The sequence below is a fragment of the Virgibacillus dakarensis genome, from assembly GCF_900155625.1.
Lineage (GTDB): Bacteria > Bacillota > Bacilli > Bacillales > Amphibacillaceae > Lentibacillus_C > Lentibacillus_C populi.
On sequence record NZ_LT732554.1, the window covers coordinates 2,306,068 to 2,532,500 of the forward strand.

Consider the following 226,433-nt stretch of genomic DNA (forward strand, 5'->3'; position numbering starts at 1 on the left):
ATCATAATATCAATTATTCGCATAATGATCTGATCAACCCAGCGCCCAAAATATCCAGCAATCCCTCCTAGGAGAACACCAACGATCAAAGCAATACCTACTGCAATAACCCCGATTTGAATCGAAATACGGGAGCCATGGACAATCCGGCTGAAAATATCCCGCCCAAGTTCATCGGTTCCGAGCAAATGATCGGATGATGGTGCCTGATACCGGTCAATAATATTTTGTTCTATTGGGTTATGGGTGGCAATCATCGGTGCGAATATCGCCGTTAAAATTAAAATTAAAATAATACACAATCCAATGAAGGATGTTTTGCTTTTAATGATTCTTATTAATGAATCTACCCATAACCTGCTTGACTTGGGTTGGATAGACTCATCGACCCTGGTGGCGTCTGGATCAGGTATCGGGTTTGGCTGAAGTGACATATGTTGCACATCCTTTCCTGGTAGTTTTTAACTCTGAAACGCTGCTGTATGTGTCATCAATCGAATCTAATCCTTGGATCTACATATTTATAAAGGATGTCCGTAAGCAGGTTAACCAAAACAAATATTGTCGCAATCATTAATATTGTGCTTTGTACAACCGGATAATCCCGACCAAGAACAGCAAGGTATACATAACGCCCAACCCCTGGCCATGAAAAAATTGTCTCCGTTAAGACGGCTCCGCCCAGCAGTAAACCGAATTGCAATCCTATAACTGTTAACACAGGCAGGAAAGCGTTTTTTAATGCATGTTGAAAAACAACCAGATGCTTCTTCAACCCTTTTGCACTCGCTGTCCGGATAAAATCCTGCCGCATCACTTCCAGCATACTGGAACGGGTCATCCGGGCGATAATCGCCATTGGAATCGTTCCAAGTGCAAGTCCAGGCATTAACAGGTGGGAGAATGCGTCTTTAAAGGCTGACCAGTTTCCGGTTAGGATGCTGTCCAATAAATAAAAGTTTGTTATCGTATCCAGTTTGATCCCTGCTGTTAATCGTCCTGAAGGAGGCAGGATATTTAACTTGACCGAGAGCAGCCAAATCATCATTAAACCAAGCCAGAATATTGGTAAAGATACACCAAACAATGCGCCGGTCATACTAATATTGTCAAACCAGGAATATTGTTTAACAGCGGCAATTACCCCTGCAAAAATACCAATCACTATTGCTAGAATCATGGCAAAGATCGTTAATTCGATTGTTGCCGGAAGTTTATGTAATAGTTCATATCCAATATTCTCTTTTGACTGGACGGATTCACCTAAATCACCCTGAAGGATATCTCCGATAAACCGCCCATATTGGATGATATACGGATCATTCAACCCCAGCTCAGCACGTAATGATTCAAGCTGTGCCTCCGTTGCTTTTTCCCCAAGCATACTTCTTGCCGGGTCACCTGGGATAAGATGAATGAGAGAAAAAGTAAGAATGGAGACACCGATTAGCACGGGGATAAGCATCAATAGTCTTTGTACAATGTATTTAAGCATGATTTGATTCCTCCGTTTAGTGCAGTTATATCCAAGAACCGGCTAATACCATGGTGAAGAAATTGCCAATTCTTGGATTGATTCTCCATAAAATGTGTTCAAACAGTCGCCGCTTATTATTTGCTGACTGTTTGAACCTCCTCTTAAGGGAAATAACTATTAACACCAATTAAAATGTCGGTAAGCTGCTATTTAATGTTCAGTAAATTAAATGGTTCACTGCCTGTTGCATGTGGTACATAATCAACGACCTTTTTACTTGCTGCAATTGGAGGTGTTGTATGAGCAATTGGGAACCATGGCGCATCTTCGTGAATAAGCTCCTGTGCTTGTAAATAAAGCTCTGTACGTTTCTCTTGATCCATTTCCGTTTGCGCTTGTTTTAACAAGTCATGAAGCTCATCACTCTTGTAAAATGCAATATTACCGGCTGAACCCATTTTTGCATTATCTTTGTCCAGCAATACATATAAGAAGTTATCCGGGTCACCATTATCACCTGTCCAGCCCAGGAACGCCATATCATGTTCGCCGTTTTCGGTTGCTGCCAAGTGGGTATCCCAGTCATTTTCAACGATTTCTACGTTGATGTTTACTTCCTTGAGCATTTCTTGAATTGCCTGGGCGGTTACTTTTGGCTGCGGCATATAGTCTCTTGGATTTGAGAAAATATAAAGGTTGGTATCAAAACCATCCGCATATCCAGCCTCGGCCAATAGTTTCTTTGCTTCCTCGACATCATAGCCATAGTCTTCAATATCGTCATTGTATCCCCATAATGAAGGTGGAAGCGGGTTTTTGGCTGGCTTGCCAATACCTTCATATAATGTAATGAGCTTTTCTTTGTCAATTGCTAAATTAATGGCTTGTCGAACTAATTTTTCGGACATTGGACCTTCTTTTTCCGTGTTCATTGCCAGATAGCTCACATTCATTGACGGTCTGCGGATAATCTGCAGGTTTTCGTCATCCTCTGCCGTTTGAATATCCTGTGGGTTTAACCCTGTCATCATATCAATCGATCCAGACTGAAGTTCCATAAATCTGGCACCATTATCAGGGATTGTACGGAAAATTACTTTCTCTACATTGGCAACCTCACCAAAGTAGTCGTCGTTTTTCGTAACAGTAATACTGTCATCAGGAACCCACTCATCAAACACGAATGGACCTGTTCCGACCGGGTTTTTAAAATAATCTTCCCCATATTTTTCGACCGCCTCTGGACTTGCAATACCGAACGGTGGCATCGCTAGTGTTTGCAGGAATGGAGCATTTGGTTCGGACAATGTAATCGTAACCTCGTAATCACCGGTTGCTTCCACCTTTTCAATAATCCCGCCAAGATCATCCTCCGAAGCACCAAACATGTAGCCATAGTAAATAAATTCGGCTGATGTTGCCCAGCGTTCGAAATTATAGACAACATCCTCAGCAGAAAAGTCATTGCCATCATGGAATTTTACATCGTCACGCAGTTGGAAAGTCCAGGTTAAACCGTCATCCGAAACATTCCATTCTGTTGCGAGGGCAGGTCTTACCTCTGTATTTTCTTCTTTATAGCGTACTAATGTATCATAGATTTGATTGGTTACGTAAATCGATTCGCCATCTGTTATTTTTGATGGATCCAATTGAATGGAATCAGCGCCACGCCCGAAGATTAGTGTTTTCTCGCCATCTGTTTTTTCCGTTTCTGTACTTCCATCACTTTTGTCAGTTCCATTACTATTCGATGAACTTGAATTACTGCTGCAGGCACTGACAACTAGTACGAAAAATAAAAGCAAGGTAAACAGTGATAATAAATTACGCTTTCTCAAAATAGTTCCCCCTTGGAAATTAGTATTCTAGTAAATAATGAACCGTCGTGTCGATTAAGAATTTACCACCTCCTCAACTTCCTCGACTTCCTCAACGAAGTGACATGCGGCCATTTGTCCAGTCGCCGAAACTTTTTTGAGCTGTGGCTCCTCTGTACGGCATATTGCTTCAGCAAATGGGCATCTTGTATGAAATTTGCATCCCTGTGGCGGATTTGCCGGTGAGGGAAGGTCACCAGATAAAATAATTCGCTGTTTGTCGTGATGTGGATTGGCCTCTGGAACGGCGGATAATAATGCTTGTGTATATGGGTGTTTCGGATTTTGGTACAGCTCGTGAACGTCGCCGATTTCTACAAGTTCACCAAGGTACATCACAGCAACGCGGTCGCTAATATGATGGACAACGCTTAGGTCGTGTGCAATGAAAATGTATGTAAGATTAAATTCTTCCTGCAGCTCTTCCATTAAATTAATAACCTGTGCCTGAATGGAAACGTCCAATGCTGAAACAGGCTCATCACAAATAACCAGTTCCGGATCTAATGCGAGTGCACGGGCAATACCAATCCGCTGGCGCTGCCCGCCACTAAACTCGTGCGGATAGCGTTGCTTATGGTACGAACTTAGGCCAACGACATCAAGCAAACGGGCTAATTTTTTCGTACGCTCCTCTTTGGGGATATTAAATATTTTCATCGGCTCCGTAATCGTTTGTTCAATCGTCTTTCTCGGGTTGAGAGAAGCATACGGATCCTGAAAAATAATTTGCATGTCTTTGCGGAGCTTTCGCAATTTTTCACCATGAAATGTTGCAATATTTTCTCCTTTGAAATGGATCTCGCCATCCGTCGGTTCTAACAGTTTTAGAATGCTTCGTCCGGCTGTTGATTTCCCACATCCACTCTCCCCTACAAGCCCTAATGTCTCCCCGGCCTGGACGGAAAAAGAAACACCGTCAACAGCCTTTAGTACAGGTTTATCCTTGGCAAATAGTTTTTTACTTTTTAGCGGGAAATGCTTTTTTAAATTTTTCACTTCTAATAATGTACTCATGTTGATACCGCCTTTTTCGATTCCTCGTAAAGCAAACAACGAACAAGATGACCGTCATCGATTGGTTTTAAATCAGGGTCAATCGTTAAACAGCTCTCCATTACATGCTTACACCGAGGTGCAAAACTGCAGCCCTTTGGTAATGCTCGTAAATCTGGCGGACTTCCGTGGATCGCTTCCAGTTTCTGCTTCTCGGCTGTTATTTTAGGTATGGAGTTCATCAAACCTAGTGTATAGGGGTGTTTTCCTTGATCAAACAATTTATTAGTCTCGGTAAATTCTACCGGCTTACCGGCATACATCACCATTACCCGATCACAGACCTCCGCAACGACGCCCAGATCATGGGTAATCATGATAATCGCCATATCAAGCTCCTGCTGCATTTTTTTAAAAAGTTCCAGGATTTGCGCTTGGATAGTGACGTCCAATGCGGTTGTAGGTTCATCTGCAATAAGCAGGGAAGGGTTGCACGATAAGGCCATCGCGATCATAACACGCTGACGCATGCCACCACTAAATTCGTGTGGGTAATTTTTTATACGTTTTCTTGAGTCAGGAATTCCAACTAAATCCAATAATTCAACTGCACGTTCCTTTGCCTGTTTTTTGTTGATATTTTCGTGTGCCAAAATGGTTTCAATCATTTGTTTTTCCACGGTGAAAACCGGATTTAGTGATGTCATTGGATCCTGGAAAACCATAGCAATATCTTTTCCGCGAATCTTGCGCATTTGTTTCTCTGTTTTTTGGAGAAGATTTTCTCCATTATAATAGATTTCGCCATCAACAATTCTGCCAGGTGGAGAAGGAACTAAACCGAGAATGGACATTGCAGTTATACTTTTGCCTGATCCTGATTCACCAACGATTCCGAGTGTTTCCCCAGGTTTAATAGTCAGGTCAACACCATCGACGGCTTTAACCACACCAGACTTCGTAAAAAAATGTGTATGTAAATTATTGATCTGCAGGAGCGGTAATTCCGTTTCCATAATATCCTCCTTTGTCGTGAAGTAAATTGACTCTTTTGAATTGACATATATTATACATGCCTTTATTCCTAATTTGATATTTTTCTCTTTTTTCTCAAAAAAATAAAATTACCTTGTAAAGCGTGAAATTGAAAAAAAGGCTTGTATCTAATAAGGTGTGGCGTTATAATAGCATATGTGCGTGATTTGGATTTTAGTATGCGCCCGTAGCTCAGCTGGATAGAGCGTTGGTTTCCGGTACCAAGTCTGCCGGGGGTTCGAATCCCTCCGGGCGCGCTTACACGTTATAAACGTTGATATGACGGTAAAGAGACACGAAATTTTAAGGCGAAATCGTAAGCGTTGGTTGAACGAATGACACGGTTTCATAAAAACGTCTCTACCGAAATAATACGCGAACAGTTCATTCTATATGCGTTTACGTCGTATCTATCGTTAATCAATAGCAGACCGCTATGCCTCTCGGTAATTAAATTTACTGGGAGGTTTTTTTGTGTCCAATTTTAGACGGTACGGAGTTGTGAAGCGTCGGGAAACCGGAATCAAGCATGAAATAAGTCGCCGTAGTCTGCATTACGAGAAAGCTATGGACGACATAGCACGGATATTTAAGGTGGAGAGCTACATCGATAGGACCCTAAAAGAGTATCGCAGGCATTGGAAGGAGTTTTTCGGAGTAATCGACAAAGAAGACGTATTCGATGTGAAAAGTAGTTTAAATAAAAATAAGCCCCGTCCTTAGTTTGATGGGGCTACTTATTTTTCCATAATTTCAACCTTAACAGCATGTCCACTAGGAGGAATACTCTCTACAGTACTATCAAACCATACTCGTATTGGTTGACCTACTTCTATCTCATTTAAATTAAGATCTATATCTGATAAATTCACATATATGGCATCTGGATAGTTTTTTCCTAACTCACCCTGCTCATATTTTTCCAACAGATCCTTTTGCCAAGTAGGTGCAAATAAAAAGGTAGTCTCCTTCTTTTGTATTACATACCCAACTTCAGCTGATTCTTTCTGTAGTGAATCACTTGGAGTGACATCTTGACCTAATTCTTCCTGATTGGTTTCATTGTTAGTGCAACCCACAATAAAAATATTTAATATTAACAAATAGCAACAAAAGATGCTTTTATTTAACAAGATTTAAAGCCTCCAAAATATATTGTTATTCACATAATAAGTTAGGAGATATTGATTTGTAAATAGAACCCCGTAAAATGTTACGAGGTTCTATTTTATCTAAGAAATTTACACTATGGCGCTATTGTGAGTACAAAAGTTATTAGTTCATCGTTAGCTTTTGGCCCACCATTGTAAATAGGTTCTCTATCTGCATCAACCCAACTACCCCTATGCACCCCGACAACTTCGTTATTAGTATTTAACACAGGAGAACCTGATTGTCCATTATTTGTATCAAGTGTATAATAGACCATATTCTGATTCCAGTCGTAAACAGAACTAGACATGCCCCATTGAGAAATCTGACCATCCTCTGCCATCAAATCTCCTGGGTATCCATAAACACTAACGGTCTCAGAATTCAAATTTTGGTCTGTCATACCAAGTGTCCCAGTAATTTCTCCTACATGAAGATCACCTAGGGGTTCTACCTTTATTACTGCATAATCATATTTTATATCGCGATTTTCAGACCAACCTCTCGGGATATACGCTTCTTCCATTTGCCATGCACCGTAACTATAATGACTATCATAAACTGCAGGGTAGACAGTAGAACTAACGGCATTTCCATTATCTTCATTATCAAGACAATGAGCATTTGTGAGAATTAAATCTCTAGCAACTACTGTGCCAGTACAAGTACCAGATCCCTCATTCTCAAATGTTAAAGAGATGAACGAGATTGCTCTGTATGGCATCACGTCAGTATCATTAACCTTTTCTCTTCCATCAGTACCAATTACAGCAAATGGGATTATTTCATTTATCGTATTTGAAATACCAATAGTTTGATTTTCCATTGCTTTATAATTATTTTTATTTAAATATTTTGTTTCAAAAGGGTTATTGTATTTAGGCTCAGTAGGTTCTATGTTGGTAATAGTGTCTGTTTTAACTTTGTCTTTATAGTCTTCAAATTTAATTACTTCTCCATCCAATGTTATCATGTCGTTTTGGTTGGTATTACCTTCCTCAGCAGAAATAGAAATTGGAAGAGCGAAAATAATAATACCAACTAATAAAAACAAATAAATAAACTTCTTTCTCATAAATAGATCCTCCATTTAAAATATTTTGTAAGACTTCTAAACTACGAAATTATTCCAACTCACCACCTTTTTACCATTTATATATATATATAATTCTATTATTTTGTAAATTCTCCTTCTTTTTTGTGAAATGATTTTGTTTAATAAATAATTCGTATTTTACCTTTGGAGTTATAATTGGATTAATGTATTCTTGCAACTCCCATGGCTAAAGCCACAAGCCCTAAACCTTGCAGTGATCATATTGGGGGTAATCTATGTTAGACCAGCATCAATGTTTTTTGGAAAAGTTGAAGTGGGCGGGGAATTAACCTCCCCGATTCAGAGAAAGTAAGTATCCGCCGGTAGAACCGGCGGATACTTACTTTTCTGTTCTGGCAAATATTTAGTACATAATAAAAAACTTTTGCGATCTTGTTTTTTAAACCCTATTCGAGATACTTTGAATTTCATCTTTTTTATAAATTTAACCGCAAAAAACAAGAAGAATTTCTTACCCCTTGGTTGGTACAGTAAATGTAGAACAGGGGTGAAGTTATGGAGAATAAATCGATTGGATTATTTCAAGGTATTGCTTTATACATTGCAGCTATTTTAGGGTCAGGGGTTCTGTTTTTATCAGGAGTTACGGCCTCAATGGCAGGTCCAGCGTCCATTGTATCCTGGATCATCGTGATAGTAATCAATTTTCCACTTGCTTATTCATTTGCGAATTTAGCCCGTAAATATCCAGATGCTGGTGGTGCTGCAACCTTTGTTAGAAATTCTTTTGGATATCACATTGGTAACATTGTTGGGTGGTTTTATTTTATAACAGCAGCGGTAGGTCAAACAATAGTTTCCTTAACCGGTGCCTTTTATGTCAGTCAGGCATTTGGATTCTCTCATTTTGAAACAAACCTTATTGCCGTTTTTATTTTAGCTATCGCAGGCATTTCTAATTTTTACGGGATGAATGTAAGTGGTAATATTGCATTGATTTTAAGTACCTGCTTACTTGTTCTCTTACTACTTGCTGTATTTTTGTCATTACCAAGTATTCAATGGCAAAACTTTATCCCTTTTGTACCTAATGGATGGTTTTCAGTCGGAAGTGCTATAACGGCTATTTTTTGGTCATTTTTTGGGTGGGAGGCGATTTGCAGTCTGGCACATCAATTTAAAAAGCCTGACAAGGATATTATAAAAGGTACCTTTGTTAGTGTGATCGTCATTGGTATATTGTTTTTGTCCTTAAGTTTTGTCACCATAGGAACCGCAACATATGGTAGTGAAGAAAGTAACCTATCTCCTATTGGTGTTATTATGGGGGATACAGTGGGAATAGGTGCCAAAGTTATTACGGCTGTTTTGGCAGTTATTATTTGTACAGGGACAGCGAACGCGTTTGTAGCTAGTCTAACTCAATTAGGGTATTCTTTAAGCAGGGAGGGATCTTTTCCAAAAGTATTTTCAAAATTGCATGCAACTACTGGGATTCCGAGACGGATGGTTTTATTTGTCATCTGCTTTGCAGTAGCCGGTGTTTTAACTACAGAAATACTTTCACTAACATTTAATGATATTTTATTTATCCCGACTTCTCTAGGGATTTTAGTCTATATTTTATCTATGGGCGCTGGTATTAAATTGTTTAAGAAGAAAACGTTAGCGTGGTTGGCCTCATTAGTATCATTCATTTTATGTTTACTTGTTTTACCGTTTTTCCAATTGTATATTCTTGTTCCAGTGATAGTAGTCGCATTGTACGTCATTTACATGTTTTTTGGTAAAATTATTTTTCCGTAGGGGTGAAAAGGCAAATGAAAGAAATAAGTAATATTTCTAAAGCTATAATGTGGGATGCAACAGTTGCATGTAACCCTGAATATGATGGGAAATTTTTTTATGCGATAAAGACAACAGGTGTTTTTTGTCGACCATCATGCAGGTCCAAAACTCCTAAGTATAATAATGTATCTTTTTTTTCAAATGCTGTCGAAGCCCAAAAAGCAGGATATCGTCCTTGTAAAAGATGTCGACCCGATTTGAAATTAATAAATTATGACCCAATCAAATCCATAATAGAAGACACTAAAGAGATGATTAAAAATAACTTTTGGAAAAACATTCATTTAAATGATATGGCAGCAGAGGTAGGAGTCAGCTGTTTCCATTTAAATCGGATCTTTCGTAAAAGGACCGGGTATACGCCGCGTATGTATTTGGAGAAAGTCAGAATCAGGAAGGCAAAAGAGCTTCTATTAACAACGAGATTAAACAACACAGAGATTGGCTATCAAATAGGATACCAAAGTATTTCTAGTTTTTACAATGCGTTTAAGCGTAGCACTGGACTTACACCGAGCCAATTTCAAACTAAACATTTGGAAACAGCAATGTATTTAAGCAATCTTTTCCACAATCAGGGGCATTGATGGAACGACACAAAAAATGGATCAAACTTTTGCACAAAAAATTCCTTCAGTCTGGAACATTTAAAAGCCATGCTCCGGTCAAGGGGAGAGATAGCAAGATGGCTGGCTATCGTGGAGGTTCCAATGAAAGAAAAATTACTGGAGATTGAAAAGTTGAATGGTGCTGTTCCAAATTTACTAGATTTGTGATGGAGGTTTAAAATGCAGCGAAGTTATCAGGTAATTTATGAAACGCTGTTCAATCATTATGGTCCACAAAATTGGTGGCCGGCAGATACTCCTTTTGAGATGATGATTGGATCGATTCTGGTGCAAAATACAAACTGGCGTAATGCTGAGAAAGCATTAACAAAATTATCCCCCTTTTTGGAACCGGAAATGATTGATCGTTTGCCTATAGAGGAACTTGCCGAGCTTATCAGGTCAAGTGGATTTTTCAACATAAAGGCAAAACGGATAAAAGCATTTATTGACTGGTTTAAAACCTATCATTATGATATCGAGGAAATAAAGAAAATGAACAGACAAGGGTTACGGCGTGAACTATTAAGTATTAAGGGGGTTGGCAAGGAAACCGCAGATGTAATGCTGCTATATGCATTTGATAAACCAATCTTTGTAGCTGATGCATATGTGAGAAGAATCTTTCATCGGCTGGGATATGATATACCGACTTCATATGACGGATTAAGAGAGCGGGTAGAGGAGAGATTGCCAAACGATCTGGTATTATATAATGAATTTCATGCACTCCTGGTTGAACATGCGAAACAATTTTGTCGGACCAAGCCAATATGTGATGGATGTCCGTTGTTTGATAGTTGCGATCAAAGACTGGATTAGTATTTATCGGAAAATATGGATTGTAAATCGGGAATGAAATAGTTACTATTTTTTCACTCATTTAAAAAGGTTGACGGCACTTTCGAAAACGTTTACTATACATATGACAAGTTAATGCGTGCCGGAGATTTGGAGAGCCTTATATTTTATGAGCCCATTCTAAAATGGATGGTGCTTCTTTAAGTATAAGGTTTTTTGCTGTTTACAGTTAATCTTTTCAAATCTAAATATAAAGTAGAGAGGTGAATAATTGTTTGTACTGGATTAGATAATAAATTTAATTCAATTGGACATGATACTTAAATACATTGCAAAAATGGCTTTTAGAGGATGGTCAAAAAGTCACCAAATGATAAGCGGTGAATCGTGTCGCCCGCTTGCTTTTCCGCTCCTCATGTACCTTTTTATGTACACTCCGGTGCTCAAAGCTACGCCGCCTCGACCTTCAAGACCCAATTCGGCGACTTTTTGAACACGGACTTTTAGCGGCTTTATGTGGGATTTTTAACAACACATGGATAGTTTACATCAGGGAGGATTTATATGTTAAATTTTTTTAAACCTGCACCTGCAGTGGAAAGGTTACCTGAGGAAAAGATTGATTCCGAATACAAAAAGCTTAGACTTCAGGTGTTTATCGGAATCTTTATCGGTTATGCGGCATACTATTTAATTCGTAAAAACTTTTCTCTGGCAATTCCTTATTTAACGGATCAAGGATTTTCAAAAGGAGAATTGGGTTTGGCATTATCGGCGATTTCGATTGCCTATGGTATAAGCAAATTTGTCATGGGAACGGTGTCGGATCGTAGTAATGCAAGGTATTTTCTTACTGCTGGACTAGTGCTATCAGCTATTGTTAATTTATTAATGGGATTTATTCCTTTCTTCACATCGTCTGTTGCAATCATGTTTATTATGCTATTTGTAAACGGATGGTTTCAAGGAATGGGCTGGCCGCCATCCGGAAGAGTACTCGTTCACTGGTTCAGTGTTAGTGAAAGAGGCGGTAAAACAGCAATATGGAATGTGGCACATAATGTTGGCGGAGGATTGATGGCTCCACTGGCAATAGCTGGGGTTTCACTTATATCCACTTATCTTGGGGCATCATACATTGGATATGAAGGTGTGTTCATTCTTCCGGCAATTGTGGCAATCATGGTTGCGATAGTGGCCTTTGCCTTAATGCGGGATACCCCACAATCGGTTGGCTTGCCTCCTATTGAGGAACATCGGAATGATTATCCTAGCAAATCAAAGAAAACATTTGAAACAGAATTAACAACAAAAGAAATACTGTTTAAACATGTTCTAAATAACAAATGGGTCTGGGCAATAGCAGTTGCAAATATATTTGTTTATTTCGTGCGATATGGAGTGCTTGATTGGGCTCCAACTTACTTAAGCGAAGAAAAAGGGTTTAATATGGAGGAATCCGGAGTTGCCTATTTTTTGTATGAGTGGGCAGGTATTCCAGGAACACTCTTATGTGGCTATATTTCCGATAAAGTATTCAAAGGACGTCGCGGCCCGGCTGGTGTTGTATTTATGGCCGGCGTATTGATCGCGGTTTTAGTCTACTGGTTAAACCCAGCAGGAAACCCATTGGTTGACAACATTGCGCTAATTGGGATTGGTTTCCTGATTTATGGACCGGTTATGTTAATTGGGTTACAGGCGCTTGATTTTGTACCGAAAAAAGCTGCCGGTACTGCTGCTGGATTAACTGGCTTATTTGGCTATTTAGGCGGAGCAGTGATGGCTAATGCTTTACTTGGCTATGTTGTGGAGTTTTCAGGCTGGCATACAGGCTTTATGCTGCTAGTTGGTTCTTGTGTTTTAGCCGTTATATTATTCGCTGTTACTTGGAATGTTCGAGGACAGGAAGTCGTAAAACACTAGTGAATAAAACAAGGGTGGAGTTGATTCATCCTTGTTTTATTTTGATTCAATTTCGTTCCCGGCAGAGTAGGCCCTGTTCCGCTCCAGCGCCTGGTGTACAACACCCGCATCTGTACGATAAGTCAATATCGCATCGTTCTTGGTAATAACACCGAGCCAAACTAAAAAATAGAGCAATAGTACTCTAGCCGCTAAACTGGCAATCCCACTATGTTTTTAGAGGAATGCTGAAGTTTTGGATATTGTACTGAAGTTAGGCAGAAAGTTGCTGAACAGGAGTTAAAAGATGCTGAAGATTCATTGAAAGTCCCTGAACATAGCCGAAAAGTCACTGACCCCCCTTGATTAAAAACGTAAAACCCGGCGTCAACTTCATTTTTTACCAAAAACAGGGCGGGCCCTTAAAATATTTGTAGCAATACCGTGAATATGGCACAATAAGGATAGATAATCGCTAATTACTTTTACCTATATATAACAGAACAGCGGGGTAATCAAGTGACACCTGTAATTTTTTATACGAAGGAAAATTGTTCATTGTGTGAGGATGCATATGCACTTTTGAAACTTTTGCAGCATGACTACCATTTTACGATTGAAGAACGGGATATTTATACGAATGATGAATGGCTGGAGGAATATCAGTTATTGATTCCATATATAAAAATTAATGAAACGGAGCTGAACTGCGAGCAGATTAATTACAATTCACTGGATAATGCATTAAAACGACTACATAATGTCTAAAAGTTGAATTTATCCTGCTTTATGATAGAATAAAAATGTACCAAATTTCTTCTGTGTATTTTTTTGCTCCATGTGGGACATAATACGACCATCTGGGACATTATTGATCCAATGAAGGAGCTTATGAATGAGAGCTTTAATAGATTTACAAAAAAAATTATACCCGGATTTACTTCATACCATGCAGCAGCGTTATACCATTTTAAATAGCGTTAATATGTTTCAGCCAATTGGCAGGAGAGGGCTTGCTGAACATTTATCACTTACCGAACGTGTTGTCCGAGCGGAAGTGGATTTATTGCATGATCAGGGTTTAATTGATGTGACAACAAAAGGAATGCTTATCACAGAAGAGGGAAAAGTAGTAGTAGAGCAGATGGCTGCTTTTATGAAGGAAATGATGGGGCTAACCGTTTTGGAGGAGCAATTAAAGGATACATTACATGTAGGAAAAGCTATCGTTGTTCCCGGTAATAGTGATAATGAGAACTGGGTAAAATTAGAAATGGGTAAGGCGTGTGTGTCATTTCTTAAATCAACCATCATGAAAAATCAAACGGTTGCCGTTACGGGCGGGACGACAATGGCAGCTGTAGCACACGCAATGGTTCCATTCACTGCCTCAAATCAATGTCTGTTCGTGCCAGCTAGAGGTGGTATTGGCGAGAAGGTTGAAAATCAGGCGAATACTATCGCGGCGGAAATGGCACGAAAAGCAAACGGTGATTATCGTCTGTTGTATGTACCCGATCCTTTAAGTGAGACATCCTATCAGACAATGCTAAATGAGCCAGCAATTAATGAAATTTTGCAATTGATTCGTGGCTCGGATGTTGTCCTGCATGGAATTGGCGATGCACTTACAATGGCAAAGCGTCGAAAAACAGCAAATGAAATCATTAGGCAATTAGTAGCTAAAGACGCGGTAAGTGAGGCGTTCGGTTATTACTTCAATAAAGCGGGTGATGTCGTTCATAAGGTTCGTACTATCGGCATTCAGCTGGAAGATTTACACGAGGCTAAATCGGTTATTGCCGTTGCCGGAGGAAGATCCAAGGCGCTGGCTATTACTTCTTATTTTCAACAGGGTAAAAGTGATTTGTTTATTACCGATGAAGCTGCAGCAGAACAGATATTAAGGGGAAGATCCCTTTAAATATATATTTTAAAATTATTATCATAGGAGGAATATAACATGGCAGTAAAAGTAGGAATTAACGGTTTTGGACGTATTGGACGTAATGTATTTCGTCAAGCATTAAAAAATGATGAAGTAGAAGTAGTGGCAGTAAATGATTTAACCGATGCTAACATGCTGGCACACTTATTGAAGTATGATTCTGTTCATGGAAAACTAGACGAGGAAGTTTCTGTGAATGGATCGAATATCGTTGTTGGCGGAAAAGAAATTAAGGTACTTTCCGAACGTGATCCCGCTGATTTAGGCTGGGGTGACCTTGGTGTAGAAATCGTCATTGAATCCACCGGCCGTTTTACGCAACGCAATGATGCCCAAAAACATCTGGATGCTGGCGCGAAGAAAGTTATTATTTCAGCACCTGCTAAAGAAGAAGATTTAACAATGGTAATGGGTGTCAACGAACAAGATTATGATCCTGCTAAACACCATGTATTATCAAATGCATCATGTACAACAAACGGTATCGCACCACTTGCGAAAGTACTTCATGAAAAATTTGGTCTAAAACGCGGTTTAATGACAACTGTTCACTCCTATACAAATGATCAGCAAATTCTTGACTTGCCGCATAAAGACTATCGTCGTGCTCGTGCTGCCGCACAAAATATTATTCCAACCACAACTGGTGCAGCTAAAGTAGTTGGAAAAGTATTACCGGAACTGAATGGTAAACTAAACGGAATGGCGATTCGTGTTCCAACTCCAGACGGTTCTATCATTGACTTGGTAGCTGAATTAGATAAGAATGTCACAGCAGAGGAAGTAAACAAAGCATTTGCAGAAGCTGCTAATGGCGACTTGCAAGGAATCTTGGAATATACAGAAGATCCACTTGTTTCTTCTGATATTGTTGGCAACCCGCATTCGTCAATCTTTGATAGTTTATCGACCATGATCATGGAAGACAACATGGTTAAAGTTGTTTCCTGGTATGACAATGAAATGGGCTATTCAACACGTTGCGTAGACATGGCAGCATTTTTAAGCAAAAAAGGACTATAAGCGGTAAATAGGCTATAATGGGGGAGGATGTATTTTCCTCCTCCATTTTTCATTACGATTAAAGATGGCATATAAGGGAAAAACAAACCTGATACATATTATTTCAAGGGAGGCTATTGCTGTGAATAAGAAAACACTGAAAGACCTTGAGGTAAAAGGGAAAAAGGTCTTTTGCCGTGTGGATTTTAATGTGCCGATGAATGAAGGCAAGGTTACCGATGATACGCGAATTAGGGCTGCAATGCCAACCATCAACTATCTGACAGAACAGGGTGCAATCGTTATATTAGCAAGCCACCTTGGTCGGCCTAAGGGACAAGTGGTTGAGGAATTGCGACTGGATCCTGTAGCAAAACGGCTAAGCGACTTAACTGGCAAAGAGGTTATAAAAACCGACGCTGTTTACGGGGAAGAGGTCGATAAAGCCATTTCCGAGCTTCAAGAGGGGGATGTTCTACTAATTGAAAATGTGCGGTTCGAGCCTGGTGAGGAAAAAAATGATCCAGCACTAGTGGATGCATTTGCTGCTATGGCCGACCTTTATGTGAATGATGCGTTTGGTGCAGCGCACCGCGTACATGCTTCAACGACAGGTGTTGCTGAAAAATTGCCTGCTGCTGCCGGTTTTTTAATGGAAAAGGAAATCCGTGTATTAGGCAAGGCGTTGGAAAATCCTGAGCGGCCATTTACGGCAATCATTGGTGGTGCAAAAGTAAAAGACAAAATCAATGTGATCGACAATTTACTGGACAAAGTGGATAATTTAATTATTGGCGGCGGGCTTGCCTACACGTTTATTAAAGCACAGGGACATGAAATCGGAAAATCCTTGCTGGAAGAAGATAAGCTGGATTTAGCAAAGCAGTTTATGAAAAAAGCCGAGGAAAAAGGTGTCCGGTTTGTACTGCCGGTCGATGCTGTTGTTGCGGATGATTTTTCCGAGAATGCCAATACAAAAATTGTTGCGATCGATGAAATTCCCGCTGATTGGGAAGCACTAGACATCGGTCCTGAAACACGTGACCTTTATAGTGAAATTGTTACTGGTTCGAAGCTAATCATTTGGAATGGGCCAATGGGTGTATTTGAAATAAATGCTTTTGCTGGTGGAACGATGGCCGTTGCCAAAGCATTGGCGAATGCAGAAGGGTATACAGTAATTGGTGGTGGTGACTCCGCTGCTGCCGTTGAAAAATTTGGTTTTGCCGATGAGATGGATCATGTTTCAACTGGTGGCGGAGCGTCGCTTGAGTTTATGGAAGGGAAAGAACTTCCAGGCGTACAAGCACTTGATGAAAAGTAAAACTTCCTAATGCGAGATAAATAATGTTGATGAGGTGATACAATGCGCAAGAACGTAATCGCAGGTAATTGGAAAATGAACAAAACATTGTCAGAAGCGAATCAATTTGTCGAAGAGGTTGCTGCAAAAGCGCCAAGCAATGAGCACGTCGAGGTAATTGTCTGTGCGCCATTTCCTTTTTTAGCCTCGCTCGCTGAGAAGGCAAAAGGTTCTAGTGTGAAAATTGGTGCACAAAACATGCATTATGAAGATAATGGCGCGTTCACTGGTGAAGTAAGCCCGGTAATGCTAAACGATTTAGGGGTTACCCATGTTGTCATTGGTCACTCAGAACGTCGTGAATATTTTGCTGAAACAAGTGAAACAGTTAATAAAAAAACACATGCCGCATTCAGCCATGACCTTACGCCGATTGTATGTGTCGGTGAAACACTTGAACAACGGGAAGCAAATGAAACCATGAACCATGTGGAAAGTCAGGTGCGCAAAGCATTGGAAGGTTTATCAGACGAGCAAGTAGCCGATACAATTATTGCCTATGAACCAATTTGGGCGATTGGAACCGGAAAAACTGCTACAAGTGACCAGGCAAATGAAGTATGCACACACATTCGTAATGTCATCAAGGAGGTAACATCAAACGAAACGGCGGAAAAAGTGATCATTCAATATGGTGGCAGTGTGAAGCCGGCAAATGTTGATGAATTACTTGCCAAATCGGATATTGATGGGGCACTGGTTGGTGGTGCAAGTCTTGAAGCAGCATCATTTCTTAAGCTTGTGGAGGCGGGTACAAAATGAGTAGTAATAAATTAGCGGCAATTATTATTCTGGACGGATTTGGTATTCGCGAAGAAGTACAGGGAAATGCCGTTAAGCAAGCAAATAAACCAAATTTCGACCGCTATTGGAAAACGTATCCGCATAACCAGTTAAAGGCAAGTGGTAAAGCGGTAGGACTCCCCGAGGGACAGATGGGCAATTCGGAGGTTGGCCACTTGAATATTGGTGCGGGTCGAATTGTTTATCAAAGTTTAACAAGAGTCAATTTATCGATTGAGGAAGGGGATTTTTTCGAGAAAAGTGCCTTTGTCAAATCGATGCAACACGCGAAACAGCATGATAAAGCATTACACATCTTTGGGCTGCTATCCGACGGTGGTGTCCATAGCCATATTTCCCACTTGTTTGCATTATTGAAGCTAGCGAGTGATCAGGGACTGGAAAAGGTTTATGTACACGCATTTCTCGATGGACGTGATGTCGGTCCGAAAACGGCCAAAGAATTCATTAAACAAACTGAAGAGAAAATGACCGAATATGGAGTAGGCAAATTTGCAACAATTTCCGGGCGATATTACTCAATGGATCGTGATAAGCGTTGGGATCGGGTAAAGAAGGCCTATGATGCAATGGTTTATGGGGAAGGTCCGAAATACCAGGACCCTTATGAGCTGGTTGACGACTCCTATGAAAACGGGATTTATGATGAATTTGTAATTCCGTCTGTTATTACTGATAAGAATGGTAACCCTAATGCTACCATTGAGGATGAAGATTCGATCATTTTTTACAACTTCCGTCCGGATCGTGCTATCCAAATTTCCCGGACATTCGCGAATGAAGATTTTCACGATTTTGACCGGGGAGATAAAGTCCCGAAAAATCTTGACTTTGTAATGCTGACGAATTTCAGTGAATCGATCGATGGTTATGTTGCCTATGAACCCGTAAATCTGGATAATACAATTGGTGAAGTATTGGCACAGCACGATTTGAAACAATTGCGGATAGCGGAAACGGAAAAATATCCGCATGTCACATTTTTTATGAGTGGTGGGCGCGAACAGGAATTTCCAGGTGAAAAACGTATTTTGATTGATTCACCGAAAGTGGCAACTTACGACCTGAAACCGGAAATGAGTGCCTATGAAGTAACCGATGCATTGCTTCATGAGCTTGACGAGGGTGAGGAAAATGCAATCATCCTGAACTTTGCCAATCCAGATATGGTTGGGCATTCCGGGAAATTGGAACCGACCATTAAGGCAATTGAAGCCGTCGATGAATGCCTAGGTAAAGTTGTTGATAAAATTACCGAGCTTGGCGGCTATGCGATTATTTTTGCTGATCATGGGAATTCGGATGAGGTTGTCACCCCTGATGGAGAACCGATGACATCCCATACAACCAGTCCAGTTCCGGTTATCGTTACTAAGAAAGATGTGGAACTGCGTGATGGCGGTATTTTAGCTGACGTAGCTCCAACAATGCTTGATTTATTGGATATTGAAAAACCGAAAGAGATGACAGGCGAATCGTTAATTAAAAAATAAAGGAGAGATGGTTATGCCATACATTACAGACATATATGCACGCGAGGTATTAGATTCTCGTGGTAACCCGACAGTAGAAGTAGAAGTTTTCACAGAATCAGGTGCATTTGGTTCGGCATTGGTTCCAAGTGGTGCATCAACTGGTGAACATGAAGCAGTAGAATTGCGGGATGGCGATAAAGATCGTTATCTTGGAAAAGGTGTCTTAAAAGCGGTTCAGAACGTAAATGAAGTAATTGCACCTGAATTAATAGGCTTGGATGTTACGCGACAAAACATCATTGATCGGTTGATGATTGAGCTTGACGGTACGGAAAACAAAGGTAAATTGGGCGCCAATGCTATTTTAGGTGTATCGATGGCAGTCGCCCATGCAGCAGCAAGTTATTTAGAGGTTCCATTATATAACTATTTAGGCGGATTTAACGCCAATACATTGCCAACACCTATGATGAACATTTTAAATGGTGGAGAACACGCTGATAATAATGTTGATATTCAGGAATTTATGGTCATGCCTGTTGGCGCACCTACATTCCAGGAAGCATTACGGATGGGGGCGGAAATTTTCCATTCACTGAAAAATGTTTTAAAATCAAAAGGTTATAATACAGCTGTTGGTGATGAAGGTGGATTTGCTCCAAACCTTGGCTCCAATGAAGAGGCGTTACAAACGATAGTCGAAGCAATTGAAGCGGCTGGCTATAAACCTGGCGAACAAGTGAAGCTGGCCATGGATGTTGCCGCATCCGAAATGTATGAGGAGGGCAAGTACAATTTGAAAGGGGAGGGCGTAGTTCGTACTTCGGAAGAAATGGTTGACTGGTATGAATCGTTAGTTGAAAAATACCCGATCATTTCCATTGAAGACGGATTAGACGAAAACGACTGGGAAGGTCACAAGAAATTAACCGATCGTTTGGGCGGCCGGATCCAATTAGTTGGTGATGATCTATTCGTTACCAACACAGTACGACTTGCTCAAGGAATTGAGCAAGGGGTCGGAAACTCTATCCTTGTTAAAGTAAATCAGATCGGTACATTGACTGAAACGTTTGAAGCGATTGAAATGGCGAAACGAGCTGGCTATACAGCAATTATTTCCCACCGTTCTGGCGAAACGGAAGATGCAACGATAGCCGATATTGCGGTTGCAACGAATGCTGGTCAAATCAAGACAGGTGCACCATCCCGTACAGATCGGGTTGCGAAATATAATCAATTACTTCGCATTGAAGATGAACTTGCGGGCATGGGTGAATATGCCGGTTTAACTGCGTTTTATAATTTGAAGAAATAATCTAGTTGTAGGTGGATCAATGCCACTTATCCAGAAAAAGGATAAGTGGCATTTTCTATGAGTAAAAATTGATGGTCTAGGACAACATACAGGTGTAATAGTGTAAGAGTAAAAGTGTACATATTTTCAAAAACAGGGAGGATTTACATGTCGGTCAAGGTGTTGCTTTTTGGGGATGTTGGAATTGACGACACGATTGCACTTATATATGGATATTTTAAGGATGAAGTGGATATTGTTGGTGTTGTGGCCGATTATGGTAATATACCAAGAAATCGAGCAATAAGGAATGTACGGTATCTGTCCAATTTATTTGGGATTTCAGAAAAGGAAGTTGCCATTATAGGAGGGGCGGAGATTCCTTTGACCGGGGAGACTCCTGAATTTTTTCCGGAAATTCATGGAGAGTATGGGCTCGGTCCGATTATCCCCCCGAAAATTCCTGATGGAGTGATTGAAAATTTTTTTGAAATAATAAATATTATTAAAAGTTACCAGGATGAGTTAATTATTGTAAACATTGGTAGGCTTACCTCGCTTGCCACGATGTTTACTTTGTACCGGGAATTAATGAATAAGGTAAAATCCTACTATATCATGGGTGGAGCATTTTGGGTTCCTGGTAATATAACGGCTGTCTCGGAAGCCAATTTTTATGCGGATCCAGTTGCAGCTAATCTGGTATTAAGCCATGCGCATAACGTGACGATCATTCCGTTAAATGTTACGGAACAAGCAATTGTTACACCGAAAATGGCCGATTATATTGATTACGTGGGAAAGGCAAAAATCATTAAACCGATGCTTGATTACTATTATAATTTCTATAAAAAGCGTAATCCCAAGGCTCAGGGTAGTCCCATTCATGATGCGCTAGCGTTGATGGCGACCATCCATGAAGACATGTTTGGGTTCCGGAATCTTCCTGTTCATATTGTGCAAAAAGATGAAGGGGTTGCCAAAGGCCAAAGTATTGCTGATATCAGACCATATGTAAATCTTAAAAAAGACAAGGGGAGAGAACACCGGATTGCTTTTACACTGGACTATCCGAAATTTTACAAAGAATTTATGTCGGTGATGACGGGAGAAGCATTTTAAATAATTTTTTTATGGTGACACAATGTGCTAATCTATTTTCAGGGAGAAATAGATAGATGAACGAGGTGATCACCATCGATGTTTTACAGGCAATCAAGGAAAGAAGAAGCACGTTTAGTTTTCAACCGGAGGAAGTTGATTTGTCAATTCTAAAAGAGATTTTTACATATGGAACATGGGCGCCAACCCATTATATGAAGGAATCATGGAATATTAAACTCTATCAGAGAAATGGAAAAAAGGCTTTTGTAGATACGATTATATCGAGTTATCAGCGGATTGGCATGCTGAAAACGGATAATGATTCAAAGACGTTAAAGATGATCGATTCCATGAAACAGTTTTTACTCGAGATCCCACATCATGCACTAATTTACTTTGAAAAAGATCCAGACCCGATCAGATACGAAGAGGAATATTCCTCCGTCTGTGCCTTTATTCAGAATATCCAGTTAGCCGCATGGTCTTACGGTGTAGGGATGCTGTGGACAATTACCCCATATATGCATGACCCCGGTTTTGTGCAGGAAATTGGGCTGGATGGTGAGAAGGTTAAGATTGCCGCTGTAATGCAAATTGGCTACCCAAAGCAGATTTCACGGAATAAAGGAAGGACTGCGATTGAGGAGAAGCTTGAGATTATTACAGAGTAGGGTTTAGTAGAGTGAGCAGAGCGGGCGGGTTACGGGTGGGATCGGAATGTACGAAATAGCAATACGAATGCGCGAAATATCGTCGACCCGACGATATTTCGCGCAAAGTCGCCGATCGACCGCGCAAAGTCGCCGATCGACCGCGCAAAGTCGCCGATCGACCGCGCAAAGTCGCCGATCGACCGCGCAAAGTCGCCGATCGACCGCGCAAAGTCGCCGATCGACCGCGCAAAGTCGCCGATCGACCGCGCAAAGTCGCCGATCGACCGCGCAAAGTCGCCGATCGACCGCGCAAAGTCGCCGATCGACCGCGCAAAGTCGCCGATCGACCGCGCAAAGTCGCCGATCGACCGCGCAAAGTCGCCGATCGACCGCGCAAAGTCGCCGATCGACCGCGCAAAGTCGCCGATCACCCGGGCAAAATAAAAACCCGCTCGGACACATAGATCCCAGGCGGGTTCATTCTCATTCTATAACTTATTCCGTTTTCTCCCTCACAAATTCTACAACTTCTTCCGCGGTTCCCATGCTTAACAGCTTGTCCTTATAGGAAGATAGTTTTTCCTTTGATAACTTGTGAATCTGAGTTCTGGCAGGTAAGATCGATGTTGCACTCATACTAAATTCATCAAGACCAAGGGATAAGAGAATCGGAATCGCAATTGGGTCCCCAGCCATTTCGCCACACATGCCAACCCATTTATCTTCGCCATGCGCAGCTTCGATAACATTGTTAACTAAATTCAATATTGCTGGATGATATGGCTGGTACAGATAGGAAACGCGTTCGTTCATACGATCGGCAGCCATTGTATACTGTATCAAATCATTCGTACCGATGCTGAAAAAGTCTACTTCTTTAGCGAATTGTTTGGCGATTACAGCGGTAGATGGGATTTCGACCATAATCCCGACTTCAATATCATCCGAAACATCCACGCCTTCACCTGTCAGGTTTTCCTTCTCATCTAATAGAACTGCTTTTGCTTGGCGAAATTCTTCCAGGGTTGCAATCATTGGAAACATAATTTTTAAATTGCCATGGACACTTGCTCTCAGCAGTGCCCGCAATTGTGTGCGAAAAACAGATTCGTTTTCCAGACAGAAGCGAATTGCGCGGAAGCCTAAAAATGGATTCAGTTCCTTTGGCAAATCCAAATAGCTTAATTCCTTATCACCGCCGACATCCAGTGTTCTTACAACAACAGGTTTATCGCCTACTTGTTCTAGCACAGCTTTATATGCATCATATTGCTCTTCTTCGGTTGGCAGCTCTGATTTACCCATATATAAAAATTCAGTTCGATAAAGTCCGACACCTTCTCCACCATTAGCCAGGACACCTGTAATGTCTTCAGGAGTACCAATGTTGGCGACTAATTCTACTTGTTCACCATCTGCAGTAGCCGTAGGCTCATCTTTTAATTTTGCCCATTCCTCTTTTTGTTTAGCAAATTTGGCTTGTTTTCCCTTGTATGCTGCTAATTCATCAGTGGATGGGTTAACGATGACTTTTCCTTCCAGCCCGTCAACAATGACCATATCATCATGTGAAACTAAATTGGTTATTTCCTTTGATCCGACAACTGCTGGAATTTCGAGTGACCTTGCCATAATGGCTGAGTGGGATGTACGTCCGCCAATATCTGTTGCAAAACCCTTCACAAACTGCCGATTTAACTGGGCTGTATCGGACGGTGTTAAATCATGGGCAATCACGATTACCTCTTCATTAATTAATGCTGGATCAGGGAAGGTAACCCCTAATAAATGCGCCATAACACGTTTTGTAACGTCCTTAATATCAGCCGCACGTTCACGCATATATTCATTTTCCATGTTTTGAAACATTTCAATAAACATATTGGCTGTTTCCTCTAACGCAGCCTCAGCCATAACGTTTTCTGCCGTGATTTTTTCCTTGATCGGATTAATCAGTTCAGGATCACTTAAAACAAGCAAATGGGCTGAGAAAATCTCGGCGTGCTCATCTCCGATTTCCTGTTTGGCATGTGCTTTTATTTTTTCCAATTCCTGCTTCGAGGTTGCTAATGCTTTATCCAAACGTGCAATTTCTTCGTTTGGATTATCAATCGGTTTTTTCTCAAAAGCTAAATCGGGAGTTACAAGCTGATATGCTTTGGCAATTGCAATCCCGTTTGATGCAGCAATTCCGTCAATATATGACATTCTTTACGACCAGCCTTTCCAAATAATAAAGTATGCATTTCTACCTATTATTCTAACCTCTTTCGTGCAGTAGTTTCAAGTTATGAAGCGCTTTAGAACAAGGTTTTGGTTGAAAGCGCTTTTATTATCCGGCTTCTTCCAAGGATTCCAAATTAAGCCGACAAATTTCTGCTTATCCATTCCACGACATGTTGATAAACTTCTGCTTTATTGCTTTCATTCAGAATTTCATGACGGCCATCTTTGAAAAGCGTAACCGTAATATTCTCCAGGTCAGCTTTTGCATACATGTTAGCCGTTTTCCAAATCCCTTTTCCATAGCTGCCAACCGGATCAGCATCACCGCTAATGAACAGCATTGGCAGGTCATTTCGAATCATTTGATTACCCTTTTGATCATGAATGGTCGATAACCCGGTCATCAAATCGACAAAAAATTGGGCAGTTGGAATGTATCCACAGTATGGGTCATCCATGTATGTCTGGACAATTTTGGCATCACTAGTTAACCAGTCAAAGGCGGTCTTGTTTGGATGAATTCGTTTGTTGTATGTACCAAAGGCGATAAAATTCATGACCTTGCTTGGCTTTTTAGGTGGCAGGAGCGAAGCAATTTTTCGTCCCGTATAGGAGGTTAACGGCGGATAGAAACCTGTTCCTGCCAGAATGACGCCTGCAATTTCGTTACTATGTGTCTGGATGTAGGTGCGAGCTAAAAAGGAACCCATGCTATGGCCTAGTAAAAAAATTGGCGTACCGGGTAATTCCTGTTTAATATGTTTGGTTATTGTATAGAGATCTTCGGCGGTCTTGGAGAAACCAGATTCATCAGCAAGATAGCCTAACATCCCTTGTTTGTCCCCAGTTTTACCATGTCCTCGGTGATCATTTCCGTAAACGAAGATATCTTGGGCAACCAAAAACTTGGCAAAATCCTTGTAACGATTAATATGTTCAACCATTCCGTGGGCAAACTGGATGATTGCTTTTGGTTTCCTGTTTTCTTCATACCATTTTTTCAGATAAACTTCCGTACCATCATTCATTGGCAGCCAATATTCACGTTCCATTCTATTCACCCGTTTCTATAGATTCTATATAATCAGGATAAGATTAATTAAATGATACGTCCAATTATATATAATCCAGGTTTACTAAAAAATCACTTGCTATCTAAAACAGAATTATGCTAAAGTAATGAATAGGTATTTGTTCGTTTCAGGAGGTGCGGTAATGTTAGGTGTAATACACGTGTTATTAGTTATCGATGCAGTAATTATGATTATTTTAGTTCTATTACAATCTGGGAAAAGTGAAGGCTTATCTGGTGCAATTTCAGGTGGGGCTGAACAATTATTCGGTAAGCAAAAAGCTAGAGGTGCGGATCTTATCTTACATCGAAGTACAATCGTGACTGGAGTAATCTTCTTCGCCTTAGCTTTCTTAAGTGCATATGTTTTACAATAGGTAATACACATAACCCTTACTGCATGTCGTGGTGGGGGTTATTTTTTGTCAAATCATGTACAATAGAATAATAATGTAAGGATTTAAAAAGGAGTTTGTGCATAATGAAAATAAAACAACCAGAACCTTTTACGTTTAAAGCTGGCCCGCGTGCGGTATTGTTATTACATGGGTTTACCGGGCATTCGGCTGATGTACGAATGCTGGGACGCTTTTTGGAAAAACAAGGGTATACTTCACATGCTCCGATTTACAGAGGACATGGATTGCCACCGGAAGAGTTAATCAAGGCAAACCCCGACGAGTGGTGGGAGGATGTCCAAGAAGCGCTTCAACATCTGCGGGATCTTGGGCATGCGGAAATAGCTGTTGCCGGTTTATCGCTTGGAGGTGTTTTAGGACTAAAACTAGCTTATTTGGAAAAGTTGCAAGCAGTAATCCCGATGTGTGCACCGATGTTTTTTGACAATGCGACACAGCTGACGCAAGGATTTAAATCATTTGCCAAGGAATACAAGCAGCTGGAAGGAAAAAATGACGATACGATTAAACAAGAAGTCGCTGATTTGGTAGAAAATTCTACAGACCTGTTTAAACAACTGGGAAGCATTATTGCCGAAGTAAAAAACAATGTCGACACCATTTACACCCCGACATTTGTTGTTCAGGCCCGAAAAGACCAAATGATTAATACAGATAGCGCGGAATTTATTTATGACAGTGTTGAAGCGGAGAATAAACAAATCAAATGGTATGAAGAATCTGGTCATGTGATCACACTTGATAAAGAAAAAGAAAAACTGTACCAGGATATTTATCATTTCCTGGAATCACTTGACTGGCACGAATGATTTAAAAAGCGCAAAAAGGTCAACAATAGAGGAGAAAGAAGGTGAACGTATGAAGGAAATAAAACAACAGGTACTTGATTTTTTCCATGAAAGTGGGACAAGACCGTTGTCTATTAATGAATTAGAGGAAATATTGGAGCTTGAGTATGCTGAGGAATTTAAGGAATTGATAAAATCACTAAATGAACTGGAAGAGGCGGGAGAGCTTGTTCGAACCCGCAAAAATCGTTTTGGTTTGCCGGAAAAAATGAATCTGATTCGCGGCCGTATTCAAATGCATGCGAAAGGTTTTGCCTTTTTGATTCCAGACGATGAGGATCAGCGCGATATTTATATTCATCATTCCGATATGGCGTCAGCGATGAACAATGACAAGGTTTTAGTTCGTCTGGAAAAGAAAAGTGACGGTGGAAGCAGACCAGAGGGAACGGTCATTCGAATTTTAGAGCGAGCCGTTCATACCGTTGTTGGGACATTTGAAGATAATCGCGCTTTTGGTTTCGTAATTGCCGATGACAAGCGAATTCCGAATGATATTTTTGTACCAAAAGGCATGACAATGGGAGCAGTAAGTGGTCATAAAGTTATCGTTCATATTACAAAGTATCCAGAAGATAGAAAAAGTGCAGAAGGCGAAATTATTCAAATCCTCGGTCACAAAAATGATCCGGGCATCGATATTGTTTCCATTATTTATAAGCATGGAATTAAGATAGATTTCCCCGATGAAGTTTTAGCGCAAGCAGCGAATGCTCCGGATACGATCAAGGAGGAAGAGATAGTACTGCGCCGTGATTTACGTGATGAGACAATTGTCACGATTGATGGAGCGGATGCAAAAGATCTTGATGATGCCGTATCCGTAAAACAATTGGACAATGGCAATTACCAGCTTGGCGTCTATATTGCAGATGTGAGCTATTATGTAAAAGAAGGTACACCGATGGATAAAGAAGCCTTCGAACGAGGGACTAGTGTGTATTTGGTAGACAGGGTTATTCCCATGATTCCTCACCGGCTGTCTAACGGGATTTGTTCCTTGAACCCCCAAGTAGACAGGCTCACATTAGGCTGCCAAATGGAAATCAATACAAAAGGTGAAGTTATTAACCACGACATTTTTCAAAGTGTTATTAAGACAACGGAACGGATGACATATCGTGATGTCAACAAAATTTTAGTTGACAAAGATAAGGAACTACGCGATAAATATGATGCGCTTGTTCCGATGTTTGAGAAAATGGAAAAGCTTGCAGCCATTTTACGCGGCAAGCGAATGGGACGTGGGGCAATTGATTTTGATTTTAAAGAAGCACAAGTATTGGTTGACGAGAATGGGAAAGCAGAGGATGTAGTATTACGTGAGCGTTCGGTTGCCGAGCGTTTAATTGAGGAATTTATGCTGGCAGCAAACGAAACGGTAGCGGAGCATTTTCATTGGATGGATGTACCATTTATCCATCGCATTCATGAGGAGCCAGATCAAGGAAAGCTGCAGCATTTTTTCGAATTTTTAGCCGGCCTTGGTTATGTTGTTAAAGGTACTGCTAATGAGGTACATCCACAAGCATTACAAAAGGTGATTGAAGAGGTTCAAGGAAAGCCTGAGGAGATGATCGTTTCCAAACTGATGCTGCGCTCCATGAAGCAGGCAAAATATGATCCGCAAAGTATTGGGCACTTTGGCTTGGCAACAGAGTTTTACACCCACTTTACATCGCCAATTAGAAGGTATCCTGATTTGATTGTTCATCGATTAATCCGGACATACTTGATTGAGAAACAGATGGATAAGCAAACGATTCAGGCCTGGAAAGAACGCATGCCGGAAATAGCCAGACATACATCAGAAATGGAACGGACGGCAGTCGATGCCGAACGGGAAACCGATGATCTGAAAAAAGCGGAATACATGCAGGATCGCATTGGTGAAGAATATACAGGTGTTATAAGCTCGGTTACCAACTTTGGTATGTTTGTTGAATTGGAGAATACGGTCGAAGGACTTGTCCATGTGAGTACGCTGACCGATGATTATTATCATTACGATGAACGCAATCAAGCATTGATTGGTGAACGGACGAGCAATATGTACCGCATCGGGGATGAGGTTCGAGTTCGTGTCGAAAGTGTAAATTTGGATGAGCGTGCTGTCGACTTTGAATTGGCAGGGGCAAAAAGACGTAAGAAACGTGATAATGAAATAAATGGTCGTAAACCACGTAAAACAAAAAGAAAATCCTAAACGGAATTTTGCAAGGCATTGCTGGCTCAAACAGGGCTGGCAATTTTTTTGTTTAAAGAGGATGTTCAGAAAGTCACCAAACGATAAGCGGCGAATCGTGTCGCCCGCTTGCTTTTCCGCTTCTCATGTACCTGGGATAAGGATCTTCTACTAAAACCGCCCACGACAATCGCCAACAGCAGAAGTCAGTACCTCCTGTACAAGCCCGGTGCCGGGAGCTACGCCGCCTCGACCTTCTTGCTTCTCATTAGGTGACTTTTGAACACGCACTTAAAAAAACTAAAAAAACGTTTGTGTTGTCATCAATTTGTCATGGCAGCATAAGAATACAATGAGTTTTGCGTTAGGTAAATTTTATTGTTGACATAAAATTATTTAGATTATATACTACAAATTATACTAAGGTTAATTAACCTGTATAACGTCAAAAAACAGTTGTGCAGCAGTGAAGAAAAGAGGGGTAGAAAATGATTAGTTCTGTTGCTGTAGAGCATTTATCTGTATCCTACTATGGTAAAGAGGCAGTAAAGGATGTTTCTTTTGCCATTGCTCCAGGTAAGCTCGTGGGAGTTATTGGTCCAAATGGAGCGGGAAAGTCCACCTTGTTAAAAGCCGTTTTGGGGCTAATACCCAAAGATAATGGTCAGATAGTAATTTTGAACAAAGATAGGAAGGATATTCGGAAAAAGATTGCCTATGTGCCGCAAAGAAGTGATATTGATTGGGACTTTCCAATATCGGTTATTGATACGGTGCTAATAGGGAGCTATCCAAGGCTTGGGATGTTTAAAAAACCGAAAAAGCAGGATAAAGAATTTGCGATACATTGTCTGGAAAAGGTGCAAATGCAAGATTTTAAAAACCGGCAAATTGGTGAGCTTTCTGGTGGACAGCAGCAGCGTGTTTTTATTGCACGGGCCCTTGCTCAACAGGCAGAAGTTTTTTTTCTTGATGAGCCATTTGTAGGAATTGATATCGGTAGCGAGGAAACAATTATTCGGATACTAAAGGAACTTGAGTGTCAAGGGAAAACAATTTTAGTCGTTCACCATGATTTAAGTAAAGCAAAGGATTATTTTCAGCAGGTCCTTTTACTGAATCAGGAGCTGGTCGAATTTGGCGATGTGGATGATGTGATGCAGCCAGAGACAATTATCCGAGCTTATCAAGGGCAACTCTCCTTTCTAAAAGAACTGGGGGTGAAAGCATGAACTTTTTGGAAGCAATTATGCATTATGAGTTTTTGGAAAAAGCTCTGTTAACATCTGTCATGGTTGGAATCATTTGTGGTGTAATCGGATGTTTTATTGTACTAAGAGGAATGGCTTTAATGGGGGATGCTATTTCACACGCGGTTCTTCCGGGTGTTGCGGTTTCTTATTTCCTCGGGATCAACTTTTTCTTTGGCGCGGTTTTCACTGGAGTGCTGACCGCCATTGGGATCGGTTATATTAGTCAAAATAGCCGGATTAAAAACGATTCTTCCATTGGGATCGTGTTTTCCGCGGCCTTTGCACTTGGGATTATTTTAATTACGCTAATGAAGAGCAGTACCGATTTATACCATATTTTATTTGGGAATGTGCTGGCTGTTCGGTCCTCAGATATGTGGATGACCTTGATAATCGGTCTGATTGTACTTGTTAGTGTTTATGTTTTCTATAAAGAGTTACTTGTAACCTCTTTTGACCCGACTATGGCACAAGCATACGGACTCCCAACAAAATTGATTCACTATTTTTTGATGACTTTATTAACCATGGTCACGGTTGCATCGTTACAGACAGTTGGAATCATCCTGGTGGTTGCCATGCTGATCACGCCAGCATCAACGGCATACTTGTTGACCAACCGGTTATCGACCATGATCTTTCTGTCCGCAGGTTTTGGTACGATTGCATCTGTGATCGGTCTTTATATTAGTTATAAAGCTAACCTGGCATCGGGTGCTACGATCGTCTTGGTGGCAGCAACAATGTTTGTTGTAACGTTTATTTTTTCTCCAAAGCATGGCGTGTTATGGAAAAAAATTCGTACGCGCAGAAAACGGGCTTCTTATTCTTAAAACAAATTGGAGGGGTATGGAAAATGAAGAAATACATTATAACTTTTTTGTTTGCTGCAGTTCTTTTGATTGCAGGGTGTTCAGGCGATAAAGGCGACGGTAAGGATGCTAAAGCAAGTGATGATAAGCTTCAGGTTGTGACGACGTATTCCGTTTTATATGATATCGTGAAAAACGTCGCAGGAGATCTTGCGGAGGTTCATAGTCTTGTACCAATCGGAACGGATCCGCATTCGTATGATCCATTGCCAGATGATGTGCAACTAACAACAGACGCAGATATTGTATTTTATAATGGATTTAATTTAGAAACCGGCAACTCCTGGTTTCAAAATATGATTGAGACAGCTGGTAAGTCTGAAGAGGATGCGACAGTATTTCGCATTACGAAAGGGATCGATCCGCAATTACTTAAATCCGGTGGGCATAAAGGTGAGCCCGACCCCCATGCATGGCTGGCTGTAGAAAATGGAATTAAATATGCAGAAAATGCTAGAGATGCTTTGATCAAGATCGATCCGGATAACAAGGAAAAATATGAACAAAACGCAACGAAGTACATTAAAAAGTTGGAAGCATTAGAAAAAGAAATAGAGAAAAAAGTGGCGGAAATACCAGAAGAAAAGCGAGTGTTGGTAACAAGTGAGGGGGCGTTTAAATATTTCTCGGCAGCATATGGATTTCACGCAGCATATATTTGGGAAATTAATGCTGAAAATGAGGGCACACCAGATCAGATTAAATCCGTTGTCGATTTAATTAAGGAAAAGGACATTCCTGGATTATTTGTAGAAACTAGTGTCGATCCTCGCAGTATGGAAACCGTCTCAAATGAAACAGGTGTACCAATCGTTGGGAAAATATTTACGGATTCATTAGGGAAACAAGGTGAAGATGGAGATACGTATATAAAGATGATTGAATGGAATGTCGATATGATCACTAAAGGATTAACGGAGTAGAAGGCAATTATTTTGGCATACTGGCTAAATCCACTGATTTTTGATAAAATAAGAGCCACGCAAGCAGTAGGAGGAAGCCGGGTATGCCAAAAGGAATCGGAAAAACAATCGCGCAAAATAAAAAAGCATCGCATGATTATTTTATAGAGGATACGTATGAAGCCGGAATTGTACTTCAGGGCACTGAAATTAAGTCAATCCGTGCGGGCAGAATCAATTTGAAAGATGCCCATGCACGAATTGATCGTGGTGAAGTAAAGCTGATTAATATGCATATTGCCACATATGAACAAGGGAATCGATTTAACCATGATCCAACTAGAACCCGCAAATTGCTGCTGCATCGCAAAGAAATAGATAAATTGATCGGATTAACGCAGCAGCAGGGGTATGCACTGGTACCGTTGAAGGTCTATATTAAAAATGGTGTAGCAAAAATATTAATCGGTCTTGGCCGAGGGAAAAAGAAATATGATAAACGTGAAGATTTAAAGCGGAAGCAAATGAAACGCGATATCGACCGGGCAATCAAGGATCGCGACCGCATGTAAAGCTTACCAGGTCTTGATTTTTGTCAAGTTTGTGATATAATAAGAATTGTCGTTAGGACGACAGTCAATTTAATAATTGCTCAAGCTTACCCGAGCGTTACTCTTTACGGGGACGTTACGGATTCGACAGGGGTAGATTGAGCTCAGGTTGCACGTCGAGGTTACGGCTCGTAAAACGTTATTCGCCTAAATATAACTGGCAAAACTAACAATCAACCAGCTTTAGCTGCTGCGTAAGTAGTTCTAAAGCGATCCTTCCTGCATTCGCCCGTGATGCAGATTGAAGGGTCTCAAATGAAGCGGGCTATACTGTCATTCGCCGTCTCGAGGATGATAGTTGAAACCAATCAGACTAGCTGCTCTAAAAGCCTGTTGGCAGGCCGATGATGCAGTGAAGACTAATATACCAACTACGCGTGTAGAAGCCTGAGTGGCAATACCTCTGGACGTGGGTTCGATTAGTAAATAGTCGCCTTTTGTAGTAATACAAAAGTGAAAATCCGGCTTTATCGGTGAAACCTAAGTTGTTATTTATAGCAATAAGGCAATGCCGAGCGGTGTGTGGAGCAATCCAACAGCCGTGTATCGACTTATAGGCTGCCATTCCAATGGTAGTACTAGGATGCGAAATCTTGCCTTGATAAGGTAAATAAACATTTCGCATAAGACGCCGGAGAACCTGTGAAGTGATCAGGTTCAAGATATAGTCAGTGCCATGACGAAAGCATGGAAGAGCATGTCCCACCGTCTCCACCAATACATATTTGGTGGTTTTTTTTGTTAATATGTGACGTAAAGCATATAATTTCCGTTTGGAAGCTTTATGCTTTATTTTTTTTTAGGAAATTTTATGCTTGATTCTTCAACTTTCATAGCTAATATATATTACGAATTCATCATTTATATCGACAATTAATTTTCAAAGTGAAATTGTAAATAACTTTGCACTTATTATTGTGGTTCAATTCATTATGGACACGAAAAATATTTATTGGTAATTTTCAATGTTGTGATCCTTGTGCATCGGTATAATTAAACCATCTGGCGCTGTTCGCAAACATTAATGTTGGAAACTCTCTAATTAATAAATGGTGAGAAGTGATCTATTTATTTAGTCTTCATAGAAGGAATCGGTATCGTATCTGTTACGATTTCCGATTCCTTTTGTGTCCTCACCTAAATGCCTTTTCCTTTAGTGAAAAGTCGGTATCCACTGTTACTGTGGCTTTGAAATAAAGTTTGATAATTTATAAAAGGGTTTGATACAATTACATTGATCTATCCGATTGGAACAATCTAACAAACGGCCTGATTGTTAAATAAAATAAGGAGGATTATCCTAGATTATATAGGATAGTCTTTATTTTTACTTTTTTTCCTTGTGAAAAGTAAAGCTTGCGAAACTATGGCAAGTACAGGTAATTCAATTAACGGCCCAATAACTAAAGCCAAAGCAATAAGAGGTTGATCAGGGAATGCTGTCACAGCTATAGCCAAAGACACTGGTGAATTCCTAGCAATAATTGTCATATTTAAGCTAACTGTATCTTCATAGGAAAACTTTAAAAACCTTCCAACAAAGCGTCCTACTACATAGTTAATAACACTATTATAATAAGTTGAATTTACGATTTAAAGTATTCTTTACTCAATGTACTTGCATGATTGACAATCATTGGTATCATCCTTTTCTATGAGTAATTAAAGCAAAAAGGCCTCTAAACGAAGCCCTTTTGCAATAATTGCGAGTTTTGACCTTCCTTATTAAGCCTCTTTCCGTTGCTTATTAGTGTTCTCCTTTGAGGATCCGCAACAGCTGTTGTTTTCAGTCGGTTTGACTTCTTCAATTTCAACGCTGCAGCAAGCTTGATTGGGTTTAGAGAACAACTTTTTAAGACCAGACTTTTTTTCTGCCATGAATATCACCTCCTTAAAAGGATAATTTGATGATGCAAGCGCAACAACTATTTTCTCTTTAAACCTAAAGAATTAAATTAACAATAAGACCTGTACTTATAGCCACAATTAAAATAGCTGAAATAAATGCAACTAAAAATTTCTTCTTAAATAGTTTAGACAACATAACTACTTCTGGAATACTTGCACCTGCACCACCAATAACTAAAGCAATTACAGTACCCATTGATATACCTTTTGAAACAAGTGCTTCTGCAATAGGTAACATTGTTTCAGGTCTAATATACATTGGAATACCAATGACCGAAGCAATCATTACAGAGAAAATGCCGTCACCACTTGCATATTTTGTAATAAACTCTGCCGGAACAAATCCATAAATAAATGCACCAATAAAGACCCCTATGAATAAGTAAGGAAGCATTGGATAAAGAAATGCCCATGCATCATTTAAAGCTTGCTTAACTCTGGACCCTTGTTTATTACTGAAAAAGCCATCACCTTTAACAGTTACACCTTTATACGTCCCTACTAAATTAAGTTTCGAGAATACAAACCCTACTAAAATACTAAAAACACCTAGCACGATAAAATATAATAGTGCAATTTTCCAACCTAAAAGTACCCAAAGCATGAAAATAATAAGCGGATTCATTAATGGTGAAGCAATTAAAAAACTCATTGAAGGTCCAAATGGTACTTTGGCATTTAATAATCCTGCTAGCACAGGTATTGTTGAACAGGAGCAAAATGGTGTAATTGCACCAAATAATGTACCAAGTAAATAATTAACAGCTTTGTTTGGACGACTTAAAAATTTTTTAATTTTTACCTCTGATACTACTTGTTGAATTAAACTCACAATAAAACTCACTACAATAAATAAGGCAAGCAATTCAAAAAATAGCATGAAAAAGGTTTTTATAAATTCTAAAATTGAATCTGTCATAAGTATAACTCCTTCACCTTTAAATCAACTTTTTTTGATATATAAATCAAAAAAAGTTTATTTATATAATAAATAACTAAGATACCTGTTAGAAAATTTTACAACAAGTATCTTCAGATAAGACAACCTGTATTTGTTCTTCATTAATTTTATAATAGTTCCATGTACCATGTTTTTCGGGTATAAGTATATTGGCTTTTACTAATTTCTTTAAGTGATAAGATAGTTTTGATTGCTTTAACTCTAATTTTTCTTCTAAATCACAGACACACAAAGATTTATTTGGACTTTTACTAATTTCATTTATAATTTTTAATCTTATTTTATCAGCTAAAGCATTAAACATATTTTCATAAAAATCAAGTGCCTCATCTTCGCCTAATTCATTTACTTTTTTAATTAATTCCATTATTTCACCTCCAACTAATACATCAATTTTTTTTGATTTATCAACAGTATATTATCCATAAAATTAAATTGCAACCTTTTTAATCAAATTTATTTGCTGAATTCCCCATAACTCCCTTTTAACACGATGTTCCGCATGAGAGTTGTTCGAAAAGGACTATAAAATTGGCTTTGTTTTCAACACTAGGATTTTAGAAAAGCCTGCTGGATTACAGGAACGGTGGGGAAAAGTTAGAAAACGCATCAAATTAAATATGAAGTTAAAAATCCAATAATTAATACATGCATATAAGGATTCTAACCTAAAGAATAGTAGTAGTAGGGAATAAAATAAAATGATTTCTTAAAATTTCATGTTTCTGTAGGTTAATCCATTGAACATATAAGCAAATAGTTATATACTATTTTCATAATAAATAATAATAAGGAGGGATATAGATGCTGCAAAAATCTTTTGAAATAGACAAAGCTGCGAACATTTTAAAACTGCTTGGTGACAAGACACGTCTAACGATGATGAAATTAATGGATAATCACGCTTGTTGTGTATGTGAATTTGTAGAAATATTTCAGTTCAGTCAGCCAGCTGTTAGTCAACACTTGCGTAAGCTTAAAGATTTAGGACTGGTAGTGGAAGAAAGGAAAGGACAATGGATTTTCTACTCGGTAAATAAAAATAATGAGTATTATTCATTCATCAAACCGATTCTGGATCAATTGCCAAGTCAAGAAGATAAACTAAAAGAGTTGGAAGAAAAGGGTACACGAATTACTTGTTGTTAATTGGAGGTAAAAACATTGTCATCAACGCTTATACTCGCAATACTCATATTTGTAGCAACCCTCGTCCTAGTCATTTGGCAACCAAAAGGTTTAAATATTGGTTGGTCTGCAATGGGAGGAGCAGTTATAGCTCTAATTGTAGGAGTCGTAGGGTTTAGTGATGTAATCGAAGTAACACAAATCGTTTGGAACGCCACATTGGCATTCGTAGCAATCATTCTTATTTCTTTAATTTTGGATGAAATTGGATTTTTCGAATGGGCTGCCTTACATATGGCCCGTTTTGCAAAGGGTAATGGAATAAAAATGTTTGTCTATATCAGTATATTAGGTGCGATTGTTGCTGCCTTGTTTGCGAATGATGGTGCAGCGTTAATTCTTACACCAATCGTACTTGCTATGGTACGTAATTTAAATTTTAAAGAAAAAATGATTTTTCCGTTTATTATGGCAAGTGGGTTTATCGCTGATACAACATCATTGCCATTCATTGTAAGTAACTTAGTAAATATTGTGTCTGCAGACTTCTTTGGTATCGGATTTGTTGAATATGCTTCACGAATGATTATTCCAAATTTATTTTCATTAGTTGCAACCATTTCCGTGTTACTGATTTATTTTAGAAAAAGTATTCCAAGGTCGTATGATGTTTCTAAATTAACCGAACCTAGAAATGCTATTAAAGATCATAAAATGTTTCGTCTATCTTGGTATGTCCTTGGCTTATTAGTAATTGGATACTTTACCAGCGAATTTATCAATATACCTGTTTCCGTTATTGCAGGAACCATTGCTATCTTCTTCATAATTATGGGTAGACAAAGTTCTGCAGTAAATACAAAAAAAGCTATTAAGGGTGCGCCGTGGGATATTGTGTTCTTTTCCATCGGAATGTATGTCGTAGTATATGGATTAGGAAATGCGGGACTCACCACTGCTCTAGCAAGTGTCATTCAAACGGTTGCCGAAGAAGGCTTATTTATTGCTACTGTTGGAATGGGGTTCATTGCTGCTTTTCTATCATCCATTATGAATAATATGCCAACAGTAATGATTGACGCCCTAGCAATTGCGGAAACAAATACTACTGGCGTATTAAGAGAAGCACTTGTTTATGCAAACGTTGTTGGATCAGACTTAGGTCCAAAAATCACACCAATTGGTTCTTTGGCAACATTAGTATGGCTTCATGTTCTTTCACAAAAAGGAATTAAGATTTCTTGGGGAACATATTTCAAGACGGGTATTATTTTAACAATACCAATCCTATTTATCACGTTACTAGGTCTATATTTAACATTAACTATATTTTGATAAAGGAGTATTTATATGGCTAAAAAAACTATTTATTTCTTATGCACAGGAAATTCATGTCGAAGTCAAATGGCAGAAGGCTGGGCAAAAAAGTATCTTGGAGATGAGTGGGAAGTAAGAAGTGCAGGTATTGAAGCACATGGACTAAACCCAAATGCTGTTAAAGCAATGAAGGAAGTTGGAATTGATATTTCTGACCAAAAATCGGAAACCATTGACAAAGAATTTTTAGACAACGCAACAATTGCAGTAACCTTATGTGGTGATGCAAAAGATCGTTGCCCAATGACGCCACCGCATGTAAAAAGAGAACATTGGGGCTTTGATGATCCAGCTAAAGCAGAAGGTACAGAAGAGGAAGTGTGGAAAGTATTTCAGCGTGTTCGTGATGAAATTGGTGAACGAATCAAACGTTTTGCTGAAACGGGAAAATATCAAGAAGTTAAGCCATGAGAATATCCTCAAGGCTTAACTATCTGTTAACATATAAGTATATAGTTATATACAAATAATTGGAGGGTATAACGTATGAAAAAAGTAGAAATCTTTGACCCAGCTATGTGCTGTTCAACAGGTGTTTGCGGACCAAGTGTTGACCCAAATTTAACAAGGGTAGCTTCAGCCGTTTATTCACTGGGACAGAAAGATGTAGACATTAAGCGATTTAATTTAGCTAATGAACCTGCTGCTTTTGCTGAAAATGAAACGGTTAATCAGGTTCTTCAAGAAAAAGGAGCAGATGCACTTCCGGTCACACTTTTAGATGGGGAAGTAGTTAAAGTGGGTGAATATCCAACCAATGAAGAATTTGCGGAATGGTTGGAAGTACGTGCAAAGGAATTGACTCAGAAACCTCGTGTACGTGTTTCCGTAAAACTCGACTAAAGGAGATCTTAAAATGTATACACTTTATAATCCGAAACAGCATGTTGAAACACCTTATCTATTTTTCACTGGCAAAGGTGGAGTTGGAAAAACATCTGTAGCATGTGCAACAGCAGTTGCACTTGCTGATCAAGGAAAAAAGGTTTTGCTTGTCAGCACGGATCCTGCTTCTAATTTGCAGGACGTATTTGAAATCGAGTTATCTCGTGAACCTGTTGAAATTCCAAGTGTGAAAAACTTATTTGCCAGTAATATTGATCCAGAAGAAGCTTCAAGAGCATATCGAGAAAAGACAGTTGGCCCATATAGAGATAAACTTCCTGAATCGGTAGTCAATCAGATGGAAGAACAGCTTTCTGGAGCGTGTACCGTAGAAATTGCTGCATTCGATGAATTCTCTCATTTATTAGCAGATGATGGGATATTTAGCGAATACGACCATGTTTTATTTGATACAGCTCCAACGGGCCATACGCTTCGTTTATTATCTCTGCCGACAGCATGGTCTGGTTATTTGGAGGAAGCAACACATGGGGCTTCTTGTTTGGGACCATTATCAGGCCTTGGTGATAAGAAGGCTATGTATCAAAAAGCAGTTGAATCCCTTTCTGATGGTGACAAAACAACACTAATTTTAGTTGCCAGACCAGAGGAATCCACCCTGATTGAAGCGAACCGTGCATCATTAGAACTTGGAGACATTGGCATCCAAAAACAAATGCTTATCATAAATGGGTTATTGCAGTCTTATGAAAAAAATGATGAGGTATCTACTGCTTTTTACGAAGGGCAGCATGAAGCATTGACGAAAACACCAGAGGAATCGAAAAAGATTCAAACCTTCTCATTACCTTTTGTATCGTATTCGTTAACTGGTATTGATCGCCTTCGTCAGATTGTGAGTGATGCTCCTTTAGTTAAATTCAAGGAGGACGATCAGGGTACTGAATTTGCACCACTTTCTGAACTAAAGGATGTAATTGATGATTTTTCATCTAAAAATACTCGTGTTATTTTTACAATGGGTAAAGGTGGAGTTGGAAAAACATCTGTTGCTGCAGCAATTGCAGTTGGATTGACGGAAAAAGGGCATAAAGTTCATTTAACAACAACTGACCCAGCAGCACATCTGGATTATATGTTCCAAAACGGTACTGTTAATGAGAATCTATCCATCAGCAGTATTAACCCAGAAGTAGAAGTGGAAGCCTACAAAAAAGAAGTAATCACTAATGCTGGTGAATTGAATGATGACGAACTTGCCTACTTACAGGAAGACCTTGAGTCTCCATGTACGGAAGAGATTGCGGTGTTCCGTGCTTTTGCCGATGTAGTAGAAAGGTCTGAACAAGAAATTGTTGTTATCGATACTGCACCAACCGGGCATACGTTGCTTTTACTTGATTCATCGGAGGCTTATCACAGGGAAATGAGCCGTTCTACTGGTGAAATTCCAGAAAGTGTGAAAAAGTTATTGCCAAGACTGCGTAACCCAGAAGAGACAGGGGTAGTCGTTGTTACATTGCCAGAAGCAACTCCTGTTTTTGAGGCAACACGCTTGCAGGATGACTTAAAGCGAGCAGAGATAACTCCAAAATGGTGGGTCATCAATCGAAGTTTATATGCAACAGGAACAACAGATAAAGTATTAAAAGCACGTGCAGCATCGGAAAGGCAATGGATTAAGAAAGTACAAGAAGAATTAGCTGATAATAGTGCGTTAATCCCTTGGATGAAGGAAGTAAAAATAGGCTATGACCAATTGAAGGAATTTGTTCAACTTTAAAAAATAAGGGGGAATTATAATGAATATCACAGAAAAGGCTAAAAATAAATTACAGGTTATTTTTCAAGAAAAGGGTGCAGAAGGTATTCGCTTTTATTCGATGGGAGCAGGATGTTGTGGACCGCAATTAGGAATTTCTTTAGATGCGCCTGAAGAAAACGATATTGTTGAAGAAATTGATGGAATTAAAGTGTCCATTGATAAAGATGTTAAAGATACAGTAGAAGGATTAACATTAGATGACGATGAAACACCAAACGGTTCGCAATTTGTGTTACTAGGAATGGATCAGTGCTGCTAAGAATAGACATCAAGATAAGATCTGGAGGATTATAAACATATGAAGATAATTATTATTGGTTCCGTTGCAGCTGGTACATCTGTTGCTGCAAAGGCACGCAGAAACGACGGAAACGCAGAAATTACGTTATATAATGCAGATTATGATATCTCCTATTCTATTTGTGGAATCCCCTACTTTTTAGGAGGGGAAGTAGACGAGTTAGAGACACTAACACCTAGAAGTGCTGCATGGTTTAAAAAACGTTACAACGTGGATATTCAAACACGTCATGAAGTGATAAAGATAGATCCAGATAAGAAAGTAATTACAGTTAAAAATCTAGATACAAGCGAGACGAAAGAAGACAGTTACGATACCTTGGTATTTGCAACTGGTGCGACTCCAATTACTCCACCAATTAAAGGGGTGGAGATGGAGCATGTCTTTCATGTCCGCAATATCCAAAACACAGCATCTATCAACTCGTTTATGGTTTCAAATAACCCGAAAAAGGTCACCATTATTGGTGCTGGCTTCATCAGTCTTGAAATGGCAGAACAATTGACTCATAAAGGATTAGAAGTAACGATTGTTCAGCGCAGTAATCAGATTATGCCACATTTGGATAAAGATATGGCTTTCCGTGTAGAGGAGCATATCCGAGATAACGGAGTAAACTTGTTATTAAACGAAGAAGCAACTGTGATTACGGAGAATACTGTGGAAACGAAAAGTGGCAATGTCATTGATTCCGATATGGTCATTTTAGCCACTGGTGTTAGACCAAATACGAAACTAGCAAGAGATTTAGGCGTGGAATTAGGCACATCTGGAGCGATTAAAGTGAATACCAAGATGCAAACGAATCTACCTGATATTTATGCCGTTGGGGACGTAGCAGAAAGTTTTTCGGTTATAACTGGAAAACCTATATACCGTCCGTTAGGCTCTACAGCTAATAAAATGGGACGTATCGCTGGTGATGTTATTACTGGTGGAGATTTGGAACATCGGGGCATTTTAGGGACAGGAATTTTAAGAGTATTTGACTTAGCGGTAGGCTATACCGGGTTAAGTGAAAAAGAGGCTAAGGCAGAAGGTTTTGATCTTGAAGTATTACACAATATTAAACCAGCAAGAGCAGAATATCTGGGTGGTAAAGAATTAGTAATTAAGGCAATTGCCGATAGGAAAACAAGCCAAATTTTAGGTGTGCAAATCGTAGGTGAAGATGGTGTTGATAAGCGAATCGATGTATTTGTAACAGCCATTTCCTTTAAAGCAAAAGCAAAAGACTTGTTCCATCTAGATTTAGCATATGCACCACCATTTAGTACAACGAAAGATCCGGTAATGTATACAGGTATGGCTTTACAAAATGCGATTGATAAGAAAAATAAACTGATTACCCCACAAGAATTAACGGACCGAATCGAGAACGGTGAGCAAATACAAATTATCGATACAAGAGCAACGAAGCAGTATGAGGTATCGAAAGTGGATGGAGCAGTAAATATGCCACTAGCAAAGTTGCGTAAGGAAGCGAAGAATTTGGATCCTAATATCCCTACCGTAACGTACTGTAACAAAGGTGTAACTGGAAATGCTGCGCAAAATGTGTTAATAAATATGGGATTTAAGGATGTATTTAATCTTTCTGGTGGGAATAAGAATTATCAGAGTTTTAATAAAGGGAAACAATAAAATTTATAGAATGTAGATAAATATAATAAAGGGTCTTCAGAATATATAGTGGAATTACTATTTTAATGCCTTTAAAACAATTAATGTTTAAATTGGATTATTTGGTGGAATGTTAAGTTGTGAAAAAATTAAAATGGTCCGAACCAAGAGGGATATTCAAATTATTGTATAGAAGAATTTAAATGTTATCTTGTAACTAATGACTCATATTAATTGAACAAGAAATAGAAAAGTTTGATAATATATTTACTTGACCGTGTACTATGGTACACGGTTTATAATTTTTATGGGGTGAAATAAGGTGATTTATCGAATTAGTGAGTTCGCAAATAAATGTGGAGTTAACAAAGAAACTATTAGATATTACGAACGAAAAAATTTATTACAAGAGCCTTACCGAACGGAAGCTGGTTATCGGATGTATTCAGATGATGAAGTGAAGCGTGTTGGGTTTATTAAGCGAATACAGGAACTTGGTTTTTCTTTAAGTGAGATTTATAAATTACTTGGCGTTGTAGATAAAGATGAAGTTCGTTGTCAAGATATGTTCGAATTTGTTTCTAAAAAACAAGAGGAAGTTCAAAAGCAAATAGAGGATTTAAAACGTATTGAAACTATGTTAGATGACTTAAAACAACGATGTCCAGATGAAAAGCAATTACATTCGTGTCCAATAATAGAAACATTAACATGAGAGATTAACGAAGGGAGCTTAGTTTGAAAGAATAAAAAGATACACCTTAAATAAAAAAAGTGCATAACAAAATAAGCCTCAAATCCAAGGCTTTATTGGCATATATTGTAAAATATAATTACTAAGTTTTTACACCTTTATCAGTTACTTGATAGCCTAAAGTTTCCAAGTATCGAATAGCCATATCTTCTGTAATTTTTGGTGAATAAGTCTGTTTGGGCTTGGAATCGATTTGATATAATTCTTCGTTAAATGGCTCATTTTTATCAAGCATATGGTAAATGCAAATAAGCAGTTTATGGGCAATGGCGATAATTGCTTTTTTGTGACCGCGACGTTTTTTAATTTGATGATAACGATTTTTGAAGTAAGGAAAGTCCTTACTCTTAATGGCAGCATTGGCACATTGAACCAATAAAGGTTTGATATAAACGCCAGCTCTTGAAACACGGACAGATTTTTTCTTTCCGGCACTCTCATCATTTTGAGGTGTTAATCCGGCCCAGGAGCTGATATGTTTCTGAGAAAGGAATGCAGACATATCGACACCTATCTCACCAAGAATGGCAATGGCTGTAAAAATATCTTTAATACCTGGCATGGATAAAAGTATTTCGATTTGTGGCAAGTAAGGCTGAGATAATTTCAAAACGACGGATTCAATATCCGCAATATGTTTCTTAATATTATCCATATGTTGAAGGGACACACGCATTTTATCAGCTTGTGGTTTGGTTAAATTTCCTTGAATGGATTTGGTGATGATATCCGTTTTGTCTTTCATACTTCCGTGCAGCATCTCAGAAACATCAAAATTGGTGTCATCCGGATCATCCAGAATATGATGAATGATTTTCATGGAACTTACACCAAACGTATCCGAAACCACACTGGAAATCATGATATTAGAGACAGTCAAGGAGTTTTGAACTCGATTTTTTTCGCTGGATTTGAAATTAATAAGTTTGAACCGATATCGCATCAAATCACGAATTTGGCGAATTTGTAATGGCGGTATAAAACTGCCGGGAACCAAACCGTGCTTGTGCAGATCGCAAAGCCAAACGGAGTCTTTCACATCGGTTTTCTTCCCGCGAATGCCCTTCACATATTTTGGGTTGGCAACAACAACCTGACAGTCGTGTTCTAACACATTAAACACAGGATGCCAGTACTTCCCGGTAGATTCCATACAGACATGGACGCAAGATTGAGATTTTAACCAATCTAGAAGATGGTGTAGATCTTCCGAGAAAGTGGAAAACTTTCTGGTCTGGTACTCGGTAACTCCTGATTTGGTTGTTATTCCAACAGTTGCCACAACAAACTTTTTGTGGACATCAATTCCACAGCAAATTGGGTGAACAATCCTTAGCATATACACATCCCCTCGAAAGTTTATAGTGGATAAGGCAGACATTGACTGTTTGCCGCGGAATAAACAGGAATTGTTTATACAAGGATTAGTTTACGTGCTCGGTGGCACACTTATTTGTGCTTGAAAAAGCAAACGGCACATCTTATTATTCGGGCAGTATATACTGACACCACTCACCCCATCGTGCTCTGTAGTGTATCTGCCTATCCATCTATAATTATAACATTTAATATTTTGGGGGAGAGAATTACTTTCATTAAGATTTGTGCCTTGAGCACAGCGAAAGGAATGGTACTTATTATGATTAAATTTAAGGTAAACATTCAAGGAATGACTTGTACGGGTTGTGAAAAACACGTGGCATCAGCACTTGGAAATATAGGTGCTAAAAATATTGAGTCTAGTTTTCGTCGTGGTGAAGTCGTATTTGAATTGCCCGATGATATTGAGGTTGAAAGTGCAAAAAAGGCGATTGATGAAGCAAATTATCAAACTGGAGAAATTGAGGAAGTATCATCTCAAGAAAACGTGGCTTTAAGTAATGAGGACAACTATGACCTTCTTATTATTGGTTCTGGCGCTGCTGCTTTTTCTTCGGCAATTAAAGCTATTGAATATGGTGCAAAAGTTGGAATGATTGAGTGTGGAACGGTTGGGGGAACCTGTGTGAATATTGGCTGTGTTCCATCAAAGACTCTTCTTAGGGCAGGGGAAATCAATCATTTATCAAAAGAAAATCCGTTTATAGGTTTACAAACATCTGCTGGAGAAGTGGATTTAGCTAGTTTAATCACGCAAAAGAATAAATTGGTGAGTGAACTTCGGAATCAAAAATATGTGGATTTAATTGATGAATATGGCTTTGATTTAATTGAAGGTGAAGCAAAATTCGTTGATGCTAGTACGATTGAGGTCAATGGGGCAAAGTTATCTGCAAAACGCTTTTTAATTGCAACAGGTGCATCTCCCTCGTTACCACGAATTTCAGGACTTGAAGAAGTGGACTATTTAACTAGTACAACTCTACTTGAATTAAAGAAAGTACCAAAACGGTTAACGGTGATTGGTTCAGGATACATTGGAATGGAGCTTGGACAACTATTTTATCATCTAGGTTCAGAAATAACACTAATCCAAAGAAGTGAGCGACTTTTAAAAGAATATGATCCTGAGATTTCAGAGACAGTTGAAAAAGCCTTGATTGAACAGGGAATAAAACTTGTCAAAGGGGCAACTTTTGAGCGTGTTGAACAAAGTGGAGAGATAAAAAAGGTTTACGTAACAGTGGATGGCAGTAAAAAAGTCATTGAATCAGATCAGTTACTTGTTGCTACTGGAAGAAAACCAAATACGGATTCTTTAAATTTAAGTGCTGCAGATGTTGAAATTGGAAAAAATAATGAAATCCTGATCAATGATTTTGGTCAAACAAGTAATCAAAAGATTTATGCAGCAGGAGATGTGACGTTAGGACCGCAATTTGTATATGTAGCAGGCTATGAAGGTGGAATTGCTACTGATAATGCTATCGGTGGGTTAAACAAAAATATAGATTTATCAATTGTTCCTGCTGTTACGTTTACGAATCCATCGGTTGCAACGGTTGGTTTAACAGAAGAACAAGCAAAAGGGAAAGGGTATGATGTGAAGACATCTGTATTACCCTTAGATGCTGTTCCAAGAGCAATTGTAAACCGTGAAACCACCGGTGTATTTAAACTAGTAGCAGATGCAAAAACATTGAAAGTATTAGGGGTCCATATTGTATCTGAGAATGCAGGAGATGTCATCTATGCAGCGACATTAGCTGTTAAATTTGGCTTAACGATAGAAGATTTAACAGAAACCCTATCACCATATTTAACAATGGCTGAAGGGCTAAAATTAGCTGCACTTACGTTCGATAAAGATGTATCGAAATTATCTTGTTGTGCAGGCTAAGGCAACCTTTTTACAACTTCTTATTCAAGTAAACCGGCTAATAATTACTAAAGGGTGCAGTAGTTAAGCAAAGTCTACAAAAGGATTCCATAAACTATTTTCCAATCACCTATTATATTAATGCTTTAAGGAATTTCTAAGAGCATTTGTGGTCACAAAAATAATTTAGTACTGTACGTCTTTAAGGCCATGTGGCATTCAAAGAACAAGAATATCAAATCGAGACTCCTAAATGGCTTGGAATAGATGAAATACACATTATCCTTAAACCTCGTCTTCTTGTACTGACTAATATCGAACGGAATCTTATAAAGATGCAGCAAATCTTATTATTTTAAGTGGGCAAACTATCAACGAGAGAGGACAAAAAATAAGGAAGTAAATACTTCCTTATTTTTATGTCTGAAATACAAGTTGCACTAACATATTTTATTATTTCCAAAGATATATAATTTATTCAAAGAAGGCAATCTAAAATTCAATTTAGCTGTTTCCAATCATCATCGTATTGATCCATGTGCATCGGCATAATTAAACCATCTGACGCACTTTTCTTTCTAAGTTCCTCTACGTGTACACCCATAGTCAATAATATAATTCCTTCACGTACATAAGAAAGTAGTTTCATTGCAGCATCATTAAATTCATCAACCGTAATGGAATAGGCCAACGGATCATCCTTATTTTCTCGTAATTCCTCTGTAATTGGATACAAAAGAGTGTCATGAACCTTTAAATAACGATGCTCTAAATGATGTCGTATTTTCGAAATATGTACGATAGCTGGTTCTATATAGTGATGTTCTACCTTTTGCTTTCCAATATCTTTGCATAACCAGTACAGACCGATTAATGGGAGATTAAATGTATCTTTTTCTGTCATCCTATTCTTTAAATCGACTTTTAAGTTGTAGGAGTTTTTCCCTTTTCTAACTTTGTCCTGCCAGATTGTTCGATAAGATACATCTCTTTCCTTGATTCCAATTTCAAAATAATCATTTATAAAAAAGGAAATACGGTCAAATAATGAATATAAACTTCTATAGGCATATTTCAATTTCTCAATTGAAATGCCATATACCGGATAATCTAATGTATTGACAAGGTGAACATCTCTATCCGAAAAATGAGACCCTTGAAATGAAATGGCATCAAAAATCATGAATCTAGCAGATACATATTCTTGTTTTATTTGATTAAACAAACCATGAAATCTTGGTCCCTCATCGATTTTTGTAATAATATTAGGCAGATGAAGGATATCATGTGCAGAGATGGAATAAGGAAAGGCATCGTTTAAAGTATTCAGAAACAATGTATTTTTAATACACCATTTTCGGTAATTGATTTCATCATCGGAATCCCCTAATGAGTATTCTTCAAATTCGTAAGGTTTCTCTAGATATTCTATTGGATACCATTGTTTTAAACTAGCTTTTAAACTTTTATAATGCTCAGTTGCATACTCTTCTATATCATTGAATTCCAATACTTCTTTTAATAATTGATAGGATTCATTAGCAAGAACTGAACGATGACCATTATCATAGTCGAGCGAAGCATAATCCATTAAAAATCCAGCAAAGTTTCCTATAGCCATTGGAAAACCACTACCAACTCCAATTTTTAAATATGATAGTGCCTTAATAATCCTACCGCATGTATTCAATACGTTTGCATAGTTAGTATATGCCATTAATAAATAATTTCCAAGGTGATAAGATTCCTCTGAATCTTCTTTTATTTCGTCTCTTTCCTGATATGAAGTTAAATTTTCTATAGATAATCGAAACAATAATAAACACATTTCAAAGTCTTCTTCGTTATTACTCTTCTCAGAATAAATTAATAAACCTTTATACTTTAGGTGGATATAGTTACTGTAGGAAGTAGCCCCATGGTAAGCTAAAATTCCTTTCTCAAGGCGATTATACTTTCCTGTTTCAACTCGGTTTAAACAATCCTCCGCTATTTTGTGTAAAGTGTCTATATCTCCCTCATCGAAAGCTTTATCGGCAAACATTCCTAAAGTATGCACATCATCGTTAATCATAACTTTCTCCCCCGTTTAGTTAGATAAAATATTTTATTACATTTGCTCATTCTATAATTATAACCTCTTATTAAATTTTGAATAGAAGTTCATGGCTATATATCAACCAATTATGACTACAAAATAACTATTTATGGGATAAATGAATAAACTAATATCTTATTTGGCATAAATTGATAAAAAGGAAATGATTTTTAAAACGAATATTATAGAAGATAACTTACCATGAATCCTCTGTGTGTCAGATGATAAACTGTTGTTCAAGGCTTAGTTATGCTTTGAAAGTTATCATACTCAACATAAAGCAAGCGTCTCAATTTATGAAGCAATAGTTTTATCACATGGATATACTTATACATTTCTATTTTTTAAATTATTAACCACAATAAGGCGGTGTGACATATGGACAATATGGATATTGAACATATCATAAAAAATGCCTCTTTTGAGGAATTACAGGAAGCTACCTCATTCAGAGAAAACCAATTATATTGGATAGATTATATTGTAAGTTCCATTGAAAAAAGAAGGGTGGCGGAAATCTTATTTTCAAAAGGATACACAATTAAAAAGGTTGAGAATGTTTTAGTTTTGGGGGACGGAGAAGCTGCGCTCATAAAGAAGCATTTAGATCAATATGGGATAATCGATAGTCAATCCATTCTAAAAATATTAACAAAGACTTATCGGAGAGCGACTTTAGTAATGGTCATTGAACAAATGATAGATAAGAAGTGTGACAAGGATGTAATAGAAGATGTTATAAGTTTATTAAAAGAATAGTTTTTGAAGTTGTTTTATAACTAAGAATTTAATCAAAAAAGTAATATGTATTGTAATAATATTTAATGATAAAAAACATAATAAGATACATTAGTATCTTTAAATTACTATTACAAACCCTTACGTGGTAAGGAATTGAATAGTTTTTATGATAATTAATTTTATTGATACTATAAATTAAATGTCTATAATATAAAATTAATAAATCTAACAAAAAATTTTATCTTAAAATATAAATATTAAACAGATACTATAAAAATTTGCTGGTGTAATTGGACTTTATTCTTTAAAAAAAAGCTTTATTGAGAAAGAATACAATACAGAAACAAGAGAATCGTCCTATACATTTTTATAAAAAGGTATTGTTTGAAAAATGGTCATGCCAAATAACCCTTCTCCACTAGGATAGAAAGGCAGAATTTATATTTTATATTTTTAAAAAAATTATTATTGAGTATGGCATTCAATATGTACCAGCCTTGCAATCTTTTTTACCACTAAATGCGGAGAATTTTACCACCTTTTGCGGAAGTCTTTACCATTTTATCGACTCCTGTATACTTAATGTGCATGCCAACCGGCATGACATTAGGAATACAGGAGGTTTTTTATGTTTCCATATCGACAGATGCTGGAATTATATGACGAGGAAAGGAGTTTACGAAATATCGCAGCGATGACTCGCCATTCACGACAAAAAGTCACAGAAGTCATACGATTAGCGGAAAAAAGGGGATTGAAATGTCCATTAGATGAAGAAATGACAGATTCTTGGATTGAAGATTTTCTCTATCCTGAGAAAAAACTGGAAGCTTCAGGTCGGCAAATGATTGATTTTGATTATCTGCATAAAGAGTTGGCCAAACCACATGTTACATTGACATTGCTTCATGAAGAATATGTGAGGAAATCCGAGGAACAAGAAAAGATTCCCTATGCCTACCGGACATTCACGGAGCATTACCATAACTTTGCCCAAAAATATAAAGCAACCTTGCGAATCAAACGGAAACCAGGGGAATTGTTAGAAGTAGATTGGGCAGGTTCTACTTTATTTATCATTGATCCCGATACAGGGGAAAAAGTGAAAGTGTATGTATTTGTGGCAACTTTACCATGTTCGCTGCTTTCCTATGTCGAAGGTTCTTTATCCATGGATTTAGCGTCTTGGATAAAGCTTCATCAACACACGTTTGAATACATGGGAGGAAGCACTCAAATCATTGTTCCAGACAATTTAAAGACAGGAGTGACCAAACATACCCGCAAAGAACTGGTGTTAAACAAAACATACGAAGAAATGGTCCGCCACTATCACTCGGTGGTCATGCCAGCACGCGTGCGTTCACCAAAGGATAAACCGAATGTAGAAGGTTCCGTGAACACGGTGTCAACCTGGATTATTGCCGCATTAAGGAATACTCAATGTTTTACGATAGAGGAAATAAACCAGGAGATTCGAAAGAAACTGGAGGAGTTTAACCACCGGCCTTTCACAAAAAAAGAAGGCTCCCGTTGGTCAGCATTTATAGAAGAAGAGAAGTACGCCCTTACTCCTCTTCCCGCTAAGCCCTACCAGATGTCTGAGTGGCGAACAGCCAAAGTGCAGCCTGATTATCATATCTCTGTAAAAAGTATGTTTTACTCCGTTCCCTATGAGTATATAGGAAAACAAGTCGATGTGAAAGTCTCAGATGAGGCGATTGAAGTTTATTTCAATTACATGAGAATCGCTTCTCATCCAACACTGCATGGGAAATACGGGCAATTTTCTACTGTACATGATCATATGCCGGATAATCATAAACTTTACGTGGAACAAACACCGCAAGACGCATTGGATTGGGCGGAGAATATTGGAGAACATACGCTATTTGTGGTGAAGTTTCTATTGGATAGCTACGAAGTTGAAAAACAAGCAATGAAGTCCGTCTTTGCCCTAAAGAAACTGGAGCGTACCTATACTGTTTATGAAATCGAACGTGCGTGTAAAATGGTGCATGAAATCACGAATCGACCAACCGTGAAAAGTATTCAAACACTTATCAAAAACAATAAAAAAGCAGACTCAGAGAAAACTTTCACACAGAAGAAAGATAATGTGCAAAATAAGCACGGTTTCACTCGCGGGGCTTCTTATTTTGGAGGGAAAAATAAATGAATCAACAGAATATAGATAAACTAAAAGCATTGAAACTATCAGGGATGGCAGAAGCCTATGAAACTATTTCTACCAAGGGAGAAAATAAAGAGATGGATTTTGATACATTATTCGGCATCTTGATTGACCATGAGGAATCCCGGCGGAAAAGCAATAAAATCAATCGACTTCTTAAACAGGCAGCATTTCCTGAGTCTGCCTCTATGGAGGAAATCATCTACTATGAAGATCGAAAACTGGATAAGGATTTAATCTTACGTCTAGCCAGTGGCAGTTATATTCTGGATGGGAGAAATATTATCTTTAAAGGAGTGTCTGGAGCCGGGAAGTCTTGGATGGCTATCGCATTTGGTGTACAAGCATGCCGTCAATTCTTCAAGGTTCAATATACACGACTTCCAGATTTATTAGAAGCATTTAAAATAGCAAAATATCAACAGGATGACAGCTACACCAAATTAATGAAAAAGCTTCTGAAGGTTGACCTTCTTATTCTTGATGAATGGCTGCTTTATACATTAACGGATGAAGAAACAGCTCTCCTTCTTGAAGTGATTAATACAAGACGTCAGGCAAAACAATCCAATATATTCTGTTCCCAATTTGATCTTGATGGATGGTATGAAAAATTGGGAGGCGGAACCCTGGCAGAAGCCATTCTAGACCGGATTGTTCATGATTCTTATGATATTTTTATTGACGGAAAAGTATCGATGCGTGAACGTCTTGGTGTGCACCATCAAAAGAAAAACGATGAAGAGAACAGCAGCCTTTAATAAATACCAAGAATAAGAACAGAAAGGGAGTTTTAAATGAAGGATTACATGACAATATCAGAAACGGTTGATCTCTTACACAACTATGAGTTGGAATGTGATGAAAAAGATGTTAGGCAATGGATAGCTAAAGGTGAAATCGAAGCAACAGAATTTGAAGGGAACTACCATATTTATGAACCAGCTGTGTTATCTTTCTTGATAGATTTAAGTCGTGTTGGAACAGCCTATGAAAAAGGAATTGATGATAAAACCAAAATAGAAAGACTCGAGGAAATGGTGCAGGAGTTACAGAAAGAGATTGATAGACTGCGTTGTGAGAAATTAAAGCTTGAACTTCAATTAGGAATTCTTCCGTTTTAGTGTATAAAGAAATCCCCCCAAACAGTCGGGGGATTTCTTTATACATGTGGTAAAGTGTTCCGCAGTGAGTGGTACATCCCGCCGCAAAAGGTGGTAAAAAAGATCGCACAAGTGGTAAAAATAGTCCGCCGTACACAATTATTAGGTAGTTCCCGCATTTTGGATCTTAAAAAAACAGTAATAATAATTTTTTAAAAAGATCCGATATTACTCGGTAATTGCTACGTAAGGATTGTAAAGTAATTTTTCTCTTCTTTCTCTTTTATAGTTACTGTCCCGTTTGATTTTAGAGATAGTACGTTCTTTTTGATTTAATTGCCTTTGGATAGCAAGATAAAATACTTTATTCCTATCATTACCATGAGCTTCGGCCTCATCTTTATAGATTTTTTCTACTTTTTCTTTAAATTCATACCAAGACTTATCTACCTGTGTAAATTGGCTATATATGAAGCTATATGCTGCTTCTAATTCACGGTCTAATATGATAAGGTTGTCGTTATATGATTCTTCCATAATGTAAGATATAAATGGTTTACTATCTTTAATAGCATGTTTTAAATTTAAGGATTGATATGGCAATGTTTTTACTTTAGTAAAATAATCATTTTTCACCTCTTCGAATAAGGTTTTAAGTCTTTGTTCAATTCTAGGAATAACATAAAAGTTTTTAATTGTATTACCAAAATTACCATTTTCCATCAGATTTTGAAAAGAATGGCTTCTATTTTTGAAAAAATCTTTTAAGCCTTCACGATATAATTGTATTCCTACATCACCGAATTCCTTATATATTTTTGCCTTTACCATATGGACCTTCTCTAAAGCTTTTACATCAAAGCTGTCTAAACTACATCCAAAATCTTTTGCGATAGATTTTAAATCCTGCAACGTTGCCAATCTTGTCATATCATAAATGTCACAAATTTGATCTTTTGTAACTAAATCTTTTGCTATACGAATATGAATGATATGATGTTTTTCTTCTTTATGACTCATTCGTTTCTTTCTTTTACCAGTTTTTTCAGCAAATGTATTTAATCTTTCTCTAAGATTTTTAGTATTTTTATTTAGTACTTCTCTGTTCGCTCCAAGTCGCACTTCAAAAAAACCTTTGTTAATTAAATCTAAAAGGTTGGATATCATATCTTCAAAACTAATAAAAAAGTCTAACTTTACATGCTTTGCATTTGTCCGGTTTTGATAAAGGTGTTCAATAGCTAAAGAATGTTCGTGGCCCGGTAGTTTTGCTGTTAGAATATAAAATAGGAATTGTAATTGGCGCTTGTATGATTTTTTAAATTCATCAGATTGAAAGAATTTATACAAGTTTATATAGTAGAAATTATGGTTCTCAGCTGTTGAAATAGTATTGAATTTACTATATAAGTAACCATCTTTACCCCGATAGATCCACTCAACTTTCTCCAGTCTTCCTAATGCTTCCTTTATTAGTCGCGGAGTCATAATATTAGCTGCTTCAATTTGTTCTAATGTTACATTAATTCGTTTGTCTAAATCTGTATTTGCCGCTAAAAATGGGATTAGACGAAGAGAAACAGATGAAAGACTCTTTAATATTTTTTGTTGTTTTAGCATTTCTCTACTTAACATTGTCATTACTTAACCCTCCAAAACTTGTGCAAAAAGAAAAGAACCCCAAATCTAAGTACGCCTTTGAACTAACAAAGACCTAACATAGATTTGGGGTTCTCCCTTTTTTATTATGAAATTTTGATTTAATCTTATAAAGTTTAGTATAGTTATTATATAGTAAACAATATAGAAATAGCAAGATGGATACTAAAAATAAAATTAATACTTTACATTATAACTACATTTACCATCTAAAGCAAATATATAAAAACAGTATCAACACTAATATAATGAGAAATCCCATCCTTATTTTAATTGATCTGCTAAAATCAAAATAAGGACGGGATTCTATAAAGAAATACAACCTAAACATCTTTATCACGCTAGTATAGAATGTTGGGTTATTCTAATCTTAGTATAACCAACTTTTGTGCGCCCGGCATGGGTGCAATCTCTAGGGTGAAAGTCCCGAGCCGTGAAGACAGAAGTAGCGGTTAGCTCAACGCAAGGGTGTCCGTGGTGACGCGGAATCTGAAGGAAGCGGGCGGCAAACTTCCGGTCTGAGGAACACAAACTTCATATAAGGCTAGGTATCATTGGATGAGTTTGCAAAACAAAACAAAGTCCTTTCTGTCGAAGGTGATACAGAGTAAATGAAGCAGATAGGTGGAAGGAAAGATTGCATCCTTACCCGGGGAGGTCTGTTAGAAATGCGCAACACATTGCGTAACCGAACATGCGAATGTTCGCTGAACTATCAGAAATCAGCAGAAGCCATAGTACTAGATACTTCTAGAATATCTAGGAAGGGCTGAATCATTTAAGGAGAATTGCCACTTTACGTACGCAACACTTAATGAAGCAGAAACATTTATTCCTTCCTAATGGAGGAAACGGTGAATCCGTGGGGGACATTAGAAGGGCTGAAAGTAGTTGCCACACAAGAAGGACGGACAATTCACGTAGGAGTTAGATACCATGTTGGAGAGAATACTATCACGGGAAAACTTAATACAAGCGCTAACACGCGTAGAAGGAAATAAAGGAAGTCACGGTGTAGATGAAATGCCCGTACAAAACCTACGAGCGCATATCTTGGAACACTGGACTACCATTCGAGGACAACTCGAAAAGGGAACCTACTATCCTCAACCCGTTCGTCGTGTCGAAATCCCGAAACCAAACGGCGGGAAGAGGAAGTTGGGGATTCCTACTGTGATGGACCGATTCCTCCAACAAGCAATTGCACAAGTCCTAACAGATATTTATGACCCAACATTCTCTCAACATAGCTATGGATTTCGTCCTAAAATGCGAGGTCATGACGCTGTAAGAGAAGCAAGAAACTATATTAAACAAGGATATCGTTGGGTCGTCGACATGGATTTAGAGAAATTCTTTGATAAAGTTAATCACGATAGATTAATGCGTACATTGAGCCGAAGGATTAATGATTCCAGAGTGCTTAAACTAATTCGCAGATATCTACAAGCAGGTGTAATGGAGGACGGGATAGTGCGTCCAAACACAGAAGGAGCGCCGCAAGGTGGCCCATTAAGTCCACTACTTTCAAATATTGTCCTAGATGAGTTAGACAAGGAACTGGAGAAAAGAGGACTTCATTTCGTCCGCTATGCGGACGATTGTAATATCTATGTACGCTCCAAAAGAGCCGGTTTGCGAGTGATGAAAAGTATTACTAAATTCATCGAAGGAAAACTTAAATTAAAAGTAAATGAACAGAAAAGTGCAGTAGACCGTCCATGGAAACGCAAATTCCTTGGCTTTTCTTTCACTGTCCATAAGGAAAAACCGAAGATTCGGGTTTCTAAAGAAAGTGTCCAACGTTTCAAACAACGTATTAGAGAACTAACTTCTAGAAGGAAGTCTATGAACATGAAGGATAGGATTGAGAAGTTAAATCGATACCTAGTGGGCTGGCTTGGTTATTATCAACTGGCAGATACACCTTCTATATTTAAAGGTCTAGATAGCTGGATTCGAAGAAGGCTGCGAATGATACGTTGGAAGGAGTGGAAGAAAGTCAAAACAAAGTATAAGAACTTAATGAAACAAGGAATCAATAAGGGAAAAGCGTGGGAATGGGCAAACACAAAGAAAGCCTATTGGCGAATAGCCAATAGCCCAATCTTGCATAAAGCCCTTGGTGACCGATACTGGTCAAACCAAGGGCTGAAGAGTCTATATTATCGATATCAAACATTACGTTGGACTTAAATGAAACCGCCGTATACGGAACCGTACGTACGGTGGTGTGAGAGGTCGGAGGTTAGTCGCCTCCTCCTACTCGATTGTTATTTAAGTCATATTTGAGAAACTTAGCTTTATTGAGCAAAGAATAATATTCGCTCTTTCTTGAACTATTATTTGGACTATCGAAATTTTTATGGGTATACGCTCTTATTGAGGCTAATAAATGAAAGTTCAAGAAGATGTTATCAGAATTGGGAAATCTCAGTTCTTTTTTAAAATCATTCAAGTAATTGCTTGAATATGTAATGGAAAAAAGTTATGATATATTCAAATGAATATTTGAATGAGGTGATGATTTGAATAAAAAGGATACTTGTGAAGTTTTTTGTTATGACGAGGAAAAGGTTAATAGAATACAGGGTGATTTACAAACAGTAGATATTTCTGGTATTTCTCAAATGTTAAAAGCAATTGCCGATGAAAATAGAGCAAAAATCACCTATGCTCTGTGTCAAGATGATGAGCTATGTGTTTGTGATATAGCAAATATCTTAGGAGTTACGGTTGCTAATGCTTCTCATCATTTACGAACACTTTATAAGCAAAGGATTGTCAAATATCGGAAGGAAGGAAAGCTCTCCTTTTATTCGTTAAACGATAAACATATCAAACAAATTATGATGATTGCATTAACACACAAGAAAGAGGTGGAGGTAAATGTCTGAACAAGCAGAACAATCAGAATCAGAAATGACTTCCTACCGAGTACAAGGCTTTTCATGTGCAAATTGTGCAGGAAAATTTGAAAGAAATGTTAAGAAACTACCCAATGTTCAAGACGCAAGAGTTAATTTCGGCGCATCTAAAATATCCGTGTATGGTGATGCAACTGTTGAAGAATTAGAGAAAGCAGGAGCTTTTGAAAATCTTAAAGTAATGCCTGAAAAACCAAAACGGCAAGCACCAATTGTTGTTCATCAGGATAAAAATGTGTACCGGGTTGAAGGATTTTCGTGTGCTAATTGTGCGGGTAAATTCGAAAAGAATGTAAAAAAATTATCAGGGGTTCAGGATGCAAAAGTAAATTTTGGTGCGTCTAAAATCGAGGTATATGGCGATACAAACATTGAAGAATTAGAAAAAGCCGGTGCTTTTGAAAATCTTAAAGTGACTCAAGATAAACCATTAAGGGAAGAGAAACAAGAGGTTAAAGAAGAAAAAGAGCCATTTTATAAAAAACACAGCACGTTACTATATGCTACTTTATTAATCGTTTTTGGTTATATTTCTCAGTTTGTTAATGGAGAGGAAAATATTATTACTTCCCTATTGTTTGCAGCAGCGATAGTAATTGGCGGATATTCACTCTTTAAAGTCGGGTTTCAAAACTTGCTACATTTTGAATTTGACATGAAAACCCTTATGACAGTGGCAATTATTGGAGCAGCTATTATTGGGGAATGGGCAGAAGGTGCAATTGTTGTTATTCTTTTTGCAATTAGTGAAGCTCTAGAAAGATTCTCTATGGATCGAGCAAGACAATCGATTCGATCTCTAATGGATATTGCTCCTAAAAAGGCGCTTGTTAGAAGAAATGGGCAAGAAATGATGATTCATGTTGATGATATTGCTGTTGGCGATATTATGATTGTGAAACCCGGTCAAAAGCTTGCTATGGATGGTGTAGTAGTAAATGGTTACTCTGCTGTTAATCAAGCGGCTATTACAGGCGAGTCAGTCCCTGTCGAGAAAACGATGGATGATGAAGTTTTTGCAGGAACATTAAATGAAGAGGGAATACTTGAGGTTAAAGTAACAAAGCTGGTTGAAGATACAACAATCTCCAAAATCATTCACCTTGTTGAAGAGGCTCAAGGGGAACGTGCGCCATCTCAAGCGTTTGTAGATAAATTCGCAAAATATTATACACCTATTATTATGATTATCGCAGGACTGGTTGCTGTTGTGCCACCATTATTATTTGGTGGGAGCTGGGGAACATGGGTTTACCAAGGGCTAGCTGTTCTTGTCGTTGGTTGCCCTTGTGCATTAGTTATTTCAACCCCAATTTCTATTGTCTCAGCAATTGGAAATGCAGCTAAAAAAGGTGTGCTTATCAAAGGCGGAATTTATCTAGAAGAAATGGGCGCCTTAAAAGCGATTGCCTTTGATAAAACGGGTACATTAACAAAAGGGATTCCAGTTGTAACAGATTTTAACGTATTGAATAATCAGGTAAATGCAGAAGAAATGTTATCTATCATTACTGCATTAGAATATCGTTCCGGGCATCCATTAGCTTCAGCCGTTATGAAAAAAGCAGAAGAGGAGAACATTACCTACACTCATATAATCGTGGATGATTTCTCTTCTATCACAGGAAAAGGAATTAAGGGGACTATCAGCGGCACGACTTATTACATTGGAAATCCGAAATTATTTGAGAATCTATCAGTCGATTTTAATAACGAGCAAGATCAACTTATTAAGACCCTTCAAAATCAAGGGAAAACTGCAATGGTTGTTGGAACTGAAAAAGAAATCCTTGCTGTCATTGCAGTAGCTGATGAAGTACGTGAATCCAGCAAGGAAATTATTCATAAGTTACATCAACTTGGAATCAAAAAAACCATCATGCTTACAGGTGACAACAAAGGTACAGCCAATGCAATTGGAGGTCATGTTGGGGTAACGGATATCCAAGCAGAACTATTGCCACAAGACAAATTAGAATTTATTAAACAATTGAGATCTAAATATGGCAACGTAGCGATGGTTGGAGATGGTGTCAATGATGCCCCTGCGTTAGCTGCCTCTACTGTTGGAATCGCAATGGGTGGAGCTGGTACAGATACTGCCCTTGAAACAGCAGATGTAGCTTTAATGGGAGACGATTTAAGAAAACTTCCATTTTCTGTGAAACTAAGCCGAAAAGCACTGACTATAATTAAGCAAAATATCACATTCGCATTAGCTATTAAATTCATTGCCTTATTATTGGTTATCCCCGGTTGGCTAACACTTTGGATTGCCATCCTTTCAGATATGGGAGCAACTCTTTTAGTCGCTTTAAATGGTTTAAGGTTAATGCGGGTAAAAGAAAATTAATATATAAATATGTGTGTGTAAAATTAAGGGCTTTTCTTGCCATTGAAAAGCCCTATCCAGAAGTATTGGAGATGAAATAATGATTGCAACGGCACTTACAGCAGCTGCAGTTTATGTAGCAACAGGGATTGACTATCTTATTATTTTAATCCTTTTGTTTTCGCAAATAAAAAAAGGGCAAGCAAAACATATATGGATTGGACAATACATAGGTACAGCAATTATTATAGCTGCAAGTCTATTGGTTGCCCTCGGTATTACATGGTTAATTCCTGAGCAATGGGTTTTAGGTCTCCTTGGGCTTATTCCCCTTTATTTGGGTATTAAGATTTGGATCAAGGGTGAGGAAGATGAAGATGATAGCAATATATTATCTTTATTTTCCTCCAATCGGTTTAATCAATTATATTTAACAGTTATATTTATTGTGCTGTCTTCCAGTGCAGATGACTTTTCTATTTATATACCTTATTTCACAGCATTAAACGCGGTTGAAATTCTTATTGCTAGTATTGTCTTTTTCATTATGGTTGGGGTTTTATGTTATGTCAGCTATCGCTTAGCTTCCTTGGATTTTGTATCAGAAAAAGTTGAGAAATATGAACGTTGGATTGTTCCAATTGTTTTTATAGGGCTAGGGATTTATATTATGTTTGAAAATGGCACATTAAATGCATTATTCTCATTCCAATTTTAACAAACCGGGTGCGTTGATCCAAGAAGGATTCACGCACCCTTGTTGTTGAAGTTATTATGCTACAGGGTAGTGCAATAGTGGCGTAATACGATTGAATCAAGATTTCACTTTAGCACTTATTATTTTTATTGCTACATTAATTTTCGTTATTTGGCAGCCTAAAGGATTAAATATCGGTTGGTCTGCCTGTGCTGGAGCAATCATTGCTCTTTTAGTAGGAGTTGTTGGATTTAGTGATGTCTTAGAAGTAATAGACATTACTTGGAACGCAACATTATCGTTTGTTGCAATCATCCTTATTTCATTAATATTAGATCAAATTGGTTTGTTTGAGTGGGCCGCTCTACATATGGCGAGGATTGCAAAAGGAAATGGAATTAAAATGTTTGTCTATGTGAGTATTTTAGGTGCGATTGTTGCTGCATTATTCGCCAATGATGGTGCTGCATTAATATTAACACCAATTGTACTTGCAATGGTTCGTCATTTGAAATTCAAGGAAAAAATGGTCTTTCCGTTTATTATTGCTAGTGGTTTTATTGCTGATACAACATCATTACCCTTTATCTAAGTAACTTGGTAAATATTGTTTCTGCTGATTTTTTTGGAATTGGATTCCTCGAATATGCTGTGAGGATGGTTATTCCAAACATTTTTTCACTAATTGCAACGATTACCGTCTTACTCATTTATTTCAGAAAAAGTATCCCTAAAACATACGATTTGTCTAAACTAAGAAAACCAGTAGAAGCGATCAAGGACCAAAAATTGTTCCGTTTGTCTTGGTTTGTTTTAACGGTATTATTAATTGGTTACTTTACTAGTGAATTCATTCATATTCCTGTTTCCATTGTGGCAGGTATTGTTGCGATACTTTTTATTCTGATGGCTAGAAGAAGCGAAGTAGTTGATACAAAATCAGCAATTAAAGGAGCGCCTTGGAATATTGTTTTTTTCTCAATAGGAATGTATGTCGTTGTTTATGGATTAGGGAATGCAGGACTTACTTCTGTCTTGGCAGGTGTTATTCAAGAAGTGGCTGAAGAAGGATTGTTAATTGCTACCGTTTCTATGGGCTTTATAGCAGCTATTCTATCTGCAATTATGAATAATATGCCAACTGTTATGATTGATGCTTTGGCAATTGCAGAAACAAATACATCAGGTGTAATACGAGAGGCACTTGTTTATGCGAATATTATAGGATCTGATTTAGGACCAAAAATCACTCCAATTGGGTCACTCGCCACATTGGTATGGCTTCACGTTTTATCCCAAAAAGGGGTGAAAATATCCTGGGGAACATATTTTAAAACTGGGGTTGTTTTAACGATACCCATCCTATTGATAACATTAATTGGACTTTATATTTCATTACTATTTTTCTAAAGGAGAATGAGCTATGACAAAAAAATAATCTACTTTCTATGTACTGGGAATTCGTGCCGAAGCCAAATGGCAGAGGGTTGGGCAAAAAAATACTTAAACCATGAGGAATGGGAAGTTAAAAGTGGTGGAATTGAAGCACACGGACTGAACCCGAATGCAGTTAAAGCAATGAAAGAAGCAGGAATTGACATATCAAATCAAACATCGGATATTATCGATTCTGAAATACTAAACAACGCAGCTTTAACTGTTACCCTTTGTGGTGATGCAAAAGATAAATGTCCTGTTACACCACCTAAAGTCAAAAGGGAACACTGGGGATTTGATGATCCTGCAAGAGCAGAAGGAACGGAAGAAGAAAAATGGGCAGTTTTCCAGCGTGTTCGTGATGAAATTGGCAATCGAATCAAACACTTTGCTGAGACAGGGGAATAAAAAAACACCAAGAAATCCTCTTGGTGTTTTCTCTTGTAATATATAAGTCTTTACTAATAAATATTGTGAATAATTCATTTAAACTAACGGAAGTTTGATGAAATAAGTGTTAGGATTACCTTCAATAGACAATCAATTAGACATTGGTCGTATATTGAAGGTTCTTTGATTTGCAAAATACAATCATTTCATGCATGAGTTAAAGTTTTATGTTAAACGGGTTAAACAGTAACATCGATTATCATGATTAAAAAGGAATGATCACAATTACAGTCGCTCCTTTATAAAGAGATTACGATTAAATTAATCCTTATGATAATTTTTTAATGCTAATTTGGTGGCATAATACACAACGATACCGATAGATGCAAGGTTAAGTATCCATCCAAGTAACCCATAACCCATCATATTCATCATCCCCATTATACGGGATCACCTCTTTAATCTATAAATTATACATCATATCACGGAATTCAGTATCGTTTTGCATCATACCATTGTCGCCATGACAGTTATTAAACATTTCTTCCTGCTGTTCTGATGATAAATTAGGATGCATTTCTTCAATATGCGGTTGCATTTCCTCAAAGTTGAAGATGCCATTTCCATTTGATTCGGCCGCAACAAAAGTTGCACTTCCTAATAGAACCGCTCCAGTTAATAACCCTACTACTAATTTTTTCATATAAAACATCTCCTTTCTTAACTACATCATACCTTTCATATATGGAGAATTTGTGGTGAACTTATGTGGAAGTTGTGAAGATTATCATTTTCATTTTAATTGATGATACTATATGAAAGAGGTGGTTTAACATGACTAAAATTCTTATTGTTGACGATGAAGATATGATTCTTGAAGTGTTAGAAGCTTATTTTGAAAAAGAGGGATGGGAAACCATTCTTGCCTCTAATGGAATAGAAGCATTAAAAAAAATAAAAGAAAATAATCCGGATATTATTATTTTAGATCTTATGCTACCAGATATATCAGGTGAAGAGATATGTAGATTAACGAGAAATGAAAGTGATGTTCCTATCATTATGTTAACAGCAAAATCGACAGAAGACGATTTAATTAACGGAATCGTTATTGGGGCGGATGACTATGTTACAAAGCCTTTTAGTCCAAGAGAAGTCGTAATAAGGGCTAAGGCTATTTTACGTAGGTTAAAAAGAATAAATAGTGGAAACCATTTATCGTTCAATGAAGGAAAGCTAACAATAGATCTTTTAAAGAAGGAAATTACATTGAATAATCAGATCATCCCACTAACTCCTATTGAGTATAAGCTTTTAATAGCTATGGCAAGCTACCCCGGGCGAGTTTACAGTCGTTTGGATTTACTGGAAAAGATTCAGGATGATGGAACTTATTTTGAAGGATATGAACGAAGTGTTGATACGCATATAAAAAACCTTCGGAAAAAGATTGAAACAGATTCTCGTCACCCAGAATATATTTTAACTGTTTTTGGGATGGGATATAGGTTTGGAGGAACATCTGATGCGTCGATTGACACTTCGTTCTAAAATCCTGTTTTACCTATTAGTTGTGTCACTTTGTGGTATTTTTCTTACTAGTTTCTCTATATTATGGGGGTTTGAAGATCAATTCAACGAATATTTACAAAATAATAGAGAGCAAAGCAGTAAACTTATAGAAAATGAAGCAATTAATTCTTATAAAGAAACAGGGGAACTTATTGATAACCAACTAACAAATTTAATGCATCAACAAGCTATGACGGATAATTTATTTTATAGAATTTCTGATGAAGACGGACAAATAATAGCTGATACAACGATGATGCTTGGAATGATGGATAGCATGGGGATGCATTCGGAAACCGATATGAAAACGGAATACCAGACACATTCTTATGATTTAACATTTGATGAAAGACATATAGGCAATATGGAAGTTTATTACCCAGAGGAAATGATAGGGGAAGACATTGCTTTTTTAAATACAATTAAATCGAATATTTATCTTGCTATTATTGTTACAGTTGTTTTAGCGTTCGTGTTTAGCCTATTGTTTTCTAAGCGCCTAACAACTGGGTTTCGAAAATTATCAAAAGCTATTCAAGAATTACAAGACCATAAATGGCGAACGCGTGTACCAGTTAAGGAATTGTCAAATGAAATGAAGCCACTTGGTGAATCGTTTAACCGACTTGCTGAATCATTATCAAAAGAAGAGGTGCTTCGTAAACAGTTTACTGCTGATTTTGCTCACGAAATACGAACCCCACTTGCGACACTAAGAAGTCAAATGGAAGCTTTTCAGGATGGGATATTTGAGCCAACGCCAAAAAGGTTGCAGCAAAGTCATGATGAATTGATGCGTTTAGTGCGCCTTGTCGGTGAATTAGAAGAGTTACTTGCCGCTGAAAATCCACAAATAAAGTTGAACAAAACTAATATAGAAGCAGGTGAAATATTACGTTTAATGGAAGGACAATTTTTGTCAGTATTTCAGGATAAAGGTGTTATATTAAACATTCAAAAACCTAAAAGAGAATATTGGTTTAAAGCGGATCGTGATCGTGTTGCACAGATTTTGACGAATATAATAAATAACGCTCTTCAATATACCCCAAAAGGAAAAAAGGTATCGATAAAGCTAGAGGGTTCTACTGATTATATAGGTTTCCTTGTGAAAGATGAAGGGATTGGAATTGCTGAGGAAGACATTCCTTATCTTTATGAAAGGTTTTATCGTGGGGATAAATCCAGAGATAGGAAATCAGGTGGAATAGGTATTGGATTGTCCATTGTGAAGGCATTAGTAGATGCACATCAAGGGAAAATTCAGATAGATAGTAGATTAAATATTGGAACGAAGGTTTCTATTCTTTTTCCAAAGCATTGAAGGAATGTATGTTTAATGTGATTTATTTGAAGTATTTACCAAACTATAAGACCCTAGTAACGCTCTAAGTTGAAAACTTGGAGCGTTTTTCGCTAAGTAAATATTATTATCTTAACTAAGCATAAGGAATATCTAAACTCATTAATAATGAAATTACAGTTTTATGCAGTTAACTCTTTTATGTTTATTTTTAAATACATAAACCTCCTATGGGTATATCATAATGCATGTTAACAGTGAATACAATAAAAGTGTGGACAAACTAAGATTGGGGTTGAAATAATGTCAATTTCATTATTTTTTATACTTTTGTTGTGTGCCACCCAAGTTATAACAACCATTATATATGTAGCGTATTACCGAAATTGGGTAACTAAAATGAATGGAATGTTGATTTCCATGTCATTAGGGATGTCGGCAGGAATTCTAATGGGAACTATTTTAGGAGTCATCTATCATGGTGATTTATTTAAATCAACCATTTACGCTATATTGATTGGATTGGTTGTTGGTTTTTTAGCAGGATTACCTATAGGTCTTCCTGCTGTCATTGATGGCATACTTTCTGGACTAATGGGGGGGATGATGGGAGCCATGCTTGGAGATATGGTAGCAATGACTAGGCCGAATGCAATCATTAATATTATAGCCTGGATTCCCGCGTACTCATAACGAGGTAGGCGGGGTAACATCTAGACTCCTATAAATGTCCTTTTGTTTGCTGAGAAGTTCACCAACACGCAGTTTTTTGCCGGAGGTTTCAAAGCATTCAATAACATCCAGTTGATCCAAGGCGCCCTGTAACGTATATTTTTTGAATAAATCCGTGTCCTGCATTTGCTTTTTGATATAAGAAAGATAGATAAGTGCGACAAACTCCACAAAAAGCTTCCCGTCGAGACTTTTTTCTGCTGACACCAGTGTGCGGCGCATGTTCAATCGCTCCTTCAGATTCCCAAACGCTTTTTCGACGACATCCTTATTGCGGTAAATCTCCAGCGCAGTGGTGGCGTCCATGGTTTCATTAGTCATTAGCGCAAAGAATCCAAAATAGCGTTTGGCCTTGTTGACAGCCTCGGTGTTGATAGTAACTTTTGTCCCTCGTTTCGGTGTAGTTTTTGTCTCAAAGTACTTTTGATACAGCTTTTCATGTTCCTGTTGCCTTTTCCCTGATTCCAATTCCTGACGCAGAGCGATTAGCTTGCGGTCGAACGCTTTTTCGTCCTCTGCAGCTCTGTCAATATTGTAATAAAAGTGAATGTACATACGCTTGGACTGTGTCAGGGTGTCCCCCTTATACGGACGGTGTTGCGTATAATCCCACGTTGTCCGAACCGTGCGGCCATACAACTCGTATTTCTCACTGTAGTGATCAAAAGATCGAAAATCGTCATAGATGTTATCCAATTCTTTCCGGATAAAAACAAGCGACACTTTAACGGCGACCAGGAACTTCACGTGGTTTTTCAGTAATGCGTTAATATTTTCTTTACTATAGAAGCCCCTATCCATGACCATCTTCACTTTGGAGAAACCAAGAACATCCAAATCGGCAAGCAGGTTCCCGACGGTTTTGGAATCTGGGATATTACCAGCCAGTTTGCGGTAATAAAATGGCAGGTTGGACGTTTCGCCGAAGACCAGCGCCAGATTTAGCTGAGGCAGTGGATCATTTTCTTTATTCCAGCCGTATTGTACCTGTCTCAGGAGTTCAGACTGGCTGGATATGGTGGTGGTATCATAGGCCCAAAACTCCTTTTCCGTCCGCCGTTTTCCCTGGAGTCGAAAGAACTTATTTTTTGCATCTTCGGTGATGGATGCGAACAGATCGCTACTTCGCTGGGACGTGATGTTTTCACCGTAAGGATGTTTATGTATGAGGCTCCATTTTTCAAAACGATAAAGAGGAGTGCTGTCCTCTAAGATCAGATAGTATGCAATAGAAAGAATCTGGCGATACGTATCGGGAAAACACGCTTTCAGGTCTTCCGTAATGCCGGTACTCGCACCGATCTCATCCAGGAGATACGTGGCACCGTAAAAATAACGTGCGGTTTGCACAGAGGGAACAGGATCTCCCTTTGTCACGGCAAACCCCTCTTTCTTTTTGCGCCCCCTGCCGTCTGTCGGAACAATTTCTCCAGTTTTACTGTCTACCCGTCCGATTAAGGTCCTTTTAGACCGGGATTGTTGCTTGTCCTTGTCCCAGTAAGAAATGGATTCATACGCATAAGTGATCCCTGAACGCTTATCCTTTTGAAAGACGATAGCAGCCATTTTTGCCACCTCCTCGTTATGTATATTGTAACACATAACGAGTATAGAAACAATAAAAAAGGGGCATAAAGCCCGGTATTTTCATGTTTTTAGACGATTCATCGTTATGTAATGGCGGGAATCCAGGTTATAGCTGTGATGATAACAATGATTTTGTTACTTGTTTTATATACAGCAGAAGAATCCATACGTAAACAAGCCAACCAACAAATTCTTTCCTTTTTTAAATATCCATTCTTAATGATTTTTACCATTGCAATATTGTTTTTGGTATTGAATTACATTGGTCCACTCGATTTTCCCTTTTTAGATAAAAGTGGGCATTAATAACAGATTTTCATTAAACAGCATATATTAAAGGGAATTTATTTAATGAAAGGTGAGTTATATGTCAACTTTACCATCCGTAGACCTTGGCTTAATGGCAGAACATTTGTCTACACACGAGGGAATGATTAATAAATTAAAAGTCTATCATATTAACACTACAAATTCAGATTTGAAAAGTATTATTGCTCTCCAGATAAATGTAATGATGTCGCATGTTAGGGTAATGTTATCTTTAATTAATCCTGATAATAATGAGTATGTTGAAGTTCCGGATTTAGATATGTATGATGTAAGCAACCGAAGAGTAGAAGGTACAGGGGTTAATAAATACAACGATAAATGGATTGCATTAGAAGCACGTGCTGGAGCCAAATTGATGTCAAATGAAAATTATACTTCTGCTTTATTAATGAAAGATAGAAATGTTAGAAATGCGCATGTGGAAATGGCTTTGCAACAGTTAGAAATTCAAAAAAGATATTCTGATTTTATCAACCGTATGGGTTGGTCATTTGTCCCCAAAGCAGACACTGAGGAACAAATAAAAACCTATCAACATTTTCAACACTTGTTAAATAATTAAATATAGAAAAAGTCTTAATCATAACTTTAAACTAATAAAAACGGTGACGCAAGTTCACCGTTTTTATATTTAAGATGCCATTGTTCGGCAAATGTCTGCACATTTAAAACAGGACTCTGCACACTTTTGGCAGTGATGAGCATGGTTATGTTGTTCACACGTTTTTCCACATGCTTCACAAACTTCAGCACAAAGCTTACAAATCTGCTTAGCAAAAGGGCTATCCGATTGCATTGCTTTTGCTGCTAATGCGCAAATGTCTGCACATTCTCTATTATAGCGGATACAGTCAGCCATCATTTTTACATTCTCTTCTTTTAAACAAGCATCATAACACCCATTACAAGCTTCCATACATTCTAAACAAGCTTTAATACACTCTTCATAAGACACGGCCATCTGAAAATTCCCCTTTGCTTCAAGATTAAATACAAATTTTACTATTCCCTTGACATTGTATTTTATCCAACAAGGCTGCTTCAATATTAGTGTGAATTTTTATTTTCCATCCTGGATTCCCGCCATTACATAACGATGAATCGTCTAAAAACATGAAAATACCGGGCTTTATGCCCCTTTTTTATTGTTTCTATACTCGTTATGTGTTACAATATACATAACGAGGAGGTGGCAAAAATGGCTGCTATCGTCTTTCAAAAGGATAAGCGTTCAGGGATCACTTATGCGTATGAATCCATTTCTTACTGGGACAAGGACAAGCAACAATCCCGGTCTAAAAGGACCTTAATCGGACGGGTAGACAGTAAAACTGGAGAAATTGTTCCGACAGACGGCAGGGGGCGCAAAAAGAAAGAGGGGTTTGCCGTGACAAAGGGAGATCCTGTTCCCTCTGTGCAAACCGCACGTTATTTTTACGGTGCCACGTATCTCCTGGATGAGATCGGTGCGAGTACCGGCATTACGGAAGACCTGAAAGCGTGTTTTCCCGATACGTATCGCCAGATTCTTTCTATTGCATACTATCTGATCTTAGAGGACAGCACTCCTCTTTATCGTTTTGAAAAATGGAGCCTCATACATAAACATCCTTACGGTGAAAACATCACGTCCCAGCGAAGTAGCGATCTGTTCGCATCCATCACCGAAGATGCAAAAAATAAGTTCTTTCGACTCCAGGGAAAACGGCGGACGGAAAAGGAGTTTTGGGCCTATGATACCACCACCATATCCAGCCAGTCTGAACTCCTGAGACAGGTACAATACGGCTGGAATAAAGAAAATGATCCACTGCCTCAGCTAAATCTGGCGCTGGTCTTCGGCGAAACGTCCAACCTGCCATTTTATTACCGCAAACTGGCTGGTAATATCCCAGATTCCAAAACCGTCGGGAACCTGCTTGCCGATTTGGATGTTCTTGGTTTCTCCAAAGTGAAGATGGTCATGGATAGGGGCTTCTATAGTAAAGAAAATATTAACGCATTACTGAAAAACCACGTGAAGTTCCTGGTCGCCGTTAAAGTGTCGCTTGTTTTTATCCGGAAAGAATTGGATAACATCTATGACGATTTTCGATCTTTTGATCACTACAGTGAGAAATACGAGTTGTATGGCCGCACGGTTCGGACAACGTGGGATTATACGCAACACCGTCCGTATAAGGGGGACACCCTGACACAGTCCAAGCGTATGTACATTCACTTTTATTACAATATTGACAGAGCTGCAGAGGACGAAAAAGCGTTCGACCGCAAGCTAATCGCTCTGCGTCAGGAATTGGAATCAGGGAAAAGGCAACAGGAACATGAAAAGCTGTATCAAAAGTACTTTGAGACAAAAACTACACCGAAACGAGGGACAAAAGTTACTATCAACACCGAGGCTGTCAACAAGGCCAAACGCTATTTTGGATTCTTTGCGCTAATGACTAATGAAACCATGGACGCCACCACTGCGCTGGAGATTTACCGCAATAAGGATGTCGTCGAAAAAGCGTTTGGGAATCTGAAGGAGCGATTGAACATGCGCCGCACACTGGTGTCAGCAGAAAAAAGTCTCGACGGGAAGCTTTTTGTGGAGTTTGTCGCACTTATCTATCTTTCTTATATCAAAAAGCAAATGCAGGACACGGATTTATTCAAAAAATATACGTTACAGGGCGCCTTGGATCAACTGGATGTTATTGAATGCTTTGAAACCTCCGGCAAAAAACTGCGTGTTGGTGAACTTCTCAGCAAACAAAAGGACATTTATAGGAGTCTAGATGTTACCCCGCCTACCTCGTTATGAGTACGCGGGAATCCAGGTTCCATATTATTATCAGGTATTAATCTAATTCAGTTCGTTTACAGTCAGTGGTAACGAGGATAAAAGGGAGCCAAAAAATTTCTAAATAGTAAAATTAAGCAAAAAAGAATCGAGTGCTTTATCTTTGATAACACTCGATTCTAATGGGAATATTATAAAACTATATAATTTTTTTCTATTACCCTTTATTTTGTATTTTTTAATTTAAAAGATATCACGGGGAAATACGACTAGATTAATTGCATTGTTGTTATACAAGTATTATCACCTTCAAAAGTGGAAATCTCAGATTGAGTTGTCTTTCCATCGTATTGAATCGTCACGTTGTATGTTTTGTCACGTGGTAACCAAAAATCAATAAATCCATTCTTTAATGATGTCATGGTTTCATCCACAACTACATTACCTTCTTCATCTTCAATATAAACATCAAATTCTTTTTCCACTAATTCTCCTTGGCAACCTGTTAAGCTGTGATTGGTACAAGGGTGGGTTGTTTCAACAAATGGTGCGATGGAAACAAAAAATTCATCTTCGGGAAGATCGTAGGTAGTCTCTTTATCATTACTATCAGTTACAATAAGCTCTTCTGAAGTAATAGAAGCAGGCACATCATCGGAATCCCCAACACTGTAGTCTTGGACCATTTTCTTGATATCTTGTGGTTCTTTTTCATTTGATGTACTTTCGCCTTCACTACAAGCAGCAACTATTAAAATAAGTAATAATCCAATTACTGCCAATAATCCTTTTTTCATATTTTGTTCGACTCCTTTTTCATCCAATTTGTTAAATCTTAATATATACTACCATGTAAAACGAACGATATTCTACATTGTAACAATTTCTACAAGACAAATTATAATGCTCAAATATGCATTATTCGTGCAGATGTAATAGATAAATTATGGAAAATATATTTTAAAATCCATAAAAACCAAACCATCCAGCTAAGAAGGAAGTTAATTTTGTCAACCAATCAAAGAATAGTGCTACTCCCATGAAAATCATAATATATCCACCAATTTTAATTAATTTTAGGCTATGTTTTTTAATCCATTTAATTTTACCAATAAACATTGCTAATAATAGAAATGGAATCGAAAAACCTAAAACATAACTAATCATCATAATCATACCAACATCAGGATTTGTTGCAGCTAATGATAACACAATAGCTAGTATTGGACCGGTACAAGGAGTCCATCCCAAAGAGAATGCCATTCCTATGATGAAAGAACCAACATAACCGCCGGGACGATTTTTGAATGTGATTTTTTTATTCTTCATTAGAAATTTAAAATTAAAAATTCCAACAATCACTAGTCCAAAGAAAATGATTAAAATAGCACCAATTTGTCTAATCGCATCTTGGTAGGTTAATAAGAATTCCGATATATAAGAGGTGGTAAAACCAATCATAATAAAAATGCTTGAGAACCCTAGTAAAAATAGAACGGTATGTAAAAGAGCCTTTTTATTCATTTTTTTATTTTCTTCATTTATCTCACTTACGCTCATTCCGGTAATATAAGATAAAAATGCCGGATATAATGGTAATACACACGGTGAGATAAAAGAAAGGAAACCAGCACCAAAAGCTAGAAATATATTTATTTCATTCAAAGATTTTATCCCCCTTTTTAAAAAAATTGCGGTCTATTGTTTTGGTAATATTTCTTTAAAGTAACTCTCCAAACTTTCTAATGATAAGGCCCCATTTACAATTCTCTGAATTTTTCCATCCGGATTAATGAATATGGAACTTGGAATTGGTCCTATTTTGTATAAATCCCTGACTTCTCCTGTTTTATCATGGGGAATTGGAAAAGTTAGATCATATTTATCAATAAATCGATCTACAACCAATTCCGTATTATCTAAACTAACTGCAATTATTTCAATTCCTTTTTCTTTATATACGGGATAAAGTTCTTGCATGTAAGGCATTTCTTCCTCACATGGTTTACACCAAGTACCCCAAAAGTTTAGCATAATTCCTTTTCCTTTAAAATCACTTAGTCGTATAGATTCTAATTCATTATTTTTATTAATTTGTTTTAATTCAAAGTCAGGTGCTTCATCTCCGACTTGATAAATGGTTTTATCCGCTTGTATATTGGACACTAATGCAAATATAATAGCTCCAACCATTACAATTAATATAGAAGTTCTAAAAATTAATCGATTTTTCCTTTTATTTTTCTTCTTCTTTTTCGTTTCCTCCAAACTCATAAGTATGTATCACTCCTTATAGAAATATAGTATAACGGTGGTATTATAAAGACACTCTCTGTTAGATTACGTTACAAGTTTGCAGAAATTAAGCAGATTCTTTGTACTATTTATGAACAGAAATTTACCTACAGAAAAATAAAAGGCTAAGCAATACCATACATGCTTAGCCAATTTATTTCTATTAATCGATTTTTAATAATTGAGCGTTTATTGCACAAATAATGGTACTAAGTGACATAACTGCAGCTCCAACGGCAGGGGTTATGACAAACCCAACATTGTACAATACACCTGCAGCTAAAGGAATAGCAATGATGTTATACCCAGCAGCCCATCCTAAATTTTGAACCATTTTCCTGCGACTTGCCTTAGACAATTTAATGATATTTAAAATGTCTACTGGATTACTGTTAACTAGTATAACATCAGCTGTTTCAATCGCAACGTCTGTACCCGCACCAATAGCAATTCCCAAATCAGCTTCTGCTAAAGCGGGGGCATCATTAATTCCATCTCCAATCATCGCCACTTTTTTTCCGTTTTGTTTTAAATATTTCACATTATTTGATTTCTCATGGGGAAGTACTTCAGCGATGACTTTGGAAATACCCAGTTTTTCTCCTACATAATTTGCTACACGTGTGTTGTCACCAGTCATCATAACCGTCTCTATACCACGGTCATTTAATTCTTTAATAACTTTATAAGAAGATTCACGGATGATATCAGCTAGGGCTATCATTCCTTGTAAGACATTATCTTTAAGGACAAATATGACTGTTTTCCCCTGTAAAGCCAGTTGGTCATAAGTTTTTTCATCAAAAGAAATTTTATTTGCTTTCATAGCACCGGGACTAATAACAGCAATTTCTGCATCACCGATTTTAGCTACTAACCCTTTCCCAGTTAAATTCTGATAATCCTTAACATCAAAGGGTTTCAAATTACGATTATTTCCTTCTTTCACAATTCCTTTAGCAATTGGATGGTCTGATTGTGTTTCAACAGAATATGCTAATTTCAATAATTCTTCTTCACTAATACCCTCGCTTGGATGGATATCTGTAACACCAAAATTACCTTCCGTAAGTGTCCCTGTTTTGTCAAACACCACTCGGTCCACTTTAAATGCACTTTCAAATGCTACTCTATTCCGAATTAACAAGCCATTTTTAGCTGCAATGGAAGTAGATCTAGATGTTACTAGTGGTGTTGCCAAACCAAGGGCATGTGGACAAGCAATAATTAAAACGGTAACCATTCGTTCCAAAGCAAAGTCTAAATCCCCGTTAGTCCACCAAACTGCAAAGGTTATAATCCCTACTACAAGAGCAACATAGAATAACCATTTAGCAGCAATATCCGCAAAGCCTTGGGCCTTTGATTTCGATTTTTCTGCATCGCTTACCAATTTAATAACTTGGGATAGATAGGTGTCATTTCCTGTTTTACTTACCTTAATTTTTAATACACCATCACCATTGACGGAACCACCTATCGCTTCCATTCCGGGCGCTTTTTCAACAGGGACAGATTCTCCAGTAAGCATCGACTCATCGACGGTAGATTCTCCTTCGTAAATTTCACCATCAATTGGAATCTTTTCACCCGATTTAACTAAAATTTGGTCACCCGGTTGTAAATCTTCGACTGTTACCTCAACAATATTTCCGGATTTGTCCAGTTTATGGGCCTCTTTTGGCATTAACTTGATTAGCTCTTCCAATGCCTTTGAAGCACCCATAAGGGATTTCATTTCTATCCAATGTCCTAACAACATAATTACAATAAGAGTAGCTAGTTCAAAGAAGAAATCACTGCCTTTTATAAAGAATGCTGTCAGTGTGCTATATACATAAGCGGCGATGATAGCTAAAGAAATTAACATCATCATTGCAGGAGATTTCTCCTTTAACTCATCCCATGCACCAAGTAAAAATGGTTTTCCACCATAGAAAAAGACAATTGTGGAAAGCAAGAAAAGTAAGAGGGTATCACCTGTGAAATTTACCTCATATCCAAACAGCATTTGAATCATTGGGGATAAGTATAAAATAGGAATTGATAAAACCAGGGATATCCAAAAACGTTTCTTAAAATCTTCTACCATATGTTCGTGATGTCCGCCGTGTCCACCATGATGCCCACTATGTCCATGACTGTGATCGTGATTTTTTTGTTCTCCATGTCCATGTTTGTGATAACCATGCATATCTTCATGTTCATGATTATGATGTTGATGGCTAAGATGTTTTTGTTCCTCATGTTGTTTATGATTATGATGGTCATGTTCTCTATGCTTATTGTGATTGTGTGGATTCCCTTCATTTCCTTTGTTCTTCATTATTACTCCTCCTTTGGTACGGATATTTAGATGAATTTCCTATTATTTTCTGTATTTTTCATCTCTCTATCCATACTATACCATACTATACCCCTGTATAGTATTAATAAGGCTTTGATTTTTGTAAAAGTTTTGTGTCAAAACAAAAGGTCTTTTTTTACATTTGTATTAAAGACCTTTTTTTATACCTATAATGAAGGCTTGTTTATCCATTTGTATCCAATACCCCAAACAGTTATTAAATAATCATCGATTGGAAATCCAGATTGCCGAATTTTATCTCGCATGTTCCGTACATGGGAATCAACTGTTCTTCCTTCTGTGTGTGAATCGTATCCCCAAATTAATTCAATTAATTGTTCTCTAGTAAACACTTGGTTTGGTTTTCTTATAAAATAACCTAGCATGGTAAATTCCTTTGGTGTTAACTTTAATGTATTATTTTTATATGATAACTCAAACTCATCTTCATTCCATAAGAGACCATTTACTTCAATCTTCTTCGCAGGTTTCATTCTACGTAATACCGCTTCTATTCTTGCTAATAGCTCATCTTCGTCAAAGGGTTTCGTTACATAATCATCTGCACCTAATTTTAACCCTTTTACAATATCCTCTTTCTGTTCACGAGCAGTTACCATGATGATAGGGATGTCCGAATCCTTTCTAATTTCTTGGCATAACTCCCAGCCGTTCATTTCAGGCATCATAATATCTATAAGTACTATGTCAAAAGTTTCTTCTTTTAAAAACGATAATGCTTCTTTAGCACTAATAGCTTTTTTACATATATAACTATGTGGTCTCAAATATAACGCTAATAAATCTAGCATTCGTTTTTCATCATCTACTAATAGAGCTTTAACCATTATATTCACCTCTTGTTAAATGAACAATAACTCTTGTACCCTTTCCAAGTTCACTTTCGATTTCAATCGTACCTCCGTGAGATTCTATAATTTCTTTTGCAATAGCTAATCCTAATCCCGTTCCACCGCTTTCTCTGGAACGCGACTTTTCTACACGGTATAACCGTTCAAATAGATAAGGTAACTCCTCTTTTGGAATTCCTTCTCCTTCATCTGAAATAGTTATAGTAATTTCTCTATCATACTGGGTTACCTCTAATGATATAGACTTTCCTTCGGGTGTATGTTTTCTGGCATTATCCAGTATATTTAATAAAACCTGTTGGATCCTATCGGGATCAATATTACCTATGATATCTACTGGGCATGAAGCAAAAAGTGTAATATTTTTTTCTTCCAGTACTGGAGAAATTCGTTCTTCAATCGTTTGGATTAGTTGTCTAAAATTAACATTTTTTCGATTAATTACAAACCTATTTTCATCCATTCTTGCAAGGTCAAATAGATTTTTAACTAGAACCGTCAAATGCTCTGTTTCTTCCCGTATAATATCCAGATATTCTTTTCTTTCTTCATCTGTTATGTCTTGCTTATTTATAATATCCGCATATCCTTTTATATAGGTTAATGGCGTTCTAAGTTCGTGAGAGATACTTGCCAAAAATTCATTTCTGTCATTTTTTAATCGTTCTAGATCACTAGATAGCCTCATGATAGAACCAGCTAATTCTCCTAGTTCATCTTTTCGTTCCTTATGTAATTCCACTTTATTTTTTCCCTTGCTTAGTTGTTCTGTGGCTTCTTTCATTTTCATTAATGGTAACGTAATAAAACGAGAAAGAATAAAGACGGTAAAAATTGTTAGAACAATGGTGATTAATCCAACTATGACAAATTGATCACTCAAATGATTAACCATATTTTTTACAATATTGGTATTAGCAAACATAAAGACATGCCCTTGATGTTCTTCATCAATAGTGATGGGGCTATCAACCGCTATATATTGTTTTTCTGACCAACGCTGTTCTACTACTTTTCCTACACTGGGTATATCCTTATAATCCGTATGAACAATTACTTCAAACATTTCCTTTTCAACAGGATCGGAATTAATGATGATGTTACCATTGGCATCGGTAATAATAACAGCAAATTCCGATTCTGACTCCATGATAGCAACATGCTCCAACGTTGATGAATCAAAGTTATTTTCCAAGACAGCACTATGTGTATTGGCACGAGCTAATAAACTATCCATCACTTCATCAATACGTTCATTTGCTATATTTGTATATAGAATAAAATAAACAAAAACCTCGATAATTAACATGAACACAAAGAATAATAGTCCAATTTTTAAGGATAATTTATTAAACATAATTGACCTCTTTTACCAGTAAGTTAAAGTATCCAAAATACCTATAATAAGAATGATAACTCCTGCAAGTTTCTGCACTAGTGACCCTATTTTTCTGCTTCTCTTTAATATAATGCCACTTGCCCCAAAATACCAAATAAGAAAAATAATTAATAAAAGTGGAAGTGAGGTTCCAATTCCAAATACAGAAGGTAATACAAATCCATATGATGTTTCTAATACAACTGGCATTAAGGTTAGTATAAATAATACAAACATAGTAGGGCAAAATGCTAACGTAAAACTCGCACCCATTAAAAAGCTTCCTAGATAACTATCTTTAAATTTAGTGGGTATTTTAAACGTTTTTCCTGTTTTTCTCCAGCTAAATAACCCTATCATAAATAAACCAACCAGTATAAGTAAAGGCCCAATTGCTTTTCTTAGAATCGGAAACATTTGTGTTAGAGTACTGTGTATTTCCTTCCCAAGTAACCAGACTACTAAACCGATTATTGAAAAAACAACTACCTTACCTAAAACAAATAGAAATACGTGTAACCAAGGGACTTTTTCGACTAATGATCTGTTACCGTAAATAGTCATTGCACTGATATTGCCTGTTAGCTGACAAGGAGCAACGGCGCCAATTAATCCAAGAAAAAATGCAAATAACAGTGGAATGTGTTCATATCCATATGCAATTTGCTGAAGTGGTCCATTTAGCATAATGCCTATTTCATTAAAAAGTTCGAACATATCAACTCACTCACTTTGAATTTAATAGTTTTATCCATTAACTAACATATAAAAAATATGTCCATTTTTTGTGCAGATTTCAGCAAAAATTAATCTAGGGTAATAACAACAATGAGGATAAAGGATCTCTTAATATTGTTTAGGATAAAATTTTGTCCACTTTTTATTACTTTACATACATTAGGGGGGTATAGTATTATATAGTGAAAGGATGATGTTTGCATCAAAATTCTGTTTAATTTGTATATAGATATATTTTATCCATTGTTACCAGAAACATTGAAAATAGGGGAGATAAGAATATGGAGAATAAAATAAAAATCGCTGTGAATGGGGGAATAGGGTTCGGTTCCAAACTCAATTCCAAACAACTTATGACAATTTCAAAATACATGAGTGAGGAAGATGAACTGGAGTTAACTACCTTTCAACAACTCTATATAGAGATTCCAGAGGATAATAAAGACGAAGTAATTAAAGAATTCGAAAGTGTCGGTTTAAAATGTTATCCAGTTGGAAATTACGTAAAGAGCTTGAGAACCTGTAATTTTTGCAAAGGGGAAGAAAGGGAAGGGATGCCAGTGGCAAAAGAAATAAATCGCCGTATAGCAGGAAAACCTGTACCATTTACCCTAAAAGTTGCTTATACAGGTTGTATCATTGGTTGTGGTGAACCAATGTTAAGTGACATAGGTGTAATGAAGTATAAAGATCATTATAATTTATATGTTGGTGGTAAAGCGAAAGGAAAAGATGCTGAGGTAGGTTCTTTACTGAAAGAAAATTTAACACCAGAAGAATTATACGATACAGTGGAAAAAATAATTGCTGTATATGCTGAAATGGGGAAAAAACGGGAGACATTCCATAAATTTTTAAAACGGATAGGTAAAGAACAATTAAAAAGCTAATAATAGACCTTGGATAACAATTTACCATTAGTGGCTATGTAAGAAAATAACTAACATCAAAAAGTGTAAAATATTAAAAGATGTTTTCAAAAGTTAAGTTTCCCCATTGACAAATATACTGTACGGGGGTATAGTAATTGTATAAAAGAAAAGGAAGTGATTCATTTGGAAGAGAGATTCTTACATGATCACCCAAGTAAACCAAGAACGAAAGATGAAATACAGAAAACGATTAATCGTTTGAAACGAATTGAGGGTCAAGTTCGTGGGATACAGAAAATGGTTGAAGATGATCGATATTGTGTAGATATTTTAGTACAAATTAGTGCCATTCAATCAGCACTAAAAAATGTAGGATTTTCTATCACAGAAAGACACATTAACCATTGTGTTAGTGATGCTATTAAACAAGGTGAAGGAAAGGAAACTATTGAGGAATTAATGACTGTCATGAAGCAATTTTCCAAGTAAGGAGGGAATTATTATGAGTGAAACAAATCATACAACACTTGGTGTAACAGGGATGACCTGTGCAGCTTGTTCTAATCGTGTTGAAAAGGTTTTGAATAAAATGGATGGGGTTAAGGCTCAGGTTAATTTAACAACTGAAAAGGCAACGATAGATTATGACCCGGAGAAAACATCTGTTGATGATATAACGAAAAAAATAGAGAATGTTGGGTATGGTGTTCTAACGGAGAAAGCGGACCTAGATGTCTTTGGGATGACTTGTGCGGCTTGCTCTACCCGTATTGAAAAAGTATTGAACAAACAAGATGGAGTAAAACTTGCAACTGTTAACCTAACGACAGAAAGTGCATCGATTGAATATAATCCGGGGTTAATTGATGTAAAATCATTGATTGATAAAATCAAAAATACTGGCTATGATGCTAAACCCAAGGCAGAGGCTAAAGAGAAGCAATCTTATAAAGAAAAACAACTAAAAGATATGAAGACCAAATTAATCGTTTCAGCTATCCTTACTTCACCTTTATTAGTTACGATGCTTGTACATTTATTAGGCATGGGTATACCAGATATCTTCATGAATCCTTGGTTCCAGTTTGCTTTAGCAACACCAGTTCAATTTATTATCGGCTGGCAGTTTTATGTTGGGGCTTATAAGAACTTAAAAAATGGTGGAGCAAACATGGATGTACTTGTTGCTTTAGGTACAAGTGCTGCTTATTTTTATAGTTTATATGAAGCATTCATGACAATTGGAAATCCAGAATATATGCCGCATTTATATTTTGAAACAAGTGCTGTAATAATCACATTAATTTTATTCGGTAAATATTTAGAAGCTAGAGCCAAAAGTCAAACAACAAATGCTTTATCTAAACTACTCAATTTGCAAGCAAAAGAAGCTCGTATAATTCGAGATGGTAAAGAAATAATGATTCCTGCCAGCGATGTAGTTGTTGGTGATCATTTAATTGTAAAACCGGGGGAGAAAATACCTGTAGATGGTATTGTTATCAAGGGAAGAACTTCTGTTGATGAATCTATGCTTACAGGTGAATCAATTCCGATTGAAAAAGATTTAGGAGAACAATTAATTGGTTCTACTATTAATAAAAATGGTTCCATTGAAATGGAAGCAACAAAAGTAGGAAAAGATACAGCATTAGCATCTATTGTTAAGGTTGTTGAAGAAGCTCAAGGATCAAAGGCTCCAATACAACGATTAGCTGACGTTATTTCAGGTTATTTCGTTCCGATAGTCGTCGGTATTGCTATCTTAACCTTTATTATATGGATTACTTTAGTACAACCCGGACAAATGGAATCTGCTTTAGTTGCGTCGATTGCTGTACTTGTTATCGCTTGTCCATGTGCTTTAGGACTCGCAACCCCAACGTCCATTATGGTTGGAACAGGAAAGGCTGCAGAAAGTGGGATTTTATTCAAAGGTGGAGAACACCTAGAGGGTACACATAAATTAGAAGCAATTGTACTTGATAAGACAGGTACAATTACAAAAGGGAAACCGGAAGTAACTGACTTTTCAGGTGATGAGGAAGCATTACAATTATTAGCTAGTGCGGAAAAAGGGTCCGAACATCCACTTGCAGAAGCAATTGTTGCATACGCTACAGAGAATAATATCGACTTTTTGGATGTAGAACATTTCGAGGCAGTACCGGGTCATGGTATTGAAGCAACAATTTCTGGAAAAAACATTCTTGTTGGTAATAGAAAGCTAATGAAAGATCATCAAGTGGATATAGCAGGTTATGAAGAAAAATTGGTGCAATATGAAATAGATGGTAAAACAGCAATGTTAATTGCCATTGATGGTGAGTACCGGGGAACAGTTGCTGTTGCAGATACTATAAAAGAAACGGCTCCAGAAGCTATTAAGCAATTGCAAGATTTAGGAATAGAAGTGTTTATGCTAACAGGTGATAATGAACGAACAGCCAAAGCAATAGCAAAACAAGTTGGAATTGATCAGGTAATCGCTGAAGTATTACCTGAAGAAAAAGCAGCTAAAGTAAAAGAAATCCAAGAACAAGGTAAGAAAGTTGCAATGGTTGGAGATGGTGTGAATGATGCACCTGCACTTGTTATAGCGGATATTGGTATTGCCATTGGAACTGGTACAGAAGTGGCTATTGAAGCTGCTGACGTAACGATTCTTGGCGGTGAGCTATTGCTTATACCGAAGGCAATTAAAATCAGTCATGCAACCATTCGAAATATCCGTCAAAATCTTTTCTGGGCTTTCGGCTACAATACGGCTGGAATACCAGTTGCGGCTATTGGATTACTTGCGCCTTGGATTGCTGGTGCAGCAATGGCATTAAGTTCTGTAAGTGTAGTTACTAACTCACTCCGTCTAAAACGAGTGAAGTTATAAAAACATCCTTTAGAGGAGGTGAAAACAGTATGGAAAAGAAATCAATAGATGTACAAGGTATGACTTGTGGTCATTGCAAAATGTCAGTTGAAGGTGCATTGAAAAAATTAGATGGTGTATCCTCTGCTGAAGTTAATTTAGAAGCTGGCAAAGTAGATGTTACTTTTGATGAATCGAAAGTAAATGTTGATGCCATGAAAGAAGCTATTGAAGAACAAGGCTACGATGTGGGAGCTTAATAAACATAGTAAAAAGCTGATTTTCTATTTGGAAATCAGCTTTTTTTATGCAACATAAATAAAATGATATAGTACTTAACACACGATAATTGCTTTTCAGTGTAAAATTAAGTTATATAGATAACTAAATTTTCAAAGTGTAGGTTGTATTCTAAATGAAAATATCGATATTAAGGTAAAATGTAGTATTTAAAGAGCATTTTGATAATGATTGTTACCAACATTAAGGTAAAATGTGAATGGTTCATCTTAGATTCAAAATGATTCTTAGTATCTAAAAATCTGCATATATTCTGCAAGTCTCTTGGTTAAAATAAAGCAATAGCAATTCAATTAGGAGGGAATGTTTAAATGATAAGTAAAAAATTTGTAATTGGGATATTAACTTTATTTACAGTGCTTTTCTTAGCTGCATGTACAGGTGCGAATGAAGAAGAAAACACAGAAACTGAATCAAGCACTGAAGAAAATATGGACACGGAATCCAATAATGATGAAATGGATATGGAGGAATCTGATACCAACGAAGATATGGAAGGCATGGAGCATTCTGGTATGAACCATTCTAGCTCTGGCGAAGTTCCCGAAGGCCTACAAGAAGAGGAAAACCCAACTTATGAGGTGGGCAGCCAAGCAATAATTGAATCCGACCATATGCTGGGGATGAATGGTGCTGAGGCAACGGTTATTGGCGCATATGATACAACGGTATATACTGTTTCCTACACGCCAACGACTGGTGGAGAACCAGTAGAAAATCATAAATGGGTTATTCATGAAGAAGTTAAAGAAGCAGGAGATGAACCTTTTGAACCGGGAACTGAAGTTACTCTTAATGCAGATCACATGAAGGGCATGGACGGTGCAACTGCAGTAATCGATTCAGCGGAAGAAACAACCGTATATATGGTTGATTTTGTTGCTACCGATTCTGGAGAAGAGGTGAAAAACCACAAATGGGTAACGGAAAGTGAATTGTCACCAGTAGAGTAATTATTAAATTAGGGACCTATCCACAAACTGGGTAGGTTCTTTTTGTAGTAGTTGAACTATAAGAGGGATTTATTATTATTGACATATTTTAGAAATGATTCAGTTGTATTAGGTTTCGTGATCTATACTTTTATGCTAAATTATTGTTTTATCGTTCGTTACATTCTTTTGTGTACCCCCATTAATACGGCAACGTCATCTTTCGAAATTCACCAACCGATTACCTATATTAGAACAGCAATAAATACTTGCTAGTGGATCAGTTTAAGTTCTTCAAATATATACGAAATCATTCATATTCTACTAATTCATCATAAAATTTTTCAGGTGGATTACTAGGAAAAATTCTTTTGGCATACTCCAGTCCACCGTCAATCGCCACCGTTTTGCATGAACATTGTTGAAAATCATATATCTGTTTTGATTCAATAATATCTCCGCAACATTTACAACGAATTCTATTTCTTTTTAACCTTTTATTCATGCTACTGTCTCCTTCTATATAAACCCACAGAATTCTATATGATTATAATCTATGTAGTTATAAAATGACAATGATTTCATTGCGCTATGCTTTAGAACAGCAAAGAAGTCATTAAGAGTATGTAATTAATTATTTTTATCAAAAAAAGGCTGTCCTAAGAGTCATTACGTTCTGTCTGGACAGCCAAAAAAATTTAATATAATTTAGAGAGGTAAATTATCATCGAATTCTTCCTCAAGTGGAAGATGTAGTTCGATATCATCTTTATTTTCTTTATGAATTTCATTCCCATTGATTTTAAACATCCAACTAAATTCATTTATATTTCTTTCCTCATTTCTTAAATCATCTAATAGTAGTACCAATATATTTTTGACCTTTCTTACGTTTCGGTCATTACTATTCTTGTTTAATAGTTTAAATATACCATTGAAATACTTGATTACCTTATTAATTATTTCTCTAAATTCCTCTATGCTATTTGCAAAATATATTAGGAATGGTAAGTCAAATATAAGGTCATTCTCAATTAATTCATTTTCTTTGTTACTTCTTATATTTGCCAATCTTAACCAATGTTTTTTAAATAGAATGATTCTATTAAAAATATGCTCATAATTTTGCACTGATTTAATAAAGTTAATTTCTACTATATCTCTTTTATAATTAACTAATCCATCGTGAATTATATTTAAACAATCCTTATATTTAATATTAAAATATGGAATCGAGAATAGGACTTCATCTTCAGTCTGATTATGGTCTTGGTATATGATCAACTCAAATTGTTGGAGTACATAACCTTGATAAAAATATTTAAAAATCCATCGGTGAAAATTAATAAGGTCCTCTGTCCATGCAATGTAGCTATTTGATTCATTTTCGAAGTATTCATAGTTAAACGGTTCGTCAATTGGACAATCGTACCAAGTTACATCTACACGATTATAATTATTTTTTTCCTCTTCCATAGTAAAAACAGCTCTAAATGATAGCATTTATTCAACCTCCTAAGATAATTTTAAGTATTATACTCTATTAAAAAAGCTATTCGAATAGCTAATTATAATTTTAAAAATAAGGTCTAAATGTACTTTAATCGTATATTTAGACCTTATTTTCATGTGTGAATAAATACAAAAATACCTTACTTTAATCCAAATAAAGCCCTAAACAGACCGTTTATGCCCGTGAAACGACCTGATAAGGAAAAGGTGCATATTTAAATATTCTATATGGCAATAATAACTATTAGTCTATTAAATATATGGGGTGTAATAGAATGATAGAAATAAATTTAGATTCTAGAAGTGATTTATACAGTATTGAACCAATTGGTTTACAAACTGAGTTAGTTGAAAGCCTGAGCAGTTATTTAATTAGGGTAGCATATGAACATAACATATCTGTTGGTCATTTATTTAATAAGATGATTTTTCCTGAAATGAATAAAGGTTATTTAGAACGGGCTTCAGCTTATGGGGGGAACCGTTTTTATGAAAAGGCAAAAACTGTAAATGGATACATGGAAAATGCTGTTGAACTTGCATGGACAGTTGAAAAGTTAACATCCAGAGATGACCTAATTAATTTAACCTTGTACAACCTAAAAGAATTCATTCCATTGAGAAATTTGTTGAAGGATACACTTACTTGGTGTCCTGACTGTATTAGAACTTGGGAGAAAAATGGAGAGGTTATTTATTATCCACTGATATGGCATTTAAAACCTGTAGAGATTTGCAAAAAGCATAGTCGTTTTTTGATTGATAGATGTCCTATATGTAAAAAGAAAGTTGATATCATACGTAGACAAATGGTTCCCGGCTATTGTCCAAATTGTTTCTCTATATTAGCCCAAGATAGCGAAAGCAAAAGGATCAATCTAGAAAAATTTAGGTGGGAACTTTATGTTTATGAAAATTTGAAAGATATTTTATCAATAAATCATAACAAGATAGACGTTCAAAGTTTTAAGCATACATTTATAAACAAATTGAAAGTAATAAATGAAGAACGTTTTTCAAATAATGTTGCGGGTTTTTCAAGTCACCTAAGTATCCCAAAAAGCACTCTCCGATATTGGCTATATGGTCAAAACTTTCCTTCTTTAGATAACATACTAAAAATATGTTTTAAATTAAATAAAGAAATTTTAGATTTCCTCTTAGAATCTCAAAAACTAGATGTTAATATATTTCAAATTAATGACAAGCGGGTCATTAATAATAAAACAAAACAAACTCGAAAACCACTTAATTATGATGTAATTGAGAAAAAACTGATTGAACATTTAAGTACAGATACTCCAATATCGATGAATTCAGTTGCAAAAGTAATTGGTCGGGATAAGAGGGTATTGTACAGAAATTTTCCGGATCTTTGTAAACAAATATCGAGGAGATATTACGACTATATAAAAGAAAAGTCAGAGCTAAGAATTAAAAGGTTAAAAGAACAAATTAATCTAGCCTTTAATGAGTTGGAAAATGAAGGATTATATCCTAGTCGTAGAAAAATTGAAGACAAGATTAATAAAAATGGGGTTTTAAAAGAAAAGGTTTTACAAGATTATTGGAAATTTTTATTAGTACAAAGTGGTTATGAGTATAAGAATAGGAGGACATATTTAAATGATGAGTTCAAGTGAGTTTGATGAATGGGCAGCAAGAATGGACTTAACGGAAGAGGCAAAGAAGGAAATTCAACGGATAAGACAGTCCCCTCCAGCAAGACGGGTTGGGGGAGGTAGAAATAACGTTAGTGGAAGGTATAGTAGTAAAAAGATGGGGGTTACCATTCAATTTGAGAGCCATAAGGTTGAATTACCAACTATCTATATGATGGAATTTAATGATGATGTTTTGGAGTATTATGATCAACCACCCAAAATAAAATTGAATTATTTTCAAAGTAAGAAAGATAAAAATAGAAAAATGGCTTATTGGTATACAGCAGATTTTTTTGTAATCGAAAAGGAAAGAGCCTATTGGGTAGAGTGCAAGACAGAAGAACATCTTATTAAAAAGTCTCAGGAAAAACCAGATAGATATTTTAGAAATAATGGAAGATGGGAATTCGCACTCGGAAAAAATTATGCAATACAGTTTGGTTTGGATTTTCTTGTACGTTCGTCATCTGAGATTAATTGGATACTTCAACGTAACCTTGAATTTCTGGAAGATTATATTACCAATGGGCATAAACCCGAAGATCAAATTATTGCAAAGATTAAGGAGGCAATAATATCTGCGCCCGGTATAACCATACTAGAGCTTATTCAAAATGCAGAGGAACGGTTTACCTCTGATGATATATATGACTTAATAGCAAATAACATCATCTATATTGATTTGTACAACGATTTAATAACCGAACCAGAGAGTGTAAAGGTATATCTAAATAAACAACAGCATAAGGGTTTTTCGATAATTGAAAAATCAAGTAGAAAAAGAATTTCACCTAAGATGATTGAAATAAAAAACGGGAATAGTATTTTATGGGGAGATAGTGCTTGGACTATCTTAAATTACGACAGTGGCAATAAAAAAGTGTTTCTATATTCAAAAAGTACAAATGAACATGCTGAATTACCAATCCACTTGTTTGAATCATATATATCAGAAGGTTATATAAAGGCTGTGGAAAGTAATAACAATAAAGAAAGTATTAAATTAAACAAGATGATTGCCGAAGCTAGTGAAAAGGACTTAGAAGAGGCAAATAAGAAATATGAAATTGTTACAAAGTATCTAAACGGAGAAAATGTTCATTTAAATGTTACTAGAAGAAGTCTCAGAAATTGGGTAAAAAAATACAATGATGCAGAAGAATTATATGGAAATGGTTTTGTCGGACTTCTTCCCAGAACAAAAAAAAAAGGAAATAAAAATTCGAAATTGCCACCGGAAACAGAAAAAATAATGAGTGGTGTAATTGATCAAAGTTATAAAAACATTAAGTCTAAAACAGCGAAACAAGTTTATCGTGAATTGTTAGTTAAATGTGAAGAACTTAATATTGATCCACCATCATACCAAACATTGTGTACTGCGATTAATAATCTTTCTAAATATGAAGTAGCAGAATCTAGAAAGGGAAGAAGAGCAGCATATAAGTTTGAGGAATTTTATACTGAATTAGAATTTACTACTCCGAAGCATGGGGAGCGTATTTTCGAACTGGCGCATATTGATCATACTGAGCTAGATATTGAACTAAAACTTACTAGTCATAAGACCATGAGACCGTGGCTTACCGTGATGATTGATGCCTTTTCTAGAAGGGTCCTTGCCTTTTATCTAACATTTGAACCACCTTCATACCGGAGTTGCATGATGATTATTAGAGAATGTGTAAAGAATTATAACCGACTACCTAACTTCCTTGTTCTGGATGGGGGAAAAGAATTTCATAGTGTATATTTTGAGTCTTTACTGGCCTTTTACGGTGTTCACAAGAAACAGAGACCTGCTGCAAAATCAAGATATGGAAATGATGTGGAAAGATTATTCGGCATAGCTAATAAATTGTTTATTCATAACCTTGCTGGAAACACACAATTAACAAAAAATGTAAGACAAGTTACTAAATCAGTAAATCCGAAAAACCATGCAATTTGGACACTAGAAACTTTAAATGAAGCCCTTGAGAACTGGTTTAATATAGTTTATGACAATAAAATAAATCCATCGCTTCATCAAAGTCCAAAAGAATCATATGAAGAATCAATTAATGTTTCTGGAAGTCGTCCGAATACCTATATTTCTTATGATGATACTTTTATTTTAATGACATTACCATCTCCAAAAGGAAAAACTAGAAAAGTACATCCGGGTAAAGGTATTAAATTATCATATTCATATTATTGGTGTGACCAATTCAGAAATCCAAAAATTGAAAATTCCCAAGTTGAAGTAAAATATGATCCTTTCAATATTGGAATTGCATATGCATATGTAGGAGATCAATGGGTAGAATGCCAATCTGAAGGTTACAAATATTTATATGGTAAAAGTGAAAAACAAATGAAAATTATTACAGAAGAAATCAGGCAAAAGAATAAATTATATTCACAAAACAATACAGTGACAGCAAAAATGATTGCACAATATATTATAGACTCTGAATTAAAAGAAGAAGAATTAATAAATGAAAATTTAGCTTCAACTAAACCTGAATTAAAGGTCTTTGAAAGCAACGATAGATCAAATGATGAAAATGTGGAAGATAGTAATTCTAATGAAACAGATGATATTTATGATGACGACGATCTTGAGATATTTGGGGAGTTGATATAGGTGACAAAGGAAAAAAGATTATTTGAAAAATACCCTTCATCAGAATCTAAGAATGAACGAGAAGATATTTTAAATGAAATTACAAATGAGCAAAAGTATGGACTTGGAAAGGAAGGAAGAAGAACCTTATATAAATATGAGGGATTTTATAAAGAACTAGAATTTACTACTTCGAAATATGCTGAAGGTATTTTCGAAACAGTATATATTGACCATGCCAAATTAGATATAGAAGTAGAAATTGATGGTAAGCATTCTAAGCGACTTTGGTTAACACTAATGATTGATGATTATTCAAGAAGGGTTCTTGCCTTTTATCTAACCTTTGAAGAACCCTCTTACAATAGTTGTATGATGGTTATAAGGAAGTGCGTAAAAAAATATAACCGGCTTCCAAAAAATTTGGTAGTAGATAGTGGAATGGAATTTAATAGTGTTGATTTTGAAACTTTACTTGCAACTTATGGAATCCATACGAAACAAAGACCACTTCTAAAAGCAGGATTTAATAATGTGGTAGAAAGATTATTTGGTTTAACAAATAAATTATTTATCCAAATCCTTATGGGAAACACGAGAAATGTACAGCAGGTTAATAATTCTGTGGACTCCAAAAACTACGTTGTATGGACACTTGAGACCTTAAATAAACGACTTGAAAACTGGATTTATAATGTATATGACAATTATATAAACCTATCACTTCAACAAAGTCCCAAAGAAATATTCCTTAATTCTTTTGAAGTATCCGGACGTCCGAATATCTATATTCCTTATGACGAAAATTTTATTTTGATGACACTACCTTCCCCAAAAGGTAAAACCAGAAAAGTTCAACCAAGACGGGGAATTAAATTAAACTATTTATATTATTGGTGCGAACAATTTAACGATCCAATGATTGAGTATACTAAGGTTGAGGTTAAATTTGATCCATTAAATACTGGAATATTATATGCGTATGTTAATAATCAATGGATTCGATGCCAACTTAGTGTTATAAGTATTTAAATGGTAAGACAGAGAATGGATAAAATTATAAGCTGTAAGGCCTGACTTAAAGATAATTAATAATGAAGAAACCTGATTAAATAAAGTGAAACTATGGGCGATTCAATTGTTCAGAGAGCGTATATGATGATTGTGGGGTTGCGAGGAGTTGGTTTAGGTGACAAAAAAACAAAGATTATTTGAAGAAGAGCTTTTAACAAAATCTAAGAAAGAGCGCGAAAAATTTTTTAATGATTTTACTGTTAGCCATACAAAAATGAAACAAGTTTCAGATGAATTAAAAAATGAAATTTATAAAGGCTCTCAAAACATCATTATGGTCGTTGGCCCATCAGGAGTTGGGAAATCCAGACTCTTTTCTGCAACAATGTTATCTGTTCTTAAAGATATGGAAGAAGAAACTGAGAAAGATAGAAGCATTATCCCTATCTCTGGTATAGAGCTTCCAAATCCAGATTTAGGGAAGTTCAATTGGAAAGATTTCTATTATAGAGTACTTTCATCATTAAGGGATCCATTAATTGATTATAAGATTGATGTTACTGATATTGAAAAGAAAAATAGGAAAAATAAGAAAAGTAACAGTAACAACCCCCTTAATGCAAATACTGCGCCAGAGCTACGTAGATCAATAGAGAGTGCATTTTTTAACAGGAAAACAAAAGCACTTCTAATTGATGAAGCTCAGCACTTTTTTAAAATTAATTCAGAAAAAAGGGGTAACAGTGAACAGAACCAAAGGCAATTTAATTCTATTAAATCATTAGCAAACATGAGTACCACAAAAATTGTTTTATTTGGAACTTATGATTTAAATGCTGTTTTCAATTTAGATGGTCAGTTATCTAGAAGGGTTAAGGAAATTCACTTTCCGAGGTATGATTATACCAATGCGGAAGATAGAAGGTACTTCCAAGCTTTATTATTGACCTTTCAGAAATTGCTACCTGTGGAGAAGGAACCCGATTTAAAGAAGTACTCGGAATATATATATGAGAATTCCATTGGGTGTGCTGGTATTCTGAAGAATTGGTTACAAAGATGCCTTTCAGATGCTATAGAAAAAGAAGAGAAAACTATTACCTATCAAAATTTGAAAAGAAATGCTTTACAAACAAAAAAGCTTTTAACACTAGCAAAAGAGGCAATTACTGGAGAGTACTATTTCAGTGATAATAAAAAAGACAAAAATGAGCTTCAAACCTTGCTGGGAATTAAAAATGAGAAAGATAATGAAAAACCAAAAAGAAAAAATAATCCTAAGCCGGGAATTAGAAAACCAGAAAGGGATACTGTAGGATTGGCCTAAGCTTAGGGGATATAAAATATTAAAGAAAAATTGAGTAGGTATTTCCTGCTCAATTTTTTATTTCTTAGATTTACTTGTTAACGCATTATCATACATCAGGAGGAATCAGTAATGAATTTATATTTAAGCAGTTTAACAGATGAACAAAGAATAGTAGATTATTTTTTATCCACCAGAACAGAGTTATATAATATTGAACCGATTGGAATTGGCACACCTTATGTAGAAAGTCTATCAAGTTATATTTCTAGAATCGCGGAAAATCATAATTTAGCTGTATCACCATTGCTGAGTAAAGTAATTGCACCTATGCTAAATATAGATTATTTAAAAGATCAACTTAGACAAGGAATAATTAAGGATACTTCACATTTTATTAATGAGAATAGTCCCGTTACTTTGGAATATTGTAATGCATTGGAATTATTAACAAGTAGAGATGATCTACGTAATCTGACAATGTTAAATTGGCAAGGGATTTTTTCAACAAAACTCTTTTGTAGATATAGAAAGTGGTGTCCAATATGCTTAAATAAAATGAAATCCGATTCAAAGATTATATATGAACCGCTAATTTGGTATATTTCTGATATAAAAAAATGCGAAGTACATGAAGTAGTACTACACGACCAGTGTCCAAATTGTAAAAGAAATTTACCGTATTTGCATAAGGAACTAATGGTTGGATATTGTCAATATTGTGGATCGTGGTTGGGAGGTGAATTGGTATTTAATAAAGAAATTTTAACCGAGGAAGATATATTTATTTTCCAAAATTATAAGGAATTGCTTGCAAATTCATCAAAGCAATCAATTTACCCAACAAGAGTTTTTATTTCAAACTTTTTAAATAGATTAATGAAGAAATTAGATATTAAAAGTGTAGCAAAGTTGGCAAATATTTTAGAGTTAAATTCAGCAACGGTCAATTCATGGGTAAAAGGAAGAAGACATCCTTCAAGTGAAAGTCTTTTAAAAATTGGTCGAAAAATAGGTTTAACTATTTATGAGATGCTTTATGACAATAATAAAAAGGTAGTGCTTGAAATAAAAAAAGATAGCTTTACACCACAGAAACCTATCCCAATAAGTGAGATTGAAAATTGTCTAAGGAAAGAGGTCAATTCAAATGAGCCAAAAAGTCTAAATAAAATATCCAAAGAGTATGGTTTTTATGTACCCACCGCAAAAGGGAATTTTCCTAAATTATGTGAAGAGATAACAGAAAGCTATAATTATTATAGAGAACAACAGGTAAGAAAAAGAAGAATCGAAATTGAAAAAATGTTAACAGATTGTTTAAGTCTGGATACCCCCATAAGTTTAAATCAGTTTTCAAGAGATTATGGTATAACTTTAATAACTGCAAAAAGAGTTGCCCCAAATTTATGCAAAAAGGTCGTTAAACGATATGAAGAGTATATTAGTGAATTAAAAAGGAAGAGGGTTCAAATTATAAAAAGAGATATTAAAGAAATTGTAAATATTTTACATCAAAAAGGAATTTATCCTAGTTCAAATAAGGTACTAGAAAATCTCGAAAATAAGCATTTATTTAGAAAAGAATGGGTAAAACAGGCTTGGAAGGAGGCTTTGGAAAGTTTAGGATATAATTGAATATTTAATTCTACAATTGTTAATCTAAAATTGAGTGTAAAAGGGTACTGAAATTAAGTAAACCATATAGTTTCCTAAAATAGAAATGTAAAGCATATAATTTCCTAAAATAAAATTGTAAAGCATAAAGCTTCCTAAAAGTAGAAAAAAGAGGTTATTACTCGATTGTATTTGAATGGTAGTAGTCTTTTGGGTTAATAAGTCTTTTAAAAAGAGCTGAGATACCTTGTGGCTCTAGGGTTGGAAGTTATATGCTTTATTTCTAGGAAATTATATGCTTTACGTCACATAATAAAACATTATCTAAAGGAAATTTGTTATAGCGCAAAAAAACCTTCTTCGAATAATCTCTTTTTGTTTAATTGATCATCACTATACTTCCCATTTTCTTGGAGTAACAGAATTATATCTGCTTAGAATCCACCCAGCTCGTTTTTTCTTTTGTTCTATTCTTAAGAATAGGTAGATTTCTCCAAGGACTCGAAATACATCCATTTTCTTTTTAATGTATAGTGTATATGAGTCTTAATTTTACTGCAGGGATCTAGACAACGATTAATTACGAAAGCTTCAACCCAACGATCCTTGGGGAAGAATCGATCCGAACTCCATTGTTTCCATAGGTGGTGCATCGTCATTACATCCAGATACGCTAAACTTTTCGTCACTACAATATCTTTTTCTTTTGTTGGTGCATTGCGTAACTGCATGGGAACCGGTTCATTCATGGATTCTTTAGCATCTTTTTTGGCCTTTGAATAGGCTGCATAGGCGGAATTTGACTTGGGTGCCATTGAAAGATAAATGACGGCTTGTGTAAGGTGTACATCACACTCCGGCATTCCAATAAATTGACAGGATTGAAAAACAGCTACCGCTATCTCTAAAGCCCTGTTGTCTGCTAAACCAATATCTTCACTAGCAAATCTGACCAATCTCCTCGCAATAAACAAGGGGTCTTCTCCAGCTTCCAGCATTCGTGATAACCAATAAATAGATGCGTTAACGTCACTATTTCGCATCGATTTATGGAGTGCTGATATGATGTTATAATGTTCTTCCCCGTCCTTATCATATAGAAGCGACTTCCTTTCAATAATTTGGGAAAGATCTTCTTTTCCAATAGCAATGGAATCTTCTTGTTCTTTTCCGTTGAGTACGGCCATTTCTAAAGTATTCAAAGCAATTCTCCCATCACCATCAGAAAACGCCGCTATTGCCTGCAGTACACCATCTTCCAGTTGAATATGCTGATCACCAAACCCTTTTGGATCGGCAATAGCTTTTTGTAATAATTCAACTATTTCATTACTCGATAAGTTGTATAAAGCAAAAACTTTACTGCGTGACAACAAAGCAGAATTTACTTCAAAAGAAGGATTTTCAGTAGTTGCACCTATAAGGATGATGCTTCCTTTCTCAACATAGGGCAGAAAAGCATCCTGCTGCGCCTTATTAAACCGATGAATTTCATCAATAAACAAGATATGTTTATCACCTAATTCTCTGTTTTCTTCGGCCTCTTTCATCACATTGCGAATATCTTTGATCCCCGTTGATACAGCACTAAAATCAATAAATTTCGACTTCGTATGATTAGCAATAATTCTAGCCAGCGTTGTTTTTCCAACTCCGGGAGGGCCCCAGAAAATCATGGAGGAGACTTGATCATTCTCAATCATTTCCCGTAGAACCTTTCCTTCTCCTAATAAATGTTTCTGTCCCACCAAATCCTCCAAATGTTGAGGTCGCACCCTGTTAGCTAATGGGCGATGCTTATCATTATCATTTTCAAATAACGAGCCTTGCTTCAAGAAAAACACCTCCTTATCGATTTTATTGTGTTTCAAGTTGCAGAAATGCATATAGCTTAAAATTTATTGCCTAAACGATATTAAATTATATTGGGTGAACTACGACTTTGGAATGAAGGAAACTGGGAATTAAAAATATATTAAACTCATGTTTTGACCTAACTTTTTTTCAAAACACGCACTTTCTATTTGTTCCTTATTCTAACAAAACCACATATGAATAAAACCGTCACCCTTAGGAATTATAAACTCAAGTTATGGTTATATTTATAATTGAATTCAACCTTCTTTCCAGCCTAGTAACAATCATCTCAAATTCCTATAATTTGTACAATAGGTTATTCCACAAAATGGCCCTTATATGCGATACTGGCGCTAATCCTTATTAGGGAAAAGCGCGCGTTTGTGGCAATCCAAAACACAAAAGTAGGGTCCGCCTCAATTTTGAGACAACCCTACTAAATAAACAGCTATTTCGCTTCTTTTAAATTCACATGATCAACTGTCTGATCACTGCCAACGACAAAATGAAGCTCATAATCTCCCGTTTCATAAACAAAGTCCATTTCATTTGTGTCAGGAACAGCAAGAATCTTATCCGGACTTCCTATTTGTTCACTCAATACGGCAGGTGTGATTCCACCAAGGTTTGTTTGTCTTTCAACACCTGTACCAAAGTTTCGAATTTCAGATATGGTATTATCTTTGTTATAGGAAAAACCATATCCGGGATTCCCCATATTCCAGCTATACAAATCAAATTGGCCCTTAACCTTTTGAGGACTACCTAACTTTTGGTGAACATCCCTTTTTGTGCTTTTATTGATTTTAAGCCCGTGAACCGCACTGGGCATCTCTCCAGTAAAGGCCTGATCATAAATGTTGTTCAAGTACTCAGCTGCCTCTTGGTTCGTAATAGAAGAATGGATACCCGAAACAGATGACGCAGGAATACTAGTATCGGAACTATCAGCAGCAACGGACGACAACCCTGCCCCAGATAACGCGAAACCAAAAGCAGTTGCGCCAACTAACAACCCTTTTTTAACATTCATACTTTATCTCTCCTCTCAAAACTAACTTTTCATTCTTACTTGTTGTCTTCCCATCATTTACTTTTTAAAACATCAAAAATACTAGCCGCCATGAACGAAGTAAAGATCTTCCATGGTGATGACCACACTGCTTCCTTCGCTGAGCAGCGGAACTAGTTTCTGCACGGTGAAATAAGGCCCTTTGGCATTGATTCCTTCTCTTCGCTTGGCGATGAACATTTGTCTTGAATTTCAAATGACTGTCGAAGAAGTATTCCAATTCGTTAAATGTATTACGATGATGAATATACATTGACATAACATAAAAGAATAAGAAAAACTAATATGAAGGAGAATGATCATGCCCGTAAATCCTAAAATTCAGTTTTTCCTGGACAAACTAAATGCACTTCCGAAAGTTCCTATGGATGAAATTGAACCGAAAGCTTATCGACAAATGGAAAAGGAATCAATAAAGGATATGCCGCAACTGAATGTACCAGTTAAAAAGGTGGAGAATCGGGTTCTGCAATTAGAAGGTCGGGATATTCCCATACGAGTTTATACTCCGAATAAAGGGATGGCTCCATACCCGGGATTGGTTTATTACCACGGTGGAGGATGGGTTCTGGGGGATTTGGACAGTCATGATTCTGTTTGCCGATTCCTTGCAGATTCAGCAGCATGCATCGTTATTTCGGTCGGTTACCGTTTAGCACCGGAACATAAATTTCCTGCTGCGGTAGACGACGCCTACGATGCACTTGAATGGATTGCAACACACGAAGCGGATTTTGCGATTGATCGTAACCGAATTGCTGTTGGCGGGGATAGTGCCGGCGGAAATCTTGCAGCTGTTGCTTGCATTATTGCCAAAGAACGAAAAGCACCGGAAGTTTGTCATCAACTGCTTTTGTATCCTTCAACAGGATTTAAGGAGGAACCGCCTTCGTTAAAGGAGAATGCAGAAGGATATTTTTTAACTTTAGAATCGATGAACTGGTTTAGAAAGCATTATTTCAATCGTGATGACGACATGCTTCATCCATATGCTTCACCGATCCTGTATCATGATTTAAGCGGTTTGCCCTCAGCTACAATTTTAACAGCTCAGTATGATCCGTTACGTGATGTGGGGAAAGCGTATGCTGACGAACTGAAAGCAAATGATGTAGAAGTTTTTTACAAAAATTACGATGATCTTATTCATGGATTTGCAAATTTTGCTGGATTTGTACCTGAAGCGAAGGATGCGCTTGAAGATGGTGCCAGAAGTCTTCAAAAGGCCTTTGTACTCAGTGTAGAACAGTGATATTTCATAATGGGTGGGTAAGAACTAGCCTTGGAGAATACTCGCTGTAGAATGAGCCGGAATCACTAAAGATTTCTTGATAATCACTGTAGATTTCCCGAGAATCGCTGTAGTTTGAATCAAAAACGATAGATATGCCATGTTGCGACCGCATGAACGAACTGGAGCTTAAGCTGCTGAAGATCTAGAACTGGCAGCAGGAAAAATATTTTATTTCCGTTGTTTGATATGAACGACAGGTGTAAGACTTAGATCATCGGAAATGCATCTTCTTTAATTAAGCCACGAAGCGATCCTTGTCGTTTGAAAAATACAGGGGAGTTAATAATGTATGAACGTGTTGGGTAAAGCATAAGAACGACAAGCTGAGGAAGAGTGGATTGCCTTGATCCAGATGGCGAAACAAATCGGACTGGCACCGGAAGAGGTTAGAAAGTTTATTAGAGGTCATAAAACAAACGTGGAAAAGATCAGTATTGGGGGAGGTTTACAAAATGAGACAATTTCATCCGGATATGACAATTCAGGAATTTGAACAACACTATTGGTACAAGGAGAACTTGAAAAGAATTTGCCGCGAACACAATCTCTCATCACATGGCACCAAAGCTGAATTAGAGGATAGAATTAAAAGATTTCTCCAAGGTGAAATAATACCGGATAAAAGGAAGCAAAGTTCAGGCCAAAGAAAGCGTAAGAGCCCTGCTGAAATTTCGTTGGATACAAAGTTGATTCCGGATGGATTTAAATTTAATCAGAAGGCAAGGGAATTTTTTAAAGCATACTATAAAGTTTCAAAGTTTTCTTTTACTAAAGAGATGGCATCTGCTTTAAGAGATGCTGAGCAGGGGCGATCAGGACATGACGGTAGCTGACTTGATTGCTATTTACGAAAATGGAAAAGAATACGAACAACATCCCCTGAAGACAGAACTTATCAATGGAACAATTTTGTACGCGATTTCAATAGCGATGAAAGAACAAAAGGAATGAAAAACAAAATGAAGGTAGCGGCGTATTTATGGCAGCAGGTTAAAAATAATCCTGGTTCAAAGGAATATGACGGGGAATTATTAGATGAATTTGGTACTGAACTGAAAAAATGACGTAACGTATTTCACATACGTGTGGAATATTAAGTAGTCGAATAATAGCCATCTAGAAAAATGGCTATTATATCAACAAAATGATACAATAACGATATATATTGAGGAGGTGCTCCAAATGCCGTTTATTCGACCAAGTTCAGACCTAAGAAACAGGTATAATGAAATATCGGATTTTTGCCATAAATATGATGAACCAGTTTATATTACGAAAAACGGTCAAGGTGACTTGGCTGTAATGAGTATTGAAACATACGAAAAACTTATCGGGAAATTTGAACTGTATAAATTGATTGATGAAGGTATTGCTGACATAAACAAAAATAAGACACGACCATTTAAAGAAGCATTGGCAGATATTCAAAAGGATTTGTAGGTATGAAATCCTACAATATTGTTTTGTCAAATGTTGGTGAACATGATTTACTTGAAATCGGCAGGTATATTTCCATGGAGCTATTAGAACCTGAATTAGCACGAAAACTTGTTTCTAAAATCGGAGATGCTATTCTGAGCCTGGAACGTATGCCATATCGAGGTGCTTTGGTTAAAGATAGGCGTCTTGCTCAAATGGGGATAAGATATCTGCCGGTTGAAAATTATATTGTTTTTTATGCGATAGATCAGAAAACAAAAGTAGTTTCAATTGCAAGAGTACTATATAGCAGAAGAAATTGGCAACATCTATTGATTTGACCATTTTCTAATCCTCTTAACGTATGAATAGTTTGAAAGGAGTTAGCAAAATGAATACATATCCAAACATAACCGAAACAAAAGAGCAAATTAAACAGTTAGTCGCAATCCCAAGTCCTTCCGGTTACACGGAAAAAGTGATTCAGCATGTCGATCTTTTTTTACGGAATTTACAGGTGGCAACAAGACGAAACCGCAAAGGTGGCTTAATCGCGACATTACCTGGTAAAAATGAAAAAGAACATCGCATGTTAACAGCTCATGTAGATACCCTAGGTGCGATGGTAAAGGAAGTAAAAAGTAATGGCCGGCTTCGTCTCGATCTGATTGGCGGATTTAAATATAATGCGATTGAAGGTGAGTACTGCGAGATTCATACATCAAGTGGTAAAGTTTTTACCGGGACCATTCTGATGCACCAAACGTCCGTCCATGTTTATAAAAATGCTGGGGACGCTAAGCGTAATCAGGAAAACATGGAAGTCCGGATTGATGCCAGGGTTGAAAATGCTGAGGATATTCGCGAACTCGGCATTGAAGTTGGCGACTTTGTATCATTTGATCCGCGTGTCGAGCTAACTGAAAACGGGTTCATAAAATCCCGCCATTTGGATGACAAAGCAAGTGTCGGTATTTTACTGCAGTTAATCAAGCGACTGAAAGAGGAAAATGTGACACTTCCATATACGACACATTTTCTGATCTCAAACAATGAAGAAATTGGCTATGGCGGGAACTCGAATATACCCCCTGAAACGGTTGAATATTTGGCGGTTGATATGGGAGCAATGGGAGATGGGCAGTCGACTGATGAGTACACGGTTTCCATTTGTGTGAAGGATGCTAGCGATCCATACCATTACGGGTTGCGCAAACATTTGGTTGAGCTGGCGGAATCACATGATATCAGTTATAAATTGGATATCTACCCATACTATGGATCAGACGCATCGGCAGCAATCAGGGCCGGTCATGATATTGTCCACGGACTTATTGGACCAGGCATCGACTCCTCCCATGCTTATGAGAGGACGCATGAAACATCATTGGAGTGTACGGAGCAGTTGCTGTATTATTATGTGCTTTCAGAGATGGTTAAGTATTAAGGAAGTGACGTTAAAAGGGCGAACTTACTCATTTGGGTGGGTTCGTTTTTAATGTTCCAGTTACATTCCAGCGTTAGGACGTTAAGTTGATGGATCGAATATGATATAATAGTGAAAAATGGCGGACGGTGATTATCATGACTTATAACAGAGATCAAACGTTGATGCATCTAAAAAATATAATTAATACAACGTTAAAAGATACGCCGGCAAATGTATATCTTTTTGGATCATGGGCTCGAATGGAGGAGAAAAGAACCTCTGATATTGATGTAGCACTGCAATCACAAGAAGAAATTCCAACAATAAAACTGGTTGAACTTCGGGAAAGAATTGAGGAATCAACGCTGCCATATCGTGTTGATTTAGTGGATTTATCAAAGGCGAATCCGGATATTGTTAAAAAGGTTAAAAGGGAGGGAATACAATGGAAAGATTGCTCGAACGAATCCAAGTCGCAAACAGGGCTCTAAAGGTATTTGATGAATTAGTAAATATTAAAGAACCAACTAGTATAGAGCGTGACGCGGCTATTCAACGTTTTGAGTTTAGCTTTGAGGCGTGCTGGAAAGCGGGTAAGCAATATTTATACGATGTTGAAGGCCTGGATATTGGTTCTCCAAAGGGGGTTATTCGTTCTTTTCGTGAAGTTGGTGTTTTCACAGAAGAAGAAACTGTTTCTGGCTTGCGAATGGTCGATCACCGCAATTTAACTGTTTATACATATAACGAGGATTTAGCTATTGAAATTTTTGGTGTTTTACCTCAATATTACCCACTTCTTTGTGATTGGATGGAACGTATTGATAACAGGGTTCATATGGATGAGGAATAGGAGATTAGGAGTGGATTTCATTGTCTCTTTTGGTTAATACGATGTCGATAATTCTCATTTTAATCGGTATTACTGCTTTCTCTCGATCTATGAAATATCGCCTTAATCGTGTTTACTTTAAATTAGGACCGATCAAAATCCCGTTTTGGTTCTGTAAAACGACTGCTTCCGTATTTGTTATTGCCCTTGCGATTTTCGCGCTAAAAAATAATAGTTTGTAAAATCATGACCACCCGTTGGACGGGTGGTCATGATTTTTATGCTTACAATATTATTCCACAAAATTCGAGCGGAGCCAGGTACCTACGTCTCAGGCCCTACTAAAAAATATAGCTCAGGCTCATTATCGAAATCCCAATTACCCGATATGATAGAGACAAGATAAGGAAAGGAGGATTCGACATTCATGAACAAGTTTCTATTGTTTTTAGGTGGATTGGCGGCACTGTTTGTTTTACTTGCCATGTTAGGCCCGATGGTACTGCTGGCAGTGAGTATTTGGCTGTTGTATGTGATCTTTAAGCAATTTATGAAAAGCGATTCGACAATCGGAAAAATTGGCTGGGTAATAGCAGGACTGATCGTATTCGGTATTGGCTTATCCAATATTTACGCGATAATAGGTGTGGCAGCGGCATATGGATTGTATTTGATTTTCCGAAATTTCAGAAGTGATCGTTCCGAAGCAAAAGAAAAAACGATAGTGGATGATGACCCATTCGCAAATTTTGAAAAGCAATGGGCGGAGCTTAACCAATAAAAAAGGAGTGTTTCTACATGTCAAACTTATTTACACGTATAAAAGATTCCGTTTCAGCGGATCTGCATAACCTATTGGATCAAAAGGAACAAAAAAATCCGATTGCTGCGTTAAATCAATACTTGCGGCAAAGTGAACAAGAGAAGGAAAAGGTCCGCAAACTTGTGGAACGGCAGTACAAACTCAAGGATGAATTTACGAGCGAATATCACAAAGCACAGGACTTCGCTGATAAACGGTTAAAACAGGCAGAGGTTGCTGAAAAAGCGGGAGAAGAACAGCTGCATCAATTTGCCATGAAAGAGCATGATGAGTATCAAGCGCGTGCAGACCGAATGAAAACGTTAAGGCAAGAGGCAGTAAATCAGCTGGAAAGTCTGGAGCAAAAATATGAAGAAATGAAACATAAACTAAAGGACATGCACATACGCCGGATGGAGTTAATGGGCCGTGAAAACATTGCCCATGCCCACCATCAAATGAATAAAGTTATCGAAGAATCCTCGGACAAGCCATACTCGCGTTTTGCGGAGCTGGAAAATTATATTGAAGGTCTGGAATATAAGGTAAACAGCTCTTATTACCGCAGTACCTTCGATAGTAAGATTGCTCGTTTGGAAAAGGAAATGAAAGAACAGGAAAAAGCAAATTAAATCTGCTGCATTCTGATAATGTAGGAATAAGGTAAAACATGGTATACTAAACAGGCGTAGCGACATGCGTCTGTTTAATTATTAGAAGATATGTAAAAAGTCACCAAATGATAGTCGGCAGTAAGGGGGCTTCTGCTAAAATCAGTCCCGGCAATCGCCGAAAACAGAAGCCAGCCCCCTTGAACTATGCAGCCGACTATTCTACTTTGGCTACTTTTTGAACATACTCGATAGAAAGGTGGATTGCCCTTATGTTTCATAGGTTGTCGACAGATACATTGAACTGGATCATGATCATTGGGGTGATCCTATTTATTATTGAAATTGTCTTTTTTCATGGCGGAATGATTTTTTCTGCCTTGGTATGTGGTCTGTTTATTTATATAGGCTGGAAGAAATTTTACCATATATGGGGGAAATTTATATTTTGGATCGGAATTATTGGATTGGTGATTTCTGTATTAAATATGCTGGCCGTACGATTTTTGCTTGTAGCAGGTATTGCTTTATTCATTATTGATTATGCCAAATCAAAAAAAGATAAAGATCAGGTTATTCCGTCCATTTCGACACAAAATAATCCGAATACAGAAGCACTGATCCGCGTGGCACCATTGTTTAACCATCGTGTGTTTGGTGACCAAAAAACGGCGGAAAATGCGTATTATTGGCGTGATATTAACATCCATGGTGCATTTGGTGATCGGGTGATTGATTTAAGTAATACAGTTCTTCCAGATGATACGGCTATTATCTCGATTCGCCATCTGGTTGGTAATATTGAAATCTACATTCCGTATGAGGTTGAAGTTAGTATTCATCATAGTTCGATATTTGGACGCGCTCATATTCTTGGTGAGCATCACTGGAACTTAATGAACCAAACCCTTTCCTATCAAACAGAAGGATATGATTCAGCTTATCCCCGTGTCAAAATCATTACCTCTTTATTATCAGGTGATATCGAGGTGAGGCGGATATGAATTTGATCATTCGACAAGTAATGCGAGCCGTTTTTTTTAGCCTGTTTATTTCCGTCGTTGTAATTGGGACCACCTTTATTGCTTTTCCATTAGATAATTGGACGGTGCTGTTGGAACGGAAAATTGAAGGTATTCCCTTTTTAGTACTGGTAGTAATTACTCCGATAGTAGCAGGTACTGTAATTGGAGTAGCGAATGGCTGGTATTGGCGGCAAAGATTGCACGTTTTGGATCGGCAACTGGCAGAACTAGTCAAGGAGCAAAAATTTGTAAGCGATGAGGAACCATACAAGGAATTGACAGAACTGCAAAAGCATATGGAACAAATCCAGCAGAATTTCCGAATCCAAGCAGAAAATAAGCAAAAATTAGCGACGGAGCGGGCAAATGAACGGGAAAAAAGCCTGCAAGAGGTTGTTATTCAGGAACGTAATCGTCTGGCAAGGGAATTACATGATTCGGTCAGTCAGCAATTGTTTGCCGTATCGATGTTGATGGCTGCAATTAATGAATCTGGTGGATCGCAAAATGGGAAACTGCAGAACCAGCTGCAACTGGTCGAAAAGATGATCAATCAATCACAATTGGAAATGCGTGCATTGCTGCTGCATCTAAGGCCGGTTGCGCTTAAGGGTAAATCATTGCAGGAAGGTATTAAGGAACTTTTAGTCGAACTAACGCAAAAGGTACCGATGGAGATCGACTGGAAAATAGAAACATTTACAATTGCTAAGGGAATAGAAGATCAGTTATTCCGAATTCTCCAGGAATCTGTTTCAAATACATTAAGACATGCCAAAGCGACAACGTTTAGCGTCTTATTAATTGAACGCGATGATACCATTATTTTACGTGTAATGGATAATGGGATTGGATTTGATGTGGAGCAAGCACGTGCAAGCTCATATGGTCTGCAAAATATGAGTGAACGAGCATATGAAGTTGGTGGCACGTTAAAAATTGTTAGTTTACCGAATCAGGGGACTCGGTTGGAAGTTAAAGTTCCGCGATTAAAAAATGAGGATGAGAGCGATGATTAAAGTATTATTTGCAGATGATCATGAAATGGTTCGAATCGGTGTATCAGCCTATCTTTCCGCCCAGCCTGATATTGAAGTGGTAGCTGAAGCGGACGATGGCGGATCCGCTGTTCACAAGGCATTGGAGTTAAAGCCGGATATTATTCTGATGGATCTTGTCATGAAAGATATGGATGGGATTGAAGCAACAAAACAAATTATTGAGAACTGGCCTGAGGCTAAGATTATTATTGTTACGAGCTTTCTTGATGATGAAAAAGTCTATCCTGCACTGGAAGCAGGGGCCACCAGCTATATGTTGAAAACCTCGAAAGCAAACGAAATTGCTGAAGCGATTCGCGCAACCCATCAGGGACAATCGATATTGGAACCCGAAGTTACGGGGAAAATTATGACACGCATGCGGGAAAAGCCTGACGAAAAGCTTCACCTTCAATTGACAGATCGGGAAATGGAAGTTTTAAAGCTTTTGGCAGAAGGGAAAACAAATCAGGAAATTGCCGATCAGCTATTTATTGCGTTAAAGACAGTAAAAGTACATGTAAGCAATATCCTTGGTAAATTGGAAGTACAGGATCGAACACAGGCAGTCATTTATGCATTTAAACACAATCTTGCAACATAATTCGACTAGGTCAAAAGGTACATGAAAATAATGGAATCAGGAAAATGGGTTGGATAGCCTGCCATGTTGTTTTGGCGGGCTTTTTGTTGTGAAACAGGATAATTTGTAACGAAAAAAGGAGTTTATCGTCAAATTTGAAACATAATTGTAATATTACTATTACATGATTGTCATTTTTAGATGATATACTACGAATTACCTAAGATAGTAAATACATATTCTCTCGTCTTTGACAGTTTTTGAAGGGTAAAACCTCCCGAAACCTTGTTATTGAAAGGTTTTGGAAGGTTTTTTTTACTATCAAAAGTTGAGTACTATTTTGTCTTCTTCAATTGTTTTAAAATTTTTTTCATGTCCTTTATCGGAACAATTTCATAGTCTGTTCGAAACCCAAACACCTTATGCAACTTATCCGTTAATTCATCCCGCTCATAAAGTGGAACATAACCTTCACCGGAAACTTCCATTACCTCCATATTTCGTAATTTTTGAATGACTGCGGGACAAGTGAATGCCTCTTCTAATTTTTGCTCTACTATACGATAGGTTAGTAAGGCAAGAAAACAAGTAAGAAAATGGGCTTCGATCCGATCTTCTTTTCGTACATACACAGGTCTTGATTTTAGTTCACTTTTCATGATGCGGAAACTTTCTTCAATTTCCCACCGTTGTTGATTAATACGAATCAATTCCAGTGGATCAGATTCCAGATTAGTGCACACTCCATAAAACCCGTCATACTTTGCTTCTTTTTGAATCGATCCCTCATCAATTGAGAAATGGGCCTTTTTAGCGACCTCTCCGTCTCCTGTAGTATACTGGGCCTGAATAAACCGCGCAGGATCATTGGGTCTTTTCTTTTTAAGAGAAGATGGTTTTTTCACTTTTTTCAGAGCTCGTTCGATTTGTCTCTCCCGAATGGTTTGTTGATAATTTTTATATTTTGGTGAAAAAGTGACAAGAAGCCGTTGTTCTAAATTTCCTTCTTTAATCCAACGCTCTTTGAAATAAGTTGTTTGATTTTCGGAACTGTCATCAACATCAGAAAGATGAATGGCTTTATCGCCTGGCCTTACATGCCACCCAGAAGGGTCAAGTGCCCATTCTTTCAGATGTTTTTTTAATTTCTTGATGGATTGTGTAGTAATGAATCCACGCTTGCCTAACGTGTTATATATCCGATTTTTTTCAGAAGATAGGCCTGCATCCGTACAGACAACAAACTGGGATAGCTCAAAGTCTTTTAAAATTCTTTTTTCTAAAGGCTTAAGAGACCCTTGTTCGTTGTCATTTCCTCTGAAAATAGAAAAGGCAAGGGGAAGACCAGAGGCGTCCATAAATAACCCCATTTGAACTATCGGATTTGGCCGATTTTCTTTTGATATTCCGAATTGTTTATCCCCATCCTCCTGTTCGATTTCGAAATAAAAATTGGTACAGTCGTAATACAAAATTTTTTTGTGACGGTTGACCAATTTCAAGCTGTTTTTATAAACCGTTTGTTGAATAAAATCTGTTTCCTTTTTCAGCACATCTAACGCGCGATACAGTTGGTGGGGCTCGCATTGAATGCCTTCTAATAAGGATTGCGCTTGTTCAAACGAGTTCTTTTTAGACGTAGGATGCAGCACACGCATATAAATTAATTTAGACAGGATTTCATTGAGGTCATAATGAAACTGATATTTTTCCTGAATGGTCCTTGTCGTGTGCTGTAAACCCAGTTGGTAGTAAACGGATTGTAAAAACAAATAACCAACATTGAACGAGCGTCGCTGATTGTGCTCAACGATTTTTCGCGGATTATATTTTGCGATAATGACCGCGCTTTTTTGTTTCTTTTGTTCCGTTAATTTTTTTGCATAGGCCCGCGCCCATTCCTCCGGATCCACACCCGGATGTTTTTCACGGATCTCCTTTTCATTTCCAAGCGCTTCCACAACTTTTGTCGTTGATTTTCCGTTGATATCACGGACATTTTCGATGACGGAATAGGAAACGGAATTCTTGGACACACTCTTTTTAATGCGCATCACTATCCCTCCATTTCCTTTAGATACGTCTAATATAACATAGTACTAAATAGTACTCAATAATAAAATTAAAAATTTGACAAAAAAAATAAGCCCTCACAAGGCTTACAGTGTTTTTTTGGAAGTGAAACTGTCAAACTCCCGGGTCAAAAGGTACATGAAAATAATGGAATCAGGAAAATGGGTTGGATAGCCTGCCATGTTGTTTTGGCGGGCTTTTTGTTGTGAAACAGGATAATTTGTAACGAAAAAAGGAGTTTATCGTCAAATTTGAAACATAATTGTAATATTACTATTACATGATTGTCATTTTTAGATGATATACTACGAATTACCTAAGATAGTAAATACATATTCTTAAAAAATATAAATAAATCACATTACGCAAAAATGGAACAGGATTTAACATACATACATAGAAAGTTGCGGGTGTGAGTTAGGGAAGCGGGGAAAAGAAAGTTGAAAAAGACAATTGTAACAATGTCCACTGTTGCTGTAGTTGGTTTAACTAGTGCTTTTTTTGCGGAGACAGCACATGCGGAAAAAACAGTCTCCCAAATCCAGGATGAACGTTCGGAAATTAAAGCAAATCTATCAGATGCGGAAGCAAAGATTGCTCAGGTGCTGCTAGATTTAGAAGATCTGAACAAAAAAATTGCCAGAGTCGATGGTGCATTAGCGGAAAATAAGAAACAAGTGAAAGAAACAGAAGACAAAATTAAGGATACAAAGCAAAAGGTAGACGAGTTAGAAGAAGAAATAGCAGTTTTGGAAGATAAGATTGAAGAACGCTTTGAAATTATGAAAGAGCGAATCGTTGCTTATCAAAAAAATGGCGGGGACGTTCAGTATTTAGAAGTACTTTTCGGATCAAAAAGCTTTGGTGACTTTATTAGCCGAAGTTCAGCCGTTTCCAAAATATCAGATGCAGATGCTGATTTAATGAAACAACAGGAAGCCGATAAAAAGGCAGTTGAAAAAAAACAGGCGGCGGTGGAAGAAAAGCTTGATGAATTAAACGATATGAAGGCAGAGCAAGAAGCTATCCAAGATACGATATTGGAACAAAAAGAACAAAACGAAGCAGCAAAACAGGAACTAAAGGACAAAGAAGCCCAGCTTAAAGAGATGAAGGCTAATCTGGAAGGTAAAGATAGTAATCTTGCAGCATTGGAAGCGGACATTCGCGCAAGTATGGAGGCCGCTAATAATGATACGCCTCCCGTGAGTGGTGAAAGTAATGGAAGTTCAAGCTCGCACTCAACTACTAGTAAACCATCAGTAAAAGCAGCCACTGCACCAGTGCCAAGCGGAAGCACGGGTTCAGCAATTACTGCAGGAAATAAATATATTGGTAATTCTGTTTATGTATGGGGCGGTGGACGTTCAGCATATGATGTGCAACATGGCAGATTTGACTGTTCTGGTTTTGTTTCCTGGGCATATCGGCAAGAAGGTATTTCTCTTCCGGCAAGTACCGCAGGATTGTCAGGGGTCGGATCTAAAGTCTCCTACAGCAATATTCAGCCGGGTGATTTAGTATTCTTTGATACAGAGGGAAGAAAGAATGGTCATGTTGGAATCTATATTGGTGGCGGTCAATTTATTGGCTCACAAAGTTCGACTGGTGTAGCTAAAGTAAGTATGTCAAATCCTTATTGGTCAAAAGCATTCAAAGGCCATGTAAGACGAGTTAAATAAGAAACAACAAGCGGGTAATTTCTAAAATGAAATTACCCGCTTTTTAAATAGATAAGAAACTATAAGAATTCAGGCTATGTTCCGCTCACTCCAGCGCTAAAGCGTTAGTACGCAACACCCGCATCCGTACGATAAGTCAACATCGACTCGGGTAAAAGGAGGAAGGCCGGCTAAAACCGGGCTGCCCTCGGGCGCCGGCATACACCTTAGTGGCATGTTTCCTTTATTTCCTGTGGTTGTTTGTTCGGTTAAAACCGCAATACCGAACCACATTAAATGGCAGAGCGAGAGCATTCCAGCCGCTAACCGGGCACGCTTTCGCTTTTGTTCTTCCTGTCATAGAAAGCTGCAACAAGGTTATAAATCGACACCACTTCATACAGAATAATTAGTTCTGGCGGGAAATGAGTCGGATGTTTTTTGTTCTTCGTCTCCACATTGTTTACCCAGTAAAGTTGCATCAGCTTATCCAACTCTTTTTGGTGAAGAATTGGATCATAATCTACCTTGTTGCCCATACTTAACGATAGCTTCCGGATTGCCTGTAATAAAATTGATCGTTCCTCGTTAGACCAGCTAATGGATTTTAATGGTGTTTTGATTAAATTATCCAAGTGATACTGGATAAGCCGTAATTGAATTACTTGCTTGCTGGCATGATCAAATGTGTCCTTTTTATTACCTGCTAATGGATGGTATTTTGTTTCATCCTTTTGAAACTTAATTAGTAGTTCTACATGATGTAATTTTTTATCCAATTGGTCAACAAGTTTATCTGCTCTATTTGTTTCCTGCTGTTCATTTTCCAGGATTTCTATTAGTACCTGATCGATTACGATTCCGGTCTGCTTAGCAACTTGTTGAATGTCTTTTACGATTTCTTCCGTATACTTCGGCGGCAGAACAAACAGATTGACAAGTGTAGAAACAAGTAAACCTGTTGTTGTTGTGCCTAGGCGGATGAAAAATGCAATTAAATAGTTATTGTGGATAACCTCCACCATTGCTACCGCCGTTAAAGTGGCCACTAATAGCCCGGCGTGCAACCGGAATTTGAAGCAGGTGGCAATCGTGAAAACTGCAGCTAGCGTATAGGTGAGCGGAGAATCGCCAAACAGGGATATGAAAATTACCGCATATGCAGAACCAATTGCGGAAGCTGGGAACCGCACAATTCCTTTTCTAATCGAATCCGCAACAGTTGGTTCAATAGTAACAATTGCTGTGATAACGGCGAAGACAGGTGGCCAGTTTAATAGCACACAGATCCAGGCCGTTATAAAAATGGCTATACCGGTTTTGACAGTACGTGTACCAGCTATCTGGAAATAACGCAACGTTGTCACCTCTTCCAACATATCCAAAATCAAATAGGGATTAAAAATTAATTATATCATAATGCATAACAGGCACTAGAGTAGGCACTTTTCCTTGACTTAAAAAGGCAAGATACTTTCTTTCAACTCTTATTTTTCCAATTAATTTTAAAAAAAGGGGTTGCATTTTTAAATCGATACACATATACTGTATTATAACAGTAAGAATTAATAATAATTGTTATATAAAAGGGAGGGGGATGCAATTGAATACATCAACTTATGTTCACTGCCAGCAATGTGGCAAACCAATGAATCCAAAAAATTATCTTCAGGAATGTGATTATTGTTTATCTAAGAAGAAGGAGGATTAATTTTTTTGGACATTATGTTATATAACAAGGTAAATAATAACCTGTTGTAGTATAACAAATGTTAAATTGCGAACCGGGAAAAAGCAAATCCGGATGAACATGTTTTCCCCAGATTTACTGAAATGTTAGCGGATGATGACCAATTACTTAAAGGAGGAATTCAATAATGAGAAAGACCAGAATTGAAAAACTGCAAAACGAATGGAAAAATGATTTGCGCTGGATAGGCGTCGAACGGCCGTATACCGCGGAGGATGTTGTGCGCCTGCGCGGTTCCATTGATATGGATTATACACTTGCCAGAAACGGTGCTATGAAACTATGGAAACTGGTTAATGAAGAAAACTATGTCAACGCATTAGGGGCATCAACAGGGAATCAGGCGGTCCAGCAGGTGAAAGCGGGTTTGAAAGCGATATACTTAAGTGGCTGGCAGGTTGCAGCCGATGCAAATTTAGCGGGCCAGATGTATCCGGATCAAAGCTTATATCCGGCAAACAGTGTACCGAATGTAGTGAAGCGAATAAATCAGGCGTTACAACGTGCTGATCAGATACATTATGCGGAAGGGAAGGAAGAAATCGACTGGTTTGCGCCGATTGTTGCCGATGCGGAGGCGGGGTTTGGCGGTCAATTAAATGTCTTTGAATTGATGAAGGCCATGATTGAAGCTGGAGCATCAGGTGTTCATTTTGAGGATCAGCTGTCATCTGAGAAAAAATGTGGCCATTTAGGTGGAAAAGTATTGCTGCCAACACAAACCGCTGTACGAAATTTGATAGCTGCACGGTTTGCGGCGGATGTAATGGGAACGCCAACAGTTGTTATTGCAAGAACAGATGCCAATGCAGCAAATTTAATTACTAGTGATGTTGATCCATATGATACACCATTTATGACAGGTGAACGGACGGCAGAAGGCTTTTACAAAACAAGGGCAGGTATTGATCAGGCAATCTCCAGAGGAATCGCCTACGCGCCATATGCCGATTTAATCTGGTGTGAGACATCGGAACCAAACTTACAGGAGGCACAAAAATTTGCTGATGCTATCCATGAAAAATATCCGAATAAATTGTTAGCCTATAATTGTTCTCCATCATTTAACTGGAAGCGTAAACTATCAGATGATGAAATTGCCGGGTTCCAGCAGGAGCTTGGGAGAATGGGATACAAATTCCAGTTCGTCACATTGGCAGGTTTTCATGCGCTGAATCATAGCATGTTTGAATTGGCAAGAGATTATAACAATAACGGTATGGCTGCCTATTCAAAATTACAGCAAGCGGAATTTGCCAGTGAATCGTACGGCTACAGTGCCACCCGTCACCAACGTGAGGTCGGAACCGGTTATTTTGATGAAGTAGCACAAGTAATTGCTGGAGGTACCTCCTCAACGGCGGCATTAAAAGGATCGACGGAGGAAGAGCAGTTTACAAGCTAGAAAATGATATGAAAAATTTATATTGAAACATGTGATATTAAAGTAATCACCTTGCTGATCAAGACAATGGTGATTACTTTTTTCACTTCTTAAAGTTGCCCCTTACCGAATTATTGGACAAGGCTTGTGTACGTTTGCAGTTCGTTTTAATTAAATATAAATTTGCAAAACCCATTAGGTCACCACAATTGGCAGTAACTCTCTGTTTCTTCAACTTTACCGTCCTACCTATATATGTTAATCGAAAAGGGAGCCACTATAAGTTTGTGAAGGGGTTAACTTAGTTATTAAAAGTCAAATGGTTTCAAAAAGTAACTAAACCATGTATAATAGTCTCGGAGTTTATTTCTAACTAACATTAATGCAATTAGGAGGAAAGTCATCAATGATTGAAGTAGAAGCGTTTCGAAAAGCGTCATATGATATTGACCCAATTTACGTAAATCGCTGGTCTCCAAGATCATTTTTGGATAAAGAGGTACCAGAGGATATTCTTCATAGTGTTTTTGAAGCCGCACGGTGGGCTCCGTCTGCTGCAAACATTCAGCCATGGAGGTTTGTGACGGCTCGAAAACAAACAGACCGAGAAAGGTTTCTTACTTTTATCAATGAAGGAAACGTTGCCTGGTGTAAGAAAGCACCAGTTCTTATTGCGGTAATATCGAAAACGGATTCCGAAACAACCGGAGGACACAACCAGGCACATGCATTTGATACAGGAACAGCCTGGGGGTACCTGGCCTTGGAAGCCTTCCGTAAAGGTCTTATCACACATGCTATGGGTGGTTTTGACCGTGAAAAAGCAAAGGAAGTATTAAATATTCCGGAAAACTATAACGTGCATGCAATCGTTGCTTTGGGGTATAAAGGGGAAAAAGATTTATTGATGGAGCAGTATCGTGACCGGGAAAAACCTTCAAGCCGTAAAGAAGTGGAAGAATTTATGTTTGAAGGTACCTTTGCTGAAAAATAAACAATAGTTGATGCCCTTTCCTGTTATGGCAAGGGGCATTTTTATTGGCTTTTTTGGTGAGCTGCTGAAGTTTCTGGACTGAAGTTTTAAAAAACACTGAGGTTTGGCCGAAAGTTGCTGGACTGGAGTTGAAAAATGCTGAAGATTCATTGTAAGCCGCTGAACTTGGGAGTAACAGGCACCTGCCTGTCAGCTCCTGTTTCGCTTAGGGGCAAAGCAGCTAGTAATAAAGGAGGTAGTTAATCCAACCATTAACACCATAATAGCGGAATAAGTAATAGTTGCCTCCTGTATAACGATCCATCCAAAGAGAATGACTATACTATCAATCATTAAAATATAAATACCGACATTAATAGATGTCAGCTTGGACAACATTAAAGCTAGCAAGTCTGTCCCACCAGTGCTAATATTCGCTAATAGCATAATACCGACACCTGTACCAATTAGCAGACCGCCAGTCAATGAGCTAATCAGGATAGGTGCTGTATACATATGGGATAATGGGCGAAAATAATCGATAAGAAACGAGGAAAATAATAGCCCGTGCAGTCCATTATAAAAGTATTTCCGATAATGAAACCAGGCAATCATGTACAAGGGAAGGCTTAGCACGATAATTGTTAACCCTGGTTGTAAACCTACTGTATATTTGGCAATTAGTCCTAAACCTATGATTCCCCCATCCAACAAGTGATTTGGGATTAAAAAGCAATTGATGCCAATTGCTACACAAACACTGCCGATAATAATTGATACGATTTTTTGGACCATATATTTATCCACCTGCCAAACCTGTCCAAACTACATCTTACTAATAGATATGATTGAAAAGGCTGAATTATCCATTACGTGTTAGCTGTTTTGGTAAAAAAATATGTTAGGAGGTGGGCTCCTGCATTATACGGCAGGAAACAAAATGGATATTATTAATTTATTGCTGATTATTATATTGATCGCTTTGACTGCATTTTTTGTTGCAACTGAATTTTCAATTGTAAAGGTACGGCCAACCAGAATCGATCAACTAATTGCTGAAGGGAACAAAAATGCCCTGCATGCGAAGAAAATTATTGATAATTTGGATACGTACTTGTCCGCAAGTCAGCTGGGTATTACGGTTACAGCATTAGGTTTAGGGTGGCTCGGGGAACCAACAATAAAAGTATTAATTGATCCTGTTTTCGAAAGACTGGGGTTAAATATGGCTTTAGCATCCATATTATCGTTTATTATTGCGTTTTTGCTCATTACGTTTTTAAATGTTGTTATTGGGGAGTTAGCTCCAAAATCAATCGCTATCCAAAAGGCGGAAACGGTGACATTATTATTTGCCAAACCGCTTATCGTTTTTTATAAATTGATGTTCCCGTTCATTTGGATCTTAAATGGATCATCACGATTCATTATTCGTTTGTTCGGTTTTAAACCTGCCAACGAGAGTGAAGCAGCACTCACGGAAGAAGAATTACGGCTGATATTATCGGAAAGCTATGAAGGCGGTGAAATTAATCAGGCGGAAATGATGTATGTCAATAACATATTTGAATTTGATGAACGGATGGCCAAAGAAATCATGGTTCCCCGTACGGAAATGGTCTGCTTTTTTAAAGATAATGACAAAAAGGAGAATATTGCTGTCGTCCGGGAGAAACAATTTACCCGGTATCCGGTTGCGGAAGGCGATAAAGACCATATCGTCGGATTAGTAAATATCAAGGAACTTTTTACGAATCATCTCAAGAATGAGGAGGAATCCATTGCACCCTTGATTAGGCCGATCCTCTACTTTTCCGAATCAACGCCAATTAAACAGGCCCTGATCAAAATGCAGAAGGAACGTATTCATATGGGGATTGTCATTGATGAATACGGTGGGACTGCGGGATTAATAACGGTTGAGGATATTCTGGAAGAAATTGTCGGTGAAATCCGGGATGAATTCGATATGAATGAAAAACCAATGATTGAGAAGGTGGACGATACGACCACTGTTGTCGCTGGGAAGGTGCTATTAGAGGAAATAAATGATTTATTTGGTACTGACTTGCAAGAAGATGATGTTGATACAATTGGCGGCTGGATGATCACGAACAATATGGATGCGAAACAAGGCACAACTCTCGAGCATGGTGGTTACCGATTTATTGTAGTAGAAATCGATGGGCACCAGATTAAGAAGGTTAAAATAAGAAAGATTTAAGGTAAACTCCTAGCAGGGTTTGTCTTTTTTTTGATGACTGGAAAGTATATAATAGTAGAAAAGATAAGAAAATTGTTAATAGGGGTAAACCATATTCAAAAATGGAAGCAGCCGTAATAATGACGGGATCTGCTGCAGCTGTTGCTGTGTTATATTGCATTAAGAATAACAATCGTTACCCTTGCCACTGCCATGCTGATCATTGCAGCCATCATAACTGTTATGGTAGTACGGCCAACAAAAGCAGTCTATTTTAAAGAAGCATCTTCATAATGGAAACCTTTTCATCGTTATAATTGAATGGAACAAATAAAAAAACGAGAAAGGCTGGCAACAAAATGGAAAAATTGAATCAAGCAAAAGAGAAGTTAAATAGGGTTATTTTTGGAAAGGAGGAGATTGTCGATTTATTATTTATTGCCCTGATCGCCGGAGGGCATGTGCTCCTGGAAAGTGTTCCGGGGACAGGCAAAACGAAACTTGCGAAAAGCTTTGCCAAGGTGATTGATGGAAAATTTAACAGGGTGCAATTTACACCGGATGTGTTGCCAAGTGATGTCACCGGGATCCGCATTTTTAATCCGAAGACTCAGGAATTTGAACTGAACGTTGGGCCGGTCGTGACGAATATCCTGCTGGCAGATGAAATCAACCGGGCTACACCGAAAACGCAATCAAGTCTGCTTGAGGTAATGGAAGAATATCAAACGACAATTGATGGAGAAACAATCAAGGTCGATGCTCCGTTTCTGGTCATCGCCACACAAAATCCAGTGGAAAATAATTATGGTACATTCCCATTGCCGGAAGCACAACTCGATCGCTTTTTGTTTAAAATTGATTTAGGCTATCCATCAATGGAAGAAGAAAAGCATATTTTACATACCTATCGTACCGATGACCCGTTTGCATCACTTAGGGCATCGTTAACACTGGAGAATATTCGCGGATTGCAGGAGGAAATCAAACAGATTACGGTTTCTGACGTTGTCACCGATTATTTGGTCGCACTTGTAAAGTATTCCCGTGAGCATACCGACGTGGAATTGGGAATCAGTCCACGTGGAACATTGGCACTCATGCGAGCCGCACAAGCCCGGGCATACATAGAGCAAAGAGACTACGTTCGTCCAGATGACATCAAAGCATTAGTACCTTATGTGTTCGAGCATCGCCTGATTTTGTCCATGGAAGGCTCGATTAAAAAGACCCCGTCTCAGGTTGTCGGGGAAATTCTGACCGAGGTGGAAGTACCTGTTGAAGTTGGAGCAGATCAGGCATGATATGGCAGAAGGAGTTTGGTCAGGCAAATAGAACGAACACCGATTACATACTTGCGGCAATTGTTGTTCTGGTGGCGATCGGTTTTTTCTTCAAAAAACCAATCTTGTTTTTGATCGTCGGCTTATTTGCGGCATACCTGTTATTGAACAAGTTGTATGATAAAAAAATTGGCGGGAAGCTGGAATTAAAAAATCACCGGCAAGTGTTGCGGATGTTCCCGGGTGATCATGCGGAAATTCAGTTTGAATTGCAAAACCGTTCCATTTTTCCGATTATCAATGGGGAGTTGCAATTCCAGACAGACCAAGCCATTAAGGCAACAAACTATGTTGAATCAGCGAACAAGCATTGGAATCAATTCCACATGCCATTGTCTGTTATCGGGAAAGGGAAGGTAACGATCACACTGCCGATTCGGGCGGAAAAACGTGGTACATCAAGGGTGAAGAACATTCAGTATCTATTTCCGCACTTATTGAATTTTGACAATGTAACATTGAAATACAATCCGTTTTTTTACACGGAGTATGTTGTTTATCCCAAGCTGCTTCCGGTAAAAGGATTGGAGTCGCTATCCTATGTCACGCCTGGATCACAGCGAACAAACTTTTCTCCATATGAAGATTTACAAAGCTTGCGCGGAACAAGGACGTACAGCTATCAAGATCCATTTCACCGGATCAATTGGAAAGCAAGCGCGAAAACACAGGAATTGCAAACCAATGTTTATGAACGCGTCGTTGATATGTCGTATCTATTTTTGGTCAATATTGGGGTTACCCATGGGTTGAATATCGCACAATTGACGAGGAATCTGGAAGATCTGCTGTCCCATACAGCTTATTTATGCGAATATGCAACGAAACAAGGTGTTTCCTTTGAAATTGCAATTAATGCCCGAAAACCCGGGAAAACACCGTACGTTTTCCTGCCGGAAGGGGAAGGGAAGACACATTATGTTCACGCACTTGAACTTTTGGCACGGGTACACCCCCAGGCAATGGTTATTCCGTTTGAGCAAATGCTATATCGGGTTGGGCAAAAATTTAATAAACCAAAAACAATTATTGTGCTTGGAGAAATTCCGGCCGGAGCAGTACAGATGATGGATAACTGGAAATACAAGCAAAAAAACATCTTTCATGTTGAGACTGTAGCGGATGGGGCTTATATGAAACGTTGGGAAAAGAGTGAGCTTGATCATGCAAAATAAACATCCAATTATTACGTATGCATATCATTTTATGAGTGAAGCAATCATTTTATTTCTAATCTCTCTGCCTATTCTGTTCTATCACTACGAGTGGGTTCCATACGGTCTTTATGCTGTACTTGTTGCTGGGATTTGTACACTGTTTTCCATTTATACAAAATTCTTCAAAGGGTATTTGCCATATATCGTAACGGCACCAGTTTTGGTCATTGTCTTTATCGTTAGCGGTTTTCCGATCATAATCGGGGTCGTGCTTCCTGGTATGCTAACTTGGCGGTACATCAATATCCGCAGTGAAACGATTTTGGCTCGGGAAAATACTTATATCCGGATCACCTTGATTCTTGGTACCGGACTGATGCTGCTGATAAATGATTTCCAAATTATCATCTATACTTTTTTGCAGTTTTTACTACTGATTGTTGGGTATATTTGCAGCCATTTAACGGTAATAAAAAAAGAAGAACGAAAACGGTTTGATAGGAAATTATGGTTGTTGATTACTGGCATTTTTACAGCTGGTACCGTAATTATTTTTACTTTATTTGATACAGGCCGCTATGTTTTTCTGAAAATTGGCGAGGGGCTTAGCTATATTGCGACTATCGTAGTAAGCAAGCTGGCATTTCTGTTTCAGAATTTGGATTTCGATAACGTACAACTCCCGGACGAATCATCACCAATTGGACAGCAGGAAAACAAACTGAAGCAAATGGAACAGGTTAAGCCCTCCTTTATGGAAAAAATATTACCGTTTATTTATTGGGGGCTGGTAATTGTCACGCTAGCGTTTGTTATTTTTCTCATGATTCGCTTTCTGAAAAAGCAATTTGTTGTCAGAGAACAATTCGGTACGAGTGAAGCAGTCATTTATGGAGAGCTTGATCAAGACGAGCGGAAAAAACGTTCCATCTTAAGTAAGCTATTTGGTGGCTATTTTCAAAAACCTGATCATCCTGTCCGGAAAATGGTGTATCAATTTGAACAAAAAGCAGCAAAAAGTGGATATGGACGCAATGCATATGAAACCATAGAGGATTGGTTTAGGCGAATTGGCATCAATGCAGACCTTGCTGTATATCAAAAGGTACGTTATGGGGGTGATGAAGTGAATGAAGCAGAGATTACCGATTTGAAACGTCAACTAGGGGAGATGGAAGAGGAATTTGCAGACTAAAATTGACGGCCATGCATATAACGGCTATACTCTTATATAATAACAGTTTTCTAGGGTTCCGCAATGTAAATTGGACTGGTCCGAGAGAAAACGCACGGAACGTGTACACGGAGGGATAAAAGCCCGGGAGGATATCTAAAAGTGGATATCAGCCTGGGTTTTTTTCTGCTTTTAGGTAATAAATAACAATGAGGTGATGAAGGATGAAACGAGATTGGAGTTACGTATTTATAGCAGGAATATTTGAAATAGGCTGGGTGATCGGCTTAAAGCATGCTTTTAATGTTGGAACATGGTTACTAACTGCGATTGCCATTTATGCGAGTATGCATTTCTTAATTATCGCTTCCAAAAAGCTTCCAGTTGGCACAACCTATGCAGTATTTACCGGCATGGGTACTGCAGGTACGGTTGTTTTTGACATGGCTGTATTTCATGAGCCATTCAGCTTTGCAAAAATATTGCTTATTTTATTGCTATTAAGTGGAGTCATTGGTCTTAAAACGATCACAAAGGCACCTGAGACAGAAGGAGAGAATTAGAAATGGCGTGGCTATTGCTTATCATTGCCGGGGTCGGGGAAGTGATTGGAGTTGCGGGTATTAATAAAGTTAATCAAGAGAAAAGCGTTTCAGCATTTATCACCTTGATTGGCGGTTTTGTCATGAGTTTTGTATTCCTGTCGATTGCGATGGAATCCTTGCCGATGAGTACGGCATATGCTGTCTGGACAGGCATGGGTACAGTTGGCAGTGCCCTTGTCGGCATGGTTGTTTACGGGGAGTCGAAGGATTGGCGCAGGATCTTGTTTATTAGCATGATTTTATCCGCAGCAGTAGGGTTGAAATTAATTTCTTAATCCATGTTTATCCTTTCGTGTTTTCGGCTACAGGTAATTAAGAAATTTGTAAAGGGGTGCCGATCATTAATGGAATTACATGAGGAGATCAGGAAACTTGAAAACGTAAGAAAAGACGGTACAAATAAAGTGTTTACCATGTACTTGAATACAGATCCATCAGATCCAGAGCAGCAAGGTGGCGAATGGAAAATCCACTTAAAGAACGGATTGCGCAATTTCGAACAATATTTGGCTGAAGATGATAATAAGGAAGAACTGAAAAATTTTCAGCTGGTTAAGCAAAAGGTAGAAAAATATGTACGGGGGAATGAACAAAACTTTCAAAAAGGAATGATACTGTTTGCGACTGCGGATGAGACAGTATGGTTTGCCATACGCGTTCAGATGCGATTGAAAACAGAATTTTATTGGGAAAATACACCGGTAACTGAACAATTCAAGCAATTATATGCGTCATTTCCTAAATCTGGTGTCATTCTTGTACAGCAGGATCAGGTTAAGGTGGTTGAAGCGGAGATTGGGGATATACTTGATACTGCCTATTATGAACTGGATATTGAAACCGACCATTGGCGGCAATTCACCGGTCCTCATAAAGCAGATGCATCAATGGGAAAAGGCGGTAAAAGCTTGAAACAAGATGAGTTTCAGGACCGCTATGAGGCCAATAAACAAAGATGGTATAAAAGCATCGCACCAAAGCTGGACAAGCGTGCCAAGGACAAAGGGTGGGAAGAAATTTATATTATTGGCGAATCCGATGCCTCTCAAGAAATAAGAGCACAAATGAATAAGCCAGTCGACAAGGTCATCCAGAAAAATATGCTGGAGCATGAAGAATCCAAGGTACTGGAGGAAGTGTTTGGATGAATTGAAAAAGGGATTTAAAAGTCAGTTTGGCTTTTAAATCCCTTTTGCTCAGTAGTTTATAAAAAGTTTTGGTTTAAATTAAAACCAAATAAACAGCTAACAATGATACTGCCAGCGAACCAGCAATATACCCTGCTGCCGTCCAATATTTTTTATCAAAAATCAGCTGCAATGTTTCGTTGCCAAATGTTGAAAAGGTTGTATAGGCTCCGCAAAACCCGACACCAAAAAGTGCCCACATCCATTCTGTAAGTAATCCATCTTGCTGATAATAGACTGCGATAGCCAAGAGAATCGATCCGGTAATATTGGCGATCCACGTACCAATTAAATGTTTATTCGCCTTTACTGAAATATAAAAACGGAGGATACTGCCGAAAAAACCGCCTATTGCTACGGAAAGAAAACTCATGACTGAACCTCTCTTTCCCTAGCGGACATAAAACCTAGATAGCAGTACCCTAATCCGCCAAAAATACTAACCAGCAGATAAACAAAAGCCAAAAAGATGTCTGTCTCCCACAATTCAATCGTTTCCACTGCAAAAGTCGAGAACGTGGTGAATGCCCCAATCATCCCGGTACCAAGTGCGGCAAATAATTCAGGAGACAGTTTTTTCTTTATGGCCTGCTTATTCAGTAAAAAGCTTAACAAATAACATCCGACCAAATTCGCGATCAATGTTGCATATGGAAAAATCCCGTTGGAAGCAAACAGGAGTGAGATACCGTAACGCGCCATAGCGCCGAACATACCACCGATACCAACAGCAAGATAAAGTTTGAAGGAATTTTGATTACTTACTTTCATGCTGTTTGGCATGCCGGACATATACCGTAAATTTCAAATTTATGACCCTCAATACTATAGTTTGTCAGCTCGTTCACTGCCTCTTCCATTGGGCAAACAGCAATTTCCTTCGTTCTGCCGCAATCCTTGCAAATAAAATGGTGATGATGGTGATTCGTACAGCTAATGCGGAAAAGTTTTTCCCCATTAAGTTCAGTCGTTTCCAGGATGCCAACCTCGTTAAATAGATGCAGGTTACGATAAACCGTATCAAAACTAATTCCTGGATAAGTTGGTTCCATAAATTGAATTAAATCCTTTGCCGTACGATAGCCGTCCGCCTTTGCAAAGAAAGTTATGATATCCTTTCTTTTTTTCGTCGTTTTATAGCCTTTTTCTTTTAAATTCTGAATCGCTTCTTGAAGTTTCATTTGAAATCCCTCTTCCTTTAAAAGTGAAATTAAACCGCTTCATCCCGATCGAGGCAAGTAAGATAATAATCGAAATCAGAACAATCGTACCTCCAGGTGGGATGCTGAAATAATAACCGGATATTAATCCAAGAATAACAGCTAGTTCGCCAAAGACAATCGATAGGATCATTGTTTGTTTAAAACCCCTGGCCAGTCGCATGCTGGCCGCCACCGGAAGTGTCATTAACGCGGATACGAGCAGTACACCGACAATTCGAATCGACGCTGCGATGACGAGTGCCGTTAAAACGATAAAAAGCAAATGAATGCGTTTGGCATGAATTCCTGCAACGGATGCATGTTCTTCATCAAACGATAAAGCAAATAATTCTTTATAAAATAAAAAGATTATCAGCACGACAAAAATGGATATTCCTAAAATTGTAAACAAGTCCTTCTGGCTGACCGCCGATACAGAACCAAATAAATAATTAAAAAGCTCGGTATTAAACCCGTTTGCTAAGGAAATAAAAATAACACTCAGTCCAACGCCACCAGATAAAATAATCGGGATAGCAATCTCCTGGTATGCTTTATAAACGCCACGTAGTTTCTCAATAAAAATGGAGCCGAGCACGGAAAATGCCATTCCCCCATATAAGGGGGTAATAATCGTTGTGGCAAGCTTCTTTTCCAGTAATAAACCAAATGCTATCCCGGCCAGCGTGACATGGGAAAGGGCATCGGCAATTAACGACAGGCGTCTGACAACAATAAATGTCCCGAGTAACGGAGCAATGATACCGATAAGTAAACCGGTTAAAAAAGTGTTTCGTAAAAAATCGTATTGCAAAATATCTGAAAGCATTGTGTCACCTCTATTATATATGATTGTGGGTAACAATGTTAACCGGATGCCCGTAAAACTGCGAAAAATCTTGTTCCGTTAATGACGCATATTTAGCAGGACTTCCGTGGAAATGCATTGTTTTATTCAGACACACGATATCGGTTGCATATTCGGTCATGATCCCGGTGTCATGCGTTACAAGCAGCAAGGTTATTCCCTTGTCCCGGTTTAATTGATAGAGTATCTCATAGAAACGTTTGACATTTTCCGCATCGACCCCAACGGTAGGCTCATCCAGGATAAGCAATTCAGGCTCGTTTACAAGAGCCCGGGCAATGAAAACGCGCTGTTGCTGTCCGCCTGATAGATTTCCTACATTTTGATGGGTGTAATCGCTCATGCCAACTTGATCAATTGCCTGCAGGATCTTTTCTTTATGATGTTTTTTGAAAAACTTTAAATAGCCAATTTTAGCGGTAAGCCCCATCGATACAACTTCATAAACCGTAGCTGGAAATCCTTTATTAAAGGCATTGGCTTTTTGAGAAACGAAACCGATTCGCTCCCAGTCATGAAATTTTTCGGTTGGCTGGTCAAAAAGCTCGATAGTACCCGAATCCGGTTTTAGTATTCCAAGAATTAATTTGATGAAGGTCGTTTTTCCGCCGCCGTTTGGACCGACCAGCCCCATAAACGCACCTGGTAGTAATGTGAAATTAATATGATCCAGTACCTCTTTTTTATCATATCTGTAGTGGATATTTTTCATGGTTATCACTGACTCGTTCATGGTTGTTTTCACCTTCCTTCGTCTATTGCCTTATCCAGCACTTCCAGGTTGTGCTTCATTAAGGATAAATAATCTTCTTCATTTTTTATGTCATCCTCAGTAAGGACGGATAAATTATGAATACGTAAAACCTTTGCACCTAGCTGATCTTGCATAATTGTTGATACACGATCGGAACTGTTTTGTTCAAAAAGAATATAGTGCAGTTTATATTCTTTCGCCTGATCAATAATGGAAGTTAACTCTTTTTGGGACGGCTCATCACTCGATGACAGCCCTTTGATCGCCACTTGTTCAATTCCATACCGTTCTTCCCAATATCCGTATGCAGCGTGCGTCACCAGTATTTTTTTATTTGCTTTCGCCTTAAGTGTTTCTTGATAGCTATTATCCAGATTAAGCAAATCTTCTTTTAGTGCATTGAAATTGTCTGTATAAAGTGTTTTTTTATCCGGATTTAACTCGATTAATTCTTGCTTGATTAAATCAGCCATATCGATCATTCGTAGTGGATCAAGCCAAATATGTGGGTTATGGTCACCATGGTGATGTCCGTCATCAGCATGATCCGCATCCTCATGGTGTTCTGCATCTGTATGAAAGAGCTCCTCATGTTTTCCCAACTCGACTAACTGGACACCCTCTGATTGCAGTGCGTCTGCTGCGCTTTCCGCAAAGCCTTCCATGCCAGCACCCAAATAAATAAATGCATCACCGGACGCGATCGATGTCATCGTTTTGGTTGTCGGTTCATAGGTGTGTGCATCAACACCAGGTGGGTAGACAGACTTGGCATCAACCGTGTCACCACCAATCCGTTCCACAGCATATTGAATCGGATAAATCGATGTATAAATGGTTAGTCCTTCTTTGTCACTATCCTTTGCCGCATTACACCCAGCAACGGTTAGTGCTAATAGTATAAATGTAATGATGATAACATTTCGCTTCAATCATATTCCTCCTTGTTATTTCCTAAATCATCATACAGTAATGATTACGATTTGTAAACTGTAATGATTACGTTTTTTAAAAACGTCGTAAAATGTTCATGATTATGCCACCAATGACTGTTCTGTATTCGATATTATTATCGTAGAAGAAAAGCGAAAGGGTGGCATTTTACTTTGAAAAAGTTTATGTTTCTGTTTTTAGTGTTATTGGTAGCGCTTGTGGCCTGTTCCAATGATAAGGCGATTTCGGAGCAGCAGGATCAAACATCCGGGGAATTACATGTTGATCAATCATTGGATGGACTTTCCTACAACATGGAAAAAGAAGCATGGTCCGAGACAATGGTCCAGTTTTTTGGCGAGGTTGATGATCCCCGTGTAAAAGGTGCGTATGAACTGGCAATCAATCATTCAGATGTACTGGATTATATGCCTTGTTATTGTGGCTGCTATGACAGCAATGGCCATGAAAGCAATACGGATTGTTTTGTTGATAAGTTTAATGGAAAAATTGCTGAACTTGATAGTATGGGCTTTAGCTGTGGTATTTGTATTGATATCGCTAAAACTGCTGTTGCGAAATATAAAGACGGTGAATCGCTAAAAGATATTCGAAAACTTATTGACGATACGTTTGGCGGTAATGGAATTGGTCCAACACCAACACCAATGCCAGCGGGTTGATGATAAATCCTGGAGCTGACACTTTTTAACACGTGTCAGCTATCGTCCATCCGGGTGGTTTGATGGAGGAATCGATCTTAAGGACATTGGCAGGGATAATCAGTCTATCTGCAGTGTATAACATCAACAGGAAACAGTGGAACATCGACAGTGAATTGTATAACATCAACAGGAAACAGCGGAACATCGGCAGTGAATTGCATAACATCAACAGGGAACAGCGGAACATCGGCAGTGAATTGTATAACATCAACAGGAAACAGCGGAACATCGACAGTGAATTGCATAACATCACCAGGAAACAGTGGAACATCGGCAGTGAAAGCGAAACATCAATAGTAATCTACGCGCAACAACAGCATGTTTTCCTAACATATCCACTACCACCCTGCAAATCATAATAAATCCTAAACTTTTTTATTCGTTTCCGTTGCGATATTTCTGAATATAATTTATACTGATTAATAGATGGATAGGGAACTATCTTTTATTTTTCGCAGTAAAATGAATGAGTGTTCATTCAAATAAGGATTGGGGGACAAATCATGACACGAACGATCAAGCGTGCTGCAGTATTAGGGTCTGGTGTAATGGGATCCGGAATTGCTGCTCACTTGGCTAACGTTGGGATACCGACGCTGATGCTCGATATTGTACCGAGGGAATTAACGAAGGATGAAGCGAAAAAAGGCTTAACACTGGAAGATCGTGTTGTTCGAAATCGAACGGCAGCCCAAAGCAAAAAGGCCCTATTAAAGCAGAAACCATCACCGATTACGACAAAGCAGAGCCTTGATTTAATCGAGGTTGGCAATATGGATGATGACATGGAAAAATTAGCTGATGTGGACTGGATTATTGAAGTTGTCGTAGAAAGATTGGATATTAAGAAACAGGTTTTTGCAAATGTCGATAAATATCGTAGACCCGGAACAGTTGTTAGCTCCAATACATCAGGAATTTCAGTAGAGGCAATGGCAGAAGATTGTTCCGAAGATTTTCGCAAACATTTTCTCGGTACCCACTTTTTCAACCCGCCTCGCTATTTGAAATTGCTTGAGGTTATACCGACGAAGGATACAGATCCGAAAGTACTGGCATTCATGAAAAAATTTGGCGAGAATGTACTTGGTAAGGGTGTAGTAGAAGCAAAGGATACACCAAACTTTATTGCCAACCGAATTGGTACATACGGACTTCTCGTCACTGTACAAAAAATGCTGGAGGGCGGATATAGTGTCGGTGAGGTTGATTCTGTTACCGGACCAATGATTGGCCGTCCGAAGAGTGCGACTTTCCGTACGCTGGATGTTGTTGGCCTTGATACATTTATTCACGTGGCCAAAAATGTTTATGATCAGGTTAAAGGTGCGGAAAAAGAAGTATTCGATGTACCGCAGTTTATTTTAAGCATGCAGGAAAAAGGCTGGCTCGGTGCTAAGAGCGGTCAAGGATTTTTCTGGAAGAAGAAAGACAAAAACGGCAGTACCATCTATGAATTAAATCCGGAAACACTAGAATACGAGGATCGGAAAAAACTAAAAACGGCTGCAACCGAAATGGCAAAACAGGAAAAAGGTTCGCATCGCAAATTGAAAGCGCTTGTATCGGCGAAAGGTGACAGAGCGGGTGATTTAGTCTGGTCTGTAATGAAACCGGCATTGATTTATTCAGCAGAGCTTACTGGTGAAATTGCCGATGATATTATTTCCATCGATCAGGCTATGAAATGGGGCTTCGGCTGGGAACTTGGACCATTTGAATCATGGGACGCGATTGGTGTCCGCAAATCAGTCGAGCGGATGCAACAAGAAGGAGAAACGGTTCCTGACTGGGTGCTGAAATTATTAAAAGATGGCAATGAATCCTTCTATAAAACAGAGAATGGCAATGTCTATTATTACGATCAAGGTGAATATAAACAGCAGCATTTCAATAAAAAAGAAATTAATTTAAAACGGGTTAAAGATGTTAATGGGGTCATTAAAAAGAATACGGGCGCTAGTTTAATAGATTTAGGGGACGGTGTAGCAGCTTTAGAATTCCATTCGCAAAGCAATGCCATTGGACTGGATATTATCCAAATGGTTAACTTTGCACTAGAAGAGGTTGCGAAAAATTATCAAGGACTTGTCATCGGCAACCAAGGCAAAAATTTCTGTGTGGGGGCAAACCTTGGCATGATGCTGATGGAGGCACAGGACGATAATTTCTTTGAGTTGGATATGGTTGTTCGTCAATTCCAAAACATGGCGCTGAACATTAAGTATTCCGAGAAACCGGTTGTGTCTGCACCATTTAATATGACACTTGGCGGCGGTGCAGAGGTTTCCTTACCGGCGGCTGCAATCCAGGCATCACCGGAAACGTACATGGGACTTGTGGAATTTGGCGTTGGTTTAATCCCAGGCGGTGGCGGTACTAAAGAGCTGTATTTAAAAGAGCTGCGCAACCTGCCGAAGGGTGTTGAGTTTGATCTGACAAAAGTAGCGATTGATGTATTTGAAAAAGTAGCTACCGCAAAAGTTTCCACATCGGCTGCCGAAGCACGGGAGAACGGCTTTTTAAATAACCAAGACGCCATCAGTGCAAATCCGGATCATCTGCTGCATGATGCAAAAGAAAAAGTACTTGCCTTAGCAAATGCTGGCTATCAGGCGCCAAAACGGGAAAAGGTACCGGTTGTCGGTGATCCTGGTTATGCGGCAATGCTGCTAGGAGCAAAGTCACTCCAACTAAGTGGTTATGCATCAGATCATGATGTAAAAATCGCGGAAAAACTCGCATATGTACTATCAGGTGGACGAATAAAAGAAGGTACATTAATTGACGAACAAGTCATGCTCGATTTAGAACGGGAAGCATTCCTAAGTTTAATCGGGGAGCCGAAAACCCAACAACGGATGCAGCACATGCTACTAAAAGGGAAGCCTTTACGTAATTAAAAAGAAGAGGGGGAAGAAATGTGAAGGAAGCAGTAATTGTTGCAGGTGCAAGAACCCCTGTAGGAAAAGCTAAGAAAGGGTCACTCGCCAATTCTCGACCAGATGATTTGGCAGCATTAACGATAAAAGAAACACTAAAACGTGCTGGGAATTACGACGGCAATATCGATGATGTCATTATTGGAACAGCGATGCCTGAAGCAGAACAGGGAATGAATGTGGCACGTAATATTGCCGGCCTTGCAGGATTGAGGAATACGGTTCCAGGAGTCACCATTAATCGCTACTGTTCATCAGGCTTGCAAAGTATTGCTTTTGCAGCGGAGCGTATTATGATCGGTGCTAGTGATACGATGATTGCCGGTGGAACGGAATCAATGAGTTTGATTCCAATGGGCGGTCACGTAATCAAGCCGAATAGCAAGCTTGTTCAGGATGCACCAGGCTACTACATGGGGATGGGGCATACCGCCGAAGAAGTAGCCAATCGTTTCAGTATTTCCCGCGAAGATCAGGATGCCTTTGCGGTTCAGAGTCACGAGCGTGCGGCTAAAGCTATCCAAGAAGGGAAATTCAAGGATGAAATCGTTCCGGTTGAAGTAACCGAGCGGGTAGTTGGCAAAAACAATCAGATTGAAGAGAAAAGCTTCATATTTGAAATGGATGAAGGTGTACGCAAAGGAACATCGATGGAAGTATTGGCAAAACTGCGCCCAGCATTTAATGTGAGAGGATCTGTCACAGCTGGTAATTCATCGCAAATGAGTGATGGTGCAGCATCCGTATTGTTAATGGAGCGGGATAAAGCTGAGGCGGAAGGACTTACACCACTTGTGAAATTCCGTTCCTTTGCTGTAGCAGGTGTGGAGCCGGAAATTATGGGCGTTGGTCCAGTTAAAGCGGTACCAAAGGCATTGAAAATTGCCGGACTTGAACTAGCGGACATTGGCTTGTTCGAATTGAACGAAGCATTTGCTTCCCAATCGGTTCGTGTTATCCAAGCATTAGAACTCGATCCGAATATTGTCAATGTAAACGGCGGCGCCATTGCACTTGGCCACCCACTTGGGATGACCGGTACGAAATTAACGTTAAGTCTGATTCATGAAATGAAGCGTCGCAACGTACAATATGGTGTTGTTACCATGTGTATTGGTGGCGGAATGGGTGCTGCTGGTGTATTTGAACTTGTTTAGTTAAACCTTATGGTCAAGGTGATGTTTTTAAGTGAATTGCTGAAGTTCACAGAGGAAATGCTGAGTTTACGGAGAAAGTACTGAACATCATCTAAAACGTGCTGAAGTTCAGGAGAAAATACTGAAGTTCATCTAAAAATGCTGAACATCACAGAAATGCTAAAACTCACAGAAGGGTGTTTGCCCTATTATTTCATAATGGAAAGGGACGTTAATCATGAGTGAAACGAAAGAAAAATTATTTAAAGGCGGAGCATTTTTAATAGAGGATTTAACCGGTGATGATGTGATTACCCCGGAGGATTTCACTGACGAACATAAAATGATTGCTAAAACAACGGAAGAGTTCGTCGCCGGTGAGGTGTTGCCAGTAGTAGACAAATTAGAAAACCACGAATTTGAATACTCGGTGGATCTGCTTAAAAAGGCCGGAGAACTTGGATTGTTAGGTGCTGATGTTCCGGAAGAATATGGCGGATTGGCATTAGATAAAATTAGTTCTTCCTTAATTACGGAAAAATTCTCCCGTGCTGGCGGATTTTCCGTAACACATGGGGCACATGTTGGCATCGGTTCATTGCCAATCGTATTTTTCGGCAACGATGAGCAAAAACAAAAGTATTTACCTAAGCTTGCGACTGGTGAACTTTTAGCGGCCTACGCATTAACAGAACCTTCATCAGGGTCTGATGCTCTAGGTGCAAAAACAACCGCCAAATTAAATGATGCTGGTACCCATTATATTTTAAATGGCGAAAAACAATGGATCACAAACTCGGCATTCGCAGATGTTTTCATTGTCTATGCCAAAATCGACGGCGAACATTTCTCTGCATTCATTGTAGAGCGTAAATTCCCTGGTGTATCAGTTGGTAATGAAGAAGACAAAATGGGAATTAAAAGCTCGTCAACCCGTACATTGATATTGGAAGATGCAGAAGTACCTGTTGAGAATCTGTTAGGGGAAAAAGGCAAAGGCCACAAAATTGCTTTTAATATTTTAAACGTCGGCCGTTATAAATTGGCAATCGGTGGTGTAGGCGGTTCAAAACGTGGAATCGAAGTGGCAACCAAGTATGTAAACGAACGTAAGCAATTTGGCAGATCCATTTCAAGCTTTAGCCTTACGCAGGAAAAATTGGCTACAATGGCAGCACGGACGTATGCAAATGAAAGTGCCGTTTACCGCACAGTCGGATTGTTCGAACAGCGGATGGGAGCTTTAACAGATAAGCAATTAAAAGATGGACGTGAAATAGCCAAAGCGATTGCCGAATACCAAATCGAGTGCTCGATGAATAAATACGCTGCTACGGAATGTCTCGATTATGTCACTGATGAAGCCGTACAGCTTCATGGCGGGTATGGTTTTATGGAAGAATATGAGGTTGCCCGTATGTACCGTGATTCACGGATCAACCGGATATTTGAAGGAACAAACGAAATCAATCGTTTAATCGTGCCTGGAACATTGCTGAAAAAAGCAATGAAAGGGGAATTGCCATTACTGCAAAAAGCACAAGGCCTGCAGGAAGAGCTCATGATGATGATGCCGGAAGAAGTCGGTGATGAAACGTTAGCACAAGAAAAACATCTCTTGAAAAATGCTAAGAAAATCGTTTTGCTTGGTGCCGGACTCGCAGCACAAAAGTATATGCAGAAGCTGGAGAATGAACAAGAAATCCTCGTAAACCTTGCCGATATGGTTAATGAAGTGTATAACATGGAATCTGCTATTCTTCGGACCGAAAAAGCTATTAACAAATCGGGTGAAGAAAAGAATAAACAAAAACTGCTTTATACACAAGTTTATGTTCAGGAAGCATTTAACCGAATTGAAGCGGATGCAAAAGAAACGCTGATCGCTGTTGAAGAAGGCGATACATTGCGTATGATGCTTTCGTCATTACGCAAACTTACACGCCACACACCAACAAATGTTATTGCGAAAAAACGCGAGATTGCGGCGGGTATTATTGAAGAAGAAAAATATTTTGTATAAAAAATCAAAGGCCCTAGTTACGTTGGTAACTAGGGCTTTTGTTAATTCTTAATATCGGGAATATTATTCATAATTTCTTCCATAGTGAAGGAAATACATGAGACGTTTGGAGAAGATACATTATCATTATGTTGAAAAACATTAAATATAGTATATTGTTCGTCTTGAAGCGTATATTGTTCTAACATTCCGCTTGCAGGTTCCACGATCCAGTATTCCGGGATTTTATACCGTGCGTAAGTTTTAAGTTTATCAATTTTATCACGCTTTAATGTCGAAGGTGACAGAATTTCGACAACAAGGTCTGGTGCACCTTCAATCCCGCGGTTACGTAAAATATCGATACGGCTTCTGTGTAATAGAACAAGATCTGGCTGACGAACCTCCTTGGAAGAGAGAATGACATCAACAGGTGCATATAAAATAAAATAATCCGATTCGCAGCTGTGTGTGATTATCTTTTGCATTTGATGACTAATCAATTGGTGGGTAACGGCTGGCGCAGGACTCATCAATTCTAATTGTCCATTTACCAGTTCATATCGGTTCCCGTCGTCGATTGAAGCGTAATCATCATATGTCAGATTGCTTTCTTTGATCATGTCATTATCTTTACTTGTTTTGCCACCGTATTTTTCTCCCATCCCGAACACCTTTCCCTTTATGGCGCTATTTTTTATAGTATATCATGGTTTTTTATTTGTTACTATGAAAATAGAATCGTCAACGTGTATTGCTTTCGATTTCAAACAGTACTTCTTTTCATCATTATACCATCGGTGAATAAAATTGGATTCTTAATCTGCAATTTCTTCGACCATTCCCATACAAATCTGCTATAATAGATGAAATTAATTACATGGGCAGGGGAGGGATGTAAAGTATATGGCGTTAACATTCTACTGGTATCCAAATTGCGGTACATGCAAAAAGGCGAAAAAATGGTTGGACGATCAAAACATCACCTATACGAGCATACATATTGTGGACAACCCGCCGACAAAAAACGAGTTGCTGGATTTGATCGAGAAAAGCGGTTTACCTGCTAAGAAATTTTTCAACACAAGTGGCAAGAAGTATCGGGAAGGGAATATTAAGGAAATAATTAAAGATGCCAGTACTGAAGAAATGGCGGAAATCCTGGCGTCAGATGGTATGCTGATCAAGCGGCCGATTGTTACAAATGGACAAAAGGTAACGGTTGGATTTAAAGAAGAAACCTTTGAAGAAGAATGGCTGTAAATGTAAGGTGAAATACTAGAAATAAACCGGGTTACCTAGTATAGTAAAATTGCTATGAATTAATGGAGGGATTTTAATGAGCTTACCAAAGGACTTATTATATTCAGAAGAACATGAATGGGTAAAACAAGAAGATGGCAAAGTACGAATCGGAATTACTGATTTTGCACAAGATGAGTTAGGCGATATTGTATTTGTTGAGCTGCCGGAAGAAGGAGACGAAATCGAAGCGGATGAGCCTTTTGGAAGTGTTGAATCTGTTAAGACTGTATCTGAACTGTATGCCCCAATCAGTGGTAAAGTCGTTGAAGTAAATGAAGAATTAGAGGACAGCCCTGAACTAGTAAACGAATCGCCATATGAGAAAGCATGGATGGTTGTGGTTGAGCCTTCTGATGAATCGGAAATAGACGAATTGTTATCTGCTGAAAAATACGAAGAGGTTATTCAGGAAGATTAATCAGATAAAATTAGAACGCATTCGAGGCTGACTTTGCACTCCAATTAAAAGGTGTAGAGTCAGCCTTATTCGCATCATATTATAGTTGTAAGCAGCTTTTTGCTTGATTTGGTAAGGAGTGCTGTGGGATCATGACACATGAATCAGACAAAGTCATTATTGTTGAGGGGTTAACCGATAAAAAGCAAATCAAAAAAGTAATCACGGAGGATGTTGAAATAATTTGTACGAATGGCACGCTCGGTGTGGAACGGTTTGATGAGCTTTTGTATACGTATGATTTGGATAATAAGGATGTCTTCATTTTAGTTGATGAGGATGAATCAGGGATAAAGCTGCGTAAACAATTAGCACGGGAGCTCCCCCATGCAGAGCATATTTACGTAAACAGTGAATATCGGGAAGTAGCAACGACGCCTGAACAAATCCTTGCAACCGTATTAGTAAGCAAACGAATCGCGGTCAATCCGATATTTTTGGTGTAGGGTGATAGTTTTGCAACAGATTACAGACGAAACATTGACTGGAGATCATTATTTACTATATATTTACACCCCGTTTTGCGGTACATGTGCATTGGCAAGATCGATGCTGGACAAAATTGAAGCGGTGCATCATGAGGACATTTTTTATGAAATGAATGCTGCACTGCATCCCGATTTTATGCAAGATAACAAAATCGAAAGTGTGCCATGTCTGCTGATAAAACAAGATGGGGAAATCAAAGAAAGCGTTTATGCGTTCCGTTCGATCGGGAACATTTACAGTTATTTGCTGAAATATAAACCGGAGTTGTTCGCTAATAATTCATAATTAGCGGACTATTACTTTTTGCATTGACACGTGTTTCGGTAAGTGCTAGTATTTTACTTATCATTTTTAAATTAAATACGACTTATCTCTTATCTTGAGCGGTGGAGGGACTGGCCCTATGAACCCGCGGCAACCTTCAGGTGTATTTGAAAGGTGCCAATTCCTGCAAAGTAATCCTTTGACAGATGAGGGGACGTGAGACTTTTTATAGATACGTCTTTCTGTTCTCTTGCAGAAAGGCGTTTTTGGTTTCAATGGGCATAATAAGAGATATGTAAGAGGTTTTGATAATGAAATCAGCAATTCGCCGATTTCTTCCAATCCGACCTCTGGCTTCCGACCTCTGAAAATGCAAGGCGGATGCCGAGTTATTGCTAAGGAGGATTATTCGTGATTTCAATTGAAGGATTAAGCAAAATTTTTACATCCAATAAAAAGCAAATCACTGCCGTTGATGACTTAACACTTGCAATTAAGGAAGGCGGGATTTTCGGTGTGATTGGCTACAGTGGTGCCGGTAAGAGTACGTTTGTCAGATTGCTTAACCGGTTAGAGGAGCCGTCTAGCGGACGGGTTATTATAGATGATCAAGACATTACGGCCATGAATTCTAATCAGCTCCGGCTGGCGAGACAGGAAATTGGGATGATTTTTCAGCATTTTAATTTGCTATGGTCGCGGACAGTAAAGGATAATATTGCGTTTCCTTTGGAAATTGCTGGAGTGCCAAAAGCGGAACGGGAGAGGCGGGTTCGGGAGCTGATCGATTTGGTTGGACTTTCTGAACGGGAAAATGCCTATCCGTCACAGCTGAGCGGCGGGCAAAAGCAGCGAGTCGGGATTGCCAGAGCACTTGCCAACAATCCAAAAGTGCTGCTTTGCGATGAGGCTACCTCAGCACTTGACCCGGAAACGACCAACGCGATTTTAGATTTGCTGGTGGATATTAATAAAAAGCTGGGCCTGACGATTATTTTAATTACCCATGAAATGCACGTTATTCGTAAAATTTGCCGGCAGGTTGCCGTAATGGAAAATGGAAAGATCGTTGAACAAGGTGACGTGCTGGATGTGTTTTTACGGCCAAAGCAGCAAGTGACGAAAAAATTTGTTGAGCAGGTAATGGGTACACAGGATGAGAATGAAGGAATACAGGACTTGATTAATGCCTATGATCATGGAAAGATTGTTCGCCTTCATTTTATCGGGGAAACGGCAAACCAGGCACTGATTAGTCAAGTGGCGAAGAAATATAAGGTTGATATTAACGTTTTACAGGGAAAAATTACCCAAACGCAAGCTGGCGCCTATGGAACGCTGTTTGTACAAATAGAAGGAGAAACAGAAGAAATGGACAAGGCAATCGGCTTTATCACCAAAACCTCGGTTGAAGTGGAGGTGATCCGTGATGTTAACTGATTTATTTCCCAATTTGGATGTTGAGGACCTTTGGGGAGCAATCTATGAAACGTTTTATATGACGATACTTTCACTCGTTGGAACGTTAATCTTGGGGATCCTGCTCGGTTTGCTATTATACCTGACTGCGAAGGGTGGGATTTGGCAAAATAAATTAATTAACCTTGTTGTCGCAGCAATCGTAAACATATTTCGAGCGATTCCGTTTATCATCTTGATTTTACTGTTATTTCCATTTACCGACTTTTTAATTGGTACGATTCGTGGCCCCAATGCTGCCTTACCAGCATTGATTATCGGATCAGCCCCATTTTATGGAAGGCTTGTGGAAATTGCTTTGAAGGAAGTGGATAAAGGTGTGGTGGAAGCGGCGAAAGCAATGGGTGCCAAAACACGAACGATTATTTTTCGGGTGTTACTTCCTGAATCCATGCCCGCATTGGTTTCAGGGCTGACCGTAACGGCGATTGCACTGATTGGTTATACAGCAATGGCTGGTGTCATTGGCGCTGGTGGTTTAGGGAATTATGCTTATTACTTTGGATTTCAGCGGCGTAATTTTGATATTGTCTTTATTTGTACCGTCGTTATTGTTTTAATCGTATTTATTTTTCAGTTTATTGGCGACTTTATTTCCAATAAATTAGATAAAAGATAAAAAGGGGAGTTCATCATGAAAAAGATTTTAGCATTTGTATCTATATCGTTGGTACTCGTAATAGCAGCATGTGGCGGGTCTGATGAAAGCAAAGGTGACGATGAAAATACAACCATTAAAGTTGGGGCAACCAGTGTGCCGCATGCAGAAATTTTGGAAGAAGCAAAACCACTTCTGAAAGAAAAAGGAATCACACTTGAAATTGAGGAATACCAGGATTATGTATTACCAAACGACGCCTTGGCAGATGGTGATCTTGATGCCAACTATTTTCAAACCACCCCATATTTGGAGCAAACAGTAAAGGATACGGGATATGATTTGGACTATATAGATGGCATCCACATTGAACCAATGGGGATTTACTCCAAAGATATTACCAGTCTGGATAATGTGAAAGATGGTACTGAAGTCATTTTAAGTAATTCCGTATCAGATCATCCCCGTGTATTAGCCTTGTTTGAAAAAGCTGGTCTGATCAAATTGGACGATAGTGTGAAAACGAACAAAGCGACATTTGATGATATTGTTGAAAATCCGAAGAACTTAACCTTTTCACCGGATTATGAGGCAGCAATTTTACCGGAACTGTATAATTCAGAGGAAAATACTCTCGTTGCCATCAACACAAACTATGCCATTCAGGCCGGTTTAGATCCAATGGACGACACGCTTATTTTGGAAGATGAAAAATCGCCATATGTGAATGTTGTTGCTGTTCAAGCGAAAGACAAAGATAATGAAGCGTTGAATACATTGGTAGACGTGCTGCATTCAAAAGAAATCCAGGACTTTATGTTGGATAAATATGACGGGGCAGTTGTTCCGGTCGGTGGAGAAAAGTAATTTATTGGGAATTTTGAGTATTTGGCAGTATCCAGGTGAAAAAAGATAAATATGATGAAGAAAAATGGCTATGTTCGGTTCAGCGGCTAATTTCCAATTCAATGCGTTAACTGACGTTTAAATCGGCTTTGCCACGGGAATCGTCCTTGTGATAATCTTAGGATTGTAAATAAAACGAAAGGATGATTCACTATCCACAGTGGAATAAGGATGAATTACACTCCCGAAATGGAGAAAGCAATGCAGCAGTCACACGGAATGGGCTATGCGGAATACGGGAGGAAACTTGACAAACGAATCGTTGTGGAAAAGAGAAGGCAACAAGAATACGAGCAATGCAAGCATATTGTCGCGGAAATCGATAGTCATTTTCATAAATAAGAACCAAAGGTGGAAGCGCCCGGTTAGCGACGTATGGACTGCGCCCTGCCATGCAGGGTGGTTCGGTGTTGCCGCGCAAAGCGGCGGTTTTAACCGAACATTCCTACCGTAGGAGATAAAGGAAACATGCCCCTGCAACAGGGGTAGACGTGAGTTGGACGCAAAGTCCGTTCTTAGTCGGCATTCCTTCTTACCCGAACCGATGTTGACTTATCGTACGGAGGCGGGTGTTGTCCACTAGTCGCTGGGCGCTGGAGCCGGACGTGGCCTACACTGTTGCGAACGGAATTGGGCCTTAGTTTATACATTTTCTTTTCTAATAGAAATTTAACGAATGAATGCTGGCAACTTTATATACAAGTTGCCAGCATTTTTTGGAATATGAGATTGGTGAATGGCCTTAGATTGCAAGTTGTGTAATTTCCTCGTTCATGGCCAAACTGCCTAACAGACAATGACGTTTCACTTTGTGTTAAACTATAACTATCCCAAGAAAAAACGTGATATTTATCAACCTAAAAGAGTTGAATATACATTCGAAATGATATAAGATTGTAATGAGAATAAATTGAGAATGGAAATTGCTCCATTTGAATACACACATAATAGTAATTGGAGGTATCGATATGGCAGGATCAACACTAGAAATCAAAAATCTTCATGTATCTATTGAAGGAAAAGAGATATTAAAAGGTGTAAACCTTACGATAAAGGGTGGAGAATTCCATGCGGTCATGGGGCCGAACGGAACAGGGAAATCCACCCTGGCATCAGCAATTATGGGTCATCCGAAATATGAAGTAACAGAAGGAAGTGTACTTTTGGACGGCCAGGATGTGTTGGAAATGGAAGTTGACGAACGTGCTCGTGCTGGTCTGTTCCTTGGCATGCAGTATCCAAGTGAAATCAGTGGTGTGACAACTTCTGACTTCTTGCGCTCCTCGATTAATGCTCGTCGTGAGGAAGGCGATGAAATTCCATTAATGAAATTTATTAAGGAAATGGATAATACACTGGATTACCTGGAAATTGATAAAAACATGGCACAACGCTATTTAAACGAAGGCTTTTCCGGTGGTGAGAAGAAGCGTAATGAAATTTTACAATTAATGATGATCAAACCAGAAATTGCCATCTTGGACGAAATCGATTCCGGGCTGGATATTGACGCACTGAAAGTTGTTTCCAAAGGGATCAATAAGTTACGTGATGAAAACTTTGGCTGCTTAATTATTACGCACTATCAACGCTTGCTGAATTATATTACTCCGGACGTTGTCCATGTCATGATGCAAGGACGTGTTGTTAAATCTGGCGGACCTGAGCTGGCACAACGGTTAGAAGCTGAAGGGTACGACTGGATTAAGGAAGAATTGGGTATTGAAGACGAAACTGTTGAGCAAAATGCGTAAAGGTTAGGAGGGGTAATATGACTGTTGAAACAAAGCTGCCATACGATCAAGGTTATACAATCAAGTTTTCACAAGACAGGAATGAACCAGAATGGATGCGGAATTTACGCCTTCAAGCTTTGGAACAAGCTGATGCTCTTCCAATGCCAGAACCGGATAAAACGAGAATAGGCAAGTGGAATTTCAGTAAGTTTAAACATACAGCAGAAGGCGCTACAATTTCTTCTCTAGAAGAGCTGCCGGCGGAAATTCAGGAATTTCTTGATAAAGAAAATAAAACTGAAAATCTGGTAATCCAGCGTAATCACACCGTTGCATATGCAGCACTGACAGATGATCTGAAGGAAAAAGGTGTTATTTTCACTGATATCTTCACTGCTTTAAACGAACATGAGGATTTAGTGAAACGTTATTATATGAAAGATGCGGTATCAATCGATGAACATCGTTTGACTGCACTTCATGCTGCGTTAATGAACGGTGGCGTTTTCGTGTACGTACCGAAAAATGTTCAATTGGATAAACCGTTGCAAGCTATTTTTTGGCAGGAAGATCCGGAAGTGGCGTTGTTCAATCATGTATTAGTTGTTGCGGATGATAACAGCTCATTGACATATGTGGAAAACTATATCTCCAGTAATCATGAAGAACAAAGCGTAGCCAATATAGTGACCGAAGTAATTGCCCAAAATAATGCCAAAATCTCATTTGGTGCTGTTGATAATTTTGCTGAAGGAACAACAACATATGTAAACCGTCGTGGTGTTGCCTATCGTGATGCATCAATTGATTGGGCATTAGGGCAAATGAATGACGGTAACTCGGTTTCAGAAAATGTTACGCATTTAGTTGGCGATAATTCCAATTCCAATGCAAAAGCTGTAACCGTAGGACGCGGCAGTCAAACACAAAATTTCACAACAAAGATTGTTCACTTTGGAAAAAATTCAGAAGGGTATATCCTTCAACATGGTGTTATGAAAGATAATGCAACGACTATTTTTAATGGGATCGGCAGAATTGAGCACGGGGCATCGAAATCAAATGCGGAACAGGAATCTCGTGTCCTGATGCTGAGTGAAAAAGCCCGTGGAGACGCAAATCCAATTCTATTGATTGAAGAAGATGATGTAATGGCGGGGCATGCGGCTTCGGTTGGTCGCGTTGATCCGATTCAAATGTACTATTTAATGAGCCGTGGGATTTCAAAATTTGAAGCGGAACGATTAATCATTCATGGCTTCCTGGAGCCAGTAGTTGGTCAGCTGCCGATTGCATCGGTTAAAGAACAACTGAAACAGGTTATTGAAAGGAAGGTTTACTAATGGATGTGCAAGCCATACGGCAACAGTTTCCTATTTTGAACCAGGAAGTGAACGGACATCCCTTAGTATATCTTGATTCATCGGCAACATCGCAAAAGCCGTTACCTGTTATCGAAGCACTTGATGCCTATTACCGGGAAGATAATTCAAATGTTCACCGCGGTGTTCATACTTTAGGTACAAGGGCCACAGAAAAGTATGAAGGTGCACGAGAAAAAGTACGTCGTTTTATTAATGCATCAAGTACAGCGGAAGTGATTTTTACTCGTGGGACAACAACATCGATTAATACAGTTGCATATAGTTATGCACGTAGTAATATGAAAAGCGGGGATGAAATTTTGATTACCCCGATGGAGCATCATAGTAATATTATTCCATGGCAGCAAGCCGCGAAGGCTACAGGTGCAACATTGAACTATTTACCATTACAACCAGATGGTACAATTGATCTCGATGATGTTCGTCAGGCCATTACCGATAGCACAAAACTGGTCGCAGTCGCGCATGTATCAAATGTGCTTGGAACGATTAATCCGGTCAAAGAAATTGCGCAAATTGCCCATCAGCACGGAGCCGTATTGCTTGTTGATGGTGCACAAGGCGCTCCACATATAAAAGTGGATGTACAGGACATGGATTGTGATTTCTACGCTTTTTCCGGCCATAAAATGTGTGGACCAACCGGTATTGGGGTATTATATGGGAAACGCGAACATCTGGAAGCAATGGAACCAGTTGAATTTGGCGGTGAGATGATCGATTTCGTAAACCTCTATGATTCAACCTGGAAAGAGCTCCCCTGGAAATTTGAAGGCGGTACCCCAATCATAGCAGGTGCGATTGGACTTGGTGCGGCAATTGACTTTTTAAATGAAGTTGGTATGGAGAATATTGCAGCTCACGAGCATAGACTGGCGGACTACGCGATGGAAAAGATGCGGACAATTGATGGTATTACGATTTATGGACCGGAAAAACGGGCAGCACTCGTAACGTTTAATCTGGATGATGTCCATCCGCATGATGCTTCGACGGCACTTGATGCGGAAGGGATTGCCGTAAGAGCTGGACACCATTGTGCACAGCCGCTGATGAAATGGTTGAATGTCACTGCTACCGCGAGAGCAAGCTTTTATTTATACAACACCGAGGAAGATATTGATCGTTTAGTTGATGGACTTTTGAAAACGAAGGAGTATTTTGGTGATGTCTTTTAGCAACCTTGATACACTATACCGAAAAGTAATTATGGATCATTATAAAAATCCGCGGAACAAGGGAACAGTCGACGGCAATGCACTAACCGTTGATATGAATAACCCAACATGCGGGGACCGTATCCAGCTTCAATTGCAAGTGAAGGATGGGATCGTTAAGGACGCTAAGTTTGATGGGGAAGGTTGCTCCATTAGTATGTCATCCGCATCGATGATGACACAAGCGATCAAAGGAAAGCCAATTCACGAGGCATTAAATATGTCAAAAATGTTCTCCGATATGATGCTTGGCGAGGACGTTGACACCGAAGAGGCTGATTTTGGTGATATCGAAGCATTGCAAGGTGTTTCGCAGTTTCCTGCACGGATTAAATGTGCAACCCTTGCTTGGAAGGCAATGGAAAAAGGAGTCCACGACATGCAGTAGGAAATACGGATTAGACATGGGTGACACTAAAAGGAGGTTTTTTTCATGGCTAAGAATATGCCAGAGATGGAAGAAGAGTACCAATATGGCTTTCGTGATAGAGACGTTTCAGTTTTCCGCTCTGGAAAAGGTCTGACACCTGAAGTGGTGAAGGAAATTTCCAGAATGAAGGAAGAACCGCAGTGGATGTTGGATTATCGTTTAAAAGCATTGGACCACTTTTATAAACGACCTATGCCACAATGGGGCGGCGATCTTTCAGAACTAGATTTTGATGAAATTGTTTACTATGTGAAGCCGTCCGAAAGACAAGGTAAAACGTGGGATGAAGTACCAGATGAAATCAAACAAACTTTTGATAAATTAGGTATACCGGAAGCAGAACAAAAATATTTAGCTGGTGTATCAGCACAATATGAGTCCGAAGTTGTTTATCATAGTCTAAAGGAAGATTTGGAAAAAATGGGTATTGTGTTTAAAGATACCGACACAGCGCTGAAGGAAAACGAAGAATTATTCAAACAGTACTTTGGTAAAGTGATTCCAGCTACAGACAACAAATTTGCCGCACTAAATTCAGCGGTATGGTCTGGCGGATCATTCATTTATGTGCCAAAAGGCGTGAAAGCAACGACACCATTACAGGCATATTTCCGGATTAACTCGGAAAATATGGGACAGTTTGAGCGGACACTGATCATTGTTGATGAGGGTGCATCTGTTCATTACGTGGAAGGTTGTACAGCTCCAGTTTATACAACGAATTCACTGCACAGTGCGGTTGTAGAGATCTTTGTTAAAAAAGATGCCTACTGCCGTTATACAACGATCCAAAACTGGGCAAATAACGTATATAATCTAGTAACAAAACGGGCAACGTGTGATGCTAATGCAACAATGGAATGGATTGACGGAAACATCGGATCGAAGCTGACGATGAAATATCCTGCCGTTCTATTAAAAGGGGAAGGTGCCCGTGGTAACACACTTTCGATTGCCCTTGCCGGCCGCGGTCAATGTCAGGATGCTGGTGCAAAAATGCATCATTTAGCACCAAATACGTCATCGACGATCGTTTCCAAATCGATCTCGAAACATGGTGGTAAAGTTAACTATCGCGGACTTGTTCACTTTGGCCGCAAAGCAGAAAATGCACGTGCCAACGTTGAGTGTGACACTTTAATCATGGATAACGAATCCACTTCCGATACCATTCCGTATAATGAAGTATATAATAACAATATTTCATTGGAGCATGAAGCGAAAGTATCAAAAGTGTCTGAAGAACAGCTATTCTATCTGATGAGTAGAGGTCTTAGCGAGGAAGAAGCAACTGAAATGATTGTAATGGGCTTTATCGAGCCATTTACAAAAGAACTGCCAATGGAATATGCTGTTGAAATGAACCGACTTATAAAAATGGAAATGGAAGGTAGTATTGGATAACCTTTGCCTCCAACGTTTTAAAAAAAAGTCCGTGGGTGGATTGCACCCACGGATAACCATATATTTGTTTTAATCCTGGATACTGCTGAATACAAGCTAATCGCGTCGACCTCATTTTTTTCTGTGACGTGAAGGTATATGTCAGCAGTTATTTTTATGTTTGCGTGCCTCATTGATTCGATACATATTTTATATTTGCTCCAGGCTCTAATAAATGTACTGCATGAATGACCTTGTGCATGTGGGAATAATACTGTGGCATACTCCTATAAAATATATTCTCCCACCACATTAGTTCATGGCCACCTCCAAATATTCCCGCCTAAATTTATACTTCTCGGATGCTTAATAGGTCCAATGTGGCTGCCGATGTTATTCTTGCCGGTTGGTTTAGGTATCGGGCAATCATAAGATGGATATTGCTGAAAATATATTTAACAAAAACAATCTAAATAAGCCGCCCCATTTATGGATATGTCAATCATTTAATTCCCTGAAAATGGTTTAATAAAGCAAATAATATAAGGAATACTAAAAGCCTAATAACTTTAAAAACATACAAGGAGGAATATTTCATGCCGGAGAAACCCGGGCTTACTTCTTCAGAACTTGGTACATTATGGCTTACTTACCAACAGAAAACAATGATTTTAAGGGTGTTAGAATATTTCATAGAAAAAGCTGATGACGAAAAAGCAAAAAATATAATGATTAGCTTATACGATGAAATTGACCCGTATGTAGAGAAAATAATGGTTATTTTCCAAAATGAGGGAGCTGTAATACCAGTCGGATTTACTTCCGAGGATGTCAACAAAGGTACCCCTAAACTATACGACAATGGTTTTGATATCATGTTCGTTCGCTTGATAAAGGAAATTAGCATGGCCCTGCATACACTAAATATAACCATGGCATCACGCGAGGATATTGTGATGATTTTTAAAGATCTCACTGCTATTACTCAAAAATATTACAATGCTTGTACACAATATTTGATTGAAAAAGGTATGCATGCTCGGCCTCCTTATGTCTCAATGCCTCAAAAGGTTGAGTTTATTTCAGATACCTCATATTTAAGAGGAGGACTTAATCCACTAACTAGAAAGCGAACAATGAATACAGTAGAAGTTGCAAATATGTTCCACGCGATTGAAACAAATGTTACTGGGTTACAAATGATTACTGGGTTTGCTCAATGTGCTAATACACCTGAAGTAAAAAAATATTTTACTAAAGGAGGCGAAATTGCCAAAAGCATAATCAAGGAACTTAACGAAGTCTTTCTCGAAGATGGTGTACAAGCACCTGCTGTATCGGGTGGCAATCCCACACGTTCAACAGTGGCTCCGTTCTCTGATAAATTGATGATGTATTGTACAAGCCTCTTTTGCAGCTTTGCAATAGGGGGAAACTCTTTGGGCACTGCCTTTAGTTTGCGGAATGATTTAGCGACCAAAACTATTGCTTTCATGAAAGATGTCTTCGAATATGCCCATGAGGGGGCGAAAATTATGATTAGGAACGGATGGATGGAACAACAGCCTCCTATTGAAGAGCGAGAAAAACTTATATAATATCTAGGCTCATTACCAAAATCTATGGTTGATGTAATCGGGCAACCCTTTGCATGTAAGCCCTGTTACATTCGATTCTTGCGATCAAATAGTCCCTGAAAAATTGCCCCAATGTATTTAAATAGGATTCTCACCAAATCAATGCTACTATTAAGGTAGACATACATAGATTCAGACATAGAGATAGAAGGGATTTTATTTGGTTTACATAATTTGCGTGTTTATTGGTTTGCTAACCGCATTTGTTGGAAGCTTAATTGGGTTGGGTGGCGGGGTCATTTTAATTCCATGCCTGTTATTTTTGTATCATTATACAGAAGGTTTTGCTTGGGCAACGCCGCAAACGATTGTTGGGATTTCCTTAATGGTGATGGTTGTTACGGCATTAGCTTCATCTATATCCTATTTTAAAAAAGGTCGTATCGATTATAAAACGGGCCTTTTATTTTTGGTTGGCAGCATTCCAGGTGGCATCGTTGGATCGTGGTTAAACCAATACATTGGTGCAGATAACTTCTCATTCTATTTTGGGTTATTAATGGTCGTATTGTCGTTACTGTTTCTGGTAAAACGAAAGCCGAAGTCTCCTGATAACCTGAGAAAGCATGTCCGTACATTTTGGGTGGACGGGCATGTTTATCATTATTCCGTTTCATTTTGGGCAGCATTTGTTTTATCCTTAATCGTCGGTATTTTGTCAGGGTTATTTGGCATTGGCGGGGGATCCATTATGGTTCCGGCCATGATCCTTTTGTTCGGTATTCCCGCCCATATTGCGACGGCGACATCCATGTTTATGATTTTCTTTATTAGTATCATTACAGTAAGTTCGCATATTTATTTGGGACATATTGCCTGGGATTATGTTTTTTACTTTATTCCAGGTGCGTGGATCGGCGGGGTTATTGGGGCTAAAACCAATCAGCTTCTTAAGGGAAATACACTGGAGTGGATATTGCGGATTTTACTTGTTATGATTGGAATTCGATTAATTGTTGAAGGTTTAACATGAGGAGTTTGAAGCCATGCAGGAGAAATTATGTCTTTATTATACAAACGATTTGCATAGTAACTTTTCCCAGTGGCCAAGGGTGGCCGGGTATTTAAAAGAGGCCAAAGCAAGTAAAGCACGTGAACAAGCATCATGCTTGCTGATGGATGTTGGGGATCACGTTGACCGGGTTCACCCGATTGCGGAAGCGTTTATGGGGAAGGCGAATGTACAACTGATGAACGATGTTGGCTATGATGTTGTGACACTCGGGAATAATGAGGGGATTACACTTGGGCATGAGGATCTTTATCACCTCTATGATGACGCGGATTTTCAGGTGGTTTGCGCCAATTTGCATGATATGGCAGAGAAAGAACCGGATTGGCTGAAGCCTGTAGTATATTTCCGGTCGGTAAACGGAGTGCGTATTGGTGTGATAGGGCTAACCGCCCCCTTTAACAACTACTATGAATTGCTGCAATGGCATGTTTCCAATCCGTTTAAGGCATTAGAAAAATATATTAAATCAGTCAAGGAAGCTGCTGATATCGTTATTTTATTATCACATTTAGGAATCAGTGAAGATCAGGCGATTGCAAGAAGGTTTTCGGAAATTGATGTAATCATTGGCGGACATACCCACCATTTATTGCGGACAGGGGAAAATGTCAATAACACGATTATTACTGCTGCAGGGAAACATTGTACTTTTGTCGGTGAGGTTATTCTGACATGGGATCACCAGGCAAAAAAGCTTGTTCATAAAGAGGCATATACAACCGATATTACCCACTTAGCGAAGGATTCGGAAACGGAAAAAATGCTGCAGCAACTTTATAAAAAGGCGAATAATCTATTAGGTCAAACTGTTGTTCATTTGCATCAGACAATCGAAGTTAAGTGGTTCCAGGAAACGGCGATTATGCGGAAACTGACCGACACAATGAAAATGTGGACAAAAGCAGATTGTGCCATGTTAAATTCCGGGTTACTGCTTGATGAGCTTTCCAAAGGGGATGTTACCTATAAAGACATTCACCGGATATGTCCACATCCGATTAATCCTTGTGTTGTGGAATTAACCGGAGATGAATTAACAGAAGTTGTCCGGGCATCGTTTACGAAGGATTTAATGGAGCTTAAGTTGAAGGGCTTCGGGTTTCGCGGAGAAGTAATTGGCCGTATGGTATTTTCCGGATTGGCGATTGCTACAACAGTCCTGACGGATGGGCGTGAGTCGGTAAAAAATGTATTCTTTCAAGGTGAACCGCTTGATCCGGATCGCATTTATTCAGTTGCTGTGGCCGATACATTTACATTTGGACGGTTACTCCCGGAAATAGCAAAATCCGAAACTAAACAATACTTTTTACCAGAATTCCTCCGCGATCTACTAGCCTATACATTGAGGAATGATTTTGATGGGAAAGCGGATTAGAATAGAGACACGAGCGGGGGCCCATCAGAATTGATCGAGGATTAGGCAAAATTGATCGAGCACAGGTAAAATTGATCGAGCCGGATGAAAAATCGACCGAGCAACGGGCGAAATCGATCGAGCGGTATAGAAAGTCGATCGAATTACGTGCGAAATCGATCGAGTGGGGGAAAGTCGATCGGGCAACAGCCAAAAGTCAATTGAGCAGTGTAGAAGGTCGATCGAGCAGCATGACAACAATCAATCACAATAAGAACCCCAAGTGACATTGTCCAAGCTCCTTGAATACATATGGTAGTGTAGGTCAAGGAGGAGGCATGAGCACGAGAATGATTACGGTGAATCCGCTCGAGGTTGACGGAATGTTCTTTACTGCTATTACGGTGGAACTTCCAAAAACAAATTTATTGATGATTACAAATGAAATTGGTTACATCATGTGTGGAGCTTTGGATGTGGATGTGCTGAATGAGGTACTAGCAGATCGTAACGTTATTGCGGGTCGCGCGGTTGGTGTTAAAACAATTGATGATTTGCTGCATGCACCACTCGAAAAAATTACTGATGCATCCAAGGCGTATGGCTGGGAACCTGGCATAATCGGGAGAGATGCATTATTAAACATATCGTAAAATGTCTTCCAGAGGGGAGGCATTTTTTAAACCCAAGAATTTAACATGTGGTAAGGGTCAACTTATGAGCATTAAACATCGGATCGAGCGCTAGGCATCAAATCCAAGGGTACGAACATCAAACCGAGTGAAGAAACTTTGCCCAAGCTAAACGCTGTGAACTGCTACCTGAAAATAGAGGCAACACGTTTGGAAAATTGCCCTCTTACATGGAAGATGCTGAAATTTCATGAAAAGTTGCTGAAGTTCGACAAAAAGTTCCTGAACCAAACCCGAAGGTTGCTAAACATACTGGAATACCGATGAACATAATCCCGCAAGAACCGTATGAAGTGGACTTTACGTCTGCTGTCAATATTACAGATTCAGCTTGTCAAAAATAATATAAAATGCCAAGTCTAACCCCCCTAAAACAAGCATAGATTGTTTTAGGGGGGTTTTCATATTGCTGCGACGACAACCATTTTTTCGAAAAAAACGAACACCACCTCCAGTGAAAAATATTGTGGTCATTACGATGATTTTATTCCTGTTGATGATCTGGTTTGCTATTTTTATTGTGAATAAAGGTATAGAACCGGCGTTAATGGATATTGCAAAATCAAAATCAAATGAATTTGCCACTCGTGGGATAAACGCGGCAGTTAGGTTTGCGGAGGGCTACGATTTTGAAGATGTATCTGAATTTACCAGGAACAATGAAGGGGAGATTACCTCCTGGAAAATTAATACTGCAGCTGTTAATGAAATAAATCGGTATGCTACAGACCGGGTGGAGGAATTTTTTCAATGGATGAATACTGGGGAAGTACCCGAGGATTCGAGCTTGGAGTTGGAGTATGGCAATACGATTGAAGAAATGCGTAAAGAAGATCCCACACTAGTGGAAATCCCGCTTGGCATGGTAACGGGGAATACGGTACTGGCCAATTTGGGTCCAAAAGTTCCTGTAAATATGGAGCTTATTGGAAATGTAAAAACCGATGTTGTTCATAAAGCGGAGGCGTTTGGGATAAATAGTGCGATGGTTAAAGTATTTATTCATGTAGAAGCGGAAGTCCGAGTTGTTATTCCATTTTCAACTGATGTAAGGGAAGTAAGTACGGATGTATATGTAGACTCTGGAGTAGTTAATCTGGGTGTTCCGGAGTTTTACGGTGAAGGTGGGAATAATGGTCCATCAATAGCTGTCCCTAAAGATGACCTTAACAAGGACTTGAAAGATAACGAATAATCCAGTATAATTTAATTATAATTAAATCATGAACCTTATCAGATCGGTGAGGTAGAGGTGCAAATGATAGGAGTAGCCAATCGGAGAATGACAACGATGATGATTGGCAAAAGGATTGTTTGCCGAAGTGTAATAAGGGTCAAGCTTATTATAGCTGGTATGTCTTTGAATAAGGGATGTACTGTCATGCATTGGACGCTGCATGGAGAACTACTGATCGAAATGGAGGATAACGTATACTTATAAACAATGGTAGGTTATTTTCTATCGTTGTTTTTTTGTGTTTTTGGCGGGATTAGTTCCATCACTAACAGTCTCCTCTTATTTTGCAGTCTTCTTCATGCACTTGATTAGAAAATAATGGAGGTAGACATGATGGAAGGAACAATTTATTCATTAATCCCAGCAGTACTCATGCTTGTATTAGTGTTGCTTACGAGAAAAGTTCTGCTTTCATTAGGAGCGGGAATTATTGTTGGGGCATTATTTATTCATGATTTTAATATTTTAGGATCATTAAACGAAATCTGGGAAACATTTTATACGATTTTTGTTAGCAATGGGAGGTTAAATACCGGAAATATACTGTTATTAAGTTTCTTATTATTTCTAGGTATTATGACGGCATTTATTACGGCATCAGGTGGCAGCCGGGAATTTGGAGACTGGATGATGAAGCGGGTCAAGACAAGAGTCGGAGCCCAGGTGATGACGGCAATTCTTGGAATTATTATTTTTATTGATGATTATTTTAATGCCTTAGCTGTTGGACAAATCGCCAGGCCGCTGACGGATAGGCATCGTGTCTCACGGGCAAAATTAGCCTACTTTATCGATTCAACATCCGCTCCCGTGACCGTGATTTCCCCAATATCCAGTTGGGGCGCATACATCATCGGTTTGCTGGGAAGTTTATTTGCGGCAAATGGGATCACAGATATCCAGCCGCTAGAAGCTTTTATAAAAATGATTCCGTATAATTTTTACGCAATCGGCGCATTGCTGCTCGTATTTCTTGTCGCTTGTATGAAAATTGACTTCGGGCCGATGTTGAAACATGAAAATCGCGCAATCGAAACGGGTGAAGTAGTAAATTCTAACGAAAAAGTACCAGGAGATTTGCAGGAAACGTTTAAACCCCATGAAAATGGCAAGGTGTATCACTTGATTGTACCCATCCTGGTGCTTGTTGTGGCAACGGTAACGGCGATGATTGTTACTGGATATCAAGATGGTGGAGATGCCAGTCTCCTGACGATTTTCGCAAATACAAATGTAAATGTATCACTTTTTACTGGTGGCCTGTTAGCGGTTTTGACTGCATTTATTTTTCATTTAAGCCAACGAAAGCCTAAAGCAAATGTCGGAAACATTATTTGGGAAGGAATCAAGGCAATGCTTCCGGCTATCTATATATTGCTACTGGCATGGATGATTGGTTCCATCATTAGTACATTGGAAACGGGAGACTATTTGGCACGATTAGTTAACGATGCATCCATCAATCCGGCATTGTTACCATTTCTATTTTTCATTATTGCCGGTTTTATGGCATTGGCTACCGGTACCTCCTGGGGAACATTCGGCATTATGCTGCCAATTGCTGCAGAGGTCACCGTTTTAACAGACGTGAATATGCTGCTTCCAACGCTTGCCGCAGTACTTGCAGGATCTGTGTTTGGCGATCACTGCTCACCAATTTCGGATACAACAATTTTATCCTCAACTGGTGCAGGTGTAAATCACATTGATCATGTTTTAACCCAATTGCCTTATGCGCTGCTGGTTGCTTTGGCCTCATGTGTAGGTTACTTAGTAATTGGATGGACGAATCAAATGGCACTAGCATTATGTGCTGCGCTTATTGTCCTGATTATCATTGGTTCCTTGATTCACTTTTTGGCAAAGACAAGGGTGAAAAACTAGGAAATTCCCCTATACACGATGTGTGTGGGGGAATTTTTATTCCTGTAAAATGATTTACTTTGACATAGTCAAAAAGTACCGGTATAATACAAGCATAAATATCAGAAAAAAGTAAAGATTTTTATTTCCTGTAATACATTTAAAATAGGGAAAGAAATCAGGTAAGAGGAGGTCAAAAAATGGAAAATCGTTCACAGTGGGGAACACGAGCAGGTTTTATCATGGCTGCTGTAGGGTCTGCAATCGGACTCGGGAATATTTGGCGTTTTCCATCGGTAGCGTATGAAAATGGTGGTGGAGCATTCTTTATCCCATATTTATTCGCACTGTTAACAGCAGGAATTCCGATATTAATCATGGAATTCACAATGGGGCATAAATATCGGGGGTCAGCGCCATTAACGTACAGTAAAATGAATAAAAAGTCGGAATTTATTGGCTGGTGGGCAGTAGCAGTTGCTTTTGTCATATCTACGTATTATTCCGTTATTATTGCTTGGGCAATATCCTTTTCGGTCTTTTCATTCAAGCTGAGCTGGGGAACCGACACAGAATCATTTCTGTTTAACGACTATCTGCATTTGGCAGACCCTGGACAGATCGGCGGTTTAGTACCAGGTGTATTGATTCCGTTGATTATTGTTTGGATACTTGTACTCGGAATTTTATTTAAAGGCGTTAAAAAAGGTATCGAAATTGCGAACCGAATATTTATTCCGGCATTGGTTATCATTTTCTTAATCATCGTTATTCGAGCAATTACATTACCTGGAGCAATTGACGGGTTAAATGCATTTTTTGAACCTGACTTTTCAAAAATTGCTGAGCCAGGAGTTTGGGTGGCTGCATATGGGCAAATATTCTTTAGCTTGTCAATTGCATTTGCGATCATGATTACGTACTCCAGTTATTTGCCGAAGAAATCGGATATTACGAACAATGCATTTATTACTGGCTTTGGTAACTCAAGCTTTGAATTGCTGGCAGGGATTGGCGTATTCTCCGTACTTGGATTTATGGCTGCCCAGCAAGGTGTTTCTGTAGATGAAGTTGTAGCTGGTGGTGTCGGATTAGCATTTGTTGTGTTTCCACAAATCATTAATCAGTTCCCGGCATTGAACGAATTGTTTGGCGTTTTATTCTTCCTTTCATTGGTACTCGCGGGATTAACCTCGTTAATGTCGATTACCGAGACATATGTCGCAGGACTGGTTGATAAATTTAAAATCTCCAGAGGGAAGGCAGTATTGTTTGGCGGTGGATTAGCTGCAATCATTTCCTTGCTATTTGCAACAAGAGGCGGTCTTAACTTCCTCGATGCAACCGACTACTTTATTAATCAATTCGGTGTCGCTTTACTTGGATTAGTCGAGGTTATCTTTGTTGCTTGGGGATTGCGTAAGCTTGGTGAATTTAAAGCACATGCGAATGAAATTTCTGATATTCGACTAGGTTCATGGTGGACGATTAGCTTAGGTTTCATCACACCACTTGTACTCGGATACATGATGTATGGGTTGTTAAGGGATAATCTGACAAGAGCTTTTGATACACCTACTGGCAACTATGAAGGCTATCCTGATTTCTTTATTTTATACAGCGGATGGTTTGTTGCGATCGCAGCTCTTGTAGTTGGTGTAATCATGTCACTAAGCAAATGGAAAACAGCGCAAAGAGAAGAAGAATCTAGAGCTAAGGAGGCAAAATAATGAGTACTGGAGCTATCGTTGTTGCGATCCTTGGTATTGTTATTATCTGGGGTGGTTTGGCAGCAAGTATTGCAAATGCAGTGAAGAAGTCGAAGCAATCAAACTCAAATTAAACATACGAGCGTCGTTATCTTTTGATAACGACGCTCGTTTCACATTTCAGCGTCTGGATCAAGCAAGCGGGGCGAAAATATCAACCCCAGAGCTGGACAATTAACCCGAGCGCGAGGATAAGCTTTTCTTTACAACAACTACCTATTTCTGTCTGGCCATTCGTTCCCATTTTCGTAAATATGGATATGGGTCAAAGGACCATTCACTATAGCCATTATCTTTATACATTCCATAATGCAGGTGTGGCGGGAATTTTCCCGATGTTCCTGGAGGGCCGTATCCAGTTGAACCGACACTGCCAAGCACATCACCAGGCTTGACCACCTGACCAACTTTAATCTTATCGTCATAGCCGCTTAAATGTCCGTAATAATGATAAATGTTATTAATATCCCGGATTCCAAGCCGCCAGCCGCCATATAAGTTCCAGCCTTTCATTTCGATAACCCCATAGGTTGTTGATTTTACCGGGGTGCCGTAGCCTGCGAAAATATCTGTTCCTTCATGGATACGTACGCCGCCAAAACCGCGTCTATCCCCCCATGTGCTCCGGTAACTGTAATTATATTTAATGGATACCGGAAAGTCCCGATCCTTCAGATTTAATTTTTGAAACTGTTGGAACACCTTGGCAGTACTCATAATGGTTTGTACGGTCAGATCACGTTTGTAGTAATGCCACAGTCCGATTTTTATATCATCTTTTGTTGGTCCGTAGCTTAAGAGCCAGTTAGCCATTGTGAATAAAGCATCCTCTGGGTTACCGGGGTCAGCTTTTTTATCTCCGTTTCCATCCTTGCCAATACCACTGAAAAAGGCAATTACGTCCTGATCTGTAATCATAGCACTGTTTCCGAGTCCATACCACAGCTCGTCAGGAAAAGATATGGAAATTACTTTTTCATTAGATGTGTCTTTTTCCGTATTCCGTTCATATTGGTCAATAGCAGCAATGTAATACCACGGGATTTGCGTTACGGCTTCCGTTTTTTTATATAGAGACATTCGCTTTTTATAAATGGAATCGTCCGCAGATGTTTGTTCAGCCCCCAGTATAAAGGAAAGGAACAGGAAAAAAAGGAACATATAAGTACGTTTGTTGAACATCTTATGTCACCTCAAATTTTTATATAGGCAAAGAGGGCGGTCTTTTTTTGCCGCCCCCTTTGTGGAGGATCGGAAAGTTTGGGATATTCATGTCAACCTGAAATTTAATCTTATTTTTGCTTGTTGTCATCTCTTCCTTGCGGGGATTTGTTCATCTCATTAATAATCTGTTCTATTGTGTTGTCATAATTTTTATTTGTCGCACTTGAATTATGCAGACTTTGGATATCGTTCATCAATGTTCCGTTGTCGGAAACGTAAACGTCAAAAAATCCAGGCATCGTTGATTTAGCTGTTTTACTGGCAATATCCGCTGCAGTCCTGTCATCCAGGTTATCGTTTTTTTGGTAGGCAATCAGCACTTCTTCGTCGGTAACAAGTGTAGCAACCTCATCAAATCCCTCATTACGCAAAATCAGCCGTGTAATCATGTCAGCCATTCTGGTACGGTCGATTCGAACGGAATGATTACGCTCCGTATCACTATTTAATTGATCTTTATCGTAGCGAACATAACCAAGTTTATTATCCGTCTCCTGGTCTGTTGGTGTATGTTCTCTTGTTGGATCCAATTCATCGGATATTTGCTCTTGTTCACTTGTTGCATTGTTTCCCCCATTACATCCAGCAACAATTGCCAAGCTTAAGACAGATGATAGAAAAACCTTCCATTTCATCGATTGACCTCCTAAAGGCAAGATGATATTCCCCTCACCTGTTAGTTTGCAGTGCTCCTAAAAAATCATACGGATAATATAAAAGGTTAAGCTTTGTAATTTCTGGTTACCGTTCGAATAAGTGTGATAAACTATAACCAAGGTAAGTGGGGTGAAAGAGTTGATTGAAATTCAAGGAAAATATTATGAAATTATTGAAAATATTAAAAATGCTTTTAAGGAAACAGCATTGCATGACCGGTATTCGGATATATTATCGAAATATGACTATATTGTGGGCGACTGGGGTTATGATCAGCTTAGATTAAAAGGGTTTTATGCTGATCACAATGCAAAGGCATCGTTTGATACAAAAATTAGTGCGCTTGATGATTATTTGTATGAATATTGTAATTTTGGCTGTGCTTATTTTGTTTTAAAAAAGATCGATAAGTAGGAGGGCAGTCCCCCGCTATTTTAATGAATTAACGTACCGGGGGACAGTTCCTATTCTTCCTGTTGCGGGTGGACATCGTCAGGCTCGTCGTGGATCGGGTGGGCGCCAGGAGTTTGTCGTGGCAAATCTTCATGTAGCTCCCGGTAAGGAAATACAAAAGCGCTGTCACGACGCTGATGGTCAGTCCAAGGGGTTGACTTGCTTGAAGTAATAGGCTTATCTTCGTTGATTGGTGAGCCAACTGGACCCTCCGGAAATTCTTCCGGGATTAAAAAATTTTCTCTCCGGTTCACGTTGGAAAAATCCGAGTAATGCTTTTTATCCTTTTTTCCCATTTCATACACCCTTTCTTATAAGCAAGCCTCTAAATAGTTTTTGCAAAAAGAAAGGTTATATCATGCCAATTGCTGGTATTAATTAGCCAAGCTTCTGTCCGGGCAGTATATTCAGGTTGTTAAGCTTGAAATATTTCGCCCAAAAAGGTGCGTATCTCATCTGCTTCTATTTCCGTAACCTGAAATACGTGTTCCATTCTTCCTTTTTCCGCAATATCTTCCGGTCCCAATATGGCAAAGTGGTTCTTGCGCAAATCAATTACAATCTTTTTTTGCGGATCTTCTTTATCTTTGATAAATGCAAAATCATACCGGTGAAATTTGCCCATAAAACTGACATACCGAACTTCTTTTGTCACCGTTTCATCTTTTAAATAATCAAATGTTCTGCGCATGTAATTCTCCTCACTCAATAATGATATTTGTTTCACTATACCACGTTTTGCTTAATGGATCATTTTTAATGTGGTATAGTAAAACTACTTGGACAGCTGGGGGTAAAGGAAATGTATTTTGTTGATCGTGAAAAAATTGAACAAACACTTGCATATATGGACTTTTTGCTTCAAGAAGCAGAAGGGTTATATGTTAATTCGGTTATGGAAAAGCTTGGTTTGGAACGAATTACACAAATGGTTGCAGAAGCTATTCTTGACGTTGGCAACATGATGATTGACGGTTTTATTATGCGGGACCCAGGCGGATTTGACGATATAATTGATATTTTAATTGACGAGAAGGTCTTACCAAAAGAGGATGAAGCTGTTTACAAAGAAATGATTCAGCTGCGAAAAATGGTTGTAAAGGATTATTTAACGATTGATCATCAAAACTTAAGTACTACTATTTTGGATAACAAAGATGTGCTCGATCAATTTAGTACGCATGTACGCTATTACCTTGATAATGAGTTAGGTGTGGCAAATGCATTTTCGAATGAGTAATAAAGAAAAGAGGCGCCACTAACGTGAAAAAATACAGCGCATATTTAATTGATTTGGACGGAACAATGTATCGTGGCAATGAGCGTGTTGAAGCAGCTGCTGAATTTGTAGAAGCATTACATCGAAAAGGGATTCCGTATTTATTTTTAACGAATAATTCATCGAAAACCCAGGCACAAATAGCGGAAAAATTGTCCGGAATGGGGATAAGATCAACACAGGATAGTGTGTTTACCTCAAGTATGGCAACTGCCAAGTACATCAAGCAGCTTAAAAAGGATGCTCGCTGTTTTGTAATTGGCGAAGAAGGGTTAATTGATGCAATACAAAGCGAAGACTTGCTGATTACCGATGATGATGCAGATTTTGTTGTTGTCGGTATTGATCGTGACATTAATTATGAAAAACTGGCAGCGGCAACTTTAGCTGTTCGCAATGGGGCATCGTTTATTTCGACAAACAGTGATATTGCCATTCCGACTGAACGAGGACTTGTTCCGGGAAACGGCGCACTTACCGCGGTCATCACTGTCAGCACTGGTAAGGAGCCGATTTTTATCGGGAAACCGGAGAAGATTATTACGAATGAAGCATTAACGGCACTTGGTTTTGCAAAAGAACAGACATTAATGGTAGGAGATAATTATCATACAGACATCCTTGCCGGTATACGTGCTGGTATTGATACGTTAATGGTGTTTACTGGTGTGACACCATTTGAAGATTTTCCTAAAATGGAAAAGAAACCGACATATCATGTGCAAAATTTATCGGAGTGGATGGACTACATATGAAAGGGAGTGCTGTTTTAGGCACTCCCTTACTCACTAATCATCCAGCTGTTTCACATCAGCACTGCCGTGTGCAAGTCTGCTCGATGCAGCAGCGGCGATTGCCCCAACAATATCATCAAGGAATGTGTGACACTCACCGGTTGATTTATCATTTAACCGTTCAAGAATTCCTGGTTTTTGTTTATCAATGTAACCATAATTTGTGAACCCAATCGAACCATATACATTGACAATTGACAGGGCAATGATTTCATCGACACCATATAAGCTTTCGTCTGTTTCAATGGTTTGCTGGAGAGGATGATCCAATTTATTCTGCTCAGCAAGTTTATCAAGCTGAATTCCGGTGAGAATCGCATTTTGCACTTCTCTTTTCGTTAAGACGCGATCAACATTAAATCTACATTCTTCCATACTTAAATCATCATGGTACTTTACTTGTAAGTAATAAACAAGTTCAGCGATATCATCAAGGGTGACGCCTCTTTCCGTTAACCATTCCCTTGCTTTTAATTCCAATTCACTTTGTTTTGTATTTTTATCCATCATGATCACCTTTCATTTATATATTTCGAGATCCCAAGTAAAAAAGTGCTGCTGACCAACATAGACTATAATAAATAGGCTTTTACAGGAGGGACCTTTTTGCAGGACTTACTTGCTACATATTATGATATCCAAACGGAAGGGACCGTAGTGCTGGATAACCGATATGGCAATAAAAATGGTGAATATATCTATTTTATCATTTCGGCAGACAACAAGGAAGCTATTCATATGGAACAAGCGGCACTTGCATATTATTTAGCAGAAAACAATTATCATCACACCGCGCTTCCGATTCAGACGAGGCATGGTGATTGGTTTCTGGAATATCAGGGGAAACACTATCTCGTTTTACAGGTGAACTTATTGGGAGAGCGTAATCCATCTTCTCCCGGCAGACAGCTGGCTGAATTTCACGAGCTCGGAGCAACGTATCGCTATGAACCACAGAAAATATCCAGTTATGGTCAATGGAAACAGCTATGGATTAATAAACTGACCGGATTTGAAAAAAAGTTGAGTCAGGAGGCAGAAGAACATCCTTGTGATTATTATCGACGGGTCAAGGATGCATTTCCCTATATCATCGGATTAAGTGAAAATGCAATTCAATACGTCCAGGAAACAGAACAGGAATATCGTTTTGACAATGCTGATCAAGGTACAATAGCCTTTAAACGTTATCAGGATAGTATAACGAAGCCCGTTATTTGGACCGATCGTTTAGTGTATGATCATCCGGTAAGAGACTTGGCGGAACATGTTCGCTATTTATTTTTACAGGATGGAAACAAAAAAAACGATTTGAATTTATTTCTCCATGACTACCAATCGATTCGACCATTATCAGTATTCAGCTGGAGACTATTGTATGCCAGATTAATTTTTCCTATCCATCTGTTTGATGTGTTGGAGAGGGGGTTTAACCAAGAGGATTCAGATCTGCTTGATCAGGAATTAGCTCATTTATTAGCGAAACAAACCGTCTATGAAAAACGGCTGGGAGAGTTTTTTGACGATTTAGGAATTGATCATCAAGGTTTACAGATTCCTGTGTTACACTGGGTATAAGAAGGATTATACATGAGGTGAGGCATGATGACAAAAAGCAGTATTTATATCACAAGAAAACTTCCAGAAGAAGTGATTGAACCATACCGGAAATTATTCCATATTCGCATGTGGGAAAGGGAGGATGTGCCGGTTCCAAGAGATTTGCTAATAAAGGAAGTAAAAGATGCAGATGGGCTATTTTGTCTGTTAACGGAGAAAATAGATCAGGAAGTGCTGGAGCATGCCTCCCATTTAAAAATTGTCGCCAACATGGCAGTTGGCTATGACAATATCGATGTGAAAGCTGCAGCAAAATTAGGCATTACTGTTACGAATACACCAGACGTGCTGACGGAAACAACAGCTGATTTGGCGTTCGCTTTGCTAATGACCACCGCAAGAAGAATGATGGAAGCAAGTGATTATATCAAAGCAGACCACTGGCAGTATTGGTCACCCCTTTTACTTGCTGGGTCAGATATACATCATAAAACAATCGGGATTGTTGGAATGGGGCGGATTGGTACGGCGATTGCGAGACGTGCCAGCGGTTTTGGCATGGACATTTTGTATCATAACCGATCGCGGCATCCTCGTGCGGAAGAACAGCTGCATGCAGTATATGCTGATTTTGATACAATCCTTGGAAAATCCGATTTTGTCGTGTCGGTGATCCCGCTGACAAAGGAAACAGAGCGGATGTTTGATCAGCAGGCATTTGAAAAGATGAAGCAATCGGGGATTTTTATCAATGTGTCACGCGGTGGAGTAGTGGATGAATGCGCGCTTTATAAGGCATTGGTAAAAAAGGAAATACGTGCTGCCGGGCTGGATGTTTTCGAAAAGGAACCGATCAGAAAAGACCATCCGCTTTTGCAATTGGAGAATGTCGTTTGCCTCCCGCATATTGGATCGGCTAGTGTAGAAACACGTATGGAAATGGCTCGTTTATGCTTGGAAAATATCCGAAATGTATTACATGGAGAGGAACCGATGACCCCGGTTTAAGAAGGAAAAAGGCAGACACTTAGGAAGTGTCTGCCATATTATCGATTTAGAATACCTGTTCAATCTCCGTTACACCTGGAACCTCGGCCATTAACGCACGCTCGATTCCGGCTTTCAAAGTGATGGTTGAGCTCGGGCAATTGCCACATGCTCCCATAAGACGAATAAGTACAATACCATCTTCATCAACATCAATTAACTCCACATCGCCGCCATCACGCAGTAAGAATGGACGTAATTTTTCCAGTACTTCGCGAACTTGTTCTCGCATTATCCATCTTCTCCTTTCTTGGTACTATTATAAGCTGAATAACGAAAAAAATCTATTGGGAATTTATATGCTTAGTAATCCAGATAGTATTATTTTATCTTTTATTAAAGTTTTTGTAAAATAAAAGTAACTACAATGGTGGAGGTTTTGCTAATGGGGAGGAAGAAGGTAACGATTACAATTTACGGGGCAGAGCAAATTTGTGCAAGCTGTGTAGGTGCACCAGGTTCAAAGGATACGTATGAGTGGCTTCAGGCAGCAATCGCCAGAAAATATAATGCTGATGTTGTAGAATATGAATATATTGATATAAACAAGCCACCAGAAGCAGGAAAGCATAAGCAATTTGCGAAACGTGTATTGGAGGAGGATATGTTTTTCCCAATCGTTTTTGTCAATGATGAAATGGTTGCAGAGGGAATTCCCAGATTAAAAACAATTTATCAGGCTTTGGATCAACATGGTGTGAAACTTTTAGCATAAGGAAATGAGGACTATTGATGGAGATACCTTTTACAAAAATGCATGGGCTAGGCAATAATTATATTTATCTCGATTTATTTCGTTTTGAAATCAAGGAGGAGATGCTGCCTCGATTAGCAAGAGCGGTTTCTGATGTGCACACCGGGATCGGATCGGATGGGTTAATTTTAATTCAGCCGAGTGAAGTAGCTGATGTTAGCATGCGGATTTTTAACAAAGATGGTTCGGAAGGAAATACGTGTGGGAATGGCTTGCGTTGTGTGGCGAAGTACGTTTCAGAGAATAACATTGTTTCTTTTAGAAAGTTTTGGATTGAAACAAAAGCAAATGTTGTTGAGGCAGCGGTAGAACTGGATGAAAATGATGATATAAAAGAAATTACAATTAATATGGGTGAACCACAATTAAAGCGGGAACAAATCCCGATGCTTGGGGAACCTGCAAGTAAGATTATTGCTGAACCATTTGCAGTTGACGGGCAGCAATTACAGGTAACAGCTATTTCTATGGGGAACCCACATGCTGTATTTTTTGTGGATTCGATTGAAGACGCACCGTTACACGAACTAGGGCCGGTTATTGAAAAAGATGCCCGTTTTCCCGAAGGCGTTAACGTCGAGTTTGTCGAAATACTATCTGACCGTGAAATGAATTTTCGTGTCTGGGAACGCGGATCGGGCGTGACAGAGGCGTGCGGTACTGGGGCATGTGCGGCAGTGGTAGCAGCAATTTTGAATGGTTTTATGAAAAAGGGCGAACGAATATGTGTCCACTTAAGTGGTGGAGATTTGTTTATACGTTGGGATAAACAAGGCCAGGTTTGGATGACAGGCGGAGCAGAAGTCATTGCCACGGGTGTGTTTTACTTGAGTTAAATCGTTTGAATCAGGATAGAACTGTTAGTATACTAAAGAGTAACAGATCGTTGGTGGGCCATCGGAAAATGAAAAGGAGGACATGAAATGGTTATTACATTGACAGAGAACGCTGTTGGTCAAGTAAAGGAAATGATGAAAGACGAAGAAGAAAATGTTCGCCTCAGGTTTGGTATCAAGGGTGGCGGCTGCAGTGGATTATCCTATTCTTTAGGTTTCGATTATGATGTAAATGAAGAACTGGATATGGTTGACGAAATTAACGGCATTCCCGTTGTCATATTTAAACAGGATATTCCGATTATAGAAGGTACGACAATTGACTTTAAAGAAAATATGATGGGCGGCGGGTTTGCGATCGATAATCCGAATGCTATCGTATCATGTGGCTGTGGTTCATCGTTCAAAGCGAAAAATCGCGAAGGTACACCAGAGAAATGTTAATGATTGGCCAGGGCGCTTTTGTGGCGTCCTGGCTTTTGCTTGGATTTGGGGTTGAGCCTGAACTTGGAGTTTGCCGAACTTGACCGATTTACTGTCCGAAAAGGGTCAAATACTATCCAAACGGGCAAAAACACCATTGGAATTAGAAATACTATCCAAAATGAGTAAAATACTATCCGAAAAAGGAAAATACTATCCGAATCTGCCAAATACTATCCGAATCAGAGCAAATACTATCCGAAAAAGGAAAATACTATCCAAATCAGACCAAATACTATCCAACCGAGCGGAAATACTATCCGAGTCATAACAGGTTAAGCAATGCATCCAATTCGAGCAGGTATTTACGATCCTTAAAAGTTCCTGTCGATTGCAACCCTAACGATTGCAGCTGCTTTGTGGCTATTGAGATTGAGTTCAATCGTACAAATGATTTATATTGGCGGTTTGTAATGGTGGACCCAATTAATAGGTAATGATCAAGCAATCCTCTAATATGCGCTTTTTTATTTAGAAGTCCACATCTGTTACACTTCCAGTTACCTCGTATTCGCTCCATAGTGAGGTCCTTGCAATTTTCACAATATAATCCGTTTCGTATTTCATGCTTGTCAATTCCATACCACTGAAGGATTTCCGGGTTGGCAGTGACATGCTTTTTGATAAGCTGCTCAGATAAATTTCTCTGTTGAAGAGGCGACAGTAATTTATCTGGATAGCGTTTGGGAAGGGCCTTTAGTTTAAACGGTAAATTCATCGCATGTACCACTTTGTCATAAAATAATTTGTCCTTGGAATTTGTATCTATTATAGTTGATGAATTGCTGATAACGACAAATGGTATGATCGGTGGGACCGGAAAATGGTGTTGTCGCAGCCATGATTGCAGCTGCAGGACGTGTCGGTTGGCTTGGGTTAATGGATAAGGATAGGACTTTACTGTTCCATCTGGAGTTGTTTGAATTAACTGTTGTGCTGGTTCATCAAAGAATAGTCTTCCAATCATATTTTTTACTTCTAATGGGATAATCATAGACGGTGTGGTGATAAGCGAATCAATTTGAAAATGAGTATCTTTCCAGGGGAGCCGTAGTCCATGATGAAATAAATGATGTTCATGCTCAAAAAAGGATAAATGATAGTCAATTGATTTTTCACCATGAAACCCTGCATGTCGTTTGCGTAGATCTTCTTCAATTCGAGGCCTTAGCAGATGTCCGTCAGCAAGTCGTCGTAAAGCCGATTCAAGTTTTAGAATCTCTATTGGTGTTCTTCTATTGTTATACGCCAAAAAATCACTCCTTATTTTTGCATATAGTAGATATTCTATAATTAAACCCCATTTCCTTCATTAAAAATCGTCAAATTGATGAACGTTTGTAAAGCAAGGTAGTTTTTACTTTGCTACGAACTAAATAATGTATAATAGTACTTATAAAAATCATGGGAGGAATAAAAAACAAGATGCCTGATCGTCGTGGAAAACAATTATGCATTTCCAAGGTACCCTTTTTCAATCATTTAGCAAATCATGAAATGTTCGAAATTGTTAAAAAGGGCAGAAGCATTACATTCCAAAAGGGAGAGTTTATTTATCAGGAAGGTGAGCCGTTGGAATATTTATATATTGTACATAAAGGCCGGGTGAAAATTTATCAGCTGTTTGAATCGGGTAAGGAACAATTACTGCGGATTCTGGAGACAGGTGAATTCATGGGAGAACTTGCCCTTTTTTCGGAAAAAATGCTGGACAGCTATGCAGAGGCAATGGAGAAAACCGAGATATGTGCGATTCATCGGAAGGATATGCAAGAGCTGATGCAGACATATCCTACAATAGCGATTAAAATTTTGGAGCAATTCAGTAACCGCCTGGATCAAACGGAAAAACTTGTTGGACAGTTGAGTACGAAGGATGTGGAAACGCGCCTTGCCGGTTATTTGGTTGAGCTTGCACAGCAAAAGAATTCAATGGATATTATGCTGCCGATGAGCAAAAAGGATTTGGCCTCCTACCTCGGGACTACCCAGGAAACAATCAGCAGGAGACTGTCCAGTTTTCAGACAAACAGCTGGATAGCACAGACCGGCCATCGAAGGATTAAAATTACCGATATTGATGCATTAACTGATTGTGCAGCTAATATATAAATGGATTTCAATATTACAATGGGCTTGCGGATAATCTTGATCGTGGAAAACATATCTGGCTGTATCCAATACAACATCCGGGTATGTTTTCCACTTGTGATTTCCTTATCAAGTCCCAAACTCGTCGAATGCTTTGGCTATACGCTTGCTTCCGGATCAATATATTGTTTAGAATTGTTGATTGTGAGTCAGCTCTTCTCAGAATCTAATGGCAATTAAGTCTATTTTACAAAGGGATTTACAAATTCCCCGATAACATAAAACTCTCGAATACATGAAAAATACACTTGCTTAGGAAATCGGTTTCTAAAATTTAGCATATTAGTATTGATTTTTATAAAATTAGATAATATAATAAACAAAGAAAGCGGTTTCCTGGATAGGAAAGACAGATAAATTTCGCTGTTAAGGAAACCGGTTTCCGATTATGGATACCTTTTACGTGCAAGCCACTATAATGAAGGAGGTGTATAAACCTAATTTAATAAAATCAAGTATGATAGTTAGCTATTTATAAATTTATAACTCGCAGGGGGTAATTTTAATGAAAAGAAGCAAATTACTGTTAATGATTGGTATCATGGTGACACTTGTCTTTTCACTTGCAGCGTGCGGTGATAAAGCCTCAAGTGATAAAGACGAAGATGGAAATGTCACGTTGGATTTTTGGGTATTTGGTGCAACGAATTATGACGAATTGGCTAAGGAATATGAAAAGGAACATCCTGGGATCAAAATTAAAGTAAAAACTTCCGAAAACGCTGATCATCATAACAGCTTATTCACAGCATTATCTGCAGGAAGTGGTGCACCGGATCTAGCCATGGTAGAGATAGATCAATTTGATCGATTCAAGGAAGCAAAAGATAGATTCGTAAACTTGTATGATTTAGGTGCCGAAAAAATTCAAGATAAATATTTGGATTGGAAATGGAAAATAGGCGAAAGCATGGAGGGTGATTTCCTATTTGGTTTACCAACTGATATTGGGCCAAAAGCTATGTTCTATCGTACAGATTTGTTTGAAGAGGCTGGTTTGCCAACTGAACCAGATGAAGTGCAGAAATTGATTCAGTCTAAAGAAGACCTTATTAAAGTCGGAGAACAGATCAAGGAGAAAACTGGCAAGCCTTTACTAGATAGTATGGAAATGGCATACCGTGCGGTTATCGATGGAGCAGAAGAAAGCTTCTATGATCAAGATGGAAATCTATTAGTTGAAAAAGATGGAAATGCTGTTAAAAAAGCATATGATTTAGCTGTAGAATTAAACGAGCATGGGCTAGTCGGTGAATATGATATGTGGACACCAGAATGGGGAAATGCCGTAAATAATGGCGATTTTGCAATTGAAATGGGCGCGGCATGGCTAAAAGGCTGGATGTTGGATAATGCACCGGATGCATCAGGCAAATTCCGTATTGCAACCTTGCCGAAGGAATTTGCTGGTAACTGGGGCGGTTCTTATATCACTATCCCAAAAGAGACCAAACATGATGATGAGGCGTATGAATTTGCAAAATGGTTAGTGTCGCCTGATAATCAGTTGAAATCATTCAAAAGTGATGCAGGTCTTTTCCCATCATCACCAGAAGTTTACGAGATGGACGAATTCAAAAAAACAAAAGATGAATTTTTTGGCGGTCAAAGTACATCGAAATATTTTGCGGAAGCAGCTCAAGATATCAGTTTTATCTATAAAGGTGACAAGTACACGCCGACTCAGGATGAAGTGCTCAATGCATTGAAAAATGTTCAACAAGGGGCAGATCCGGATAAGGAATGGGCTGCGGCTGTTAAACGAATGAAAGATCTCAATAACAAATAGAGATGGATAAGCATCAGCTTTTTTCCAATTTATGAGAAAAAACCAGAGCATAGAATACTTGCTTGTTTTATCCTCGGTTTCCTGAAAATATTGCATATTCATTGATATGGCAGTCTTTCCTGCCATATCAATGTCTTTTAAGAAGGGAAGGAGAGAAAATGGCTTTTACACACAAAAGAAAATACCGATCAGAAGCAACCAAAGACAAAATTAGTGCCTATTTGTACATTTCACCTTTCTTTATTATTTTTGCCGTAATTGGCTTATATCCTGCTATATTCAGTCTCTATCTGGCATTTCAAAATTGGAACGGATTGGGTGAAATGACCTTTGTTGGTCTCCAGAACTTCAGTGTTGTCTTGCATGATTCAACGTTTTGGAAGGCACTTTACAACACAATTATCATGGGCATTATGGGAACAGCACCGCAGCTCATTTTTGGTATTATTTTAGCATTTATCCTGAACCAGGCATATCTGAAATTTAAAAATGCCTTTCGCGCCATGATTTTTTTGCCTTACATTACCTCCATGGTAGCTGTAGCGCTTGTATTTGGAGTATTTTTCAGCAATAACGATACAGCGTTGGCTAATTACATTTTAAACCTTTTTGGCATGGACTCCGTTGCATGGAAAACAAGTGAATGGGGTTCGAAAATAGCTATTTCCATTATGGTTTTTTGGCGATGGATCGGTTACAACACCATTATCTACTTGGCGGGGCTGCAAAGTATTCCAAAGGACTTATATGAAGCTGCTCGGATTGATGGGGCAAATATTTTCCAGCAATTACGCTATATTACGCTTCCATTATTAAAACCTTTCGTTGTTTTAACGGTGTTCTTTTCCACTGTTGGTGCATTGCAATTATTCACAGAACCTACCGTGTTTTTGGGAGGGTCGGCATTTAGCAGGACAGAAGCAATGACGGTTGTAATGTATTTGTATCGTGATGCATTTAGTTTACAATCCTTTGGAACAGGTTCTGCAACAGCAGTTATTTTGCTAGGTATTATTATTGTTGCTTCCGCCATTAATACCTATTTGACATCCGGAATTAGAAAAAAGAACAAGGGGATAAAATCATGAATAAAAAATTTAAATTTGGACGATTTTTCGTGTATTTATTTCTGATTGTTGCATCTTTCTTAGCCATCTTCCCCTTTTACTGGATGTTTGTGATGGCAACAAGGCCAAGTGCAGCATATAATTCGATTCCTCCAACAATAACACCGGGTGATAAATTAGTCGAAAACTTTCAAGCAGTATTGGAAAAAATACCTTTTTTTGGTGCGATGTTCAATACACTAATTGTTTGTTTAGTTGTTACACTTGTCGTTCTATTAATTAGTTCATTGGCTGGGTTTGCTTTTGCAAAATTCAGGTTCCCGGGGAAAAATATTTTTTTTATTTCTATATTGCTAACGATGGTCATCCCACCGCAACTTGGTTTAATTCCACAATATTTTTTAGTTGCCAAGTTTGGATTGCTGGATACCCTGTTTGGTGCAATGATTATCTTTTTCCTGAATCCGTTAGGAATTTTCTTAATGAGGCAGTATATAGCGCAATCCATTCCGGATGAATTAATTGAAGCGGCTAAACTGGACGGCTGTTCAAACTTCCGTATTTTCCGGAGTATTGTTCTTCCAATCATATTACCGGCCTTTGCCACATTAGGAATTATTGTATTTACGGCAACGTGGGGAGAATTTTTGTGGCAATTCACTGTTCTTCGCGACCCGGATATGTATACAATACAAGTAGCCCTCTCTTCAATGAATACAACAAGCAATGTTGATTTTGGGATGTTGCTGTCTGGTGTGTTTTGGGCAACAATTCCACTCGTTATTGTGTTCTTGATGTTTAATAAGTTGTTTATCTCCAGTATTACAGAGGGTTCCGTTAAATAATACGAGTAGATCACGAAGGACATGAGGTATGACAATGAAACTTACTATTAAAGATATTGCAAAGCTGGCAAATGTTTCTCCAGGCACTGTTTCAAAAGTAATCAATCAATCGGGGAATCTTAGCCGGCAAACGATAGAAAAAGTAAAAAAAATAATCGAGGAAACCGGTTACCAGCCGACGTTTTCAGCAAAAGCGCTGGCAACAAAAAAATCCAATCTTATCGGGTTAATCTATGCGGGAGATATCAATGCGGAAATGAACCACCCATTTTTCAATGATGTTGTTAATTCATTTAAAAATGCAATCGGAAATCTTGGCTATGATATGCTGGTTTTTTCAAATAACAAATTTAGCAAGGACGGGCGGGATTATTTGGCTCGGTGTATTCATTTTCAATTGGATGGTTGTTTGATTATAGCGGGGGATCGAATTGAAGAAGCCACAAATGAGCTGGACCAAAGTGATTTTCCATGTGTCGGAATTGATATTGCACTGAAAGGCCCAAATTCAAGCTATGTTACAACAGATAACCGGAAAGTTTCCGAAGCGGTTGTGACCTATCTTTATTTAAACAGGATGAAGGAAGTTGCCTTTATCGGAGGCCCAGAAGACTCATTTGTCTCAAGTATTCGTAAAGACAGTTTCATTCGTAATATGGAGCTTTTTGGCATGAAGGTTAAGGACGAGTGGATCCAATACGGAGATTATTTTGAAGATAGTGGGTATGCTGCGATGAAGCGGATATTGGCAGCTTCAAAACGCCCACAAGTTGTTTATGCTGTTTCTGACATGATGGCATTAGGTGCTTTACGTGCCTTGAAGGAAAAGAGGATTCGTGTCCCTGAGGATATCAAGTTAATTGGTTGTGATGATATTGAAGCTTGCCGTTACAGCGACCCACCGCTGGCAACAGTAAGACAGGATAAAGACAAGATGGGGAAGCTTGCGGCACATATGCTCCATGATTTAATCAATGAGGAGGTTCAACCGAATTCAGTAATGGTCGATCCTCAGTTAGTTGTACGCGGTTCGTGTTCTTTTGACTCAATTCATTAACTAGTGGAATGATTCGATAAAATAAGCCGATTAATAAAACACAGATAAAAATCAGAACAATGTAAGGGGATGGTGATGATAGGTTGACAGGAAAGAAACATTGCTAACAACAAGAAATTGACGAAAAGTATGAGGTGGACGTAATGAAACGTTATTTGGCAGTTGATATTGGTGGCACCTATATCAAATTCGGCATTGTTGATGAAGGGGCAACCATATTGAAAATGGATAAAACAAAAACACCGGAAACATTGGATGGACTACTAGATCTAGTGGTAGATCTTTACCATAAAAATCAAGATGTTGCTGGCGTAGCAATCAGTTGCCCTGGTGCTGTCTCGGATACGGGAATCATATACGGCTCTAGTGCTTTATCCTATCTTCATGGGCCAAATATCAAACGGTTGATTCGTGATCGGATTGACTTGCCGATATTTATGGAAAATGATGCGAATTGTGCGGGTTATGCCGAGGTATGGAAAGGAAAAGCACAGGGAAAAAAAGACGCGATCGTTGTTGTAATCGGAACAGGTATTGGTGGAGCTCTCATCAAAAATGGATTGGTGCATAAGGGTGCCAATTTGCATGGTGGTGAGTTTGGCTATATGGTGATCCCTACTGGCTCAGGGGTTGACTATGACACGTGGAGCGCAACCGGTGCCACCGGTGCATTAGTGAAAAATGTGGCCAACTTAAAACATATGAACGAGAAGGAATTAACGGGGGAAGCTGTATTTGAAATGGCGAACGACGGAGATGTGGATTGTAAACAAGCCATCGATCAGTTTCATCAATATTTAGCTTTGGGAATTTACAATTTGCAATATATCTATGATCCAGAGATTATTTTAATAGGTGGCGGCATTAGTGCCAGAAACGACCTAATCGATCATATAAATGCGAAATTGGACGATATTCTTAATCGTCTGAAGGCCTCAAAAATAAAACCAGTCATCGATACATGCGAATTCGGACAATACGCCAACATGCTTGGGGCTGTATATGGTTTTATTAATTGGTGGAACTTGGCTGGTTCTTCTGCCTCGGTCATCAAATGAAAATTATAAATAAGAGAATGATGTAAATGGAGCTGATATGAATGGATCATCCAAATTTAGATGAGTTTCCTAGAAATTTTTTATGGGGATCTGCTTCGGCAGCTTACCAAGTGGAAGGTGCTTTCAATGAAGATGGAAAAGGTCCTTCTATTTGGGATAACTTCACAAAGATCCCCGGAAAAACTTATCAAGGTACGAATGGTGATGTCGCAGTCGATCATTATCATCGATACAAAGAAGACGTAGCATTGATGGCAGAAATGGGGTTGAAGGCATATCGCTTTTCCGTATCGTGGAGCCGTATTTTTCCAATGGGTAAAGGTAAGCTAAGTGAAGCAGGAATACAGTTCTATGAAAATCTGATTGATGAGCTGCTACATCATGGTATTGAGCCAATCGTCACGCTGTATCACTGGGATCTTCCACAAGCACTTCAGGATGAATATGGTGGCTGGGAGTCTCGACAAATCATCAATGATTTTAATGATTATTGTGTTACATTGTTCGAACGGTTTAAAAATAAGGTGAATTACTGGGTAACATTGAATGAACAAAATGTTTTTATCGGACTAGGATATGAACAGGCTGCGCATCCCCCGGGTGTCAGCGATCGCAAGCGGATGTACAACGCCAATCATATTGCCAATCTGGCCAATGCGAAGGCTATCCAATCTTTTAGACGAATTATCACTGATGGAAAAATTGGTCCTAGCTTTGCGTATGGACCAGCCTATCCATTTTCCAGCGAACCGAATAACATTTTGGCAGCGGAAAATGCGGAGGAATTCCAAAGTTATTGGTGGATGGATGTGTATAGCTGGGGGGTGTATCCAAAAGTTGCATGGAAATATCTTGAAAAGCACGGACTGGCGCCAATAATTGAAGACGGGGACGACGAGCTGTTAAAAGCAGGTAAACCAGATTTTATCGGTGTCAATTATTATCAGACCGCAACGTTTACTGCCAGTCCGCTGGGCGAACAGTTCAGTGCTTCTAATAAGGAAAACCATGATGGAAAAAAAGGTAATTTCGTTGAAAGTGGAAATGCTGGTTTGTTCAAACGAAAACGGAATGCGGCGTTAGAAACGACCAATTGGGATTGGGAAATCGACCCTGTTGGACTAAGAATTGGCTTGCGCCGGATCACGAGCCGTTATGGGCTTCCAATCTTAGTGACAGAGAATGGTTTGGGGGAGTTTGACAAGCTGGAAGAAAATGATGCTGTCAATGATGACTACCGAATTGCTTTTATTCGCAAGCATATCGAGCAATTACAGGCAGCCGTTACCGATGGTGTGGATTTGCTTGGATATTGTACATGGTCATTTACCGATTTGCTCAGCTGGCTGAACGGCTACCAAAAGCGTTATGGGTTTGTTTATGTGAACCGTGATGAATTGGCTGAGAAGGACATGAGGCGGATGAAGAAAAAGAGCTTTCATTGGTATAAAAAGGTAATTGCAACAAATGGGAAAGAATTGTAAAAAGTGCCAGCGGGAGAACAAAGGCGCAAGCACCCGGTTAGTTAATACTCCAAAATATACCAATTACAGAAATAAAAAACATATCCGGGACGACACGAACATGATCCGGATATGTTTTTTTTATTTGTCAATGATTACTTTACTAAGTCCAAACTCGTCGAATGCTTTGGCTGTACCCTTGCTTTTGGATCAATATATTGCTTGGCATTATTGACAGCAGTCGGTCCTTCACCAAATCCGGTGGCAATTAGGTTTATTTTGCCTGGGTATGTACAAATATCCCCAGCAGCATAAATTCCTGGAATATTGGTTTCCATTTTCGTATTCACGACAATGCTGTTCTTCTCAATTTCCAAGCCCCAATCTTTTAGTGGCCCTAATGTAGAGACAAAGCCATAATTGCACAATATGGAATCAACCTCCAGCTCTAGTTGCCGGTCACCTTTTACTTCCTGCAGCAATACGCGTTCAATTTTATCATTTCCACTAATATCGCCAGGCGTAAAAGGAGTAATGATTTCCACACTTGAGTTCATTAATTTTTCGACACTGTACTCATGGGCACGGAATTTATCGCGGCGGTGTACCAATGTTACTTTTTCTGCAATCGGTTCCAGCATCAAGGCCCAGTCTACTGCTGAATCACCGCCGCCCAGCAGCATCACATGCTGGTCTTTATAGTGATTCATGTCTTTTACATGGTAATGTAAATTAACACCCTCAAACCTTTCAAAATCGCCAACATTCAACCGGCGTGGCTGGAATGCGCCATTTCCGGCTGTGATGATAATGGTCTTCGTATAATGCGTTTCTTTATTGGTAGTAAGTTTAAATGACTGATCATCCAAACGTTCTACTTTTTCAACTGCCTGCCCCAATACAATCGCCGGGCTAAACAGGTTGGCCTGCTCCTCCAGGTTATCGACCAAGTCCTGTGCACGAACTTTGGGGAAACCAGCGACGTCGTATATATCTTTCTCCGGATACAAGGCTGTTAATTGTCCACCGGTATGTGGCAAGCTTTCAATTATTTTAACACTTGCATCGCGCATCCCACCGTAAAAGGCTGTGAACAAACCAGTTGGCCCTGCTCCGATAATCGTTACATCATATATTTGTTCTGCCATTATTACTCCTCCATTCTCTCTGCCTCTATACTACGATAAATTGATTTAATCATAAAGAAATATGCAATAATGTGAAGCTTTATCAGTGGGGGGATTAACGCACCGAATGTCGTGGTGCAGACAAAGACATGCGGACGTGGCATACTTGGCCTACCTTTATCCGTAACTGAATTTTAATTAGACGAATCGGGCACCTTCTATATTTTTTTATGGAGATTCTACTAACGGTTATAACAGAAATATTTTTATTTCAATAACACTGGAATTATAACTGGGAGAAATTTAAATTTTAAGAATGTATTATTTAGGGTTGAAAATTGTAATGAAAAAGGCTAAGATATTGTTTGAATGTTATATTACAGTTTTATAACAAAAGTATTTCAATTGTTACATACTTGGCTTTCAGTCAAGTTTTTTAATGCTTTGATATTAATATTCTGTGTTTTGGATAATAAGATAAGCTCGACCAGTCTTAGCGCTTTAGCGTTTATTATTTCGTGAAATATGTCACATAGGGGAAACAGAAATTTTACAGATGGAAGTGATGATAAAATGAATAAGCCAAATATTGTGATTCTTGGTGCTGGCTATGGTGGGATGATGACGACTGTCAAACTGCAAAAGTCACTCGGATTAAATGAAGCCGTGCTAACACTTGTGAATAATAATGATTACCATTACCAGACCACGTGGTTACATGAAAATGCTGCCGGCACATTACATCATGATCGTACACGGATCCCAATTAAGGAAGTTGTCAACATGAACAAGGTTAACTTTGTTCTGGATACCGTTGTTGCGATAAAACCGGAAGAGAAAAAAGTGAAGCTAAAAAATGGTGAGCTTTCCTATGATATTTTAGTTGTAGCGCTAGGATTTGAAGCAGCAACATTCGGGATTCCGGGATTAACAGAAAACGCCTTTACAATTGGGAATATAAATAGTGCACGGCTAATTAGGGAACATATTGAATACAATTTTGCCATGTATCATAATGATTCGAAAAAAAATCAAGCACGTTTAAATATTGTTATTGGTGGTGGCGGATTTACCGGTATCGAGTTTGTCGGCGAGCTGGCAAATCGGATCCCAGAGCTTTGCAAAGAATATGATATTGATAAGAATTTAGTGCGGATTATTAATATAGAAGGATCTCCTGCAGTATTGCCGGGTTTTGACCCGCAGCTTGTCGAATATGCAATGAATTCACTGGAGGCACGTGGCGTTGAATTTATAACAGGGGCATTGTTAAAGGAATGCAAGCCGGCAAGTATTGTTTATGAAAAAGATAACAAAGAAGTGGAGATCCCGACATTAACGACCATTTGGGCTGCAGGAGTTCGCGCCAATTCAATTGTAGAGACATCTGGTTTTACGACAAATCGAGGAAAAGTTGAAGTAAGGAAAGATATGCGTGTTCCAGAATATGATGATGTGTTCGTACTTGGTGATTGTGCACTAATTATGAATCCGGATACCGGCTGTCCATTTCCACCAACCGCACAAATCGCTATTCAGGAATCGCAAACCGTTGCACATAATGTAAAAGCCCTCATTCAGGGAAACGATGAATTGGAAAGCTTTGAAGCAAAAATTCTTGGAACAGTCGCCTCCCTCGGAGCCAATGATGCAATTGGTGTTATCTTAAATAATCGTAAGCTATTCGGCTTTAAGGCAACGGTGATGAAAAAAATAATCGATAACCGTTACTTATTAAAATTAGGCGGTTTTAGTCTATTAATGCGGAAAGGTAAATTTAATATTTTTTATTAGAAGAGGATGTTCAAAAAGTCACCAAATGATAAGCGGCGAATCTCTTCGTTGGCTTGCTTTTCCGCTCCTCATGTACCTTTTTGTGTACACTCCGGTGCTCAAAGCTACGCCGCCTCGACCTTCTTGCTTCTCATTCGGCGACTTTTTGAACACGCACTAGAAATGACAATTTAAGCAAGGGTGGGTCTCTCCGCCTTTGCTTTTTATATGTTTTCAGCTAAAATGGAGTCTGTATGAAAGATTGTTAAATAGGAGGACACAACCTTGATTCAATTTGTTGTATCAATTTTATTGTTTTTTGTTATATTTTTTGGCATTGCATTTATTTTAAATATGCTACTAAGGCGTACATGGTTAATGTCATTTATTTATCCAATCATTGTCCTGATTATAGTTGATGATATACCAACAACAAATTATTTTAAAGATCCAGGTGCATCGTTCCAGACTGCTTTTACTAATTTAGTACATATCACACCTGTAGACATAACGATTCTGGCAGCTGGCCTCGTTGGAACAATTGTATCTGGATTTGTCATTAAATTTCTCCGGAAAAGTGGCTATCAAATGTTTTAAAAGCAATAGCACCGCCGGGAGTGATTGTTTTTGTAATCTATTCATTTGTCAGTATTTTTTGGTTTCATTTTAATTTTCATGAATAAAAAGTTACTAGATTGGAAATGATGACATCCAGAGAGGTGTTATCATTGAAAAAAATTAAATTTTTCCGAAGAACCGGGATGTTACTGTTATTTTTAGGCGCATTTTACACTACGCTCACCAGTATTTCGAACGTCACCTTACAAGATGTTCATGCGTGGGCAGAACAGGAAGCAGCGAATAAACCAACAATGGCAGAGGATGCTCTGACGAATAAACGGATTACACTTGAGAAGAAAACATTAAATTACAAAAATGAGTCCCAACGGTATATTTCCAGTGAACAAATTGAAGGACCAAAGACACTGGAGGAATATGTTAATTTAGAACAATATCCAAGCTCAACTGTTATGGCAACAGGCTATACGGCAGGTGCAGAGTCGACAGGTAAAACGCCTGATCATCCGGAATATGGAATTACGTATTCTGGGGTAAAGGTTAAGCGAGACTTATACTCTACTATTGCAGCTGATTTAAGTATTTATCCAATCGGAACTATTCTGTATATTCCTGATTATGGGTATGGCGTCGTTGCTGACAAGGGGGGAGCAATTAACGGAAATGAAATTGATCTGTATTATCCAACTGTAGAAGATGTTTATAAAAAATGGGGAAAGAAGGAAGTAAAGGTTTATATCATCGAGATGGGTGATGGCAGCCTTAGCGAAGAACAGCTTATGGAATGGAATGAAAATGAAGCATTGCAAGTCTTCCGGGAGCAGATTACAACAAGTTAAAGCAAATTAAACAGGCTTACCCAGGTATAAGGGTGAGCCTGTTTTGGCGCTGTTCGGTAATGTGTTTGCTAGCAGTTGAATGCTGGGGAATACTTGTGAAAATTTCGCTGCAAGACAGTCAAAGACTCCGAGCAATGGAGATGCGCTATGAAAATTAGTATAGCATATAAAGAAGGAGTGCAAGGCAAATCCCTGTTAATCCGCCAAAAAATACTTCGATTGGCTCATGTCCCAGTAATTCCTTCAGCTCCTGGCGTTTTTCGTATTCCGCCTTTTTTCCCCAATCCTTCGCTCCCTCGATAAGATAAAGAAGGTCTTTACGTAACTGATTGAGCAATATTGCTTGTTCTCCGGCCTGTTTGCGTACCCCAGATGCATCAAACATAACGATAATGCTGAAAACACAAGAAACTGCAAACATTGTTGAGGATATCCCTTCGACAATTCCGATACTGGTTGTTAATGCGGCAACAGCTGCCGAATGACTGCTAGGCATCCCTCCATTACTAAATGCCAGACCCGGTTTAAACGTTTTTGTTACAATCAGATTAATCGGTATTTTGATGACCTGTGAAAAAACAATTGCAATCAGTGCAGCCCATAATGGGAAATTCATGAAAACATGCATGAAAAGAAGAACATCCTTTCTGTTACAAGCACCTGTTGGACTAATAACTCTAGTATCGGTAAAGGATGAAAACTTTTATTCATTTATCTGACTCTGGGTAAACAAATTTTTAAGTGAGAAAAAAAGAGGATATCCATTATCGGAATATCCTCCAAATACAGAACGATTATGTTAATGTGCTTTTATGCTTAACCATCTTGCGGGAATTCGCTTAGCCAAATTAACCATAAACACTCCTGAAAGAAAGGCCAATGCAGCATCCTTGATCAAAAATGGAACCATGCTCGTCCATGCAACTGAGTAAGAAATGTTTAGTTCCAGCCAAGTATTCATGGCTGCATACATATAGGTCACACCTATTCCGTAATTTAACAACAATCCGATTAGTGCTGCAAAAGTGTATAAAGGTATGGACGGTTTTTTACTTTGTTCTGCTATGAGTCCGACAAAAAATGCGATAAAAATAAACGATATAATGAATCCGCCTGTTGGACTGACAAGAACAAAAGGACCTCCAGACATTTCGGCAAATACGGGTACACCGGCAATACCGACAAGGATATAGGTAATGATTGAAATAGTACCGAGTTTTTTGCCGAGCATCAGCCCAGCCAGTATTGCAAAAAAGGTTTGTAATGACAATGGCACAGATGCACCACCAATCGGAACAGTTAATATTGGAAACCATACTGCTATATTGGCGCCAATTGCCATTAAACAGACAAATACTGCACCAAATGTTAAATCGATAGGACGTAACTCTTTCATATGTATTCTCTCCCTTCTAATAAAATAATAAGGGAGCGAACGTTTATTGTCAACCAAATAATAATAAGGTTGACAAAATAGCTGAGGGCTCTATCTTTGACCTGTTATGCTTAACAGGTTAAGGGCACTTATTTGATCGCTGCCTCCAACGCAATTTCCATCATGTCATGGAAGGTTGTTTGCCGTTCTTGTGCCGTTGTTTCTTCACCCGTCAGGATGTGATCGGAAACAGTTAATACCGACAATGCCTGACGATCGAATTTTGCTGCCAATGTGTATAATGCAGATGTTTCCATTTCAATTGCTAATACTTTATATGCTGCAAGTAATTCATTCAGTTCCTTTGCATTATCACGATAGAAGGTGTCACTTGTAAACACATTGCCAACGCGCAGGCGTAACCCTTTTTCCATTCCAACGTCATATGCGTTTTTAAGTAATTGAAAATCAGCTAGCGGTGCATAGTCAATTCCATCGAATACCATGCGATTGATTTGGGAGTCGGTTGTAGCCCCTTGCGCTAAAATAACATCACGAACTTTTACATCTTTCTGGATTGCACCGCATGTGCCAACACGAATTAATTTTTGGACATCGTAGCTTTGGATAAGTTCATTTACGTATATCGAAATCGAAGGAACACCCATCCCGGTTCCTTGGACAGATATTTTTTCTCCTTTATATGTACCAGTAAATCCGTACATTCCACGTACATTGTTATATTGTTGAACATCATTTAAAAATGTTTCCGCAATAAATTTTGCCCGTAATGGGTCTCCTGGTAATAGAATTTTATCGGCAATTTCACCTTTTTCTGCACCAATATGTACACTCATTTTACAACCTCCAACTTTTTCTTAAGATAAGAAAGTATATAAATTTAGGCTCTATTCTGCTCTCAGCAGAGTAGGCCACGTCCAGCTCCAGCGCCCAGCGGCTAGTGTGCAACACCCGCCTCCGTACGATAAGTTAACATCGGTTGGTGTAAAGGAAGGCCGACTAAAGGCGGACTTTGCGTCCAACGTCGGCATACCCCTTTTGCAGGGGCATGTTTCCTTTATCTCCTACGGCAGGAATGTTCGGTTAAGACCGCTGCTTTGCGCAGCAACACCGAACCACCCTGCATGGCAGGGCGCAGTCCATACGCCGCTAAACGGGCGCTTGCGCCTTTGTTCTTTACAAGATAACGTTATCATAACCCTAAGGCAAAGACAAATTTCTAAGTAAATGACAGGTTTTTTTGTTTCATAAAAGTTTATTATTGTATATAATAAGGATAGTTCATTTATTCACGAATTTTTAATGAGTTAATGATCTGCAAAAATGTATGTTAACATAGTGTACATACGAATAATTATCACAATTGGAAGGATGAGATATAATGAAAGAAAAAACGTTTACCATTACAGCTGATACAGGAGTTCATGCACGTCCTGCTACACTACTTGTAAATAAAGCTGGTCAGTTTAAATCAGAAGTTGAGGTAGCCTACAATGGTAAAACCGTTAACTTAAAATCAATCATGGGTGTTATGTCACTTGGTGTTCCAAAAGGTGCTGAAATTAAAATCATTGCAAACGGCAGTGATGAAGAAGAAGCAATAAACGGTATTGAAGAAGTTATTAAAGAACATTTAGGTGAATAATGTAAGTGATGAAGCTGGAGAAATAAAACCCTCTAGCTTTTTTATTTTTTTGTTTACATTTATTTTACTAACAGGTAAAGTCTATAATAAACAGACATTTGGAGTATGGGGTGAAGTAATGAAAATATCTGTATCTAAGCTACCGGGAATCGGACAGAAAATCTCGTTTAAAACGTCTGAGGAAAATTTGCTTGTGATTATTGTCCATCATACTGGAAAACGGGAGCTGTACTTTTTCGAGGACGCGGATGGGGACGAGGCAGATTTTGCAATGGATCTGACGCCTGACGAAACAAGGGAGCTTGCGGCACAACTATTAGGTGCAACATATCAGCCAGTAGACGTTGAAAAAATGCGTATATTTAAAAGCCAGATTATCGTTGATTATATAACACTGAAAGAGAAATCAACCCTTGCGTTTAAAACGATAGAGGAATCAGATATACGTAACAAAACCGGCGCAACCATCATTGGGATTGTTCACGGGGAGGATGTTATTGCCATTCCTGAGGCTGACACGACCTTAAAGCCTGGTGACGTATTAATGTCTGTCGGAAAAGATGAGCAAATAGCTGCTTTAACAGAGCTATGTAAGGGTGAGGAATGATGATGTTTGGTTAGTGAACTTCCGACGTTATTAGATGCAGGTATTATATTAATTGGAATTTTTCTGCTTGGATATATTGGGTTAAAAACAAATTTCCCTAATGTTATTTTGTATATTTTATTTGGAATTGCGTTAGCTGGTCTGATGCATCATAATTCCATCCTGCATTTTTCAAGCGAAGTTGCGATTGTCCTGCTGTTCTTTTTGCTTGGATTGGAATTCAATACAAGACGACTCGGTGGAATCGCCAAAAAAATATGGAGCTCAGGTTTCCTTGATGTGGGACTCAGTCTAGGCGTAACGATGATTATTGCGTTTGGCTTTGGCATGGACTGGTTCTCCTCGTTTTTAATTGGTGGTTTGGCATATGCTACCAGCTCATCCATTACAGCTAAATTACTTGATGACAAAGGAAGAATGGCCAATGCGGAAACAGAATATATTTTGGGCATATTGATATTTGAAGATTTGATTGCACCAATTATTGTCGCCATATTAATTGCATTAAGCACCGGGGAGGCATTTTCCGGATTGGATTTAGCTATGTTATTAGGGAAAATAGTTGGTCTGGCAGTAGTTGCTATTATTTTGAGTAAGACATTGTTTAAACGGTTTGAGCAGTTTTTACTTAAAATTGAAGATGAAGATTTTAAAATTGTTCTGTTAGTTGGAATTGCTGTTACATATGGAGGATTAGCTGTATCTTTAGGGTTATCAGAAGTGCTTGGGGCATTTTTGGCCGGTGTCATGCTAGCGGAGATTGGCAAAATTGAACGGGTGGAAGGAACAGTTACACCGATAAAAAATCTGCTGTTGCCTACATTCTTTGTTTATTTTGGAACAACCATTGACATGGGTTCAGGTGTGCCGATGCCGGTACTGTTAATCATTCTGCTTGTCTGGTCAATGCTGGCTAAAATTCTGGTTGGTACAATTGGCGGGAAATTGTATGGACTTACAAAACGTGTATCATTACGAGCAGGATTGTCATTATGTGCCCGTGGAGAGTTTTCTGTCGTTATTGCCAGCGTTGCGGCAGGGTCGATAAAGGTTTTCGGTGGAATTTATATCGTAGTTTCTGCGTTTCTCGGGATGCTGCTATTTAACTATGCACCTAAAATTACAACAAGGATTTATGGCAAACCAGAAAAGAAAAAACGAAATTTGAAAGTACCGACGTAAACGAAAAGGACAAGATGAAGGAAGACCACTACCGCTAGGCCGAAGCTGGACGTGGTCTTTTGAATAAAGCATAAATAAAGCTGCTGCTTTTTTACGATAAAAAAACAGAGCGGTTTATGAGCTATCTAGCCTTTTTACTTATAATAGCTTTTGTGGTAGTACGTTTCTTCCAAATTAATTAGCCTTTTTAAAGCTTCCTTGCTGAATTCTGTATCTTTTTCGTGCAATTTCGCTTTCATTGTGGATAGAGCAGATTGTAATGATTCACGGTATTCGGGTACCACATCATCGTATGGATAAACCACAGCCTTGGCGACATTCATTTTTTCATAATGGGCTAACGCTTTCCGTTCATGAAAAAAGACCCCATCGTCAACAACACCGGGATGATGCAGATCACCCTGCATAGGATGCTTGATCACGGCAAGTACTTTAACCAAAAATCGATCATCACGGTCTTCTTCTACTTTTCCTATGTAAACTCCGGAATTGTAATGGGCGCGAACAATATCCCCAACGGCAACAGCCACAGTAATCATCTCCTTTTTGATAGATACACCTCCATTGTGCCAAAAAAAGCTTGCGTTGGCTAATAATGTGAGTTTAAAAATTTGCCAAATTGGACGTTAAGTAAATGTTTTGGTTTGCAGTTAATTTATTTGGCTAATTTTTTGAACAATCTCTGACAATTGTCACTAATCCTTTAGCGTTTACTGGATGTCTGCTATAATTTAAGCGAAGGACGTGAGAAACAATGATGGAGTTTCTTTATTTTCCGGAAGATAAAACGGAATACATTCCAGCCGTAATTGAATTAGTAATATTTATGATATTAGCCGGTATTACAATGCACTTTTTTTTAAAGCATTCAAAAAAAGAAGCAAAGCAAATTGACCAGCAGTATAAGCAACAGGATATAGAAAATGATGATGAAGCGTAACGATTATAATGAGAAACAGAAAGAAGATTAAACGAAAGCGGAAGCTCCCTTTCCGGGAACTTCCGCTATTATTATCGATTTTTTACTGCATCAATAATTCGTTTAACTCCTTCTTCCAGTGTAGCTTTTGGACAGGCAATATTCATCCGCATAAACAGCTTGCCTTCATCACCATATGAGACACCTTCATTAAGCCCTACTTTTGCTTGCTCAACCATGAATTTTTTCAGTGCTGTACTGTCCAATTGCAATGTACTACAATCAATCCATAGCAGATAAGTACCTTCTGAACGGATCACCGTTAATTCTTTTGCATGACGTTCGAACATGTCTGTAACATAATCCCGATTTTCTTTTAGTACATCTCTTAGTTCTTCCAGCCAGGTTTCACCATAATTGTAGGCTGCTTCCATTGCCGTATTGCCTAATGTATTTAATGCCCCATGCCCCTGAATAATAAGCTGATTTTCGAGCTTTGCCCGTTTTTCCTTATCCGTTGTAATAATATAGGATGCCTGTAATCCAGCCAAATTGAATGTTTTTGACGGGGACATGCAGGTAATCGTTTGTTCAGCAATTTCCTCTGACAAGGATGCAATTGGAATATGGTGATACCCGGGATAAAGAAGGTCAGCATGGATTTCATCAGACAAGATTAATACGTCATGGGCAAGACAAAGCCGTGCCATTTCCCGTAATTCTTCTTCCCGCCATACGCGTCCAACAGGGTTATGCGGTGAGCAGAGGATAAATACCTTGACACCTGTTTTTAATTTTTCTTCAAAGTCGGTAAAATCTATTTTGTAATAGTTGTCTTGTAACATAAGCGGATTTTTAACAACTACGCGATCATGCTGTTCAATAACTTTATAAAAAGGTGTGTAAACCGGAGTTTGGATTAACACCTTATCATTCGGTTCTGTAAACGCCTGGATTGCCATATAGAGGCTTGTTACGACACCGGGACTGAAAGAAAGATGATCAGGCGAAAATTTCCAATGATGCCTTCTTTCAACCCAATCCACTATTGCACGTTTTACGTCATCATCAATAACCGTATAGCCAAAAATTCCGTGTTCTGCCCGTTGTACAATTGCATCGATTACTTCCTGTGGTGCTTTAAAATCCATGTCCGCAACCCACATTGGCAAAACATCGGGCGATTGAAACATTGATTCTACTAGATCCCATTTGACGGATCGTGTGTTTTTGCGATTATGTATGAAATCGAAATTCCCCATTATTAAACCCTCCTGATAGTCAAATATAAATACCATTATAGCCTATAAAAACAGATAAAAAAAAGCAAAGCGCTTTTTACGCCTTGCTTACAGGGGGAATACGAGAAAGTCTTACGTTTATAGTATTACCCCATCAAACAAAAGCTAAACACTTTTTGGCAAAAAAACCACCAAAATTTTCTGCTGCAAATTTTTCGAGTACAATAGGAAGTTTACAATCGTTTTTCCAATTTCGCCTTTTCTTCCTCAAATCCTTTTTTTCCAAGTAAGGCAAACATGTTTTTCTTATATGCCTCAACACCTGGCTGATCAAATGGATTGACACCTAGTAAATAACCGCTGATAGCACAAGCCTTTTCAAAAAAGTAGACGAGGTAACCGAATGTATAGGCATTAAGTGCAGGAATCTTGATTACGAGATTCGGAACGTTTCCATCGGTATGCGCCAGCAAAGTGCCTTGAAAAGCCTTCTCATTAACTTCACTAACCGTTTTTCCTGCTAAATAATTAAGCCCATCCAAATTCTGTTCATCTTCTGCTAATGTTATATCTTGTTTTGCGTTAGTAACATATAAGACGGTTTCAAAGAGATCGCGCCGTCCATCCTGAATATATTGCCCCAGGGAGTGAAGATCGGTGGTAAAGTTTGCGGATGACGGGAAGATTCCTTTCTGATCTTTTCCTTCACTTTCCCCAAATAATTGCTTCCACCATTCGGCAAAATATTGCAGCTGAGGTTCGTAATTAATGAGCATTTCAATTGTTTTCCCTTTATTATAGAAGATATTGCGAATGGCTGCATATTGGTATGCCGGGTTCTTAGCAAGCGATGGTTCTGCATAATCGTTCATCGCATCTGTTGCACCATCCATCATATCATCAATTGAAATTCCGCTGACTGCAATTGGCAATAGCCCTACAGCGGTTAATACGGAGTAGCGTCCTCCAACATCATCTGGTATGACAAAGGTTTCATAACCTTCATTTTCGGCAAGTGTTTTTAATGCACCTTTTTCCTTATCGGTTGTTGCGTAAATCCGTTTTTTAGCTTCCTCTTTGCCATATTTGTTTTCCAGCCACTTGCGGAAAATGCGAAATGCGATTGCTGGTTCGGTCGTCGTCCCACTCTTCGAAATAACGTTAATGGATATATCCTTATTTTCAAGAACATCCAGCAATTCCTTCATATATGTAGAGCTTAGGTGATGGCCGACAAAAATTACTTGGGGATGGCCATTTTTGTCATTGGTAAGCTGATGACGGAACGAGTGATTTAGCATTTCAATCGCTGCCCGCGCTCCTAGATAAGATCCTCCAATACCAATAACAAGCAAAATATCTGAGTCCTGTTTAATTTTTTCAGCAGCTGACTTGATCCGGTCAAATTCCTTTTTATCATGGTTTTTTGGTAGATCAACCCACCCTAAAAAGTCATTGCCGGCACCTGTTTTATTATGTATGGCATTATGTGCGGACGTTACGAATGAATCGAGGCTCTGCAGTTCGCTTTTTTTCATAAATGCAAGAGCTTTTTCATATGAAAATGTGATATGTGCCAATTTTTATTCCTCCCAATGTACATTTAATTTAACTTTATCGAAAGAGGGGAAGTAAATCAAGAAAGTGCATCTAAAAGAAAAAGCACACGCGGTTTCTATCGTCAAAAACTGCGTGTAACTCTGAGTCCTCGTCCAGCTCCAGCGCCGCTAACCGGGTGCTTCCGCTTTTGATTCTACTTTTTAAATGTTCCTTCACGTTCTTCTGATTGCTCAATCCATTCTGCCAATTTGTCTTTTAATGTATTGAATCCGCCTGTTGAATCATCTTGCTGTTTTGCTGCCTGGTTTTTCGGTGTCTTGATGTTTTTCTTTGGTGCTTCTTCAGTTGCACGAATGGATAAGGACACTTTATTATTTTCTAAATCAACATTTAATACCTTCACATTTACTTCGTCGCCAATAGCTAAATGATCATGAATATCTTTCACATAACCGTGCGTTACTTCTGAGATATGAACGAGTCCTTGTGTTTCATCATCTAAAGCAACAAACGCACCGTATGGTTGAATTCCTGTAACTTTTCCTTGTAAAACTTGACCAGTTTCAAACTTGTCTGTCATGCTGAACAACTCCTATACCTTATTCGTTTCTTTTTACACAATAAAACATTTTAGCATATATTGTGTTGCCAGGCAAAAATTAAGGGAGGAGATTATTGCTGTCCAGACATAGTTAACAGTGTGTCACCTTCTTTCATTTTGCTATTAATAGGAGGATTGATCTGCCATTCCTGGTTTCGAATGATGCCAAGCAGTAAACTTTTTTTGTCGAAAAAATAAACAATGGCCTGCTGAAACGTTTTTCCGGCCAATTCGTCTGGAAGCTTGACCTGGTCAAAATGCTGACTGGATAAAAGATGCAGGATTGTTTCATATGGTTCTGTCTCTTTTCGATTAAACAGCTCATGGTAGAGTAAAACGCTCATAAAATCATTGGAGCGAATTATCGTTGTCGCACCGGCTCTAATCGCATTTTCAATTTGACTTTTAGACAGAATCTCAGCAACGATCGGGACGTGCTGGTTGTTTCCACGTACGGCGACCGTTGTTAAAATCGTGTTATGGTCAGCCTGCCGTTCCTTTTTTATATGATCAGCTGTGATAACAACACTTTTTGCCAATTTGATATTGGCTTGGTGAAGTGTGGCATCCTCGGTTGCATCACCATGAATAAAATGAACCGGAAATTGTTTGTATGGTAAATGCGTCAGGGTCCGGTCGATTAGCACTATTTCGATGTTAGGGTCATGCTTTGTCGTTAGATTGACTAATTGTCTTGTTCGCTCATTCCAGCCGACAAAAATGACATGATTACTTGCTTTGAAGGCAACTTTTCCTTTGGAGAGGTCCTGCTCATGCTGAATAGTTGCCGCGGAAATATGGGTAATATAGAAGGTTAGTAAACCACCACCAGATAATATTAGCAAAATACCGATTACTCTTCCAGTTGTGGTTAGTGGAACTACATCACCATACCCTACTGTCGCCCCTGTAACAAATGCCCACCAGACACCGATAAAAATAGTAGGAAATTGTTCGGGTTCAACAAAATGAATGATGATCCCGAAAAGAATCATGACTAAAAAAATGGTTAAAAGCAGCCGGACAAAGACCGGAAGCCGGTAATAGATATGTTTAAATATTTCGATACTCATATTTTCACCTTATATCTTAAGATAATACCCTATTTTCAGTATAGACAAAGGACATTACGGGTTATACGAGGCAAATAAGAAAAGCAGAGGGGGTGTGATGCACTCTAGCTTCTGGGCGCCGGATCAGGACGTGGCTGTCGCAGAAAGTACATTAACGCAGCCTACATTTTTATACTTCCTATAACTAAATAAAAACTCACCCTAGTTAGCGTGAGTTCTTGGCAGATTGCAATGTATGTTTTAGGCTATTGTATACTTCATTCCAAAAATCGGTATTATCGCGAAAGGATTTTGTCATGAAAAGCAGCATTTCGTTAAATTTTTCCTTGTAATCATCGGCAACCTTTGGCGGTAATTCTTTTTGGGATGCGTTGACAAAGCGTTGTAATTTATCAGCACGCGGACCCCATTTGGTAATTTCATTCCCGTTTTCATTTATAAAAATAAAGATCGGAATGGAACGAGATTTCCCATTTGTTAAATACTGATCCATTAATTCCAAATTCTGATCACGAAGCAGCATTTTTACGGACATGCTTGTTTGCTCAGCAAGTCTTAACAGAATCGGGACATTAAGCATGGCGTCCCCACACCAATCCTCCGTTAAAACGATCACCCGTAAATTCCTGTCTTTAAGAGAGTTGACAAATGCCTGATCGTCAGGCACAGTGAAATGATCATAAATATAGAGCAGGTTTTCCTTGTGTTCTTGCATGGATTCGATATATGTATCAGGTAACATTCCTTTTTCATACCATTCGTTCAAGTTCATTGGCAAACAGCTCCCTTTAGTGGATAGTTGACTAAATTCTAACCCGAAGGACTTCATTCGTAAACAAAAGTGCTTCCTTTTTAAAAATTTGCTATGATTGTAATGTATAAAATATCAAGGGAGGAATATGACGTGGAACAAGCAAATCGGGACTTTTTATTAACCCTATTACATACACCTTCACCATCAAGTAGTGAAATGGAAATTCAAAAAAAATGGATCAACTATGTAAAAGATTTCGCTGATGAGATTAAAACCGATAACGCGGGGAATGCGATCGGCGTGTTAAATCCGGATGCACCGTTTAAAGTGTTGCTTGCCGGACATTGTGATGAAATAGCGCTCGTGATTAATCGAATTGACAAAGAAGGTTTTTTGCACTTTGACAAAATGGGAGGGATCAATCCGAAAGCGGCGGTTGGAATGAAAACAACTGTATTAGGATCGGGCAAGACCGTTACCGGCGTGATCGGGGTGAATGCCCAGCATCATGGCGGTTTGAAGGATGACTTTGGCTTAGCGGATTTGTTCATCGACTGTGGGTGGAAGACGAAAGAGGAAGCCGAAAAATATGTGCAAATTGGTGATCTTGCTGTTTATCAAACTGACCCGGAAATCTTGATGGAACGATATGTATCTGGTCGCGGCTTGGATAATCGCACTGGATCATTTATTGTAGCGGAAGTACTGCGCCGTCTTTCCGAACAAGGATGCCAGGTTGGTGTTTATGCAGCTAGTACCGTCAACGAGGAAACAAATATGGGCGGAGCATATTTTGCTGCAGCTGGTATTGAACCTGCAATGGCGATTGCTTGTGATGTCACGTTTGCAACGGACTACCCTGGCGTAAATAAAAACAAACATGGTGATGTCCGGTTAGATAAAGGACCTGTCCTTGCCAAAGGTGCACCGATTAATATTAAAATCAACAAATTATTGGAAAAAACAGCTCGAAAATTAAATATCAATGTTCAATATGAATTGACACCAAGAATGACCGGGACAGACGCAGATAAAATGCGGTTAACTGGTCGCGGTGTACCAGTGTCCCTCGTATCACTGCCATTGCGTTACATGCACTCACCTGTTGAAACATCAAGCTTGAAGGATATGGATGAAGAAATCGAGTTACTGGTCACCATGATTGCGTCTCTAACCGGAGAGGAAAGCTTAAATCCGCTTGAAGACTGATAAAAAATAATTTTTATCACGCCTTAACGGGCTTTAAAACCCTCACCTCTAGGCATGGGTAAACCAAAAACGGGAAGGGTGTGGTAAACAGCCCGTTCTGGTCCGATTCGCTTAGCAAGCATTCAGGTGAGTTTCACTTTATGTCCAAGCCTTAATCCATTAATGGATTAAGGCTTTTTGCATATGAGAAAATATGAGTCTTTGGACACCCTTGAAATGATTCATTAATGCGACTTAAGATGTGCTTAAGGACAATTTTCATCCAAAAATAGATGAAAAGGGTCTATTTACCGTTTTATACCACGTAAATACTCGAATATGGAAATGTTTTCTAGGTGAATCTCCGCATTTTTTGTCTATTATAAAAAATTTTGAAAAATAGTTTAATAGTCTCATTACCTTTGAAATAGCGTTACAGCAAAGGTAGAGGGAGACAAGGAAGGTATGGCAAGTCATGACTAGGTCTATGGACTGGCTATAAAACTTGGGCAAACAGTTCTTATTTATCAATTATGAAAATTCTGATTTAAAACGACACCATTCGACATCTTTTTTATACAGAATCCATTATAATTTTTAATAACAGCCAGAATTATACAAACGGTACAATGGACAGCTTAGATCCTCACTAACTATTGTGTAGTAAAGAAAGGGGGAAAGGGGTGTCTTTTTTCTATTGTCATGGGTTTCGGGTTGCTTCTCTTAAACCAGTTGGAGCAGTCGTAAATCAGTGACAATTTTTACAAAAAGCACAGTTTTAAAAATCGGGAGGAGGAAAGGAATTGAGAAGAAAACGGCAAATACGGCTCTTTAGTATTGTGAGTTCGTTACTCATGACATTTTCTTTACTGGCACCGGGAATGGCTAGTGCTGAGAAGAATGACAAGCTGTTTCAGTCATTACATGATTCACAAACTGCTGCAAAAGCAAAAGTAAGTAAAAGTCTGCTTGATGAATTTGATAAAAATGATAATGTTACCTTTTTAGTCAAATTCAAAGAAAAAGCAGATACCAAAAAGATCGCAAAGGAAGCCAAGGATAGTGCGAGCAAGGCAAAGTTAACGGCACAAAAGACAGAACTTGCCCAGCGCTCCGCTGTTGTTTCCGAGCTTAAAACAACATCGCTCGAATCACAGCAAAATGTAACACAATACCTTGAAAAACAGGCTGAAAAAGGCAATGCCAAGGATATAAAATCCTATTATATTGTTAATGGAATGGCGGTTACAGCAACAAAAGAAGTTGCTCAAAAGATTGCCACATTTAATGAAGTTGAAAAAATATTGCCTAATGAAACACGGCAATTATTCAAGTCGAAAGTAGCTGAAACGAAAACACCGAAAGCCGAAACAGAAAATGTGGAATGGAACGTGGATCGTATCGGTGCCCCGCAAGCTTGGGAAATGGGTATTGATGGATCCGGGACAGTTGTAGCCACCATTGATAGTGGCGTTCAATGGGATCATCCAGCATTGAAAGAAAAATATCGTGGATACGATGCGGCAACCGGAGAAGTAGATCACGACTTTAACTGGTTTGATGCAACCGCTGGCGAGGCGGAGCCAATAGATGATCTCGGTCATGGGACACATGTTACCGGAACAATGGTTGGTGGTGAGGCAGACGGGACAAACCAGATCGGTGTTGCCCCGGGTGCTAAGTTTATTGCTGCTAGAGCATTCTCGGGACGAACCGGAACAGATGCCGATATACTAGCAGCAGGTGAATGGATTTTAGCCCCTACAGATGCAGACGGAAATGCCAGAGTCGATATGGCTCCAGATGTGGTCAATAACTCTTGGGGTGGCGGAGCAGGACTTGATGAGTGGTATCGTGATGTTGTTATTAACTGGCGTGCTGCCGGTATTTTTCCGCAATTTGCTGCAGGTAACGTTGATGATGGAAATCCAGGGGGACCAGGATCGGTTGCAAACCCTGGGAATTATCCAGAATCTTTTGCAACTGGTGCGACGGATAAAAACGATAAGATTGCTGGTTTTTCGTTACGTGGACCATCCCCATATGACGAAATAAAACCTGATATTTCGGCTCCAGGGGCTGGCATTCGTTCATCTGTGCCAGGAAATGGTTATGCCGGAAATAATGGTACATCCATGGCTAGCCCAGCCGTAACAGGGGTTGTTGCCTTATTACGTCAAGTTGATGCGAGTTTATCAGTTGACGAAATAGAAGAGATTTTAATAAATACAGCAACGCCATTGACCGATGATGAGTATCCGGAATCGCCAAATAACGGATATGGGTATGGGTTGGTCAATGCATATAATGCAGTATCTTCGGTTGAAAGCGGAATTGGAACATTGCAAGGTCAGGTTACGAAAGAAGGGGAAGATAATGAAGCCCCTACATTCGAACATAACGCACCTGCAGAAACGTATGCAGGAATGGATCTTAATGTAACGATTGAGGTTAATGATAATATCAGTGTTTCATCGGTAGTTTTGCAGTATCAGGATAAAAATGGCGAATGGCAATCGGTTGAAGCTACCCGTACTTCTGGTGATTTTAAAGCAGGTGAATATCGCGCAACCATTCCTGGAGACCAAATTGATGGAGATTCACTTGTTTATAAGTGGACAATCGATGATTTCGGAAACAATGAAGTCGTTACCGAAGAATATACGATTAATGTTAAACCTGGGATTTCCGTTGGTTATTCGGAAGACTTTGAAGCAGAACCAACAGGCTGGACATCATTTGGCGAAAAGAACAGCTGGGAATGGGGAGCACCAACGTCAGGTCCCGAAAGTGCAGCATCAGGTGAAAAAGTCTATGCAACAAATCTTGACGGAGATTATGAAAGTAATATGAATGCAACTCTTGTGATGCCGCCAATTGATCTGCCTGAAGGAGATGCATACTTGCAGTTTAAACAATGGCATGAACTGGAACAATATGACTCAGGGAGTGCTTATGATTTTGGTCATGTATTTGTTTCTACCGATCAAGAGGAATGGATACAGTTAACTAGAATGCAAGGTACAACAGATGGTTGGGAGGATGCAGAGATTGATCTTTCCGAATATAGCGGACAGCGTATTTATATTGGTTTCAATGTAACATCTGATTCCAGTATTACCAAGGCTGGGTGGTATATTGATGACGTTGCGCTTACAGCTTCACCACAAAGCAGTAATGTTTCACTTGGAAAAAATCATGGAGCTGACAAGGGATTAGGCATAAATAATGGACATGGAATAGGATTAGGAAATGTCCCAGCTTCAAATACCGAGGCAAATAAAGGCAAGAGTAACATTGGTCTTGGCGTAATTAACAGCGATGGAAAAGCAGCATTAAAAGAAAAGGTAAATCCAGCCAAAATCAAGCCGGAATTACCTAAAAAACAAAACCCTCCTGTGGAAGAGGACGTAATTAATCCTACACTATTGCCATTAGGTGCGCAAGTAAGTGTTCTGGAAAGTGGACGTTCGGTTAATACAAATCCAGCAAATGGATCGTATTCCTTAGCACATCCAGCGGGAACATTTACCGTACAAGCGGAAGCCTATGGTTTTAGTTCAGAACAGCAAACAGTTACAATCGAAAATGATAGTGTCACTGAAGCAGATTTCACATTAACGGAACTCTCGCAAGGCACTGTCAGTGGTACAATCACAAATGAACAAACGGGTGAACCAATCGAGGGTGCAACCATTCTTCTAATAGAAGACGCAAATGTTACACCGGTAAAGTCAGATGGTGACGGTAATTATTCACTAACTGCTTATGAAGGTTCTTACACCCTTAAAGTGATGGCCCGTGATTATCACAGTAAGGAAGTAGAAATTACGGTTGACGATGAGAATCTTAATGTAGATGTAGAATTAGAACCATTTTTCAGCTATCCGGGCGGAGAAATCGGCTATGATGATGGTACCGCTGAAAATGCCCGAGCATTCTATGATGCTGGAAATGGCTGGGCAGTGAAGATGTCCTTACCTGAAGGCAAAGATTCCGCGATTGTCACAGATGGTGTGTTCCGCTTCTGGGATACGGAATTTCCTGTCCCAGGTGGTACCGAATTTGCTGTCGAAGTTTGGGATGCATCAGGTGAAGATGGAGCACCTGGCAAGAAATTAGCCGGTCCAATTGACGCGGAAGCACTACGTAATGGTGAGTGGACTGTGGTCGATTTAAGTGAGCATAACATTGTCGTTGATGGCGATTTCTATATGGTTTATATTCAAACCCATGCTAATCCGAATACACCGGGTCTGGCTACAGATGAGGATGGACCGAATGCTGAACGCAGCTATCAGCTTGTTGGTGGGGCTTGGTCACCGTCCCCGGCCATTGAAGGAAATTATATGATCCGTGCCCGTGTAAGCTATGAAGTAACGGCACCGGTTATTACATCACCGGATGCAGATCTAATTACGAATGAAGCGGATATCACGGTAGAAGGTACAGCATCACCGACGACAACGATTCAATTGAAGAATAATGGGGAAGAAGTTGGTACGGCTGAGGTAGGCGACGATGGAAAATTTGCTATACCAGCGGAACTGTCAGAGGGTGAAAATGAGTTTACTGCTGTGTCAATGCTGGATGGTGCGGTAACCGGCGAATCAGAACCTGTTCCGGTGACATTAGACACCACTAAACCGGAGCTGACCATCGACAGTCCAAAAGACGGTGACAAGACAAATCGTGAAACGGTTACTGTTGAAGGAACGGTCGATGATGCCAACCTTGACTGGGTAAAAGTTAATGGTCAAAAAGCAGAGGTTTCGGATGGTAAGTATTCCAAACGTATTTTGCTTGATAACGGTGAAAATCAAATAAAGGTGGTTGCCAAAGATCAAGCAGGTAATAAGGCAAAAGAAACCGTTACGATCGATGCTAAATATAACGCTCCTGCCATTGAAAATGTAACACCTGCAGAAGATAAAAATCTGCAGGCAGGGGAAAGCGTGAAAATTGAATTTGACAGTGAGCCTGGATTTGATGCTACATTCTTTATCCACATGCCACTAACAAATGCAAAGGCAAGTGTCAGTAATGCAACAGAATTACCTATGCGGGAAACCTCTGACGGTCATTATGTAGGCTATTGGACGGCGACGAATAATGTGAAAGCTGATGGAGCTGTTATTGAAGTAAAAGTGGTTGATGATTATGGCAACGAAACCCGTAAGGAAGCAGATGGTAAATTATTTATCAATGTTGATAGTGAGTAATCTGGCGTTGAGGGTACAGAAGAGATATCTCTTCTGTACCTTCTTAATGTGTTGCTGTTGTGAGGTTCAGCAAATTTCAGGTCATGTTCGGCGGCTATTGCCAGTATGTTCAAGATTTTTGACTTTGGTTCAGCAATTTTGGCCGAACATCAGCAACTTTCCGAACAACTACACCGACCGATGTTGACTTATCGTACGAAGGCGGGTGTTGCACACTAGCCGCTGGGCGCTGGAGCTGGACGTGGCCCCTCTCGACTATCCAGTTACCCCAGCGTATAAATTTTATAATTTCCCAGAACATAAAAAGCCAACCCCGATATCCAGGGTTAGCTTTTTTATGGTTATACAATATTTGCTTGCTTCTGCTCAATCCAGCTGCGCATTTTAACGAATAATGGAATAAATAATATTCCGATGATAATTCCTTTTATTATGTTGAACGGCAGAATTCCAGCGATTACGGTATACCACTTTACACTTTCTATACTCATCTCTTCCATTCCCATAAACAATGCATAGATTGGTAAAAAAACGAGATAATTTAAGATGCTCATGCCAATTGCCATCATAATTGTACCAGCGATTAAACCTGATACGACACTTTTGACACCTTTAAATTTATGATACAAATAAGCTGCAGGAACGACAAACATTACGCCGGCCAGGAAATTCGAAGCTATTCCTACAGGCTCTCCACCACCGATAGCCGCATAAAGGATATTTTTAATAGCCTCAACGATTACCCCGGCAAGTGGTGAAAAAATGAATCCAGCAATTAACGCCGGTATATCACTGAAATCGATTTTTAAATACCCGAAACCTGGTAACACCGGGAAATTTAAGAAAAATAATAAAAGCGAAATTGTTCCTAGTAATGCAAGAATAATAAGCTTTAGTAATCGTGATGATTGCAGTTTTGTCGATCGCATCATCAATTCCTCCTTCATCGGTTTATCGATTCACATCTCGTGATGAAGGATAAGCCATTTCCCGCGCAAAATAAAAACCCTAAAGCCTGCCTAATCGGGGCTTTAGGGTAAGTTTAATATACAGGAAATAAATAGCACATCATACAATGCACCAGAAAACGGCTCGACATCTTCTCCCATCCAGACTGTAACTGTCGGTCCTGGACTTACACCAGGTCAACCACCGAGACTTTGCTCAGGCGGGTCACGGACTTAGAACAATACTGCTCATTACCGTCGGTCGGGAATTTCACCCTGCCCCGAAGATGGAATCGATATTCTATTGTTGTATATTAGTATACAATCATTTTGCAGATTTGAAAAGGGGAATGCATTTATTTTTTCAAACTAAAACGATCCCTCCATCAAGGAATTAATCTTTATTTATCCTTAAAAATTGCTGAAGATTTTTTAAAAGTTGCTGAACCAAGCCGGAAATTCGCTGAACCCACCGATTAAATCCTCGACCTAGTGTCAACCTTCAGCCAAAAATAGGCTGCCTCCTTCAAAATGAGACAGCCTATCAACTATCATTCCTCTTCAACTAAGTATCGTGCAGTCGGTTCTGCTTCCAATCGTTCTTCCGGTATAGGTTTTCCTGATTTTTCACTTACCCCATATGTGCCGTTCTCGATTCTTGCCAATGCGTCATCGATCTCCCGTAACCGGTCACGGCGCATTTGATCAAATCCGGTATTGCGTTCCTGTTCAAATTGCTCCGTACCCATGTCTGCCGGATGGTTGTCATAATCAGCAAGTTCGTTAATGGAATCATTGGGGCTAGTCCCTTCATGTTTCTTCATGTCAACGATCAGTTCTTGTTTCATGGTTCTTAACCGATTTTTAAAATAAGCTATTTTTTCGCTGCTGAGGTTCATCGTGATCTCCCTTCCTGTTATTTTTTCTTAGGAACAATTCCGATTGTACAGCGTGAGATGCAGATGAGATCTTCCGTTTCATCGACAATATTAATTTCCCAAACCATGGTCGTTTTTCCAATATGTCGGGGAACGGCTTTGGCGGTTACTGTACCTTCACGTTTACTTTTCACATGATTAGCATTAATTTCGATACCAAATACATTAAACTTATCCGGATCAATATGGACAAATGCCCCTATACTTGCAGCACTCTCTGCAAGTGCGACATTTGCTCCGCCATGCAGAAAACCAGCAGGCTGGTGTGTCCGATGATCAACAGGCATTGTCATAACTACGAGATTTTCCTCAAGTGTTTGTACTTCGATTCCAAGTGATTCCATTAGTGTATGGCCAAAATCCATCGAAAACAACTCCCCTGCTTAAAATAACTTACTGAGTAATAATGAAACGCCTAATAAAAATCCGTAGATCGTATTTGTTTTACCAGTGGCAATCATGGCAGGCACCATTTCCAGCGGTTTGGTTTTTCCCTGGAATTTTTTTACTACGTCCACTGCTTTAACTGCACTGATAAACACAATGATCGACCAAACTGGTAATAATCCATCAATAATGTAATAAGCAGTCAGCCCGAATGCAATGAAAAACAATATCCCTAAAAAGCGGACGGCATTTTTCCTGCCGAGCAGAATTGCAATTGTTTTTCGTCCGTTTTCTTTATCACCGTCCAGATCACGAATATTATTGGACATCATAATACTTCCAATAAAGATCGCAACCGGAATGGATACTAAAACGACAGTGGCTGTAATCGCCAAGGTCTGAATGTAATAACTGATCCCAATGATTACGGTTCCCATGAGAAAACCGGAAAACAATTCGCCAAGTGGTGTATAGGCAATCGGTAATGGCCCGCCTGTATATAAATAGCCGAAAAGCATACAAACTAAACCAATGACTGCAATCCACCAGCTGGATACCGCGCAAATATAAATACCGAGCAGCATCGCGATACCGAAAAAGGCGATGGCTAAATTTAGTACCGTTTTTGCCGGAATTCCATCACGGACGATTGTGCCACCGATCCCAACAGATTGCTCATTGTCTAGTCCACGTACAAAATCGTAATATTCATTAAACATATTTGTTGCCGACTGAATTAACATGGATGCAACAAGCATTGCTAAAAATAATGGGATGTTTATGGAACCATCGATATAAGCAAGCATCGTTCCGACAAAAACGGGAACAAATGACGCGGTTAATGTATGTGGCCGCAGTAGACGCCACCATATTTGAAAGCCTTCTTTTTCATTTAAGACATGTTTTATATTTGTTTTATCTGTTGAATGCATAAATGTGTTCCCCCTGAACATCAATATCATATTAAGTTTAGGCAATTCGTTATAGGGTGTCAATAAGTAGATGAGATAAATTCACAACCAATAGACAATGATTGGGAAAAGAACCTAATATAGTATTTAATAGGGGGAATATGCCCCATTCCTTGAGAAACCATGTAAAAGAGCATAAAATAGAGAAGGAAGTTTTATGACTGTTAGTGTATAACGGAGGTAGCATGAATGATTGAAACAAAGAAGGCATTGCTGGAATCGTTGCTCGATCAAGCAATTGTGCTTGCGAATAACACGGATTCTGCACAACTGGTTAGTTTTACAAAAAAAATAGATGAAATAGATCCGCTCCAATTTTTTGAAGCGGCCAAAGATCAGGGGATGAATCGTACTTTTTGGACAAGTACAGCAGATGAATTCTGTTTAGTTGGGGCTGGTACAGTTTGCCATCTCATAGCGGACGAAAATCGTTTTCAGGAAACAGAAAAACAATGGGAAAATCTCGTCAGCAATGCGTTGATTCATAATCCCTATCAAACACCTGGCACTGGATTGGTTGCGCTTGGTGGAATGAGGTTTGATCCGAAAAAGGACAATACGGATCTGTGGAAGAAATTTAAAAACAGTGAATTCCGGGTGCCGCGTTTGACGTTAACCAAACAGAAATCTGCCTTTTATTTGACGATTAATACAGAGGTAACCAAGGATGACCATACTGGCCAGCTTGCACATCAATTAAGAAAAACAGCTGGCTGCTTTTTGGGATATACAAATAGTCATCCAGTTGCTGTAAGGCTGAAGCAAAAGGAAGAAATTGCACCGGAACAATGGAAAGGATTAGTTAAACAGGCAACGGATAAAATTAACCAAAACAAGGCTGAAAAAATAGTACTTGCACGTGAAATGCGTTTAAAGCTCTCAAAACAACCAGCGATCACTACTGTCTTAAAAAAACTTTTAACTTCTCAAACGAATAGCTATATTTTTGCCTTTGAGCATGATGACGATTGTTTTGTTGGAGCAACACCGGAAAGACTGGTGAAATTGGAGCAAAATCAACTGCTTTCTACCTGTTTAGCAGGAACTGCCCCTAGAGGAAAAACAACTGCTGAGGATAAAGAAATCAGTAAAACGTTATTACACGATCCGAAAAATCGGGGGGAACATGATTATGTTGTGCAGATGATAAAAAATGCAATTAAGCACTATTGCTTGGATATCCAAATTCCCGATAAACCCGTTATTTATCCATTAAAAAATTTACAGCATTTATATACACCTGTTCGGGCTACACTCAAAAACGGGTATAGTATTTTTGATATCATTAAGGAATTACACCCGACACCAGCACTCGGTGGTGTTCCGAGAGAAGCGTCTCTTACCTTTATCCGGGAATATGAATTATTGGATAGAGGCTGGTATGGGGCACCGGTCGGCTGGCTCGACAGTAACCAAAACGGCGAGTTTGCGGTCGCGATCAGATCCGGGCTTATTCAGGGAGATGAAGCGTCATTATTCGCAGGGTGCGGAGTCGTAAAAGATTCCGATCCAGAAGCGGAATATGAAGAAACGTTAATTAAATTTGCGCCAATGCTGTCCGTTTTAGGAGGATAAACATGGAACATACGGAAACATTAACACGATATATTGCCAATTTTGTTGATGAATTAGTTAAAAGTGGCCTAACAGAAGCTGTGATTTCACCCGGTTCACGATCAACACCACTAGCGATGACAATCCGGGCGCATCCAAAGCTAAAGCAGTGGGTTATTATTGATGAACGATCTGCCGCTTTTTTTGCATTAGGGATGGCCAAAAAAATTAAGCGGCCGGTTGCGCTCGTTTGTACTTCAGGAACGGCTGCAGCAAATTATTTTCCGGCGCTTGTCGAAGCGAACTACAGCAGGGTACCGTTAGTTGTGTTAACGGCTGACCGCCCGCATGAACTACGCGATGTAGGCGCCCCGCAGGCAATTGAGCAAATTAAATTGTACGGTGATTATGTAAAATGGTTTAATGAGATGGCACTGCCAGAAGCAAATGATGTGATGCTCGACTATGTAAGAAGCAAAGCTGCGCGGGCCGTTCATATGGCGATGGAAGGCAACAGTGGACCGGTTCATTTGAATTTTCCATTACGGGAACCTCTTATCCCGGACTTCACCATAGTAAACTTATGGGGGGAGAAGAAAGCTCAACACTTTCATCCAACAATTGACGGTGTCAAACGATTACACCCGAGCCAGCTAAAAACTCTAATCAGCAAGCTTCAGCGCAATGAAAAAGGAGTCATCGTCTGCGGTCCGCAATATCGCGATGACCTTCCTGAAGCTTTAACTAATCTAGCAGCTGCACTGCAATTACCGGTGCTGGCAGATCCATTGTCAGGGATGCGGGCAGGAGAACATAATAAAGATCATGTGATCGAAGGGTATGACGCTTTTTTCCGTGATGTAACAATCCGTACACAGTTAAAACCGGATTACATTATCCGATTTGGTGCAATGCCTGTCTCAAAACCTTATTTATTTTATGTAAAAGAACATAAAAATGTGCCACAATTTATTGTTGAGGAACACGCTGGTTATAGGGAACCGGCAGGAAATAAAACTGAGTTTGTATATGCAGATGCAAAGCTGCTCTGTGAGGATCTCACCCGGTCTGCTGCGGAGGTAAACGCTAAATCAACATGGCTTGAAATGTGGCAGCGAATAAATTCAATTGCAAAAAAACATTTACTTGCACAAAGTGAGGCTCAGTTGCTTACCGAGGGTGATGCTGTTCGGTGTATGCTTGATTGTTTACCGGAGAAAAGCAGTCTGTATGTCGGAAATAGTATGGCAATCAGGGATGTGGATACGTTCTTTATGACAACCTCGAAAGATATGACGGTTCTTGCCAATCGTGGGGCAAACGGGATCGACGGAATGGTATCAAGCGGTCTTGGTGCTGCCGCTGGCGGGTCACATATTACTTTATTGCTTGGTGATTTGTCTTTTTTCCATGATTTGAATGGATTGCTTGCGGCCAAACACTATAAGCTTAACCTAACAATTCTCTTAATCAACAACAATGGAGGCGGGATTTTTTCCTTTTTACCGCAAGCAAATGACAAGGAGGATCATTTTGAAGCATTATTCGGTACGCCAATTGATATCGAATTTCAACATGCGGTACAGATGTATGGCGGTGATTACTATCAGGCAAACAGCCAACCCGAATTACAACATGCCTTTGAAACTAGCTACAAAAAAGGGGGCTTATCGGTAATTGAGGTGAAAACAGATCGCGAGCAAAACATGCAGTGGCATCGTGCAAAATGGCAAGCAATTGAACATGAGTTATTGAATGGTGAGGAAGACTAACATGTATGTAACGATCAACGATGCTTCTTATTGGTATGAAGTTACCGGACAAGGGCCCCCTGTTGTACTACTGCATGGTTTTACCGGAAGTTCAGCAACGTGGAACACAGTTGTTGACACATGGTATAAGGAATTTCGGTTTATTAGGATTGATTTGCCTGGCCATGGTAAAACACGAACGCAGACACCAAGGACGATGCAGACATGCTGTGACGATTTAATGCAATTGTTAACCTATTTAGAGTTTGACAAGGTACATCTTCTTGGCTATTCGATGGGCGGGCGAACGGGGTTATCATTTGCCATGATGTACCCGGAAATGGTTGCCTCACTAATATTGGAAAGTGCATCTCCAGGGCTGGAAACAGAGAATGAACGGAGAGCAAGAATGGCTCACGATGAAAATCTTGCACAAAAAATAGAGCAAGAGGGGATAAGCGCTTTTGTGAATTTCTGGGAAGATATTCCGCTTTTTCAAACGCAAAGAAAACTGCCTCCTAAAAAAAGGCGGGAAATTCGGGATGAACGGCTTTCGCAATCTGCACCAGGTTTAGTACAGTCTTTAAGGTATATGGGGACGGGAAAACAGCCATCATGGTGGGAGCAGGTTCGGGAATTATCTGTGCCCGTATTACTGGTTGCTGGTGCATTGGATGAAAAATTTGTGAAGCTTAATCAAAGGCTGAAAAATCGCTTGCAATCAGGTGATTTAATCATTGTTGAAGATGTCGGTCATGCAATTCACGTGGAACAGCCAACTTTTTTTGGTAAAATAGTAACGGAGTTCATTTTAAAAGTGTGTTCAAAAGGAGGATCAGGGGTAGGCTGACACCGCAATCCTGTTGCATCGCTGAAACTTGTACATCCCGGGCACCCGGTTCGAGACAGCGTGGAGCGTACCGAGGAAAGTTTCCATTACATCTTGGGAAGTATTAATAGTTACCAAGAAGTCGGCTTTCGGAGGACGAGCTGACTTCCGCAGTTGGCTATTGAGATGGGTGGTTTTAGTGGAAAATCCTTATTGCGTGTTATTTTTACTCGACCTCTTGAACACCATCTTTGCTAAGTACATAGCAACTATTCAGAAGGAGGAAAAACAATGACTGTACAATGGGAACAAGCAAAAGAGTATAAGGAAATAATTTATGAAAAGTACAATGGAATCGCGAAAGTTACGATGAATCGCCCACGCGTTCATAATGCATTCACACCATTAACCGTAAACGAAATGATCGATGCGTTTGCTGATGCCCGCGATGATTCGGCTATAGGCGTTATTATTTTAGCTGGTGCGGGAGATAAAGCGTTTTGTTCTGGTGGTGACCAGACAGTACGGGGACATGGCGGCTATGTTGGAGATGATCAGGTTCCGCGTTTAAATGTCCTTGATTTACAGCGATTAATGCGGACCATTCCGAAACCGGTTATTGCAATGGTCTCCGGTTACGCAATCGGCGGTGGCCATGTGCTGCATATTTGCTGTGACCTGACAATCGCCGCAGACAATGCTATTTTTGGCCAAACCGGGCCAAAAGTTGGCAGTTTTGATGCTGGGTATGGTGCCGGATTACTTGCAGAAATGGTTGGTCAAAAACGTGCACGGGAAATTTGGTACCTTTGCCGACAATATAATGCAGAAGAAGCATATGAAATGGGCATGGTAAACAAAGTAGTTCCGCTTGACCAATTGGAAGAAGAAACACTGCAGTGGTGCAAGGAAATTCTGGAGAAATCACCGACAGCACTACGCTTTCTTAAAGCTTCCTTTAATGCCGCAACAGATGGCCTTGCTGGACTACAGCAAATGGGCGGCGATGCAACCCTTCTTTACTATACGACCGACGAAGCAAAAGAAGGCCGCGATGCATTTAAAGAAAAAAGGAAGCCTGATTGGGATCAGTTCCCGCGCTTTCCTTGAGTTATAGAAAAGTATAAAAATTTTAGGCTGCGTTAATGTCACTTTCTGCGACAGCCGCGTCCGGCTCCAGCGCCCAACGACTAGTGGACTTCCCTCACCTCCGTACGATAAGTCAACATCGGTTGGTGTAAAGGAAGGCCGACTAAAGGCGGACTTTGCGTCCAACGTCGGCATACCCCTTTTGCAGGGGCATGTTTCCTTTATCTCCTACGGCTCAGTCCGCCCATACGTCGCTAAACCGGGCGCTTCCGCCTTTGTTCATCAGCGGGGTCAATATTTGTCGCTACAATCCAAAGCAGTCAAAACCTTTGCTATATAGCAAAGGTTTTTCTAACTAATTTCAAGGGTGGTTACATTCATGTCAGAAGTTATTCCGCATTGGTTAACCAAGCAGGCTGGTCTGGCACCAGAACAAACAGCAATTGAATATGTAAATGGCAATACGATGTCTTTTTTAGAATTAAAGGAAACGAGCCAGCGGTTTGCTAGACAATTGGCACACATCGGTGTACAAAAAGGATCGCATGTTGGGATTTTATCGAACAATAATGCTGCCATGGTGATTGCGCTCCATGCATTAAGCTATCTTGGTGCTGTTTCGGTGATGCTTAATACGCGCTTAACAGGGGAAGAATTAAATTACCAATTAAACGATGCAGAAGTATCACTAGTATTAACGAGTGATAAATTGATCAACGATATAGAGCAAATGAATCTTTCCGTATCAGTTAAAACTTTTACGGAAATTACGGGATTACCGGAATCTGACGTCAAGCTGATGACAGAGCTTTACTTAGACGATCCCTTTACAATTATTTATACTTCAGGGACAACCGGTTTTCCGAAAGGTGTTATTCATACATATGGAAATCATTGGTGGAGTGCAATTGGTTCAGCATTAAATCTTGGTTTAAGTGCGGGTGACAAATGGCTTGCCACATTGCCAATTTTTCATGTCAGCGGTCTCTCCATCTTTATGAAAAGTGTTATCTATGGAATGCCCGTCTATTTACTGGAAAAGTTTGATGAAATGGTTGTCCATGATGCGATCATGAGTCGAGGCGTGACAATTGTATCAGTTGTAACAGTAATGCTGCAGCGATTAGTAAAGTTGATAGGCGGCGAAAGGTACCCAGATGCTTTTCGTTGTATGCTGCTCGGAGGCGGACCAGCGCCAAAACCTTTATTGGAAAAGGCAAAAGCACGCAATATCCCTGTTTTTCAATCGTATGGCATGACAGAGACATCCTCCCAAATTGTTACACTAAGTCCAAAAGATGCGCTAAATAAAATTGGCTCAGCAGGAAAAGCCTTATTCCCAGCGCAATTACAGGTTGCTCACCCTACAGACGATCCTGTCGGGGAAATCTTTGTCAAAGGTCCAATGGTCACAAAGGGGTATTTTAAGAAAGCCGAAGTAACGAAAAAAACAATTCAGGATGGTTGGCTGGCAACCGGGGATCTGGGCTACCTGGATGAGGGTGGCTTTTTATACGTTGTCGACAGACGAAAGGATTTAATTATTTCTGGAGGGGAAAATGTTTACCCAACTGAGGTGGAAAGCGTTCTATCCGGAATGGAGCAAATTGATGAGGTAGGTGTCGTCGGAAAGGTCGATGAAGAATGGGGACAAGTCCCAGTAGCCTTTGTAGTTGCAGATGGACAGGTTACAGGGCAGGAAATTATCCAATATGCGCAGAATTATTTAGCAACATATAAACTGCCAAAACATATTTATTTTGTCGATTCGCTGCCACGAAATGCCTCCAATAAACTAGTACGAACGGAACTGGTGAAATGGCTTGAACGTATGAAAAAATAGTATTTTGCCGGAAGTGGAAATGATTTGCATGGAATGGGGGATACACCCCTAAAAAGCAGAAGATACTGTGTTCGAAAAGGAAGATAAAAAAGCATTTGCTGCAATAAGATTCACGTAAATGTAAAAACTAATTGATAAAGATTCTCAAAATCATTGACTAATGACCCAAAAGCAAATAAACTAGAGATACGATACTTAAAAAACCATACATATTTTGTGTAGGTTTTCCACGCAGGATGTAGGGGGAGAGATTCCAATGCAAACGTTAACAGCAAATGATTTAACACTTGGTTACGGTGAAGACATTATTATTGATGATTTAAATATAACAATTCCAAAAGGTGAGATTACCGTATTTATTGGTGGGAATGGCTGCGGTAAATCAACGTTGCTCAGGTCGTTGGCACGTTTACTTAAGCCTAAAGGTGGAGATGTTATTCTGGATGGTGCGGATATTGCGAAAATGGCTACAAAGGAAGTCGCGAAGAAACTGGCTATCTTGCCGCAAAGTCCTGTAACCCCAGAAGGACTGACCGTAATGGATCTTGTTAAGCAGGGGAGACATCCATATCGGGGTTTTCTAAAATCCTGGTCAAAGGATGATGAAAATGCTGTTAATCATGCGCTAGAAGCTACAAATATGCTAGAATTAAAAGATCGTACCGTTGATTCATTGTCTGGCGGACAACGTCAGCGGGCATGGATCGCTATGACACTGGCACAGCAAACGGACACGATTTTGCTGGATGAGCCAACAACCTATTTGGATATGACGCATCAAATCGATGTACTTGATTTATTATTTGAATTAAATGAAAAGGACGGACGCACCGTTGTAATGGTCTTGCATGATCTGAATCTTGCTTGCCGGTATGCCCATCATATTGTTGCGATCAAAGACAAACAGGTTTTCGCTCAAGGAAAACCGGAGGAAATCGTAACATGTAATTTAGTACATGAAGTTTTTCAAATGAAATGTGATGTTACTTTTGATCCGATGTTTGGGACACCGATGTGTATACCACATGGCAAAGGTCGCTGTATTTTCGCAAATCGGACACCACAAACAGCATTTCAATAAATCTGTGCTGTTAAATAATGAACCCATCAATGTTTATCCGTTGATGGGTTCATTTGTGATCATTTTAACCGCAGTCTGACCTCTGGCATCTGATTTCCGACTTCCGATTACATACATGAAACCTGTTATTTTAGCCACATTAATAACAGGAGGTGTTTGCTGTATGGAAAAGAAAAAGTTTTATATAAATATGGGTAGTCAGGAAATTTCTCAGGTGAAATATGGGAATAATGAAGAGCTTGTTATTTATGCAACAGAGAACGAAGCAAGTATGCTGCGTCACAAAATGGCTCGAATGAATGACGCCGATTTTCGGGCATTTTTTCGGGCACATGTTCCGATAATGCAATACCACAACGATGAATCGAATGACGATTACGATAGCAATATGACCGAAGCGTTTCAAATGATTTATAATCTTGGTGACGAGGAGACAAAACGGCATATTGAAAATATGGGGAAGACATTTATAGAGTGTGTGCAAAAAGGAGGATGAAAAGGACCGAGAAGTTCGAGGCGGCGTAGTTTCGAGCAGCGGAATGTATGAATTAGATACATGAGCAGCGGAGAAACAAGCCAACGAGCTTCCACAGGAGGTGGTGACTTCGACGTTCGACACAGGACGTGTCGGTACTTAGTCGAAGATCCCCTATCCTGAAGTGTCATTTTTACCGGACTTTTTGAACATCCTCTTATAGATAGAAATTGTGAGGAAATTTGATCGGAGAAGATTCAAATTTCCTGTTTTAATGGAATACGCAAAGGGTGACGGCCTTATTTAGCTGAATATAACAGATAAGGTAATCTTGGTCGATTAGAGGTTTAATCCTCTCCGTAAATAGGAATATCCTAACTAACAAGGTACTTACTTACAACCGGGGAGGATTTTATTATGCGGAATCATCATGTTACGAAATGGATTATTACTGTAATCGTACTACCTTTACTATTTTTCATGCCGAAAACCGGGTTAACAATGGCAGTTGCAAGCAATGAGCAGTACACTTATGCTGAAGCAGCAAGCAGTACAGTGAATAAGGATCAGTCTAAGCAGCAGCCAATTACCAAAGAAGAAATAATAGCGAAAACGAATAAATTTATGGATCTGCTCGTGCAGGATACTGGTAACAACTATAAAGTAACGAACTTTAAAACAAAAGAAGCATTAATCAAGGCCTTTGACCAGGTTGCATCCAAAGAAACAGCAGAAAAATTCATTGACATGTACTATGATGAAGAGGATGATGGGTTGTACATCATTCCTACAGAAACACCAGCTTGGCTGGATGAAAATAATGACTTTAATGTGATACAATTGCAAAAGAACCAAGTAAAAGTGGTACAGCATAGCAGGTCAGCGTTACATGGCGTGTATTCGATTGAAATTGACTTTACCTATGACGATGGCTGGAGGATTACAAATGTTGACTATTCCTGATAACTTTTAGGAAGTGAAGGCAGTTGAACGATGAATATTTTTAAGGATTACTACAATAATGAGGTTAAGCTTTCCTTTGCTGATCAGCCTTTTTCGAAAACCCCCAAGCATGTGTGGGTTATTTGTAAATTTAAGGATAACTGGTTATTGACCAAACACAAGGATCGTGGATTTGAATTTCCAGGTGGCAAGGTGGAGAAAGGTGAAACAGCGAAGCAAGCGGCAATTCGTGAAGTTATGGAAGAAACTGGTGGAAAGGTAAAGGAAATAGCGTATATCGGACAATATTTTGTCGCTGGAAAAGGCGGTAATATTATTAAAAACGTGTATTTTGCCACGGTTAGTGATTTAACACAGCAGCATACGTACTTCGAAACCGATGGACCGTTACTGCTGGATAGTATTCCGAATGATGTAAAACATAATGATTTGTACAGTTTTATTATGAAGGATGGCGTGTTACCTCAATGTATGGGGTATATAGAGAAAAACGCAGACAAATTTTTCCACAAAAATAACACCTGAAAGGAAATTTTCCAGGTGTTATTTGAAGTAGAAAAATGTTGATCCTTTGTATGTCGATTTGAGCCAATGGTCTTTCGGCTTTTGAGTTACCCAGTATGCTTGATCAGCCAGCTTTCGATTTTTTCGACTCCTTTGTACATGATACCGGCGACAATTGCAATGATAATCAGGCTTGACATGACCAATGTGAAATCAAATACTTGGAACCCGTACACGATTAAATAGCCTAATCCTTCTTTGGAAACGAGAAATTCGCCGACGATTACTCCTACCCAAGATAGTCCAACATTCACCTTTAATGTCGAAATCATGGTCGGCATTGTGGCAGGGAATATGGCCTCTTTAAAACATTGCCAGCGGCTCGCTCCAAAGCTTTTTAATACTTTCTCGTAGTTTGGGTCGACCTCTCTGAACCCTGAATAAACAACTAGTGTCGTGATCACAACGGAAATGATGGCCCCCATTGCAATAATAGACGTATATCCGGGGCCAAGTGCAACGATAATAATTGGACCGAGGGCAACCTTTGGCATGGCGTTCATGATAACGAGATATGGATCCATTATTTTAGATAATCTTAGTGATGCCCAAAGAATGGTTGCGATGAGGATACCGGCAAGCGTTCCGATAATGAAGCCGAGCACGGTTTCCAATATGGTTGCCTGTATATGCGGTAATATTGATCCATCTGAAAATTTTTCAATTAATTGTTGAATAACCTTGGAGGGTGAACTAAATAGCAATGGATCAATCCAATTTAATCTGCTGGTGATTTCCCAGATCGCAAAAAAACCGACTAAAATAATAAGCTGCCAGGTGAGTACTATTTTCTTTTCACGCTGCAAATTACGTTTATATGCCTCAAAAAGATGATGGTCAGATTTCGGTTTCATGTTGGTCCTGCACCACCTTTTCCTTGGTTGCATCTTCTTTATTTAATGCCTCCCAGATTTTATCAAACAATAGCTGATATTTTGGGTGTCTGCGCACAAAAAAGGGTTTTTCGTTACGCAATTCGATAGGAACTTCAAAAACAGTTGTGATAGAACCCGGATTTGCATTCATAAGTAAAATTCGATCACTCATGGAAATTGCTTCACCGATATCATGTGTAACCAAAACGGCTGTTTTCTGATAAGACCGCAGTAACTCCGATACCAAATCTTCAAGCTTTAGCTTTGTTTGATAATCAAGTGCGGAAAATGGTTCATCCAACAGTAGAATCTTGGGGTTCGTAATCAGTGTACGTACCAAGGCAACCCGCTGGCGCATCCCACCTGAGAGTGATCCAGGATAGGCATCCGCAACATTTGCAAGCCCGACTTCCTCCAATAGCTCTAATGCCTTTTCTTTTATATCGTTTGTTTTCTTATGCCCGATTTTCGGACCGATTAGTACATTTTCAATAATTGTTTTCCATGGAAACAGGTAATCCTGCTGAAGCATATAACCAATTGCCAGTTCAGATTCTGGAACGGGTTTTCCCTCGAGCAGGACCTCACCTGTGGTTTGCTTAATAATACCGGCAATAATGGATAATATGGTCGATTTTCCACATCCACTAGGCCCAAGTAGTGCAACAAATTCACCGTCTTTCACGGAAAGCGAGATATCCTCCAGTGCTTTTGTATAACTTTTTTTCGAAAAATAATGATGTGATACATGTTCTAAAGTAAGAAATGACACCAACTTCCCCTCCTTACTTACCGATAACATCCTTTGCAAAATCAGTGTTTACCAAATCTTCATATGGTACATCTGCCGGTAATTCACCAGCTTCCTGCATTATCTCTTTCAGATTATTCCATTCTTCTTCATCTAAAATGGGATCGGTGGCAAAGGAACCTTGACTTTTATACCGTTCAATGGAAGAAGTGATCATCTCAAGGTCAGTGTCTTCAAAATATGGTTGTATAACCTTGGCGATATCTTCTGCACTGTTTTCCTGAACCCATTGCTGTGCCTTGTAAACAGCCTCTGTAAATTTCCGGATCGTCTCTTTGTTATCCTTTATATAGCTTTCTTTTGCCATGAAAACGGTATAGGGAACGTGTCCGGACGCTTCACCAAATGACGCGATGATATGGCCTTTTCCTTCCTTTTCAAAAATACTCGCAGTCGGCTCAAACAATTGAACGTATTCAGCATCCCCTGAAACAAATGCACCTGGGATATTTGCAAAATCAACGTTCTGTAATAAATTTAAGTCTGCATGTGGATCGATATTATGTTTCTTTAGAACAAATTCGCCAACCATTTGCGGCATCCCACCCTTACGCTGACCTAAAAATGTACTGTTTTTAAGTTCATCCCACTTAAAATCTGGGTGTTCCTCTTTAGCTACTAAAAAAGTCCCATCTGTTTGGGTTAATTGGGCAAAGTTGACTGCGTAATCCTTTGAATCCTGGCTATAGACATAAATAGAAGTTTCAGAACCGACAAGCGCAACATCTGCACCATCTGACAACAAGGATGTCATTGTTTTATCACCGCCCCATGTTGTTTGCAGCTCGACATCTAATCCTTCCTCTTCAAAAAGTCCTTTTTCAATTGCAACGTATTGTGGTGCGTAAAATATCGACCTGGTAACTTCAGCCAGTTTGATTGGTGTTTTTTCCGTTTTGGTATCGGAATTGCATGCTGACAGGAAAATAAGCATTAGACTTGAAAATAGCAGCAAATACGTCAACTTTTTCATCCATATCTTTCCTTTCCATTTCAAATGGGGTATTTCAAAACAGTGTATGTTTTCGAGGAAAATGTGTGAATGCCTAGTTTACATTCTAAGTTGAATCGCTAAAAGAGGTACGTTCATCCGTAATGAAACTTGTTTCGGAAAAGCACAAAAGCACACTAGCCGCTAAGCGCTGGAGCCGGACGTGGCTTACTCTGCTGGGAGCAGAATAGAGCCTAAATTTATATACTTTCTTAGCTGATAAAAAAAACCGACCTCCATTAAGAGATCGGCAGTCAGGATCATCTGACAATTCGCTTTTCATTCATACAAACTGGGGCAACTAACCAATGCCGCCAGTTTTTCCTTCCATATAAAAATCCATTTAGGATGAGGAAACATGTTAACTGATCAAAGATTAATCAGATGTGTTCAAAAAAACCGCTTATCATTGGTGACTTTTTGAACATCATCCGTTTATAACGAAAATTATTGTTCAGGTTTATACAATGGCCCTGCCTGAACAATTTGCTCACTTGCTTTAGTGAATTTCCTGAAGTTATCATGAAATTTTAGCGCAAGCGCTTTTGCTGCATCATCATAGGCTGATTTATCAGTCCATGTATTTCGTGGTATGAGCACCTCGTCGGGAACACCGGGTACGTGCATTGGAATTTCCAAGCCAAAGATGTCTTCTTTGACTGTCTCAACAGTATTTAATTCACCTTCTAATGCGGAATGAACCATTGCTCTCGTGTAGGAAAGTTTTATACGATTGCCTACACCATATGAACCACCCGTCCAGCCTGTATTCACCAGGAACACATTGGAATTGAACTGGTCGATTTTCTCCCCCAGCATTTCGGCGTAGGTTGACGGTGCTAAAGGCAAAAACGGTGAGCCAAAGCATGCTGAGAACGTTGCCTGTGGTTCGGTTACACCACGCTCTGTACCTGCCAGCTTACTCGTGTATCCACTTAAAAAATGATACATCGCCTGCTCTTTCGTTAGTTTGCTGATTGGTGGCAGTGTGCCTGATGCATCAGCAGTTAAAAAGATAATGGTATTTGGATGGCCAGCGACACTAGGTGTAACGATGTTATCGATATTTTCCAGCGGATATGCTGCCCGGGTATTTTCAGTTAATATCGTGTCGTCATAGTCCGGCAGCCGTGATTCTTCATCAATGATGACATTTTCCAGGACGGAGCCAAACCGGATTGCATTAAAAATTTGTGGTTCCTTTTCATAGGAAAGGTTGATACATTTCGCATAACAGCCGCCTTCAATATTAAAGACGCCATTTGGGCTCCAGCCGTGTTCGTCATCGCCAATTAGCCGGCGATATGGATCAGCAGACAGTGTCGTTTTACCTGTCCCGGACAGGCCAAAGAATAACGCGACGTCACCTTCCTGACCAACGTTTGCCGAGCAATGCATGGATAAAATATCCTTTTGCGGCAGCAAATAATTCATAACCGAGAAAATCGATTTTTTGATTTCTCCGGCATATTCCGTTCCGCCGATTAAGATGATCCGGCGCTTGAAGGAAACGAGAATGAACGTTTCCGAGTTTGTTCCATCGACTGCTGGATCTGCTTTATATGTTGGTGCAGAGACCACTGTAAATTCGGCTTTATGTGTTTTAAGCTCTTCATCTGACGGTGTAATAAATAATTGTCTGGCGAACAAGTTGTGCCATGCATATTCGTTAATAACCTGAATCGGCAGGCGATGCTTTTTATCTGCTCCGGCAAACCCCTTAAAAGAATATAATTCGTTCTTATCTTTCAAAAAGGCCACAACTTTTTCGTATAGCCGGTCAAATTTATCTTCATCAATTGCCTGGTTCACAAGACCCCAGTCGATAAATTGTTCACAAATGTCATCCTTTACGATAAACTTATCTTTAGGTGAACGTCCAGTATATTTTCCGGTAGTTGCCTGGATAGCACCGGTTGCCGTTAATATCCCTTCATTTCTGGCCAATATTTTTTCTACAAGACATGGTACCGATAAGTTGTGCTGGATGTTCCCTTGTGCTAAAAGTTCATCTGCCAATGTTGATCGTTCCATCGATTTCATATATGATACCTTCCTTTTTGATGGATTTTTATCGTCCTATATACGTTTTACTGCGAATCTGGTTATTAGTATAACACATTTATTTAATTAGTCCATACTAATTTAATGTTTTATTTAAAATGTTATGCAATGGCTGTGAAAAGTTGACAGAAGGGAGGGATTTCGGGTAGGATATAGTCTGAACGGACTCTCTTATTCAGAGCTGGTGGAGGGACAGGCCCGATGAAGCCCGGCAACCATCACAATAGTGAAAAGGTGCTAATCTGATGCAAGGATATTTCCTTGAACAATAAGAGCGAAAGGCCACAACTCCTTTCCTCATGCATGCAGGAAAGGCTTTTTTGTTTTTAAAGGAATATTTACTGAAATATATAGAGTTCCGTACCACGATTTAAAGGGAGAGATTTGGCCTATGGCTGCAAATCGTCGTTTATTTACATCTGAATCGGTAACAGAGGGCCATCCAGATAAAATTTGTGACCAGATTTCAGATGCGATTTTGGATGAAATTTTAACGAAAGACCCGAATGCCCGTGTTGCCTGTGAGACTACAGTGACTACAGGATTAGTATTGGTTTCAGGAGAGATTTCTACTAGTACCTATGTAGATATTCCCGCCATTGTTAGACAAACCATTAAAGATATTGGCTATACAAGGGCAAAATTCGGATTTGATGCAGAAACATGTGCCGTGCTTACGGCAATTGATGAACAATCACCGGACATTGCTGGTGGGGTAGATACTGCATTGGAAGCACGTCAAGGAAAAATGTCAGATGAAGAGATTGCTGCAATCGGTGCAGGGGATCAGGGCTTAATGTTTGGCTTTGCTTGTGATGAAACGGAGGAATTAATGCCATTGCCGATAGCGTTAGCACATAAATTGGCAAAACGATTGGCAGATGTCCGGAAAGATAAAACACTTGCATACCTAAGACCTGATGGGAAAACCCAGGTAACAGTCGAATATGATGAACAGGATAACCCGGTAAAGGTGGATACGGTTGTTATTTCTACGCAGCATCATCAGGATATCTCAACCGAACAGATTGAAAAAGATTTGATTGAGCATGTTATTCGTCCAATTGTACCTGTGAATTTATTAGATGAAACAACCAAGTATTTTATCAACCCGACCGGCCGCTTTGTTATTGGTGGGCCACAAGGGGATGCCGGATTAACGGGTCGGAAAATTATTGTCGACACGTATGGCGGCTATGCCCGGCATGGCGGAGGCGCATTCAGCGGAAAAGATGCAACAAAGGTAGATCGTTCAGCAGCATATGCCGCTCGTTACGTGGCGAAAAATATTGTAGCTGCAGGACTTGCTAAAACGTGTGAAGTACAGCTTGCCTATGCGATCGGTGTTGCTGAACCGGTATCGATAGCGATTAACACATTTGATACCGGAATTGTCAGCGAAGAAAAGCTGGTGGCAGCGGTCCGGGAATTGTTCGATTTGCGTCCGGCAGGCATCATCCGCATGCTTGATTTGCAACGACCAATTTTCAAAAATACCGCCGCATACGGACATTTTGGCAGAACCGACATCTTATTTCCGTGGGAGAGAACGGATAAGGTTGAAGAATTGAAGGCATTAGTGAAGAAATAATTTCAAATTGAAAATAGATCACGTCTTCTGATTAAAGGGAGGACGTGATTTTTAATAATTTTTGATATTATTTGAGGGCTCTTTCCATATCGAAATAAACAATCATTTATGGTATACTCGGGAAAGGTACTATTACGAATCTTGAGAGTGAGGCTAGAGCATGTGTGGATTTATTGGGATGATCCGCAATCATCCGAGTATGCCTAATGAAGAGACAATACATGTATTTGAACAGCAAAACAATATTATCACCCACAGAGGGCCGGATGATGAAGGTTATTTTCACGATGAATATGTATCATTTGGGTTTAGACGTTTAAGTATTATTGATATAGAAAGCGGCCAACAGCCATTGAGCTATGATGATGAAAAAATATGGCTTATTTTTAATGGTGAAATTTATAATTATGTAGAACTGCGTGAGGATTTAATAAAAGAAGGGTATTCCTTTGCAACAGAGTCAGATACTGAAGTAATTGCCGCATTATTTGCTAAACATAAAGAACAGGCGTTTACTTATTTGCGAGGTATGTTTTCTATTTTGGTATGGGATAAGGAAAACGAAACATTATATGGTGCGCGTGACCCGTTTGGTATTAAGCCATTGTTTTACCGGGAAACAGAAGAGGGTACTATTTTTGCCTCGGAGAAAAAAAGTATTTCGTTAATGATGGAAAAAGAAGAAGTAAGTGATGAAGCATTACAGCACTATTTAAGCTTCCAATTTGTACCGGAGCCATTAACGATGACGACGGGGATTAAAAAGGTGGAGCCCGGCCATTATTTCGTGAAAAAGCCTGGTCAAGCTCTTTCCTTTACCCGCTACTGGCATGCGACATTTAATCCCGTTTTGATGGACAAACAGGATTGGATCAAGCGTATTCAAGACGTGATGTATGATTCCGTAAATGTTCATATGCGAAGCGATGTGCCAGTTGGATCGTTTTTATCGGGTGGGATTGATTCAACCTTGATCGTTGCGATGGCAAGGGAATTCAATCCAACCATTAAGACGTTCTCGGTCGGATTTGAACGGGAAGGCTTTTCCGAAGTTGATGTTGCCAAAGAAACAGCGGAAAAATTAAATGTGGAAAATATCTCTTATATTATTTCACCTGAGGAATACGTGGATAAGCTCCCAAAAATTATGTGGCATATGGATGATCCACTGGCAGATCCGGCATGTGTACCGCTGTATTTTGTCGCTAGAGAAGCCCGGAAACATGTAACAGTTGTTTTATCTGGTGAAGGATCGGATGAATTATTCGGTGGCTATAACATTTATCGGGAACCAGAATCTTTGAAGCTGTTCGAATCCATTCCAAGGCCTGCAAAAAATCTGCTGGCTAGAGTAGCAGACGTGTTGCCAGAAGGGGTGAGAGGAAAGAGCTTCCTGGAACGTGGGACAACACCGCTTCGCGAGCGTTATATTGGCAATGCGAAAATGTTTGAGGATGAAGAAAAACGGCAAATTTTACAGCATTATAATGAAAATCTGTCCTATCGGGAGATCACTGGGAAACTTTTTGACAATGTAGCAAATTATCCATTAGTTAACCAAATGCAGTACGTTGATATTCATACCTGGATGCGCGGAGATATTTTACTGAAGGCGGACCGGACAACAATGGCAAATTCACTTGAGCTGCGTGTCCCGTTTTTAGATAAAGAAGTATTCCGTGTCGCCAGTGAAATACCAGTTGATCTAAAAATTGCCAACGGAACAACAAAGAGTCTTTTGCGTGAAGCATCGCGTGGAATTGTTCCAGATCATGTGCTTGACCGTAAAAAGCTTGGATTCCCTGTACCAATTCGCCATTGGCTGAAGAACGAATTAAATGGCTGGGCAAAACAGCTGATCCATGAAAGCGAGACAGATCATTTGCTCTATAAATCTTTTATTCTTGAATTGCTTGAGGCACATTGCCAAGGCAGGGGAGACTACAGCAGGAAGATTTGGACCGTGTTAATGTTCATGCTGTGGCATCAGATTTTTGTGGAAAATAAATTTGATATTGCTGAATTGAGCAAACCCGATTTTGTAGTGGAACCTGTTATAGGGGAAAAACAATTCTAAACGAGTGGGAACTTTGTCGGATGGGTAGAAATACTATCGGAATCGGAAATATTATCCAAAATGAGTAAAATACTATCCGAAAATGCAAAATACTATCCAAAATCGGGTAAATACTATCCGAAAATACAAAATACTATCGGAAACAGGTCAAATACTATCCAAACGACTAGAAATACTATCAGAATCGGAAATACTACCAAAAACAGGTAAAATATCCAAGAGTAAAAAGCAGGCGATTACGCTATAATATCGTAATCGCCTGCTTTCCCATTTGGATCCATGCAGCTTTAAATTCCTCAATCGGAGCTTTTTTATTGCGCTTTAATGGATCATTGAAATAGATATAGTCCTGGTCATAGCCGGTTATCAGTACCGAGTGTTCCCGCATTGTTACGTTGACTGGACCGTCTTTCGTTTGCCAGGTAATAAATTGATTCTTAGGCAGTTTTTTATAGGCGGCGTTGATAATAACCCAGATAGGACGGTCGTGATTTAATTGGTTGATAATTTCAGTAAAATCCTGCCCGGAAAAATCAAGCACCCGTTCCCCGGCATAATCCATGGCAAGTTCCGTTACCGGTTTGTGGTATACGCCAAGCCCCGGTGTGGAAAATGAATACATATCACCGACGAACCCTTCATTCGGATTACCGAAATGAATCCCTTCTTCCGTCTTTTTATATGGCGTTGGGTCACGCTTTACCCGTTTTGCTAATTCCAGCTTGTCTACATGAATGTCATGGTAGGCCAAGAGCATTGCCAGGCTTGTAACTTCACAGCCGCGCGGTAATTCAGGCAGCTGGCCAATTAACGGTGCTTTTAACCGTACGGATTCCTTCACTTGCCCCTGTTCATTTGATGTCATTGCTTCTGCAGGCTCTATCAGTTTCAGATCGTTTTGCGTGGGCAACAGGTTTTTCACCGAAGCAACTAGTACAGATTTATGTTCATTTACGTACATAGAACCAATAGTAATCGAGGTTATGGTAAAGAGAACGCCATAAAATATAAAGGAATTGCTGATCCATTTCCTCGATATTTTACTACCTGCTACAATGAAATAAATCGCTATGATTCCAGAAAGAAAGAATAGTGTAATGTGCAATTTGGACACTCCAATAATAAAAAACTAACATATTATATATCGGTATTAATTAAGAACCATAAAGCGGCTTGCAGTTCAGCGGTTTCCAAACTAGAAACAGTAAACTGGCTGACGAATGGAACAACCATCTATAATTCAATACCTGTATCTGTATGCTGTTTATAGTATTGCCCTTTTTCCACATATGATTTCCGGACACGTTCCATTTCCGCATAATCTTTTTCTGTCAGTTCCCGAACTACCTTGGCGGGTCTGCCTAATGCCAAGGTGTTTGGGGGTATTTTTTTACCAGGAGGAACAAGGCTTCCAGCACCAATAAAAGCATTTTCGCCAACCTCTGCACCGTCCAAAATAATGGATCCCATGCCGATTAACGCATTTTTACGTATCGTCGCACCATGCAATGTTACCTGGTGACCGACTGTTACATCATCTTCCACAATAGCAGGGTTATCCGGGCTTTGGTGAACCATGGTTAAATCCTGGATGCTGACTCGCTTGCCGATCCGGGTCGGAGCCACATCTCCACGGATTACAGTGCCGAACCAGATGCTTGATTGTTCGCCGATTGTCACATCGCCAATTACAGTTGCATCCTTTGCAATAAATACGGATTTATCAATTTTGGGTAAAATATTTTTATAGTGGCTCATCATGTTATAAACCTCCAAAGTTGAAACTGGGTAAAAAATGTGATGATATAGGTAGTATAGCAAATTTTTCTAAATCTATGGTGTCTAGAATTTGAACGGAGGAAGAAAGTTGGGGAGACATGTACCAGAAACTGCAGTAACCTTGATGCTGACCGTCTACCGTAAAATATTCCCGGCGGTAAAACAAGAATTAGCTTATTGGACGGAAAGGGCACAGCAAATTCCAAATAAAGAGTTGCGTGCGCAGGCACTGGCGAGCATTGCTTCGAAACGATTTCATTGCCAGGGCGGGTCCGTTTATGCGCTGCTTGCACATAAAAGGTGGCGGGAAGCGGCACGATTTATTGTTTCGTATCAAACGATTAGCGATTACCTGGATAATTTGTGTGACCGCAGTACTTCTATGGATCCAGCAGATTTTCGCCTGTTGCATAAAGCAATGGAAGATGCGCTGACCCCGGGGAAGACGATAAAAAATTATTATGCATTAAGGGATGAGCAGGAAGATGGCGGGTATTTAGCCGACCTTGTTCGTACGTGTCAGCAGATTATACAACAATTGGCTGGGTATTCGGTTATTCAACATGAAGTGCTGGAACTAGAGCGATTGTATAGTGATTTGCAGGTCCATAAGCATGTCGCCCTTGAGGAACGGATTCCCCGCTTAATTAACTGGTATGAAAAAGAAAATAGTTGTGATTCGTTAAGCTGGTATGAATTTTCCGCAGCAGCTGGTTCAACACTCGGCATATTCTGTTTGGTTTCTTATTCACTTGGTGGACAGTCTGCGCCGGAGTTAACCAAGTGGGTTTACACTAGTTATTTTCCAAACATGCAAGCCCTGCATATTTTGCTGGATTATTATATTGATCAGCAGGAAGATGAACAGGAAGGGGATTTGAATTTTTGCAGCTACTATTCGAGCCGTGAAAAAATGAAAGAACGCTTTATTTATTTTATTAAAGAAACAGATAAACATGTTCAGTCTTTGCCAGATCGGAAGTTTCATCAACTTGTCCATCATGGATTAGTTGGGCTCTACTTAGCAGATCCAAAGGTGAAAAACTTGGATGGCGGAGAAAAGATGACGAAAGTTTTGTTGCAGGAAAGCGGAGGGAAAGCAGCATTTTTTCATTGGAACACGAAAATGTATCACCGGCTATTTGGTTAGAACGATTTAAAGCAATTGGTCGATGCTTTAAATCGTTTTTACGGTTATTTTTTCTCGATCGCAATTATAAATGGCGGATTATTGATCTGGTTGATAAAGCCGTATTGCAGCGCGTTAAATTTTTGCTGATCAAGTTGTTTAACGTATTGTAAAACAGCTTCTTTTTCCTGTACTCCGCCCTTATGTCCATGGTAAATGACCAGGACTATGACGCCATTGTTTTTCAAAAGTTCCAGTATGGTCTCCACAGCTATAATTGTTGATTCTCCGTGTGTTATAATTGATTTATCCCCACCCGGCAAATACCCTAAATTGAATATTGCACCTCCGATTCGATCGACCTCATTTAAATATACTGCTACATTTTCATGGCTATCATGGATAATCCGAGTATTCTCTATATGTTGTTCTGTTAACTTCATTCTTACAGCTTCAATTGCCTTAGCCTGTATATCAAAAGCCAATACATGTCCATTTTCTCCCACCAGATTACCGAGAAATACTGTATCATGTCCGTTTCCGGCAGTAGCATCAATAACGATATCTCCCGGTTGCACCGATTCACGTAATAGTTGGTGGGAAAAAGCAATAATATTTTTGATCATAAATTTTCATTCCTTTAAAAATTTAGTATGAACGGTTATTTTAGCATAAAAGTTATCTTTTAAGATGTTTTGGAAGGCAAGGTTTTGGTTGGCGGTCAACAAGTAAATCGGCGAGTCAGCGACAAGGTTGCTTATCTGACTGACCAGGATTATTTTTATCCTTTTTTTACGATTGAGGAATTGATCCGTTATTACCAAACGCAATTCATTGATTTTGATCAGCAAAAGGCATTGGAAATTGCCGCATGTATGAAATTGGATATAAAGCGGAAAATAAAACATTTGTCAAAGGGAAATAGAGGAAGGGTAAAAATGATGGTGACACTTGCACGGAATGCGCCATATATTGTGTTAGATGAACCCTTTTCCGGACTGGATCCCATGGTTCGTAAGGCGATTATTACTGGAATGATTCAGTTTGTGGATTTAGGCAGACAGACGCTTATCATTTCAACCCATGAACTAAAGGAAGTGGAACCAATCCTTGATGATGTCGTATTATTAAAACATGGGACAGTAATTGCACAAAGTTGTGTTGAGCAAATTCGGGAAAAACACGGAATAGATACAGTGGAATGGATGGAAAAATATATGATACAGCTGAAATGAATCGTTAATTTGCCCGTATTCTTGACAAAACAAGATAGATTGCTTAAAATTCCATATAATAACGAAAAATGACGTTGCAAAGGAGTAGTAATAGAATATTTCAGGTTTAGCGAGGCAGTGGCTGGTGAAAACTGTTCCTGAATGTTTTATGAACTCGCCTTTAAGTTGCAGGAATGAAACGAGTAGTTCCTGCCGTATAATCCGCGTTAAGGGTCAAAGTGAACGCATCAATTCGGCGTTAATTTGGGTGGTACCGCGGGAAATAAGGCTTCTCGTCCCTGCTATAGGGATGAGTGGCTTTTTTTAATGTTTATGGTTGGGGGATGGATCCCCGCGAAAAGGAGGAAGAAGGATGAGTTTTAATCATCGGGAAATTGAAAAGAGATGGCAGGCTTATTGGCTGGACAATAAAACGTTTAAGACAAATACGTATTCCAATAAAGATAAGGTTTATGTATTGGATATGTTTCCATACCCGTCAGGTGCTGGACTGCATGTCGGGCATCCGGAAGGCTACACAGCGACGGATATTTTGTCCCGAATGAAACGGATGCAAGGATACGAAGTGCTGCATCCAATGGGCTGGGATGCGTTTGGATTGCCTGCTGAACAATATGCGCTGGATACTGGAAACAGTCCTGCTGCGTTTACAGAACAAAATATTAATACCTTTCGCCGGCAAATTCAAGAATTGGGCTTTTCCTATGATTGGGATCGGGAAATCAATACGACCGATCCACACTACTACAAATGGACACAATGGATTTTTACCAAGCTTTATGAAAAAGGTTTGGCTTATATGGATGAGGTGGCTGTAAACTGGTGCCCAGCGCTTGGAACGGTTTTGGCCAATGAAGAAGTTATCGATGGAAAAAGCGAGCGTGGGGGACATCCGGTTGTTCGGAAACCGATGCGACAGTGGATGTTAAAAATTACGGCATACGCGGACAGATTGCTTGATGATTTGGAAGAGCTTGACTGGTCAGAAAGCATTAAAGACATGCAACGAAATTGGATTGGCCGATCAGAAGGTGCCGAAGTAACCTTCCAGGTTGATGGACATGATGATGAAATTACGGTGTTCACAACTCGACCTGACACCCTTTTTGGTGCAACGTATGCGGTATTAGCGCCAGAACATCCATTGGTGAAAAAAATTGTTACGGATGAACAACAAGCCGCGGTCAATAAATATCTCGAAGAAGTACAAACAAAATCCGACTTGGAGCGGACAGACTTAGCTAAAGATAAAACAGGTGTCTTTACCGGAGCATTTGTCATCAACCCTGTAAACAATGAAAAAATGCCTGTCTGGATTGCGGATTATGTATTAATGTCATATGGAACAGGTTCGATTATGGCTGTACCAGCACATGATGAGCGAGATTATGAATTTGCAACCAAGTTTGAACTGCCAATTGTGGAAGTGGTTGCGGGTGGCGATGTTACCAAGGAAGCATATACCGGTGATGGAGAACACGTAAATTCTGCTTTTCTAAATGGGCTTGACAAAGAGACAGCTATTGCAAAAATGATTGAGTGGCTGGAGGCGAATGATTGTGGTACGAAAAAAATAACGTACCGCTTACGTGATTGGCTTTTCTCCAGACAGCGCTATTGGGGTGAGCCGATTCCGGTTATTCATTGGGAAGACGGTACGATGAGTACAGTTCCTGAAGAAGAGCTCCCGCTTGAGCTGCCGGAAATGACAGAAATTAGACCTTCGGGAACAGGGGAATCCCCTCTTTCGACTAGTGATTGGGTCAATGTAGTCGATCCAAAGACAGGAATGAAGGGACGCCGGGAAACAAACACCATGCCGCAATGGGCAGGAAGCTGCTGGTATTTCTTACGCTTTGTTGATCCGAAAAACTCCGATAAACTTGCTGACCCTGAAGCATTACAAGAATGGCTGCCTGTTGATGTATACATTGGCGGTGCAGAACATGCTGTATTACACCTTTTGTACGCCCGTTTCTGGCATAAATTTTTGTATGATATTGGTGTCGTACCAACAAAAGAGCCGTTTATGAAATTGTTTAACCAAGGCATGATTCTTGGAGAAGGCAACGAAAAAATGAGTAAATCAAAGGGAAATGTCGTGAATCCCGATGATATTATAAATTCTCACGGGGCTGATACGCTCAGGCTTTATGAAATGTTCATGGGACCACTTGATGCAGCAGTTGCCTGGTCAACTAACGGGTTGGACGGTGCACGACGGTTTCTCGATCGTGTTTGGCGTTTAATTGTCAATGAAGATGGAACACTGTCCGGAAAAATAACGGATCGTACCGAAGAATCTTCGTTGGATAAGGTATATCATGAAACGGTTAAAAAGGTTACCGAGGATTTTGAAAACCTGCATTTTAATACAGGAATTTCACAGATGATGGTATTTGTGAATGAAGGATATAAAGCTGCGGAGCTTCCAAAGGAATATGTCAAAGGGTTTGTGAAATTACTGTCTCCTGTTGCACCACATCTGTGTGAGGAGCTGTGGAGAAAACTTGGACATACGGGTACAATCAGTTACGAAGGATGGCCAATGTATGACGAAGCAAAATTGGTAGAAGATGAGATTGAAGTTGTGCTGCAGGTAATGGGTAAAGTACGCTCAAAAATGAATGTAGCCAAAGATATTTCCAAGGATGATTTGGAAAAACAGGCACTTGAGGATGAAAAGATTCGGGAATGGCTGGAAGGAAAAACAGTGAGAAAGGTTATTGTTGTTCCAGGGAAATTGGTTAATATTGTTGCGAATTGATTGCTAAACGTTATCGCTATAAGCAAAAAAGGATCTCCTTCTGAAAACGGCTGGAGATCCTTTTACTTAAATTTTAAATAAGCGCACCCGCAATATCGTAATCTGCAATATTAATCTGCATTGGATAACCTAGTGCCAGGTTAGCCAATTCAGTGCCAATGAAAGGCCCCATTGTTAGTCCTGAAGCACCCAGACCATTTGCCAGCAGCAGACCTTCATATCCCGGCAACTTACCGATGACAGGAAGGAATCCTGGTGTAAACGGCCGGAAACCTACTCTTGTCTCTAATATGGTCGCGTCACATAATCCTGGAGCAACCTGAATTGCTTTTGTTAAAATTTCATTGATTCCACCTGCTGTAACACGATAGTCCAATCCAGTATTGTTCTCATGTGTCGCACCTACAACAATTCGATTATCATTAAAAGGTACAAGATATTGATCGTTTGGCGGGATAACAACAGGCCGATTTATCGATTCAAAACTGGCAACCTGCAAATGCATAATTTGTGCTTTTTGTGATGTGACAGCAAATTGCATCTCCAATGGTTGGAGTAATTCGTTCATCCAGACCCCATTTGCGGCAATCGTCATATCCGCAGGAAACGTTTCGCCATTGACTTTAACTCCGGTTACGTATTTTTCCTTATGAACCAGTTTTGCATTACCATAAATTATTTTTGCCCCACGCTTTTTTGCCCCATTAAGCAATGCTTCTTTTAGTTGACGACCATTCACCCGGGCTGCCCCGCTAACATGAACAGACTTGTAGCCATCTTCCAGAAGAGGAAACATCGCTTTTGTTTGAGATGCATCAAGCAGGCTGATTTCGCCGATTTCCGGAGCATCTTCCCGTCGTTTCAGTGCTCGCTTTTTCATTGCAGTTACCTTATCTTCGTCATTATGGATACTAATCGCACCAACACGGTCATAACCTGTTTCTTTTTCTCCGTCATCGGCTAGTTGCGCGATCAGATTGGGATAAATCCGTGCCCCGCCTTTTGCTAGCCTGTACCATGCCTTATTCCTGCGCTGCGAAAGCCAAGGACACACAATTCCTGCGGCAGCATCTGTCGCTTGCCCCTTGTCATTACGATCAATCAGCCTCACTTCAGAACCAGCTTTGGCAAGCTGATATGCTGTTGCAGCACCTAAAATTCCGCCGCCGATAATAGTAAACTTTTTCATAAAAATTCCTTCTTTTTTATTTTTCTTCTGTATATGCGTGTTCAAAAAGTCGCCGAATTCGGTCTTGAAGGTCGAGGCGGCGTAACTCCCGGCACCGGGCTTGCACAGGACGTGCTGACTTCTGCTGTTGGCGATTGTCGTGGGCGATTTTAGCAGAAGAACCCCTTGTCGAAAACGAAGAGATTCGCCGCTTATCATTTGGTAACTTTTTAAACGTCCTCTGTATATAATATAAAAAAGAACAGACGTATTGTACAGCAATCAAAAAAAGTCGGCATGATTAGTTTGCCGACTTTTTTAAAAGCCTATATAGTTTACACGCGTTTACGGGCCTGTAATTTCCCCACCTCTAAGCGTGAGTAAATCAAAAACAGGAAGGTGGGGGATAAACAGCCCGTAAAGGGTCGATTTTAGGAACAAAGACTAAGAACACCACGTCCTTTGGTGACGTCTTTGTGGTGTTGGCCTCAACTAATCTTCGGTGAGGAGAAAGGGCATGCTAAAACCGTCACGTCCGCATGCCTTTTCCTGCACTATCACGTCCTGTGCGTGGGTAAACCCGACTGAATGAAGTTTCATTTTACGTTTAATTTGAAGCATTCCATTCCTGATTTAGCTTTATCCATTTTCCTTTCTCAAAATACCAAAAAGCTTCGATTGTCCCTAATTTATCCTGGTGGTTTGCCCCGCTAACCTGTTGGTAACTTTTTAACCCATACCCTTTGCTTTTACTGATGAATGCTGGTTCGAAAAATGTAATAGGGGCAATCAACAGTTTTGTTTCCTTGAGAAGTTTACCATCCCTGTCATAAATCCCCTGGTGAATATGTTTTGTTTTTCGTTCCTTCATGTCAATTATTATTGGTTTTTTGCTTGGATCTATCGTTAATGCTGCCTTAAAATTATTTTTAAATTTCCCGGTAATTGTATAAGATTCGGGTATTGCCAGTTTTGTAAGCTTTTCATTTTTTAATGTGTTGAATTGATAGCTATATAAGTCGCTGGTTTCATTGGTGGCACTTTGAAAAAGTACATCATTAATTCCATCGTGATTTAAATCTATAAACTGGAGTGTCGGCTTGTATCCGCCTTCATATACGATTTTCCACTGCTTCGTTTGTGGACCTTTAATATCTGCCCACAAGTTATGGAAATAACTGCTGTCCTGACTAAAGCGAATTCCTTTTAATTGGATTTCTTCCTTTTGGCCATCTCCGGTTACATCCTCGTGATAGGTTGCAACTAGGATAGTTTTATGATTGTTTGTATCTTCAACTGCTGCTACCGTTAATATAGGTACCAAGATGAAAAATGTAAAAATTAGCGGGAATAAAATAAACTGTTTCATGATTTGTCTCCATTCATCGGTAGTAAGAATACACTTATTGTGTGTTACTCGCTTGCATGTTATTCATGTGATACGTATGATGAATATAGGAATAATCTTTTTTTGAAAGGATAGAAATGATGGATAATATTAATGAAATGACACCACATGAATTAGAAGAGTTAATGAAAGAAGATAAAAATATTGTTGTGATCGATGTGCGAGAAGATGAGGAAGTAGCACAAGGAATGATTGCAGATGCAAGGCATATTCCATTACAGGATATTCCGCAATCAATCGACACCTTGGATAAAGAAAAACATTATGTTATGGTCTGCCGGTCTGGAAGAAGAAGTTTGAATGCTGCTGCTTATTTGAACGAGCGCGGTTTCCGTGTCTCAAGCATGACTGGAGGTATGTTGAACTGGGATGGAGAAGTAATTTTGTAACGATTACTGCGTACAGGGTTTAATTTTATATTTTGCGGGAAAATAAGTATTGACTTTTATCTTTTGGGGGAGTAATATATATTTTGCTGTTACAAAAGCGGCGGTAAAATGAAGAGAATAATGATGATTTTTGGGTTGTTGACAATTATCATCGGAAGTGATATAATCTTTATGCTGTCGGAAATAAACAGCGAAATATTTTGCTCTTTGAAAACTGAACAAAACAACCAGTATGTGAACGGATGTCAGAGGTCAGAAGCCGGAGGTCAGATTCCGATGAAGTGCTTTTGACACTGAAATCAATTTTTGAAGCTAAGACATTTCATAAGATTAATTGGTGTTAGTCTTATACAAACTTTTTTGGAGAGTTTGATCTTGGCTCAGGACGAACGCTGGCGGCGTGCCTAATACATGCAAGTCGAGCGCGGGAAGCAAGCGGAATCCTTCGGGAGGACGCTAGTGGAACGAGCGGCGGACGGGTGAGTAACACGTGGGCAACCTGCCTGTAAGATCGGGATAACTCCGGGAAACCGGGGCTAATACCGGATAATACTTTTTCTCGCGTGGGGAGAAGTTGAAAGATGGCTTCGGCTATCGCTTACAGATGGGCCCGCGGCGCATTAGCTAGTTGGTAGGGTAACGGCCTACCAAGGCAACGATGCGTAGCCGACCTGAGAGGGTGATCGGCCACACTGGGACTGAGACACGGCCCAGACTCCTACGGGAGGCAGCAGTAGGGAATCTTCCGCAATGGACGAAAGTCTGACGGAGCAACGCCGCGTGAGTGATGAAGGTTTTCGGATCGTAAAACTCTGTTGTGAGGGAAGAACAAGTACCGTTCGAAGAGGGCGGTACCGTGACGGTACCTCACCAGAAAGCCCCGGCTAACTACGTGCCAGCAGCCGCGGTAATACGTAGGGGGCAAGCGTTGTCCGGAATTATTGGGCGTAAAGCGCGCGCAGGCGGTCTTTTAAGTCTGATGTGAAATCTCGCGGCTCAACCGCGAGCGGTCATTGGAAACTGGAGGACTTGAGTGCAGAAGAGGAGAGTGGAATTCCACGTGTAGCGGTGAAATGCGTAGAGATGTGGAGGAACACCAGTGGCGAAGGCGACTCTCTGGTCTGTAACTGACGCTGAGGTGCGAAAGCGTGGGGAGCGAACAGGATTAGATACCCTGGTAGTCCACGCCGTAAACGATGAGTGCTAGGTGTTAGGGGGTTTCCGCCCCTTAGTGCTGAAGTTAACGCATTAAGCACTCCGCCTGGGGAGTACGGCCGCAAGGCTGAAACTCAAAAGAATTGACGGGGGCCCGCACAAGCGGTGGAGCATGTGGTTTAATTCGAAGCAACGCGAAGAACCTTACCAGGTCTTGACATCCTCTGCTAGCGCTAGAGATAGCGTGTTCCCTTCGGGGACAGAGAGACAGGTGGTGCATGGTTGTCGTCAGCTCGTGTCGTGAGATGTTGGGTTAAGTCCCGCAACGAGCGCAACCCTTGATCTTAGTTGCCAGCATTTAGTTGGGCACTCTAAGGTGACTGCCGGTGACAAACCGGAGGAAGGTGGGGATGACGTCAAATCATCATGCCCCTTATGACCTGGGCTACACACGTGCTACAATGGATGGAACAAAGGGCAGCGAAGCCGTAAGGTGAAGCAAATCCCATAAAACCATTCCCAGTTCGGATTGCAGGCTGCAACTCGCCTGCATGAAGCCGGAATCGCTAGTAATCGCGGATCAGCATGCCGCGGTGAATACGTTCCCGGGCCTTGTACACACCGCCCGTCACACCACGAGAGTTGGCAACACCCGAAGTCGGTGAGGTAACCATTTGGAGCCAGCCGCCGAAGGTGGGGCCAATGATTGGGGTGAAGTCGTAACAAGGTAGCCGTATCGGAAGGTGCGGCTGGATCACCTCCTTTCTAAGGATAACTACGGAACGTGAAAGAGTCATCTTTCATAAGCCATACTGGGTTGTTTGGTTCAGTTTTGAGAGAGTGAATGCTCTCAAAGGAACTTCTGTTAAAAGCCGTCACGTCCTGTGACGAACACAGAAGTCACCACATCCTGTGGAACTTGTACCTTGAAAACTAAATAAGAGAAAGACAAACAACGACATCAAACGTAATAGCGTTTTTAGAGCTTAGAAAATAGTTAAGTGAAGAAGGGCGCACGGTGGATGCCTTGGCACTAGGAGCCGAAGAAGGACGGGACTAACACCGATATGCCTCGGGGAGTCGTAAGTAGACTGCGATCCGGGGATTTCCGAATGGGGGAACCCACTGCTCGTAATGG

At 39.1% G+C, this 226,433-nt stretch carries 216 protein-coding genes, 1 tRNA gene, 2 rRNA genes, 1 other RNA gene, 2 pseudogenes, 5 riboswitches and 1 other annotated feature (2 of these 228 only partly in view); of the genes and pseudogenes, 150 read left to right on the forward strand and 72 right to left on the reverse strand.

The features are described from left to right. The 5 genes from nikC to CZ382_RS20560 form a co-directional block, all read right to left on the reverse strand. Positions 1–434, reverse strand: partial view of a nickel transporter permease gene (nikC, locus tag CZ382_RS20540; RefSeq protein WP_088052997.1) — the beginning only. 478 nt of this gene lie to the left of the window's left edge; the window shows 434 of its 912 coding nt (coding positions 1–434); its start codon is at positions 432–434; the stop codon falls past the left edge of the window. Between the two features lie 56 nt (positions 435–490). After that, positions 491–1,495 (reverse strand): ABC transporter permease, encoded by a 1,005-nt coding sequence (locus CZ382_RS20545; protein WP_088052998.1) that lies wholly within the window; start codon positions 1,493–1,495, stop codon positions 491–493. Positions 1,496–1,683: 188 nt separating this feature from the next. After that, complete coding sequence (locus CZ382_RS20550; RefSeq protein ID WP_088052999.1) at positions 1,684–3,318, reverse strand: ABC transporter substrate-binding protein; 1,635 nt, start codon at positions 3,316–3,318, stop codon at positions 1,684–1,686. A 54-nt stretch (positions 3,319–3,372) separates the two neighbouring features. Continuing rightward, positions 3,373–4,374, reverse strand: a complete 1,002-nt coding sequence (locus CZ382_RS20555) for an ABC transporter ATP-binding protein (protein WP_088053000.1) — start codon at positions 4,372–4,374, stop codon at positions 3,373–3,375. Beyond that, positions 4,371–5,369: an ABC transporter ATP-binding protein gene (locus CZ382_RS20560; RefSeq protein ID WP_088053001.1), complete on the reverse strand. Its 999-nt coding sequence runs from the start codon at positions 5,367–5,369 to the stop codon at positions 4,371–4,373. The genes CZ382_RS20555 and CZ382_RS20560 overlap by 4 nt, the downstream gene beginning before the upstream one ends. 200 nt (positions 5,370–5,569) lie before the next feature. On the opposite strand from CZ382_RS20560, the gene CZ382_RS20565 reads away from it, so the two are divergent. Beyond that, positions 5,570–5,645 (forward strand) — tRNA-Arg (locus CZ382_RS20565). Between the two features lie 217 nt (positions 5,646–5,862). After that, positions 5,863–6,111 (forward strand): hypothetical protein, encoded by a 249-nt coding sequence (locus CZ382_RS20570; protein WP_088053002.1) that lies wholly within the window; start codon positions 5,863–5,865, stop codon positions 6,109–6,111. Between the two features lie 14 nt (positions 6,112–6,125). On the opposite strand, the gene CZ382_RS20575 is transcribed toward CZ382_RS20570, so the two are convergent. Then, entirely contained in the window at positions 6,126–6,521 is a 396-nt protein-coding gene (locus tag CZ382_RS20575) for a DUF3221 domain-containing protein (protein WP_159457850.1), read from the reverse strand. Positions 6,522–6,634: 113 nt separating this feature from the next. Next, positions 6,635–7,615 carry a trypsin-like serine peptidase gene (locus tag CZ382_RS20580; protein WP_159457851.1) on the reverse strand — a complete coding sequence of 327 codons (981 nt, stop codon included), beginning with the start codon at positions 7,613–7,615 and terminating at the stop codon, positions 6,635–6,637. Positions 7,616–8,152: 537 nt separating this feature from the next. Between CZ382_RS20580 and CZ382_RS20585 the strand changes: the two genes are divergently transcribed. The 4 genes from CZ382_RS20585 to glpT all read left to right on the forward strand — a co-directional run bounded on the left by CZ382_RS20585 (position 8,153) and on the right by glpT (position 12,780). Then, positions 8,153–9,403, forward strand: coding sequence for an APC family permease (locus tag CZ382_RS20585; protein WP_088053005.1), 1,251 nt, complete (start codon positions 8,153–8,155; stop codon positions 9,401–9,403). Positions 9,404–9,417: 14 nt separating this feature from the next. Beyond that, positions 9,418–10,032 carry a bifunctional transcriptional activator/DNA repair enzyme AdaA gene (locus tag CZ382_RS20590; RefSeq protein ID WP_088053006.1) on the forward strand — a complete coding sequence of 205 codons (615 nt, stop codon included), beginning with the start codon at positions 9,418–9,420 and terminating at the stop codon, positions 10,030–10,032. Between the two features lie 201 nt (positions 10,033–10,233). Beyond that, on the forward strand, positions 10,234–10,875 hold the full coding sequence (locus CZ382_RS20595) for an endonuclease III domain-containing protein (RefSeq protein ID WP_088053007.1): 642 nt from the start codon (positions 10,234–10,236) through the stop codon (positions 10,873–10,875). A gap of 543 nt (positions 10,876–11,418) precedes the next feature. Further along, complete coding sequence (gene glpT, locus CZ382_RS20600; protein WP_088053008.1) at positions 11,419–12,780, forward strand: glycerol-3-phosphate transporter; 1,362 nt, start codon at positions 11,419–11,421, stop codon at positions 12,778–12,780. 36 nt (positions 12,781–12,816) lie between these two features. On the opposite strand, the gene CZ382_RS23840 is transcribed toward glpT, so the two are convergent. After that, positions 12,817–12,957, reverse strand: a complete 141-nt coding sequence (locus CZ382_RS23840; RefSeq protein WP_159457852.1) for a hypothetical protein — start codon at positions 12,955–12,957, stop codon at positions 12,817–12,819. A 321-nt stretch (positions 12,958–13,278) separates the two neighbouring features. Between CZ382_RS23840 and CZ382_RS20605 the strand changes: the two genes are divergently transcribed. The 9 genes from CZ382_RS20605 (at position 13,279) to CZ382_RS20645 (ending at position 22,423) form a co-directional block, all read left to right on the forward strand. Next, positions 13,279–13,527: a glutaredoxin family protein gene (locus CZ382_RS20605; RefSeq protein ID WP_088053009.1), complete on the forward strand. Its 249-nt coding sequence runs from the start codon at positions 13,279–13,281 to the stop codon at positions 13,525–13,527. Between the two features lie 127 nt (positions 13,528–13,654). Then, a complete protein-coding gene (locus CZ382_RS20610; protein ID WP_088053010.1) occupies positions 13,655–14,683 on the forward strand; it encodes a sugar-binding transcriptional regulator in 1,029 nt (342 codons plus the stop codon). A 39-nt stretch (positions 14,684–14,722) separates the two neighbouring features. Further along, positions 14,723–15,730 (forward strand): type I glyceraldehyde-3-phosphate dehydrogenase, encoded by a 1,008-nt coding sequence (gene gap, locus CZ382_RS20615; protein ID WP_088053011.1) that lies wholly within the window; start codon positions 14,723–14,725, stop codon positions 15,728–15,730. Positions 15,731–15,851: 121 nt separating this feature from the next. Then, complete coding sequence (locus CZ382_RS20620) at positions 15,852–17,033, forward strand: phosphoglycerate kinase (protein ID WP_088053569.1); 1,182 nt, start codon at positions 15,852–15,854, stop codon at positions 17,031–17,033. Between the two features lie 42 nt (positions 17,034–17,075). Beyond that, positions 17,076–17,834 carry a triose-phosphate isomerase gene (tpiA, locus tag CZ382_RS20625; protein WP_088053012.1) on the forward strand — a complete coding sequence of 253 codons (759 nt, stop codon included), beginning with the start codon at positions 17,076–17,078 and terminating at the stop codon, positions 17,832–17,834. After that, positions 17,831–19,369, forward strand: coding sequence for a 2,3-bisphosphoglycerate-independent phosphoglycerate mutase (gene gpmI / locus CZ382_RS20630; RefSeq protein WP_088053013.1), 1,539 nt, complete (start codon positions 17,831–17,833; stop codon positions 19,367–19,369). Before tpiA ends, gpmI begins: the two co-directional genes overlap by 4 nt. A 13-nt stretch (positions 19,370–19,382) precedes the next feature. Continuing rightward, a complete protein-coding gene (gene eno / locus CZ382_RS20635; protein WP_088053014.1) occupies positions 19,383–20,669 on the forward strand; it encodes a phosphopyruvate hydratase in 1,287 nt (428 codons plus the stop codon). A 147-nt stretch (positions 20,670–20,816) separates the two neighbouring features. Continuing rightward, on the forward strand, positions 20,817–21,770 hold the full coding sequence (locus CZ382_RS20640) for a nucleoside hydrolase (RefSeq protein WP_088053015.1): 954 nt from the start codon (positions 20,817–20,819) through the stop codon (positions 21,768–21,770). Between the two features lie 56 nt (positions 21,771–21,826). Continuing rightward, positions 21,827–22,423 (forward strand): nitroreductase family protein, encoded by a 597-nt coding sequence (locus CZ382_RS20645; protein WP_088053016.1) that lies wholly within the window; start codon positions 21,827–21,829, stop codon positions 22,421–22,423. 29 nt (positions 22,424–22,452) lie between these two features. Here the strand turns inward: CZ382_RS20645 and CZ382_RS20650 are convergent, their stop codons facing one another. The 3 genes from CZ382_RS20650 to CZ382_RS20660 form a co-directional block, all read right to left on the reverse strand. Then, positions 22,453–22,836: a hypothetical protein gene (locus tag CZ382_RS20650; RefSeq protein WP_088053017.1), complete on the reverse strand. Its 384-nt coding sequence runs from the start codon at positions 22,834–22,836 to the stop codon at positions 22,453–22,455. A gap of 64 nt (positions 22,837–22,900) precedes the next feature. Further along, positions 22,901–24,613, reverse strand: a complete 1,713-nt coding sequence (gene ptsP / locus CZ382_RS20655; protein ID WP_088053018.1) for a phosphoenolpyruvate--protein phosphotransferase — start codon at positions 24,611–24,613, stop codon at positions 22,901–22,903. A 152-nt stretch (positions 24,614–24,765) separates the two neighbouring features. After that, on the reverse strand, positions 24,766–25,683 hold the full coding sequence (locus tag CZ382_RS20660) for an alpha/beta hydrolase (protein WP_088053019.1): 918 nt from the start codon (positions 25,681–25,683) through the stop codon (positions 24,766–24,768). Positions 25,684–25,846: 163 nt separating this feature from the next. On the opposite strand from CZ382_RS20660, the gene secG reads away from it, so the two are divergent. The 8 genes from secG (at position 25,847) to ssrA (ending at position 33,215) form a co-directional block, all read left to right on the forward strand. Then, positions 25,847–26,080 (forward strand): preprotein translocase subunit SecG, encoded by a 234-nt coding sequence (gene secG / locus CZ382_RS20665; protein ID WP_088053020.1) that lies wholly within the window; start codon positions 25,847–25,849, stop codon positions 26,078–26,080. Positions 26,081–26,184: 104 nt separating this feature from the next. Then, positions 26,185–26,931, forward strand: a complete 747-nt coding sequence (locus tag CZ382_RS20670) for an alpha/beta hydrolase (RefSeq protein WP_088053021.1) — start codon at positions 26,185–26,187, stop codon at positions 26,929–26,931. A 49-nt stretch (positions 26,932–26,980) separates the two neighbouring features. After that, complete coding sequence (gene rnr, locus CZ382_RS20675; protein ID WP_088053022.1) at positions 26,981–29,176, forward strand: ribonuclease R; 2,196 nt, start codon at positions 26,981–26,983, stop codon at positions 29,174–29,176. Positions 29,177–29,643: 467 nt separating this feature from the next. Then, positions 29,644–30,387, forward strand: coding sequence for a metal ABC transporter ATP-binding protein (locus CZ382_RS20680; protein ID WP_088053023.1), 744 nt, complete (start codon positions 29,644–29,646; stop codon positions 30,385–30,387). Next, positions 30,384–31,241, forward strand: a complete 858-nt coding sequence (locus tag CZ382_RS20685) for a metal ABC transporter permease (protein ID WP_088053024.1) — start codon at positions 30,384–30,386, stop codon at positions 31,239–31,241. Before CZ382_RS20680 ends, CZ382_RS20685 begins: the two co-directional genes overlap by 4 nt. Before the next feature lie 23 nt (positions 31,242–31,264). Continuing rightward, a complete protein-coding gene (locus CZ382_RS20690) occupies positions 31,265–32,203 on the forward strand; it encodes a metal ABC transporter substrate-binding protein (RefSeq protein ID WP_088053025.1) in 939 nt (312 codons plus the stop codon). 83 nt (positions 32,204–32,286) lie between these two features. Beyond that, positions 32,287–32,754 (forward strand): SsrA-binding protein SmpB, encoded by a 468-nt coding sequence (gene smpB / locus CZ382_RS20695; RefSeq protein WP_088053026.1) that lies wholly within the window; start codon positions 32,287–32,289, stop codon positions 32,752–32,754. Positions 32,755–32,870: 116 nt separating this feature from the next. Then, positions 32,871–33,215: a transfer-messenger RNA gene (gene ssrA, locus CZ382_RS20700) on the forward strand. Positions 33,216–34,098: 883 nt separating this feature from the next. Here the strand turns inward: ssrA and CZ382_RS20705 are convergent. The 4 genes and pseudogenes from CZ382_RS20705 to CZ382_RS20715 all read right to left on the reverse strand — a co-directional run. Then, positions 34,099–34,359, reverse strand: a pseudogene (locus CZ382_RS20705) (arsenic resistance protein); the annotation flags it as partial. 159 nt (positions 34,360–34,518) lie between these two features. Continuing rightward, on the reverse strand, positions 34,519–34,671 hold the full coding sequence (locus CZ382_RS23845; RefSeq protein ID WP_155555331.1) for a hypothetical protein: 153 nt from the start codon (positions 34,669–34,671) through the stop codon (positions 34,519–34,521). A 64-nt stretch (positions 34,672–34,735) separates the two neighbouring features. Continuing rightward, on the reverse strand, positions 34,736–35,620 hold the full coding sequence (locus CZ382_RS20710) for a permease (protein ID WP_088053027.1): 885 nt from the start codon (positions 35,618–35,620) through the stop codon (positions 34,736–34,738). A gap of 88 nt (positions 35,621–35,708) precedes the next feature. Beyond that, positions 35,709–36,029, reverse strand: coding sequence for an ArsR/SmtB family transcription factor (locus CZ382_RS20715; protein WP_060681927.1), 321 nt, complete (start codon positions 36,027–36,029; stop codon positions 35,709–35,711). A 437-nt stretch (positions 36,030–36,466) separates the two neighbouring features. Here CZ382_RS20715 and CZ382_RS20720 point away from each other — a divergent pair, with 437 nt between their 5' ends. From CZ382_RS20720 to merR, 8 genes are all read left to right on the forward strand, one after another. Further along, the gene (locus CZ382_RS20720) at positions 36,467–36,811 is read left to right on the forward strand and encodes an ArsR/SmtB family transcription factor (protein WP_060681928.1); all 345 of its coding nucleotides are present in this window, start codon (positions 36,467–36,469) and stop codon (positions 36,809–36,811) included. 15 nt (positions 36,812–36,826) lie between these two features. Continuing rightward, complete coding sequence (locus CZ382_RS20725; RefSeq protein WP_060681929.1) at positions 36,827–38,125, forward strand: arsenic transporter; 1,299 nt, start codon at positions 36,827–36,829, stop codon at positions 38,123–38,125. A 15-nt stretch (positions 38,126–38,140) separates the two neighbouring features. Next, positions 38,141–38,578, forward strand: a complete 438-nt coding sequence (gene arsC, locus CZ382_RS20730) for an arsenate reductase (thioredoxin) (RefSeq protein ID WP_088053028.1) — start codon at positions 38,141–38,143, stop codon at positions 38,576–38,578. Positions 38,579–38,653: 75 nt separating this feature from the next. Further along, on the forward strand, positions 38,654–39,010 hold the full coding sequence (gene arsD, locus CZ382_RS20735; protein WP_060681931.1) for an arsenite efflux transporter metallochaperone ArsD: 357 nt from the start codon (positions 38,654–38,656) through the stop codon (positions 39,008–39,010). A gap of 13 nt (positions 39,011–39,023) precedes the next feature. After that, positions 39,024–40,796 (forward strand): arsenical pump-driving ATPase, encoded by a 1,773-nt coding sequence (gene arsA / locus CZ382_RS20740; protein ID WP_060681932.1) that lies wholly within the window; start codon positions 39,024–39,026, stop codon positions 40,794–40,796. Between the two features lie 19 nt (positions 40,797–40,815). Further along, entirely contained in the window at positions 40,816–41,097 is a 282-nt protein-coding gene (locus tag CZ382_RS20745; RefSeq protein WP_060681933.1) for a HesB/IscA family protein, read from the forward strand. 39 nt (positions 41,098–41,136) lie between these two features. Further along, positions 41,137–42,783, forward strand: a complete 1,647-nt coding sequence (locus CZ382_RS20750) for an FAD-dependent oxidoreductase (RefSeq protein ID WP_088053029.1) — start codon at positions 41,137–41,139, stop codon at positions 42,781–42,783. 301 nt (positions 42,784–43,084) lie between these two features. Then, positions 43,085–43,477, forward strand: coding sequence for an Hg(II)-responsive transcriptional regulator (gene merR / locus CZ382_RS20755; protein ID WP_060681934.1), 393 nt, complete (start codon positions 43,085–43,087; stop codon positions 43,475–43,477). Between the two features lie 121 nt (positions 43,478–43,598). Here merR and CZ382_RS20760 read toward each other — a convergent pair whose 3' ends face one another. Continuing rightward, a complete protein-coding gene (locus CZ382_RS20760) occupies positions 43,599–44,855 on the reverse strand; it encodes an IS110 family RNA-guided transposase (RefSeq protein ID WP_088051730.1) in 1,257 nt (418 codons plus the stop codon). Between the two features lie 300 nt (positions 44,856–45,155). Between CZ382_RS20760 and merA the strand changes: the two genes are divergently transcribed. Then, on the forward strand, positions 45,156–46,796 hold the full coding sequence (gene merA / locus CZ382_RS20765; RefSeq protein ID WP_060681935.1) for a mercury(II) reductase: 1,641 nt from the start codon (positions 45,156–45,158) through the stop codon (positions 46,794–46,796). A gap of 478 nt (positions 46,797–47,274) precedes the next feature. Here the strand turns inward: merA and CZ382_RS20770 are convergent, their stop codons facing one another. Beyond that, positions 47,275–48,849, reverse strand: a complete 1,575-nt coding sequence (locus tag CZ382_RS20770; protein ID WP_071649281.1) for an LA2681 family HEPN domain-containing protein — start codon at positions 48,847–48,849, stop codon at positions 47,275–47,277. A gap of 402 nt (positions 48,850–49,251) precedes the next feature. Between CZ382_RS20770 and CZ382_RS20775 the strand changes: the two genes are divergently transcribed. The 4 genes from CZ382_RS20775 (at position 49,252) to CZ382_RS20790 (ending at position 52,932) form a co-directional block, all read left to right on the forward strand. Beyond that, a complete protein-coding gene (locus tag CZ382_RS20775) occupies positions 49,252–49,632 on the forward strand; it encodes a hypothetical protein (RefSeq protein ID WP_071649280.1) in 381 nt (126 codons plus the stop codon). A gap of 610 nt (positions 49,633–50,242) precedes the next feature. Beyond that, positions 50,243–51,793 carry an IS21 family transposase gene (gene istA / locus CZ382_RS20780; protein ID WP_088050155.1) on the forward strand — a complete coding sequence of 517 codons (1,551 nt, stop codon included), beginning with the start codon at positions 50,243–50,245 and terminating at the stop codon, positions 51,791–51,793. Continuing rightward, positions 51,790–52,569, forward strand: coding sequence for an IS21-like element helper ATPase IstB (istB, locus tag CZ382_RS20785; RefSeq protein WP_088050154.1), 780 nt, complete (start codon positions 51,790–51,792; stop codon positions 52,567–52,569). The genes istA and istB overlap by 4 nt, the downstream gene beginning before the upstream one ends. A gap of 36 nt (positions 52,570–52,605) precedes the next feature. After that, positions 52,606–52,932, forward strand: a complete 327-nt coding sequence (locus CZ382_RS20790; protein WP_088051617.1) for a hypothetical protein — start codon at positions 52,606–52,608, stop codon at positions 52,930–52,932. 207 nt (positions 52,933–53,139) lie between these two features. Here the strand turns inward: CZ382_RS20790 and CZ382_RS20795 are convergent, their stop codons facing one another. After that, positions 53,140–54,552 carry a hypothetical protein gene (locus tag CZ382_RS20795; RefSeq protein WP_060681770.1) on the reverse strand — a complete coding sequence of 471 codons (1,413 nt, stop codon included), beginning with the start codon at positions 54,550–54,552 and terminating at the stop codon, positions 53,140–53,142. Between the two features lie 954 nt (positions 54,553–55,506). Between CZ382_RS20795 and ltrA the strand changes: the two genes are divergently transcribed. The 6 genes and pseudogenes from ltrA to arsC (CZ382_RS20830) all read left to right on the forward strand — a co-directional run bounded on the left by ltrA (position 55,507) and on the right by arsC (CZ382_RS20830) (position 62,371). Continuing rightward, positions 55,507–56,766, forward strand: coding sequence for a group II intron reverse transcriptase/maturase (gene ltrA, locus CZ382_RS20805; protein ID WP_088053030.1), 1,260 nt, complete (start codon positions 55,507–55,509; stop codon positions 56,764–56,766). Positions 56,767–57,098: 332 nt separating this feature from the next. Further along, complete coding sequence (locus tag CZ382_RS20810) at positions 57,099–57,467, forward strand: ArsR/SmtB family transcription factor (protein WP_060681771.1); 369 nt, start codon at positions 57,099–57,101, stop codon at positions 57,465–57,467. Then, a complete protein-coding gene (locus CZ382_RS20815) occupies positions 57,460–59,850 on the forward strand; it encodes a heavy metal translocating P-type ATPase (RefSeq protein WP_060681772.1) in 2,391 nt (796 codons plus the stop codon). The genes CZ382_RS20810 and CZ382_RS20815 overlap by 8 nt, the downstream gene beginning before the upstream one ends. A gap of 79 nt (positions 59,851–59,929) precedes the next feature. Continuing rightward, positions 59,930–60,547: a CadD family cadmium resistance transporter gene (locus CZ382_RS20820; RefSeq protein WP_071649279.1), complete on the forward strand. Its 618-nt coding sequence runs from the start codon at positions 59,930–59,932 to the stop codon at positions 60,545–60,547. Positions 60,548–60,638: 91 nt separating this feature from the next. Next, a pseudogene (locus CZ382_RS20825) lies at positions 60,639–61,936 on the forward strand (arsenic transporter). Positions 61,937–61,942: 6 nt separating this feature from the next. Next, complete coding sequence (gene arsC, locus CZ382_RS20830; RefSeq protein ID WP_060681773.1) at positions 61,943–62,371, forward strand: arsenate reductase (thioredoxin); 429 nt, start codon at positions 61,943–61,945, stop codon at positions 62,369–62,371. Positions 62,372–62,816: 445 nt separating this feature from the next. Here the strand turns inward: arsC (CZ382_RS20830) and CZ382_RS20835 are convergent, their stop codons facing one another. Continuing rightward, on the reverse strand, positions 62,817–63,056 hold the full coding sequence (locus tag CZ382_RS20835) for a hypothetical protein (protein WP_060681774.1): 240 nt from the start codon (positions 63,054–63,056) through the stop codon (positions 62,817–62,819). A gap of 131 nt (positions 63,057–63,187) precedes the next feature. On the opposite strand from CZ382_RS20835, the gene CZ382_RS20840 reads away from it, so the two are divergent. The 3 genes from CZ382_RS20840 to CZ382_RS20850 all read left to right on the forward strand — a co-directional run bounded on the left by CZ382_RS20840 (position 63,188) and on the right by CZ382_RS20850 (position 65,921). Further along, positions 63,188–63,904, forward strand: a complete 717-nt coding sequence (locus CZ382_RS20840) for a response regulator transcription factor (RefSeq protein WP_060681775.1) — start codon at positions 63,188–63,190, stop codon at positions 63,902–63,904. Next, on the forward strand, positions 63,879–65,249 hold the full coding sequence (locus CZ382_RS20845; protein ID WP_060681776.1) for a sensor histidine kinase: 1,371 nt from the start codon (positions 63,879–63,881) through the stop codon (positions 65,247–65,249). The genes CZ382_RS20840 and CZ382_RS20845 overlap by 26 nt, the downstream gene beginning before the upstream one ends. A 282-nt stretch (positions 65,250–65,531) precedes the next feature. Beyond that, positions 65,532–65,921, forward strand: coding sequence for a hypothetical protein (locus CZ382_RS20850; protein ID WP_088053031.1), 390 nt, complete (start codon positions 65,532–65,534; stop codon positions 65,919–65,921). Here the strand turns inward: CZ382_RS20850 and CZ382_RS20855 are convergent. Next, positions 65,916–67,526: an IS1634 family transposase gene (locus CZ382_RS20855; RefSeq protein WP_088049795.1), complete on the reverse strand. Its 1,611-nt coding sequence runs from the start codon at positions 67,524–67,526 to the stop codon at positions 65,916–65,918. The genes CZ382_RS20850 and CZ382_RS20855 overlap by 6 nt on opposite strands. A gap of 138 nt (positions 67,527–67,664) precedes the next feature. Here CZ382_RS20855 and CZ382_RS20860 point away from each other — a divergent pair, with 138 nt between their 5' ends. Both CZ382_RS20860 and CZ382_RS20865 read left to right on the forward strand, forming a co-directional pair. Beyond that, positions 67,665–67,853 (forward strand): hypothetical protein, encoded by a 189-nt coding sequence (locus tag CZ382_RS20860; RefSeq protein WP_088053032.1) that lies wholly within the window; start codon positions 67,665–67,667, stop codon positions 67,851–67,853. A 61-nt stretch (positions 67,854–67,914) separates the two neighbouring features. Next, the gene (locus CZ382_RS20865) at positions 67,915–68,439 is read left to right on the forward strand and encodes a spore coat protein (RefSeq protein WP_060681779.1); all 525 of its coding nucleotides are present in this window, start codon (positions 67,915–67,917) and stop codon (positions 68,437–68,439) included. Positions 68,440–68,508: 69 nt separating this feature from the next. Here CZ382_RS20865 and CZ382_RS20870 read toward each other — a convergent pair whose 3' ends face one another. Continuing rightward, positions 68,509–68,838, reverse strand: a complete 330-nt coding sequence (locus tag CZ382_RS20870) for a four-helix bundle copper-binding protein (protein WP_060681780.1) — start codon at positions 68,836–68,838, stop codon at positions 68,509–68,511. A gap of 237 nt (positions 68,839–69,075) precedes the next feature. On the opposite strand from CZ382_RS20870, the gene CZ382_RS20875 reads away from it, so the two are divergent. After that, a complete protein-coding gene (locus CZ382_RS20875) occupies positions 69,076–70,686 on the forward strand; it encodes an IS1634 family transposase (protein WP_088049795.1) in 1,611 nt (536 codons plus the stop codon). A gap of 248 nt (positions 70,687–70,934) precedes the next feature. On the opposite strand, the gene CZ382_RS20880 is transcribed toward CZ382_RS20875, so the two are convergent. The 7 genes from CZ382_RS20880 to CZ382_RS20910 all read right to left on the reverse strand — a co-directional run bounded on the left by CZ382_RS20880 (position 70,935) and on the right by CZ382_RS20910 (position 78,274). Continuing rightward, positions 70,935–71,462, reverse strand: coding sequence for a CueP family metal-binding protein (locus tag CZ382_RS20880; RefSeq protein ID WP_088053033.1), 528 nt, complete (start codon positions 71,460–71,462; stop codon positions 70,935–70,937). A gap of 163 nt (positions 71,463–71,625) precedes the next feature. Continuing rightward, positions 71,626–72,330: a cytochrome c biogenesis CcdA family protein gene (locus CZ382_RS20885; protein ID WP_088053034.1), complete on the reverse strand. Its 705-nt coding sequence runs from the start codon at positions 72,328–72,330 to the stop codon at positions 71,626–71,628. A gap of 33 nt (positions 72,331–72,363) precedes the next feature. Further along, a complete protein-coding gene (gene resA, locus CZ382_RS20890) occupies positions 72,364–72,939 on the reverse strand; it encodes a thiol-disulfide oxidoreductase ResA (protein WP_060681783.1) in 576 nt (191 codons plus the stop codon). A gap of 184 nt (positions 72,940–73,123) precedes the next feature. Further along, complete coding sequence (locus tag CZ382_RS20895) at positions 73,124–75,286, reverse strand: copper-translocating P-type ATPase (protein WP_060681784.1); 2,163 nt, start codon at positions 75,284–75,286, stop codon at positions 73,124–73,126. Between the two features lie 188 nt (positions 75,287–75,474). Next, the gene (locus tag CZ382_RS20900; protein ID WP_060681785.1) at positions 75,475–76,155 is read right to left on the reverse strand and encodes a response regulator transcription factor; all 681 of its coding nucleotides are present in this window, start codon (positions 76,153–76,155) and stop codon (positions 75,475–75,477) included. After that, positions 76,148–77,536: a sensor histidine kinase gene (locus tag CZ382_RS20905; protein WP_060681786.1), complete on the reverse strand. Its 1,389-nt coding sequence runs from the start codon at positions 77,534–77,536 to the stop codon at positions 76,148–76,150. The genes CZ382_RS20900 and CZ382_RS20905 overlap by 8 nt, the downstream gene beginning before the upstream one ends. Positions 77,537–77,548: 12 nt before the next feature. Next, complete coding sequence (locus CZ382_RS20910; RefSeq protein ID WP_060681787.1) at positions 77,549–78,274, reverse strand: cytochrome c biogenesis CcdA family protein; 726 nt, start codon at positions 78,272–78,274, stop codon at positions 77,549–77,551. A 302-nt stretch (positions 78,275–78,576) separates the two neighbouring features. Between CZ382_RS20910 and CZ382_RS20915 the strand changes: the two genes are divergently transcribed. From CZ382_RS20915 to CZ382_RS20935, 5 genes are all read left to right on the forward strand, one after another. After that, on the forward strand, positions 78,577–79,185 hold the full coding sequence (locus CZ382_RS20915) for an NAD(P)/FAD-dependent oxidoreductase (protein ID WP_060681788.1): 609 nt from the start codon (positions 78,577–78,579) through the stop codon (positions 79,183–79,185). A gap of 165 nt (positions 79,186–79,350) precedes the next feature. Next, complete coding sequence (locus CZ382_RS20920; RefSeq protein ID WP_060681789.1) at positions 79,351–79,656, forward strand: metal-sensing transcriptional repressor; 306 nt, start codon at positions 79,351–79,353, stop codon at positions 79,654–79,656. A 13-nt stretch (positions 79,657–79,669) separates the two neighbouring features. Beyond that, a complete protein-coding gene (locus CZ382_RS20925; RefSeq protein ID WP_060681790.1) occupies positions 79,670–82,054 on the forward strand; it encodes a heavy metal translocating P-type ATPase in 2,385 nt (794 codons plus the stop codon). A gap of 29 nt (positions 82,055–82,083) precedes the next feature. Beyond that, positions 82,084–82,293, forward strand: a complete 210-nt coding sequence (copZ, locus tag CZ382_RS20930) for a copper chaperone CopZ (RefSeq protein WP_060681791.1) — start codon at positions 82,084–82,086, stop codon at positions 82,291–82,293. 351 nt (positions 82,294–82,644) lie between these two features. Beyond that, positions 82,645–83,286: a YdhK family protein gene (locus tag CZ382_RS20935; RefSeq protein ID WP_060681792.1), complete on the forward strand. Its 642-nt coding sequence runs from the start codon at positions 82,645–82,647 to the stop codon at positions 83,284–83,286. Positions 83,287–83,575: 289 nt separating this feature from the next. On the opposite strand, the gene CZ382_RS20940 is transcribed toward CZ382_RS20935, so the two are convergent. Then, complete coding sequence (locus CZ382_RS20940) at positions 83,576–83,770, reverse strand: DUF7695 domain-containing protein (RefSeq protein ID WP_060681793.1); 195 nt, start codon at positions 83,768–83,770, stop codon at positions 83,576–83,578. Between the two features lie 203 nt (positions 83,771–83,973). Continuing rightward, a complete protein-coding gene (locus tag CZ382_RS23850; protein WP_088053035.1) occupies positions 83,974–84,768 on the reverse strand; it encodes a hypothetical protein in 795 nt (264 codons plus the stop codon). Between the two features lie 284 nt (positions 84,769–85,052). On the opposite strand from CZ382_RS23850, the gene CZ382_RS20950 reads away from it, so the two are divergent. From CZ382_RS20950 to CZ382_RS20970, 5 genes are all read left to right on the forward strand, one after another. Further along, positions 85,053–86,420, forward strand: coding sequence for a TniQ family protein (locus tag CZ382_RS20950; RefSeq protein WP_159457853.1), 1,368 nt, complete (start codon positions 85,053–85,055; stop codon positions 86,418–86,420). Next, positions 86,404–89,070, forward strand: coding sequence for a TnsA endonuclease N-terminal domain-containing protein (locus CZ382_RS20955; RefSeq protein WP_060679778.1), 2,667 nt, complete (start codon positions 86,404–86,406; stop codon positions 89,068–89,070). Before CZ382_RS20950 ends, CZ382_RS20955 begins: the two co-directional genes overlap by 17 nt. Then, the gene (locus tag CZ382_RS20960; protein ID WP_060679780.1) at positions 89,071–90,081 is read left to right on the forward strand and encodes a DDE-type integrase/transposase/recombinase; all 1,011 of its coding nucleotides are present in this window, start codon (positions 89,071–89,073) and stop codon (positions 90,079–90,081) included. 157 nt (positions 90,082–90,238) lie between these two features. Further along, positions 90,239–91,390 carry a TniB family NTP-binding protein gene (locus tag CZ382_RS20965; RefSeq protein ID WP_060679781.1) on the forward strand — a complete coding sequence of 384 codons (1,152 nt, stop codon included), beginning with the start codon at positions 90,239–90,241 and terminating at the stop codon, positions 91,388–91,390. A 111-nt stretch (positions 91,391–91,501) separates the two neighbouring features. Continuing rightward, complete coding sequence (locus CZ382_RS20970) at positions 91,502–93,007, forward strand: helix-turn-helix domain-containing protein (RefSeq protein WP_060679783.1); 1,506 nt, start codon at positions 91,502–91,504, stop codon at positions 93,005–93,007. 452 nt (positions 93,008–93,459) lie between these two features. Here the strand turns inward: CZ382_RS20970 and CZ382_RS20975 are convergent, their stop codons facing one another. Together CZ382_RS20975 and CZ382_RS20980 are read right to left on the reverse strand one after the other, a co-directional pair. Beyond that, positions 93,460–94,821, reverse strand: coding sequence for a replication-associated recombination protein A (locus tag CZ382_RS20975; RefSeq protein ID WP_235000518.1), 1,362 nt, complete (start codon positions 94,819–94,821; stop codon positions 93,460–93,462). 470 nt (positions 94,822–95,291) lie between these two features. Next, a complete protein-coding gene (locus CZ382_RS20980; protein WP_088053038.1) occupies positions 95,292–95,876 on the reverse strand; it encodes a YjgB family protein in 585 nt (194 codons plus the stop codon). A gap of 340 nt (positions 95,877–96,216) precedes the next feature. Between CZ382_RS20980 and CZ382_RS20985 the strand changes: the two genes are divergently transcribed. The 14 genes from CZ382_RS20985 (at position 96,217) to CZ382_RS21050 (ending at position 104,971) form a co-directional block, all read left to right on the forward strand. After that, positions 96,217–97,167, forward strand: coding sequence for an alpha/beta hydrolase (locus CZ382_RS20985; RefSeq protein WP_088053039.1), 951 nt, complete (start codon positions 96,217–96,219; stop codon positions 97,165–97,167). Positions 97,168–97,546: 379 nt separating this feature from the next. Then, positions 97,547–97,702 (forward strand): hypothetical protein, encoded by a 156-nt coding sequence (locus CZ382_RS20990; RefSeq protein ID WP_140392770.1) that lies wholly within the window; start codon positions 97,547–97,549, stop codon positions 97,700–97,702. Further along, complete coding sequence (locus CZ382_RS20995) at positions 97,662–98,042, forward strand: SAP domain-containing protein (protein ID WP_088053041.1); 381 nt, start codon at positions 97,662–97,664, stop codon at positions 98,040–98,042. The genes CZ382_RS20990 and CZ382_RS20995 overlap by 41 nt, the downstream gene beginning before the upstream one ends. Beyond that, entirely contained in the window at positions 98,029–98,160 is a 132-nt protein-coding gene (locus tag CZ382_RS24575; RefSeq protein ID WP_268811335.1) for a hypothetical protein, read from the forward strand. Before CZ382_RS20995 ends, CZ382_RS24575 begins: the two co-directional genes overlap by 14 nt. Positions 98,161–98,391: 231 nt before the next feature. Further along, the gene (locus tag CZ382_RS21000; RefSeq protein ID WP_088053042.1) at positions 98,392–98,649 is read left to right on the forward strand and encodes a type II toxin-antitoxin system Phd/YefM family antitoxin; all 258 of its coding nucleotides are present in this window, start codon (positions 98,392–98,394) and stop codon (positions 98,647–98,649) included. A gap of 2 nt (positions 98,650–98,651) precedes the next feature. Beyond that, positions 98,652–98,969, forward strand: coding sequence for a type II toxin-antitoxin system RelE/ParE family toxin (locus CZ382_RS21005; RefSeq protein ID WP_088053043.1), 318 nt, complete (start codon positions 98,652–98,654; stop codon positions 98,967–98,969). Between the two features lie 50 nt (positions 98,970–99,019). Then, the gene (locus CZ382_RS21010; protein WP_088053044.1) at positions 99,020–100,075 is read left to right on the forward strand and encodes a M42 family metallopeptidase; all 1,056 of its coding nucleotides are present in this window, start codon (positions 99,020–99,022) and stop codon (positions 100,073–100,075) included. Positions 100,076–100,212: 137 nt separating this feature from the next. Beyond that, positions 100,213–100,548: a nucleotidyltransferase family protein gene (locus CZ382_RS21015; protein ID WP_088053045.1), complete on the forward strand. Its 336-nt coding sequence runs from the start codon at positions 100,213–100,215 to the stop codon at positions 100,546–100,548. Then, positions 100,503–100,910, forward strand: coding sequence for a nucleotidyltransferase substrate binding protein (locus CZ382_RS21020; RefSeq protein WP_088053046.1), 408 nt, complete (start codon positions 100,503–100,505; stop codon positions 100,908–100,910). Before CZ382_RS21015 ends, CZ382_RS21020 begins: the two co-directional genes overlap by 46 nt. Positions 100,911–101,316: 406 nt before the next feature. Then, positions 101,317–101,670 (forward strand): lmo0954 family membrane protein, encoded by a 354-nt coding sequence (locus CZ382_RS21030; protein WP_088053048.1) that lies wholly within the window; start codon positions 101,317–101,319, stop codon positions 101,668–101,670. Positions 101,671–101,687: 17 nt separating this feature from the next. After that, positions 101,688–102,323, forward strand: coding sequence for a PspA/IM30 family protein (locus CZ382_RS21035; protein WP_088053049.1), 636 nt, complete (start codon positions 101,688–101,690; stop codon positions 102,321–102,323). Between the two features lie 251 nt (positions 102,324–102,574). After that, complete coding sequence (liaF, locus tag CZ382_RS21040; protein ID WP_088053050.1) at positions 102,575–103,306, forward strand: cell wall-active antibiotics response protein LiaF; 732 nt, start codon at positions 102,575–102,577, stop codon at positions 103,304–103,306. Further along, entirely contained in the window at positions 103,303–104,346 is a 1,044-nt protein-coding gene (locus tag CZ382_RS21045) for a sensor histidine kinase (protein ID WP_088053051.1), read from the forward strand. Before liaF ends, CZ382_RS21045 begins: the two co-directional genes overlap by 4 nt. After that, complete coding sequence (locus CZ382_RS21050; RefSeq protein WP_088053052.1) at positions 104,339–104,971, forward strand: response regulator transcription factor; 633 nt, start codon at positions 104,339–104,341, stop codon at positions 104,969–104,971. The genes CZ382_RS21045 and CZ382_RS21050 overlap by 8 nt, the downstream gene beginning before the upstream one ends. Positions 104,972–105,285: 314 nt before the next feature. Here CZ382_RS21050 and CZ382_RS21055 read toward each other — a convergent pair whose 3' ends face one another. Beyond that, positions 105,286–107,004: an IS1634 family transposase gene (locus CZ382_RS21055; RefSeq protein ID WP_088050135.1), complete on the reverse strand. Its 1,719-nt coding sequence runs from the start codon at positions 107,002–107,004 to the stop codon at positions 105,286–105,288. A 459-nt stretch (positions 107,005–107,463) separates the two neighbouring features. On the opposite strand from CZ382_RS21055, the gene CZ382_RS21060 reads away from it, so the two are divergent. Beyond that, positions 107,464–108,705, forward strand: coding sequence for a coiled-coil domain-containing protein (locus tag CZ382_RS21060; protein ID WP_230856013.1), 1,242 nt, complete (start codon positions 107,464–107,466; stop codon positions 108,703–108,705). Between the two features lie 302 nt (positions 108,706–109,007). On the opposite strand, the gene CZ382_RS21065 is transcribed toward CZ382_RS21060, so the two are convergent. Further along, the gene (locus CZ382_RS21065; RefSeq protein WP_230856012.1) at positions 109,008–110,042 is read right to left on the reverse strand and encodes an aromatic acid exporter family protein; all 1,035 of its coding nucleotides are present in this window, start codon (positions 110,040–110,042) and stop codon (positions 109,008–109,010) included. Positions 110,043–110,561: 519 nt separating this feature from the next. Between CZ382_RS21065 and aceA the strand changes: the two genes are divergently transcribed. Both aceA and CZ382_RS21075 read left to right on the forward strand, forming a co-directional pair. Then, positions 110,562–111,839 carry an isocitrate lyase gene (gene aceA, locus CZ382_RS21070; RefSeq protein ID WP_088053054.1) on the forward strand — a complete coding sequence of 426 codons (1,278 nt, stop codon included), beginning with the start codon at positions 110,562–110,564 and terminating at the stop codon, positions 111,837–111,839. A gap of 385 nt (positions 111,840–112,224) precedes the next feature. Beyond that, the gene (locus CZ382_RS21075) at positions 112,225–112,812 is read left to right on the forward strand and encodes a nitroreductase family protein (protein ID WP_088053055.1); all 588 of its coding nucleotides are present in this window, start codon (positions 112,225–112,227) and stop codon (positions 112,810–112,812) included. 189 nt (positions 112,813–113,001) lie between these two features. Here CZ382_RS21075 and CZ382_RS21080 read toward each other — a convergent pair whose 3' ends face one another. Continuing rightward, positions 113,002–113,586, reverse strand: a complete 585-nt coding sequence (locus CZ382_RS21080) for a YitT family protein (RefSeq protein WP_088053056.1) — start codon at positions 113,584–113,586, stop codon at positions 113,002–113,004. Between the two features lie 145 nt (positions 113,587–113,731). Here CZ382_RS21080 and CZ382_RS21085 point away from each other — a divergent pair, with 145 nt between their 5' ends. The 7 genes from CZ382_RS21085 to CZ382_RS21115 all read left to right on the forward strand — a co-directional run bounded on the left by CZ382_RS21085 (position 113,732) and on the right by CZ382_RS21115 (position 120,421). Continuing rightward, on the forward strand, positions 113,732–115,015 hold the full coding sequence (locus CZ382_RS21085; protein ID WP_088053057.1) for a hemolysin family protein: 1,284 nt from the start codon (positions 113,732–113,734) through the stop codon (positions 115,013–115,015). Positions 115,016–115,353: 338 nt separating this feature from the next. Next, on the forward strand, positions 115,354–116,298 hold the full coding sequence (locus CZ382_RS21090; protein WP_088053572.1) for an AAA family ATPase: 945 nt from the start codon (positions 115,354–115,356) through the stop codon (positions 116,296–116,298). Further along, on the forward strand, positions 116,295–117,512 hold the full coding sequence (locus CZ382_RS21095) for a DUF58 domain-containing protein (protein WP_088053058.1): 1,218 nt from the start codon (positions 116,295–116,297) through the stop codon (positions 117,510–117,512). The genes CZ382_RS21090 and CZ382_RS21095 overlap by 4 nt, the downstream gene beginning before the upstream one ends. After that, positions 117,502–118,689, forward strand: coding sequence for a hypothetical protein (locus CZ382_RS21100; protein ID WP_088053059.1), 1,188 nt, complete (start codon positions 117,502–117,504; stop codon positions 118,687–118,689). Before CZ382_RS21095 ends, CZ382_RS21100 begins: the two co-directional genes overlap by 11 nt. A 39-nt stretch (positions 118,690–118,728) precedes the next feature. Further along, positions 118,729–118,821, forward strand: a riboswitch (guanidine-I (ykkC/yxkD leader). Between the two features lie 71 nt (positions 118,822–118,892). Continuing rightward, on the forward strand, positions 118,893–119,231 hold the full coding sequence (locus CZ382_RS21105) for a DMT family transporter (RefSeq protein ID WP_088053060.1): 339 nt from the start codon (positions 118,893–118,895) through the stop codon (positions 119,229–119,231). A gap of 2 nt (positions 119,232–119,233) precedes the next feature. After that, complete coding sequence (locus tag CZ382_RS21110; RefSeq protein WP_088053061.1) at positions 119,234–119,548, forward strand: DMT family transporter; 315 nt, start codon at positions 119,234–119,236, stop codon at positions 119,546–119,548. A gap of 69 nt (positions 119,549–119,617) precedes the next feature. Then, the gene (locus CZ382_RS21115; RefSeq protein ID WP_088053062.1) at positions 119,618–120,421 is read left to right on the forward strand and encodes a VLRF1 family aeRF1-type release factor; all 804 of its coding nucleotides are present in this window, start codon (positions 119,618–119,620) and stop codon (positions 120,419–120,421) included. A 73-nt stretch (positions 120,422–120,494) separates the two neighbouring features. Here the strand turns inward: CZ382_RS21115 and CZ382_RS21120 are convergent, their stop codons facing one another. Genes CZ382_RS21120 through CZ382_RS21145 form a run of 6 tightly spaced genes read right to left on the reverse strand, consistent with a single transcriptional unit; the run spans position 120,495 to position 124,216 of the window. Then, positions 120,495–120,833, reverse strand: coding sequence for a fluoride efflux transporter FluC (locus CZ382_RS21120; protein ID WP_088053063.1), 339 nt, complete (start codon positions 120,831–120,833; stop codon positions 120,495–120,497). After that, positions 120,830–121,231, reverse strand: coding sequence for a fluoride efflux transporter CrcB (gene crcB / locus CZ382_RS21125; protein WP_088053064.1), 402 nt, complete (start codon positions 121,229–121,231; stop codon positions 120,830–120,832). The genes CZ382_RS21120 and crcB overlap by 4 nt, the downstream gene beginning before the upstream one ends. Continuing rightward, positions 121,228–121,641 (reverse strand): Fur family transcriptional regulator, encoded by a 414-nt coding sequence (locus tag CZ382_RS21130; RefSeq protein ID WP_088053065.1) that lies wholly within the window; start codon positions 121,639–121,641, stop codon positions 121,228–121,230. The genes crcB and CZ382_RS21130 overlap by 4 nt, the downstream gene beginning before the upstream one ends. Continuing rightward, positions 121,595–122,491, reverse strand: coding sequence for a metal ABC transporter permease (locus CZ382_RS21135; RefSeq protein WP_088053066.1), 897 nt, complete (start codon positions 122,489–122,491; stop codon positions 121,595–121,597). The genes CZ382_RS21130 and CZ382_RS21135 overlap by 47 nt, the downstream gene beginning before the upstream one ends. Positions 122,492–122,504: 13 nt before the next feature. After that, positions 122,505–123,263: a metal ABC transporter ATP-binding protein gene (locus CZ382_RS21140; RefSeq protein WP_088053067.1), complete on the reverse strand. Its 759-nt coding sequence runs from the start codon at positions 123,261–123,263 to the stop codon at positions 122,505–122,507. A gap of 8 nt (positions 123,264–123,271) precedes the next feature. Beyond that, positions 123,272–124,216: a metal ABC transporter solute-binding protein, Zn/Mn family gene (locus CZ382_RS21145; protein ID WP_088053068.1), complete on the reverse strand. Its 945-nt coding sequence runs from the start codon at positions 124,214–124,216 to the stop codon at positions 123,272–123,274. Between the two features lie 174 nt (positions 124,217–124,390). On the opposite strand from CZ382_RS21145, the gene CZ382_RS21150 reads away from it, so the two are divergent. The 5 genes from CZ382_RS21150 to CZ382_RS21170 all read left to right on the forward strand — a co-directional run bounded on the left by CZ382_RS21150 (position 124,391) and on the right by CZ382_RS21170 (position 131,043). Then, the gene (locus tag CZ382_RS21150) at positions 124,391–124,900 is read left to right on the forward strand and encodes a PCYCGC domain-containing protein (RefSeq protein WP_230856011.1); all 510 of its coding nucleotides are present in this window, start codon (positions 124,391–124,393) and stop codon (positions 124,898–124,900) included. Between the two features lie 62 nt (positions 124,901–124,962). Continuing rightward, positions 124,963–125,301 (forward strand): hypothetical protein, encoded by a 339-nt coding sequence (locus CZ382_RS21155; RefSeq protein WP_088053069.1) that lies wholly within the window; start codon positions 124,963–124,965, stop codon positions 125,299–125,301. 144 nt (positions 125,302–125,445) lie between these two features. Then, a complete protein-coding gene (locus tag CZ382_RS21160) occupies positions 125,446–127,845 on the forward strand; it encodes a 3-hydroxyacyl-CoA dehydrogenase/enoyl-CoA hydratase family protein (protein ID WP_088053070.1) in 2,400 nt (799 codons plus the stop codon). A gap of 20 nt (positions 127,846–127,865) precedes the next feature. Continuing rightward, a complete protein-coding gene (locus CZ382_RS21165; RefSeq protein WP_088053071.1) occupies positions 127,866–129,041 on the forward strand; it encodes an acetyl-CoA C-acetyltransferase in 1,176 nt (391 codons plus the stop codon). A gap of 217 nt (positions 129,042–129,258) precedes the next feature. After that, positions 129,259–131,043 carry an acyl-CoA dehydrogenase family protein gene (locus tag CZ382_RS21170; protein WP_088053072.1) on the forward strand — a complete coding sequence of 595 codons (1,785 nt, stop codon included), beginning with the start codon at positions 129,259–129,261 and terminating at the stop codon, positions 131,041–131,043. 41 nt (positions 131,044–131,084) lie between these two features. On the opposite strand, the gene CZ382_RS21175 is transcribed toward CZ382_RS21170, so the two are convergent. Further along, positions 131,085–131,687 carry a Uma2 family endonuclease gene (locus CZ382_RS21175; RefSeq protein WP_088053073.1) on the reverse strand — a complete coding sequence of 201 codons (603 nt, stop codon included), beginning with the start codon at positions 131,685–131,687 and terminating at the stop codon, positions 131,085–131,087. A 241-nt stretch (positions 131,688–131,928) separates the two neighbouring features. On the opposite strand from CZ382_RS21175, the gene CZ382_RS21180 reads away from it, so the two are divergent. The 22 genes from CZ382_RS21180 (at position 131,929) to CZ382_RS21280 (ending at position 152,315) form a co-directional block, all read left to right on the forward strand. Continuing rightward, positions 131,929–132,285: an arsenate reductase family protein gene (locus CZ382_RS21180; RefSeq protein WP_088053074.1), complete on the forward strand. Its 357-nt coding sequence runs from the start codon at positions 131,929–131,931 to the stop codon at positions 132,283–132,285. Between the two features lie 76 nt (positions 132,286–132,361). After that, positions 132,362–132,745, forward strand: a complete 384-nt coding sequence (gene gcvH / locus CZ382_RS21185) for a glycine cleavage system protein GcvH (protein ID WP_088053075.1) — start codon at positions 132,362–132,364, stop codon at positions 132,743–132,745. A 131-nt stretch (positions 132,746–132,876) separates the two neighbouring features. Continuing rightward, entirely contained in the window at positions 132,877–133,230 is a 354-nt protein-coding gene (locus CZ382_RS21190) for a toprim domain-containing protein (RefSeq protein ID WP_088053076.1), read from the forward strand. A gap of 10 nt (positions 133,231–133,240) precedes the next feature. After that, positions 133,241–133,558, forward strand: coding sequence for a thioredoxin family protein (locus CZ382_RS21195; protein ID WP_088053077.1), 318 nt, complete (start codon positions 133,241–133,243; stop codon positions 133,556–133,558). Between the two features lie 86 nt (positions 133,559–133,644). After that, a riboswitch (SAM riboswitch) is annotated at positions 133,645–133,750 on the forward strand. Between the two features lie 198 nt (positions 133,751–133,948). Continuing rightward, a complete protein-coding gene (locus tag CZ382_RS21200; protein WP_088053078.1) occupies positions 133,949–134,977 on the forward strand; it encodes a methionine ABC transporter ATP-binding protein in 1,029 nt (342 codons plus the stop codon). After that, on the forward strand, positions 134,967–135,635 hold the full coding sequence (locus CZ382_RS21205; protein WP_088053079.1) for a methionine ABC transporter permease: 669 nt from the start codon (positions 134,967–134,969) through the stop codon (positions 135,633–135,635). The genes CZ382_RS21200 and CZ382_RS21205 overlap by 11 nt, the downstream gene beginning before the upstream one ends. A gap of 15 nt (positions 135,636–135,650) precedes the next feature. Then, positions 135,651–136,481 carry a MetQ/NlpA family ABC transporter substrate-binding protein gene (locus CZ382_RS21210; RefSeq protein ID WP_088053080.1) on the forward strand — a complete coding sequence of 277 codons (831 nt, stop codon included), beginning with the start codon at positions 135,651–135,653 and terminating at the stop codon, positions 136,479–136,481. A 240-nt stretch (positions 136,482–136,721) separates the two neighbouring features. Beyond that, entirely contained in the window at positions 136,722–136,862 is a 141-nt protein-coding gene (locus CZ382_RS24040) for a hypothetical protein (protein ID WP_196406299.1), read from the forward strand. A gap of 626 nt (positions 136,863–137,488) precedes the next feature. Beyond that, positions 137,489–138,274 (forward strand): Fe-S cluster assembly ATPase SufC, encoded by a 786-nt coding sequence (gene sufC, locus CZ382_RS21215; protein ID WP_088053081.1) that lies wholly within the window; start codon positions 137,489–137,491, stop codon positions 138,272–138,274. A 17-nt stretch (positions 138,275–138,291) separates the two neighbouring features. After that, positions 138,292–139,599 carry a Fe-S cluster assembly protein SufD gene (gene sufD, locus CZ382_RS21220; protein ID WP_088053082.1) on the forward strand — a complete coding sequence of 436 codons (1,308 nt, stop codon included), beginning with the start codon at positions 138,292–138,294 and terminating at the stop codon, positions 139,597–139,599. After that, positions 139,599–140,819 (forward strand): cysteine desulfurase, encoded by a 1,221-nt coding sequence (locus tag CZ382_RS21225; protein WP_088053083.1) that lies wholly within the window; start codon positions 139,599–139,601, stop codon positions 140,817–140,819. The genes sufD and CZ382_RS21225 overlap by 1 nt, the downstream gene beginning before the upstream one ends. Next, on the forward strand, positions 140,809–141,246 hold the full coding sequence (gene sufU, locus CZ382_RS21230; RefSeq protein ID WP_088053084.1) for a Fe-S cluster assembly sulfur transfer protein SufU: 438 nt from the start codon (positions 140,809–140,811) through the stop codon (positions 141,244–141,246). The genes CZ382_RS21225 and sufU overlap by 11 nt, the downstream gene beginning before the upstream one ends. Positions 141,247–141,291: 45 nt before the next feature. Next, a complete protein-coding gene (gene sufB / locus CZ382_RS21235) occupies positions 141,292–142,692 on the forward strand; it encodes a Fe-S cluster assembly protein SufB (protein ID WP_088053085.1) in 1,401 nt (466 codons plus the stop codon). Positions 142,693–143,267: 575 nt separating this feature from the next. Then, positions 143,268–144,269 carry a DUF3231 family protein gene (locus CZ382_RS21240; RefSeq protein WP_088053086.1) on the forward strand — a complete coding sequence of 334 codons (1,002 nt, stop codon included), beginning with the start codon at positions 143,268–143,270 and terminating at the stop codon, positions 144,267–144,269. Between the two features lie 199 nt (positions 144,270–144,468). After that, a complete protein-coding gene (locus tag CZ382_RS21245) occupies positions 144,469–145,281 on the forward strand; it encodes a sulfite exporter TauE/SafE family protein (RefSeq protein ID WP_088053087.1) in 813 nt (270 codons plus the stop codon). A 13-nt stretch (positions 145,282–145,294) separates the two neighbouring features. Next, positions 145,295–146,701, forward strand: coding sequence for a bifunctional metallophosphatase/5'-nucleotidase (locus CZ382_RS21250; RefSeq protein WP_088053088.1), 1,407 nt, complete (start codon positions 145,295–145,297; stop codon positions 146,699–146,701). A 71-nt stretch (positions 146,702–146,772) separates the two neighbouring features. After that, positions 146,773–146,967 (forward strand): hypothetical protein, encoded by a 195-nt coding sequence (locus CZ382_RS23560; RefSeq protein ID WP_140392760.1) that lies wholly within the window; start codon positions 146,773–146,775, stop codon positions 146,965–146,967. Positions 146,968–147,030: 63 nt separating this feature from the next. Next, complete coding sequence (locus tag CZ382_RS21255; RefSeq protein ID WP_088053089.1) at positions 147,031–147,333, forward strand: YunC family protein; 303 nt, start codon at positions 147,031–147,033, stop codon at positions 147,331–147,333. A gap of 445 nt (positions 147,334–147,778) precedes the next feature. Further along, positions 147,779–148,567, forward strand: a complete 789-nt coding sequence (gene yunB / locus CZ382_RS21260) for a sporulation protein YunB (RefSeq protein ID WP_230856010.1) — start codon at positions 147,779–147,781, stop codon at positions 148,565–148,567. 44 nt (positions 148,568–148,611) lie between these two features. Further along, positions 148,612–148,788, forward strand: a riboswitch (Lysine riboswitch). A 154-nt stretch (positions 148,789–148,942) separates the two neighbouring features. Further along, positions 148,943–150,493, forward strand: coding sequence for a Na+/H+ antiporter NhaC family protein (locus CZ382_RS21270; RefSeq protein ID WP_088053091.1), 1,551 nt, complete (start codon positions 148,943–148,945; stop codon positions 150,491–150,493). A gap of 179 nt (positions 150,494–150,672) precedes the next feature. Further along, on the forward strand, positions 150,673–152,202 hold the full coding sequence (locus CZ382_RS21275; RefSeq protein WP_088053092.1) for a sodium-dependent transporter: 1,530 nt from the start codon (positions 150,673–150,675) through the stop codon (positions 152,200–152,202). After that, positions 152,202–152,315: a methionine/alanine import family NSS transporter small subunit gene (locus CZ382_RS21280; protein WP_088053093.1), complete on the forward strand. Its 114-nt coding sequence runs from the start codon at positions 152,202–152,204 to the stop codon at positions 152,313–152,315. Before CZ382_RS21275 ends, CZ382_RS21280 begins: the two co-directional genes overlap by 1 nt. A gap of 142 nt (positions 152,316–152,457) precedes the next feature. Here the strand turns inward: CZ382_RS21280 and CZ382_RS21285 are convergent, their stop codons facing one another. Together CZ382_RS21285 and CZ382_RS21290 are read right to left on the reverse strand one after the other, a co-directional pair. Then, a complete protein-coding gene (locus CZ382_RS21285) occupies positions 152,458–153,423 on the reverse strand; it encodes a M23 family metallopeptidase (protein ID WP_088053094.1) in 966 nt (321 codons plus the stop codon). A 110-nt stretch (positions 153,424–153,533) separates the two neighbouring features. After that, positions 153,534–154,100 carry a YhcN/YlaJ family sporulation lipoprotein gene (locus CZ382_RS21290; protein ID WP_088053095.1) on the reverse strand — a complete coding sequence of 189 codons (567 nt, stop codon included), beginning with the start codon at positions 154,098–154,100 and terminating at the stop codon, positions 153,534–153,536. A gap of 160 nt (positions 154,101–154,260) precedes the next feature. On the opposite strand from CZ382_RS21290, the gene CZ382_RS21295 reads away from it, so the two are divergent. Then, entirely contained in the window at positions 154,261–154,536 is a 276-nt protein-coding gene (locus CZ382_RS21295) for a YutD family protein (protein ID WP_088053096.1), read from the forward strand. Positions 154,537–154,586: 50 nt separating this feature from the next. Here the strand turns inward: CZ382_RS21295 and CZ382_RS21300 are convergent, their stop codons facing one another. Next, complete coding sequence (locus CZ382_RS21300) at positions 154,587–154,871, reverse strand: hypothetical protein (RefSeq protein WP_088053097.1); 285 nt, start codon at positions 154,869–154,871, stop codon at positions 154,587–154,589. Positions 154,872–154,990: 119 nt separating this feature from the next. Continuing rightward, positions 154,991–155,266 carry an SAV0927 family protein gene (locus CZ382_RS21305; RefSeq protein WP_088053098.1) on the reverse strand — a complete coding sequence of 92 codons (276 nt, stop codon included), beginning with the start codon at positions 155,264–155,266 and terminating at the stop codon, positions 154,991–154,993. A gap of 111 nt (positions 155,267–155,377) precedes the next feature. Between CZ382_RS21305 and CZ382_RS21310 the strand changes: the two genes are divergently transcribed. Continuing rightward, a complete protein-coding gene (locus tag CZ382_RS21310) occupies positions 155,378–155,815 on the forward strand; it encodes a DUF86 domain-containing protein (protein ID WP_088053099.1) in 438 nt (145 codons plus the stop codon). Positions 155,816–155,838: 23 nt separating this feature from the next. Continuing rightward, the gene (locus CZ382_RS21315) at positions 155,839–156,609 is read left to right on the forward strand and encodes a TIGR01457 family HAD-type hydrolase (RefSeq protein WP_088053100.1); all 771 of its coding nucleotides are present in this window, start codon (positions 155,839–155,841) and stop codon (positions 156,607–156,609) included. A 33-nt stretch (positions 156,610–156,642) separates the two neighbouring features. Here CZ382_RS21315 and CZ382_RS21320 read toward each other — a convergent pair whose 3' ends face one another. After that, a complete protein-coding gene (locus CZ382_RS21320) occupies positions 156,643–157,155 on the reverse strand; it encodes a phosphatidylglycerophosphatase A family protein (protein WP_088053101.1) in 513 nt (170 codons plus the stop codon). Positions 157,156–157,254: 99 nt separating this feature from the next. On the opposite strand from CZ382_RS21320, the gene CZ382_RS21325 reads away from it, so the two are divergent. Next, a complete protein-coding gene (locus tag CZ382_RS21325) occupies positions 157,255–158,226 on the forward strand; it encodes a protein kinase family protein (protein ID WP_088053102.1) in 972 nt (323 codons plus the stop codon). Positions 158,227–158,253: 27 nt separating this feature from the next. Further along, complete coding sequence (locus CZ382_RS21330; protein ID WP_088053103.1) at positions 158,254–159,216, forward strand: 2-hydroxyacid dehydrogenase; 963 nt, start codon at positions 158,254–158,256, stop codon at positions 159,214–159,216. Positions 159,217–159,262: 46 nt separating this feature from the next. Here CZ382_RS21330 and CZ382_RS21335 read toward each other — a convergent pair whose 3' ends face one another. After that, positions 159,263–159,487, reverse strand: coding sequence for a NifU family protein (locus CZ382_RS21335; RefSeq protein WP_088053104.1), 225 nt, complete (start codon positions 159,485–159,487; stop codon positions 159,263–159,265). Between the two features lie 153 nt (positions 159,488–159,640). Here CZ382_RS21335 and CZ382_RS21340 point away from each other — a divergent pair, with 153 nt between their 5' ends. From CZ382_RS21340 to CZ382_RS21350, 3 genes are all read left to right on the forward strand, one after another. Continuing rightward, positions 159,641–159,970, forward strand: a complete 330-nt coding sequence (locus CZ382_RS21340; RefSeq protein WP_088053105.1) for a YuzD family protein — start codon at positions 159,641–159,643, stop codon at positions 159,968–159,970. Between the two features lie 14 nt (positions 159,971–159,984). Continuing rightward, the gene (gene dapF, locus CZ382_RS21345; protein ID WP_407701313.1) at positions 159,985–160,845 is read left to right on the forward strand and encodes a diaminopimelate epimerase; all 861 of its coding nucleotides are present in this window, start codon (positions 159,985–159,987) and stop codon (positions 160,843–160,845) included. An 87-nt stretch (positions 160,846–160,932) separates the two neighbouring features. Beyond that, positions 160,933–161,289 (forward strand): HesB/IscA family protein, encoded by a 357-nt coding sequence (locus CZ382_RS21350; RefSeq protein ID WP_088053107.1) that lies wholly within the window; start codon positions 160,933–160,935, stop codon positions 161,287–161,289. Between the two features lie 304 nt (positions 161,290–161,593). Here the strand turns inward: CZ382_RS21350 and CZ382_RS21360 are convergent, their stop codons facing one another. Beyond that, entirely contained in the window at positions 161,594–162,580 is a 987-nt protein-coding gene (locus tag CZ382_RS21360) for a nuclease-related domain-containing protein (protein ID WP_159457854.1), read from the reverse strand. A gap of 173 nt (positions 162,581–162,753) precedes the next feature. On the opposite strand from CZ382_RS21360, the gene CZ382_RS21365 reads away from it, so the two are divergent. From CZ382_RS21365 to CZ382_RS21395, 7 genes are all read left to right on the forward strand, one after another. Further along, complete coding sequence (locus tag CZ382_RS21365) at positions 162,754–163,440, forward strand: Crp/Fnr family transcriptional regulator (protein WP_230856009.1); 687 nt, start codon at positions 162,754–162,756, stop codon at positions 163,438–163,440. Positions 163,441–163,984: 544 nt separating this feature from the next. After that, positions 163,985–165,268, forward strand: a complete 1,284-nt coding sequence (locus CZ382_RS21370) for an ABC transporter substrate-binding protein (protein ID WP_088053111.1) — start codon at positions 163,985–163,987, stop codon at positions 165,266–165,268. Positions 165,269–165,426: 158 nt separating this feature from the next. Next, positions 165,427–166,356, forward strand: a complete 930-nt coding sequence (locus CZ382_RS21375; RefSeq protein WP_088053112.1) for a carbohydrate ABC transporter permease — start codon at positions 165,427–165,429, stop codon at positions 166,354–166,356. Continuing rightward, positions 166,353–167,180, forward strand: a complete 828-nt coding sequence (locus tag CZ382_RS21380) for a carbohydrate ABC transporter permease (protein WP_088053113.1) — start codon at positions 166,353–166,355, stop codon at positions 167,178–167,180. Before CZ382_RS21375 ends, CZ382_RS21380 begins: the two co-directional genes overlap by 4 nt. Before the next feature lie 34 nt (positions 167,181–167,214). Continuing rightward, a complete protein-coding gene (locus tag CZ382_RS21385) occupies positions 167,215–168,237 on the forward strand; it encodes a LacI family DNA-binding transcriptional regulator (protein ID WP_088053114.1) in 1,023 nt (340 codons plus the stop codon). Between the two features lie 143 nt (positions 168,238–168,380). Beyond that, the gene (locus CZ382_RS21390; RefSeq protein ID WP_088053115.1) at positions 168,381–169,295 is read left to right on the forward strand and encodes an ROK family protein; all 915 of its coding nucleotides are present in this window, start codon (positions 168,381–168,383) and stop codon (positions 169,293–169,295) included. A gap of 41 nt (positions 169,296–169,336) precedes the next feature. After that, positions 169,337–170,779, forward strand: a complete 1,443-nt coding sequence (locus CZ382_RS21395) for a glycoside hydrolase family 1 protein (RefSeq protein ID WP_088053116.1) — start codon at positions 169,337–169,339, stop codon at positions 170,777–170,779. 134 nt (positions 170,780–170,913) lie between these two features. Here the strand turns inward: CZ382_RS21395 and CZ382_RS21400 are convergent, their stop codons facing one another. Then, entirely contained in the window at positions 170,914–171,906 is a 993-nt protein-coding gene (locus tag CZ382_RS21400; RefSeq protein WP_088053117.1) for an NAD(P)/FAD-dependent oxidoreductase, read from the reverse strand. Positions 171,907–172,458: 552 nt separating this feature from the next. Between CZ382_RS21400 and CZ382_RS21405 the strand changes: the two genes are divergently transcribed. The 3 genes from CZ382_RS21405 (at position 172,459) to CZ382_RS21415 (ending at position 175,076) form a co-directional block, all read left to right on the forward strand. After that, positions 172,459–173,679 (forward strand): NAD(P)/FAD-dependent oxidoreductase, encoded by a 1,221-nt coding sequence (locus tag CZ382_RS21405; protein WP_088053118.1) that lies wholly within the window; start codon positions 172,459–172,461, stop codon positions 173,677–173,679. A gap of 264 nt (positions 173,680–173,943) precedes the next feature. Further along, positions 173,944–174,255 (forward strand): YuiB family protein, encoded by a 312-nt coding sequence (locus tag CZ382_RS21410; RefSeq protein WP_088053119.1) that lies wholly within the window; start codon positions 173,944–173,946, stop codon positions 174,253–174,255. 164 nt (positions 174,256–174,419) lie between these two features. After that, the gene (locus tag CZ382_RS21415; protein WP_155554328.1) at positions 174,420–175,076 is read left to right on the forward strand and encodes a 3D domain-containing protein; all 657 of its coding nucleotides are present in this window, start codon (positions 174,420–174,422) and stop codon (positions 175,074–175,076) included. A gap of 154 nt (positions 175,077–175,230) precedes the next feature. On the opposite strand, the gene CZ382_RS21420 is transcribed toward CZ382_RS21415, so the two are convergent. From CZ382_RS21420 to deoD, 3 genes are all read right to left on the reverse strand, one after another. Next, positions 175,231–175,704 carry a divergent PAP2 family protein gene (locus tag CZ382_RS21420; RefSeq protein WP_088053120.1) on the reverse strand — a complete coding sequence of 158 codons (474 nt, stop codon included), beginning with the start codon at positions 175,702–175,704 and terminating at the stop codon, positions 175,231–175,233. 171 nt (positions 175,705–175,875) lie between these two features. Then, complete coding sequence (locus tag CZ382_RS21425) at positions 175,876–176,472, reverse strand: biotin transporter BioY (RefSeq protein ID WP_088053121.1); 597 nt, start codon at positions 176,470–176,472, stop codon at positions 175,876–175,878. Positions 176,473–176,600: 128 nt separating this feature from the next. After that, on the reverse strand, positions 176,601–177,308 hold the full coding sequence (deoD, locus tag CZ382_RS21430) for a purine-nucleoside phosphorylase (RefSeq protein WP_088053122.1): 708 nt from the start codon (positions 177,306–177,308) through the stop codon (positions 176,601–176,603). Positions 177,309–177,853: 545 nt separating this feature from the next. Here deoD and CZ382_RS21435 point away from each other — a divergent pair. Genes CZ382_RS21435 through CZ382_RS21445 form a run of 3 tightly spaced genes read left to right on the forward strand, consistent with a single transcriptional unit; the run spans position 177,854 to position 179,906 of the window. Next, positions 177,854–178,117: a phosphocarrier protein HPr gene (locus tag CZ382_RS21435; protein WP_088053123.1), complete on the forward strand. Its 264-nt coding sequence runs from the start codon at positions 177,854–177,856 to the stop codon at positions 178,115–178,117. After that, positions 178,110–178,724, forward strand: coding sequence for a cation:proton antiporter regulatory subunit (locus CZ382_RS21440; protein ID WP_230856008.1), 615 nt, complete (start codon positions 178,110–178,112; stop codon positions 178,722–178,724). Before CZ382_RS21435 ends, CZ382_RS21440 begins: the two co-directional genes overlap by 8 nt. Before the next feature lie 6 nt (positions 178,725–178,730). Then, a complete protein-coding gene (locus tag CZ382_RS21445; protein ID WP_088053124.1) occupies positions 178,731–179,906 on the forward strand; it encodes a cation:proton antiporter in 1,176 nt (391 codons plus the stop codon). A 134-nt stretch (positions 179,907–180,040) separates the two neighbouring features. Here CZ382_RS21445 and kapB read toward each other — a convergent pair whose 3' ends face one another. Beyond that, a complete protein-coding gene (gene kapB, locus CZ382_RS21450; RefSeq protein WP_235000484.1) occupies positions 180,041–180,436 on the reverse strand; it encodes a kinase-associated lipoprotein B in 396 nt (131 codons plus the stop codon). A 224-nt stretch (positions 180,437–180,660) separates the two neighbouring features. Between kapB and CZ382_RS21455 the strand changes: the two genes are divergently transcribed. Continuing rightward, on the forward strand, positions 180,661–180,846 hold the full coding sequence (locus tag CZ382_RS21455; RefSeq protein ID WP_088053126.1) for a hypothetical protein: 186 nt from the start codon (positions 180,661–180,663) through the stop codon (positions 180,844–180,846). Between the two features lie 71 nt (positions 180,847–180,917). Here the strand turns inward: CZ382_RS21455 and CZ382_RS21460 are convergent, their stop codons facing one another. The 5 genes from CZ382_RS21460 to CZ382_RS21480 all read right to left on the reverse strand — a co-directional run bounded on the left by CZ382_RS21460 (position 180,918) and on the right by CZ382_RS21480 (position 186,072). Continuing rightward, the gene (locus CZ382_RS21460; RefSeq protein WP_088053127.1) at positions 180,918–182,087 is read right to left on the reverse strand and encodes a MalY/PatB family protein; all 1,170 of its coding nucleotides are present in this window, start codon (positions 182,085–182,087) and stop codon (positions 180,918–180,920) included. Positions 182,088–182,299: 212 nt separating this feature from the next. Next, positions 182,300–183,646 (reverse strand): glucose-6-phosphate isomerase, encoded by a 1,347-nt coding sequence (locus CZ382_RS21465; RefSeq protein ID WP_088053128.1) that lies wholly within the window; start codon positions 183,644–183,646, stop codon positions 182,300–182,302. A 173-nt stretch (positions 183,647–183,819) separates the two neighbouring features. After that, on the reverse strand, positions 183,820–184,206 hold the full coding sequence (yugI, locus tag CZ382_RS21470) for a S1 domain-containing post-transcriptional regulator GSP13 (RefSeq protein WP_088053129.1): 387 nt from the start codon (positions 184,204–184,206) through the stop codon (positions 183,820–183,822). A 92-nt stretch (positions 184,207–184,298) separates the two neighbouring features. After that, a complete protein-coding gene (locus tag CZ382_RS21475; protein ID WP_088053130.1) occupies positions 184,299–185,300 on the reverse strand; it encodes a potassium channel family protein in 1,002 nt (333 codons plus the stop codon). A 205-nt stretch (positions 185,301–185,505) separates the two neighbouring features. Beyond that, entirely contained in the window at positions 185,506–186,072 is a 567-nt protein-coding gene (locus CZ382_RS21480) for a thioredoxin family protein (RefSeq protein ID WP_088053131.1), read from the reverse strand. Positions 186,073–186,174: 102 nt separating this feature from the next. Between CZ382_RS21480 and CZ382_RS21485 the strand changes: the two genes are divergently transcribed. Both CZ382_RS21485 and CZ382_RS21490 read left to right on the forward strand, forming a co-directional pair. Next, positions 186,175–187,263 (forward strand): M20/M25/M40 family metallo-hydrolase, encoded by a 1,089-nt coding sequence (locus CZ382_RS21485; RefSeq protein WP_371871277.1) that lies wholly within the window; start codon positions 186,175–186,177, stop codon positions 187,261–187,263. 833 nt (positions 187,264–188,096) lie between these two features. Further along, on the forward strand, positions 188,097–192,464 hold the full coding sequence (locus tag CZ382_RS21490) for a S8 family serine peptidase (RefSeq protein ID WP_371871278.1): 4,368 nt from the start codon (positions 188,097–188,099) through the stop codon (positions 192,462–192,464). A gap of 341 nt (positions 192,465–192,805) precedes the next feature. Here CZ382_RS21490 and CZ382_RS21500 read toward each other — a convergent pair whose 3' ends face one another. From CZ382_RS21500 to CZ382_RS21515, 4 genes are all read right to left on the reverse strand, one after another. Then, positions 192,806–193,393 (reverse strand): ECF transporter S component, encoded by a 588-nt coding sequence (locus tag CZ382_RS21500; RefSeq protein ID WP_088053135.1) that lies wholly within the window; start codon positions 193,391–193,393, stop codon positions 192,806–192,808. A 164-nt stretch (positions 193,394–193,557) separates the two neighbouring features. Beyond that, positions 193,558–193,704: riboswitch (FMN riboswitch) on the reverse strand. A gap of 258 nt (positions 193,705–193,962) precedes the next feature. Further along, complete coding sequence (locus CZ382_RS21505; protein ID WP_230856007.1) at positions 193,963–194,310, reverse strand: TraR/DksA C4-type zinc finger protein; 348 nt, start codon at positions 194,308–194,310, stop codon at positions 193,963–193,965. A 17-nt stretch (positions 194,311–194,327) separates the two neighbouring features. After that, positions 194,328–194,714: a hotdog fold thioesterase gene (locus CZ382_RS21510; RefSeq protein ID WP_088053137.1), complete on the reverse strand. Its 387-nt coding sequence runs from the start codon at positions 194,712–194,714 to the stop codon at positions 194,328–194,330. Between the two features lie 18 nt (positions 194,715–194,732). Beyond that, on the reverse strand, positions 194,733–195,668 hold the full coding sequence (locus tag CZ382_RS21515) for a 1,4-dihydroxy-2-naphthoate polyprenyltransferase (RefSeq protein ID WP_088053138.1): 936 nt from the start codon (positions 195,666–195,668) through the stop codon (positions 194,733–194,735). A gap of 228 nt (positions 195,669–195,896) precedes the next feature. Between CZ382_RS21515 and CZ382_RS21520 the strand changes: the two genes are divergently transcribed. From CZ382_RS21520 to ytkD, 9 genes are all read left to right on the forward strand, one after another. After that, positions 195,897–197,282 carry an isochorismate synthase gene (locus CZ382_RS21520; RefSeq protein WP_088053139.1) on the forward strand — a complete coding sequence of 462 codons (1,386 nt, stop codon included), beginning with the start codon at positions 195,897–195,899 and terminating at the stop codon, positions 197,280–197,282. Positions 197,283–197,284: 2 nt separating this feature from the next. Next, the gene (gene menD / locus CZ382_RS21525; protein ID WP_088053140.1) at positions 197,285–199,033 is read left to right on the forward strand and encodes a 2-succinyl-5-enolpyruvyl-6-hydroxy-3-cyclohexene-1-carboxylic-acid synthase; all 1,749 of its coding nucleotides are present in this window, start codon (positions 197,285–197,287) and stop codon (positions 199,031–199,033) included. A 1-nt stretch (position 199,034) separates the two neighbouring features. After that, complete coding sequence (gene menH / locus CZ382_RS21530; protein WP_088053141.1) at positions 199,035–199,862, forward strand: 2-succinyl-6-hydroxy-2,4-cyclohexadiene-1-carboxylate synthase; 828 nt, start codon at positions 199,035–199,037, stop codon at positions 199,860–199,862. Positions 199,863–200,132: 270 nt separating this feature from the next. After that, entirely contained in the window at positions 200,133–200,951 is an 819-nt protein-coding gene (menB, locus tag CZ382_RS21535; protein ID WP_088053142.1) for a 1,4-dihydroxy-2-naphthoyl-CoA synthase, read from the forward strand. Between the two features lie 358 nt (positions 200,952–201,309). Further along, positions 201,310–202,773 (forward strand): o-succinylbenzoate--CoA ligase, encoded by a 1,464-nt coding sequence (locus CZ382_RS21540; RefSeq protein WP_088053143.1) that lies wholly within the window; start codon positions 201,310–201,312, stop codon positions 202,771–202,773. A 256-nt stretch (positions 202,774–203,029) separates the two neighbouring features. Next, positions 203,030–203,854: an ABC transporter ATP-binding protein gene (locus CZ382_RS21545; protein ID WP_088053144.1), complete on the forward strand. Its 825-nt coding sequence runs from the start codon at positions 203,030–203,032 to the stop codon at positions 203,852–203,854. A gap of 163 nt (positions 203,855–204,017) precedes the next feature. Then, complete coding sequence (locus CZ382_RS21550; RefSeq protein ID WP_088053145.1) at positions 204,018–204,350, forward strand: hydrolase; 333 nt, start codon at positions 204,018–204,020, stop codon at positions 204,348–204,350. A gap of 396 nt (positions 204,351–204,746) precedes the next feature. Continuing rightward, positions 204,747–205,292 (forward strand): hypothetical protein, encoded by a 546-nt coding sequence (locus CZ382_RS21555; RefSeq protein WP_088053146.1) that lies wholly within the window; start codon positions 204,747–204,749, stop codon positions 205,290–205,292. Positions 205,293–205,322: 30 nt separating this feature from the next. Further along, complete coding sequence (gene ytkD, locus CZ382_RS21560) at positions 205,323–205,817, forward strand: RNA deprotection pyrophosphohydrolase (RefSeq protein WP_088053147.1); 495 nt, start codon at positions 205,323–205,325, stop codon at positions 205,815–205,817. Between the two features lie 86 nt (positions 205,818–205,903). Here ytkD and CZ382_RS21565 read toward each other — a convergent pair whose 3' ends face one another. The 4 genes from CZ382_RS21565 to pckA form a co-directional block, all read right to left on the reverse strand. Beyond that, complete coding sequence (locus CZ382_RS21565) at positions 205,904–206,710, reverse strand: ABC transporter permease (protein ID WP_088053148.1); 807 nt, start codon at positions 206,708–206,710, stop codon at positions 205,904–205,906. Further along, positions 206,694–207,503, reverse strand: a complete 810-nt coding sequence (locus CZ382_RS21570; protein ID WP_088053149.1) for an ABC transporter ATP-binding protein — start codon at positions 207,501–207,503, stop codon at positions 206,694–206,696. The genes CZ382_RS21565 and CZ382_RS21570 overlap by 17 nt, the downstream gene beginning before the upstream one ends. Before the next feature lie 13 nt (positions 207,504–207,516). After that, a complete protein-coding gene (locus CZ382_RS21575) occupies positions 207,517–208,515 on the reverse strand; it encodes an ABC transporter substrate-binding protein (protein ID WP_088053150.1) in 999 nt (332 codons plus the stop codon). 465 nt (positions 208,516–208,980) lie between these two features. Next, entirely contained in the window at positions 208,981–210,576 is a 1,596-nt protein-coding gene (gene pckA, locus CZ382_RS21580) for a phosphoenolpyruvate carboxykinase (ATP) (protein WP_088053151.1), read from the reverse strand. A gap of 189 nt (positions 210,577–210,765) precedes the next feature. Then, positions 210,766–210,872, forward strand: a riboswitch (SAM riboswitch). 116 nt (positions 210,873–210,988) lie between these two features. Between pckA and metK the strand changes: the two genes are divergently transcribed. Further along, positions 210,989–212,188 (forward strand): methionine adenosyltransferase, encoded by a 1,200-nt coding sequence (metK, locus tag CZ382_RS21585; protein ID WP_088053152.1) that lies wholly within the window; start codon positions 210,989–210,991, stop codon positions 212,186–212,188. 160 nt (positions 212,189–212,348) lie between these two features. After that, the gene (gene asnB, locus CZ382_RS21590; RefSeq protein WP_088053153.1) at positions 212,349–214,265 is read left to right on the forward strand and encodes an asparagine synthase (glutamine-hydrolyzing); all 1,917 of its coding nucleotides are present in this window, start codon (positions 212,349–212,351) and stop codon (positions 214,263–214,265) included. 241 nt (positions 214,266–214,506) lie between these two features. Here the strand turns inward: asnB and CZ382_RS21595 are convergent, their stop codons facing one another. Both CZ382_RS21595 and CZ382_RS21600 read right to left on the reverse strand, forming a co-directional pair. Beyond that, positions 214,507–215,370 carry a C39 family peptidase gene (locus CZ382_RS21595; RefSeq protein ID WP_235000485.1) on the reverse strand — a complete coding sequence of 288 codons (864 nt, stop codon included), beginning with the start codon at positions 215,368–215,370 and terminating at the stop codon, positions 214,507–214,509. A gap of 128 nt (positions 215,371–215,498) precedes the next feature. Continuing rightward, positions 215,499–216,026, reverse strand: coding sequence for a gamma carbonic anhydrase (locus CZ382_RS21600; RefSeq protein WP_088053154.1), 528 nt, complete (start codon positions 216,024–216,026; stop codon positions 215,499–215,501). A 106-nt stretch (positions 216,027–216,132) separates the two neighbouring features. On the opposite strand from CZ382_RS21600, the gene CZ382_RS21605 reads away from it, so the two are divergent. Further along, positions 216,133–217,194 (forward strand): tetraprenyl-beta-curcumene synthase family protein, encoded by a 1,062-nt coding sequence (locus CZ382_RS21605; RefSeq protein WP_284732536.1) that lies wholly within the window; start codon positions 216,133–216,135, stop codon positions 217,192–217,194. 44 nt (positions 217,195–217,238) lie between these two features. On the opposite strand, the gene CZ382_RS21610 is transcribed toward CZ382_RS21605, so the two are convergent. After that, positions 217,239–217,799, reverse strand: coding sequence for a class I SAM-dependent methyltransferase (locus tag CZ382_RS21610; protein WP_088053155.1), 561 nt, complete (start codon positions 217,797–217,799; stop codon positions 217,239–217,241). Positions 217,800–217,883: 84 nt separating this feature from the next. Between CZ382_RS21610 and CZ382_RS21615 the strand changes: the two genes are divergently transcribed. Together CZ382_RS21615 and leuS are read left to right on the forward strand one after the other, a co-directional pair. Beyond that, positions 217,884–218,408 carry an ATP-binding cassette domain-containing protein gene (locus CZ382_RS21615; protein ID WP_159457855.1) on the forward strand — a complete coding sequence of 175 codons (525 nt, stop codon included), beginning with the start codon at positions 217,884–217,886 and terminating at the stop codon, positions 218,406–218,408. 65 nt (positions 218,409–218,473) lie between these two features. Further along, positions 218,474–218,691, forward strand: a binding site (T-box leader). 69 nt (positions 218,692–218,760) lie between these two features. Then, entirely contained in the window at positions 218,761–221,175 is a 2,415-nt protein-coding gene (leuS, locus tag CZ382_RS21620; protein WP_088053157.1) for a leucine--tRNA ligase, read from the forward strand. A gap of 73 nt (positions 221,176–221,248) precedes the next feature. Here leuS and CZ382_RS21625 read toward each other — a convergent pair whose 3' ends face one another. Further along, positions 221,249–222,364, reverse strand: a complete 1,116-nt coding sequence (locus CZ382_RS21625) for an NAD(P)/FAD-dependent oxidoreductase (protein ID WP_088053158.1) — start codon at positions 222,362–222,364, stop codon at positions 221,249–221,251. Positions 222,365–222,950: 586 nt separating this feature from the next. Beyond that, positions 222,951–223,712, reverse strand: a complete 762-nt coding sequence (locus CZ382_RS21630) for a hypothetical protein (protein ID WP_088053159.1) — start codon at positions 223,710–223,712, stop codon at positions 222,951–222,953. Positions 223,713–223,828: 116 nt separating this feature from the next. Between CZ382_RS21630 and CZ382_RS21635 the strand changes: the two genes are divergently transcribed. From CZ382_RS21635 to CZ382_RS21645, 3 genes are all read left to right on the forward strand, one after another. Continuing rightward, positions 223,829–224,140: a rhodanese-like domain-containing protein gene (locus tag CZ382_RS21635; protein WP_327366013.1), complete on the forward strand. Its 312-nt coding sequence runs from the start codon at positions 223,829–223,831 to the stop codon at positions 224,138–224,140. A gap of 357 nt (positions 224,141–224,497) precedes the next feature. Further along, positions 224,498–226,060: ribosomal RNA gene (locus tag CZ382_RS21640) — 16S ribosomal RNA — on the forward strand. Positions 226,061–226,290: 230 nt separating this feature from the next. Next, positions 226,291–226,433, forward strand: a 23S ribosomal RNA gene (locus tag CZ382_RS21645) (it continues 3,314 nt past the right edge of the window). Together the 16S and 23S rRNA genes form the textbook arrangement of a ribosomal RNA operon.

Bases quoted from the DNA above. Each gene is read 5' to 3' on its own strand.
- CZ382_RS20545 (WP_088052998.1), bottom strand. From the start codon at position 1,495: ATGCTTAAATACATTGTACAAAGACTATTGATGCTTATCCCCGTGCTA.
- CZ382_RS20555 (WP_088053000.1), bottom strand. From the start codon at position 4,374: ATGAGTACATTATTAGAAGTGAAAAATTTAAAAAAGCATTTCCCGCTA.
- CZ382_RS20560 (WP_088053001.1), bottom strand. From the start codon at position 5,369: ATGGAAACGGAATTACCGCTCCTGCAGATCAATAATTTACATACACAT.
- CZ382_RS20580 (WP_159457851.1), bottom strand. From the start codon at position 7,615: ATGAGAAAGAAGTTTATTTATTTGTTTTTATTAGTTGGTATTATTATT.
- CZ382_RS20585 (WP_088053005.1), top strand. From the start codon at position 8,153: ATGGAGAATAAATCGATTGGATTATTTCAAGGTATTGCTTTATACATT.
- CZ382_RS20590 (WP_088053006.1), top strand. From the start codon at position 9,418: ATGAAAGAAATAAGTAATATTTCTAAAGCTATAATGTGGGATGCAACA.
- CZ382_RS20595 (WP_088053007.1), top strand. From the start codon at position 10,234: ATGCAGCGAAGTTATCAGGTAATTTATGAAACGCTGTTCAATCATTAT.
- glpT (WP_088053008.1), top strand. From the start codon at position 11,419: ATGTTAAATTTTTTTAAACCTGCACCTGCAGTGGAAAGGTTACCTGAG.
- CZ382_RS20610 (WP_088053010.1), top strand. From the start codon at position 13,655: ATGAGAGCTTTAATAGATTTACAAAAAAAATTATACCCGGATTTACTT.
- gap (WP_088053011.1), top strand. From the start codon at position 14,723: ATGGCAGTAAAAGTAGGAATTAACGGTTTTGGACGTATTGGACGTAAT.
- tpiA (WP_088053012.1), top strand. From the start codon at position 17,076: ATGCGCAAGAACGTAATCGCAGGTAATTGGAAAATGAACAAAACATTG.
- gpmI (WP_088053013.1), top strand. From the start codon at position 17,831: ATGAGTAGTAATAAATTAGCGGCAATTATTATTCTGGACGGATTTGGT.
- eno (WP_088053014.1), top strand. From the start codon at position 19,383: ATGCCATACATTACAGACATATATGCACGCGAGGTATTAGATTCTCGT.
- CZ382_RS20640 (WP_088053015.1), top strand. From the start codon at position 20,817: ATGTCGGTCAAGGTGTTGCTTTTTGGGGATGTTGGAATTGACGACACG.
- CZ382_RS20645 (WP_088053016.1), top strand. From the start codon at position 21,827: ATGAACGAGGTGATCACCATCGATGTTTTACAGGCAATCAAGGAAAGA.
- ptsP (WP_088053018.1), bottom strand. From the start codon at position 24,613: ATGTCATATATTGACGGAATTGCTGCATCAAACGGGATTGCAATTGCC.
- CZ382_RS20660 (WP_088053019.1), bottom strand. From the start codon at position 25,683: ATGGAACGTGAATATTGGCTGCCAATGAATGATGGTACGGAAGTTTAT.
- secG (WP_088053020.1), top strand. From the start codon at position 25,847: ATGTTAGGTGTAATACACGTGTTATTAGTTATCGATGCAGTAATTATG.
- CZ382_RS20670 (WP_088053021.1), top strand. From the start codon at position 26,185: ATGAAAATAAAACAACCAGAACCTTTTACGTTTAAAGCTGGCCCGCGT.
- rnr (WP_088053022.1), top strand. From the start codon at position 26,981: ATGAAGGAAATAAAACAACAGGTACTTGATTTTTTCCATGAAAGTGGG.
- CZ382_RS20680 (WP_088053023.1), top strand. From the start codon at position 29,644: ATGATTAGTTCTGTTGCTGTAGAGCATTTATCTGTATCCTACTATGGT.
- CZ382_RS20685 (WP_088053024.1), top strand. From the start codon at position 30,384: ATGAACTTTTTGGAAGCAATTATGCATTATGAGTTTTTGGAAAAAGCT.
- CZ382_RS20690 (WP_088053025.1), top strand. From the start codon at position 31,265: ATGAAGAAATACATTATAACTTTTTTGTTTGCTGCAGTTCTTTTGATT.
- smpB (WP_088053026.1), top strand. From the start codon at position 32,287: ATGCCAAAAGGAATCGGAAAAACAATCGCGCAAAATAAAAAAGCATCG.
- CZ382_RS23845 (WP_155555331.1), bottom strand. From the start codon at position 34,671: ATGGCAGAAAAAAAGTCTGGTCTTAAAAAGTTGTTCTCTAAACCCAAT.
- CZ382_RS20710 (WP_088053027.1), bottom strand. From the start codon at position 35,620: ATGACAGATTCAATTTTAGAATTTATAAAAACCTTTTTCATGCTATTT.
- CZ382_RS20715 (WP_060681927.1), bottom strand. From the start codon at position 36,029: ATGGAATTAATTAAAAAAGTAAATGAATTAGGCGAAGATGAGGCACTT.
- CZ382_RS20720 (WP_060681928.1), top strand. From the start codon at position 36,467: ATGCTGCAAAAATCTTTTGAAATAGACAAAGCTGCGAACATTTTAAAA.
- arsC (WP_088053028.1), top strand. From the start codon at position 38,141: ATGGCTAAAAAAACTATTTATTTCTTATGCACAGGAAATTCATGTCGA.
- arsD (WP_060681931.1), top strand. From the start codon at position 38,654: ATGAAAAAAGTAGAAATCTTTGACCCAGCTATGTGCTGTTCAACAGGT.
- arsA (WP_060681932.1), top strand. From the start codon at position 39,024: ATGTATACACTTTATAATCCGAAACAGCATGTTGAAACACCTTATCTA.
- CZ382_RS20745 (WP_060681933.1), top strand. From the start codon at position 40,816: ATGAATATCACAGAAAAGGCTAAAAATAAATTACAGGTTATTTTTCAA.
- CZ382_RS20750 (WP_088053029.1), top strand. From the start codon at position 41,137: ATGAAGATAATTATTATTGGTTCCGTTGCAGCTGGTACATCTGTTGCT.
- CZ382_RS20760 (WP_088051730.1), bottom strand. From the start codon at position 44,855: ATGCTAAGGATTGTTCACCCAATTTGCTGTGGAATTGATGTCCACAAA.
- merA (WP_060681935.1), top strand. From the start codon at position 45,156: ATGATTAAATTTAAGGTAAACATTCAAGGAATGACTTGTACGGGTTGT.
- CZ382_RS20770 (WP_071649281.1), bottom strand. From the start codon at position 48,849: ATGATTAACGATGATGTGCATACTTTAGGAATGTTTGCCGATAAAGCT.
- CZ382_RS20775 (WP_071649280.1), top strand. From the start codon at position 49,252: ATGGACAATATGGATATTGAACATATCATAAAAAATGCCTCTTTTGAG.
- istA (WP_088050155.1), top strand. From the start codon at position 50,243: ATGTTTCCATATCGACAGATGCTGGAATTATATGACGAGGAAAGGAGT.
- istB (WP_088050154.1), top strand. From the start codon at position 51,790: ATGAATCAACAGAATATAGATAAACTAAAAGCATTGAAACTATCAGGG.
- CZ382_RS20790 (WP_088051617.1), top strand. From the start codon at position 52,606: ATGAAGGATTACATGACAATATCAGAAACGGTTGATCTCTTACACAAC.
- CZ382_RS20795 (WP_060681770.1), bottom strand. From the start codon at position 54,552: ATGACAATGTTAAGTAGAGAAATGCTAAAACAACAAAAAATATTAAAG.
- ltrA (WP_088053030.1), top strand. From the start codon at position 55,507: ATGTTGGAGAGAATACTATCACGGGAAAACTTAATACAAGCGCTAACA.
- CZ382_RS20815 (WP_060681772.1), top strand. From the start codon at position 57,460: ATGTCTGAACAAGCAGAACAATCAGAATCAGAAATGACTTCCTACCGA.
- CZ382_RS20820 (WP_071649279.1), top strand. From the start codon at position 59,930: ATGATTGCAACGGCACTTACAGCAGCTGCAGTTTATGTAGCAACAGGG.
- arsC (WP_060681773.1), top strand. From the start codon at position 61,943: ATGAGCTATGACAAAAAAATAATCTACTTTCTATGTACTGGGAATTCG.
- CZ382_RS20835 (WP_060681774.1), bottom strand. From the start codon at position 63,056: ATGAAAAAATTAGTAGTAGGGTTATTAACTGGAGCGGTTCTATTAGGA.
- CZ382_RS20840 (WP_060681775.1), top strand. From the start codon at position 63,188: ATGACTAAAATTCTTATTGTTGACGATGAAGATATGATTCTTGAAGTG.
- CZ382_RS20845 (WP_060681776.1), top strand. From the start codon at position 63,879: ATGCGTCGATTGACACTTCGTTCTAAAATCCTGTTTTACCTATTAGTT.
- CZ382_RS20850 (WP_088053031.1), top strand. From the start codon at position 65,532: ATGTCAATTTCATTATTTTTTATACTTTTGTTGTGTGCCACCCAAGTT.
- CZ382_RS20855 (WP_088049795.1), bottom strand. From the start codon at position 67,526: ATGGCTGCTATCGTCTTTCAAAAGGATAAGCGTTCAGGGATCACTTAT.
- CZ382_RS20860 (WP_088053032.1), top strand. From the start codon at position 67,665: ATGATAACAATGATTTTGTTACTTGTTTTATATACAGCAGAAGAATCC.
- CZ382_RS20865 (WP_060681779.1), top strand. From the start codon at position 67,915: ATGTCAACTTTACCATCCGTAGACCTTGGCTTAATGGCAGAACATTTG.
- CZ382_RS20870 (WP_060681780.1), bottom strand. From the start codon at position 68,838: ATGGCCGTGTCTTATGAAGAGTGTATTAAAGCTTGTTTAGAATGTATG.
- CZ382_RS20875 (WP_088049795.1), top strand. From the start codon at position 69,076: ATGGCTGCTATCGTCTTTCAAAAGGATAAGCGTTCAGGGATCACTTAT.
- CZ382_RS20880 (WP_088053033.1), bottom strand. From the start codon at position 71,462: ATGAAAAAAGGATTATTGGCAGTAATTGGATTATTACTTATTTTAATA.
- resA (WP_060681783.1), bottom strand. From the start codon at position 72,939: ATGAGTTTGGAGGAAACGAAAAAGAAGAAGAAAAATAAAAGGAAAAAT.
- CZ382_RS20895 (WP_060681784.1), bottom strand. From the start codon at position 75,286: ATGAAGAACAAAGGAAATGAAGGGAATCCACACAATCACAATAAGCAT.
- CZ382_RS20900 (WP_060681785.1), bottom strand. From the start codon at position 76,155: ATGGTTAAAGCTCTATTAGTAGATGATGAAAAACGAATGCTAGATTTA.
- CZ382_RS20905 (WP_060681786.1), bottom strand. From the start codon at position 77,536: ATGTTTAATAAATTATCCTTAAAAATTGGACTATTATTCTTTGTGTTC.
- CZ382_RS20910 (WP_060681787.1), bottom strand. From the start codon at position 78,274: ATGTTCGAACTTTTTAATGAAATAGGCATTATGCTAAATGGACCACTT.
- CZ382_RS20915 (WP_060681788.1), top strand. From the start codon at position 78,577: ATGGAGAATAAAATAAAAATCGCTGTGAATGGGGGAATAGGGTTCGGT.
- CZ382_RS20925 (WP_060681790.1), top strand. From the start codon at position 79,670: ATGAGTGAAACAAATCATACAACACTTGGTGTAACAGGGATGACCTGT.
- copZ (WP_060681791.1), top strand. From the start codon at position 82,084: ATGGAAAAGAAATCAATAGATGTACAAGGTATGACTTGTGGTCATTGC.
- CZ382_RS20935 (WP_060681792.1), top strand. From the start codon at position 82,645: ATGATAAGTAAAAAATTTGTAATTGGGATATTAACTTTATTTACAGTG.
- CZ382_RS20940 (WP_060681793.1), bottom strand. From the start codon at position 83,770: ATGAATAAAAGGTTAAAAAGAAATAGAATTCGTTGTAAATGTTGCGGA.
- CZ382_RS23850 (WP_088053035.1), bottom strand. From the start codon at position 84,768: ATGCTATCATTTAGAGCTGTTTTTACTATGGAAGAGGAAAAAAATAAT.
- CZ382_RS20950 (WP_159457853.1), top strand. From the start codon at position 85,053: ATGATAGAAATAAATTTAGATTCTAGAAGTGATTTATACAGTATTGAA.
- CZ382_RS20955 (WP_060679778.1), top strand. From the start codon at position 86,404: ATGATGAGTTCAAGTGAGTTTGATGAATGGGCAGCAAGAATGGACTTA.
- CZ382_RS20970 (WP_060679783.1), top strand. From the start codon at position 91,502: ATGAATTTATATTTAAGCAGTTTAACAGATGAACAAAGAATAGTAGAT.
- CZ382_RS20980 (WP_088053038.1), bottom strand. From the start codon at position 95,876: ATGAATGTTAAAAAAGGGTTGTTAGTTGGCGCAACTGCTTTTGGTTTC.
- CZ382_RS20985 (WP_088053039.1), top strand. From the start codon at position 96,217: ATGCCCGTAAATCCTAAAATTCAGTTTTTCCTGGACAAACTAAATGCA.
- CZ382_RS20995 (WP_088053041.1), top strand. From the start codon at position 97,662: ATGAGACAATTTCATCCGGATATGACAATTCAGGAATTTGAACAACAC.
- CZ382_RS24575 (WP_268811335.1), top strand. From the start codon at position 98,029: ATGACGGTAGCTGACTTGATTGCTATTTACGAAAATGGAAAAGAATAC.
- CZ382_RS21000 (WP_088053042.1), top strand. From the start codon at position 98,392: ATGCCGTTTATTCGACCAAGTTCAGACCTAAGAAACAGGTATAATGAA.
- CZ382_RS21005 (WP_088053043.1), top strand. From the start codon at position 98,652: ATGAAATCCTACAATATTGTTTTGTCAAATGTTGGTGAACATGATTTA.
- CZ382_RS21010 (WP_088053044.1), top strand. From the start codon at position 99,020: ATGAATACATATCCAAACATAACCGAAACAAAAGAGCAAATTAAACAG.
- CZ382_RS21015 (WP_088053045.1), top strand. From the start codon at position 100,213: ATGACTTATAACAGAGATCAAACGTTGATGCATCTAAAAAATATAATT.
- CZ382_RS21020 (WP_088053046.1), top strand. From the start codon at position 100,503: ATGGAAAGATTGCTCGAACGAATCCAAGTCGCAAACAGGGCTCTAAAG.
- CZ382_RS21030 (WP_088053048.1), top strand. From the start codon at position 101,317: ATGAACAAGTTTCTATTGTTTTTAGGTGGATTGGCGGCACTGTTTGTT.
- CZ382_RS21035 (WP_088053049.1), top strand. From the start codon at position 101,688: ATGTCAAACTTATTTACACGTATAAAAGATTCCGTTTCAGCGGATCTG.
- liaF (WP_088053050.1), top strand. From the start codon at position 102,575: ATGTTTCATAGGTTGTCGACAGATACATTGAACTGGATCATGATCATT.
- CZ382_RS21045 (WP_088053051.1), top strand. From the start codon at position 103,303: ATGAATTTGATCATTCGACAAGTAATGCGAGCCGTTTTTTTTAGCCTG.
- CZ382_RS21050 (WP_088053052.1), top strand. From the start codon at position 104,339: ATGATTAAAGTATTATTTGCAGATGATCATGAAATGGTTCGAATCGGT.
- CZ382_RS21055 (WP_088050135.1), bottom strand. From the start codon at position 107,004: ATGCGCATTAAAAAGAGTGTGTCCAAGAATTCCGTTTCCTATTCCGTC.
- aceA (WP_088053054.1), top strand. From the start codon at position 110,562: ATGAGAAAGACCAGAATTGAAAAACTGCAAAACGAATGGAAAAATGAT.
- CZ382_RS21075 (WP_088053055.1), top strand. From the start codon at position 112,225: ATGATTGAAGTAGAAGCGTTTCGAAAAGCGTCATATGATATTGACCCA.
- CZ382_RS21080 (WP_088053056.1), bottom strand. From the start codon at position 113,586: ATGGTCCAAAAAATCGTATCAATTATTATCGGCAGTGTTTGTGTAGCA.
- CZ382_RS21085 (WP_088053057.1), top strand. From the start codon at position 113,732: ATGGATATTATTAATTTATTGCTGATTATTATATTGATCGCTTTGACT.
- CZ382_RS21090 (WP_088053572.1), top strand. From the start codon at position 115,354: ATGGAAAAATTGAATCAAGCAAAAGAGAAGTTAAATAGGGTTATTTTT.
- CZ382_RS21095 (WP_088053058.1), top strand. From the start codon at position 116,295: ATGATATGGCAGAAGGAGTTTGGTCAGGCAAATAGAACGAACACCGAT.
- CZ382_RS21100 (WP_088053059.1), top strand. From the start codon at position 117,502: ATGCAAAATAAACATCCAATTATTACGTATGCATATCATTTTATGAGT.
- CZ382_RS21105 (WP_088053060.1), top strand. From the start codon at position 118,893: ATGAAACGAGATTGGAGTTACGTATTTATAGCAGGAATATTTGAAATA.
- CZ382_RS21110 (WP_088053061.1), top strand. From the start codon at position 119,234: ATGGCGTGGCTATTGCTTATCATTGCCGGGGTCGGGGAAGTGATTGGA.
- CZ382_RS21115 (WP_088053062.1), top strand. From the start codon at position 119,618: ATGGAATTACATGAGGAGATCAGGAAACTTGAAAACGTAAGAAAAGAC.
- CZ382_RS21120 (WP_088053063.1), bottom strand. From the start codon at position 120,833: ATGAGTTTTCTTTCCGTAGCAATAGGCGGTTTTTTCGGCAGTATCCTC.
- crcB (WP_088053064.1), bottom strand. From the start codon at position 121,231: ATGAAAGTAAGTAATCAAAATTCCTTCAAACTTTATCTTGCTGTTGGT.
- CZ382_RS21130 (WP_088053065.1), bottom strand. From the start codon at position 121,641: ATGAAACTTCAAGAAGCGATTCAGAATTTAAAAGAAAAAGGCTATAAA.
- CZ382_RS21135 (WP_088053066.1), bottom strand. From the start codon at position 122,491: ATGCTTTCAGATATTTTGCAATACGATTTTTTACGAAACACTTTTTTA.
- CZ382_RS21140 (WP_088053067.1), bottom strand. From the start codon at position 123,263: ATGAACGAGTCAGTGATAACCATGAAAAATATCCACTACAGATATGAT.
- CZ382_RS21155 (WP_088053069.1), top strand. From the start codon at position 124,963: ATGGAGGAATCGATCTTAAGGACATTGGCAGGGATAATCAGTCTATCT.
- CZ382_RS21160 (WP_088053070.1), top strand. From the start codon at position 125,446: ATGACACGAACGATCAAGCGTGCTGCAGTATTAGGGTCTGGTGTAATG.
- CZ382_RS21170 (WP_088053072.1), top strand. From the start codon at position 129,259: ATGAGTGAAACGAAAGAAAAATTATTTAAAGGCGGAGCATTTTTAATA.
- CZ382_RS21175 (WP_088053073.1), bottom strand. From the start codon at position 131,687: ATGGGAGAAAAATACGGTGGCAAAACAAGTAAAGATAATGACATGATC.
- CZ382_RS21180 (WP_088053074.1), top strand. From the start codon at position 131,929: ATGGCGTTAACATTCTACTGGTATCCAAATTGCGGTACATGCAAAAAG.
- gcvH (WP_088053075.1), top strand. From the start codon at position 132,362: ATGAGCTTACCAAAGGACTTATTATATTCAGAAGAACATGAATGGGTA.
- CZ382_RS21190 (WP_088053076.1), top strand. From the start codon at position 132,877: ATGACACATGAATCAGACAAAGTCATTATTGTTGAGGGGTTAACCGAT.
- CZ382_RS21205 (WP_088053079.1), top strand. From the start codon at position 134,967: ATGTTAACTGATTTATTTCCCAATTTGGATGTTGAGGACCTTTGGGGA.
- CZ382_RS21210 (WP_088053080.1), top strand. From the start codon at position 135,651: ATGAAAAAGATTTTAGCATTTGTATCTATATCGTTGGTACTCGTAATA.
- CZ382_RS24040 (WP_196406299.1), top strand. From the start codon at position 136,722: ATGCAGCAGTCACACGGAATGGGCTATGCGGAATACGGGAGGAAACTT.
- sufC (WP_088053081.1), top strand. From the start codon at position 137,489: ATGGCAGGATCAACACTAGAAATCAAAAATCTTCATGTATCTATTGAA.
- sufD (WP_088053082.1), top strand. From the start codon at position 138,292: ATGACTGTTGAAACAAAGCTGCCATACGATCAAGGTTATACAATCAAG.
- CZ382_RS21225 (WP_088053083.1), top strand. From the start codon at position 139,599: ATGGATGTGCAAGCCATACGGCAACAGTTTCCTATTTTGAACCAGGAA.
- sufU (WP_088053084.1), top strand. From the start codon at position 140,809: ATGTCTTTTAGCAACCTTGATACACTATACCGAAAAGTAATTATGGAT.
- sufB (WP_088053085.1), top strand. From the start codon at position 141,292: ATGGCTAAGAATATGCCAGAGATGGAAGAAGAGTACCAATATGGCTTT.
- CZ382_RS21240 (WP_088053086.1), top strand. From the start codon at position 143,268: ATGCCGGAGAAACCCGGGCTTACTTCTTCAGAACTTGGTACATTATGG.
- CZ382_RS21250 (WP_088053088.1), top strand. From the start codon at position 145,295: ATGCAGGAGAAATTATGTCTTTATTATACAAACGATTTGCATAGTAAC.
- CZ382_RS21255 (WP_088053089.1), top strand. From the start codon at position 147,031: ATGATTACGGTGAATCCGCTCGAGGTTGACGGAATGTTCTTTACTGCT.
- CZ382_RS21270 (WP_088053091.1), top strand. From the start codon at position 148,943: ATGGAAGGAACAATTTATTCATTAATCCCAGCAGTACTCATGCTTGTA.
- CZ382_RS21275 (WP_088053092.1), top strand. From the start codon at position 150,673: ATGGAAAATCGTTCACAGTGGGGAACACGAGCAGGTTTTATCATGGCT.
- CZ382_RS21280 (WP_088053093.1), top strand. From the start codon at position 152,202: ATGAGTACTGGAGCTATCGTTGTTGCGATCCTTGGTATTGTTATTATC.
- CZ382_RS21285 (WP_088053094.1), bottom strand. From the start codon at position 153,423: ATGTTCAACAAACGTACTTATATGTTCCTTTTTTTCCTGTTCCTTTCC.
- CZ382_RS21290 (WP_088053095.1), bottom strand. From the start codon at position 154,100: ATGAAATGGAAGGTTTTTCTATCATCTGTCTTAAGCTTGGCAATTGTT.
- CZ382_RS21300 (WP_088053097.1), bottom strand. From the start codon at position 154,871: ATGGGAAAAAAGGATAAAAAGCATTACTCGGATTTTTCCAACGTGAAC.
- CZ382_RS21305 (WP_088053098.1), bottom strand. From the start codon at position 155,266: ATGCGCAGAACATTTGATTATTTAAAAGATGAAACGGTGACAAAAGAA.
- CZ382_RS21310 (WP_088053099.1), top strand. From the start codon at position 155,378: ATGTATTTTGTTGATCGTGAAAAAATTGAACAAACACTTGCATATATG.
- CZ382_RS21320 (WP_088053101.1), bottom strand. From the start codon at position 157,155: ATGGATAAAAATACAAAACAAAGTGAATTGGAATTAAAAGCAAGGGAA.
- CZ382_RS21330 (WP_088053103.1), top strand. From the start codon at position 158,254: ATGACAAAAAGCAGTATTTATATCACAAGAAAACTTCCAGAAGAAGTG.
- CZ382_RS21335 (WP_088053104.1), bottom strand. From the start codon at position 159,487: ATGCGAGAACAAGTTCGCGAAGTACTGGAAAAATTACGTCCATTCTTA.
- CZ382_RS21340 (WP_088053105.1), top strand. From the start codon at position 159,641: ATGGGGAGGAAGAAGGTAACGATTACAATTTACGGGGCAGAGCAAATT.
- CZ382_RS21350 (WP_088053107.1), top strand. From the start codon at position 160,933: ATGGTTATTACATTGACAGAGAACGCTGTTGGTCAAGTAAAGGAAATG.
- CZ382_RS21365 (WP_230856009.1), top strand. From the start codon at position 162,754: ATGCCTGATCGTCGTGGAAAACAATTATGCATTTCCAAGGTACCCTTT.
- CZ382_RS21370 (WP_088053111.1), top strand. From the start codon at position 163,985: ATGAAAAGAAGCAAATTACTGTTAATGATTGGTATCATGGTGACACTT.
- CZ382_RS21375 (WP_088053112.1), top strand. From the start codon at position 165,427: ATGGCTTTTACACACAAAAGAAAATACCGATCAGAAGCAACCAAAGAC.
- CZ382_RS21380 (WP_088053113.1), top strand. From the start codon at position 166,353: ATGAATAAAAAATTTAAATTTGGACGATTTTTCGTGTATTTATTTCTG.
- CZ382_RS21385 (WP_088053114.1), top strand. From the start codon at position 167,215: ATGAAACTTACTATTAAAGATATTGCAAAGCTGGCAAATGTTTCTCCA.
- CZ382_RS21390 (WP_088053115.1), top strand. From the start codon at position 168,381: ATGAAACGTTATTTGGCAGTTGATATTGGTGGCACCTATATCAAATTC.
- CZ382_RS21395 (WP_088053116.1), top strand. From the start codon at position 169,337: ATGGATCATCCAAATTTAGATGAGTTTCCTAGAAATTTTTTATGGGGA.
- CZ382_RS21400 (WP_088053117.1), bottom strand. From the start codon at position 171,906: ATGGCAGAACAAATATATGATGTAACGATTATCGGAGCAGGGCCAACT.
- CZ382_RS21405 (WP_088053118.1), top strand. From the start codon at position 172,459: ATGAATAAGCCAAATATTGTGATTCTTGGTGCTGGCTATGGTGGGATG.
- CZ382_RS21415 (WP_155554328.1), top strand. From the start codon at position 174,420: ATGTTACTGTTATTTTTAGGCGCATTTTACACTACGCTCACCAGTATT.
- CZ382_RS21420 (WP_088053120.1), bottom strand. From the start codon at position 175,704: ATGCATGTTTTCATGAATTTCCCATTATGGGCTGCACTGATTGCAATT.
- CZ382_RS21425 (WP_088053121.1), bottom strand. From the start codon at position 176,472: ATGAAAGAGTTACGTCCTATCGATTTAACATTTGGTGCAGTATTTGTC.
- deoD (WP_088053122.1), bottom strand. From the start codon at position 177,308: ATGAGTGTACATATTGGTGCAGAAAAAGGTGAAATTGCCGATAAAATT.
- CZ382_RS21435 (WP_088053123.1), top strand. From the start codon at position 177,854: ATGAAAGAAAAAACGTTTACCATTACAGCTGATACAGGAGTTCATGCA.
- CZ382_RS21455 (WP_088053126.1), top strand. From the start codon at position 180,661: ATGATGGAGTTTCTTTATTTTCCGGAAGATAAAACGGAATACATTCCA.
- CZ382_RS21460 (WP_088053127.1), bottom strand. From the start codon at position 182,087: ATGGGGAATTTCGATTTCATACATAATCGCAAAAACACACGATCCGTC.
- yugI (WP_088053129.1), bottom strand. From the start codon at position 184,206: ATGACAGACAAGTTTGAAACTGGTCAAGTTTTACAAGGAAAAGTTACA.
- CZ382_RS21475 (WP_088053130.1), bottom strand. From the start codon at position 185,300: ATGAGTATCGAAATATTTAAACATATCTATTACCGGCTTCCGGTCTTT.
- CZ382_RS21480 (WP_088053131.1), bottom strand. From the start codon at position 186,072: ATGAACTTGAACGAATGGTATGAAAAAGGAATGTTACCTGATACATAT.
- CZ382_RS21485 (WP_371871277.1), top strand. From the start codon at position 186,175: ATGTATAAAATATCAAGGGAGGAATATGACGTGGAACAAGCAAATCGG.
- CZ382_RS21490 (WP_371871278.1), top strand. From the start codon at position 188,097: ATGACATTTTCTTTACTGGCACCGGGAATGGCTAGTGCTGAGAAGAAT.
- CZ382_RS21500 (WP_088053135.1), bottom strand. From the start codon at position 193,393: ATGCGATCGACAAAACTGCAATCATCACGATTACTAAAGCTTATTATT.
- CZ382_RS21505 (WP_230856007.1), bottom strand. From the start codon at position 194,310: ATGAACCTCAGCAGCGAAAAAATAGCTTATTTTAAAAATCGGTTAAGA.
- CZ382_RS21510 (WP_088053137.1), bottom strand. From the start codon at position 194,714: ATGGATTTTGGCCATACACTAATGGAATCACTTGGAATCGAAGTACAA.
- CZ382_RS21515 (WP_088053138.1), bottom strand. From the start codon at position 195,668: ATGCATTCAACAGATAAAACAAATATAAAACATGTCTTAAATGAAAAA.
- CZ382_RS21520 (WP_088053139.1), top strand. From the start codon at position 195,897: ATGATTGAAACAAAGAAGGCATTGCTGGAATCGTTGCTCGATCAAGCA.
- menD (WP_088053140.1), top strand. From the start codon at position 197,285: ATGGAACATACGGAAACATTAACACGATATATTGCCAATTTTGTTGAT.
- menH (WP_088053141.1), top strand. From the start codon at position 199,035: ATGTATGTAACGATCAACGATGCTTCTTATTGGTATGAAGTTACCGGA.
- menB (WP_088053142.1), top strand. From the start codon at position 200,133: ATGACTGTACAATGGGAACAAGCAAAAGAGTATAAGGAAATAATTTAT.
- CZ382_RS21540 (WP_088053143.1), top strand. From the start codon at position 201,310: ATGTCAGAAGTTATTCCGCATTGGTTAACCAAGCAGGCTGGTCTGGCA.
- CZ382_RS21545 (WP_088053144.1), top strand. From the start codon at position 203,030: ATGCAAACGTTAACAGCAAATGATTTAACACTTGGTTACGGTGAAGAC.
- CZ382_RS21550 (WP_088053145.1), top strand. From the start codon at position 204,018: ATGGAAAAGAAAAAGTTTTATATAAATATGGGTAGTCAGGAAATTTCT.
- CZ382_RS21555 (WP_088053146.1), top strand. From the start codon at position 204,747: ATGCGGAATCATCATGTTACGAAATGGATTATTACTGTAATCGTACTA.
- ytkD (WP_088053147.1), top strand. From the start codon at position 205,323: ATGAATATTTTTAAGGATTACTACAATAATGAGGTTAAGCTTTCCTTT.
- CZ382_RS21565 (WP_088053148.1), bottom strand. From the start codon at position 206,710: ATGAAACCGAAATCTGACCATCATCTTTTTGAGGCATATAAACGTAAT.
- CZ382_RS21575 (WP_088053150.1), bottom strand. From the start codon at position 208,515: ATGAAAAAGTTGACGTATTTGCTGCTATTTTCAAGTCTAATGCTTATT.
- pckA (WP_088053151.1), bottom strand. From the start codon at position 210,576: ATGAAATCGATGGAACGATCAACATTGGCAGATGAACTTTTAGCACAA.
- metK (WP_088053152.1), top strand. From the start codon at position 210,989: ATGGCTGCAAATCGTCGTTTATTTACATCTGAATCGGTAACAGAGGGC.
- asnB (WP_088053153.1), top strand. From the start codon at position 212,349: ATGTGTGGATTTATTGGGATGATCCGCAATCATCCGAGTATGCCTAAT.
- CZ382_RS21600 (WP_088053154.1), bottom strand. From the start codon at position 216,026: ATGATGAGCCACTATAAAAATATTTTACCCAAAATTGATAAATCCGTA.
- CZ382_RS21610 (WP_088053155.1), bottom strand. From the start codon at position 217,799: ATGATCAAAAATATTATTGCTTTTTCCCACCAACTATTACGTGAATCG.
- leuS (WP_088053157.1), top strand. From the start codon at position 218,761: ATGAGTTTTAATCATCGGGAAATTGAAAAGAGATGGCAGGCTTATTGG.
- CZ382_RS21625 (WP_088053158.1), bottom strand. From the start codon at position 222,364: ATGAAAAAGTTTACTATTATCGGCGGCGGAATTTTAGGTGCTGCAACA.
- CZ382_RS21630 (WP_088053159.1), bottom strand. From the start codon at position 223,712: ATGAAACAGTTTATTTTATTCCCGCTAATTTTTACATTTTTCATCTTG.
- CZ382_RS21635 (WP_327366013.1), top strand. From the start codon at position 223,829: ATGATGGATAATATTAATGAAATGACACCACATGAATTAGAAGAGTTA.